This window comes from Rhodanobacter lycopersici, assembly GCF_040812335.1.
Taxonomy (GTDB): Bacteria; Pseudomonadota; Gammaproteobacteria; order Xanthomonadales; family Rhodanobacteraceae; genus Rhodanobacter_A; species Rhodanobacter_A lycopersici.
This window is the reverse complement of sequence record NZ_JBFOHK010000004.1, coordinates 225,685-447,000: the sequence shown is the minus strand read 5'-3', so window position 1 is coordinate 447,000 and position 221,316 is coordinate 225,685. Positions and strand designations below refer to the sequence as shown.

The 221,316-nt window shown below is 67.0% G+C and carries 215 protein-coding genes, 3 tRNA genes and 1 pseudogene (1 of these 219 only partly in view); 121 read left to right on the top strand and 98 right to left on the bottom strand.

The window, feature by feature from the left end; all coding sequences use genetic code 11:
• Nucleotides 1–163: 163 nt before the first annotated feature.
• The 4 genes and pseudogenes from ABQJ54_RS16015 to ABQJ54_RS16000 all read right to left on the bottom strand — a co-directional run bounded on the left by ABQJ54_RS16015 (nt 164) and on the right by ABQJ54_RS16000 (nt 2,451).
• Nucleotides 164–1,207, bottom strand: a complete 1,044-nt coding sequence (locus ABQJ54_RS16015; RefSeq protein WP_367855311.1) for an aminoglycoside phosphotransferase family protein — start codon at nt 1,205–1,207, stop codon at nt 164–166.
• Nucleotides 1,208–1,303: 96 nt separating this feature from the next.
• Nucleotides 1,304–1,603, bottom strand: a complete 300-nt coding sequence (locus ABQJ54_RS16010) for a HigA family addiction module antitoxin (protein ID WP_367855310.1) — start codon at nt 1,601–1,603, stop codon at nt 1,304–1,306.
• A gap of 52 nt (nt 1,604–1,655) precedes the next feature.
• Nucleotides 1,656–1,935, bottom strand: a pseudogene (locus ABQJ54_RS16005) (type II toxin-antitoxin system RelE/ParE family toxin).
• 114 nt (nt 1,936–2,049) lie between these two features.
• Nucleotides 2,050–2,451 (bottom strand): helix-turn-helix domain-containing protein, encoded by a 402-nt coding sequence (locus tag ABQJ54_RS16000; RefSeq protein WP_367855309.1) that lies wholly within the window; start codon nt 2,449–2,451, stop codon nt 2,050–2,052.
• 106 nt (nt 2,452–2,557) lie between these two features.
• Between ABQJ54_RS16000 and ABQJ54_RS15995 the strand changes: the two genes are divergently transcribed.
• On the top strand, nt 2,558–4,522 hold the full coding sequence (locus ABQJ54_RS15995) for a site-specific DNA-methyltransferase (protein ID WP_367855308.1): 1,965 nt from the start codon (nt 2,558–2,560) through the stop codon (nt 4,520–4,522).
• The gene (locus tag ABQJ54_RS15990) at nt 4,519–7,482 is read left to right on the top strand and encodes a DEAD/DEAH box helicase family protein (RefSeq protein WP_367855307.1); all 2,964 of its coding nucleotides are present in this window, start codon (nt 4,519–4,521) and stop codon (nt 7,480–7,482) included. Before ABQJ54_RS15995 ends, ABQJ54_RS15990 begins: the two co-directional genes overlap by 4 nt.
• 28 nt (nt 7,483–7,510) lie before the next feature.
• Here the strand turns inward: ABQJ54_RS15990 and ABQJ54_RS15985 are convergent, their stop codons facing one another.
• Together ABQJ54_RS15985 and ABQJ54_RS15980 are read right to left on the bottom strand one after the other, a co-directional pair.
• Nucleotides 7,511–8,854: an ammonium transporter gene (locus tag ABQJ54_RS15985; protein WP_367855306.1), complete on the bottom strand. Its 1,344-nt coding sequence runs from the start codon at nt 8,852–8,854 to the stop codon at nt 7,511–7,513.
• Nucleotides 8,841–9,179, bottom strand: a complete 339-nt coding sequence (locus tag ABQJ54_RS15980) for a P-II family nitrogen regulator (RefSeq protein WP_367855305.1) — start codon at nt 9,177–9,179, stop codon at nt 8,841–8,843. The genes ABQJ54_RS15985 and ABQJ54_RS15980 overlap by 14 nt, the downstream gene beginning before the upstream one ends.
• A 237-nt stretch (nt 9,180–9,416) precedes the next feature.
• Here ABQJ54_RS15980 and ABQJ54_RS15975 point away from each other — a divergent pair, with 237 nt between their 5' ends.
• The 8 genes from ABQJ54_RS15975 (at nt 9,417) to ABQJ54_RS15940 (ending at nt 17,128) form a co-directional block, all read left to right on the top strand.
• Nucleotides 9,417–9,893, top strand: coding sequence for an SUF system Fe-S cluster assembly regulator (locus tag ABQJ54_RS15975; protein ID WP_367855304.1), 477 nt, complete (start codon nt 9,417–9,419; stop codon nt 9,891–9,893).
• Complete coding sequence (gene sufB, locus ABQJ54_RS15970) at nt 9,890–11,362, top strand: Fe-S cluster assembly protein SufB (protein ID WP_367855303.1); 1,473 nt, start codon at nt 9,890–9,892, stop codon at nt 11,360–11,362. The genes ABQJ54_RS15975 and sufB overlap by 4 nt, the downstream gene beginning before the upstream one ends.
• Nucleotides 11,362–11,925: a transthyretin-like family protein gene (locus ABQJ54_RS15965; protein WP_367855302.1), complete on the top strand. Its 564-nt coding sequence runs from the start codon at nt 11,362–11,364 to the stop codon at nt 11,923–11,925. The genes sufB and ABQJ54_RS15965 overlap by 1 nt, the downstream gene beginning before the upstream one ends.
• Nucleotides 11,926–11,930: 5 nt before the next feature.
• Nucleotides 11,931–12,698, top strand: a complete 768-nt coding sequence (gene sufC / locus ABQJ54_RS15960; RefSeq protein WP_367855364.1) for a Fe-S cluster assembly ATPase SufC — start codon at nt 11,931–11,933, stop codon at nt 12,696–12,698.
• Nucleotides 12,695–13,987: a Fe-S cluster assembly protein SufD gene (gene sufD, locus ABQJ54_RS15955; RefSeq protein WP_367855301.1), complete on the top strand. Its 1,293-nt coding sequence runs from the start codon at nt 12,695–12,697 to the stop codon at nt 13,985–13,987. The genes sufC and sufD overlap by 4 nt, the downstream gene beginning before the upstream one ends.
• 102 nt (nt 13,988–14,089) lie before the next feature.
• Entirely contained in the window at nt 14,090–15,331 is a 1,242-nt protein-coding gene (locus ABQJ54_RS15950; RefSeq protein WP_367855300.1) for a cysteine desulfurase, read from the top strand.
• Nucleotides 15,332–15,413: 82 nt separating this feature from the next.
• Entirely contained in the window at nt 15,414–16,301 is an 888-nt protein-coding gene (gene yihG, locus ABQJ54_RS15945) for a 1-acylglycerol-3-phosphate O-acyltransferase, YihG family (protein ID WP_367855299.1), read from the top strand.
• 203 nt (nt 16,302–16,504) lie between these two features.
• Entirely contained in the window at nt 16,505–17,128 is a 624-nt protein-coding gene (locus ABQJ54_RS15940; protein ID WP_367855298.1) for a sterol desaturase family protein, read from the top strand.
• Between the two features lie 96 nt (nt 17,129–17,224).
• On the opposite strand, the gene ABQJ54_RS15935 is transcribed toward ABQJ54_RS15940, so the two are convergent.
• The 6 genes from ABQJ54_RS15935 to phoR all read right to left on the bottom strand — a co-directional run bounded on the left by ABQJ54_RS15935 (nt 17,225) and on the right by phoR (nt 25,007).
• A complete protein-coding gene (locus ABQJ54_RS15935) occupies nt 17,225–17,953 on the bottom strand; it encodes a UDP-2,3-diacylglucosamine diphosphatase (protein ID WP_367855297.1) in 729 nt (242 codons plus the stop codon).
• A gap of 7 nt (nt 17,954–17,960) precedes the next feature.
• Entirely contained in the window at nt 17,961–18,665 is a 705-nt protein-coding gene (locus ABQJ54_RS15930; protein ID WP_367855296.1) for a peptidylprolyl isomerase, read from the bottom strand.
• Between the two features lie 255 nt (nt 18,666–18,920).
• Nucleotides 18,921–20,438 (bottom strand): Ppx/GppA phosphatase family protein, encoded by a 1,518-nt coding sequence (locus ABQJ54_RS15925; RefSeq protein ID WP_367855295.1) that lies wholly within the window; start codon nt 20,436–20,438, stop codon nt 18,921–18,923.
• A 422-nt stretch (nt 20,439–20,860) separates the two neighbouring features.
• Nucleotides 20,861–21,568, bottom strand: a complete 708-nt coding sequence (locus tag ABQJ54_RS15920; protein WP_367855294.1) for a hypothetical protein — start codon at nt 21,566–21,568, stop codon at nt 20,861–20,863.
• Nucleotides 21,569–21,745: 177 nt separating this feature from the next.
• Nucleotides 21,746–23,854 carry a polyphosphate kinase 1 gene (ppk1, locus tag ABQJ54_RS15915; protein WP_367855293.1) on the bottom strand — a complete coding sequence of 703 codons (2,109 nt, stop codon included), beginning with the start codon at nt 23,852–23,854 and terminating at the stop codon, nt 21,746–21,748.
• Between the two features lie 55 nt (nt 23,855–23,909).
• On the bottom strand, nt 23,910–25,007 hold the full coding sequence (gene phoR, locus ABQJ54_RS15910; protein WP_437343367.1) for a phosphate regulon sensor histidine kinase PhoR: 1,098 nt from the start codon (nt 25,005–25,007) through the stop codon (nt 23,910–23,912).
• Between the two features lie 15 nt (nt 25,008–25,022).
• Here phoR and ABQJ54_RS15905 point away from each other — a divergent pair, with 15 nt between their 5' ends.
• Nucleotides 25,023–25,190 carry a hypothetical protein gene (locus tag ABQJ54_RS15905; protein WP_367855291.1) on the top strand — a complete coding sequence of 56 codons (168 nt, stop codon included), beginning with the start codon at nt 25,023–25,025 and terminating at the stop codon, nt 25,188–25,190.
• Nucleotides 25,191–25,296: 106 nt separating this feature from the next.
• Here the strand turns inward: ABQJ54_RS15905 and phoB are convergent, their stop codons facing one another.
• Together phoB and ABQJ54_RS15895 are read right to left on the bottom strand one after the other, a co-directional pair.
• Nucleotides 25,297–25,986 carry a phosphate regulon transcriptional regulator PhoB gene (gene phoB / locus ABQJ54_RS15900; RefSeq protein WP_367855290.1) on the bottom strand — a complete coding sequence of 230 codons (690 nt, stop codon included), beginning with the start codon at nt 25,984–25,986 and terminating at the stop codon, nt 25,297–25,299.
• 188 nt (nt 25,987–26,174) lie between these two features.
• Nucleotides 26,175–27,860: a M48 family metalloprotease gene (locus tag ABQJ54_RS15895; RefSeq protein WP_367855289.1), complete on the bottom strand. Its 1,686-nt coding sequence runs from the start codon at nt 27,858–27,860 to the stop codon at nt 26,175–26,177.
• A 190-nt stretch (nt 27,861–28,050) separates the two neighbouring features.
• Here ABQJ54_RS15895 and grxC point away from each other — a divergent pair, with 190 nt between their 5' ends.
• From grxC to ABQJ54_RS15875, 4 genes are all read left to right on the top strand, one after another.
• Complete coding sequence (gene grxC, locus ABQJ54_RS15890) at nt 28,051–28,314, top strand: glutaredoxin 3 (protein WP_367855288.1); 264 nt, start codon at nt 28,051–28,053, stop codon at nt 28,312–28,314.
• Nucleotides 28,311–28,712 (top strand): carboxymuconolactone decarboxylase family protein, encoded by a 402-nt coding sequence (locus tag ABQJ54_RS15885; protein WP_367855287.1) that lies wholly within the window; start codon nt 28,311–28,313, stop codon nt 28,710–28,712. The genes grxC and ABQJ54_RS15885 overlap by 4 nt, the downstream gene beginning before the upstream one ends.
• 457 nt (nt 28,713–29,169) lie before the next feature.
• Nucleotides 29,170–30,183 carry an isocitrate dehydrogenase gene (locus ABQJ54_RS15880; RefSeq protein WP_367855286.1) on the top strand — a complete coding sequence of 338 codons (1,014 nt, stop codon included), beginning with the start codon at nt 29,170–29,172 and terminating at the stop codon, nt 30,181–30,183.
• A gap of 124 nt (nt 30,184–30,307) precedes the next feature.
• Nucleotides 30,308–31,456: a helix-turn-helix domain-containing protein gene (locus ABQJ54_RS15875; RefSeq protein WP_367855285.1), complete on the top strand. Its 1,149-nt coding sequence runs from the start codon at nt 30,308–30,310 to the stop codon at nt 31,454–31,456.
• On the opposite strand, the gene ABQJ54_RS15870 is transcribed toward ABQJ54_RS15875, so the two are convergent.
• Both ABQJ54_RS15870 and ABQJ54_RS15865 read right to left on the bottom strand, forming a co-directional pair.
• Nucleotides 31,422–32,810: a serine hydrolase domain-containing protein gene (locus ABQJ54_RS15870; protein WP_367855284.1), complete on the bottom strand. Its 1,389-nt coding sequence runs from the start codon at nt 32,808–32,810 to the stop codon at nt 31,422–31,424. The genes ABQJ54_RS15875 and ABQJ54_RS15870 overlap by 35 nt on opposite strands.
• A gap of 17 nt (nt 32,811–32,827) precedes the next feature.
• Entirely contained in the window at nt 32,828–33,478 is a 651-nt protein-coding gene (locus tag ABQJ54_RS15865; protein ID WP_367855283.1) for a DUF2306 domain-containing protein, read from the bottom strand.
• Nucleotides 33,479–33,697: 219 nt separating this feature from the next.
• Between ABQJ54_RS15865 and ABQJ54_RS15860 the strand changes: the two genes are divergently transcribed.
• Nucleotides 33,698–34,843 carry an acyltransferase family protein gene (locus tag ABQJ54_RS15860; RefSeq protein ID WP_367855282.1) on the top strand — a complete coding sequence of 382 codons (1,146 nt, stop codon included), beginning with the start codon at nt 33,698–33,700 and terminating at the stop codon, nt 34,841–34,843.
• 26 nt (nt 34,844–34,869) lie between these two features.
• On the opposite strand, the gene ABQJ54_RS15855 is transcribed toward ABQJ54_RS15860, so the two are convergent.
• The 7 genes from ABQJ54_RS15855 to ABQJ54_RS15825 form a co-directional block, all read right to left on the bottom strand.
• The gene (locus tag ABQJ54_RS15855) at nt 34,870–35,328 is read right to left on the bottom strand and encodes a carboxymuconolactone decarboxylase family protein (RefSeq protein WP_367855281.1); all 459 of its coding nucleotides are present in this window, start codon (nt 35,326–35,328) and stop codon (nt 34,870–34,872) included.
• 49 nt (nt 35,329–35,377) lie between these two features.
• The gene (gene sigJ / locus ABQJ54_RS15850) at nt 35,378–36,298 is read right to left on the bottom strand and encodes an RNA polymerase sigma factor SigJ (RefSeq protein ID WP_367855280.1); all 921 of its coding nucleotides are present in this window, start codon (nt 36,296–36,298) and stop codon (nt 35,378–35,380) included.
• A gap of 59 nt (nt 36,299–36,357) precedes the next feature.
• On the bottom strand, nt 36,358–37,296 hold the full coding sequence (locus ABQJ54_RS15845) for an aspartyl/asparaginyl beta-hydroxylase domain-containing protein (RefSeq protein ID WP_367855279.1): 939 nt from the start codon (nt 37,294–37,296) through the stop codon (nt 36,358–36,360).
• A 76-nt stretch (nt 37,297–37,372) separates the two neighbouring features.
• Nucleotides 37,373–38,158, bottom strand: a complete 786-nt coding sequence (gene thiD, locus ABQJ54_RS15840; protein ID WP_367855363.1) for a bifunctional hydroxymethylpyrimidine kinase/phosphomethylpyrimidine kinase — start codon at nt 38,156–38,158, stop codon at nt 37,373–37,375.
• Nucleotides 38,152–39,534 carry a PhoH family protein gene (locus tag ABQJ54_RS15835; protein WP_367855278.1) on the bottom strand — a complete coding sequence of 461 codons (1,383 nt, stop codon included), beginning with the start codon at nt 39,532–39,534 and terminating at the stop codon, nt 38,152–38,154. The genes thiD and ABQJ54_RS15835 overlap by 7 nt, the downstream gene beginning before the upstream one ends.
• Before the next feature lie 82 nt (nt 39,535–39,616).
• Complete coding sequence (locus ABQJ54_RS15830; protein ID WP_367855277.1) at nt 39,617–40,081, bottom strand: peroxiredoxin; 465 nt, start codon at nt 40,079–40,081, stop codon at nt 39,617–39,619.
• A 286-nt stretch (nt 40,082–40,367) separates the two neighbouring features.
• Nucleotides 40,368–40,928 carry a glycine cleavage system transcriptional repressor gene (locus tag ABQJ54_RS15825; protein WP_367855276.1) on the bottom strand — a complete coding sequence of 187 codons (561 nt, stop codon included), beginning with the start codon at nt 40,926–40,928 and terminating at the stop codon, nt 40,368–40,370.
• A gap of 117 nt (nt 40,929–41,045) precedes the next feature.
• Here ABQJ54_RS15825 and dapA point away from each other — a divergent pair, with 117 nt between their 5' ends.
• Both dapA and ABQJ54_RS15815 read left to right on the top strand, forming a co-directional pair.
• Nucleotides 41,046–41,939 (top strand): 4-hydroxy-tetrahydrodipicolinate synthase, encoded by an 894-nt coding sequence (gene dapA, locus ABQJ54_RS15820; RefSeq protein WP_367855275.1) that lies wholly within the window; start codon nt 41,046–41,048, stop codon nt 41,937–41,939.
• Between the two features lie 51 nt (nt 41,940–41,990).
• Nucleotides 41,991–42,554: a hypothetical protein gene (locus tag ABQJ54_RS15815; protein ID WP_367855274.1), complete on the top strand. Its 564-nt coding sequence runs from the start codon at nt 41,991–41,993 to the stop codon at nt 42,552–42,554.
• A gap of 135 nt (nt 42,555–42,689) precedes the next feature.
• Here ABQJ54_RS15815 and fdxA read toward each other — a convergent pair whose 3' ends face one another.
• Both fdxA and ABQJ54_RS15805 read right to left on the bottom strand, forming a co-directional pair.
• A complete protein-coding gene (gene fdxA / locus ABQJ54_RS15810) occupies nt 42,690–43,013 on the bottom strand; it encodes a ferredoxin FdxA (protein WP_367855273.1) in 324 nt (107 codons plus the stop codon).
• Nucleotides 43,014–43,497: 484 nt separating this feature from the next.
• Nucleotides 43,498–43,573: transfer RNA gene (locus tag ABQJ54_RS15805), tRNA-Glu, on the bottom strand.
• Between the two features lie 144 nt (nt 43,574–43,717).
• Between ABQJ54_RS15805 and pcnB the strand changes: the two genes are divergently transcribed.
• From pcnB to panD, 5 genes are all read left to right on the top strand, one after another.
• Nucleotides 43,718–45,067 (top strand): polynucleotide adenylyltransferase PcnB, encoded by a 1,350-nt coding sequence (gene pcnB, locus ABQJ54_RS15800; RefSeq protein ID WP_367855272.1) that lies wholly within the window; start codon nt 43,718–43,720, stop codon nt 45,065–45,067.
• Complete coding sequence (gene folK, locus ABQJ54_RS15795; protein WP_367855271.1) at nt 45,064–45,561, top strand: 2-amino-4-hydroxy-6-hydroxymethyldihydropteridine diphosphokinase; 498 nt, start codon at nt 45,064–45,066, stop codon at nt 45,559–45,561. The genes pcnB and folK overlap by 4 nt, the downstream gene beginning before the upstream one ends.
• A 47-nt stretch (nt 45,562–45,608) precedes the next feature.
• A complete protein-coding gene (gene panB / locus ABQJ54_RS15790) occupies nt 45,609–46,439 on the top strand; it encodes a 3-methyl-2-oxobutanoate hydroxymethyltransferase (protein WP_367855270.1) in 831 nt (276 codons plus the stop codon).
• Between the two features lie 14 nt (nt 46,440–46,453).
• On the top strand, nt 46,454–47,299 hold the full coding sequence (gene panC / locus ABQJ54_RS15785; RefSeq protein ID WP_367855269.1) for a pantoate--beta-alanine ligase: 846 nt from the start codon (nt 46,454–46,456) through the stop codon (nt 47,297–47,299).
• A gap of 100 nt (nt 47,300–47,399) precedes the next feature.
• Nucleotides 47,400–47,786, top strand: a complete 387-nt coding sequence (panD, locus tag ABQJ54_RS15780; RefSeq protein ID WP_367855268.1) for an aspartate 1-decarboxylase — start codon at nt 47,400–47,402, stop codon at nt 47,784–47,786.
• 106 nt (nt 47,787–47,892) lie between these two features.
• On the opposite strand, the gene ABQJ54_RS15775 is transcribed toward panD, so the two are convergent.
• From ABQJ54_RS15775 to ABQJ54_RS15765, 3 genes are all read right to left on the bottom strand, one after another.
• Nucleotides 47,893–48,690, bottom strand: a complete 798-nt coding sequence (locus ABQJ54_RS15775) for a MetQ/NlpA family ABC transporter substrate-binding protein (protein ID WP_367855267.1) — start codon at nt 48,688–48,690, stop codon at nt 47,893–47,895.
• 138 nt (nt 48,691–48,828) lie between these two features.
• The gene (locus tag ABQJ54_RS15770; RefSeq protein ID WP_367855266.1) at nt 48,829–49,515 is read right to left on the bottom strand and encodes a methionine ABC transporter permease; all 687 of its coding nucleotides are present in this window, start codon (nt 49,513–49,515) and stop codon (nt 48,829–48,831) included.
• The gene (locus tag ABQJ54_RS15765; protein ID WP_367855362.1) at nt 49,512–50,519 is read right to left on the bottom strand and encodes a methionine ABC transporter ATP-binding protein; all 1,008 of its coding nucleotides are present in this window, start codon (nt 50,517–50,519) and stop codon (nt 49,512–49,514) included. Before ABQJ54_RS15765 ends, ABQJ54_RS15770 begins: the two co-directional genes overlap by 4 nt.
• Before the next feature lie 80 nt (nt 50,520–50,599).
• Here ABQJ54_RS15765 and ABQJ54_RS15760 point away from each other — a divergent pair, with 80 nt between their 5' ends.
• Nucleotides 50,600–51,076: a glutathione peroxidase gene (locus tag ABQJ54_RS15760; RefSeq protein ID WP_367855265.1), complete on the top strand. Its 477-nt coding sequence runs from the start codon at nt 50,600–50,602 to the stop codon at nt 51,074–51,076.
• Here the strand turns inward: ABQJ54_RS15760 and ABQJ54_RS15755 are convergent.
• The 3 genes from ABQJ54_RS15755 to ABQJ54_RS15745 form a co-directional block, all read right to left on the bottom strand.
• Nucleotides 51,066–52,433 (bottom strand): hypothetical protein, encoded by a 1,368-nt coding sequence (locus tag ABQJ54_RS15755; protein WP_367855264.1) that lies wholly within the window; start codon nt 52,431–52,433, stop codon nt 51,066–51,068. The genes ABQJ54_RS15760 and ABQJ54_RS15755 overlap by 11 nt on opposite strands.
• A gap of 87 nt (nt 52,434–52,520) precedes the next feature.
• Entirely contained in the window at nt 52,521–54,053 is a 1,533-nt protein-coding gene (dacB, locus tag ABQJ54_RS15750; protein WP_367855263.1) for a D-alanyl-D-alanine carboxypeptidase/D-alanyl-D-alanine endopeptidase, read from the bottom strand.
• 29 nt (nt 54,054–54,082) lie between these two features.
• A complete protein-coding gene (locus tag ABQJ54_RS15745) occupies nt 54,083–55,435 on the bottom strand; it encodes an MATE family efflux transporter (RefSeq protein ID WP_367855262.1) in 1,353 nt (450 codons plus the stop codon).
• 135 nt (nt 55,436–55,570) lie between these two features.
• Here ABQJ54_RS15745 and ABQJ54_RS15740 point away from each other — a divergent pair, with 135 nt between their 5' ends.
• Both ABQJ54_RS15740 and ABQJ54_RS15735 read left to right on the top strand, forming a co-directional pair.
• Nucleotides 55,571–56,053, top strand: coding sequence for an FKBP-type peptidyl-prolyl cis-trans isomerase (locus ABQJ54_RS15740; protein ID WP_367855261.1), 483 nt, complete (start codon nt 55,571–55,573; stop codon nt 56,051–56,053).
• 21 nt (nt 56,054–56,074) lie between these two features.
• The gene (locus ABQJ54_RS15735) at nt 56,075–57,247 is read left to right on the top strand and encodes an FAD-dependent oxidoreductase (RefSeq protein WP_367855260.1); all 1,173 of its coding nucleotides are present in this window, start codon (nt 56,075–56,077) and stop codon (nt 57,245–57,247) included.
• Here the strand turns inward: ABQJ54_RS15735 and ABQJ54_RS15730 are convergent.
• The 3 genes from ABQJ54_RS15730 to ABQJ54_RS15720 form a co-directional block, all read right to left on the bottom strand.
• Nucleotides 57,244–57,741, bottom strand: a complete 498-nt coding sequence (locus ABQJ54_RS15730; protein ID WP_367855259.1) for a GNAT family N-acetyltransferase — start codon at nt 57,739–57,741, stop codon at nt 57,244–57,246. The genes ABQJ54_RS15735 and ABQJ54_RS15730 overlap by 4 nt on opposite strands.
• Before the next feature lie 40 nt (nt 57,742–57,781).
• The gene (locus tag ABQJ54_RS15725; RefSeq protein WP_367855258.1) at nt 57,782–58,870 is read right to left on the bottom strand and encodes a phospholipase A; all 1,089 of its coding nucleotides are present in this window, start codon (nt 58,868–58,870) and stop codon (nt 57,782–57,784) included.
• A 129-nt stretch (nt 58,871–58,999) separates the two neighbouring features.
• Entirely contained in the window at nt 59,000–59,359 is a 360-nt protein-coding gene (locus tag ABQJ54_RS15720; RefSeq protein WP_367855257.1) for a hypothetical protein, read from the bottom strand.
• 157 nt (nt 59,360–59,516) lie between these two features.
• Here ABQJ54_RS15720 and ABQJ54_RS15715 point away from each other — a divergent pair, with 157 nt between their 5' ends.
• Nucleotides 59,517–60,773, top strand: coding sequence for a winged helix-turn-helix domain-containing protein (locus ABQJ54_RS15715; protein WP_367855256.1), 1,257 nt, complete (start codon nt 59,517–59,519; stop codon nt 60,771–60,773).
• Between the two features lies 1 nt (nt 60,774).
• On the opposite strand, the gene ABQJ54_RS15710 is transcribed toward ABQJ54_RS15715, so the two are convergent.
• On the bottom strand, nt 60,775–61,131 hold the full coding sequence (locus ABQJ54_RS15710) for a hypothetical protein (RefSeq protein ID WP_367855255.1): 357 nt from the start codon (nt 61,129–61,131) through the stop codon (nt 60,775–60,777).
• A gap of 255 nt (nt 61,132–61,386) precedes the next feature.
• On the opposite strand from ABQJ54_RS15710, the gene ABQJ54_RS15705 reads away from it, so the two are divergent.
• From ABQJ54_RS15705 to ABQJ54_RS15680, 6 genes are all read left to right on the top strand, one after another.
• Nucleotides 61,387–61,596: a cold-shock protein gene (locus ABQJ54_RS15705; protein ID WP_367845585.1), complete on the top strand. Its 210-nt coding sequence runs from the start codon at nt 61,387–61,389 to the stop codon at nt 61,594–61,596.
• Nucleotides 61,597–62,081: 485 nt separating this feature from the next.
• Entirely contained in the window at nt 62,082–62,291 is a 210-nt protein-coding gene (locus ABQJ54_RS15700) for a cold-shock protein (RefSeq protein WP_077482570.1), read from the top strand.
• Nucleotides 62,292–62,460: 169 nt separating this feature from the next.
• On the top strand, nt 62,461–63,360 hold the full coding sequence (locus tag ABQJ54_RS15695; RefSeq protein ID WP_367855254.1) for an alpha/beta hydrolase family protein: 900 nt from the start codon (nt 62,461–62,463) through the stop codon (nt 63,358–63,360).
• Nucleotides 63,361–63,415: 55 nt separating this feature from the next.
• Entirely contained in the window at nt 63,416–64,474 is a 1,059-nt protein-coding gene (locus tag ABQJ54_RS15690; protein ID WP_367855253.1) for an NADH:flavin oxidoreductase/NADH oxidase, read from the top strand.
• 13 nt (nt 64,475–64,487) lie between these two features.
• Nucleotides 64,488–65,366, top strand: a complete 879-nt coding sequence (locus ABQJ54_RS15685; protein ID WP_367855252.1) for a pirin family protein — start codon at nt 64,488–64,490, stop codon at nt 65,364–65,366.
• A 10-nt stretch (nt 65,367–65,376) separates the two neighbouring features.
• A complete protein-coding gene (locus ABQJ54_RS15680) occupies nt 65,377–65,679 on the top strand; it encodes an Mpo1-like protein (protein ID WP_367855251.1) in 303 nt (100 codons plus the stop codon).
• Between the two features lie 83 nt (nt 65,680–65,762).
• On the opposite strand, the gene ABQJ54_RS15675 is transcribed toward ABQJ54_RS15680, so the two are convergent.
• The gene (locus ABQJ54_RS15675) at nt 65,763–66,152 is read right to left on the bottom strand and encodes a cytochrome c (RefSeq protein WP_367855250.1); all 390 of its coding nucleotides are present in this window, start codon (nt 66,150–66,152) and stop codon (nt 65,763–65,765) included.
• A 129-nt stretch (nt 66,153–66,281) separates the two neighbouring features.
• On the opposite strand from ABQJ54_RS15675, the gene ABQJ54_RS15670 reads away from it, so the two are divergent.
• Nucleotides 66,282–67,073: a tRNA threonylcarbamoyladenosine dehydratase gene (locus ABQJ54_RS15670; protein ID WP_367855249.1), complete on the top strand. Its 792-nt coding sequence runs from the start codon at nt 66,282–66,284 to the stop codon at nt 67,071–67,073.
• A gap of 11 nt (nt 67,074–67,084) precedes the next feature.
• Here the strand turns inward: ABQJ54_RS15670 and ABQJ54_RS15665 are convergent, their stop codons facing one another.
• The 3 genes from ABQJ54_RS15665 to gluQRS form a co-directional block, all read right to left on the bottom strand.
• On the bottom strand, nt 67,085–68,431 hold the full coding sequence (locus tag ABQJ54_RS15665; protein ID WP_367855248.1) for a diguanylate cyclase domain-containing protein: 1,347 nt from the start codon (nt 68,429–68,431) through the stop codon (nt 67,085–67,087).
• Nucleotides 68,432–68,530: 99 nt separating this feature from the next.
• On the bottom strand, nt 68,531–69,271 hold the full coding sequence (locus tag ABQJ54_RS15660) for a beta-ketoacyl-ACP reductase (protein ID WP_367855247.1): 741 nt from the start codon (nt 69,269–69,271) through the stop codon (nt 68,531–68,533).
• A gap of 83 nt (nt 69,272–69,354) precedes the next feature.
• Nucleotides 69,355–70,221, bottom strand: coding sequence for a tRNA glutamyl-Q(34) synthetase GluQRS (gene gluQRS / locus ABQJ54_RS15655; RefSeq protein ID WP_367855246.1), 867 nt, complete (start codon nt 70,219–70,221; stop codon nt 69,355–69,357).
• Between the two features lie 124 nt (nt 70,222–70,345).
• Between gluQRS and htpX the strand changes: the two genes are divergently transcribed.
• Together htpX and htpG are read left to right on the top strand one after the other, a co-directional pair.
• The gene (gene htpX, locus ABQJ54_RS15650; protein WP_367855245.1) at nt 70,346–71,242 is read left to right on the top strand and encodes a protease HtpX; all 897 of its coding nucleotides are present in this window, start codon (nt 70,346–70,348) and stop codon (nt 71,240–71,242) included.
• A 143-nt stretch (nt 71,243–71,385) separates the two neighbouring features.
• Nucleotides 71,386–73,251, top strand: coding sequence for a molecular chaperone HtpG (htpG, locus tag ABQJ54_RS15645; protein ID WP_367855244.1), 1,866 nt, complete (start codon nt 71,386–71,388; stop codon nt 73,249–73,251).
• 118 nt (nt 73,252–73,369) lie between these two features.
• Here htpG and ABQJ54_RS15640 read toward each other — a convergent pair whose 3' ends face one another.
• From ABQJ54_RS15640 to ABQJ54_RS15630, 3 genes are all read right to left on the bottom strand, one after another.
• Complete coding sequence (locus ABQJ54_RS15640) at nt 73,370–73,963, bottom strand: hypothetical protein (protein ID WP_367855243.1); 594 nt, start codon at nt 73,961–73,963, stop codon at nt 73,370–73,372.
• A 352-nt stretch (nt 73,964–74,315) separates the two neighbouring features.
• Nucleotides 74,316–74,699, bottom strand: a complete 384-nt coding sequence (locus ABQJ54_RS15635) for a hypothetical protein (protein WP_367855242.1) — start codon at nt 74,697–74,699, stop codon at nt 74,316–74,318.
• 278 nt (nt 74,700–74,977) lie between these two features.
• Nucleotides 74,978–75,280 (bottom strand): 2-hydroxyacyl-CoA dehydratase, encoded by a 303-nt coding sequence (locus ABQJ54_RS15630; protein WP_367855241.1) that lies wholly within the window; start codon nt 75,278–75,280, stop codon nt 74,978–74,980.
• A gap of 119 nt (nt 75,281–75,399) precedes the next feature.
• On the opposite strand from ABQJ54_RS15630, the gene ABQJ54_RS15625 reads away from it, so the two are divergent.
• A complete protein-coding gene (locus tag ABQJ54_RS15625; protein ID WP_367855240.1) occupies nt 75,400–76,305 on the top strand; it encodes an AEC family transporter in 906 nt (301 codons plus the stop codon).
• Here ABQJ54_RS15625 and ABQJ54_RS15620 read toward each other — a convergent pair.
• On the bottom strand, nt 76,302–76,934 hold the full coding sequence (locus tag ABQJ54_RS15620; RefSeq protein ID WP_367855239.1) for a trimeric intracellular cation channel family protein: 633 nt from the start codon (nt 76,932–76,934) through the stop codon (nt 76,302–76,304). The two genes, ABQJ54_RS15625 and ABQJ54_RS15620, sit on opposite strands and share 4 nt — an antisense overlap.
• 38 nt (nt 76,935–76,972) lie before the next feature.
• Here ABQJ54_RS15620 and ABQJ54_RS15615 point away from each other — a divergent pair, with 38 nt between their 5' ends.
• Both ABQJ54_RS15615 and ABQJ54_RS15610 read left to right on the top strand, forming a co-directional pair.
• On the top strand, nt 76,973–77,374 hold the full coding sequence (locus ABQJ54_RS15615; RefSeq protein WP_367855238.1) for an RNA-binding S4 domain-containing protein: 402 nt from the start codon (nt 76,973–76,975) through the stop codon (nt 77,372–77,374).
• Nucleotides 77,375–77,506: 132 nt separating this feature from the next.
• Nucleotides 77,507–78,049 carry a response regulator gene (locus ABQJ54_RS15610; protein ID WP_367855237.1) on the top strand — a complete coding sequence of 181 codons (543 nt, stop codon included), beginning with the start codon at nt 77,507–77,509 and terminating at the stop codon, nt 78,047–78,049.
• A 31-nt stretch (nt 78,050–78,080) separates the two neighbouring features.
• Here ABQJ54_RS15610 and katE2 read toward each other — a convergent pair whose 3' ends face one another.
• The 3 genes from katE2 to ABQJ54_RS15595 form a co-directional block, all read right to left on the bottom strand.
• Complete coding sequence (gene katE2 / locus ABQJ54_RS15605; protein WP_367855236.1) at nt 78,081–79,547, bottom strand: catalase KatE2; 1,467 nt, start codon at nt 79,545–79,547, stop codon at nt 78,081–78,083.
• Between the two features lie 103 nt (nt 79,548–79,650).
• A complete protein-coding gene (locus tag ABQJ54_RS15600; protein WP_367855235.1) occupies nt 79,651–80,952 on the bottom strand; it encodes an amino acid permease in 1,302 nt (433 codons plus the stop codon).
• Between the two features lie 120 nt (nt 80,953–81,072).
• Entirely contained in the window at nt 81,073–81,663 is a 591-nt protein-coding gene (locus ABQJ54_RS15595) for a TetR/AcrR family transcriptional regulator (protein WP_367855234.1), read from the bottom strand.
• Nucleotides 81,664–82,038: 375 nt separating this feature from the next.
• On the opposite strand from ABQJ54_RS15595, the gene ABQJ54_RS15590 reads away from it, so the two are divergent.
• The 3 genes from ABQJ54_RS15590 (at nt 82,039) to ABQJ54_RS15580 (ending at nt 83,979) form a co-directional block, all read left to right on the top strand.
• On the top strand, nt 82,039–82,671 hold the full coding sequence (locus ABQJ54_RS15590; RefSeq protein WP_367855233.1) for a glutathione S-transferase family protein: 633 nt from the start codon (nt 82,039–82,041) through the stop codon (nt 82,669–82,671).
• Between the two features lie 28 nt (nt 82,672–82,699).
• Complete coding sequence (locus tag ABQJ54_RS15585) at nt 82,700–83,284, top strand: dihydrofolate reductase family protein (RefSeq protein ID WP_367855232.1); 585 nt, start codon at nt 82,700–82,702, stop codon at nt 83,282–83,284.
• Nucleotides 83,285–83,376: 92 nt separating this feature from the next.
• Nucleotides 83,377–83,979 carry a response regulator gene (locus tag ABQJ54_RS15580; protein WP_367855231.1) on the top strand — a complete coding sequence of 201 codons (603 nt, stop codon included), beginning with the start codon at nt 83,377–83,379 and terminating at the stop codon, nt 83,977–83,979.
• Nucleotides 83,980–83,987: 8 nt separating this feature from the next.
• Here the strand turns inward: ABQJ54_RS15580 and mutS are convergent, their stop codons facing one another.
• A complete protein-coding gene (mutS, locus tag ABQJ54_RS15575) occupies nt 83,988–86,651 on the bottom strand; it encodes a DNA mismatch repair protein MutS (protein WP_367855230.1) in 2,664 nt (887 codons plus the stop codon).
• Between the two features lie 73 nt (nt 86,652–86,724).
• Between mutS and ABQJ54_RS15570 the strand changes: the two genes are divergently transcribed.
• From ABQJ54_RS15570 to ABQJ54_RS15515, 12 genes are all read left to right on the top strand, one after another.
• On the top strand, nt 86,725–87,234 hold the full coding sequence (locus ABQJ54_RS15570) for a CinA family protein (RefSeq protein WP_367855229.1): 510 nt from the start codon (nt 86,725–86,727) through the stop codon (nt 87,232–87,234).
• A 115-nt stretch (nt 87,235–87,349) separates the two neighbouring features.
• Nucleotides 87,350–88,387 (top strand): recombinase RecA, encoded by a 1,038-nt coding sequence (gene recA, locus ABQJ54_RS15565; RefSeq protein WP_367855228.1) that lies wholly within the window; start codon nt 87,350–87,352, stop codon nt 88,385–88,387.
• Between the two features lie 60 nt (nt 88,388–88,447).
• Nucleotides 88,448–88,939, top strand: a complete 492-nt coding sequence (locus ABQJ54_RS15560) for a regulatory protein RecX (RefSeq protein ID WP_367855227.1) — start codon at nt 88,448–88,450, stop codon at nt 88,937–88,939.
• Nucleotides 88,940–88,987: 48 nt separating this feature from the next.
• Nucleotides 88,988–91,624, top strand: coding sequence for an alanine--tRNA ligase (gene alaS / locus ABQJ54_RS15555; RefSeq protein WP_367855226.1), 2,637 nt, complete (start codon nt 88,988–88,990; stop codon nt 91,622–91,624).
• Between the two features lie 263 nt (nt 91,625–91,887).
• The gene (csrA, locus tag ABQJ54_RS15550) at nt 91,888–92,094 is read left to right on the top strand and encodes a carbon storage regulator CsrA (RefSeq protein WP_367855225.1); all 207 of its coding nucleotides are present in this window, start codon (nt 91,888–91,890) and stop codon (nt 92,092–92,094) included.
• Between the two features lie 73 nt (nt 92,095–92,167).
• A tRNA-Ser gene (locus tag ABQJ54_RS15545) sits at nt 92,168–92,260 on the top strand.
• 87 nt (nt 92,261–92,347) lie between these two features.
• Complete coding sequence (locus ABQJ54_RS15540; RefSeq protein ID WP_367855224.1) at nt 92,348–93,568, top strand: DUF6538 domain-containing protein; 1,221 nt, start codon at nt 92,348–92,350, stop codon at nt 93,566–93,568.
• Nucleotides 93,525–93,779: a site-specific integrase gene (locus tag ABQJ54_RS15535; RefSeq protein ID WP_367855223.1), complete on the top strand. Its 255-nt coding sequence runs from the start codon at nt 93,525–93,527 to the stop codon at nt 93,777–93,779. The genes ABQJ54_RS15540 and ABQJ54_RS15535 overlap by 44 nt, the downstream gene beginning before the upstream one ends.
• The gene (locus ABQJ54_RS15530; protein WP_367855222.1) at nt 93,766–95,379 is read left to right on the top strand and encodes an AAA family ATPase; all 1,614 of its coding nucleotides are present in this window, start codon (nt 93,766–93,768) and stop codon (nt 95,377–95,379) included. The genes ABQJ54_RS15535 and ABQJ54_RS15530 overlap by 14 nt, the downstream gene beginning before the upstream one ends.
• A 43-nt stretch (nt 95,380–95,422) precedes the next feature.
• Nucleotides 95,423–96,298: a DUF6602 domain-containing protein gene (locus ABQJ54_RS15525; protein WP_367855221.1), complete on the top strand. Its 876-nt coding sequence runs from the start codon at nt 95,423–95,425 to the stop codon at nt 96,296–96,298.
• A 158-nt stretch (nt 96,299–96,456) separates the two neighbouring features.
• Nucleotides 96,457–97,553 (top strand): IS3 family transposase gene (locus ABQJ54_RS15520; RefSeq protein WP_367855220.1). Its coding sequence is split into 2 segments (ribosomal slippage): nt 96,457–96,718 and nt 96,718–97,553, totalling 1,098 coding nucleotides; the frame shifts between segments, so codons are not numbered across the junction.
• A 44-nt stretch (nt 97,554–97,597) separates the two neighbouring features.
• A complete protein-coding gene (locus ABQJ54_RS15515; protein WP_367855219.1) occupies nt 97,598–98,116 on the top strand; it encodes a hypothetical protein in 519 nt (172 codons plus the stop codon).
• 693 nt (nt 98,117–98,809) lie between these two features.
• Here ABQJ54_RS15515 and ABQJ54_RS15510 read toward each other — a convergent pair.
• The 3 genes from ABQJ54_RS15510 to ABQJ54_RS15500 form a co-directional block, all read right to left on the bottom strand.
• Entirely contained in the window at nt 98,810–99,214 is a 405-nt protein-coding gene (locus ABQJ54_RS15510; RefSeq protein ID WP_367855218.1) for an H-NS histone family protein, read from the bottom strand.
• Nucleotides 99,215–99,316: 102 nt separating this feature from the next.
• Nucleotides 99,317–100,006: a hypothetical protein gene (locus tag ABQJ54_RS15505; RefSeq protein ID WP_367855217.1), complete on the bottom strand. Its 690-nt coding sequence runs from the start codon at nt 100,004–100,006 to the stop codon at nt 99,317–99,319.
• 35 nt (nt 100,007–100,041) lie between these two features.
• Nucleotides 100,042–100,881 carry a DUF4238 domain-containing protein gene (locus ABQJ54_RS15500; RefSeq protein WP_367855216.1) on the bottom strand — a complete coding sequence of 280 codons (840 nt, stop codon included), beginning with the start codon at nt 100,879–100,881 and terminating at the stop codon, nt 100,042–100,044.
• A gap of 356 nt (nt 100,882–101,237) precedes the next feature.
• Here ABQJ54_RS15500 and ABQJ54_RS19150 point away from each other — a divergent pair, with 356 nt between their 5' ends.
• Genes ABQJ54_RS19150 through ABQJ54_RS15480 form a run of 4 tightly spaced genes read left to right on the top strand, consistent with a single transcriptional unit; the run spans nt 101,238 to nt 103,078 of the window.
• Nucleotides 101,238–101,402: a hypothetical protein gene (locus ABQJ54_RS19150; RefSeq protein WP_437343365.1), complete on the top strand. Its 165-nt coding sequence runs from the start codon at nt 101,238–101,240 to the stop codon at nt 101,400–101,402.
• Nucleotides 101,403–101,411: 9 nt separating this feature from the next.
• Entirely contained in the window at nt 101,412–101,948 is a 537-nt protein-coding gene (locus ABQJ54_RS15490) for a GNAT family N-acetyltransferase (RefSeq protein WP_367855214.1), read from the top strand.
• Nucleotides 101,945–102,271 (top strand): non-heme iron oxygenase ferredoxin subunit, encoded by a 327-nt coding sequence (locus ABQJ54_RS15485; protein WP_367855213.1) that lies wholly within the window; start codon nt 101,945–101,947, stop codon nt 102,269–102,271. The genes ABQJ54_RS15490 and ABQJ54_RS15485 overlap by 4 nt, the downstream gene beginning before the upstream one ends.
• Nucleotides 102,272–102,313: 42 nt before the next feature.
• A complete protein-coding gene (locus tag ABQJ54_RS15480; RefSeq protein ID WP_367855212.1) occupies nt 102,314–103,078 on the top strand; it encodes a CPBP family intramembrane glutamic endopeptidase in 765 nt (254 codons plus the stop codon).
• On the opposite strand, the gene ABQJ54_RS15475 is transcribed toward ABQJ54_RS15480, so the two are convergent.
• Nucleotides 103,052–103,828, bottom strand: coding sequence for a MipA/OmpV family protein (locus tag ABQJ54_RS15475; RefSeq protein WP_367855211.1), 777 nt, complete (start codon nt 103,826–103,828; stop codon nt 103,052–103,054). The two genes, ABQJ54_RS15480 and ABQJ54_RS15475, sit on opposite strands and share 27 nt — an antisense overlap.
• A 255-nt stretch (nt 103,829–104,083) precedes the next feature.
• On the opposite strand from ABQJ54_RS15475, the gene ABQJ54_RS15470 reads away from it, so the two are divergent.
• Nucleotides 104,084–104,782: an MtnX-like HAD-IB family phosphatase gene (locus ABQJ54_RS15470; RefSeq protein ID WP_367855361.1), complete on the top strand. Its 699-nt coding sequence runs from the start codon at nt 104,084–104,086 to the stop codon at nt 104,780–104,782.
• Nucleotides 104,783–104,836: 54 nt separating this feature from the next.
• Nucleotides 104,837–106,237, top strand: a complete 1,401-nt coding sequence (locus ABQJ54_RS15465; protein ID WP_367855210.1) for an aspartate aminotransferase family protein — start codon at nt 104,837–104,839, stop codon at nt 106,235–106,237.
• 267 nt (nt 106,238–106,504) lie between these two features.
• On the opposite strand, the gene ABQJ54_RS15460 is transcribed toward ABQJ54_RS15465, so the two are convergent.
• Both ABQJ54_RS15460 and ABQJ54_RS15455 read right to left on the bottom strand, forming a co-directional pair.
• Nucleotides 106,505–107,737: a beta-ketoacyl-[acyl-carrier-protein] synthase family protein gene (locus tag ABQJ54_RS15460; RefSeq protein ID WP_367855209.1), complete on the bottom strand. Its 1,233-nt coding sequence runs from the start codon at nt 107,735–107,737 to the stop codon at nt 106,505–106,507.
• Nucleotides 107,737–108,009 carry an acyl carrier protein gene (locus ABQJ54_RS15455; protein WP_367855208.1) on the bottom strand — a complete coding sequence of 91 codons (273 nt, stop codon included), beginning with the start codon at nt 108,007–108,009 and terminating at the stop codon, nt 107,737–107,739. The genes ABQJ54_RS15460 and ABQJ54_RS15455 overlap by 1 nt, the downstream gene beginning before the upstream one ends.
• Before the next feature lie 95 nt (nt 108,010–108,104).
• Here ABQJ54_RS15455 and ABQJ54_RS15450 point away from each other — a divergent pair, with 95 nt between their 5' ends.
• The gene (locus tag ABQJ54_RS15450; protein ID WP_367855207.1) at nt 108,105–109,175 is read left to right on the top strand and encodes a GNAT family N-acetyltransferase; all 1,071 of its coding nucleotides are present in this window, start codon (nt 108,105–108,107) and stop codon (nt 109,173–109,175) included.
• A 204-nt stretch (nt 109,176–109,379) separates the two neighbouring features.
• A complete protein-coding gene (locus ABQJ54_RS15445; protein ID WP_367855206.1) occupies nt 109,380–110,258 on the top strand; it encodes a hypothetical protein in 879 nt (292 codons plus the stop codon).
• Nucleotides 110,259–110,327: 69 nt separating this feature from the next.
• Here ABQJ54_RS15445 and ABQJ54_RS15440 read toward each other — a convergent pair whose 3' ends face one another.
• From ABQJ54_RS15440 to ABQJ54_RS15395, 10 genes are all read right to left on the bottom strand, one after another.
• The gene (locus ABQJ54_RS15440; protein ID WP_367855205.1) at nt 110,328–111,545 is read right to left on the bottom strand and encodes a DegT/DnrJ/EryC1/StrS family aminotransferase; all 1,218 of its coding nucleotides are present in this window, start codon (nt 111,543–111,545) and stop codon (nt 110,328–110,330) included.
• A gap of 21 nt (nt 111,546–111,566) precedes the next feature.
• Entirely contained in the window at nt 111,567–111,980 is a 414-nt protein-coding gene (locus ABQJ54_RS15435; RefSeq protein WP_367855204.1) for a DMT family transporter, read from the bottom strand.
• A complete protein-coding gene (locus ABQJ54_RS15430; protein ID WP_367855203.1) occupies nt 111,977–112,351 on the bottom strand; it encodes an EamA family transporter in 375 nt (124 codons plus the stop codon). The genes ABQJ54_RS15435 and ABQJ54_RS15430 overlap by 4 nt, the downstream gene beginning before the upstream one ends.
• Before the next feature lies 1 nt (nt 112,352).
• Nucleotides 112,353–113,189 carry an alpha/beta hydrolase gene (locus tag ABQJ54_RS15425; protein WP_367855202.1) on the bottom strand — a complete coding sequence of 279 codons (837 nt, stop codon included), beginning with the start codon at nt 113,187–113,189 and terminating at the stop codon, nt 112,353–112,355.
• 195 nt (nt 113,190–113,384) lie between these two features.
• A complete protein-coding gene (locus tag ABQJ54_RS15420) occupies nt 113,385–114,335 on the bottom strand; it encodes an efflux RND transporter periplasmic adaptor subunit (protein WP_367855201.1) in 951 nt (316 codons plus the stop codon).
• Nucleotides 114,332–115,075 (bottom strand): ABC transporter ATP-binding protein, encoded by a 744-nt coding sequence (locus ABQJ54_RS15415; protein WP_367855200.1) that lies wholly within the window; start codon nt 115,073–115,075, stop codon nt 114,332–114,334. The genes ABQJ54_RS15420 and ABQJ54_RS15415 overlap by 4 nt, the downstream gene beginning before the upstream one ends.
• A gap of 5 nt (nt 115,076–115,080) precedes the next feature.
• On the bottom strand, nt 115,081–116,211 hold the full coding sequence (locus ABQJ54_RS15410) for an ABC transporter permease (RefSeq protein WP_367855199.1): 1,131 nt from the start codon (nt 116,209–116,211) through the stop codon (nt 115,081–115,083).
• Nucleotides 116,211–117,644 carry an efflux transporter outer membrane subunit gene (locus ABQJ54_RS15405; RefSeq protein ID WP_367855198.1) on the bottom strand — a complete coding sequence of 478 codons (1,434 nt, stop codon included), beginning with the start codon at nt 117,642–117,644 and terminating at the stop codon, nt 116,211–116,213. Before ABQJ54_RS15405 ends, ABQJ54_RS15410 begins: the two co-directional genes overlap by 1 nt.
• Nucleotides 117,645–117,794: 150 nt before the next feature.
• Complete coding sequence (locus tag ABQJ54_RS15400; protein ID WP_367855197.1) at nt 117,795–119,228, bottom strand: sensor histidine kinase; 1,434 nt, start codon at nt 119,226–119,228, stop codon at nt 117,795–117,797.
• The gene (locus tag ABQJ54_RS15395) at nt 119,225–119,911 is read right to left on the bottom strand and encodes a response regulator (protein ID WP_367855196.1); all 687 of its coding nucleotides are present in this window, start codon (nt 119,909–119,911) and stop codon (nt 119,225–119,227) included. Before ABQJ54_RS15395 ends, ABQJ54_RS15400 begins: the two co-directional genes overlap by 4 nt.
• 311 nt (nt 119,912–120,222) lie before the next feature.
• Between ABQJ54_RS15395 and ABQJ54_RS15390 the strand changes: the two genes are divergently transcribed.
• Together ABQJ54_RS15390 and ABQJ54_RS15385 are read left to right on the top strand one after the other, a co-directional pair.
• The gene (locus tag ABQJ54_RS15390; RefSeq protein ID WP_367855195.1) at nt 120,223–122,319 is read left to right on the top strand and encodes a M1 family metallopeptidase; all 2,097 of its coding nucleotides are present in this window, start codon (nt 120,223–120,225) and stop codon (nt 122,317–122,319) included.
• Nucleotides 122,319–123,197: a hypothetical protein gene (locus ABQJ54_RS15385; RefSeq protein WP_367855194.1), complete on the top strand. Its 879-nt coding sequence runs from the start codon at nt 122,319–122,321 to the stop codon at nt 123,195–123,197. The genes ABQJ54_RS15390 and ABQJ54_RS15385 overlap by 1 nt, the downstream gene beginning before the upstream one ends.
• 756 nt (nt 123,198–123,953) lie before the next feature.
• On the opposite strand, the gene ABQJ54_RS15380 is transcribed toward ABQJ54_RS15385, so the two are convergent.
• On the bottom strand, nt 123,954–124,496 hold the full coding sequence (locus ABQJ54_RS15380) for a GNAT family N-acetyltransferase (protein WP_367855193.1): 543 nt from the start codon (nt 124,494–124,496) through the stop codon (nt 123,954–123,956).
• Between the two features lie 18 nt (nt 124,497–124,514).
• On the bottom strand, nt 124,515–124,979 hold the full coding sequence (locus ABQJ54_RS15375; protein WP_367855192.1) for an SET domain-containing protein-lysine N-methyltransferase: 465 nt from the start codon (nt 124,977–124,979) through the stop codon (nt 124,515–124,517).
• Nucleotides 124,980–125,090: 111 nt separating this feature from the next.
• Between ABQJ54_RS15375 and ABQJ54_RS15370 the strand changes: the two genes are divergently transcribed.
• From ABQJ54_RS15370 to fghA, 8 genes are all read left to right on the top strand, one after another.
• Nucleotides 125,091–126,521 carry a M20 family metallopeptidase gene (locus ABQJ54_RS15370; RefSeq protein WP_367855191.1) on the top strand — a complete coding sequence of 477 codons (1,431 nt, stop codon included), beginning with the start codon at nt 125,091–125,093 and terminating at the stop codon, nt 126,519–126,521.
• Between the two features lie 216 nt (nt 126,522–126,737).
• Nucleotides 126,738–127,442, top strand: coding sequence for a YggS family pyridoxal phosphate-dependent enzyme (locus ABQJ54_RS15365; protein WP_367855190.1), 705 nt, complete (start codon nt 126,738–126,740; stop codon nt 127,440–127,442).
• A gap of 234 nt (nt 127,443–127,676) precedes the next feature.
• Nucleotides 127,677–128,528, top strand: a complete 852-nt coding sequence (locus tag ABQJ54_RS15360) for a C40 family peptidase (protein WP_367855189.1) — start codon at nt 127,677–127,679, stop codon at nt 128,526–128,528.
• Between the two features lie 207 nt (nt 128,529–128,735).
• Entirely contained in the window at nt 128,736–129,377 is a 642-nt protein-coding gene (locus ABQJ54_RS15355; protein ID WP_367855188.1) for a rhomboid family intramembrane serine protease, read from the top strand.
• 15 nt (nt 129,378–129,392) lie between these two features.
• Nucleotides 129,393–130,760, top strand: coding sequence for an amino acid permease (locus ABQJ54_RS15350; protein WP_367855187.1), 1,368 nt, complete (start codon nt 129,393–129,395; stop codon nt 130,758–130,760).
• A 143-nt stretch (nt 130,761–130,903) separates the two neighbouring features.
• Nucleotides 130,904–131,176 carry a metal/formaldehyde-sensitive transcriptional repressor gene (locus ABQJ54_RS15345; protein ID WP_367855186.1) on the top strand — a complete coding sequence of 91 codons (273 nt, stop codon included), beginning with the start codon at nt 130,904–130,906 and terminating at the stop codon, nt 131,174–131,176.
• A 48-nt stretch (nt 131,177–131,224) separates the two neighbouring features.
• A complete protein-coding gene (locus tag ABQJ54_RS15340) occupies nt 131,225–132,334 on the top strand; it encodes an S-(hydroxymethyl)glutathione dehydrogenase/class III alcohol dehydrogenase (protein ID WP_367855185.1) in 1,110 nt (369 codons plus the stop codon).
• Nucleotides 132,335–132,607: 273 nt separating this feature from the next.
• The gene (gene fghA, locus ABQJ54_RS15335) at nt 132,608–133,444 is read left to right on the top strand and encodes an S-formylglutathione hydrolase (RefSeq protein ID WP_367855184.1); all 837 of its coding nucleotides are present in this window, start codon (nt 132,608–132,610) and stop codon (nt 133,442–133,444) included.
• A 118-nt stretch (nt 133,445–133,562) separates the two neighbouring features.
• Here fghA and rapA read toward each other — a convergent pair whose 3' ends face one another.
• From rapA to ABQJ54_RS15300, 7 genes are all read right to left on the bottom strand, one after another.
• Nucleotides 133,563–136,415, bottom strand: coding sequence for an RNA polymerase-associated protein RapA (gene rapA, locus ABQJ54_RS15330; RefSeq protein ID WP_367855183.1), 2,853 nt, complete (start codon nt 136,413–136,415; stop codon nt 133,563–133,565).
• 226 nt (nt 136,416–136,641) lie between these two features.
• Entirely contained in the window at nt 136,642–137,046 is a 405-nt protein-coding gene (locus tag ABQJ54_RS15325) for a type IV pilin protein (protein ID WP_367855182.1), read from the bottom strand.
• A gap of 35 nt (nt 137,047–137,081) precedes the next feature.
• Entirely contained in the window at nt 137,082–140,885 is a 3,804-nt protein-coding gene (locus ABQJ54_RS15320; RefSeq protein ID WP_367855181.1) for a pilus assembly protein, read from the bottom strand.
• A gap of 20 nt (nt 140,886–140,905) precedes the next feature.
• Nucleotides 140,906–141,445: a pilus assembly PilX family protein gene (locus tag ABQJ54_RS15315; protein ID WP_367855180.1), complete on the bottom strand. Its 540-nt coding sequence runs from the start codon at nt 141,443–141,445 to the stop codon at nt 140,906–140,908.
• Nucleotides 141,442–142,620 carry a PilW family protein gene (locus ABQJ54_RS15310; protein WP_367855179.1) on the bottom strand — a complete coding sequence of 393 codons (1,179 nt, stop codon included), beginning with the start codon at nt 142,618–142,620 and terminating at the stop codon, nt 141,442–141,444. Before ABQJ54_RS15310 ends, ABQJ54_RS15315 begins: the two co-directional genes overlap by 4 nt.
• Nucleotides 142,533–143,030, bottom strand: a complete 498-nt coding sequence (pilV, locus tag ABQJ54_RS15305) for a type IV pilus modification protein PilV (protein ID WP_367855178.1) — start codon at nt 143,028–143,030, stop codon at nt 142,533–142,535. Before pilV (ABQJ54_RS15305) ends, ABQJ54_RS15310 begins: the two co-directional genes overlap by 88 nt.
• A gap of 3 nt (nt 143,031–143,033) precedes the next feature.
• Entirely contained in the window at nt 143,034–143,621 is a 588-nt protein-coding gene (locus ABQJ54_RS15300; RefSeq protein ID WP_367855177.1) for a GspH/FimT family pseudopilin, read from the bottom strand.
• A gap of 60 nt (nt 143,622–143,681) precedes the next feature.
• Between ABQJ54_RS15300 and ABQJ54_RS15295 the strand changes: the two genes are divergently transcribed.
• Entirely contained in the window at nt 143,682–144,155 is a 474-nt protein-coding gene (locus tag ABQJ54_RS15295) for a hypothetical protein (protein WP_367855176.1), read from the top strand.
• Between the two features lie 684 nt (nt 144,156–144,839).
• Here the strand turns inward: ABQJ54_RS15295 and ABQJ54_RS15290 are convergent.
• Together ABQJ54_RS15290 and ABQJ54_RS15285 are read right to left on the bottom strand one after the other, a co-directional pair.
• Nucleotides 144,840–145,517, bottom strand: a complete 678-nt coding sequence (locus ABQJ54_RS15290; RefSeq protein WP_367855175.1) for a Fe2+-dependent dioxygenase — start codon at nt 145,515–145,517, stop codon at nt 144,840–144,842.
• A gap of 157 nt (nt 145,518–145,674) precedes the next feature.
• Entirely contained in the window at nt 145,675–148,023 is a 2,349-nt protein-coding gene (locus ABQJ54_RS15285) for a catecholate siderophore receptor Fiu (protein WP_367855174.1), read from the bottom strand.
• Nucleotides 148,024–148,315: 292 nt separating this feature from the next.
• Between ABQJ54_RS15285 and panE the strand changes: the two genes are divergently transcribed.
• Nucleotides 148,316–149,242, top strand: coding sequence for a 2-dehydropantoate 2-reductase (gene panE, locus ABQJ54_RS15280; protein WP_367855360.1), 927 nt, complete (start codon nt 148,316–148,318; stop codon nt 149,240–149,242).
• Between the two features lie 274 nt (nt 149,243–149,516).
• Here panE and ABQJ54_RS15275 read toward each other — a convergent pair whose 3' ends face one another.
• The 3 genes from ABQJ54_RS15275 to ABQJ54_RS15265 form a co-directional block, all read right to left on the bottom strand.
• Nucleotides 149,517–151,652 carry a M13 family metallopeptidase gene (locus ABQJ54_RS15275; protein WP_367855173.1) on the bottom strand — a complete coding sequence of 712 codons (2,136 nt, stop codon included), beginning with the start codon at nt 151,650–151,652 and terminating at the stop codon, nt 149,517–149,519.
• 235 nt (nt 151,653–151,887) lie between these two features.
• Nucleotides 151,888–152,550, bottom strand: coding sequence for a DUF502 domain-containing protein (locus tag ABQJ54_RS15270; RefSeq protein ID WP_367855172.1), 663 nt, complete (start codon nt 152,548–152,550; stop codon nt 151,888–151,890).
• A gap of 43 nt (nt 152,551–152,593) precedes the next feature.
• Complete coding sequence (locus ABQJ54_RS15265; protein WP_367855171.1) at nt 152,594–153,649, bottom strand: tellurite resistance/C4-dicarboxylate transporter family protein; 1,056 nt, start codon at nt 153,647–153,649, stop codon at nt 152,594–152,596.
• Nucleotides 153,650–153,936: 287 nt separating this feature from the next.
• Between ABQJ54_RS15265 and ABQJ54_RS15260 the strand changes: the two genes are divergently transcribed.
• Nucleotides 153,937–154,458, top strand: a complete 522-nt coding sequence (locus ABQJ54_RS15260) for an RNA polymerase sigma factor (RefSeq protein WP_367855359.1) — start codon at nt 153,937–153,939, stop codon at nt 154,456–154,458.
• Between the two features lie 2 nt (nt 154,459–154,460).
• Nucleotides 154,461–155,147 carry a hypothetical protein gene (locus ABQJ54_RS15255; protein ID WP_367855170.1) on the top strand — a complete coding sequence of 229 codons (687 nt, stop codon included), beginning with the start codon at nt 154,461–154,463 and terminating at the stop codon, nt 155,145–155,147.
• On the opposite strand, the gene ABQJ54_RS15250 is transcribed toward ABQJ54_RS15255, so the two are convergent.
• Together ABQJ54_RS15250 and trxA are read right to left on the bottom strand one after the other, a co-directional pair.
• Nucleotides 155,131–155,604 (bottom strand): DUF4442 domain-containing protein, encoded by a 474-nt coding sequence (locus ABQJ54_RS15250; protein ID WP_367855169.1) that lies wholly within the window; start codon nt 155,602–155,604, stop codon nt 155,131–155,133. The two genes, ABQJ54_RS15255 and ABQJ54_RS15250, sit on opposite strands and share 17 nt — an antisense overlap.
• Nucleotides 155,604–156,467, bottom strand: a complete 864-nt coding sequence (trxA, locus tag ABQJ54_RS15245) for a thioredoxin (RefSeq protein WP_367855168.1) — start codon at nt 156,465–156,467, stop codon at nt 155,604–155,606. The genes ABQJ54_RS15250 and trxA overlap by 1 nt, the downstream gene beginning before the upstream one ends.
• Nucleotides 156,468–156,586: 119 nt before the next feature.
• On the opposite strand from trxA, the gene ABQJ54_RS15240 reads away from it, so the two are divergent.
• From ABQJ54_RS15240 to map, 9 genes are all read left to right on the top strand, one after another.
• Entirely contained in the window at nt 156,587–157,243 is a 657-nt protein-coding gene (locus tag ABQJ54_RS15240; protein ID WP_367855167.1) for a paraquat-inducible protein A, read from the top strand.
• The gene (locus ABQJ54_RS15235) at nt 157,240–157,872 is read left to right on the top strand and encodes a paraquat-inducible protein A (RefSeq protein ID WP_367855166.1); all 633 of its coding nucleotides are present in this window, start codon (nt 157,240–157,242) and stop codon (nt 157,870–157,872) included. Before ABQJ54_RS15240 ends, ABQJ54_RS15235 begins: the two co-directional genes overlap by 4 nt.
• A complete protein-coding gene (locus ABQJ54_RS15230) occupies nt 157,865–159,547 on the top strand; it encodes a PqiB family protein (RefSeq protein ID WP_367855165.1) in 1,683 nt (560 codons plus the stop codon). The genes ABQJ54_RS15235 and ABQJ54_RS15230 overlap by 8 nt, the downstream gene beginning before the upstream one ends.
• Nucleotides 159,544–160,158 carry a PqiC family protein gene (locus ABQJ54_RS15225; RefSeq protein WP_367855164.1) on the top strand — a complete coding sequence of 205 codons (615 nt, stop codon included), beginning with the start codon at nt 159,544–159,546 and terminating at the stop codon, nt 160,156–160,158. Before ABQJ54_RS15230 ends, ABQJ54_RS15225 begins: the two co-directional genes overlap by 4 nt.
• A 101-nt stretch (nt 160,159–160,259) precedes the next feature.
• Nucleotides 160,260–162,905: a leucine--tRNA ligase gene (leuS, locus tag ABQJ54_RS15220; protein ID WP_367855163.1), complete on the top strand. Its 2,646-nt coding sequence runs from the start codon at nt 160,260–160,262 to the stop codon at nt 162,903–162,905.
• A 5-nt stretch (nt 162,906–162,910) separates the two neighbouring features.
• Nucleotides 162,911–163,450, top strand: a complete 540-nt coding sequence (locus ABQJ54_RS15215) for an LPS-assembly lipoprotein LptE (protein WP_367855162.1) — start codon at nt 162,911–162,913, stop codon at nt 163,448–163,450.
• The gene (gene holA, locus ABQJ54_RS15210) at nt 163,450–164,466 is read left to right on the top strand and encodes a DNA polymerase III subunit delta (protein ID WP_367855161.1); all 1,017 of its coding nucleotides are present in this window, start codon (nt 163,450–163,452) and stop codon (nt 164,464–164,466) included. The genes ABQJ54_RS15215 and holA overlap by 1 nt, the downstream gene beginning before the upstream one ends.
• 172 nt (nt 164,467–164,638) lie before the next feature.
• A complete protein-coding gene (gene nadD, locus ABQJ54_RS15205; RefSeq protein ID WP_367855160.1) occupies nt 164,639–165,289 on the top strand; it encodes a nicotinate-nucleotide adenylyltransferase in 651 nt (216 codons plus the stop codon).
• Nucleotides 165,290–165,399: 110 nt separating this feature from the next.
• The gene (gene map, locus ABQJ54_RS15200; RefSeq protein WP_367855159.1) at nt 165,400–166,146 is read left to right on the top strand and encodes a type I methionyl aminopeptidase; all 747 of its coding nucleotides are present in this window, start codon (nt 165,400–165,402) and stop codon (nt 166,144–166,146) included.
• Between the two features lie 10 nt (nt 166,147–166,156).
• On the opposite strand, the gene msrB is transcribed toward map, so the two are convergent.
• Both msrB and ABQJ54_RS15190 read right to left on the bottom strand, forming a co-directional pair.
• A complete protein-coding gene (gene msrB / locus ABQJ54_RS15195; RefSeq protein ID WP_367855158.1) occupies nt 166,157–166,777 on the bottom strand; it encodes a peptide-methionine (R)-S-oxide reductase MsrB in 621 nt (206 codons plus the stop codon).
• A gap of 135 nt (nt 166,778–166,912) precedes the next feature.
• Nucleotides 166,913–168,640, bottom strand: coding sequence for a cytochrome c biogenesis protein DipZ (locus ABQJ54_RS15190; RefSeq protein WP_367855157.1), 1,728 nt, complete (start codon nt 168,638–168,640; stop codon nt 166,913–166,915).
• Nucleotides 168,641–169,115: 475 nt separating this feature from the next.
• Here ABQJ54_RS15190 and ABQJ54_RS15185 point away from each other — a divergent pair, with 475 nt between their 5' ends.
• The 8 genes from ABQJ54_RS15185 to ABQJ54_RS15150 all read left to right on the top strand — a co-directional run bounded on the left by ABQJ54_RS15185 (nt 169,116) and on the right by ABQJ54_RS15150 (nt 174,367).
• Nucleotides 169,116–169,640, top strand: coding sequence for an RNA polymerase sigma factor (locus ABQJ54_RS15185; RefSeq protein ID WP_367855358.1), 525 nt, complete (start codon nt 169,116–169,118; stop codon nt 169,638–169,640).
• Nucleotides 169,641–169,645: 5 nt separating this feature from the next.
• Nucleotides 169,646–170,299, top strand: coding sequence for an NrsF family protein (locus tag ABQJ54_RS15180; protein WP_367855156.1), 654 nt, complete (start codon nt 169,646–169,648; stop codon nt 170,297–170,299).
• 86 nt (nt 170,300–170,385) lie between these two features.
• Nucleotides 170,386–170,700 carry a pentapeptide MXKDX repeat protein gene (locus tag ABQJ54_RS15175; protein WP_367855155.1) on the top strand — a complete coding sequence of 105 codons (315 nt, stop codon included), beginning with the start codon at nt 170,386–170,388 and terminating at the stop codon, nt 170,698–170,700.
• Nucleotides 170,701–170,807: 107 nt separating this feature from the next.
• Nucleotides 170,808–171,890: an NAD(P)H-dependent flavin oxidoreductase gene (locus tag ABQJ54_RS15170; protein ID WP_367855154.1), complete on the top strand. Its 1,083-nt coding sequence runs from the start codon at nt 170,808–170,810 to the stop codon at nt 171,888–171,890.
• Nucleotides 171,891–171,966: 76 nt separating this feature from the next.
• Complete coding sequence (gene rsfS / locus ABQJ54_RS15165; RefSeq protein ID WP_367855153.1) at nt 171,967–172,353, top strand: ribosome silencing factor; 387 nt, start codon at nt 171,967–171,969, stop codon at nt 172,351–172,353.
• A gap of 439 nt (nt 172,354–172,792) precedes the next feature.
• Nucleotides 172,793–173,263, top strand: coding sequence for a 23S rRNA (pseudouridine(1915)-N(3))-methyltransferase RlmH (rlmH, locus tag ABQJ54_RS15160; RefSeq protein ID WP_367855152.1), 471 nt, complete (start codon nt 172,793–172,795; stop codon nt 173,261–173,263).
• Between the two features lie 86 nt (nt 173,264–173,349).
• Entirely contained in the window at nt 173,350–173,799 is a 450-nt protein-coding gene (locus ABQJ54_RS15155) for a GNAT family N-acetyltransferase (protein ID WP_367855151.1), read from the top strand.
• A 10-nt stretch (nt 173,800–173,809) separates the two neighbouring features.
• A complete protein-coding gene (locus ABQJ54_RS15150; RefSeq protein WP_367855150.1) occupies nt 173,810–174,367 on the top strand; it encodes a Maf family protein in 558 nt (185 codons plus the stop codon).
• 1 nt (nt 174,368) lies between these two features.
• Here ABQJ54_RS15150 and ABQJ54_RS15145 read toward each other — a convergent pair whose 3' ends face one another.
• A complete protein-coding gene (locus tag ABQJ54_RS15145; protein WP_367855149.1) occupies nt 174,369–175,181 on the bottom strand; it encodes a CPBP family intramembrane glutamic endopeptidase in 813 nt (270 codons plus the stop codon).
• Nucleotides 175,182–175,400: 219 nt separating this feature from the next.
• Between ABQJ54_RS15145 and ABQJ54_RS15140 the strand changes: the two genes are divergently transcribed.
• The 3 genes from ABQJ54_RS15140 to ABQJ54_RS15130 all read left to right on the top strand — a co-directional run bounded on the left by ABQJ54_RS15140 (nt 175,401) and on the right by ABQJ54_RS15130 (nt 178,906).
• Entirely contained in the window at nt 175,401–176,177 is a 777-nt protein-coding gene (locus tag ABQJ54_RS15140; RefSeq protein WP_367855148.1) for a class I SAM-dependent methyltransferase, read from the top strand.
• A 100-nt stretch (nt 176,178–176,277) separates the two neighbouring features.
• On the top strand, nt 176,278–177,828 hold the full coding sequence (locus tag ABQJ54_RS15135) for a TerC family protein (protein WP_367855147.1): 1,551 nt from the start codon (nt 176,278–176,280) through the stop codon (nt 177,826–177,828).
• Nucleotides 177,829–178,030: 202 nt separating this feature from the next.
• Complete coding sequence (locus ABQJ54_RS15130) at nt 178,031–178,906, top strand: aspartyl protease family protein (RefSeq protein ID WP_367855146.1); 876 nt, start codon at nt 178,031–178,033, stop codon at nt 178,904–178,906.
• Nucleotides 178,907–179,021: 115 nt separating this feature from the next.
• On the opposite strand, the gene ABQJ54_RS15125 is transcribed toward ABQJ54_RS15130, so the two are convergent.
• On the bottom strand, nt 179,022–179,417 hold the full coding sequence (locus tag ABQJ54_RS15125; RefSeq protein WP_367855145.1) for an MAPEG family protein: 396 nt from the start codon (nt 179,415–179,417) through the stop codon (nt 179,022–179,024).
• 98 nt (nt 179,418–179,515) lie between these two features.
• On the opposite strand from ABQJ54_RS15125, the gene ypfJ reads away from it, so the two are divergent.
• Nucleotides 179,516–180,397 carry a KPN_02809 family neutral zinc metallopeptidase gene (ypfJ, locus tag ABQJ54_RS15120; protein ID WP_367855144.1) on the top strand — a complete coding sequence of 294 codons (882 nt, stop codon included), beginning with the start codon at nt 179,516–179,518 and terminating at the stop codon, nt 180,395–180,397.
• A gap of 143 nt (nt 180,398–180,540) precedes the next feature.
• Nucleotides 180,541–180,891, top strand: a complete 351-nt coding sequence (locus tag ABQJ54_RS15115; RefSeq protein ID WP_367855143.1) for a YkgJ family cysteine cluster protein — start codon at nt 180,541–180,543, stop codon at nt 180,889–180,891.
• 93 nt (nt 180,892–180,984) lie between these two features.
• On the opposite strand, the gene ABQJ54_RS15110 is transcribed toward ABQJ54_RS15115, so the two are convergent.
• Complete coding sequence (locus tag ABQJ54_RS15110; protein WP_367855357.1) at nt 180,985–181,767, bottom strand: dioxygenase family protein; 783 nt, start codon at nt 181,765–181,767, stop codon at nt 180,985–180,987.
• Nucleotides 181,768–181,899: 132 nt separating this feature from the next.
• Nucleotides 181,900–183,780, bottom strand: coding sequence for a DEAD/DEAH box helicase (locus tag ABQJ54_RS15105; protein ID WP_367855142.1), 1,881 nt, complete (start codon nt 183,778–183,780; stop codon nt 181,900–181,902).
• Between the two features lie 213 nt (nt 183,781–183,993).
• On the opposite strand from ABQJ54_RS15105, the gene ABQJ54_RS15100 reads away from it, so the two are divergent.
• Nucleotides 183,994–184,743: an SDR family NAD(P)-dependent oxidoreductase gene (locus tag ABQJ54_RS15100; RefSeq protein WP_367855141.1), complete on the top strand. Its 750-nt coding sequence runs from the start codon at nt 183,994–183,996 to the stop codon at nt 184,741–184,743.
• Between the two features lie 4 nt (nt 184,744–184,747).
• Nucleotides 184,748–185,305, top strand: a complete 558-nt coding sequence (locus ABQJ54_RS15095; protein WP_367855140.1) for a GNAT family N-acetyltransferase — start codon at nt 184,748–184,750, stop codon at nt 185,303–185,305.
• An 87-nt stretch (nt 185,306–185,392) separates the two neighbouring features.
• Here ABQJ54_RS15095 and ABQJ54_RS15090 read toward each other — a convergent pair whose 3' ends face one another.
• Nucleotides 185,393–186,739 carry a DEAD/DEAH box helicase gene (locus tag ABQJ54_RS15090; RefSeq protein WP_367855139.1) on the bottom strand — a complete coding sequence of 449 codons (1,347 nt, stop codon included), beginning with the start codon at nt 186,737–186,739 and terminating at the stop codon, nt 185,393–185,395.
• 176 nt (nt 186,740–186,915) lie between these two features.
• On the opposite strand from ABQJ54_RS15090, the gene ABQJ54_RS15085 reads away from it, so the two are divergent.
• Both ABQJ54_RS15085 and ABQJ54_RS15080 read left to right on the top strand, forming a co-directional pair.
• Nucleotides 186,916–188,148, top strand: coding sequence for an MFS transporter (locus ABQJ54_RS15085; protein WP_367855138.1), 1,233 nt, complete (start codon nt 186,916–186,918; stop codon nt 188,146–188,148).
• Nucleotides 188,149–188,185: 37 nt separating this feature from the next.
• Nucleotides 188,186–188,671 (top strand): FKBP-type peptidyl-prolyl cis-trans isomerase, encoded by a 486-nt coding sequence (locus ABQJ54_RS15080; RefSeq protein WP_367855137.1) that lies wholly within the window; start codon nt 188,186–188,188, stop codon nt 188,669–188,671.
• A 292-nt stretch (nt 188,672–188,963) separates the two neighbouring features.
• Here the strand turns inward: ABQJ54_RS15080 and ABQJ54_RS15075 are convergent, their stop codons facing one another.
• The 4 genes from ABQJ54_RS15075 to ABQJ54_RS15060 all read right to left on the bottom strand — a co-directional run bounded on the left by ABQJ54_RS15075 (nt 188,964) and on the right by ABQJ54_RS15060 (nt 192,636).
• Nucleotides 188,964–189,518: a C40 family peptidase gene (locus ABQJ54_RS15075; protein ID WP_367855136.1), complete on the bottom strand. Its 555-nt coding sequence runs from the start codon at nt 189,516–189,518 to the stop codon at nt 188,964–188,966.
• Between the two features lie 72 nt (nt 189,519–189,590).
• Entirely contained in the window at nt 189,591–190,811 is a 1,221-nt protein-coding gene (locus ABQJ54_RS15070; protein WP_367855135.1) for a M56 family metallopeptidase, read from the bottom strand.
• A gap of 1 nt (nt 190,812) precedes the next feature.
• On the bottom strand, nt 190,813–191,199 hold the full coding sequence (locus ABQJ54_RS15065; protein WP_367855134.1) for a BlaI/MecI/CopY family transcriptional regulator: 387 nt from the start codon (nt 191,197–191,199) through the stop codon (nt 190,813–190,815).
• Between the two features lie 72 nt (nt 191,200–191,271).
• Complete coding sequence (locus ABQJ54_RS15060) at nt 191,272–192,636, bottom strand: hypothetical protein (RefSeq protein WP_367855133.1); 1,365 nt, start codon at nt 192,634–192,636, stop codon at nt 191,272–191,274.
• A 59-nt stretch (nt 192,637–192,695) separates the two neighbouring features.
• Here ABQJ54_RS15060 and ABQJ54_RS15055 point away from each other — a divergent pair, with 59 nt between their 5' ends.
• Both ABQJ54_RS15055 and ABQJ54_RS15050 read left to right on the top strand, forming a co-directional pair.
• The gene (locus ABQJ54_RS15055) at nt 192,696–193,955 is read left to right on the top strand and encodes an NAD(P)/FAD-dependent oxidoreductase (protein WP_367855132.1); all 1,260 of its coding nucleotides are present in this window, start codon (nt 192,696–192,698) and stop codon (nt 193,953–193,955) included.
• Nucleotides 193,956–194,249: 294 nt separating this feature from the next.
• Nucleotides 194,250–194,486 carry a hypothetical protein gene (locus tag ABQJ54_RS15050; RefSeq protein WP_367855131.1) on the top strand — a complete coding sequence of 79 codons (237 nt, stop codon included), beginning with the start codon at nt 194,250–194,252 and terminating at the stop codon, nt 194,484–194,486.
• Between the two features lie 131 nt (nt 194,487–194,617).
• Here the strand turns inward: ABQJ54_RS15050 and ABQJ54_RS15045 are convergent, their stop codons facing one another.
• The 7 genes from ABQJ54_RS15045 to asnS form a co-directional block, all read right to left on the bottom strand.
• On the bottom strand, nt 194,618–195,049 hold the full coding sequence (locus ABQJ54_RS15045) for a RidA family protein (RefSeq protein ID WP_367855130.1): 432 nt from the start codon (nt 195,047–195,049) through the stop codon (nt 194,618–194,620).
• On the bottom strand, nt 195,046–195,708 hold the full coding sequence (gene can, locus ABQJ54_RS15040; protein ID WP_367855129.1) for a carbonate dehydratase: 663 nt from the start codon (nt 195,706–195,708) through the stop codon (nt 195,046–195,048). The genes ABQJ54_RS15045 and can overlap by 4 nt, the downstream gene beginning before the upstream one ends.
• 10 nt (nt 195,709–195,718) lie before the next feature.
• A complete protein-coding gene (locus tag ABQJ54_RS15035) occupies nt 195,719–197,185 on the bottom strand; it encodes an aldehyde dehydrogenase (protein WP_367855128.1) in 1,467 nt (488 codons plus the stop codon).
• Nucleotides 197,186–197,276: 91 nt separating this feature from the next.
• Nucleotides 197,277–198,065, bottom strand: coding sequence for an SDR family oxidoreductase (locus tag ABQJ54_RS15030; RefSeq protein WP_367855127.1), 789 nt, complete (start codon nt 198,063–198,065; stop codon nt 197,277–197,279).
• Nucleotides 198,066–198,094: 29 nt separating this feature from the next.
• Complete coding sequence (locus ABQJ54_RS15025; RefSeq protein ID WP_367855126.1) at nt 198,095–198,409, bottom strand: hypothetical protein; 315 nt, start codon at nt 198,407–198,409, stop codon at nt 198,095–198,097.
• A gap of 2 nt (nt 198,410–198,411) precedes the next feature.
• The gene (locus ABQJ54_RS15020; protein WP_367855125.1) at nt 198,412–199,275 is read right to left on the bottom strand and encodes a MalM family protein; all 864 of its coding nucleotides are present in this window, start codon (nt 199,273–199,275) and stop codon (nt 198,412–198,414) included.
• 13 nt (nt 199,276–199,288) lie between these two features.
• The gene (gene asnS / locus ABQJ54_RS15015) at nt 199,289–200,704 is read right to left on the bottom strand and encodes an asparagine--tRNA ligase (protein WP_367855124.1); all 1,416 of its coding nucleotides are present in this window, start codon (nt 200,702–200,704) and stop codon (nt 199,289–199,291) included.
• Nucleotides 200,705–200,873: 169 nt separating this feature from the next.
• Here asnS and ABQJ54_RS15010 point away from each other — a divergent pair, with 169 nt between their 5' ends.
• The 7 genes from ABQJ54_RS15010 (at nt 200,874) to radA (ending at nt 206,889) form a co-directional block, all read left to right on the top strand.
• Nucleotides 200,874–201,200 carry a HesB/IscA family protein gene (locus tag ABQJ54_RS15010; protein WP_367855123.1) on the top strand — a complete coding sequence of 109 codons (327 nt, stop codon included), beginning with the start codon at nt 200,874–200,876 and terminating at the stop codon, nt 201,198–201,200.
• A gap of 228 nt (nt 201,201–201,428) precedes the next feature.
• The gene (rpsF, locus tag ABQJ54_RS15005) at nt 201,429–201,845 is read left to right on the top strand and encodes a 30S ribosomal protein S6 (protein WP_367855122.1); all 417 of its coding nucleotides are present in this window, start codon (nt 201,429–201,431) and stop codon (nt 201,843–201,845) included.
• Between the two features lie 14 nt (nt 201,846–201,859).
• Entirely contained in the window at nt 201,860–202,090 is a 231-nt protein-coding gene (gene rpsR, locus ABQJ54_RS15000; protein ID WP_077483437.1) for a 30S ribosomal protein S18, read from the top strand.
• Nucleotides 202,091–202,193: 103 nt separating this feature from the next.
• The gene (gene rplI / locus ABQJ54_RS14995; protein WP_367855121.1) at nt 202,194–202,646 is read left to right on the top strand and encodes a 50S ribosomal protein L9; all 453 of its coding nucleotides are present in this window, start codon (nt 202,194–202,196) and stop codon (nt 202,644–202,646) included.
• A 228-nt stretch (nt 202,647–202,874) separates the two neighbouring features.
• Entirely contained in the window at nt 202,875–204,269 is a 1,395-nt protein-coding gene (locus tag ABQJ54_RS14990) for a replicative DNA helicase (RefSeq protein WP_367855120.1), read from the top strand.
• Nucleotides 204,270–204,282: 13 nt separating this feature from the next.
• Nucleotides 204,283–205,371 (top strand): alanine racemase, encoded by a 1,089-nt coding sequence (alr, locus tag ABQJ54_RS14985; RefSeq protein ID WP_367855119.1) that lies wholly within the window; start codon nt 204,283–204,285, stop codon nt 205,369–205,371.
• A 141-nt stretch (nt 205,372–205,512) separates the two neighbouring features.
• Nucleotides 205,513–206,889, top strand: a complete 1,377-nt coding sequence (gene radA, locus ABQJ54_RS14980) for a DNA repair protein RadA (protein ID WP_367855118.1) — start codon at nt 205,513–205,515, stop codon at nt 206,887–206,889.
• A gap of 174 nt (nt 206,890–207,063) precedes the next feature.
• Here the strand turns inward: radA and rpsT are convergent, their stop codons facing one another.
• Nucleotides 207,064–207,327 carry a 30S ribosomal protein S20 gene (gene rpsT / locus ABQJ54_RS14975; RefSeq protein WP_077483432.1) on the bottom strand — a complete coding sequence of 88 codons (264 nt, stop codon included), beginning with the start codon at nt 207,325–207,327 and terminating at the stop codon, nt 207,064–207,066.
• 344 nt (nt 207,328–207,671) lie between these two features.
• Here rpsT and murJ point away from each other — a divergent pair, with 344 nt between their 5' ends.
• From murJ to ABQJ54_RS14925, 10 genes are all read left to right on the top strand, one after another.
• Complete coding sequence (murJ, locus tag ABQJ54_RS14970; RefSeq protein WP_367855117.1) at nt 207,672–209,264, top strand: murein biosynthesis integral membrane protein MurJ; 1,593 nt, start codon at nt 207,672–207,674, stop codon at nt 209,262–209,264.
• A 31-nt stretch (nt 209,265–209,295) separates the two neighbouring features.
• Nucleotides 209,296–210,249, top strand: coding sequence for a bifunctional riboflavin kinase/FAD synthetase (locus ABQJ54_RS14965; RefSeq protein WP_367855116.1), 954 nt, complete (start codon nt 209,296–209,298; stop codon nt 210,247–210,249).
• 189 nt (nt 210,250–210,438) lie between these two features.
• On the top strand, nt 210,439–213,405 hold the full coding sequence (locus tag ABQJ54_RS14960) for an isoleucine--tRNA ligase (protein WP_367855115.1): 2,967 nt from the start codon (nt 210,439–210,441) through the stop codon (nt 213,403–213,405).
• A gap of 172 nt (nt 213,406–213,577) precedes the next feature.
• Nucleotides 213,578–214,078 carry a signal peptidase II gene (lspA, locus tag ABQJ54_RS14955; protein WP_367855114.1) on the top strand — a complete coding sequence of 167 codons (501 nt, stop codon included), beginning with the start codon at nt 213,578–213,580 and terminating at the stop codon, nt 214,076–214,078.
• Between the two features lie 108 nt (nt 214,079–214,186).
• Nucleotides 214,187–215,146 (top strand): 4-hydroxy-3-methylbut-2-enyl diphosphate reductase, encoded by a 960-nt coding sequence (ispH, locus tag ABQJ54_RS14950; RefSeq protein ID WP_367855113.1) that lies wholly within the window; start codon nt 214,187–214,189, stop codon nt 215,144–215,146.
• Between the two features lie 50 nt (nt 215,147–215,196).
• A tRNA-Thr gene (locus ABQJ54_RS14945) sits at nt 215,197–215,272 on the top strand.
• A 258-nt stretch (nt 215,273–215,530) separates the two neighbouring features.
• A complete protein-coding gene (gene pilV / locus ABQJ54_RS14940) occupies nt 215,531–216,058 on the top strand; it encodes a type IV pilus modification protein PilV (RefSeq protein WP_367855112.1) in 528 nt (175 codons plus the stop codon).
• Nucleotides 216,055–217,359, top strand: coding sequence for a PilW family protein (locus ABQJ54_RS14935; protein ID WP_367855111.1), 1,305 nt, complete (start codon nt 216,055–216,057; stop codon nt 217,357–217,359). Before pilV (ABQJ54_RS14940) ends, ABQJ54_RS14935 begins: the two co-directional genes overlap by 4 nt.
• A 12-nt stretch (nt 217,360–217,371) precedes the next feature.
• Nucleotides 217,372–218,046 (top strand): pilus assembly PilX family protein, encoded by a 675-nt coding sequence (locus ABQJ54_RS14930; protein ID WP_367855110.1) that lies wholly within the window; start codon nt 217,372–217,374, stop codon nt 218,044–218,046.
• Nucleotides 218,047–218,063: 17 nt separating this feature from the next.
• Nucleotides 218,064–221,316 carry the 5' portion of a pilus assembly protein gene (locus tag ABQJ54_RS14925; protein ID WP_367855109.1) on the top strand. It continues 458 nt past the right edge of the window, so the window shows 3,253 of its 3,711 coding nt (coding positions 1–3,253); the start codon lies at nt 218,064–218,066; its stop codon lies beyond the right edge, outside the window.

The following is a 221,316-nucleotide window of genomic DNA, read 5'->3' as shown; positions in this document are numbered from 1 at the left end:
CAGGCGGGAGAGGGTTCGGGCGGAGCGTAATGGTGAGGCAAGCCCGTACCCTCACCCCCGCCCCCTCTCCCGGTGGGAGAGGGGAGAAAAGCAGCTGTGGAATATTCCTGGCGACAGCGGGCCTTCGCCGGGATGACCAGTGCGAGGGACCGCGGCATTCCCATCATGCCGCCGTCGCCTGCGTCAGGTCGTGGCCCGCAGCGTGCCGCTCCAGCAATTCGGCGAAATCCGCCAGTTCCGGGTAACCGCGCGCCACCTCGATCACATAGCGATACACCTGCGGCACGTCCTTGAGGTAACCCGGTTTGCCGTCGCGATACCACAGCCGGTAGAACTGCCCCAGCACGCGCACGTGGCGGTGCAGGCCGGTGAGGTCGAACCAGCGGCGGAAATGCGCGGTGTCCACCTTGCCGTCGATCACGCCTGCGCCCAGCAGTCGCTGCCGGTACGACTCCACCCAACCCTCCACGCGCTCGCGCGGCCAGGCGATGTAGGCATCGCGCAGCAGCGAGGCGAGGTCGTAGGCGAGCGGGCCGTGCAGCGCGCCCTGGAAATCCAGGATTCCCGGACTCAAGAGTCCGGGAGCGATGATCCCCGAGTTGCTCCCGTCCACCACCAGCAGATTGCGGCTGTGGTAGTCGCGATGCACGAACACGCGCGGCTGCATCAGCGCATTGCGCACGATCACGTCGAACGCCGCCTCCAGCACGTCCCACTCGTCGCAGTCCGGCGTGTGGCCGAGATGACGTTCGAGGAACCACGTGGGCATCACTTCCAGTCCGTTCACCAGCGCGGTGTGGTCGAACGGCGGCAGGTCGTCGCTGGCCACGCGCGTCTGCATCGCCAACAGCGCGTCCATCGCGTCGCCGTACAACCGGTCCGCGTTCGCGTCGTCCAACTCGGTGAGATACAGCCGCGCGCCGAGATCCTCGATCAGCAGGAAACCCTGCTGCAGATCCTGCGCCACCACCTTCGGCACGTGCAGACCGGCGGCGGCGAGCCGCGCGCCGATCGCCAGCCACGGCCGCGGGTCTTCGCGCTCCGGCGGCGAGTCCATCACGATCCAGCTCCGCCCCGCGTGCGTGGTGCGCCAGTAGCTGCGGAAGCTGGCGTCGGAGGAGGCGGATGCCAGCGTGAGCGCATCGTCGTCGAGGGTGGTGCGGGCCCATGCGAGGCGGGCGGCGGCGCGGAGATCGGTGGCGGTCATGCGGCGATGGTAAGGCATCGGGTATGGGCAGCGCCGCCGCCGGGTTGATGGTCATCGGCGGCGAGCAGGCTGCGAACGCAGCCCTGTCCCCGCGCTTCAGGCCGCCCGCGGCTGGATGTGTTTCAGTTCGGCGGCCAGCTCGATGCGGGCGCATTCGAGTTCGTAGTTCTTCTGAAGATTCAGCCAGCTTTGCGCATCGGTGCCGAAGTACGCGGCAAGCCGCAGGGCAGTGTCGGCGGTGATCCCGCGTCGCTCGTTCGCGATCTCGTTCACGCGGGCGGCGGTGACGCCGACGGCGTTGGCCAGGGCGTTTGCCGACAGGCCGAATGGCTTCATGTACTCCTCGCGCAGGATCTCGCCGGGGTGCACCGGGGGAAGGGGCTTCTTGGCGGTCATGGTCTTTCCTGTCTGTTCCAACTATTGCATCGTCGATCGTCGAGGTGTGCGCCTAGTGGTAGTCGCATATCTCGACATGGTGGGCATCGCCATCCTTCCAGGCAAAGCAGACGCGAAACTGGTCGTTGATGCGGATGCTGTGCTGTCCGCTGCGGTTGCCTTTCAGGGCTTCCAGCCGGTTGCCCGGCGGAACCCGCAGGAAGTCCAGCGTTGCCGCGGCGTTGAGCTGTGCCAGTTTTGCGGCGGGCAGCGCTTTCAATGTTCATCCAGCGGCGCACGTGTTCGCCGTTCGCGAGGGCTTCCGTGTCTTTGTCGGCGAAGGTCCTGGTCACGCGTTTATCGTATGTCGATAAGCGATCTGCCGCAACCCGCCCGAGCGAAGCGCAGTTCTGCCGGCGAGCTTTGTCTGCAGTATCGAAACGTGGCCCTGGCTGGCCCCGCCGTGCTCAAGCCGGGCGCTTGGGCGTCGGAGTGGCGAGCACGGTAATCAACTCGCGCACCAGCTTGCGCCGCGCCTCCGGCAGGGCGAGGAACGTCTCGAAGGCGAGGCGGTCGTGGCCGCGCACATGGTCCGGCCACGCGAGGTTGGCCTCCCGTACACCTTTGTGCGAGGGGACGCCGAACTGCAGCTCATGGGGAGGAACGCCCGCGATGCGGGCCAGCGCCTGCATGTTCGCCTGCTTGGGCATGTGCTTGCCGTTGAGCCAGCTGGAAATGGCCTGCGGGGTCACGGTCTCGCCACCATGCCGCGGCACCAGCTTCTCCAGCACGGTCGAGCTTGCCTCGATGCCGGCCGCTTCGAGGGCAGCGGCCAGGCGCTTGGCGAAGGCGGACTGTTCGGTCTTCATGGGCCATGACCATAGGCCGCACCTGCGCGAGCGAATGAAATTAGTGCTTTATAAAAATTGAAAGATTTGCTTTCATTCGGCGACTGGATTCCCGACGGTCGCCACGATGCCCAAGTCCCTGCTCGAACAGCTCCCCGAGATCGTCGCCCGCGGGCGCCAGCAGGCGGAGAAGATCCTGGAGAGCCTGGAAGGGCGGCACCGGGTCAGCCTGCAGACGCGTGAGTGGGTATTGCCGTCGAAGGACACGCGCGACAGCGACTGGATCACCGCGGCAAACCGGCAGGCGCACCTCGGTGACGACGGCAATGCCGACTGGACCAACCGGCTGATCTACGGCGACAACCTGCTGGCGATGGCCGCGCTGCTGGCCGGCGACGAACACACGCCCAGTCTGCGCGGCAAGGTCGACCTGATCTATATCGATCCGCCGTTCGACTCCAAGGCCGACTACCGCACCAAGGTGGAACTGCCTGGCGTGGAGCTGGAACAGCGGCCCACGGTGATCGAGCAGTTCGCGTATTCGGACACGTGGTCGGATGGAACGGCGTCGTATCTGGCGATGATCACGTCGCGGTTAGTGCTGATGCGGGAGTTGCTGGCGGACAGCGGCACGTTGTGCCTTCACATCGGCATGCAAGTAAGCCATTACGTCAAGATGGTCTTGGACGAAATCTATGGCAAGCAGAACTTCAATACCGAAGTGGTCTGGTCGTATGGCACCCCGAGCGGAGGCCGCGCCGCTGGCAACAAGATTGTGAAGGCACACGAGTACCAGCTCTGGTATGCGAAAAATTACGGCCAGCAAAAGTACAACAAGGAATATCTGCCGTACTCCGAAAAATACATCGAAGACCGATTCACCGAGGTCGATGAAGACGGACGGCGGTACAGGACCAGAGAGCGAGAGAAGGGGCATTTCGAGCGTCAGTACCTCGACGAAAGCAAGGGCGTTCCACTTTCGACCGTCTGGACGGATGTCAAGCAGCTGTATGCCTATCATCTGCTGAAACGGAAGAAAGAAGAGACCGGCTACGAGACACAAAAGCCTGAGGCGCTTCTCGAACGAGTGGTGAAAGTCGCCACGGATGAAGGTGATCTCGTTCTTGATTTCTTCGGCGGTTCCGGCACCACCGCCGCCGTCGCCGAAAAACTCGGTCGCCGCTGGATCACATCCGATCTGGGCAAGCCTGCATGCATGATCATGCGCAAGCGGCTGATCGACCAGGGCGCCAAGCCGTTCCTGTACCAGGCCATCGGTGACTACCAACTGGAGGCGGCGAAGAATGAGCTCGGCCGCAAGTTCCGCGTGGGCGATCTGTCGGCCATCGTTTTGTCGCTTTACGGTGCGCAGCCGCTTGACCCCGACGATAACCCGGCGCGCAATCTCGGCAAGGTGGTGTTCAACGGCAAGAAGACGTTGGTGCTGGTGGATTCGCCGAACAAGCTCACCGGCGATGCCACTTTGCGCAAGGCGATCGCCCAGCGCGACAACCTGATGGGCGGCTGGGATCGCGTGGTGGTGCTGGGTTGGAATTTCGAGCCTGGCGTCGGCGAAAGTATCGCTGCGCTGAAAGACGATCGGCTGGAAGTGCTGGTGATCCCGCCCGACCTGCTCGATCGCCTGCGCAAGAAGGGCGGCATCGAGAAGCTGCGCGGTCAGGTGCGCTTCTCCAGCCTGCAGTACCTCACGATCAAGCTGGTGCAGCGCCTGCGCAGCGGCGACGGCGAGCAGTTGCGGGTCACACTGGACAACTACGTACTGCTCTCGCCGGAAGCGATCAACCTCGACGAGGCCAATCGCGCCAAGCTGCACAAGGTGATGAACGCCGAGCCGCTGGCGTTGATCGAGTACTGGGCAGTGGATCCGGACTACGACGGCCAGGTGTTCCGTTCGGTGTGGCAGGACTATCGCGGCAACACCGCGAACGACGACGATGCGCTGCGCGTGGTGACCGAGGCGCGTTTCGACGTACCGTCCAAGGACGGCGCACGCCGCGTGTGCGTGCGCGTGGTGGACGTGTTCGGGTTCGAGGCGGAGGTGGTGCAGGCCGTGGCGGAGTGCGCGCCATGAGCCGTGTTGCATCGACCGACGACCAACTTGCGCTGGCCAGGGCGCTCACGCAGCGCGTGCAGTCGCTTTGCCTCGGGCTGGAGCACGGGGAGGCGGAAATCCTCGAACTGGTCACGCCGACGACGGCGGAACTGCTGGGCTGGTGGTTCAGCGCGGACGCCTGCCAGTCGCGCGCCTTCAATTTCCATGCGGGGCAACGCCAGGCCATCCTCAACACCATCGTGGCGCACGAGGTGCTGGACAGCCCGGACCTCGTCAACCTATACCGGCAGGTGTGCGCGGACGAGCTGCTGAAGGGCGGCCGGCTGTCCGAAGTCGAACAGGGCAAGCACGCACATCCGAAATACTGCCTGAAGATGGCCACTGGCACCGGCAAGACCTGGGTGCTGCAGGCGCTGCTGATCTGGCAGGTGCTGAACCGTTCGGCCGGGCTGACGGTGGGGCTCGATGATCCGCGCTTCACCCGGCATTTCCTGATCGTCGCGCCGGGGCTGATCGTGTACGAGCGCCTGCTGGATGCCTTCCTGGGCAAGGAAGGCGCCGACGGACAGCGGCGCTTCGAGACGTCCGACGTGGCGGTCTGCCGCGAGTTGTTCATGCCGCCGGCGTATCGCGAGCAGGTCGAGCAGTTCGTGCGCGGCAACGTCTGCACCAAGCAGGAGATCGGCCTGAAGGCGATCGGCGGCGGCATGATCGCCATCACCAACTGGCACCTGCTGGTGGATGCCGAAGCGGAAGAGGAGCACGAGGAGGCCGGGGATGCATCGCTGGCGACGCCCGGCATGGTGGCAGATGCCGCCGCCGTGGCCTACGACGTGCTGCCGCTGACGCCGGGCCGGGCGTCGGGCAACAGCCTGGACGTGCTGGACCGCCGCTGGGCGCGCGGCAATGTGCTGGCCTACCTGGCTGGCTTGCCGAGGCTGATGGTGTTCAACGACGAGGCCCATCACATCCACGAATTGAAGCGCGAGGGCGAGGCGGACGAAGTCGAATGGCAGAAAAGCCTGTCGCGCATCGCCGCGGGCAAGGGGCGGCATTTCGTGCAGGTGGATTTCTCGGCCACGCCCTACAACGACGTCGGCGGCGGCAAGAAGAAGCGCAAGTTGTACTTCCCGCACATCGTGGTGGATTTCGACCTGAAGGATGCGATGCGTGCCGGGCTGGTGAAGTCGCTGGTGCTGGACAAGCGCAAGGAAATCGGCGCGCTGCCGCTGGAGTTCAAGGCCGAGCGCGACGAGAGCGGCAATCCGCTCCTGTCGGAAGGCCAGCGCGTGATGTTGCGCGCTGGGCTGCACAAGCTACGCAAGCTGGAGGCCGATTTCGCGAAGCTCGACTCGACGCGCAAGCCGAAGATGCTGGTGGTCTGCGAGGACACCAAGGTTTCGCCGCTGGTGTCGGAGTTCCTGCGCGACCAGGGGCTAGCGGAGGACGACGTGCTCACGGTGGATTCCGGCAAGAAGGAAGAGCTTGGCGAAAAGGAATGGGTGCGCGTTCGCCAGCAGCTGTTCGACGTGGACCGGCGTGCGCAGCCGCGCGTGATCGTCAGCGTGCTGATGCTGCGCGAGGGCTTCGACGTCAACAACATCTGCGTGATCGTGCCGCTGCGTTCCACGCAGGCGCAGATCCTGCTGGAGCAGACCATAGGCCGTGGCCTGCGCCTGATGTGGCGCGAACCAGAATACGCCGACAGCAAGCGCGAGAACCGCGAGCGCATCAATCGCGGCGAGGAGCCGGAAAGCCTGATCGACATCCTCTCCATCGTCGAGCATCCGGCGTTCCAGAGCTTCTATGACGAGCAGCTGGGCAAGGAACTGGTCGGCGAAACCGGCGACGATACCATAAACAGCATCGGCGACCTGATCACGGTGGAGTTGCGGCTGGGCTACGAGAAATACGACTTCGCGATCCCCTTCATCCTGCGCGAGGCGGAAGAAACGCTGGAGCACCTGCCGATCGACGTTGCCGGCCTGCAGCCGTTCGGCGGCATGACGCGCGAGCAGTTGAGCGAGCTGGTCGGCAAGGGCGACGTGTTCACCTCGCACGACCTGCAGAGCAGCACCTTGTTCGGCGACTACCGCGTAGACGGCGCGGTGATGAGTGTCGGTGGTTACAACGAGTGGCTGTCGAGGCTGACCCGCCGGATCACCCAGGCATTGAGCCAGCCGTTGCCGGCAGGGGGCAAGGTCGCGTACCACCTGGCCAAGCCGTACACGCAGGTGGGCTCGGCGGTGATGGCCGCGGCCATCGACGACTACATCCGTTCACGGCTGTTCCGCGAAGAGTTCGAGCCTTTCGAGAACGAGAACTGGCGCCTGCTGATGCTGCAGCCGGTGGTCGATCACGTGATCAAAGTATTCGCATTGGCGCTGCGGAGTGCGGAAGACCGCAATACGAGTGGCGAGATCGAGGTTCGTCATCGCCACCTGTCCGAGGTGAGCCGGCTTCCGATGCGCGAGAGTGCGTCGCTGGAAGTGGAGAAGTGCATCTATCCGCGTTTGCCGTACCCCAGCCGCAGCGGCGGCCTCGAACGCGCCTTCATCGAATGGGCGCTGCACGACACCGGCGTGGCGGCGTTCTGCAAGATCAGCGAGACCCGGCACGATTTCGTGCGGCTACGTTACGTCAAGGACAGCGGCATGCCGGCGTTCTATTCGCCGGATTTCCTGGTGCGAACGGCGGATGCCATCTACCTGGTTGAAACCAAGGCGCAGGACCAGACCAGCCACCCGAACGTGCAGCGCAAGCGCAAGGCCGCAGCGGCCTGGTGCGAGCGCATCAATGCGTTGCCGTCGGAGTTGCGCAGTGGCCTGCCCTGGCACTACGCGCTGGTCGGCGAATCGATCTTCCACGGTTGGCGGCAGAACGGCGCGCGGCTTGGCGAGTTGCTGGCGTATTCGAAGGTGCACGCGGCGCCGACAGCGCAATCGCAGGGCGACCTTGCATTGGGTGACGGCTTCTGAGCGCCGTCGCCCATGCGTGGCTGCCCGGCTAGCTCAGGTTGTACGCCCGCTCCTCGTGCTCGGCGAGGTCCAGCCCCATCTGCTCCTGCTCGGCATCCACACGCAGGCCCAGCGTGCGGTCGAGCAGTTTCAGTATCGCGAAGCTCAGCAGCGCGCTCCACGCGATGGTGAAACCCACGCCCTTGGCCTGGATCCACAACTGGTGCCAGGCGGAGGCGACGTGGCCGTAGCCGCCGAGGGTGGCGGCGGCGAACGGGCCGGTGAGCAGGGCGCCGATAATGCCGGCGATGGCGTGCACGCCGAACACGTCGAGGGTGTCGTCGTAGCCCAGCCGGTGCTTGAGCCGGGTGGCGGTGAAGAAGCAGATGCCGCCGGCAGCGAGGCCGATCAGCAGCGCGCCACCGGGACCGCAGGTGCCCGCAGCGGGCGTCACCGCGACCAGCCCGGCCACCGCGCCGGAGGCGATGCCGAGCACGCTGGCGCGTTTGTGGATGGCCCATTCCACCGCGGTCCAGCCGATCGCAGCGGCCGCGGCGGCGATCTGGGTCACCAGCATCGCCATGCCGGCGCTGCCGTTGGCGGCCACCGCCGAGCCGGCGTTGAAGCCGAACCAGCCCAGCCACAGCAGGCTGGCGCCGATCACGGTATAGCCGAGGTTGTGCGGCGGCATGTGCGTGTGCGGCCAGCCGCGGCGCTTGCCGATCACCAGGCAGGCGACCAGACCGGCGATGCCGGCGTTGATGTGCACCACGGTGCCGCCGGCGAAGTCGAGCACGCCCATGTCGCCCAGCAGTGAACCGGGGCCGCTCCACACCATGTGCGCCATCGGCAGGTAGACGAAGGTGAGCCACAGGCCGCTGAACCACAGCATGGCGCTGAACTTCATGCGTTCGGCCCAGGCGCCTACGATCAGCGCCGGGGTGATCACGGCGAAGGTGAGCTGGAACATCACGAACACGCTTTCCGGCACGGCCTGGTAGCGCGAGTCGGGCGTGAGCCCGGCCAGCATCGCGCGGTCCAGTCCGCCAATGAAGGAGTGCCAGCCGGTGACGCCGGTGTGCATCCCTTCGGTGCTGAAGGCCAGCGAGTAGCCGTAGACGATCCACAGCACGGTGACCAGCGCGGTGATCGCGAAGCACTGCATCATCACCGAGAGCAGGTTCTTGGCGCGCACCATGCCGCCGTAGAACAGCGCGGCGCCGGGTATCGTCATCATCAGCACCAGCATGGACGCGACCAGCATCCAGGCGGTGTCGCCGCTGTCCACGTGTGTCGGTGGTGTGCCTTGGGCGAAGGCGGGCAGGGTGAACAGGCCGGCAAGGCTTAGCACGGAAAGTTGGCGGGCGAGCCGCCTTGCCTCAAAGCGCGTCATCGTCCACCTCCTGCGTGCGGATGCGGATCGCCTGTTCCAGCGGGTGCACGAAGATCTTGCCGTCGCCCACCTTGCCGGTGCGCGCGGCGCCGGCGATGGCCTCGATCACGCGGTCGAGCTGCGCGTCGCCCACTGCCACCTCGATCTTCAGCTTGGGCAGGAAATCCACCACGTACTCGGCGCCCCGGTACAGCTCGGTGTGGCCGTGCTGGCGGCCGAAGCCCTTGACCTCGGTGACGGTCATGCCGTGCACGCCGGCCTCGGCCAGCGCCTCGCGTACCTCGTCCAGCTTGAACGGCTTGATGATGGCGGTGATCCACTGCATGCGCCTGCCCCCGGATGATGGTCCCGTGTTGCAGCACAGCAGAATGCATGCCAGCGGCAGGAAGCGTGCTGCGTGGTCGTCCGGATGGCCAAATCACCGGACGTGCCGAGCGGGATCCGACGAAACTGGTGCAAACGGTGCCTGTTGTTGGTGCAAGCCGGACATTTGACCGGGCCTTGCGCAATCAGTACCATTTTGGTCTGGATTAACGCCGCTTCCTGCCTCCCGATCCTCCCCATGCTTCGCGTCAGTCGACTCACGGATTACGCCACGGTGGTGATGACCTGCATCGCCGCCCATCCGGACGACGTGCTGAGCACCGCGCAGATCGCCGACGAGACCCGGCTGGAGCTGCCCACCGTGAGCAAGCTGCTGAAGTCGCTGGGCCATGCCGGGCTGGTGGAATCCTTCCGCGGCGTCAACGGCGGCTACCGGCTGGCGCGGCCGGCGCAGGCGATCAGCCTCGCCGACGTGGTCGAGGCGATGGAGGGGCCGATCGGCATGACCGAATGCGGCGTCACCGAGGGCCAGTGCGAGCGCGAGGCGCAATGCGGCGTGCGCGGCAGCTGGCAGCGCATCAACAGCGTGCTCGACCGGGCGCTGCGCGCGGTGAGCCTGGCCGACATGCTGCGGCCGCCACCGCGCCACACCGACGTGACGATCGACATCAGCACCCTGAAAGCCGGCACCCTGAAAGGCAGAACCACGGCATGAGCAGCGAAACCATAGCCAGCACCTCCATCGCGCTGCGCGACAACGCCGGGGTCGCCGAGGCGCTGGGGCGCAACTACAGCGCCGGCTTCGTCACCGAGATCGAGATGACCGGCCTGCCGCCGGGCCTGGACGAGGAGACGATCCGCCAGCTCTCCGCGATCAAGCACGAGCCGGAGTGGATGACCGAGTGGCGCCTCAAGGCCTACCGCCACTGGCTGACCATGCCGCAGCCGGACTGGGCCAAGCTGAAGATGGACGCGATCGACTACCAGGCGATCAGCTACTACGCCGCGCCCAAGCAGGCGCCGAAGTCGCTGGACGAGGTCGACCCCGCGCTGCTGGAAACCTACGAGAAGCTGGGCGTGCCGCTGCACGAGCGCGCCGCGCTGGCCGGCGTGGCGGTGGACGCGGTGTTCGACTCGGTCTCGGTGGGCACCACCTTCCGCAAGCAGCTGGCCGAGGCCGGCGTGATCTTCTGCTCGATGAGCGAGGCGATCCGCGAACACCCCGAGCTGGTGCAGCAGTACCTGGGCAGCGTGGTGCCGCCGGGCGACAACTTTTTCGCCGCGCTGAACTCGGCGGTGTTCTCCGACGGTAGCTTCGTGTTCATCCCCAGGGGCGTGCGCTGCCCGATGGAGCTATCCACCTACTTCCGCATCAATGCGCAGAACACCGGCCAGTTCGAGCGCACCCTGATCGTGGCCGAGGAAGGCGCCCACGTCTCCTACCTCGAAGGCTGCACCGCGCCCAAGCGCGACGAGAACCAGCTGCACGCCGCGGTGGTGGAACTGGTGGCGCTGGAGAAGGCGCAGATCAAGTACTCCACCGTGCAGAACTGGTACCCCGGCGACGAGAACGGCGTGGGCGGCATCTACAACCTGGTCACCAAGCGCGGCGACTGCCGCGGCGACGACAGCAAGATCAGCTGGACCCAGGTGGAGACCGGCTCGGCGATCACCTGGAAATACCCCAGCGTGGTGCTGCGCGGCGACCGCTCGGTGGGCGAGTTCCACTCGGTGGCGCTCACCCACCACTACCAGCAGGCCGACACCGGCACCAAGATGATCCACATCGGCAGGGACACCAAGTCGAAGATCGTCTCCAAGGGCATCAGCGCCGGGCGCAGCAACAACAGCTACCGCGGCCTGGTGAAGGTGGAGAAGGGCGCCGAGCGTGCGCGCAACTACACGCAGTGCGATTCGCTGCTGATCGGCAAGCAGTGCGGCGCGCACACCTTCCCGTACATGGAAGTGAAGAACCCCAGCGCCATCGTCGAGCACGAGGCCACCACCTCGAAGATCTCCGACGACCAGATGTTCTACTGCCGTTCGCGCGGCATCGGCGAGGAGGATGCCGTCTCCATGATCGTGGACGGCTTCTGCAAGCAGGTGTTCCGCGAGCTGCCGATGGAATTCGCGGTGGAGGCGAAGAAGCTGCTGGAAGTCTCGCTGGAAGGAGCGGTCGGCTGATGGGCGCCGGCGGCCGCACGGCATTCCTGGCCGGTTTCGGGAAGACAGGCATGAAAACACTTTCCATCGTGTCGATGGGTATGGCGGCGACCGTTCTCGCCGGCTGTGTTGCCATCAGGCATCGCGACCTGGTGGCCCCGCAGATCGGCGGCACGGTAACCCGCGCGGGCGTGCCGGTGGCGGGCGTGCGCGTCCAGCTGGCCGACGTGCTCGACGACGCCGGCATTCCCGTGACTGACGCGCAGAAGGACGAGGCGGTGACGGATGCCCAGGGACATTTCACCGTGGGGCCGCTCTATCGCGTGACGAAGCGGAAAGTCTCCACATCGCTGCTCGGCGTCAACCAGCACACCGTGCCATGGGGGCTGCGCCTGTCCACCGACGGCCGGGCCTGGACCGCGGGTTGGCTTTCGGATCCGACCATGCTGGGTGTGGTGCCAGCGGCGCCGGTGTCGGCCCTGTGCGACCTGTCGGTGGAGAGCAAGACCAGCGTGATCGACGGCGACATCGAAATCATGGGCAAGGGCCCGTGCATCCTGCAATTGATCGAGAAGAAGAAGTGATGAGCATGCTCCAGATCGACAACCTGCACGCCCGCGTCGAGGGCAAGGAAATCCTCAAGGGCCTCTCGCTGACGGTCAACCCGGGCGAGGTGCACGCCATCATGGGGCCGAACGGCGCGGGCAAGTCCACGCTGGGCAACGTGCTCTCCGGCCGCGACGGCTACGAGGTCACCGCCGGCAGCGTCACGTTCGACGGCATCGACCTGCTGGCGCTGGAGCCGGAGGCGCGTGCCGCCGCCGGCGTGTTCCTCGCGTTCCAGTACCCGGTGGAAATCCCCGGCGTCAACAACACCTACTTCCTGCGTGCCGCGTTGAACGCCCAGCGCAAGGCGCGCGGCGAGAAGGAACTGGATTCCATGCAGTTCCTCAAGCTGGTGCGCGAGAAGCTCAAGGTGATGCAGATCTCCGACGAACTGCTGCATCGCGCGGTCAACGAAGGCTTCTCGGGCGGCGAGAAGAAGCGCAACGAGATCTTCCAGATGGCGGTGCTGGAGCCGAAGCTGGCGATCCTCGACGAGACCGATTCGGGCCTGGACATCGACGCGCTGAAGCAGGTGGCGCAGGGCGTCAACGCGCTGCGTTCGCCCGGGCGCTCGTTCCTGGTGATCACCCATTACCAGCGCCTGCTCGACTACATCGAGCCCGACTTCGTGCACGTGCTGGCCGGCGGCCGCATCGTGGAGAGCGGCGACAAGACGCTGGCGCTGAAGCTGGAAGAACACGGCTACGCCTGGGTGCGCGAACACGGCGAGCCCACCGGGACGGCGGCATGAGCCAGCCGGCCTCCGTGCCCTTCGTCGCGTCGCTGGGCGATGCGGCGCTGCCGGCCAGCGGCATCGCCTGGCTGGATGCGCTGCGTCGCGGGCAGCTCGATGCCTTTGCCGCCGCCGGCCTGCCCGACACGCGCATGGAGGCGTGGAAGTACACCGCGTTGCGCGCGCTGGGCCAGCGCCGATATGCCAACGGCGATGCGCAGGCGGCGACGCGTGCGATCGATCCCGCCGCGTACGCCTTGCCTGGCGTCGACGGAGCGCGGCTGGTCTTCGTCAACGGCGTATTCCGCGCCGATCTTTCCGCGCTGGACGATCTGCCGGCGGGGCTCACGCTGCAGCCGCTGTCGCAGGCGCTGCGGCAGGACGCCGAACCGTTGCGCTTCGTGCTGTCGCGCCACGAACCGGAGCAGGGCGACGCCTTCGTGCGGCTCAACGCCGCGCTGGCCGGCGACGGCGTGGTGCTGAGGGTGGCGGCCGGCGCGAAGATCGCCGCGCCGGTGCATCTCGTGTTCCTCGGCGCGCCTGCCGAAGTCGAGCTGGCCTGGCACCTGCGCCACGTGATCGAGCTGGGCGAAGGCGCCGAACTGATGCTGGTGGAACACCATGCCGCCGGTGGCGAGCAGCAGCACCTGGGCACCGCGGTGGGCGACATCACACTGCGCGACAGCGCGGTGCTGCGACACGTGCTGTTCCAGCAGGCGGCCACGGGCAGCAGCCTGGTCCGACGCGGCCGGTTGCAGCTGGGCGCGCGGGCGCAAGCCACGCTGCACGTACTGGAACTGGGCGGCGCGCTGGTACGCCACGAGTTGCGCGCCGAACTGGTGGGCGACGGCGCGCGGCTGGACACGCGCGGCGTGTTCATGCCGCACGGGCGCCAGCACATCGATACCCAGCTGGCGATCCGCCACCAGGCGCTGGGCACGGCTTCGGAGTCCGTCTGGCGCGGCGTGGCCGACCAGCGCGGGCGCGGCGTGTTCCGCGGCGCGATCCTGGTGGCGCCGGGCGCCGATGGCAGCGATGCCGGCCTCAGCAACAAGAACCTGCTGCTGTCCGGCCAGGCGGAGATCGACACCAAGCCGGAACTGGAGATCTACGCCGACGAGGTGAAGGCCGCGCACGGCGCCACCGTGGGCCAGCTCGACGAGCGTTCGCTGTTCTACCTGCGCTCGCGCGGCATCCCGCAGGACGAGGCGCGCGTGCTGCTTACCGCCGCGTTCTGCCGCATGGTGCTGGACGACCTGCCAAACGCGGCGCTGCGCGAGCACCTGGCAGGCCTGCTGAGGGCGTAGGAGCGGCGTAGGAGCGGCTTCAGCCGCGATTCCTCCCCCCTTGCAGCCAGTCGCGGCTGAAGCCGCTCCTACGGTGATGCTTGAGACACGGAACCTATGACGATGAACGCACAAGCCAGCACGCCAGCCCTCGACGTCCAGCGCGTCCGCGCGGACTTTCCACTGCTCGCACGCACGGTGCACGGCAAGCCGCTGGTGTACTTCGACAACGCGAACACCAGCCAGAAGCCGCGCCAGGTGATCGAGGCGGTGGACCGCCATTACCGCGAGCACAACGCCAACGTGTCGCGCGCCGTGCATCTGCTCGGCGAGGAGGCCACCGCGGCCTACGAGGGCGCCCGCGACGCGCTGGCGCGCTTCATCCACGCGCCGTCGCGCAACGAGCTGGTGCTCACCTCGGGCACCACGCAGTCGGCCAACCTGGTGGCCTACAGCTTCGTGCTGCCGCGGCTCAAGGCCGGCGACGCCATCCTCAGCACCACGATGGAGCACCACGCCAACATCGTGCCGTGGCAGATCGTGGCCGCGCGCGCGGGCGCCACGGTGAAGGCGGCGCCGATCGACGAACGCGGCGAGCTGATCGTGGAGAAGTTCGTCGAGCTGCTCACGCCCGAGGTGAAGCTGGCCTGCGTGGGCCATGTCTCCAACGTGCTTGGCACGGTGAATCCGGTGCGCGAGCTGGCGAAGGAATGCCGCAGGCGCGGCATCCCGCTGTTCGTGGACGGTTCGCAGGCGATGCCGCACCGCCCGGTGGACGTGCAGGCGCTGGGCTGCGATTTCTACGCGCTCACGGGCCACAAGATGCTGGCGCCCACCGGCACCGGCGCGCTGTGGGCGCGAAAGGAACACCTCGACGCGATGCCGCCGTTCTTCGGCGGCGGCGAAATGATCCGCGAAGTGAAGTTCTCCGGCACCACCTTCGCCGAGCCGCCGCACCGCTTCGAGGCCGGGACGCCGAACATCGCCGGCTTCGCCGGCGTGGCCGCCGCGATCGGCTATGTCGAGTCGCTGGGTTTCGAGGCGATCCGCGCCCACGAGCGCGCCTTGCTCGACCATGCCACCGCGCGCCTGCGCGAGATCCCCGGTCTGCGCATCTTCGGCGAGGCGGCGGAGAAGGAGCCGGTGATCTCGTTCCTGGTCGAGGGCGCGCAGGCCACCGACCTCGCCACCCTGCTCGACCTGGAAGGCGTGGCGGTGCGTTCCGGCCACCACTGCGCGCACCCGCTGATGCAGTTCTACGGCGTGCCGGCCACGCTGCGTGCCTCGCTGGCGTTCTACAACACGCACGAGGAAGTCGACGCCTTCGTGGCGGCCCTGCTCAAGGTGCGCCAGTTGCTGCGTTGAGTTGCCGCAACCATGCCCCGACGATCCCAGGGTGTCGCCGCTGGCCCTTATGCTAGGGCCCACATCCGCTACAGGGTTCCCGATGTTCGCTACTCTGCCCGGCCTGATCCGCGTGCCGCTGGTCGTGCTGCTGCTCGTGTCCAACGTGCTGCTGCACGTGCTGCCGCTGTTCGCGCTGACCCTGGCCAAACTGCTGCTGCCGCTGGCCGGGTTCCGCCGCGCCTGCTCGCGTGGCCTGGTGGCGATCGCGGAAAGCTGGATCGGCGTCAACAACGTGTTGTTCGACCTGTTCACGCGTATCCGCTGGCAGGTGGACGGACTGGATGGCCTGTGTCGCGACGCCAACTACCTGGTGCTGGCCAACCACCAGAGCTGGGTGGACATCCCGGTGCTGCAGAAGGTCCTGAACCGGCGCATCCCGTTCCTGCGCTTCTTCCTGAAGAGCCAGCTGATCTGGGTGCCGCTGCTTGGGCCGGCATGGTGGGCGCTGGATTTCCCCTTCATGAAGCGCTACTCGCGGGAAACCCTGGCGAAGCATCCCGAACTGCAGGGCAAGGACCGGGTGGCCACCCGCCGTGCCTGCGCGAAGTTCCGCCAGTTGCCGGTTTCGGTGATGAATTTCGTGGAAGGCACACGCTTCACGCCGGCCAAGCACGATGCGCAGGGTTCGCCATACCGCCATCTGCTGCGGCCGCGGGCCGGCGGCGTGGCCTTCGTGCTGGACGCGATGGGCGATGGCCTGCAGGCGATCCTCGAGGTTGCCGTCGCCTATCCGGGAGGCCCGTGCAGCATGCTCGACCTGGTCGCCGGGCGCGTGCGCGAGGTGCGGGTAAGCCTGCACCAGCACCCGATCGAGCCGGGCCTGCGCGGGGATTACGAGGGCGACGAGGCGTTCCGCCAGCGTTTCCAGGCCTGGGTCAACACTATGTGGCGCGGGCAGGATGCACGGATCGGGCGACTGCTGGAATAATCGTGCCGGCGCCACGCGCGCGACTGAATACCGCGTGAGGCGGTAAAGCTGCGTTATGCCCGTCATCGGGCGTGGCGCGGTAAGCTTGCGAGGGCGGTGATGCCGTCGTGAAGGCAACCATGGAACTGCCTGGGTTGGGTCGAAGGGGTGGAGGATGACGCTGGATCGTGGCCAAGCAAACCGGATTCGCGCGAGGCTTACCCATGAGTGAGACGATGCGCCCGTCGACAGGATCGAGCCAGGCTGGCGGCCGCGGCGCGCTGCAGGCCATCGCGCGGATGTCGTCCACCCGGGCGAATTACCTGGTCGGCCAGGCTGCGGATTTCGTGGTCAGTTTCGCCCTGCTCGGCGCGGCATTCTGGTACGACCACAGCCGTCCGCTGCAAGCCGCGGTGGTGGTCTTGCTGGGCCTGTTCATCTTCAGCTTCATCGAGTACGCCTTCCATCGCTGGCTGTTCCACGGGCCGGTGCCGCTGTTCGAGCAGGGCCACACCCTGCATCACGAAAAGCCGCTGGGCTACGATTCGCTGCCGTTCTTCTTCCCGCCGGCGGTGGTGCTGCTGCTTGCAGCGGCGCTGGCGCTGGTGCTGCCCACGGCGCTGGCGCTGCTGCTCTCCGGCGCGATCGCGCTGGGTTACGCGCTGTACGGTTTCAGCCACCTGGTCATCCACCGCCGCCGTTTCAACCACCCGCTGGCGCGCAAGTGGGCAGCAGTGCACCACGTGCACCACCATCATCCCGACAAGAACTACGGCGTCACCTCGCCGCTGTGGGATTTCATCCTGGGCACCTGGTACGTGTCCAAGAGCAAGGTGCGCGTGCGCTGAGCGGCGCGACCACCAGGAGCAGCGTAGGAGCGGCTTCAGCCGCGATTCCCCGTCGCCCCACCTGTCGCGGCTGAAGCCGCTCCTACGGGTGTTTCTTCAGCCCAGCGGCAGGCCGCGCAGTTCCACGCCATCGGCATCCACGCGCAGCACCGAGCCCTGCTCGTACCAGTCGCCCAGCACGATGCGCTCGGCGGGTGCGCCGTCGAGTGCGAAGCGGTGGATGGCGGGGCGATGGGTATGGCCGTGAATCAGTCGCGTCGTGCCGGCCAGGCGCATCGCATCCGCCACCGCGCCGGCATTGACGTCCATGATGGCTTCCATCGTGCTGCCGGTGTGGGCGCGGCTTTCCGCGCGCGATTTCGCGGCGAAAGCGCGGCGCGCTTCCAGCGGCATGGCGAGGATCTGCGCCTTCCACTGCGGCGTGCGCACCTGCTTGCGCACCGCCTGGTAGGCGAGATCGTCGGTACATAACACGTCGCCGTGCATCAGCAGGGTGGGGCGGCCGTACAGGTTGTGCACGCTGCCGTCCTCCAGCAGCTCGAAACCGGCACGGCGGGCGTAGTCCTCGCCGAGCAGGAAGTCGCGGTTGCCGGCCATGAAATACACCGGCACGCCGGCCTTGCGCACGGCAACGGTGGCGGCGGCGATGCGCCGCGGCAGTTCCGCATCGTCGTCATCGCCGATCCAGGCTTCGACCAGATCGCCGAGGATGTACAGCGCGTCGGCACGTCGCACTTCGTCGCTGGCGAGGTAGCGTTCGAACAGGCTGGTGATCTGCGGCCGACTGTCGTCCAGATGCAGGTCGGCGATGAACAGCGTACCCATCGGCGCCTCAGCCGCCCAGCGCCGGCTTGCGGGCGCTGCGCTTCGCCGGCCTGGATGCGGCGGCGGGTTCGGCCGGGGCCGGGGTGCTGGCTGCGGCGACAGGGGCTGTCTCGCCGACGACCCGGGCACTCTCGATCACCACCAGCGGGTTGGGCACGTCGGCGGCGAACGGGCCGATGCCGCGGGTGGGCAGGGCGGCGATCTTGTCCACCACGTCCATGCCCTTGATCACCTTGCCGAACACCGCATAGCCCCAGGTGAGGCCGCTCTGGTTGCCCACGAAGTCCAGTCGGCGGTTGTCGACGAGGTTGAAGAAGAACTGCGAGGTGCCGGAGTTCGGATCGGCGCCACGCGCCACCGCGACGGTGCCGCGCAGGTTGGAGAGTCCGTTGTCGGCCTCGCTGGCGATGGCCGGGCGCGTGCGCTTGGGCTGCAGCTCGCGCGTGTACAGGCCGCCCTGCACCAGGTAACCGGGGATCGCGCGGTGGAATACCGTGCCGGCGTAAAAGCCGTCGCGCACGTACTGCAGGAAGTTCGCCACGCTCTTCGGCGCCTTGTCCGGATACAGCTCCAGCGTGATGTCGCCCAGCGAGGTGTGCAGCACCACTTCGGGGGCGGCCGCGGCGCTTGCCGGCTTGGCATCCTGCGCGCGCAGCGCGGGCGCCAGCAGGGCAGTGGACAGGAGCAGCAGGGCGAGCTTGAGCTTGGGCATGGCAAAGGGCGTTCCGGACTGTCCGCGCATGATACGCGGCCAAGCCGGTTCGTGTGCCTTTGGAGTTCAGACGTGTTTATTGAGAAGTGCGGCCATGGATGGCCGCTGGTGGCGCGAGGGCGGGGCGAGAGCTTGAAGCTTGCGGTCACCTGCCATGCGGCGGCGATTCCGGACGAATCGCACCAGTACCGGAGTGCAGCCATGGATGGCTGCCCAGTCGATCTTCGCGATCAGGGATGATGACGATCGCAAGAATCAAGCCGCGGACAGTTCCAGCTCCAGGCCAAGCTCCGTCATCGGCGTCTGTTCCTGTTGCAGGTCGGCCTCGCTGAGCGGGTGCTGTTCCAGCCAGGCGGACGGCAGGCTGAGACGCAACCGCTGGCGGGTGGCGACAAGCTTCATGGGCGGCAGCGACTCGGCGCGCCGGCCGCGGCGGAACAGCACCGCGAGGCGCAGCAGCGCCGTGGTGTAGCGGGCAAGCTGGCGATAGCGTTGCGGCAGTGCGGCGATCACCGCCCGGTCCGGCTTGCGCCGATGCAGCTCGACCACGGCGGCAAGCAGCTGCTGCTCCTGCCGCGAGAAGCCGGCAAGGTCGGCGTGGCGCAGGATGTAGGCGCCGTGGTGGTGGTGCTGGCTGTGCGCAATGGCGAGGCCGATCTCGTGCACGCGCGCGGCCCAGGACAGCCACTCGCGCGCCTCGCCGTCCAGCTTCCATGCCCTGGCCACCTGGTCGAACAGCACCAGCGCGGTGGACTCCACGCGTCGCGCCTGGGCGCGGTCCACGCCGTAGCGGCTGGCCAGTGCGTCGATGCTGCCGGTGCGCGGGTCGCTGCCGACGGCGCGGCCCAGCAGGTCCCACAAGAGGCCTTCGCGCATCGAGCTCTCGCACACGCGCATGCGCGCGATGCCCAGCGCCTCGAACGCGGCCTCGAAGATCACCACCGCGCCGGCGATCACCGGCGTGCGTTCCTCCACCAGCCCGGGCAGCTTCAACGTGGCGATCGAGCCCTGCGCCAGGATCGCGTCGCGCAGCCCGCTCAATGACGCGGGCGTGATGCCGTCGTCGCTGAGCTTCATCGCCTGCACCACCGCGCCGATCGCCTTGGCGCTGCCGGAGGAGCCGTAGGCCTCCTGCCAGCCCGATTCGCGGTAGTCCTCGGCGAACTGCTGCAGCAGCACGCCGATCTCGCCGCGCGCGCGCTGCCAGCGCTTGCGGTTGAGCTTGCCGCCCGGGAAGAAGCGCAGGGTGGAGGCGATGCAGCCGGCCTGCACGCTTTCGGTGTGCAGCGGCGCCAGGCCACGTCCGATGATGAACTCGGTGCTGCCGCCGCCCACGTCCATCACCAGCCGCGGTTCGCGCGAGGCGGGCAGGTCGTGCGCGGCACCGAGGAAGATCAGGCGGCCTTCCTCGCGGCCGGAGACCACCTCGATCGGATGGCCCAGGGCGGCTTCGGCGGCGCTGAGAAAGGCCTGCGGCGCAGCCAGCCGGCGTACCGTGTTGGTGGCCACCGCGCGCACCCGCTGCGAGGGCAGGCCGGCAATGCGCTGGCCGAAGCGCGCCAGGCAGTCCAGCGCGCGGGCGCGGCGGTCGGCGTCCAGCGAACCGTCGCCGCGCAGGCCGGCGGCCATGCGCACGCTGTCGCGCAAACGGTCGATCACCCGCGGCTCGCCGTGCTCCATGCGCGCCACGATCAGGTGGAAACTGTTCGAGCCCATGTCCACCGCGGCGAGCAGTTCGCCGTCGCGGATCGGGGTCTGGTCGGCTTGGCTCAAGCGCGGGCTCCTGGTCGGCGTAGGGCGCAGCGATATGCATCATGCCGTAATCGTGTGCGGCTTGGCATGGCGTGGCGGAAGACGGGCGCGGCCGTTCGCCGCGTGCGGGAGGGGCGGCGGATTCCCGGGAGCCTGTTCACGATCTCCCCATGGCCTGCGTTGTCTTGCCGTGAACACCGTTCGGTGGGGGCATCGATCCCGCGGATGCCAAGCGGTAGGAGCGCCCCCGGATCAAGTCCGGGGCAGGCTCTGTGTGCGATGGCTCTGGCGCTGCGCTCAGGGCGAAAAGCATTCGCGCACAGGGTGCGCTCCTACCGACGCGGGCCGCGGGGAGATCGCGAACAGGTGCTGAGGGCGCGGCTCGCCCGGTGGCGCCCGCTGCTCTCGCATGGCGTCGCCGGCGGGTGCGCACGAGCGGCAGCTCAACCGGGGTGGCGTGCCGCGGCGGGTGCATCCACCTGTTGCAATGGCCCCACAGTGACATGGCCGGTCCAGCCGTCGAACACCCTAGCGGCAATCTGGTCGAGGGCCCTGGTCATCGCCTGGACCGGTGGGCATTGTTCCGGATCGCCCGCCACGCCAGGGTCGGCGGGTGTCGTGATCCCCGCCATGCAGTAATGGCCGCCGGCAGCGGCCAGTCTGGCCAGTCGCGCCATGCCTTGCTCGTAGCGCTTCTCGGCACGCACCGCCGCCGTGGCGTCGCCGTAGGTGGGGCGCATGCTGGCCAGCAGCTTGTCGGCTGCCTGCCGCTCGACTGGCGTGAGGGCGGCCTCGAGCGAAGCGGATGCGGAGGCGAAGGTCGATCGCGGCCGTTCCGCTGCGAGTGCCAGCCATGCCAGCGCCAGCGGGCGGTTCACCGGCTGATGGTCGCCGTTGAGTGCCATGATGCCGAGCACGTACTGCGCGGGTTTGCTGGCCCAGCTGGCTGCGGTGGCGAAGAACTTCTGCGCCCGCGCGTAGTGATGCAGGCCGTAGCTTTGCGTGGCCAGGCAGTAGTAGTAGTCGCCCGGCAGGAACTGCTCCTCACCGATCGCGCATGAAGTGTTGGCCAGGTCGGCGTCGCTGGGCGCCGAACTGGCGGTGGCTGGTGCTCCGGCGTCGTCGTTGGCGGCCATGGCCATCGTCGGCATGCCGATGCTGCCCGTCAGCCATGCGGCAAGCCCGAGAGCGCGCACCGCCTTTCTGTTCCAACCGTACATGCCCGACTCCCTTGTTCAGTGGTGTGATTTGCCGGATCCGGTTGCGTCGCGGGTATGGCAGCCGGCGAGCCCCGGCGTGCGCGATGCTTCGCATGCCGGATGGCCCGCTCACGGGCACAGTTTGTCCAGCAGTGCCTGTTGTGCGCTGTACGGAACCTGCCTGCCAGGCGTGGCACGGATGTAGCGGCCATCGCTGTCCAGCCGCCAGGCCTGGGTGTTGTCCGCAAGGCCGTTGGCAAGGGTTTCCTCGTACACCCGGGCGGCCAGCTCGGGGTCGCGGATGGGAAAGGCGATCTCGATGCGCCGCATCAGGTTGCGCTCCATCCAGTCGGCGCTGGCGCAGTAGATTTCCGGCGCGCCGTCGTTGCCGAACCAGTACACCCGGCTGTGCTCGAGAAAGCGGCCGACGATCGAGCGCACGCGGATGCGCTCGGAGATGCCGGGCAGGCCCGGGCGCAGGGTGCAGGCGCCGCGCACGATCAGGTCGATCTCCACGCCGGCCTGCGAGGCGCGGTACAGCGCCTCGATCACGTGCGCCTCGTTCAGCGCATTGAGCTTGGCGACGATGCGCGCGGGGCGCCCGGCGCGGGCGAGTTCCGTTTCGCGCTCGATGCGTTCCATCACGCCGGTGTAGAGGGTGAACGGCGAGTGCAGCAGGCGCTTCAGCGCGATCCGCGGACCCAGGCCGGAGAGCTGCTGGAACACCTTGTGCAGGTCCTCGCCGATCTCCGGGTCGGCGGTCATCAGGCCGATGTCGGTGTAGGTGCGGCTGTTGATCTGGTGATAGTTGCCGGTGGAGAGGTGCGCGTAGCGGCGCAGCGTGTCGCCCTCGCGGCGCACGATCAGCATCATCTTGGCGTGGGTCTTGTAGCCCACCACGCCGTACACCACCTGCACGCCGGCCTCCTGCAGGCGGGTGGCGAGGCGGATGTTGGCCTCCTCGTCGAAGCGCGCGCGCAGCTCGACCACCACGGTGACATCCTTGCCGTGGCGGGCGGCTTCCACCAGCAGGTCCACCAGCGGGGTGTCCTCGCCGGCGCGGTACAGGGTCTGCTTGATCGCCAGCACGTTGGGGTCGGTGCTGGCCTGGCGCAGCAGGTCCACCACCGCGGCGAAGCTCTGGTAGGGGTGGTGCAGCAGCACGTCGCGCTGGGCGATCTGCTCGAACTTGTCGCGGCTCGTCTCCAGCCCGGCCGGCAGCTGCGGAGTGAAGCGCGGGTACTTCAGTTCCGGGCGGTCCAGCCAGTCGCAGATCAGCCCTGCGCGGATGATGTTGACCGGGCCGTCGCAGCGGTAGACGTCGGCTTCCTCCAGCTGGAAGTTCTGCGTCAGCATCGCGGTGATGGCCTGCGGGCAGTCGTCGGCGATTTCCAGCCGCACCGGCCGCGCATAGCCGCGCCCCACCAGCTCCTCGCTGAGCGCGCGGGCGAGGTTGTCCACCTCGGCCTCCTCCACGATCAGCTCGCTGTTGCGGGTGACGCGGAACTGGTAGGAACCGACCACCTTGAAGCCGGGGAACATCAGGTCGACGAAGGCATGCAGCAGCTCGGCGAGGAACACGAAATGGTCGCCCTCGCCGCACACCTCGGCGGGCACGCGGATGATCCGCGGCAGCGAGCGCGGCGCGCGCACCAGCGCCATGTGGCCTTCGTGGCCGAACGCGTCGCGGCCCTTCAGCACCACCGCGATGTTCAGCGTCTTGTTGAGGATGCGCGGGAACGGATGCGCCGGGTCCAGCCCCAGCGGAGACAGCACCGGCAGCACCTCGTGCTCGAAATAGCCCTGCAGCCAGCGGCGCTGGCGCGGACTCCACTGCCTGCGGGTGAGGATGTGGATGCGTTCGGCATCGAGCTGCGGGCGCAGTTCCCGCTGCCAGATCACGTATTGTTCGGCGACCAGCTCCAGCACGCGGCTGCGGATGCGCGCGAGCAGCTCGGGCGGCGACAGGCCGTCCGGCCCCGGCGCGGCGGACCCGTAGGCATGGTGGTGCTTGAGCATCGCCACGCGCACCTCGAAGAACTCGTCGAGGTTGTTCGCCACGATGCTGAGGAAGCGCAACCGTTCCAGCAGCGGCACCGAGGCGTCGCGCGCCATCGCCAGCACGCGGAAGTTGAACTCCAGCGCGGCCAGCTCGCGGCTGAGGTAGAGGCCGGGGGCGGCGAGGTCGATGGGTCCGGAGGCGACGGGCTCGGACGTGGGGGCATGGGGGCGCGACATGACGTGCATTCTGGCGCATGCGCGCCGGCCGGTGCGCGGTGCGGCGCGCGGCGCTTCAGCTTTCGTCGGGGGCTCCACCGGGCGCCAGCAGGCGTTCGGGACCGAAATGGCAGGCGAAGGTGGAGCCGCGGCCCGGCTCGCTTTCGATGCTCAGCCGCGCCTGGTGCAGGTTCAGCACGTGCTTGACGATGGACAGGCCCAGTCCGGTGCCGCCGGTGCCGCGCGAGCGGCTGGAGGAGACACGGTAGAAGCGCTCGGTGAGCCGGGCGAGATGGCTGGCGGGGATGCCGTAGCCGGTGTCGCTGACCGAGTACGTCGCGCCGTCGTCGCTGCGCCGCCAGCGGATCGTGATGCTGCCGCCGGCCGGGGTGTAGCGCACCGCGTTGCTGACCAGGTTGGAGAGCGCGCTGTGCAGGTCCTTGGGCGAGCCGAGCAGGTCGAGCCCGGCATCGGCCTCCACCGTGACGGTGTGGCGACCCTGGCTGAGCGCCTCGGCTTCCTTGCGCAGCGTGGCCAGCAATGGCGTCATCGGCACGCGCTCGTCATCGACGCGATGCTGGGTTTCCAGTCGCGACAGGGTGAGCAGGTCTTCCACGATCTGGCCCATGCGCTTGGATTGCGCGCGCATCTCGCCGAGCACGGGCGCCAGTGCGGGCGCATCCTCCGGGTCGATCAGCTCGAGGTAGCCGTGGATCACCGTGAGCGGCGTACGCAGTTCGTGCGAGACGTTGGCCACGAAGTCGCGGCGCATCTGTTCCAGCCGGGTGACGTGGCTGGTGTCGCGCGCCAGCAGCACCTGCTGGCGGCGTCCGAACGGCAGCAGGCTCACGCTGATCTGGCTGTCCGGCTTGCCGGGGGCGATGGTGTCGTGCAGCGGTTCGCGCTCGCCGCCCTGCTGCAGCCAGCCGGCCAGCTCGGAGGCCTGCAACCGCTGTCGCAGTGGTACGCCGCGGTCCTGCGGCAGGTGCAGGCCGAGCAGGGTCTCGGCGGCGTGGTTGCACCAGCGCACGTGCTGGTCCTGGTCGAGCAGGACCACGCCGTCGGGCAACTGGCTGGCAGTGCGGCGGAGATCGCGCAGGTTGGTGGCGAGGCGGCGGGTACGCATCAGGAGGCGGTCTTGGCGTGGCGTGGCAACCCTGGAGGGCGCCGGCATGATGGATGGCGTCACATGACCGAATCGGGTCAGCAGCAAGACGATTTCCGCCACGGCGACGATCGCCACACCCGTCGCAATGCGGTTACCGGCCAGCCAACCGAAAAGCGCCCCCGCGAGCAGGCCGGCGAAGCACATGGCAGGCAGTTTCCAGCGGTGGAGAATGGACATCGAAAGGCGTGATGGTTGGCAGGCTGGATGCAGAGCTTACAAGCGTGCCCGCCGATGCACCTGGCTCGTCATCCCGGCCTGCGCCGGGATGACGAGCAAGAGGCTGGCTTCCGGCTGGTCAGAGGCTGGCCGAGAAGCGGTAGCCGCTGCCGCGCACGGTCTGCACCATGTCATGCAACTGCCACGGTTCCAGCGTCTTGCGCAGGCGGCGGATGTGTACGTCCACGGTGCGCTCCTCCACGTACACGCTGCCGCCCCACACGTGGTCGAGCAGTTGCGCACGCGAGTACACGCGTTCGGCATGGGTCATGAAGAAGTGCAGCAGGCGGTATTCGGTGGGCCCGATCGTCACCGCGTCGTCACCGGCGAACACGCGGTGCGCGGGGCCGTCGATGCGCAGCCGGCCCAGCTCCACCACGCCGGAGCCGTCGTCGCCGTGGCTGCGGCGCAGCACCGCCTTGATCCGCGCGATCAGCTCGCGGGTCGAGAAGGGCTTGATCACGTAGTCGTCCACGCCGGCCTCGAGGCCGTTGACGCGGTCCATTTCCTCGCCGCGCGCGGTGAGCATGATGATCGGGATCTCCCGGCTCAGCTCTTCCTTGCGCAGGCGGCGGGCCAGTTCCAGCCCGCTCATGCCCGGCAGCATCCAGTCCAGCAGGATCAGGTCGGGCACCTGTTCGGAAATGGCCAGCTGGGCGGAGCGGGCGTCGGCGGCCTGCATCGCCTCCATGTCGGCCTTGCGCAGGGCGAATGCGATCATGTCGCGGATCGAGGTTTCGTCTTCGACGATCAGGATGCGTTTGTGCACGCGTCGGCGTCCGTTGGCCTGTGACCGTGATATTGCAGTGCAGAAATGTTACGCCGCGATGACATGGATTGTCTGTCCGAGTTATTGGTGCGTTCGTCCATGAACGCTGAAGTCAGGCAGCGGCCGTGTGTGTCTGTGCGTTCGTTTATGGGCACAGAGATCAAAGGCGGCCATCCTTGGCCACACTCTCAATAAGAGGCCTTGTCCAGGCCGAGGCACAGTCGTCCCGCGCAGCGCCCGTCCTGCAGCTGCTGGGAGCCGTTCCGGGTGGCGGGGTTGTCCGGTGTCTCGATCTTGCGCTTGCGCAGCTCCAGCACCAGCGGGGTGAGCTCGGCGATGCGCGCCTGGATGCGGGCGCGCGCGTAGTAGTTGAGGTCGTCGCGCTTGAGCAGGCGTTTCAGTTGCTCCATGGCGTCGAACGGGCGCCCCGAGTAGTAGCTGGCGTCGGCGAAGGCCTCGCCGGCGCGCTCGTTATCACCAGCCTTCTCGCTGGCGCGGGCATAGGCGCTGTAGATCTCGGGCTGGTCGCTGTTTTCCAGCAGCGGGCGCAGCAGGTCCGCCGCGGTGGCGGCTTGCGTCTTGTCGCCACTGTCGGTGAGCGCGGTGGCGTAGGCCAGTGCCACCGCCTTGTTGCGCGGCGATTGCTGGTTGAGCGAGTGGTAGAGCGCCAGCGCGGCGTCGCGCCGGCCGGCCTGCAGTTCGGCGTCGGCCAGGGCCAGGTTGAGGATCAGGCTGTCCTTGTGCGCCTTCAGCAGCGGCTGCAACTGCGCTATCGCCTGTTCGCCGCGGCTGCTGCGGGTGAGCGCCAGCGCATAGCCGTAGTGATTGGCCGGCGTGTCGAAATCCGGGTGCTCCTTGAGGTTGCTGCTGTACCAGGTGGCCAGCCGGACGGCATTGCCGGACAGCACGCGCACCCGTTCGCGCATCAGCGCGTAGGTGCTCAGGCCGCCCGGGTCGGAGCTGCCCCTGCCGAGCCGGATCGGCGCGTGCACGAACGGCATCGGCGTGGTGATCTGTTCCCACTGGCCCTTGAGCAGGGTGTCGTCGGAAGGGTGCAGCTTCTGCGCGGCGATCAGCGCGCCGGCACGCGCCTTGGCGTCGGCGATGCGGTCGGAGGTGACCGGGTGGTCCTGCAGGAAGGATGGCGCTTCGCCAGCGGCACCGACGCTCATCACGTCTTCCATGTGCTGGAAGAACGCGGCCATCGCGTTGGGGTCGAAGCCGGCGTTGGCGAGCGTCTGGATACCGGCGCGGTCGGCCTCGATCTCGTCCTTGCGGGTGAAGTTGATCTGCTTCTGCGCGAGCAGGCCCTGGCCGCCGGCGAGCACCGCTATCGGCGCGTCGCCGGCGCTGCGGCCACCGGTCGCGCCGGCGGCGATGGCGCCCAGCACCACCAGTGCCATCAGCGGCGCGTCCTTCTTCGAGGCCTCGAACGCGCGCTGCAGGTGGTTCTGGGTGATGTGGCCGATCTCGTGGGCGATCACCCCGGCCAGCTCGCTCTCGTTGCGGGTGATCGTGATCAGTCCCGAATTCACCGCGATGTAGCCGCCCGGCGCGGCGAAGGCGTTGATCTCGTCGTCCTTGACGATGAAGAACGCGAAGTGGTCGCGCGGCTTGGCGCAGGCGGCGACCAGCCGGAAGCCGAGGTCGTTGATGTAGTCGTCCAGCAGCGGGTCGTCCACCACCATGTCCAGCGCGCGCATCTGGCGCAGCATCGCGGCGCCGTAGTCCTGCGCCTCCTGCGGCGAGATCAGCGCGTTCGCCGAGCTGCCCAGGTCGGGCAGGCGCACGTCGTCCTGCGCACCGGCAACGAAGGCGAGGCCGGCGAGGATCAGGGTGGTCAGCAGGCGCGTGGCGGGGCGTCGTGGTGCCATGGCTAGGGTGTCGGCGGACAATTAACATGGACCATTGCGATCATCCTTGATCGCGAGGGTCAAACGGGCGGCCATCCGTGGCCGCACTATTCAATGGATGACCGCGTGCGGTAGTGTCGGTTCACCGTGCAGTGGCTTGTTCCGGGGGCTTTTGCCCCCATTTTGCGGCGCAGGCAATCGGAGTTTCGTGATGTCCAAGATCGAAGTCTATTCCACCGCGGTATGTCCGTACTGCGTGGCGGCCAAGAACCTGCTCAAGGCCAAGGGCCTGACCTGGGAAGACATCCGCGTGGATACCGACCCCGCGCAGCGCGACGCCATGCTGACGCGCAGCGGCGGCCGCCGTACCGTGCCGCAGATCTTCATCAACGACCAGTTGGTGGGCGGCTACGACGATCTGGTCGCCGCCGAACGCAGCGGCAAGCTGGACGAACTGCTGGGCGAAGCCGCATGAGCGGCGGGCAGGGTGGTGAAAAGGACCGCTTGGCCGAGTTCACCGCGTTCCGCCAGTGTATGAACGAGCGCATCCTGGCCGAGGACAACCAGGTGGTGCGGCGCTTCTTCGCGCTCGACACGCAGACCTACAAGCCCGGTGCGCTGGACGTGAAGACCAAGGAGCTGCTGGGCCTGGTCGCCTCGATGGTGCTGCGCTGCGACGACTGCATCAGCTACCACGTGGCGCAGTGCAAGGAAGCCGGCGTCACCCGCGAGGAGTTCTTCGAGACCTTCAGCGTGGGCCTGGTGGTGGGCGGTTCCATCGTGATCCCGCACCTGCGCCGCGCGGTGGATTTCCTCGACCAGCTCGAAGCCGGTGACGCCGGTTCGACCGGAAACTGCGCCGACCACGCCTGACGGCTTTTCTCCCTCTCCCCGCCGGGGGCGAAACCATGTTGCTTGCGAGCCACTGGCTCGCACATGGCTGAGCGCCCGAGCGCTGGCGCGAGGGCCGGCGGTTGCTTGGCGAGGAACGAGCCTAGCAACGGGCTGGGGTGAGGGGCAGGTCTTGCGACAGGGTCAGTGCGAAGCCCGCTTTGATCGGGCGCCACCGCAAGATTGATCCCTCACCTCGATCCTCTTCCTCGCTCCTCAAAGCAGGGCCGTCCTTGGCCCTTCCCCGCGTCCCAGAGGGGAGAGGAAGAACGGCGCCGTGCCATTTCCCGCAACGCTCCGTGCGAGGATTTTCAACGTCTTGCGCCAGCCTGCGACTGTTCGCTGCCGTACGGATCGGCGATAATTGCAGGGTTATCGATCCCCGTGCGCCGCACTGCCGGCGCCGATCGACGGTTTCATTCCCCAAGGAGTTTCCCCCATGAGCAAGACCATCGCGGTGATCCCGGGCGACGGCATCGGCCCGGAGATCATGACCGCCACGCTGCGCGTGCTCGACGCGCTGGACTGCGGCCTGAAATACGACTTCGTCGACGCCGGCATGGTGGCGCTGGAGAAGCACGGAGACCTGCTGCCCAAGGCCACGCTGGACAGGATCGGCGAGCACAAGGTGGCGCTGAAGGGCCCGCTGACCACGCCGATCGGCGGCGGCTTCACCTCGATCAACGTCACCCTGCGCCGCCACTTCGACCTGTACGCGAACGTGCGTCCGGCGGTGAGCTTTCCCGGTACCAAGGCGCGCTTCGACAATATCGACATCATCACGGTGCGCGAGAACACCGAGGGTGCCTACCTGTCCGAGGGGCAGACCCTGTCCGAGGACGGCGAGACCGCGATCTCGATGGTGCGCAACACCCGCAAGGGTTCCAGCCGCATCGTGCGCTATGCCTTCGAGCTAGCGGTGAAGAAGGGCCGCAAGAAGGTCACCGCGGTGCACAAGGCGAACATCATCAAGACCGCCTCGGGCCTGTTTCTCAACGTGGCGCGCGAGATCGCCAGGGAATACCCGCAGATCGAGTTCAACGAGATGATCGTGGACAACACCTGCATGCAGCTGGTGATGAAGCCCGAGCAGTTCGACGTGATCGTCACCACCAACCTGTTCGGCGACATCCTGTCGGATCTCTGTGCCGGCCTGGTCGGCGGCCTGGGCCTGGCGCCGGGCGACAACATCGGCACAGAGGCCGCGATCTTCGAGGCCGTGCACGGCTCGGCCCCCGACATCGCCGGCAAGGGCATCGCCAACCCCTGCGCGCTGCTGCTGGCCGCGTCCGACATGCTCGACCACCTCGGCATTGTGGACAAGGGCGACAAGCTGCGCGCCGCGATCCGCGACACCATGACGAACGACCGCGACAGCGTGACGCCGGATCTCGGCGGCAAGGGCAGCACCGCGAGCTTCGGCGAGGCGATCGCGAAGCGCGTCAAGGGCTGAGCATCCGCGCCATCGGCACGCAAGGCCGCGGCATCGTCCGCGGCCTTGTCGTTTCCGGATCATGCGGAACGGTTGCTAGCATGGGTGCTCCGAGCTTGCCGGCAGCCCTCGCGCCAACCATCCGATGGACATCTCGTTCTGGGTTTTCGTCTACATCGCCGCCGCCGTGCAGGCGGCGCTGCTGGCGCTGGCGTTGTGGCGCCGCTCCGCCAACCGCGAGGCGAACCGCCTGCTCGCCGTGTGGGTGGCGCTGGCCGGCGTCGATCTGGCGGTGAAGGCAGGCTACTGGCACACGCTGGCGCCGGAGTGGTTCCGCGTCTACCGCTTCGTGGCGCTGTTCCCGTTTCTCTACGGCAGCCTGTTCTTCCTCTACGTGCGGGCGCTGACCCGGCGGCAGGGGTTCCGCTGGCGCGACCTGTGGCATCTGCTCGGTTTCGCGGCGATGCTGCTCGTCACCGGCCACGTGCTGCTGGCGAGTACGGCACGGTTGCAGGCGATGTCGGCGAGCTGGATCGCGGGCGAGCGCTCGATCGGCCACTGGTTCGACATCGTGCTGTTCGTCTACAGCCTGTCCTACGTGGCGGCGGCGCTGGTCCAGGTGCACCGCTACCGCCGGCGCCTGCGCGAGCGACGTTCCGACGCCGACCGCCTTTCGCTGCGCTGGATCGACACGATGGCCGCATGCCAGGTCGTGATCTGGTGCATCGCCATCGTGCAGGCCCTGGTGGACCTGCCGATCCTCAATTACGGCCTGCTGTTCGGCACCATCGCGGCATGGATCTGCGTGGTGGGCTGGTTCAGCCTGGGCCAGCCGCCGGTGGCGGTCGAGCCCGAGACTGCCCCGGCGGACGGGGAGGCCACTGCGCCCATGACGGCCACCGGACCGGACGACGCACGCTACGACGACGTCGCGTCGCGCCTGACGCAACTGATGGACGGCGCCGCACCGCTGTACCTGGAGCCGGCGCTGACCATCGGCCAGGTGGCGAAGCGCAGCGGCTATCCCGAGTACCTGGTGTCGGCGGTGATCAATCGCCGCTTCGGCGGCACGTTCTGGGACTACATCAACCGGCTGCGCGTGGAGGCGGCCCGTGCCCATCTTGCCGATGCCGGCGACACGCGCACCATCCTCGACATCGCCTACGCCTGCGGCTTCACTTCCAAATCCACTTTCAACGCTGCCTTCAAGCGGCAGGTGGGCGAGACGCCGAGCGGCTACCGCAAGGCGGCCCAGTTGCTCACGACCGCGGCTGGTGGTGCAGGGCGGCGATGACCGCTGCCACCAGGTCGCCGGTGTCGTCGCCGTAATCGAGCGAGATGCCCATGCGCACCACCACCAGCCGCTCGGACGGCACGATCACCACGTACTGCCCGAACGCGCCGCGCGCGTAGTACATGTCCTTCGGCAGCTGCGGCATGCCCCAGGGTGCGTCCCACACCGGCACCCTGGTGTCGTTCTTGACGTTCAGCCAGAAGCCTGCGCCGTAGCCGGTATCCAGTGTCTGCGAGTGGCTGTAGGCCACCCAGCCTTCGGGCAGGATGCGTTTGCCGTCGACCATGCCGTCGTCGAGGTAGAGCTGGCCGAAGCGGGCGAAGTCGCGCGCCGTGCCGTAGCTGCCGCTCGAGCCGATCAGGGTGCCGTCGGCGTCGGCTTGCATCACCGTGTGCGCCATGCCCAGCGGCGCGAACAGCTCGCGCCGCGCGAAGCGTTCGGCATTCACGGCGTTGCCGCCGGTGGCGTCGGTGACCATGCGGCCAAGCAGCACGTAGCCCAGGTTGCTGTAACCCCACACGGTGCCGGGCGCGTGGGCCGGCGGCATTTGCGCCGCGTAACCGGCCATGTCGCGTTCCAGGAAGGCCATGCGCGCAAACGGGTTCAGTGCGTCGTCGGTCTCGTCGAATGGCAGGCCGCTGTCCATGCGCAGCAGCTGGTCGATGGTGATCGCATGATGCGGGTTGCCGGGCGAGCGCCATCCGGCGACCGGTGCGGGTTGCTCCAGCCGCAGCCTGCCTTCGCGTACCAGGATGCCGATCAGCGCGCTGGTCAGCGACTTGGTCAGCGAGTGTGCCCAGATCGGCGTGTCCGGCCCGTAGCCGGGCGCGTAGCGCTCGGCGATCAGTCGGCCGTCGTGCAGCACCACGATGGCCTTGGTGTTGCGCGGGTGTGCGGGGTCGGGTTCGGCGAAGGCACGGTCCAGCGCCTGGCGGATGGCGGGATCGTCCGATGCGACCGGACGGTCCGGGAACGGGCTGGCGACGAAGGCCGGTGCAAAACCGGCGGCTTCGGGCACCGGGCCATCGCCGTGCATCAGCAGGCAGCCCAGTCCCGGGCGGAACACGGCACGTGCACCGAAGCCCCCCAGCACACTGGCATGCACTTCGTCGTGCGCGCGATCCACGCGCCAGCGGATCGCCCAGCCGATGCCGCGCATCAGCGGCGCGTGCTGTTCGCGGAACACGCGGCCGGGATCGACGCGGCTGACGAACACGGCGTCGCACAGTCCCTGGCTGACCGAGCCGCTGGCGACGAACAGCAAGGGCTTGCCCGCCGTGCAAAGCCAGGCCGTGCCGACGAGCACGATGGCCAGCAGCAGGCCCAGCAGGATTTTCAGGACGCGTGTGGCCATGATGTTCTTCCTTCTTTTCACGGTTGCGCCGCCGTTGTGGCGACGGATGGGTGCGGTCGGGCGGCGGGGAGGCGCAGCAAGGCTTCGCATACGGCCAGGTTGATCGGCCAGCAGGACCAGGTCGCGAAGACGTAGACGGGCAGGAACGGCAGGTGCAACACCATGCCGATGGCCAGGATCAGCCGCAGCGTCACCGCGGCGAAAGTCAGCGCGGCGGTACGGCACATCCAGCGGCGGTGGCCGGCGAAGTCGCCGCTCACGATATGGCGGATGCCGTTGCCCATGCAGAACAGCCAGACCACGGCCAGGGTGGCCAGAGCCATGCCGCTGGCCGCGCCGCCCTGCGTGTGCCGGGCCATCGACAGGGCCCCGGCCGCGGCGATCAGGATGCCGCCGGCGGACAGCCAGCCGCCCAGTCGGTGCAGGTGCGGCGCCCGCCGGCGCATGCCCGCGCTCAACTGCAGCGGGGTCAGCAGCAGCACAAGGCCGGCGCCGAAGAAATGCGCCGGCACGTCCAGTCCCGAGATGGCGAACCGGGCGGCGAACCAGTCGTGTGGCGGGTGGTCGCGGTAGAGATAGGCGAAGGCGTAGGCAGCGACGGCCACCGAAAGCGCGGTGAACGCCATGGTGGCGATACGGCGCAAGAGCCGGGTGGGTCGTTCGTGCATGCGGCTGTCTCCGTTCGTCGGGAGGGGCGCTCAGCATGCGTTGGTGTGCCTCCGGCCTCGTCCGAGGCGGCGGAACCGTACGGCAGCATGGTTCCGGCAGGTGCGATCCGGCTGGTTCGCACCTGCCCGGTGCCCACCGGAAGCCATGGGCAGGCTCTAAGATGGGCGTTCGCCCGCCGGTACGCCGCCGGCTTCGGGCGTCGATCGACAGGAGAGTGCATGAAGGCGAGGGAGTGGCTGTCGGGTCTGTGGGGTGGCCGGCCCGGCCCGGCGACGCGTCACATCACCACCGTGGCCGATGGTCTGGCCGGCGGCCGCGACAACTTCCTGCTGCTGCGGCTGCTGGCGGCGAGCCTGGTGATCTACGGCCACGCGCCGGCCATCACCGGTGGCCGGGGCTGGCCGGATGTCTTCGTCTGGCTGGGCTGGGGCAGCTACTCCGGCGACCTGGCGGTGGACGTGTTCTTCGTGGTGAGCGGCTTCATGATCGCCGGCAGCTATCTGCGCCGGCGGCACCTGGCGGACTTCCTGTGGGCGCGGCTGCTGCGCATCTATCCCGCCTACATCGTGTGCCTGCTGGGCACGGCCTTCGTGCTGGGCGCCGCCTGCACCAGCCTGCCGCTGCATGACTACTACGGCAGCCACGAGGTGGTGCGCTACGTGTCGAAGAACGTCCAGCTCGGCAAGGGGCTGTTGTGGGAACTGCCGGGCGTGTTCACCGGCAATCCGAAGCTGGCGTTCGTCAACGGCTCGATCTGGACGCTGCCGGCCGAGGTGCGCATGTATCTCTGGGTGGCGCTGGCGGGCGTGCTGGGCATCCTGTCGCGTCGCTGGTGCTGCAACCTGCTGCTGGCGGCCCTGTTCGTCTGCGGGCTGCTGGCCCCCGCGCACGTGCCGCTGGTGCCGCTGGCCTCGTTCCTGCGGCTGGCCGGCTGCTTCGCACTGGGCGTGTTCTGCTGCGTCAACCGCGAGCGCGTCCCGGTGGGCTGGTGGTGCGTGGCCGTGCTGGCCGCGCTGGCGTGGCTGCTGCACGCGACGCCGCTCTATCCGTTTGTCTTCGCGCTGGCGCTCACCGCCTTCGTGTTCGCGTTCGGGTATGCCTCGCCGTGGCTGGGTTGCCTGCGCTTCGGCGACTACTCGTACGGCCTGTACCTGTGGGGCTATCCGGTGCAGCAGCTGGTGGCGCATCTCGCCCCGCGGTTGACGCCGGCGGCCAACATCCTGCTGGCCTGGCCGTTGGCCATGCTGCTGGCGGTGCTGTCCTGGCACCTGATCGAGCAACCGGCGCTGCGGCTGAAATCCTTGCCGGGCGCGGTGCAGGCGAAGGCGCGAGGGGTGTTCGCGCGCATCCGCGCAGGCACTTGAGAGTCTGCGCGGGCGCGCCTGCCGCGTCAGTGCGACGCGGGCTTGTAGTGGCCGCCTTCCGTACGCACGGCGATGTTGAGCCGGTTCCAGGTATTGATCAGGCCGATCAGCAGGACCAGGTCGATCACCGCGGCCTCGTCGAAATGCTGGCGCAGCCGCTCGTAGAGCGCGTCGGACACCGACTCGTGCGAGGGCAGCTCGGTGAGCTCCTCGGCGAAGGCCAGGGCGGCCTGTTCGGCTTCGCTGTACAGCTTGGTTTCGCGCCAGGCGGGCAGCAGGTGCAGGCGCTGCTCGGTTTCGCCGGCGGCGCGGGCGTCCTTGCTGTGCATGTCCAGGCAGAACGCGCAGCCGTTGATCTGCGAGCAGCGCATCAGCACGAGGTCGGCCAGCTTCGCATCAAGGTGGCCGCGTGCGCGGATCTCCTCGCCGAGCTTGACCAGCGGCTGCATGGTGGCGTAGTGGCGTTGTATGGAAATGCGGGTCATGGGGGAACTCCTTGGCTGGGTAGTGGGGGTGACGGCCGGATCGGGCCGTTCAGTGCAAGGACGTGCCGGCCTGCGGATCCGTTACCGTCGCCGCCAGGCGTGCCAGCTTGCCCGGGTGGCGCAGCGCATGGATGGCGGTGATGTGCTCGCCGTCGCCCTCGACCCAGATCGCGGTGGTCAGCATGCTGCCGGACCAGGCCAGCAGGACCGGTGCCCCGTTGAGCATGAGCATGTCGTAGCGCAGCGGCTGCAGGCGGGTGTTGTAGGCGATCTGCAGGTACAGCCGCGCAAGCCGTTCGGCGCCGTGCAGCGGGTGCAGGGTGGCGGCCACCACGCCGCCGCCGTCGCTGATGTGGATGGCGTCCTCGGCGAACAGCGCCTGCAGCGATGCCAGCGTGGGTTGTTCCATGGCCGCCACGAAACGCTGCAGCAGGCGCTGCTGCGCGCGTGCGTCCACGCTGTAGCGCGGGCGGTTCTCGCGCAGTCGCGCCCTGGCGCGATGCACGCGCTGGCGGCAGGCGTTCTCGGCGATGCCGAGGATGGCCGCCGTCTCGGCATGGCTGTAGTCGAACACCTCGTTGAGCAGGAAGGCGGCACGCTCGTCCGGTCCCAGCCGTTCCAGCAGGGTGAGGAAGGAGAGGGTGAGGCTCTGGTCGCGCTCCAGCGCTGCCTCGGGCGTCCCGGCGGTGCCGGCGTGCGCATCCTCATCCACCAGCGGTTCGGGCAGCCACGGACCGGGGTAGTGCGCGCGCTCCGTCTTGGCGCGGCGCAGCCGATCCAGCGCCAGGCGCGTGGTCACGGTAACCAGCCAGGCTTCCGGGTCGTCCAGTGCGGCGGTGTCCTGTGCATGCCAGCGCAGCCAGGCGTCGTGCAGCACGTCCTCGGCGTCGGCGGGCGTGCCGAGCATGCGGTAGGCCAGCCCGAACAGGCGCGGGCGGTGTTGCTGGAACAGGGCGGTTTGCGTATCCACGGCGGTTTCCTCAAAGGGATCGCAGCAAGGACGCGCTGGCGGGCTCTGGCGTTACAGCTTCAGCGGACGAACGGCCACGGCGCGCAGACGATCAGCCATGCCAGCACCAGCATGCCCAGGTATTTCAGCGTGCGGAACAGTTTCGGGTGCTTCTTCTTGAACGCGCGGTTGCGCTCGCGGTTGCGCTGGTTGAGCGCGAACACGCGGTTGACGAAGCCGGTCTTTTCCTCCGGCGATTCGGTGTTCGGCGAAGCGGTGATCTTGCCCATGAAGGCCCCCACGCGATGGTTGATCGCGCTCATCCAGCGCGTGCGCAGCGGGCGTTCCACGTCGGCGAACAGGATCACCCGGGTCTGGTCGGTCTTGTTCTCCACCCAGTGCACGTAGGTCTCGTCGAACACCACGTCCTTGCCGTCGCCCCAAGCGTGTTCCTCGCCGTCGACGAAGATGCGGCAGTCGCGCGAGTTCGGCGTGATCAGGCCGAGGTGGTAGCGCAGCGAGCCCGCGAACGGGTCGCGGTGCGGGTTCAGCCGGCTGTTCGGCGCCAGCGTGGCGAACATCGCCGCCTTGATGCTGGGGATGGATTTCAGCAGCGTCACGGTCTTCGGGCACAGCGCCTCGGCCGAGGCCAGCGGCGCGCCGTACCATTTCAGGTAGAAGCGCTTCCAGCCCTGCTTGAAGAAGCTGTTGAAGCTGGCGTCGTTGCCGCCTTGGGCTGCGCGGATATGCCCTTCGTCGAACAGCGACAGCGCTTCCTCGCGGATGGTCTGCCAGTTCGCCTGCAACAGGTCGAGTTGCGGGAAGCCGCGGCGGTCGAGGATGGGGCGCGCCGGCACCGCCGAAAACGCGTACATCAGGAGGTTGTACGGCGCGAAGATCGCGGAGTGATCCACCAGCTGGCGGTCGAAACGCAGGCGCGCCCGCCCGCGCAGGTGCACCAGCAGCACGCACAGCGCGAACAGCAGGATCAGGATCAGCAGGACGAGGCGCGGGGTCATCGGGGTTGGCGGCCGGGTGAGGCGGGATGGGACGCCATTCTAGCGCCCGTGCCGTGAACCGCCGCAGCGCGCCAGCTCAGTGCGACAACACGCGCAAGGGTGCGCCGCCAGGCTGGTAGCCGCGCGCCAGCGCACGCTGCACGTAGGCCACGGCGCGCCGCACGGCGCCACGCGGCGTTTGTCCCTTGGCCAGTTCGGCGGCAACCGCCGAGGCCAGCGTGCAGCCGGTGCCGTGGGCTTCCAGCTTCAGCCGCGGGTGGCGCAGCTCCAGCACGCCGCGATCGTCGAAGAAGCGGTCCGCCACCTCGCGGCCGCCGCCATGGCCGCCCTTGAGCAGCACGGCCTTGGCACCCAGGTCACGCAGCTCGTTGCCGGCGCGGGCGCAATCCTTCGCGTTGCGGATCGGATAGCCCAGCAGCGCCTCGGCCTCGGGCAGGTTGGGCGTGAGCACGTCGGCCAGCGGGATCAGCTCGTTCACCAGCACCGCGATGGCGCCCTCGTCCAGTAGGCGCGCGCCGCTGGTGGCGATCATCACCGGATCGACCACCAGCCACGCCGGCTTGCGCGCGGCCAGCTCGCGCGCCACCAGCCGCACGATCGCCGCGCTGCCCAGCATGCCGGTCTTCACCACACCGATGGGGAAGTCGTCGAACACCGCGGCGATCTGGCTGCGGATGTGCGCCAGCGGCACCGGGTGCACCGCCGTCACGCCGCGCGTGTTCTGCGAGGTGATCGCGGCGATCGCCGACAAGCCGTGGACGCCGCGTGCGTGGAAGGTTTTCAGATCGGCCTGGATGCCCGCGCCGCCGCCGGAGTCGGAGCCGGCGATGGTGAGGGCGATGGGTGGTGCGTTTCTCACAATGCCTCGGATGCGAAATCCGCCAGCCGCGAGCGTTCGCCGCGGCGCAGGGTGACATGCGCCGAATGCTCCCACTGCTTGAAGCGGTCCACCGCGTAGGTGAGGCCGGAAGTAGTCTCGGTGAGGTAGGGCGTGTCGATCTGCTCCACGTTGCCGAGGCAGACGATCTTGGTGCCGGGGCCGGCGCGGGTGATCAGGGTCTTCATCTGCTTGGGCGTGAGGTTCTGCGCCTCGTCGATGATCAGGTAGCGCGACAGGAAGGTGCGTCCGCGCATGAAGTTCAGCGAGCGGATCTTGATGCGCGAGGCGAGCAGGTCGTTGGTGGCCTGGCGGCCCCAGGAGCCGCCTTCCTCCGGATTGGCTAGCACTTCGAGGTTGTCGGTGAGCGCGCCCATCCACGGCGTCATCTTCTCTTCCTCGGTGCCGGGCAGGAAACCGATGTCCTCGCCCACGCTCACCGTGGCGCGGGTCATGATGATCTCGCGGTAGCGCTGCTGGTCCATCACCTGGGCAAGGCCCGCGGCCAGCGCCAGCAGGGTCTTGCCGGTGCCGGCGGTGCCGAGCAGGGTGACGAAGTCCACGTCCGGGTCCATCAGCACGTTGAGCGCGAAATTCTGCTCGCGGTTGCGCGCGGCGATGCCCCAGACGTGGTGGTTGGCATGGCTGTGGTCGTCCATCAGCGCCAGCGTGGCCTTGTCGTCGGCGTCCAAGTGCAGCACGCGCAGTTCGACGCCGCCTTCGCCGGACAGGTACAGGCACTCGTTCGGGTACCAGTCCTCGTCCTCGTGGCGATCGAGCTTGTAGTAGGTGCGGCCGCGCTCGTTCCACGACTCGACCTCGGGATGCTTGTCCCAGAAGTCCTCGGGCAGCGCGGCCGAGCCGGTGTAGAGCAGGGCGAAGTCGTCCAGCGCGCGGTCGTTCTCGTAGTCCTCCGCATCGATGCCGTAGATCTTGGCCTTGATGCGCAGGTTGATGTCCTTGGTGACCAGGATCACCGCGCGCTCGGGGTTCTGGTCGCGCAGCTCGATCACCGCGGCGAGGATCAGGTTGTCCGCCTTGCCGTGATTGGCGCTGGTGCGCTGCTGGAAGTACAGGCGCCCCACCGCGGCGCCGCGCTTGAGGTTGATGCCCTGCGGGCTGGCCAGCTCCAGTCCGTTGCTGATGCCGTGGCCGTTGCCGCGCACGATCAACTCGTTGAGGAAGCGGCTGACCTGGCGGCCGTTGCGCGAGACTTCCGAGGCGCCTTTCTTCTTTTCGTCCAGCTCCTCCAGCACCGTCATCGGGATGAACACGTCGTGTTCCTCGAAGCGGAACAGCGAGGTGGGATCGTGCAGCAGCACGTTGGTGTCCAGGGCGTAGATACGCTTGCTTCCGGTCATGCGGCGGGAACCTCGCGAGGGGCAGTACGAAGGAATCGCGGCATGGCGGATGCCGCGGGCACGATGCTGGGAAAGGCGGTGGTCACTTGCCGGCGGGAATCGCGTCGAGCACGGCCTGGGCGTGGCCCGGTACCTTCACGCCGCGCCATTCGGCGGCGAGCTTGCCGTCCGGGTCGATCAGGAAGGTGCTGCGCACCACGCCCATGTGGCGCTTGCCGTAGAGCACCTTCTCGTGGATCACGTCGAAGGCGCGGCACCAAGTCTCGTCCGGATCGGATACCAGCGGGAACGGCAGCTCCTGCCTGGCGGCGAAGTTGGCGTGGGATTTCATCGAGTCGCGCGAGACGCCGACGATCTCGGCATGGCGCTTCCTGAACTTCGGGTAGAGGTCGCGGAAGTCCTTCGCCTCGTTGGTGCAGCCGGGGGTGGAGTCCTTGGGGTAGAAATACAACACCACCCATTGACCCTTGAGATCGGCGAGCTTCAGCGTGCTGCCGTCGCCGGTGGTGCCGCCCAGGGCCGGGGCCTTCTTTCCGATGTCTGGCATGGTCTCTCCGGAAACCCGACGGGGTTTCGCCTGTGTACGGGGCAGAGACTAGCGCGATGAATGTTACGGATGACAGCCTTGTCAGGCATGCGTCGGCGGAGCATCCTGAGAGTCTGTCTGCGCTCTCCGCATGACGGCCACGGCAAGGCAACCCGAAGGGCTCGGTCTGTTTGCCCGCATGCCGGCGTCATCACTCGATCATGGACGGGCGTCCACTTCCTCATTCTTCCTTGGCCTGCGCGCAAACAGTTTCCGGCGCGGGCCATGTGGAGAGCGCAGACAGGCTCTAAAACTTCACCGGATCCATGATCGCATCCAGGTTCAACCCGTCGCACAGCTCCAGGAAATCGTCGCGTAAGGCGGCGATGTGCACGTCGGCCGGAATGCCGATCGTGAACTGCGCCTGGAACATCTCCGCACCGGTCTGCATCGCGTGGTAGCGGGTGGAGTGCAGCTGCTCCACGCTGATGCCCTGCTGGCTGAAGAACTCCACGATGCGCACCACGATGCCGGGGCGGTCGGCGGAAATGATCTCGACCATGTAGGGCAGCAGGTGCGAATTCGGCTCGCGCGGTGCCGTGCGGTAATGGCTCAGCCGCAGGTTCTCGTCGCGCGCCAGCTTGTTCAGCGCCGTCTCCAGTTTGGCCAGCGCGTCCCAGGCGCCGTTCGCCAGCAGCATGATCGATACCTCGTTGCCGATCGTGGCCACGCGCGACTCGGCCAGGCTGCAGCCGGCATCGGCGATGCGGCGGGTCAGCGCGGTGAGCGGCGAATGGCCGGCGGAGGTCAGTGCGTGGATCAGCAACTGGTTATCGCTGCCCGAGCGGGCGGAGGGCGTCGGTTTCAAATGGGGTGGCCTGTGCCGGATCCCGCGCGGCGCGGGAATCGCGCCGGCCAGCTTACTTGCCGCTCCCGCAAGCCCGCAAGTAACATGCAAGGCTGGTTTATCAAGCGGTAGCCGACCTTGGACATACGCGGAAGCATCTGCGCGCTGGCGACACCGTTCGCACCTGATGGCGCGCTCGATCTGCCGGCGTTCGCACGCCTGCTCGACCATCAGCTCGCCGGCGGCACGCAGGCGCTGGTGGTGGCCGGTTCCACCGGCGAGGCGCACATGCTCGAACACGACGAGTTCGATCGCCTGCTCGCGTTCGCGGTGGAACACGTGGCCGGCCGCGTGCCGGTGATCGCCGGTACCGGCGAGGCGGGCACCGCGAAAACCGTGGCGGTGACGCGTCGCGCCAAGGCGCTGGGGGCCGACGCCGCGCTGGTGGTGACGCCGTATTACGTGCGGCCCACCCAGGAGGGCATGCGCCGGCACTTCCTCGAGGTGGCCGAGCACGGCGGCTTGCCGGTGGTGCTCTACAACGTGCCGAGCCGCACCGCCTGCGATCTGCTGCCCGAGACGGTGGCACAGCTCGCCGGGCACCCGGCCATCGTCGGCATCAAGGAGGCGCGCGCCGATGCCGGGCGCATCGCCGCGCTGGCGGAACTTGTGCGCCCGGATTTCGTCTATCTCTCCGGCGACGACGGCACGGCCGGGCAGGCAATGCTTGCTGGTGCGGCCGGTACCGTGTCGGTGGTGGCGAACCTGGTGCCCAAGGCGTTCCGCGCGCTGTGCGACGCGGCCACCGGCGGTGACCGCGCCGCCACCGCGCGTTGCGGGGATGCACTGGCGCCGCTGCTGCAAGCGTTGAACTGCGCACCGAACCCGATCGCGGTGAAGGCCGGCCTGCCGGAACTGGGGCTGGGTTCGGCGCTGCCGCGGTTGCCGCTGGTGGAGCTCGCGGAGGGCCCGGATCGCGCCATTTTGCGCGAGGCGCTGTCCAGTCTGGCATCCTTGGCACACGCTGCCTGATCGAAAGCCGCGTTGGCGGCCATTACCGACCCTTCCACGGAAATCCTTTGCATGAAGAAATCCTCGCTCCTCGTGACCCTGCCGGCGCTGGCCTTCGCGGGCCTGCTGCTCTCCGGTTGCGGCATGTTCCGATCCACGAAAGCGTGGGAGACGGCCAAGCAGGAGGCCCCGCTGGAAATTCCGCCGGGCATGGACACGCCGCCGGCGACTGCCGCACTGGTCATCCCGCCGCCTGGCTCGGGCACGCCGCAGGCCGCTCCCGTTCCCGGCGAGATCTCCGACGCCTTCGTGGTGTCCGGCACCGTCGACGCTACCTACCAGAAGGTGGGCCAGCTGCTGGCAGGCGGCAGCGCAGGCCAGGTGACCGGCCATGACGACAGCGCGCACACCTACGCCGTGAACGTGGTGGGTGGCGAGGCGCCGGCGAAGAAGCGGGGCTTCATCGGCCGCATGTTCCACCACGACAAGAGCAAGGCCACGTCCGATACCGCCACGCACGCGGTGCAGGTCACTGTGAACGCCAGCGGCAGCAGTGCCAGCGAGGTGCGTGTGCGGGGCGACGAGGGTGCGGTCGCGAAGCTGACCGATGCGTTGAAGAAGGGCATGGCCGGCTGATTCCGTCCGTGCTTCCGCAAATGAAAAATGCCGCCCACCGGGCGGCATTTTCGTTGAGTGGTGCAGCCAGGGATGGCTGCCCATTTGATCTTCGCGATCATGGATGATCGCAAGGCTATCGCGTCACGCCGGGTTTCAGCGCTCCAGCAGCTTGAGCTTGTCCGGCTTGCCTTCCCAGTCCCTGGCGTCGGCGGGGGCATCCTTGCGCTCGGTGATCACCGGCCACGCTTTCGCCAGGTCGGCGTTCAGCGCCACGAAGCCTTCCTGGCCGGCTGGCACGTCGTCCTCAGGATAGATCGCGTTGATCGGGCACTCCGGTTCGCACAGCGTGCAGTCGATACACTCGTCCGGATCGATCACCAGGAAATTCGGACCCTCATGGAAGGCGTCGACCGGGCAGACTTCCACGCAGTCGGTGTACTTGCACTTGATGCAGTTGTCGGTGACGACAAAGGTCATGGGGATGGGGCTCTTGCGTTGTGGCGCTGGCAAGTATGACTGCAACGTGCGGGGAGTGAAAAGTCGCCGGCGCGACTTGCGGGTTGCCCCCTCTCCCGCTTGCGGGAGAGGGCAGGGGAGAGGGGGCTTTTGTCCTCACGCCTACGCAAGCGACAAAGCGGTTTCGGCCGCCTGCCGGCACCCGATAGAAATAGCCGGGTTCAATCCACCGGAACTACAAGCAGGATGTGCTGAGGGCATTGGAGCCGGTCCCGTCTACGTGATACACGATGCGGCCATGTCCGCCGTATCTGGAGACCGGGGCTGGAGAGCTGTTGCCGTGGCGGTTGCTCCAAAAACAAACGGCACGACCGTTGGATCGTGCCGGCTGTTCCTGAGGAGTGCGGCCATGGATGGCCGCGGTTGGCGCTTGGGCAAGGCGAGCGCTTGAAGCTTGTCGCATTGCCGCGCCGAGCAGCGATTCCGGATGAATCGCAAAAGCAAATGGCGCTCCCAACGAGGTTCGAACTCGTGTTCCCGCCTTGAGAGGGCGGTGTCCTGGGCCACTAGACGATGGGAGCGGATTGACGCGGAGCGCGGTAGTATAGCCGAAATGTTTCGCCCGGCAATGCCCCGGCGACGGCAGGTAAGATGAGCGGCTGCAGGCCGTCGCGCCGCCGCCTTGGCCGTGCGCCGGACACGATACCCGCAAGGACTCCACACGCTTGAATCCCGAAGCCAGGAACGACGTCAGGCCCGCGTTGCGCATCATCCCGCGCGAGCAGCACACGATTTCCCGCAAGAACATCAGCAAGGCCGCGCTGCGCGTGCTGTACCGCCTCAACGAGGCCGGCTACGACGCCTTCCTGGTCGGCGGCGCGGTGCGCGACCTGCTGCTGGGTGGCCGGCCCAAGGATTTCGACGTGGCCACCAGCGCCACGCCGGACGAAGTGAAAAAGCTGTTCCGCAATTGCCGCCTGATCGGCCGTCGCTTCCGGCTGGCCCACGTGGTGTTCGGACCGGAGATCATCGAGGTGGCCACCTTCCGCGGCACCGGCGAGGAGGAAGGCACGGAGGGCGAGCGCCATATCGTCGATGGCCGCATCGTGCGCGACAACGTGTGGGGCACGATCGAAGAGGACGCGCTGCGTCGCGATTTCCGCGTCAACGCGATGTATTACGACATCAGTGATTTCTCGGTGCGCGACTACGTGGGCGGCATGCAGGATCTGGAGGATCGCGTGCTGCGCCTGATCGGCGAGCCGGTCACGCGCTATCGCGAGGATCCGGTGCGGATGCTGCGTGCGGCCCGGCTGGCCGCCAAGCTCGGCTTCAGCATCGACGCGGCTGCCGCGGCGCCGTTCGAGGAACTGGGGCCGCTCCTGGCCGAGGCGGCACCTGCCCGGTTGTTCGACGAATCGCTGAAGATGTTTCTCGCCGGACACGGGCTGAAGAGCTTCCGCATGCTCGAACAGTGCGGCCTGCTCAAGTTCCTGTTCCCGGCCACCGCGCGCGCGCTGAAGCGTGGCGACGAGGCGCTGCGCGCGCTGGTCGAGCAGGGCCTGGCGAATACCGACGCGCGCGTCGCGGAAGGCAAGTCGGTGACCCCGGCCTTCCTGTTCGCGGTGCTGCTGTGGGGCGAGGTGCGCGATCTGGCGCAGCAGCAGATCGCCCGTGGCAAGGACGCCAACGAGGCCTGGGCGCGCGCCGCGCTGCAGGTGGTGGGCGAGCAGTGCCAGCGCGTGGCGATCCCGCGCCGCTTCACCTTCACCATGGAGGAGATCTGGTCGCTGCAGCCGCGCTTCGAGCAGATCCAGCGCAAGAAGGTGCTGCGCCTGCTGGCGCATCCGCGCTTCCGCGCCGCGTTCGACTTTCTGCTGCTGCGCGCGCACGAGTCATCGGCGATCCGCGAGCTGGGCCTGTGGTGGGACCATGCGCAGCAACTGCCGCACGAGACGCTGGCGGCGGCGCTGCCGGCACATGGCGGCAGCGCCGAGCCCGAGGCGGCCGCGCCGGCCAGTGCAGCGCGCAAGCGGCGCCGGCGCAAGCCGGCGAACAAGCCAAAACCGGCGTGACCGCGGCCTACGTCGCACTGGGCGGCAACCTGGGCGATCCGCGACAGCAGTTGCTGGATGCCGTGGACGCACTCGGCCGCCTGCCTGCCACGCGACTGCTGCGCCGCTCGCGCCTGTACCGCACGCCGCCCTGGGGCGTGCTGGAGCAGCCCCCGTTCATCAACGCCGCGGTGCTGCTGGATACCCGCCTCGCGCCGCACGACCTGCTCGGCGCGCTGCTGGCGATCGAGCAGCGCGCCGGCCGCGTGCGCGCCGAGCGCAACGGCCCGCGCATGCTGGATCTCGACCTGCTGCACATGGAGGGCGTGCAGCTCGACGATGAGCGGCTCGTCCTGCCGCACCCGCGCATTGCCGAGCGCGCCTTCGTGCTGCTGCCGCTGGCCGACCTGGCGCCGGATCTGCTGCTGCCGGGGCAGGGGCGCGTGGCCGAACTGCTCGCCGCGGCGGATACCCGGGGCTGCGAGTGCCTGGGCGAAGGCCGACTGGCCGAATGATGCGGTGCAGCGGATAATCGGCCGATCCCCGCCTTCGAGACGACATCGTGTACGTGGATCCCGCCAATATTCCTGCCCGCAAGCCGGTCACCGTGCCCGGCCTGCACGCGATGAAGGCCGCAGGCCGTCGCATCGCGATGCTCACCGCCTACGACTACAGCCTCGCTGCGCAACTGGAACTGGCCGGCATCGACGTGGCCCTGGTCGGCGACTCGCTGGGCATGGTGATCCAGGGCCACAGGAGCACCCTGCCGGTGACGCTGGACCACATGGTCTACCACACCCAGGCGGTGGCGCGCGGTTTGTCGGCCACGTTGCTGATCGCGGACCTGCCGTTCATGGCCGACCGCGACCTGCCGCACGTGCTGGAAGCCGGCGCGCGGCTGGTGGGCGACGCGGGCGCGGCGATGGTGAAGATCGAGGGCGCCGCGCCGCACATCCTTGAGGCGATTGCCGCGCTGGTCGCGCGCGTGATCCCGGTCTGCGCCCATCTGGGCCTCACCCCGCAGTCGGTGCACAAGTTCGGCGGCTTCCGCATCCAGGGCCGCGAGCAGGAGACGGCCGACCGCATCTTCGCCGAGGCACAGGCGGTACAGGCCGCGGGTGCCGACCTGCTGGTGCTGGAAGGCGTGCCCAGCGCACTGGGCGAGCGGGTGACGAAAGCGCTGAAGATCCCGGTGATCGGCATCGGCGCGGGTCCGCACTGCGACGGCCAGGTGCTGGTGATCCACGACATGCTTGGCATCACGCCCGGCAAGCGACCCAAGTTCAGCAAGGATTTCCTTGCCGGCCGCGATGCTGTGTCGGCGGCGATCGCGGCCTATGCGGCGGACGTGCGCAGCGGGGCGTTCCCCGCGCCCGAGCATTGCTTCAACTGAACAACGGCGATCTCATGCAGACAGTGCAAGACCTTCCGGCCCTGCGCGCCGCGATCCGCAGCTGGCGGGCCCAGGGCCAGACCGTGGGGCTGGTGCCCACCATGGGCAACCTGCATGCGGGGCACTACTCGCTGCTGAAGCTGGCGCGCGCGCGCGCCGATCGCGTGGTGGCCAGCGTGTTCGTCAATCCCACCCAGTTCGGCCCGAACGAGGATTTCGAGCGCTACCCGCGCACGCTGGTGCAGGACCAGGCCGGCCTGGCCGAGCATGATTGCGACCTGCTGTTCGCGCCCGAGGTGGCGACGATGTACCCGTTCGGCGCCGAGCACGGCGTCAGCATCCGCGTGCCGCAGCTCACCGACACGCTGGAGGGGGCGCACCGCCCCGGCCATTTCGATGGCGTGGCCACCGTGGTGTGCAAGCTGTTCAACCAGGTGCAGCCCGACATCGCCGTGTTCGGCCAGAAGGATTTCCAGCAGCTCAAGGTGATCGAGCGCATGGTGCGCGACCTGGCACTGCCGCTGAAAGTGGTGGGCGCGCCGACCCAGCGCGCCGACGACGGGCTGGCATTGAGTTCGCGCAACCAGTACCTGTCGGCGGAAGAGCGCGCGCTGGCGCCGCAGATCCATGCCACGCTGCTGCAGATGCGCGAGCTGGTCGACAAGGGCCATGCATGGCGCATCGTCGAGGAAGCTGCGCAGTCGAAGCTGGAGCGGGCGGGCTTCGTGCCCGACTACGTGGCGCTCCGCCGCGCCGAGGATCTGGCCGAGCCGGATGCCGGCGAGCACACGGGGCTGGTGGCGCTGATTGCCGCGCGGCTGGGCACGACGCGGCTGATCGACAACTTGCAGTTCGACTGAACTGCCCGCATTTCCAAGCTGAACGGGCGATGTTGCGGTGCAATGTCGGCGGTTCGATAATGCGCAGCCACGCGGGCCGTTCCCGCAGGAACCCGAAGTCATGCAACTGAACATGTTCAAGGCGAAGATCCACCGCGCCACCGTCAGCCACGCCGAGCTGCATTACGAGGGCTCGATCGCGATCGACGGCAACCTGCTCGATGCCGCGGGCATCCGCGAGTACGAGCAGATCCATGCCTGGGACATCGACAACGGCCAGCGCTTCGTCACCTACGCGCTGCGCGCCGAGGAAGGCTCGGGCATCATCTCGGTGAACGGCAGCGCCGCGCGCAGCGTGCAGGTGGGCGATCTCATCATCATCGCCGCGTTCGCCCAGGTCGACGAGAAGGAGCTGGCGCAGTTCCAGCCCACCTGCGTCTATGTGGACGAGAACAACCGCATCACCCACACCAACCGCTCGATCCCGAAGCAGATGGCGGCCGCCTGAGCGGCCTGCCATGGGCCCCGTAGGAGCGGCTTCAGCCGCGACGGGGTGATCGCTGCACGCGAATCGCGGCTGAAGCCGCTCCTACGGGCGATCCACAAGCCGGCGCTCAGAACGCCGGCAGCACCGCGCCTTTGTACTTCTTCTCGATGAAGGCCTTGATCTCGGGGCTGGTCAGCGCCTTCGCCAGTTTCTGCACGCGCGGGTCATCCTTGTTGTCGGGACGGCCCACCAGATAGTTCACGTAGGGCGAGTCCTTGTCTTCGATCAGCAGGGCGTCCTTGGTCGGATTGAGCCCGGCCGCCAGTGCGTAGTTGGTGTTGATCAGTGCCAGATCCACCTCGTCCAGCGTGCGCGGCAGCATGGCCGCCTCCAGTTCCTTGAACTTCAGCTGTTTCGGGTTCGCCGTGATGTCCTTCGGCGTGGCCAGCGCGTTGCCCGGGTCCTTCAGCGTGATCAGGTGGTTCTTCGCCAGCAGCAATAGGGCGCGGCCCTCGTTGCTGGGATCGTTGGGCAGCGCCACCGTGGCACCGTCCGGCAGTTGGTCGATGCTCTTGATCTTGCGCGAGTAGGCGCCGAACGGCTCGATGTGCACGCCCACGACGGGTACCAGATGGGTGCCATGCTCGCGGTTGAACGCATCGAGATAGGGCCCGGTCTGGAAATAGTTCAGGTCGATGTTCTTCTCGACCACCTGCATGTTCGGCTGCACGTAGTCGGCGAACACCTTGATTTCCAGGTTCACGCCTTCCTTCGCGAGGATGGGTTGCGCCTGCTTGAGGATCTCCGCGTGCGGCACCGCGGTGGCGGCCACGACCAGCGTATTCGCATCCTGCTTCGGCGCGGAGCAGGCCGCGAGCAGCAGGGCAAAGGCCGTGGCGCCGGCCGCCCGCAACATCCGCTTCATGACGGTTTGCGGGCGAAGCCGGCGAGCAGCAGCAGCGAAAGGATGGCGGAGATGGCGGCGAGCAGCAGCATGGATCATGGCGGTTTCCGGGAGGGGTTCCAGACTAGGCGTCCATTCGTTGGTGGGGAAATAACCGGATCAGTGTTGCTTATAACGCGCCACGATACGGTCGCCGAGCATCTGCAGCAGCTGCACCAGAACGATCAGCAGCACCACGGTGACCAGCATGTAGTCGGACTTGTAGCTCAGATAGCCGTAGCGGTACGCAAGGTCGCCGAGGCCGCCCGAGCCGATCGCGCCGCCCATCGCGGTATAGCCCACCAGCGCGATCGCGGTCACCGTGATGCCGGCGGCGATGCCGGCGCGCGCCTCGGGCAGCAACACGTGGCGCACGATCTGCCAGGTACTGGCGCCCATCGCCTGGGCCGCCTCGATCACGCCCTGCTGCACTTCGCGCAGGGCGGTCTCCACCAGCCGCGCGAAGAACGGCGCGGCGCCGATCACCAGCGGCGGGATCGCGCCGCGCACGCCCAGCTTGGTGCCCACCAGCGCATAGGTCACCGGCATCAGCACGATCATCAGGATGATGAAGGGCACCGAGCGCAGCACGTTCACTACCAGCGAAGTGATGCCGTACAGCTTCGGCATCGCGCGCAGCTGGCCCCGGCCGGTGAGGTAGAGCAGCACGCCCAGCGGCAGGCCGATCAGCACCGTGAGCGCCAGTGCGCCGCCCAGCATCAGCAAGGTGTCGATGCAGGCGCGGCCCAGTTCGCCCCAGTCGTCGATGTTGGGAAACAGCGTCTGCGGCAGCGGCGCGGCGGTCATGGCAGTTCCTCGATCTCGATGCCCGCCTCGCGCAGCGCGGCGAGTGCGGTGTCGGTATTCGCGCCTTCCAGCGCCAGGGTGAGCTGGCCGTAGGGCAGATCCTTGATGCGGTCGATGCGGCCGGCGAGCAGGTTGAAGTCCACGCCGCTCTCGCGCATCACCCGGCTCAGCACCGGGCTGAGCGTGGTGGCGCCGCGGAAGGTGAGGCGCAGCTTGCGGCCGCCCACCTGCATAGGCGGCGCCTGCGTGCTGGCGGCTTCCTCCGGCAGCGCCTCGTTGACGAAGCGCCGCGTGGTGGCGTGCTGCGGGTGCAGGAACACGTCGGCCACCGTGCCGCTCTCCACGATGCGCCCGGCGTCGAGCACCGCCACGCGGTCGCAGATGCGGCGTACCACGTCCATCTCGTGGGTGATCAGCACGATGGTGAGTTTCAGCTCGCGGTTGATCGCCGTAAGCAGGTCGAGCACCGCGGCCGTGGTCTGCGGGTCGAGCGCGCTGGTGGCTTCGTCGCAGAGCAGGATCTCGGGACGGTTCGCCAATGCGCGGGCGATGCCAACGCGCTGTTTCTGGCCTCCGGAGAGCTGCGATGGATACTTGCCTGCGTGTTCGCTGAGCCCCACGCGTTCCAGCAGCTCGCCGACGCGGGCGTGGATTTTCGCGGCGTCGCGCTCGCCCGCGAGGCGCAGCGGGAACGCCACGTTGTCCGCCACCGTCTGCGAGGCGAGCAGGTTGAAGTGCTGGAAGATCATGCCGATGCGCCGCCGCTGCGCGCGCAGCGCGGGCTCGGGGAGCGAGGTCATCTCGGTGTCGCCGATCAGGATGCGCCCGCCGCTGGGGCGTTCCAGCAGGTTGATGAGGCGGATCAGCGTGGATTTGCCTGCGCCGGAATGGCCGATGATGCCGAACACCTCGCCATCCACGATGTCGAGGTTGAACGGTTGCAGCGCGGGGATCTCCCGGCCGCCCACGCGGTAGGACTTGCGTACGTCGAGGAAACGGATCACGGGCATCGGGCGTCGAGGTGGGCGGACATTCTAGCGTCTGGCGTAGACTTCCATACGTCCATCCACGGAATCCCACGGCCATGAGCAGCGTCTACGACTTCAGCGCGCGCGATATCGACGGCAACGAACGCTCGTTGTCCGAATGGCGGGGCAAGACCCTGCTGATCGTCAACGTAGCCTCCAAATGCGGCTTCACCCCGCAATATGCCGGCCTGGAAAAGCTGTGGCGGGACGGGCGCGATCGCGGTCTGGTGGTGCTGGGTTTTCCCTGCGACCAGTTCGGCCACCAGGAGCCGGGCGACGAGTCAGCGATTCGCGAGTTCTGTGACGCGAACTACGGGGTGACCTTCCCGCTGTTCACCAAGATCGAGGTGAACGGCGAGCACGCGCATCCGCTGTACCAGTGGCTGAAGCGCGAGGGCAAGGGCATCCTGGGCAGCGAGGCGATCAAGTGGAACTTCACCAAGTTCCTGGTCGACACCCAAGGCCAGGTGGTAAAGCGCTATGCGCCCGCCGACACGCCGGAGAAGATCGCGCGCGGGCTGTTCACGGCTTGAATGCATCGGCTGGTGCCGGTGCCGCGTCGGCCACCACGATGGCCTGCTCGTGCAGACTGCGGCCTTCGCTGTCGAAGGCACGCAGGCGATAGCGTCCGGGAAACAGGTGCAGCGACTCGCGTTCGCCGGACTTGCCGAACAGGTAGCGGTCGGCGGCGCTAGCCCCGTCGGGTTCGTTCTCGTAATGGGCCTCGGCCACGCACGGGAACTTGCGCTGGCACAGCGAGGCATCGATGGGATAGGGGCGGCGCCGGCCTTCCAGGTCGAGCCATGCGGGCCGTGCCGGCTTCTGCTTGGTCGCCTGTACCGGTATGCCGCTCAGGCCGAAGCTGAGCCAGGTGGTGTGCTCCGCATCCTTTTCTCCGGGTTTGGCGGACAGCGGTATGCCGGGGGGCAGGATCACGCTGATGTCGTACTGTTTCGGTGCCGCACTCCATACCTTGCGGCCAGTGTTGGCGACCAGGACGATGGGACGCCGTGGCTGGAACGCGGCGACGAGCTGGTGGTAAGGATCGAATGCATTGTCCGAGCCCACGTCGCAAAAGACGGTTTGATCCACGCTCAATGGTTCGAAGCCGCTCAGCTGTTGGAGTTGCATCGCCATCGGCGACACATTGCCGAGGCGTCCCTTGGCCTTGTCGACATGCGCGTAGCCGGTGTGCACGAAGAGCCTGGCGGCGGGATCCTGCCGGAATACACGTTGGTACAGATTGCGGGCCTGCTCCTTCTCGCGCGAGGTCGGGTCGCTGGAAGCGCCGTCGTAGGGGACCAGCACGAAGCCGAGCCGGATCGCGGTGCGCACGATCTCGCCGTACAGCGGCTCGTGCAGGTATTCCGAGCCGCTGCCGACATCGGGGTAGCCGCGCTGCGCCAGTTCCGGATCATGGTCGCCCAGCGCTTCGGCCGCAAAATGAGTGAAGCCCAGCGCGCGCAGGCGCGGCAGCAGCGCCAGGGTCAGTTCGCGGGTGTGGGCGTCGTGGTGCGCTTCGTTGATCATCACGATGCGCCGCCCGGCGGCAAGCCCTGCAATGGTGTCCGCCGCGTCGACGGCGCGCCAGGCGTCGGGTTGCGGCAGGATCAGCCCGGCGGGAAGCCGCGGCTTCAGCGGGAAATCCAGGATGGCTTGGTTGTACAGGCCCAGCTCGCTCTCGACACCGGCAAGCAGTTGCACGGCTATCGGGCGATCGTCCGGCGCAAGGCGCGGCAGGGTGCGCAACAGGTAGTCATAGCGCGCCAGATCGCCAGTCAGCGGCTGCAGCGTGCGGAAAAGTTCGTCCAGCGTCGGTGGAGGCTTGTCGGCGACCGCCGTGGTCGAGGCAAGAACAAGCGCCAGGCACAACAGGACTCGAGCCAGCATGGGATCCCCCGCCTGCGACGGTACTTGGCGTGAACACTACCCAAATGGCGGGTAACTGTATTTGCGCAACGCACCAGTAGCGCGCCTTCAGCCGCGCCAGCCGGCCAGCAGCTGCACGATGGCGTCGATGTCATGGTTGGCGGGCGGTGCGTCGGGGCCACGCTCGTAGTTGTTGAGCAGGATCGCGAAAGCCAGCTGCCGGCCGGTGGCCGTGGTGACGTAGCCGGCCAGGCAGTGCACGCGGGTCATGCTGCCGGTCTTGGCCTGCACCTTGTCGTTGGCAGGGCCGTCGCGCAGGCGCCATTCCAGCGTGCCATCCACGCCGGCCACCGGCAGCATGCTGCGCAGGGTGGCCGACCAGGGCTGCACGGCGAGGTATTGCAGCAGCTTCACCATCGCCTCGGGCGTCACCAGGTCGCCGCGCGACAGCCCGGTGCCTTCCTCCAGCAGCACCGAAGACGGCGCGATGTCGATGCGTTCGAGCAGATCGTGCAGCGCGTGCAGTCCCCAGGCTTCACTGCTGAGGAAGCCGGCGGGTGCATCGGGCCGGTCCGCTGCCGCCGCCTGCGCGCTGATGCCGTCGATCTGCAGCAGGTTCTGCAGGTACAGGTTCTGCGAACGCTTGAGGCCCTGGGTGAGGATGTCGGTGACCGGTGGCGACAGCACCTCGGCCAACGCCTGCGCGTTGCGGCGCAGGGCATCGTCGCGTTCCGGCCAGTGCAGTACGCGTAGGCGCCCTTCCAGCCGTATGCCCTGGCGCGCCAGTGCCGCGCGCAGTTCCTCGCCGGCCTGTCGTGCCGGATCGGGAATCGCCAGCCGGTAGGTAAGTGGCGGCGTGCCGGCGGCGATGTTGCCGAAGGCGTGCAGCAGGGGATCGCCAGGTGCACGGTACAGGTTGATGTCGTCGTGCCCATGCGGCGCTGCGGTGGTCAGCGTGTTCGCCAATGGAGGTGTCGCCGCATCGGGCGCGAAGCTCAGTCGGGCCGCTTCGCCGGCAGTGGCGGCGGGCGTCACGGTCAACGCCACGATGTTCTCGTGCACGCTGAGCGCCGAGGCGGGCGCCGCGAACCAGCCCAGCAGGTCGCTGGCTTCCCAGCCGTTGCCGAGCCGCGGGCCGGCGAAATAGCTGTCGTCGGCGACCAGGTCGCCACGGATCCCGCGGATGCCGCGGGCGGCCAGTTGCCCGGCGAGATCGTCCGCCCATGCGGGATTCGCGCCGGGCGTGCCCAGGGTGGGGTCGCCCATGCCGTACAGCAGCAGGGGGCCGTCCAGCCGTCCGTGCCGGACCGGCGCCGGCGAGAGCAGGCGCGTGGGGATGCGGTAATCCGCGGCCAGCGTGGACAGGGTCAGCGCCGCAGTGAACAGCTTGGCGGTGGAGGCAGGCTGGAACAGCCGCTCCACATGTTGCGCGTACAGCATGCGGCCGCTGTCCAGCGACACCACCGCGATGCCCCAATCGGCAGCGGCATAGCGTGGCTGGCGGGTGATCGCATCGATCTGCGCGGTCAGCGTGGATCGATCATGTGGCGCATTGGATGCCGGCGCGGTGGCGGCAGCCGACAGATTGGCGATCGGCAGCAGGCACAGCAGCGGGACGACCCAGGTTGCGATTCGTTTCATCCGCCGAGTATCCCGCAGGCGCGCAGCGGTCAGCCAGGCGCCGGCGCGGCGATCCATGCCTGGCGGCGCTGCAACTGCAATGCGATCAGGCCCAGGCTCAAGCCGCGCATGGCCATGAAGGCGATGAAGGCGAACCACAGGCCGTCGTTGCCCCAGCCGCGGCAGGCCCAGGCCAGTGCGGCGAACAGCAGGGCCGAGAGCAGCATGCCGTCGCGCATCTCGCGGGCGCGGGTGGCGCCCACGAACAGGCCGTCGAGCAGGTAGCTCCACACCCCCACCAGCGGCAGCGCAGCCAGCCAGGGCAGCGCGTGGTAGGCGGTGGCGCGCACCGCAGGCAGGCTGGTCTGCAGGTCCACGAACAGGTGGCCGCCCAGCGCGAACAGCGCGGCAAAGCCGAGGCTGCCCAGCAGCGACCAGCCGCCGGCCACCACCAGTGCACGACGCAGGCCGGGCAGGTCGCGGGCGCCGATCGCGTGGCCACACAGGGCCTCGACCGCGTTGGCCAGTCCGTCGAGGCCGAACGCGGCGATCAGCAGCCCGTTCAGCAGCAAGGCATTGGCGGCCACCACGGCATCGCCGAGCCGGGCGCCGAGCAGGGAGACGGAAAAGAACACCGCTTCCAGCGCCACCGTGCGCAGGAAGATGTCGCGGTTCACCGCCAGCAGCGGACGCCAATGCGGCCAACCGCGCATCGCGGCCCAGTCCACCCGGCCAGCGACGGCGCGCAGTGCCTGCCACGCACGCGCCAGGCCGAACAGCGTGCCGCACCACTCGCCGGCCACCGAGGCCAGCGCGATGCCGGGTACGCCCAGCCCGAAACCGAGCACGAACAGCAGGTTCAGCGCGATGTTCACCAGGTTGGTGACCAGCAGCAGCGCCAGCGTGGTGCGCGTATCGTGCTTGCCGATGAACCAGCCGGCCAGCGCGTAGTTCAGAAGCGCGGCCGGCAGGCCGGCGAGGCGCAGATGCAGGTAATCCAGCCCCAGCGTGCCGAGCGCAGCGGAGGGATGCATCCGGCCGATCAGCCAGGGCAGCAATGGCCACATCACGGCGCCGACCAGCAATCCGGCCATTGCCGCCAGCAACAGCGCCTGCGCCAGGATCGTGCGCAGCGCCGAGCCGTCGCCGGCACCGTGCGCCTGCGCGGCGAAGCCGGTGGTGCCCATGCGCAGGAAGCCCAGGCTCCACACTGGCAGCGCATATATCGCGCTACCCACCGCCACCGCGCCCAGGTCGCTGGTGAGCGGCAGGTGGCCGGCCACCGTGCTGTCCACCAATGCCACCAGCGGCACGCTGAGATTGGACAGGATCATCGGCGTCGCCAGCGCCCATACGCGGTGATGCGTGGGGCGATGGCGCCAGTCGGCCAGGATCGGCGGCATGGGTGGAAACCTTCGGGGGACGCGGCATTCTGGCACGGGCATCGCGGGGTTTCCGGGAGCGGGAAAAGGCGATCTGTTAGGCTGATCGTTCGTGCCGGTGTGAAGCCGGTTCATCCACCGTCACCGGAAACCTTCATGCAGATCGCCCCGAACACTGTCGCCACCTTCCACTACACGCTCACCGACGACGACGGCCAGGTAGTCGACAGTTCCGCCGATCGCGAGCCGTTGGCCTACCTGCATGGCCAGGGCCAGATCGTGCCGGGCCTGGAAAAGCAGATGGAAGGCCGGCAGGCCGGCGACAAGTTCGATGCCCACGTGACGCCGGAAGAAGGCTATGGCGTGCGCCATCCCGAACTGGTGCAGGAAGTGCCGCGCGAGGCCTTCCAGGGCGTGGCCGATATCCAGCCCGGCATGCAGTTCCAGGGTCATGGCCCGCAGGGCGTGATCAACGTCACCGTGACCAGGGTCGAGGACGACAAGGTGCACATCGACGGCAACCACCCGTTGGCCGGCAAGGCCCTGCACTTCGCGATCGAGGTGACCGGGGTGCGCGAAGCCACCGAGGAAGAGCTGGCGCACGGCCATGTGCACGGCGAGGGTGGTCATCACCACTGACGCACGGCCATGCAGGGACGCATGAAGATCGCCATCGTGGGCTACGGCGCCGCCGGTCAGGCGGCGTCGCTGTTTCTGGCCGGGCAAGGTCACCGGCTGAGCGTGTTCGAGCAGGCATCCGCGCCAGGGCCCGTGGGTGCGGGCTTCCTGCTGCAGCCGACCGGACTGGCGGTGCTGGCGCAACTCGGTCTGGACGAACAGGCACTGGCGCTGGGCCAGCGCATCGAGTCGCTGCACGGCTGCAATCAGTACGGCCGGCAGGTGATGGCGATGCGCTACGTCGACCACGCGCCAGGCTGCTTCGGCCTGGGCATGAGCCGGGGCAGCCTGTTCGCGCTGCTGCGCGATGCGTATTCCGGCGCTGGCGAGATCCATGTCGGCACGCGCATGGTCGGCGTGGATGCCGAGGGCGGAGTCCTGCATGACGACCGCGGTGGCCGGCATGGTCCGTTTGACCTGATCGTGGCGGCTGACGGCGCCGGCTCGCGCCTGCGCGCCAGCCTGCCCGGGCTGGCGCGGCGCGACACGGTCTATCCCTGGGGAGCGGTGTGGTGCCTGCTGCCCGCCGAGGGCTGGGCGCATGCCGACAGCCTGCAGCAGCGCTACGCCGGCGCGCGCGAGATGATCGGCCTGCTGCCGGTAGGCTGCCGTGCCGACCGCGACGGCCGTTGGCTGACCTTCTACTTCAGCCTGTCCGGTACGCAGGTGGATACCTTCGACGCCGCCGCGCTCACGCGCCTGCGCGAGCGGGTGGCGGCGCTGTGGCCAGAGGCATTGCCGCTGCTGGCCGGCGTCGAGGCGCCGGAGCAGCTGCAGCGTGCGCGCTATCGCGACGTGGTGATGCCGGCGCCGTATCGCGGACGGGTGGTGTTCCTCGGCGACGCGGCCCATGCGATGAGTCCGCAATTGGGCCAGGGCGTGAACATGGCGCTGCTGGATGCGCAATCGCTCGCCGCGGCACTTTCCGTGTGGGGCGAGCTGGCGCAGGCGCTGCGGACCCATGCGCGCACGCGTCGCCGTCATCTGCAGGTCTACCAGTCCATGAGCCGCTGGCTCACGCCGTTGTTCCAGTCGCAACATGATCGCCTGGCCCAACTGCGCGATCTGGCCTTTGGCCCGCTGGGGCGTCTGCCGCTGGCGCGCGGCCAGATGCTGCGCATCCTGACCGGCACCAAGCGCAGCTGGTGGCGCTAGATGAACTTGCGGTAGATGACGAAGCCCGACTTCTCGGCTACCTGGTCGTAGAGCCGCATCGCGGTGGTGTTGGTTTCGTGGGTCTGCCAGTACACGCGCGGCGCACGGGCCGCCCTGGCGTGCTCGCAGACCTGCTCGATCAGCGCGCGACCCACGCCGCGCCCGCGTGCGGCGGCCACGGTGAACAGGTCCTGCAGGTAGCAACTCTGCTCGATCTGGATCGTGCTGCGGTGGAACAGATAATGCGCCAGGCCCAGCAACTCGCCGTCGTGCTCGGCGACCAGCGCGTGCACCGGTTCGGCCGGATCGTGGAAGCGCGCCCAGGTGATGCGGGTGATGGCTTCTGGCAAGGCAGCGGGGCCGCTGCGGCCATAGAACGCGTTGTAGCCGTCCCACAGCGGTTTCCAGGCGGCATAGTCGATCGCCGTCACGGGGCGGATCGAGATCGTGTCGTTCACCGGGTGCTCGCTGCTGCGGGTGGGGGAACGCAGCATGCGCGCCCCGCGAGCCTTGCACCAGTGATGCGCGATGGATTCAGTACCAGTCGAGCAGCGACACGCCCACTCCCAGGTAGGTGGCGTTGTGGTTGTAGTCGATCAGGCTTTCGCCGTAACCCTTGAACAGCTCCATGTAGCCGCGCAGGTTGCCGGCGATGGGGAAGCTCCAGGTGAAGCGCGCGGCACCGTGGCTCTGGTCTCCGCCGCGCAGCGAGTGGCGCAACATCAGGCCGAATTCCTGGCCGCGCCATTCGTGGATGATCTGCATGTCGGCACGGCCCATGTAGTTGCTGATGTCCGGGTTGTCGTCGTCGCTGCGTGCCTCGGGAATGCGCCACCACGGGCGGATCATGATGGTCCAGCCGGGGCGCTCGAAACCGAAGTCGGCGATCACCCGGTTCCAGCTGCGCGACAGCGGATCGCCGCGGCCATTGGACTGATGGTCGACGCCAATGCCGAACATGCGGCCATCCCAGCCCAGTACCTGGTAGTGCGTGTCGAACGCCAGGATGGCCTCGGGCTCGTAGTCGGTCTCGCGGAACGGGCGCGACGCCTGCGCGTTGTATACCTGCCAGCGCGAGCTCTGGGTGTAGCCCAGCCAGAGGTCGCCGGCGTCGCCGAACACGCCCTGCCAGACCTTGGTCTTCAGGCTGAGCTGGAACTTGCCCTCGACGTTTTGCAACTGCTGCGGGGTGAGCACTGTGTTGTTGGGGTTCGGGCTGTGCGGCTCGTTGTTCTGGTTGCTGGTGGCGAACAGCGGCAGCGCGTACACCGGCTTGTAGCCGCGCAGGTTGAAGGTGCCGAGCTTGCTTTCCGGCGACAGCTCCCAGCGGCTGTCCAGCAGCGACAGCGGCGGCGACACGGGTGATGCGGGTGCGGCCGTGGCGGTAGTGCCGGCCTGCTGGTCGTGCGCGAACATGTCGCCGTTCGTCGTGGCAGGCTGCTCGTTGCGCTTGCGCGCGGCGGGCAACTGGTCGCGCCCGGTGGCGCGGTCGTAGCAGGCCAGCCGTTGCGCGTCGCTCTCGATCGCGGTGCAGGCGCGGATGTCCATCGGGTTGGGGTTCTGCGCATGGCAGACGCCGGCGACGAGGCAACCGACCAGCAGCATGACGCGGCGGTGTTTCATGGGGACTCCGTCGATGCGGCCCGGCAGGGATGCCCGGAGTCTAGGCCAATGCGCGCATCCGGTTTCCGACAGGCGGCAAAAAACCGGCCACATTGTGATGTGGCCGGTTCCGTGCACAGAGGCTTTGCCTTACTGGACCTGCTTGGTCCAAGCCTCGTACTGCGCCTTGCTGACGCGCGTACCGTGGTGGCTGGCATTGAGGAAGTCGTTCGCCAGCGGCGGATAGGCCTCGGCCTGTTCCTCGGTGATCCACTTCTTGCCGCCGGAGAGCTGGCTGAACGGCGGCGGCGGCGAGACCTGCGGTGCGGCAGGCGGCACGCTGCGCACGGTCACGTCGGGTGGCGGCGTCTGCGCGGGGGCAGGCTGCTGCTGCATGGTGTCCTGTGACGGTGGCGGCGTCTGGCCGGTGCTGTCTTGGGCGAAGGAAGCGCCAGCGAAGATCAGGGCGCCGGCGGCGAGAGCGGGCAACAACGCATTGCGTGCTTTCATGATCGTTACTCCATGCCAGAATGTCCGGGGAAGAGCGAGCCTTGCAGACGGCGGCGAAGCTGATCCGACGCTGGCGAGGCCTGTAACTGACGCTATCAGAGGCTGCATAAATGTCGCCGCAACATTCTTGTCGAGCCGGTGTGAAGACGACGTGCCGTTGAGCGCGGCTTCAGCGAGCACGGCCGCGTTGAGCCTGCCGCAGGCGCGTGCACTGCAACTGCATGCGCAGGGTCTGTTGCAGCCGCCGCGACGCAGGCCGCGGCGCACTGACGTGGTGGCGGCGATCGAGCGCATGCGGCTGTTGCAGATCGACAGCATCCACGTGGTGGCGCGCAGTCCCTACCTGGTGCTGCACTCGCGTCTGGGCGACTACCCGATGGCGTGGCTGGACGAGGCGCTTGCCGATGGCCGCATCGCCGAGTGCTGGGCGCACGAGGCCTGCTTCGTCGGTGCGCGCGATCTCGCCCCGCACCGTGCCTGGCGCGAGCGCGGCAGCCACTGGGCGCAGCGCCACGCCGAGCGCATGCATCGCGAGCATCGTCCGGCGATGGATGCGCTGCTTGCGCGCATTCGCGAGAGCGGCCCGGTGCTGGCGTCGGACTTCCCGCGCGAGGACCGTGGCGTTTCCGGCTGGTGGGAGTGGAAGCCGGAGAAGCGCTGGCTGGAGGCCTGGTTCGCGCTGGGCGAGTTGATGGTGCCGCGGCGCGAACGTTTCCAGCGCGTGTACGACCTCGCCGAGCGGGTGCTGGCCGGGCTCGATCCGCCGTTCGAGCCCAGCACGCTCGATTCGGCGCAATTGCGCCGGCACTTCATCCTCGACGGCGTGCGCGCGCTGGGCGTCGCGCAGGCGCGCTGGGTTGCCGACTACTTCCGCCTGAAGCCGGCGGTGACCGCATGCGAGCTGGCACCGCTGGTGGCTTCGGGTGAATTGCTGGAAACGGCGGTGCGTGGCTGGGACGTGCCGGGTTACGTGCATTGCGAGCATGCCGCGGCACTGCAGCGCGCACGTGACGGTCGCTTGCGCGCCACCCATACCACGCTGCTGTCGCCGTTCGATCCGCTGGTGTGGGATCGTGCCCGCGCGCTGGCGATGTTCGACTTTGACTATCGCATCGAGTGCTACGTGCCTGCGCCGAAGCGCCGCTACGGCTACTACGTGCTGCCGATCCTGCACCGCGGTGCGCTGGTGGGCAGGCTGGATGCCAAGGCACATCGCGCCGAGGGCATGTTCGAGGTCAAGGCACTGTTCCTGGAGCCTGGTGTGGAACCCGCGCCGCGCCTGGTGGACGAGCTGGCCGCGGCGGTCGAACGCGCCGCACGCTGGCATGGCACGCCACGTATTCGCCTCGGCCGGTGCCGTCCGGCGGCACTGGGGCCGGCCTTGCGCCGCGCCTGGAAAGCGGGCGCCGGGTGACTCAGTGCGCTGTTGGCGGAGCGGTGGCCGGCGCGTCGCAGGAATGTCCCTGCAAGTTCTGGTTCAACTGGCTGGACAGCAAACGGCAGCGCGCGTCCAGATAGGGGCGCGTTTGCGGGTCGCGGGCGGCGTCGAGCAGGCTGTCGCGCATGGCCTGGTAGTGCGCCTGCAGTTGGTCGGCCGGGAAGATCGCCGCAGCACGATGGCAGGCCTGGTAGCTGGACAGGTAGGCATCGCAGCTGGGCACGCCGGTGATCGCGGCCGGCGCCGGTGGCACGGCAGGTCTGGTCGGCCGGGTGGGGGCGCAGGCGGCCAGCAGCAGGCCGGCGCACAGCGGAAGCAGCAGACGGATGCTCAAGGCGGGGAGTCCTCGGGGCGCGGACGGGCCTGACATGATATTCGCTTGTGCTTCGCTTCCGAATATCCACGGCGGTTATCGGTTATCATGGCGAAGCTGAGTTTGCCGGGGTCACCACGCACCTGTGACCCGATGCAGCCGATCCGCGATCTGCCTCATCTGTTCACCCCGGGGTTGTTTTCCTTTGCACACCAGTAAGCCGGCTGCCGCATGTCGCGGCGGTCGAGTCTCTTTTACCCATGTGGAGTGATTCAAATGTCTGATCGTCAGATCGGTACCGTCAAGTGGTTCAACGACGCCAAGGGCTTCGGCTTCATCGCCCGTGACAATGGCCCGGACGTGTTCGTGCATTTCCGCGCGATTACCGGCAACGGCTTCAAGAGCCTGCAGGAAGGCCAGCAGGTCAGCTTCAAGGTGGTGCAGGGCCAGAAGGGCCTGCAGGCCGACGAAGTGACCCCGGCCTGAGCGCCGCTCGCGCGTCATCCGAAACCGGGCAGTGATGCCCGGTTTTTTTGTGCCCGCCATCCATGGCAGGCACCCTCCGGGCCATCGCTTGCGCGATGTCAAAAATCGCTCCAGGCGATTTTTTGTGCCCGCAGTTCATGGCGGGCACCCTTCGGGCCATCGCCGCGCAACCTCGGAAATCGTTCCTGGCGATATTTTTGCGCCCGTTATCCGAAAGGGCCTTCGGGCCATTGCCGGCGCGATGACATGCCGCTCCAGGCGGTTTTTTGTGTCCGCGGACACTATTCGAAAATGATGCTTGACATGTCGCTTGCATTCGTGAAATTCCGTTATGCTTGCCCCACTGCGTCTGCTTGGCCACGTGCGTGCCCGGTATGGAACCCTGTCGATTCCATGTCGCTACACCCGACCCCGGCATGCCCAGTAAGCCGTCGGCCCGCGGGGGCCGGCTTGTCTCAAGCGTCTGGAATGGATCGGAGTGAGTCATGTCGGATCGTGAAACAGGTACCGTCAAGTGGTTCAACGACGCCAAGGGGTTCGGCTTCATCAGCCGTGAGAACGGCCCCGACGTGTTCGTGCATTTTCGTGCCATCACCGGCACGGGCTTCAAGAGCCTGCAGGAGGGCCAGAAGGTGACGTTCAAGGTGGTGCAGGGCCAGAAGGGTCTGCAGGCCGAAGAAGTCGCTCCGGCTTGATCGTGGAATCGCAAGCGGAAAAGGCCGGCGCAAGCCGGCCTTTTTCTTGGCGCACGTCCATGTGCGCCATCCTTGCGGGAGCCTTGCAGGCATGCAGAAACGGCAGTTCTGCCGTGCTGTCGTGGCGCGGCATGTCTGGCACCACACTCACGCTCACAAGGCGCCCGCGATGAACGCGACCAGCGTCGTCCAGCCGATCGTGCAGCCGTTGACGATGACCGACGGTGCAAGCGTGGAGCTGCTGTACGTGGCACCGGCCGGAGCGCCGCGCGAGCTCGTGTACTGGCTGCCCGCGATGGGAGTGCCGGCGAAGCATTACCTGCCGTTGGCCATCGCACTGGCGGCGCGCGGGGTGGCGGTCGCGCTGCACGAATGGCGCGGCATCGGCTCCAGCAGCCTGCGCGCCGGCCGGCACGGCAACTGGGGTTACCGCGAGCTGCTGGAGGTCGATCTGCCCGCCGGGCTGGCCGCGATGCGGGCGCGCTGGCCGCAGGCTCGCCCCTGGCTGGGCGGCCACAGCCTGGGCGGACAGCTGGCCTGCCTCTATGCCAGCCTCCACCCGGCTGGAACGGCGGGTATCGTCCTGGTGGCCAGTGGCGCGCCGTACTGGCGGCGTTTTCGCCACGGTGCCCTGATCGGCTTTGCCTACGTACTGGCTCCGGTGCTGGCCGCACTGCTGGGGCACCTGCCCGGCCGCCGCATGGGTTTCGGTGGCAACGAGGCGCGCGGCGTCACCGCCGACTGGGCGCGCAGCGGCCGCCGCGGGCGCTACGCCGCGACGGGCATGGCGGCGGACTTCGAGCAGCGGCTGGCCGCACTGGAGCTGCCGCTGCTGGCATTGCGCCTGCGCGACGACTGGCTGGGGCCGGCCGCCTCGCTGGACTGGCTGCTGGGCAAGCTCCCGCACGCGCTGCGCCGCCACGAGCTGGTCACGCCGGACGACCTGGGCGGCCAGCCGGCCGATCACTTCGGCTGGATGAAGACACCGGACACGATCGCCACGCGCATCGCCGGCTGGATCGCCACGCACGACGCAGCGTTCACGGCGACGCGTCGCCCCGACCCTTGATGCGGCGTCGGGGCGCCGGCACTGTAGGGGTCTCCCTCCCCACGCCGGTCGTCCGATGAAATTGTTCGAGCCCCTCCTGCAACGCAGCCTCAGCCTGCGCAATCGCATCGTGGTGTCGCCGATGTGCCAGTACTCGGCCATCGACGGCATGCCCGACCATTGGCATCTGGTGCACCTGGGCAGCCGTGCGGTGGGTGGTGCAGGCGCGGTGATCGCCGAGGCCACCGCGGTGTCGGCGCAGGGGCGCATTTCGCCGGGCGATACCGGCATCTGGAACGATGCCCAGGCCGCCGCCTGGCGGCCGATCACCGCCTTCATCGCGGCGCAGGGCGCGATTCCCGGCGTGCAACTGGCGCATGCCGGCCGCAAGGCCAGCGCGCACCGGCCCTGGGATGGCGGCGGTGCGCTCACCATGGCACAGGGCGCGTGGACCACGGTGGCGCCCTCGGCGCTGCCGTTCGACACGGGCTGGCACACGCCCGAGGCGCTGGATGCGGCCGGCATCCGTCAGCTGGTCGGCGATTTTCGCGCGGCGGCGCAGCGCGCGCTGGCCGCCGGCTTCCGGCTGATCGAGCTGCACGCCGCGCATGGCTATCTGCTGCACCAGTTCCTGTCGCCGCTCAGCAACCAGCGCAGCGACGAATACGGCGGCAGCTTCGAGAACCGCACGCGCCTGCTGCGCGAGGTGATCGCCGCGGTGCGCGGGGTGTGGCCGGCGGAGCTGCCGCTGTGGCTGCGCATCTCGGCCACGGACTGGGCCGAGGGTGGCTGGGATGTCGAGCAGAGCGTGCGGCTGGCGCGCGAGCTCGAGCCGCTGGGCGTGGACCTGATCGACGTTTCCAGCGGCGGCCTGCTGCCGCACGTGAAGATCCCGCTGGCGCCGGGCTACCAGGTGCCGTTCGCCGCACGCGTGCGCCGCGAGGCCGGTATCGCCACCGGCGCGGTGGGCCTGATCACCGGAGCGCGGCAGGCTGCCGAAATCGTGGACAACGACGAGGCCGACGTGGTGCTGATCGCCCGCGAGAGCCTGCGCGACCCGTATTTCCCGCGCCGGGCGGCGCAGGAACTGGGTGCGCAGCTGCCCGCGCCGGCGCAATATCAGCGGGCATGGTGAGGGAGGGGCGCCGATGGACACACAACCGATCCTGATCGACGGCCGTCTGCACGATCTCGGCGACGGCTTCACGGTGCGCCGGCTGCTGCCGGTGTTCGAGGCCCGCCACGTGGGGCCGTTCGTGTTCTACGACCACATGGGGCCGGCGGATTTCGCGCCCGGTCGCGGCATGGACGTGCGACCGCATCCGCACATCGGCCTGGCCACGGTGACCTGGCTGTTCGACGGCACGATCCGCCATCGCGACAGCCTGGGCAGCCTCGCCGACATCCAGCCCGGCGCAGTGAACTGGATGACCGCCGGCCACGGCATCGTGCATTCCGAGCGCACGCCGCCGCAGGCGCGCGCCGCGGGCCAGCGCCTGCATGGCATCCAGGTGTGGGTGGCGCTGCCGCGCGACCACGCGGAGGTGGCGCCGGAGTTCCACCACCACGAGGCCGATGCCTTGCCGCGCATCCGCCAGTCGGGCATCGAGCTGGTGCTGATCACCGGCACCGGCTGGGGCGAGGCTTCGCCGGTGAAGGTGTACGCGCCGATGTTCTTTGCGGAGGCACGGCTCGATGCCGGTGCCGAACTGGCCCTGCCGGCGGAGCACGCCGAGCGCGGTGTGCACGTGATCGAGGGCGAGCTGGAGTGGGGCGGCCTGTCGCTGGATGCGGGCCGGATGGCGGTGCAGGCGGGCGCGTCGGCACCGCCGCCGCTCAAGGCATGCCGCGCCAGCCGCGTGATGCTGTTCGGCGGCGCGCCGCTGGATGGCGAGCGCCACCTGTGGTGGAACTTCGTGGCCAGCAGCCGCGAGCGCATCGAGCAGGCCAAGGCCGACTGGCGGGACGGGCGCTTTCCCGTGGTGCCCGGCGACGAGCAGGAATTCATTCCGCTGCCGCCCGGTTGAGGGGATGCCCATGCCCGGATTCGCCAGCTTCCGCGAGTTCTATCCGTACTACCTCGGCGAACACAGCCGGCGCCTGTGCCGGCGCTGGCATTTCATCGGCAGCTCGCTGGTGCTGCTGATCCTGCTGCTGGCGATCGCCGGCAGCCATTGGACCTGGCTATGGCTGCTGCCGGTGGCTGGCTACGGGTGCGCCTGGATCGGCCACTTCGTCTACGAGAAGAACCGCCCGGCCACGTTCCGCCATCCGCTGTACAGCCTGATGGGGGACTGGGTGATGTATGCGCAGATGCTGTGCGGCAAGGTCAGTTTCTAGCGGCGCTTTGGCCAGTCCCTTCGCGGCTGAAGCCGCTCCTACGCTCCGCGCCCGTAGGAGCGGCTTCAGCCGCGACATGTGCCTCAGCGGTACTGCCGGTGGCAGCTCTGGCAGGTCTCGCCCACCGGCTTGAGCGCCGCGGCCAGTGCCGCGCAGGTGGCCGGGGCGGACACGGCGGCCTGCTGCAGGCGCGTCTGCAGCTGGTTCGCGTCGTCTGCGAAGCCTTTGTCGGCGATGCCGAAGGTGGGCAGGATGTCGGTGGCGGTGGATTGCAGGCGCAGCAGGTGCTGCTGGATCTTCGCCGCGTCGCATTGCTGCGTCTTCAGCTCCTGCTTCAGTTCGCCCATGTGGTAGCCCATGGTGTGCATCACCGCCTTGGGCATGGGGTTGCGTGCGGCCAGTGCATTCATCACCTGGGAGGTGCCGATCACGCCGATGACCAGGCCAAGCAGGATCAGGAGGGCAGCACGCATCGCATGGATTCCTTGTGGAGGTCGATCCCGCGAGGATAACCCGGTTCGCCGGGGCGGGGCGATAGAATCACCGCTTTGCATGGCGCGCAGGCTCCGTGCCGCATTGCGCCACACTCTCAAGGCTTACCGATGAGCGAATCCTCCTACCCGCATGAACGCTTCGCCGGTGTCGAGCGCCTGTACGGGGCCGGCAGCGTGGCGAAACTGGCGCAGCGCCACGTTTGCGTGGTGGGCGTGGGCGGCGTGGGCTCGTGGGCGGCCGAGGCGCTGGTGCGCAGCGGCGTGGGGCGGCTCACCCTGATCGATGCCGACGAGGTTTGCGTGTCCAACACCAACCGCCAGATGCACGCGCTGGACGGCGAATACGGCAAGCCCAAGGTGGGCGTGATGGCTGCGCGGCTGCATGCGATCAACCCGGCGCTGCGGCTGGAGGCGATCGAACGCTTCCTCACCACATCCACGCTGGACGAACTGCTCGGCCGCGGCTACGACGCAGTGCTGGATGCCTGCGATGCATTCCGGGTAAAGCTGGAGATGATCGCCTGGTGCCGCCGGCGCAAGCTGCCCATCGTCACCGTGGGTTCGGCCGGCGGGCGCACCGATCCGACGCAGATCCGCGTGCGCGACCTTTCGCGCACCGAGCACGATGCGATGTTCAGCCTGATCCGCAAGAAGCTCCGCAGCGATTTCAATTTCCCGCGCAGCCCGCAGCGCTACTTCGGCGTGCCGGCGGTGTACTCGCTGCAGAACGTGCAGTACCCGCAGCCGGATGGTTCGGTCTGCGGCACCCGGCCGCCCGGGGGCGATGCGCTGAACCTTGCCTGCGGCGGGGGCCTGGGTGCGGCCACCCACGTCACTGGTGCGTTCGCCTTCGCGGCGGTGGGGAAGGTGATGGAGCGGTTGCTGCAGGCGGAGGATTAGGCCCGTTTCCGTCAGTGCCTGGCGGCGTCCCTGGCATCGATGTCTTCCGTGCCTCGGGTCTGGTTGCCGCCCGCCTTCTTGGCCCGGTACATGGCGCGGTCGGCCGCCTTGGCCAGATGCTCGCTGTCTTCGCCATCCGCGGGGAAGGTGGCCACGCCGATGCTCGCCGAGATGCGGATCTGCTGGTCCAGCAAATGGAAGGCCGGGCCGAATGCCTCGCGGATCCGCTCCGCGATGTCCCGGCCGCGGTCGGGCGAGGCAAGCGCATCGAGCAAGACGACGAACTCGTCGCCGCCGACGCGCCCCGCGATATCGTGCTCGCGCAGGCAGCCGCGGATGCGGGTGGCGACTTCGCACAGCAGCAGATCGCCGACGGGATGGCCGTGGCGATCGTTGACCTGCTTGAATCCGTCCAGGTCGATGTAGAGCAGCGCCGCATGCGTCTGCCGGCGGGCGACGCTCTCCAGCGTGGCGTCCAGGTGACGGCGGAACAGGTTGCGGTTGGGCAGGTCGGTCAGGGGATCGTGCAGGGCGAGATGATGCAGCCGTGCCTGGGCCTGCTTGCGCTCGATCGCGGTGCTCACCTGGGTGGCGACGAATTGCAGCAGCTCGTTGTCGGCACTGCTGTAGCCGATCTTGCCGCGGTGCTCGACGACCAGCGCGCCGATCAGGCCATCCTTCGAGTGCAGCGGCACGCCGAGCCAGTGCATGCCATTTTCCCCCGCCGTCGCGACCGAGTGCACGACCTGGCCACCACGGATCACCTCGCCGATGCGCGCGTCGACAGCGAGGTCTTCCAGTTCGCACGCAGTCCCGCGCCCGCGGGCCACGTACGGAAATTGCAGGCGATCCTCCCCGCGGTCATGCAGGGCGACGAGGAAGCCCGTGGCGGGCAGGATGCCGCCGACGATCCGGTGCACCTGCTCGAACAGTGCAGCCAGATCCTGTGCGCCGTGCGCTGCCTCGGAAACCGCGTGCAGCGCCAGCCGCATCGACTCGCCGCGCTTGAGCGCGGTGATGTCGCGGGCGACGGCGATCCGCACCCGGTCGGCCTCGGACCAGCGCGCCGACCACATGATGTGCACCACTTCCCCATCCTTGCGCACGTAGCGGTTCTGGAAGTTGGATTCGGGTTTGCCATCCATGATCGCCGCGGCGGTGCACAGCGTGATGTCACGATCCTCCGGATGCACGAGGTCGATCATCGGCTTGCCGATCACTTCGCCGGGGGTGTAGCCGAAGATGCGTTCGAAGGCGGCGCTGACGAACACGTAACGTCCTTCGGCGTCGACCACGCAGACGGCATCCAGCAGGAGATCCAGGATCTTTTCCAGCGGAGTGAATGCAGTCGTTTCCATCGGATCCCGATGAGTCGCGTGTTCTTGCCCGGTCTGCAGGCACGACCCGTGCCGTTGCACGGCGGGAAGCCGCCGTGCCATCGCCGCAGGCAGCGCGGCTTACCAGCCCATGTAGTGTCCGCCGTTGATGGCGAGGTTGGCACCGGTGATCCAGGCGGCCTCGTCGGTGGTGAAGAAAGCCACGGCGTGGGCGATTTCCTCCGGCTTGCCCAGCCGCCCGACCGGAATCTGCGCCACGATCTTCTCGCGCACTTCCTCGGGCACGGCCATCACCATATCGGTGCCCACGTAGCCGGGCGAGACGGTGTTGACGGTGATGCCGAAGCGGGCGTTTTCCTGCGCCAGCGAGATGGTGAAACCGTGCATGCCGGCCTTGGCGGCGGCGTAGTTGGCCTGGCCGTACTGGCCCTTCTGGCCGTTGATCGAGCTGATCTGCACGATCCGGCCCCACTTGCGCGCGCGCATGCCCTCGATCACCGGGCGGGTGACGTTGAAGCAGGCGTTGAGGTTGGTGTTCACCACTTCCGTCCACTGCTGGTAGCTCATCTTGTGGAAGGTGGTGTCGCGGGTGATGCCGGCGTTGTTGACGAGGATGTCCACCGGCCCGCACTCGGCCTCGACCGCCTGGACCATCGCCGCACAGGAGGCGGGATCGGAGACGTCGCCGGAGACCATGCACACCTCGATGCCTTCGGCGGCCATCGCCTTGCGCCAGGCTTCGGCCTTGTCCGGATTGCGGTAGTTGGTGGCGACCCGGTGCCCCTGTCCGGCCAGGTAGCGCACGATCGCGCTGCCGATACCGCCGGTACCACCCGTGACCAAAGCCGTGCGTTGCGTCATGTCCAGTCTCCTTGGGGCCGCTGCCGGGCACAACGTGCGACGGTCGACGACCGGCGTTTGCCCGTTGGGAGATTTATAACTGCTCAGCCGGCAAAGCAACCGCTGTGTTTTGGAATAAGCACCGGATCGAAGCGCGATAGCGCGGCAGCCAGCAGTGCGGGCGCATCGACGGCATCCTCCGGCACCGGCTGGCCGAGAAAGGCCAGGGCGCGGCGCAACGCCGGCAGGGGATCAGTCGGGTCGACCGGCCAGGCCTGTTCCGACTTGGAGAGCTTGCGCCCCGCGGCGTCCAGCGCCAGTGGCAGATGCAGGTAGCGCGGCGTGGGCAGGCCCAGCAGGCGTTGCAAGCAGATCTGGCGCGGCGTGGAGTCGAGCAGGTCGCAGCCGCGCACCACTTCGGTGATGCCCTGGTAGGCGTCGTCCACCACGCAGGCCAGCTGGTAGGAATACAGACCCTCGACGCGGCGTATCACGAAGTCGCCCACGCTCTCGCGCAGGTTCTGCCGCTGCGGGCCCTGCAGGGCGTCGTCGAAGGCGATCCCGGTGTCGGGCACGCGCAACCGCCATGCCGGCTCGCGCCGCGGGTCGGGGGGTGCCACGCAGCGGCCGTCGCGATGCAGCTGCGCACCGGCGGCCAGTTCGCTGCGGCTGCACCAGCACGGAAACACCGCGTCGGCCTCGCGCAACTGCGTGAACGCGGCGTCATAGGCGGCCAGGCGTTGCGACTGGTACAGCACCGGCTCGTCCGCCGCGAAGCCGAACGCCGGCAACGCGGCGAGGATGGCGGCGGCCGCGCCGGGCATTTCGCGTGGCGGGTCGATGTCCTCCATGCGCAGCAGCCACTGGCCGCCGGCCTGGCGGGCGCACAGCCAGCTGCCGAGTGCAGCGGCCAGCGAGCCGAAATGCAGGCGGCCGGTGGGAGAGGGGGCGAAGCGTCCGCGGTAATCCATCCGTGGCAGTCTGCCTGCCCGGGGAGCGCCTGGCGAGAGGGTGCGGATGCTTGAAACCGGGCGCCGCTGCCCCCACCACCATCGCGTTTGCCCACCCTTCCACGTGACTGCCAAAGAGACAGCCATGCGCCGCATCGCCCTGTTCCTCGGTACCAACATCGCCGTCCTGTTCCTGCTGAGCATCGTCTGCCATCTGTTCGGGGTGGACCAGATGGCTGCTGCCCAGGGCTTTGGCGGCAGCACGGGCCTCCTGATCTATGCCGCGGTGTTCGGCATGGGCGGCGCCTTCATCTCGCTGGCCATGTCCAAGTGGATGGCCAAGATGTCGACCGGCGCCCAGGTGATCGTGCAGCCGGCGAACGAAACCGAGCGCTGGCTGGTGGAAACCGTGCGCCATCATGCGCAGAGCGCCGGCATCGACATGCCCGAGGTGGCGATCTACGAGGCGCCGGAGATGAACGCTTTCGCCACCGGCATGACCAAGAACAGCTCGCTGGTGGCGGTGAGCAGCGGCCTGCTGGAACAGATGGACCGCGAGCAGGTCGCGGCCGTGCTCGGCCACGAGATCGGCCACGTCGCCAACGGCGACATGGTGACCATGACCCTGATCCAGGGCGTGCTGAACACGCTGGTGATCCTCGCCGCGCGCGTGGTGGGCCGGCTGGTGGACAGCTGGCTGTCCGGCGGCCGCGACGACAACCGCGGCGGCAGCGGCATCGGCTACTTCGTCACCGTAATGGTGCTGCAGCTGGTGTTCGGCCTGTTCGCCTCGATGATCGTGATGGCCTTCTCGCGCTGGCGCGAATTCCACGCCGATGCCGCCGGTGCGAAGCTGGCCGGTCGCGGCGCGATGATCTCGGCGCTGCAGCGGCTCAAGGGCGACCACGGCGAGAACACCTTGCCGAAGACGTTGGCCGCGTTCGGCATCTCCGACCGCATGGGCACCGGCTTCCAGCGCCTGTTCATGAGCCATCCGCCGCTGGACGAGCGCATCGCGGCGCTGCAGAACGCGGTGAACTGACATCGTTCGTCATTCCGGCGAAAGCCGGAATCCAGTGAAACACTCGTGCGCAGCACTCGAAACTTCGGGCGTCGTCGCTACTGGATTCCGGCATGCGCCGGAATGACGGCTAGAGAATCAACGCACGACTGGACCTTACATACATGACCACCGAAACCCGCAAATTCGAAGCCGAAGTCGCCCAGGTGCTGCACCTGGTCACCCACTCGCTGTACTCGCACAAGGAGATTTTCCTGCGCGAGCTGGTCTCCAACGCCTCCGACGCCTGCGACAAGCTGCGCTTCGAGTCGCTGGGCAAGCCCGAACTGCTGGGTGGCGACAGCGCGCTGCACATCGACGTGAGCTGGGATGAGGCCGCGCGCACCATCACCGTGCGCGACAACGGCATCGGCATGACGCGCGACGAGGTGGTGGCGAACATCGGCACCATCGCCAGCTCCGGCACGCGCCGTTTCCTGGAAGCGATGAGCGGCGAGCAGAAGGCCGACGCGCGCCTGATCGGCCAGTTCGGCGTGGGCTTCTATTCGGCCTTCGTGGTGGCCGACAAGGTCACCGTGCTGACCCGTCGCGCCGACGCGCCGGCGGCCGAAGGCGTGAAGTGGGAGAGCGACGGCAAGGGCGAATACGCGCTGGAGCAGGTCGAGCTGGCCGAGCGCGGCACCGCGGTGATCCTGCACCTGAAGGCCGACGAGGACGAGTTCCTCAAGAGCTGGCAGCTGAAGTCGCTGATCCGCAAGTATTCCGACCACGTGGCCTTCCCGATCCGCATGCCGGTCGAGAAGGACGGCAAGCCCACGGACGAGTGGGAAACCGTCAACGATGCCTCGGCGTTGTGGGCGAAACCCAAGTCCGAGATTTCCGATGCGGACTACATCGGCTTCTACAAGTCGCTGGGCCACGATTTCAACGATCCGCTGGCCTGGACGCACAACCGCGTCGAGGGCAGCCAGAGCTTCACCACGCTGCTGTACATCCCGGAGCAGCCGCCGTTCGACCTGATGATGGGCGGACGCGACGAGCGCAAGGGATTGAAGCTCTACATCAAGCGCGTCTTCATCATGGACGCGGCCGAGGAACTGCTGCCGAACTACCTGCGCTTCGTGCGCGGCGTGGTGGATGCCGACGACCTGCCGCTGAACGTCAGCCGCGAGATCCTGCAGCACAATCGCCAGCTGGAGCGCATCAAGGCCGCTTGCGTGAAGCGCGTGCTGGACCTGATCGAGAAGCTGGCGAAGGACGAGCCGGAGAAGTTCGCCACCTTCTGCAAGGCCTTCGGCAACACGCTGAAGGAAGGCATCAGTGAGGACGCGTCTAACCGCGAGCGCATCGCCAAGCTGCTGCGCTTCGCCTCCACCAGGGGCGACGGTGCGCAGCAGGACGTCTCGCTGGACGACTACCTCGGCCGCATGGCGGAGGGCCAGGACGCGATCTGGTACATCACCGCCGACAGCTACGCCGCCGCCGCCGGCAGCCCGCAGCTCGAAGCATTCCGCGCCAAGGGCATCGAGGTGCTCCTGATGTTCGACCGCATCGACGAATGGATGGTCGGCTACCTTGGCGAATACGAGGGCAAGAAGCTGCGCAACGTCGCCAAGGGCGAACTGCCGCTGGACGAGGCCGACAAGCAAAAGCAGGAGGAAGCGACCAGGCAGGCCGAGCCGTTGCTGAAGAAACTCAAGGAGTTGCTTGGTGACCGCGTGGGTGATGTGAAGGTGTCAGCCCGCCTCACCGATTCGCCTTCCTGCCTCGCGCTCAGCGATTACGAAATGGCGCCGCATCTCGCGCGTCTGCTGCGTGAAGCAGGCCAGGAGCTGCCCGAAAGCAAGCCTACGCTGGAGATCAATCCGCAACATGCGCTGCTCAAGCGCGTCGAAGGCGAGGCGGATGAGGCCAAGGCCAAGGACCTGGCCACGCTGCTGCTGGAGCAGGCCGAGATCGCCGCCGGCGCGCAGTTGACCGACCCTGCGGCCTTCGTGCAGCGCATGAATCGCGTGTTGCTGGGCGGATAAGCCAGCGAATTTCCGCGCGGCCAGCAAAAAGCCCGTCGCAAGCGACGGGCCTTTTGCAACCACCACCCCTGGCAAGTCTCAAAATCGCTCGCGGCGATTTTTGCTTCCGTGCCCGAACTCAGCGGGTACGGGAGGGCGGCGGCGAGGAAGTGGAAGAAGTGGAAGTACTGGGGCTGCCGTACGTGGTGCTCCGGATCGCCGGCACGGTGGTTGACGATGGTCGGTTGCTGCCCCTGTAGCTTGGCCGGTAGCCGCCGCGGTAATGCTCCATGGGCATGAAGCGCCCGCCGTGGGGGAAGAAGTCGCGGCTGGCCAGCGCAAGGCGGTCGCCGTCGAGATGCACCCAATACCAGTTGCCCGGCGGCACGGGTTTGGTCGAGACATAGGCGAAATGGGCTTCGTAATTGCCCGCGCCATTCGGTTCGGCCTGCAGCGCCACATTCATCACGAACTGGCTCGGTATCGGCTTGCCGTGCTTGTCGGTGGCGGGTGCGCGGATCATCTCGCCCAGGTTGGCGTTCAGCAGGCGGATCATCTTCGGCGGAAGCGAATAGGCCGGCGAAGCCTCGGTGACCTTGCCATGGGTATTCACCTGCACCAGTACCGGCTCCACCCGATGCGGGAATGGGTTGAGCGTCATCAAATCGTTGGCGATGGCGCCTGTGCTGACCAGCAGGGCGACGACTGCGGCGGAAAGCAATTGCATCCTCATGTCAGTCTCCTTGTGACAGTGGATAGCGCCTGTTTACGCCGCACAGGGAATCGGGTCAATCGGCAGGATGTGATGGGTGCGGCGGCCGTTGGCCGGGGTACGTTCATTCCGCCGGGTTCTTCTTGCACCCCGCTGCTCGCTTTCCGACACCACCAGCGATTGCGGCAGCCAGGCGATGCCTTTCTCCTCGCGGAGAAGGCCGTCACATTGGCGACATGGCGTGCCCATGCCACCGGGCAGAGCGTCCTGTACAACCAGCCCTTGCGGACGAGTGAAACCTAGTGGTGGCTGCTTGGCGGCGCGGGTCGGGAACTCAAATTGGACGAGGATTGCACGGGTGTGGAGGGAGGGGTCAGCTGAATCTCGGGATCGGACGACATGTTGTTCCTGTCGACAGTGCCAGACGGTCGCCAGGGAGATGTGCCCAATACCAGGAGCCGTACGGCAGTGGTTTGCTTGAGACGTAGGCGAAGTGCACCTCGTATCCGCCCGTGCCGCTTGGCTTGCTCTGCAGCGACACGTTCATCACGAACTGGCTGGGTATCGGTTTGCCGTTCTTGTCGGTTCCCGGGGAGCGGATCATTTGTTTCAGGCTGGCGTTCAGCAATTGGGTGAGCGACGGCGAAAGTGCATAAGCCGGCGAGGCTTCAGTGACCTTGCCCCGCGCATCCACCTGCACCAGCACCGACTCGACCCTGGAGATATCTGGGATGGTCGTTGTCGAGTCGGCAGGCAACTGCACTCGTGCTGCCCAGCAGCGCGATGGTCAAGAGGGACAGCAACTGCGTTCGAGTGCCCATCTCCATCCGCTTCATCCAGTGAGTGCCGCACGTTCTACGTCGCATCCTGGACCGGGTCAGGTGCGGCAGGTATTTGTGGAAGCGCGACATTGGTGGGGGCTGAGAGATTTTCCCTCGCAAATTTGCAAGGACCCTCTCGATGAAAATGAGCTTGGGCAACTGCTGAAGTGGATACGGAATATCGTTGACCGACTCGATATCCAGTGGTGATCCTTCACGCTAGGGTGTTCTTCCGCTTCCGCGGTTTCCGTTCGGAGGCTACGAGCAACTGCTGCAGGTAGGCGATGCCTTCCTCCTCGGGAAAGAACGCCACCACGTCGGCCACGCTGAGCTGGTGCCGTTCGCGCAGAGCGAGGAACTCCTCGCGGGCGCGGGCGACGCGTGCGGCTTCGGCGGCTTTCTTGCCCAGGGGCTTGGGTTTCGGTTCGGGTTTGGTCTGTCTGGGCTCGGGCTTGGTCTGGTCGAGTGCGGCAAGCTCGGCTTGGAACTGGCGGAAATCGTAGGACTTGGAACTCATGGCTCGGATGCGGTTCGGGGGCGAAACCATTCTCGCATGCCTGCAGTGCGGCGCAGCAGGCTTCCGGCTGCTGGCCGGATCGCGTCTAATGCGGCGCTGGTTCATGCGGAACGTCCGCGATGAGTGCGTTGCTGCTGCTGTTCGTTTGCCTGGTGCTGGGCGTGCTGGTGCGCCGTTATGCGCAACCGCCGGCCGGCATCGTGCACGGGCTGAACTGGTGGGTGCTCAACATCGCGCTGCCGGCGCTGGTGCTGGAGCTGATCCCACGGCTGACGTTCGACACCGGGCTGTGGTTTCCGGTAGCGGCGATGTGGCTGGTGTTTTTCGGCGCCTGGCTGCTGTTCGCCTGGCTGGGGCCGCGGCTGGGTTGGTCGCGCGGGCGCATCGGCGCCCTGATCCTGGTGTGCGGTCTGGGCAACACCTCGTTCATGGGCTACCCGATGCTGCAGGCGCTGCACGGGCAGGCGGGACTTGCGCTGGCCGTGGTGGCCGATCAGCTCGGCTGCTTTCCGCTGCTGGCCTCGGCGGGCATCGTGGTGGCCTGCCTGTATGCCGGGCGCACGCCAGACCCGAGCCAGATCGTGCGTCGTATCGTCACGTTCCCCGCCTTCATCGCGCTGATGGCCGGTATCGCTGCCGGCTTGCTGGGTGGCTGGCCTGCCGTGTTCGATGGCGTGTTCAAGCCGTTGGGAGACACGCTGACACCGCTGGCGCTGTTCTCGGTGGGACTGCAGTTCCGCCTGCAGGCGGGTGAAGGCCAGCTTGGCGCGGCGGCCAGCGGGCTGGGTTGGAAGCTGCTGCTGGCGCCAGGGCTGTGCTGGGCGCTGGGTGCTCTGGCCGGCGCGAGCGGGCTGGGGCTGACCGTGGGCGTGCTGCAGGCCGCGATGGCACCGATGGTGTCGGCCACCATCCTCGCCGACGAGTACGAGCTGGACCCGGAGCTGGCGAACACCGTGCTCGGCGCCGGCACCGTGCTGTCGCTGCTGACGGTGCCGCTGATGAATCTGTGGTTGCCGGCTGGTTAGCCGGCGGAATGCAGCCGTGGCAGATGCCAACCCCACAGCACCGCGCCCATGCGCAGGCCGAGGATGACCAGCACGCCAGTGGCGATCGCCCAGGATGACCGCAGGCCGACCGCCTTCAGCAGCAGATAGACCACGATGCCGGCGATGGCCGCGCTGGCATAGATGTCCTGGCGGAAGATCAGCGGCACCTGCACGCTCATCATGTCGCGCAGCATGCCGCCGGCGGCGCCGGTCATGGTGCCCATCAGCACCACGACGATGGGTGGATGCCCGCCGGCCTCGGCCACCTGCGCGCCGCTGATGGCAAACAACGCCAGACCCAGCGCATCGGCCGCCAGCAAGGCGTGGCTCAAGGGAGGCAGGTAGGCGCTCCAGAGCATGGAGAGCAGGGCAGCCGCCAGGATCACCACGAGATAACGCGCGTCGCGTATCCAGAAGATCGGGTGGCGGTTCAGCAGCAGGTCGCGCAGCGTGCCGCCGCCGATCGCCGTGATCGCAGCCAGTGCCAGCCCTCCGAGCAGATCCATGCCGGTGCGCGCGGCGGTCAGCGCGCCGCTGATCGCGAACACGGCGACGCCGACCAGGTCGAGCAGATAGAGCAGCACGCGTGGAGTCCGGCTGTCGGTCATGACGAGGCCCTGCGGAAATCGGGGCGATAATGCCATCGATGAAAGTCCCGTACACCGACCATCCGACCGAAGTGCGCGCCGACGCGTGGTTGTGGGCCGCGCGCTTCTTCAAGACGCGCAGCCTCGCCAAGCAGGCGATCGACGGCGGCAAGATCGATGTCAACGGCGGCGGCTGCAAGCCGGCCAGGCTGCTGCATGTGGGCGATGTGCTGCGTATCGGTCGCGGCGAGGAGCGGCTGGAAGTGGAGGTGCAGGCATTGTCGGACCGGCGCGGGCCGGCCAGCGTGGCGCAGGGCCTGTACCGCGAGAGCGAGGCCAGCCGGCTGGCGCGCGAGACGCAACGTGCGCAGCGCCGTCTGCTGGGCATGCAGGCACCGCCGCGGCGTCCGGACAAGCATGAGCGCAGGGAGTTGCGACGCCTGAAGGACGGCCGTGCCTGAAAGACAGCCCGGAAAGATGGGCTTGAGCAGTGCATCGCAGATTGCGCCGCCGTTCTGGCGCAGCATGCGCAGCCATGGAGGGTCGCGCCTGCTTCGCGATCCGTACCGGACGGGACGACGGGGAGTCGCGCAATGAACGGCATGGGATTCATCAAGCGGCTGCTGGGCGGCACCGACGCATCGACCGGGCGGGCGGAGCCGCGGCGGCAGGCGCCGCGAGGCACGCGCATGCTGGTGGTGGACGATTCGCCCACGATCTGCGCGGTGCTGGGCCGCATGCTGGAGCAGGACGCCTACGCGGTGCAGAAAGCCGGCGACGGAGAACGTGCGCTGGAGCTGGCGAAGGCCGAACTGCCCGAACTGATCTTCCTCGATATCGTGCTGCCTGGCATCAACGGCTTCGCGGTCCTGCGCGCATTGCGCCACGACCCGCTCACCGCACACATCCCGATCGTGATGATCAGCGGCAATCCGCAGGCTACCGAGCAGTTCTACGTGCAGCGTTTCGGCGCCGACGATTTCATCAGGAAACCGTTCGGCCGCGTCGACGTGCATGCCAGTATCGAGACGCTGGTGCGTGCGGGGCGGCTGGGCGCCCGTCCACTCGAATTGCCTCAGCCGGCGACGACGGGAGCCGCCGCCATACCCGGTGTGGCACCGGGCATGGCAGCCTGAAGCGCGTCATCCACGATCGCGCGGACTCCGTTCAGGGCTTGAGCCCCAGCGCCTTGGCCACGCCTTCGCCATAGGCCTTGTCGGCCTTGCTGCAGTGTTCGACGTGGCGACGCTGGATTTCTTCCGGCACGCCCTGCATGGCCCGCGCGGTATTCTCGAACAATGCCTTCTTCTGTTTCGCGCTCATCAGCCGGAACAAGGCGCCGGGTTGCGAGTAATAGTCCTCGTCCACGCGGTGGTTCCAATGATCGGCGGTGCCTTCCAGCGACAGCGGCGGCTCGCGGAAATCCGGTTGCTCCTGCCATTCGCCGTAGCTGTTCGGCTCGTAGGCCAGCGTGCTGCCGTGGTTGCCGTCCACCCGCATCGCGCCGTCGCGGTGGAAGCTGTGGTACGGGCAGCGTGGGCGGTTCACCGGGATCTGGTGCAGGTTTACACCGAGGCGGTAACGTTGCGCGTCGCCGTAGGAGAACAGCCGTGCCTGCAGCATCTTGTCCGGCGAGAAGCCGATGCCGGGCACCACCTGGGCCGGGTTGAACGCGCTCTGCTCGACGTCGGCGAAGAAGTTCTCCGGATTCCGGTTGAGCTCCCACACGCCCACCTCGATCAGCGGGTAGTCCTTGTGCGGCCATACCTTGGTGAGGTCGAACGGGTGGTAAGGCACCTTGGCGGCGTCCTGCTCCGGCATGATCTGCACGCACAGCTTCCACTTCGGGAAGTCGCCGCGCTCGATCGCCTCGTACAGGTCGCGCTGGTGGCTTTCGCGATCCTTGCCGATCAGCTTCTCGGCCTCTGCGTCGGTGAGGTTCCTGATGCCCTGCTGGCAGACGTGGTGGAACTTCACCCAGTAGCGCTCGTTCTTCGCGTTGATGAAGCTGAAGGTATGCGAGCCGAAGCCGTGCATGTGGCGGTAGCTGGCGGGGATGCCGCGTTCGCTCATCACGATGGTGACCTGGTGCAGCGCCTCGGGCAGCGAGGTCCAGAAATCCCAGTTGTTCTGCGCGCTGCGCATATTGGTGCGCGGGTCGCGCTTCACCGCGTGGTTGAGGTCGGGGAACTTCAGCGGGTCGCGGAAGAAGAACACCGGCGTGTTGTTGCCGACCAGGTCCCAGTTGCCTTCCTCGGTGTAGAACTTCAGCGCGAAGCCGCGGATGTCGCGCTCGGCATCGGCCGCCCCGCGTTCGCCGGCCACGGTGGTGAAGCGGGCGAACAGCTCGGTCTTCTTGCCGATCTTGGAGAAGATCTTCGCCCGGGTGTATTTCGTGATGTCCTTCGTCACGGTGAAGGTGCCGAAGGCGCCAGAACCCTTGGCGTGCATGCGCCGCTCGGGAATCACCTCGCGGTCGAAGTGGGCCAGCTTCTCCAGCAGCCACACGTCCTGCAGCAGGGCAGGGCCGCGCGGGCCGGCGGTGAGGATGTTCTGGTTGTCCGGCACCGGTGCGCCAGCGACGGTGGTGAGGCGGGGCTTCGCGGCTTTTCCGGGTTTGCTCGACTTGGCCATGGCTGCATCCTCGTTCGGGGGAAGCTGCAGGGTAGGCTCAATCGTTTCGGACGGGAATTCGAAGATTTCGATTCGCCCGATAGTTTCCGGCTATCCGTCGCCCTCACTGCGCCATGCGTCGCGTGTGGTGCAATTGCCACACGTACAACGGCAGCCCCAGCGCCAGCAGGACGAAGTTCCAGTAAGCCGCATCCGCGCCGGCACCGATCACGGCCCACATGGAAAACGCGAACGCCGCGCAGGCGAGGATCGGGTCGCGCAGCGGTACCGGGCGGCCGCTGCGGTACGCCAGCACGATGTCGGCCATCGTGCAGAACAGGTAGGCCACCACGTTGCTCAAGGTCGGCAGCAGCAGGATGAAGGTGAACATCGCCACCATGCCATGGCTGTAGTTGGTCAGCACGATCAGGCTGGCGAACACTGCTGCGACCAGCAGGGCTGCTACCGGCGTCGATTGTGCGGACTCGCGTGCGAGGAACCGCGGGAACAGACCGTCCCGTGCCACCGCTTGCGGGAACTGACCGCTGATCAGGATCCAGCCGTTCAACGCGCCGAAGCAGGAGATCGCTGCGGCGCCCGCGATGAGCCAACTCGCCCACGAGCCCCACAGCAGGCGTCCCGCGTCCACGAATGGCGCCTGCGAATTCGCCAGTTCGGAGGCGGGCAGCAATCCCATCACCGCGGTGGTGCAGGCGACATAGACCGCCGCCGCGATGATGGTGCCGGCCAGCGTGGCGCGCGGGATGGTCTTTTCGGGATCGCGCACGTGCCCGGCGGGAATCGAGGCGCATTCCACGCCAATGAAGGCGAACAGGGTCGCCGCGACGCAGATGTTGACCGCGTTCCACGGCGAACCGGCGTGCGGGCCCGGCGCCAGCAGGTGCGGGTCGAAACGGGTGAAGCCGAACAGCGCCAGCGCCAGCAGCGGCAGCAGCTTCAATACCGTGGTCAGCACCTGCAGCACGCCTGCGCTGCGCACGCCCGCGATGTTCACGGCGGTCAGCGCCCAGATGGCAGTCAGTGCGCTCAGTGCGCCGAACAGCGGATGGCTGGCGATCACCGGGAAGAGCGCGGACAGGTAACTGGTGACGGCGACGGCCACCGCCGCGTTGCCGCTGACCAGCGCGACCCAGTACATCCACGCCACCAGGAAGCCCACGCAGTCGCCGAAGGCCTCGCGGCTGTACGCATACGGGCCGCCCGCGCGCGGTGCGCGCCTGGCCAGGCGATAGAACACGCCTGCCAGCAGCAGCGCGCCCGTCGCACTGACCAGCCAGCCGATCAGGCTGTAGCCGCCGTAAGGCGCCAGCGATGCGGGCAGCAGGAACACCCCTGAACCGATCATGTTGCCCAGCACCAGCGCCGTCGCGGTGACCAGGCCGATCTGGCCTTTCGATGTATTCATGCAGTGGCTCTCGCGGCGCCGGTGGACGGCTGCGCGATGTTTGCACGGGAGGTCGGTGTTCGCCACGTTCCCGCCCGGATTCCACCAGGCAGGAGCGGCCTGCGAGGGTTGGAATGCGGCTCAGTCGATCAGTTCGTGCGCCATGGTGCGGGTCGCCGCACGTATTTCCTCGCGGAAGGTGTCGTCCTCGATGGTACGCGCCAGCACCATGCCGCCCACGCACAGCGCGGCGAGGGCGAGTCCGCGTCGGCGTGCGGTCTGCGTGCCGGCAGGCGCGCCGGCACTCTGCGCGAGCATGCCGGCCATGCGTTCCAGCAGTCCGCGATAGGCATGTTTGACGCCGGGGCTGGCGCGCGCCACGTCGGAAGGCAGGGCGATCATCGGGCAGTGGCCATCGATGTCGTCCAGGTGCTCGCGGGAGAGATAGACATCGACCATCTGGCGGGCGAACGCCGCGCCGCGGCGCCCCGGGTCGAAGTCCAGCTGCGGCCAGCGATCGACCGGATTGAAGTCCTGGTAAGCCGCCACGGCTTCCACGAACAGTTCTTCCTTGGTCCGGAAGTGGTTGTAGAAGCCACCCCGGGTGAGTCTGGCGCTGGCCATGATCTCGTCGATCGAGACCTCGGTAAAGCCCTTGCGGTTGAACAGCACGCGGGCGCACTCGACGATGCGTTCGCGGGTCCGCTGCTTGTGTTCGGCGCTGTACGGCATGGCGGTTTCCTTAGAGCCTGTTCAATATCTCCGCGTGGCCCGCGCCGGGAGCTGTTTGCGCGCAGGCTAAGGAAGAACGAAGAAGTGGATGTCCGTCCACGACTGAGTGATGACGCCGGCATGTGGGCAAACAGACCCGGCCCTTCGGGTTGCCTTGCCGTGGCCGCCATGCGGCAGCGCGCGGCTTGGCCTGACAGCCAGTCAGGCGCTGCGCCACGCACTATCACCTGGCGGCCACGGCAAGGCAACGCGGGCTACGTGGAGATATTGAACAGGCTCTCAGTACCGGCACAGCGTAGCGCCGATGCTGAATATGTTCTTGAACATATATAGATGCGGCGCAGACTGGGGTCCTCCATCACCGAGGAGCGCCCCATGAAGCTGTACTACGCCGAGACCTTCAATCCCCGCAAAGCCTGCGCGGTGGCGAAATACCTCGAAGCGCCGGTCGATTTCGTGCGCGTCGACCTTGCGCACGGCGAGCATCGGCAACCGCCGTATCTCGCGTTGAACCCGAACGGCAAGGTACCGCTGCTGGCCGACGGCGCGCTGCGCCTGTGGGAGGCCGACGCGATCATGGTGCACCTGGCGACCCGGGCCGGCTCGGAGCTGTGGCCCTCCGCACCTGCGCTGCAGGTCGAGGCGCTGCGCTGGCTGTCGTGGAACCAGGCGCATTTCTCGCGGCATGGCGGCACGCTGTACTTCGAGCACCTGATCAAGCCGATGCTGGGCATGGGTGAAGCCGATGCTGCCGCAGTGGCGGAAGCTGAAAAATTCTTCCGATATTTCGCAGCCGTCCTCGACGCGCACCTGGCTGCGCACGAATGGCTGGTGGGCGACCGCCTCGGCGTGGCGGATTTCGCCGTTTCCACGCCGCTGGGCTGGGCGCAGGAAGCCAGGCTGCCGCTGGAAGGTTTCGAGCATGTCGCGCGCTGGCACCGGCAGTTGCAGGCGTTGCCGGCATGGCGCGAACCGTTCCCGGGCGTGCCCGCTGCCGCCGTGGCCTGAGCCCATCCATGCAGACGAGGAGCGAGCGATGCGCAGACTCATTGCTTTCGAAATGCTGACGCTGGACGGCTGCTACGCCGGCACGGATGGCGATCTCGGCTGGGCTCGCCGGCGCGAGCGTGATGCGGAGTGGGATGCCTACGTGCAGGGCAATGCGGACAGCGGCGGGGAGCTGGTGTTCGGGCGAGTCACCTACCAGATGATGGCATCCTGGTGGCCCACGCCGGAGGCGGCGCAGCACGAGCCGCTGCTGGCCGAACGCATGAATACGCGGCCGAAGTTCGTCTGCTCGCGCACACTGCACGAAGCCACGTGGAACAACACCACCCTGCTGCGGGGCGAGGCGGCACCGCGACTGCAGGCGCTGAAGCGCGAGCCCGGCACGAATCTGGTGATTCTCGGCAGCGGCAGGCTGGTGTCCGCGCTGGCACAAGCCGGGCTGATCGACGAGTACCAGTTGGTGATCAACCCGGTCGCGCTGGGGCAGCGGGGGCGGCCGCTGTTCGGCGCCCTCGACCGCGGCATGGATCTGCGCCTCACCCAGTCGCGGCGCTTCGGCAACGGCAACATGCTGCTCTGTTACGAACCGCGGGAACGTGCCGCCGGGCCTTGAGGCCACCCTTCCCGGCCCCCTGCTTGCGCCCGCCCGCGCCGGCACGGAAACTGCGTCGACGCGGGCGTCTTCGCCGGCGAAGGGGGCAGGGGATGGCCGGTTTCGGATTGTTGAAGCGGCTGGTGGGCGGCGGCGAACGCCGCCACAGCGAGCCGCGCGTGCGCGCGCCGGTGGCCACCCGGGTGTTGGTGGTGGACGACTCGGCGACGATCCGTGCCGTGCTCGGCAAGATGCTGAGCCAGGACGGCTACGAGGTCCTCAGGGCCGCCGATGGCGAAAGCGCGCTGGAGCTGGTGCGCAACGAGTCCCCGCACCTGGTCTTCCTCGACATCGTGTTGCCCGGCGTTTCCGGTTTCGAGGTGCTGCGCACCCTGCGGCGCGAGCCGGTCACGCAGCTCATCCCCATCGTGATGATCAGCGGCAACGTGCAGGCCACCGAGCAGTTCTACGTGCAGCGCTACGGCGCCGACGATTTCATGAAGAAGCCGTTCGGGCGCGGCGAGGTGTTCGAACGGATTCGCCAGCTGGTGCTGTCGGGTCGCCTGCCGGCGCGCGCACCGGTCGAGCAGCCGTTGCCGCCGGCCGGGGTGAGCCAGGCCGAGTGGGATGCCATCCCGGATATCGCGATGCCCGACGAGCCCCACGGCTCGCACGAGTTGCCGCCGCAGCCGGAGGAACCGCCGGTTGTGGGCTGAGGGGAGGCTCAGCGCAAACCCTTCAGCCGGTACAGCGCCTCCAGCGCCTCGCGCGGCGACAGCGCGTCGGGATCGATGTCATCCAGCGCGTGCTCCGCGGCCGACGGGGCGGCCGGTGCGAACAGCCCCAGCTGGGGCGATGCATCGGCGACGGGCGCGGTCGCGCCGGCATGCGCGTGCATGCCGCGCTCAAGCTCGGCCAGCGTGCGCCGCGCGTCGGCGATCACCGCCTTGGGCAGGCCGGCCAGCGCCGCCACCTGCAGGCCGAAGCTGCGGTTGGCCGGGCCGTCCTTCACCGCATGCATGAACACCAGTTGCTCGCCGTACTCCACGGCGTCGAGGTGCACATTGGCGATGCCGGGGTACTCGCCTGCGAGTTCGGTCAGCTCGAAGTAATGAGTGGCGAACAGGGTGAAGGCGCGGCTCGCCGTAGCCAGGTGCACGGCCGCGGCGCGTGCCAGCGCCAGGCCGTCGTAGGTGCTGGTGCCGCGGCCCACCTCGTCCATCAGTACCAGGCTGTGCTCGGTGGCGTTGTGCAGGATGTTGGCGGTCTCGCTCATTTCCACCATGAAGGTGGACTGGCCGCGCGAGAGGTCGTCGCCCGCGCCGATGCGGGTGAATATGCGATCCACCGGACCGATGCGCGCACGCGATGCCGGCACGTAGCTGCCGATGTGGGCGAGCAGCACGATCAGCGCGTTCTGCCGCATGTAGGTGCTCTTGCCGCCCATGTTGGGGCCGGTGATGACCAGCATGCGGCGGGCGTCGCCGAGTTGCAGGTCGTTCGGTTCGAACGGCTCCTCGCGCACCTTCTCCACCACCGGGTGGCGGCCGCGCTCGATGGCGACGCCGGGTTCGTCGACGAGTTCCGGCGCGTTCCAGTCCAGCGTCCCGGCGCGTTCGGCGAGGGTGGCGAGCACGTCCAGTTCGGCCATGGCGGCAGCGGCCCGCTTCAGCGGCTCCAGCCGTTCGATCAGCGTATCGAGCAGTGCCTCGTACAGCGCGCGCTCGCGCATCAGCGAACGCTCCTTGGCCGACAGCACCTTGTCCTCGAACTGCTTGAGCTCCTCGGTGATGTAGCGCTCAGCGTTCTTGGTGGTCTGGCGGCGCGTGTAGTGCGTGGGCGCCTTGTCCGACTGCGCCTTGCTGATCTCGATGTAGTAGCCGTGCACGCGGTTGTAGCCCACCTTGAGCGTGGGGATGCCGCTGGCGGCTTTCTCGCGTTCCTCCAGTTCCACCAGGTACTGGTCGGCGTGGGTGGAGAGCCGGCGCAATTCGTCGAGCTCGGCGTCATAGCCGTCGTTGATGACGCCGCCGTCGCGCTGCAGTACGGGTGGTTGTTCGACGATGGCGTGCTGGAGCAACGCGGCTGTTTCGGCGTGATCGCCGATGCGCTCCGCTAGATGGCCCAGCAAGGGGGAGGCTTCTCGAAAAGTGCGGCCAAGGATGGCCGCTTTCTGATCTTCGCGATCAGGGATGATCGCACCAGCCACTCCCGCTTCCTGATCTTCGCGCTCATGGATGAGCGCACTGATTACGGGCGCCGCGAGAAGGCCATCGCGCAAGGTGGAAAGGTCGCGTGGCCGCGCCGAGCGCAGCGCCACGCGGGCGAGGATGCGTTCCAGATCACCGATACCGCGCAGTTTCTCGTGCAACGCTTCGTATTGGCGGTTGTCGATCAACGCGCCGATGGCCTGGTGGCGCGCACGAAGAACCTCGCGCGAGCGCAGCGGGCGATTAAGCCAGCGCCGCATCAGGCGCGCGCCCATCGGCGTCACGGTTTCGTCCAGCACGCCGAGCAGGGTGTGTTCGGTGCGGCCGCTGGGGTGGGTGTCCAGTTCGAGGTTGCGGCGGGTAGCGGCATCCAGCGCGATGGTTTCGCTGGCCGATTCCACCGCCATGCCGGACAGATGCGGCAGCGCGCTCTTCTGGGTTTCCTCGACGTAGCCGAGCAGGCAGCCGGCCGCGCCGATGGCCAACGGCAGCTTGTCCACGCCGAAACCGGCAAGATCGCGCGTGCCGAAGAAACGGTTGAGCTCCCGCCGCGCCGCATCGGTTTCGAAATGCCACGGCGGGCGTTTGCGCAGGCCGGGCAGGGCGGCGACCAGCTTCGGCCAGGCCACGCTCTCGTCCACCAGCGTCTCGGCGGGTTGCAGGCGTGCGAGCTCCGCCGCCAGTGCCTCGGCGTGCGGCACTTCGCTGAGCAGGAAGCGGCCGCTGGAAAGATCCACCCAAGCCAGGCCGTAGCCGTCCTTCGCACCGGCGGCAATGGCCAGCAGCAGGTTGTCGCGGCGCTCCTCCAGCAGCGCGGCGTCGGTCACCGTGCCCGGCGTGACCACGCGCACCACCTTGCGCTCGACGATGCCCTTGGCCAGTGCCGGATCGCCGATCTGCTCGCAGATCGCCACCGACTCGCCCAGCCGCACCAGTTTCGCCAGGTAATTCTCCACCGCGTGGTAAGGCACGCCAGCCATCGGAATCGGCGCACCGGCCGACTGCCCGCGCTGGGTCAGCGTGATGTCGAGCAGCCGCGCCGCCTTGCGTGCATCGTCGTAGAACAGCTCGTAGAAATCGCCCATGCGAAAGAACAGCAGCACGTCCGGGTGCGCCGCCTTGGCGGTGAGGTACTGGCGCATCAAAGGCGTGTGCAGGGAGAGATCGTCTTGGCTCATGAATGCGGTGGCATGGGTGGATCGGGGCGGCCGGTCCGCGTTAACGTGCCGGTCTCAAGATTGGGAGTCTCGCATGGAGTCGTCGTCCGTTCCTACCGATACCGAATTGCACGCGCTGGCGCAGGCGGTGGCGGAGGAGACGCTGCGCCAGCGCCTGATGCTGGTCACTGCCGAGTCCTGCACTGGCGGCTGGATCGCCAAGACGCTCACCGACCTTCCTGGCAGCTCCGCCTGGTTCGATGCCGGCGTGGTCACCTACAGCTACGAGGCCAAGCAGGCGCTACTCGGCGTGGATCCGCGCACGCTGGAACACGTTGGCGCGGTGAGCGAGGAAACCGCGCTGGAAATGGTTTCTGGCGCCCTGGCCCGCTTCGGCGCGGGCGTCGCGGTGGCGGTCACCGGTATCGCCGGCCCCAGCGGCGGCACGCCGGACAAGCCGGTGGGTACGGTATGGATCGCCTGGAAGCGCCGCGGTGGCTACGCCCATGCGCAACTGTTCCATTTCGCCGGCGGTCGCGAGGCGGTGCGTCGGCAGACCGTGGCCATGGCGCTCGCCGGATTGCGGAAAACCCTGACGGAATGAAGCGCCATGGGCCGTCTGGCGGGCTTGACCGGTGTGGGATACTCAGTGATCGCAGCCCGTGAGACGCGATCCGGGCATGATGCGCTCCATTCACAGCCCAACCGGAACCAAGACGATGGATGACAACAAGCGCAAGGCGCTCGCCTCCGCCCTCGGCCAGATCGAAAAGCAGTTCGGCAAGGGTGCCGTGATGCGCATGGGCGACCGCGTCAACGAGGCGATCGAGACGGTCTCCACGGGTTCGCTGGGGCTGGACATCGCGCTCGGCGTCGGCGGCCTGCCGCGTGGCCGCGTGGTCGAGATCTACGGCCCGGAGTCGTCCGGCAAGACCACCATGACCCTGCAGGCGATCGCCAACTGCCAGCGCGCCGGCGGTACCGCCGCGTTCGTCGATGCCGAACACGCGCTCGATCCCACCTATGCGGAAAAGCTCGGCGTCAACGTCGACGATCTGCTGGTCTCGCAGCCGGACACCGGCGAGCAGGCGCTGGAAATCGCCGACATGCTGGTACGCTCCGGTGCGGTGGACATGGTGGTGGTCGACTCGGTGGCCGCGCTGACGCCGAAGGCGGAAATCGAAGGCGAGATGGGCGATTCCCACGTCGGCCTGCACGCCCGCCTGATGAGCCAGGCGCTGCGCAAGCTCACCGCCAACATCAAGAAGTCGAACTGCCTGGTGATCTTCATCAACCAGATCCGCATGAAGATCGGCGTGATGTTCGGCAGCCCCGAGACCACCACCGGCGGCAATGCGCTGAAGTTCTATGCTTCGGTGCGCCTGGACATCCGCCGCATCGGCGCGGTGAAGAAGGGCGAGGAAGTGATCGGCTCGGAAACCCGCGTCAAGGTGGTCAAGAACAAGGTGGCGCCGCCGTTCCGCCAGGCCGAGTTCGAGATCCTCTACGGCGAGGGCACCTCGCGCGAAGGCGAGATCATCGAGCTGGGCGTGGCGCAGAACCTGATCGACAAGTCCGGCGCCTGGTACAGCTACAAGGGCGACCGCATCGGCCAGGGCAAGGAAAACGTGCGCCAGTTCCTGCGCGACAATCCCGCCATCGCCAACGAGATCGACGCCGAACTGCGTGCACGCCTGCTGGTGGGCGGCAGCGGCAAGGCCACCTCGGCTTCCGAGGAAGCGCTGGAAGAGGCTTGATAGCTCGCTGCTCCGCTTCCGTCCCCGTGCACAGGGGCGGAAGCGGAGCAGGGTCTTTGCATGAAACGCCGCGATGGTGATTCCGACAAACCCCGGCCCCCCGCCTACGACAAGGCGCTGGGGCTTTTGGCGCGCCGCGAACAATCCCGGCGCGAGCTTCGCCGCAAACTCGACCAGGGCGGCTACGCCAGCGACGAATCCGACGCTGCGCTGAGCCGGCTGGCCGACCAGCACTACCAGGACGACGAACGCTTCGCCGGAGTGCTGCTGCGCAACCGCGCCAGCCAGGGCTACGGTCCCTTGCGCATCCGCATGGAACTGAAAACCCACGGCCTGTCCGACGCCACCATCCGCCGCCTGCTCGACGAGTCCGGGGTGGACTGGAACGCCAATGCCGCCGCCCAGCTGCGCCGCCATTACGGCGGCAAGGCCGCCGCGGATCGCGCCGAGCAGGGCAAACGGGCACAATTCCTCCTGCGCCGCGGCTTTGCCGCCGCCACGGTAAGATACGCAACCCACGCCGAAGTGGACGAGGCCGACGAGGAAACTTGATCGCGGCGGCGCCATGGCGTGCTCTTTTCGCAGCCATCGCCGCCACGCATGAAAACCGCCGACATCCGTTCGACCTTCCTCGACTTCTTCCGCGCGAAGGGCCACACCATCGTGCCGTCCGCTTCGCTGGTACCGGCCAGCGACCCGACCCTGCTGTTCACCAACTCGGGCATGGTGCCGTTCAAGAACGTGTTCCTGGGCAGCGAGAAGCTGCCCTACGTGCGCGCCGCCGACGTGCAGCGCTGCCTGCGCGCCGGCGGCAAGCACAACGACCTCGACCAGGTGGGCTACACCGCGCGCCACCATACCTTCTTCGAGATGCTGGGCAACTGGTCGTTCGGCGACTACTTCAAGCGCGAGGCGATCAGCTGGGCGTGGGAGCTGCTCACCGGCGTGTTCAAGCTGCCGGCCGACAAGCTGTGGGTCACCGTCTACCACACCGACGACGAGGCCTACGACATCTGGCACAAGCAGGTCGGCGTGCCGTCCGAGCGCATCGTGCGCATCGGCGACAACAAGGGCGCGCCGTTCGCCTCCGACAACTTCTGGCAGATGGCCGACACCGGCCCCTGCGGCCCCTGCACCGAGATCTTCTACGACCACGGTGCGGACGTGGCCGGCGGGCCGCCCGGCTCGCCCGACGAGGACGGCGACCGCTACATCGAGATCTGGAACCTGGTGTTCATGCAGTTCGACCGCGCGCCCGACGGCACGCTGTCGCCGCTGCCCGCGCCCTGCGTGGACACCGGCATGGGCCTGGAGCGCCTCGCCGCCGTGCTGCAGCACGTGCATTCCAACTACGAGATCGACCTGTTCCAGCACCTCATCAAGGTGGCCGCGGAACTCACCGCCACGAAGGATCTGGCCAACCAGTCGCTGCGCGTGATCGCCGACCATGTGCGTGCCTGCAGCTTCCTGATCGTCGACGGCGTGTTGCCGTCGAACGAAGGCCGCGGCTACGTGCTGCGCCGGATCATCCGCCGCGCGCTGCGCCATGGCTGGATGCTGGGCGTGCGCGGCGACTTCTTCTGGAAGATGGTGGCACCGCTGGTCGAGGAGATGGGTGAAGCCTATCCGGAGCTGAAGGCCAGGCAGGCTTTCGTAGAAGACGCGCTGCGCACCGAGGAGCAGCGTTTCGGCGAGACGCTGGAGCACGGCATGCGCGTGTTCGACGAGGTGGCCGGCAAGTCCGGCAAGACCATCGCTGGCGAGGATGCGTTCCGCCTTTACGACACCTACGGCTTCCCGGTCGATCTCACCGCCGACATCGCGCGCGAACGCGGCCTTGCCGTGGACATGGCCGGCTTCGAGCAGGCCATGAACGAACAGCGCGAGCGCGCCCGCGCCGCCGGCAAGTTCGAGGCCAAGGGCCAGATGCCGGCGGAACTCGCCAGCCAGCTCGCGCCCACCGCCTTCCTCGGTTACGAGGCGCTCGCGGCACAGGGCTGCAAGGTGCTGGGCATCGTGCGCGACAGCCGCGAAGTCAAGCAGTTGGCCGAGGGCGAGCGGGGCTACGTGATCCTCGATCGCACGCCGTTCTACGCCGAGTCTGGCGGCCAGGTGGGCGACACCGGCGCACTGTCGAACGGCGCGGGTCGCTTCGAGGTGGCCGACACGTTGAAGATGGGCGGCGTGCTCTTCGGTCACGCCGGTGCCTGGCATGGTGCCGAGCCGCTCAAGACGGGCGACGTGGTGGATGCGCAGGTCGATGCCGCGCGCCGCCAGGCCATCGTGCTCAACCATTCCGCCACCCATCTGCTGCATGCCGCGTTGCGCAAGGTGCTCGGCACCCACGTCACCCAGAAGGGTTCGCTGGTGGCGCCCGACCGTCTGCGCTTCGATTTCGCGCACCACAAGCCGTTGAGCCGCGAAGAGCTGGCTGAGGTGGAGGCGCTGGTCAATGCGGAGGTGCGCCGCAACGCGGCGGCCGAGGTACGCCAGATGGCCTACGACGACGCTATCGCCTTCGGCGCGATGGCGCTGTTCGGCGAGAAGTACGGCGACGAAGTGCGCGTGCTGAAGATGGGTGAATTCTCCACCGAGCTGTGCGGCGGCACCCACGTGGGCCGCACTGGCGACATCGGACTGTTCAAGATCGCCAGCGAAGCGGGCGTGGCTTCCGGCGTGCGTCGCATCGAGGCAGTCACCGGTGTCGGCGCGCTGGCTTTCGTGGCCGATGAGGAGCGTCGCCTCGGCGAGCTGTCGCAGCTTCTTTCCAGCAATGGCGACGACGCCATCGACAAGCTTCGCCAGCTGTTCGACAGGCAGAAGAAGCTGGAGCGCGAGCTGGAATCGCTGCGTGCCAAGGCTGCCGGTTCCGCCACTGCCGAACTGGCGGGCGGCGCACACGACGTCGACGGCATCAAGGTGGTGGCCGCGCGCCTGGAAGGGCTGGATGCCAAGGCTTTGCGCGACAGCGTGGACCAGCTCAAGCAGCAACTCGGCGACTGCGTGATCCTGCTGGCCGGCGCGGCGGATGGCCGTGTCTCGCTGATCGCCGGCGTGCACGGCCGTGCGCTGGGGCGTATCAAGGCCGGCGACGTGGTCTCGCACGTGGCAAAGCAGATCGATGGCAAGGGCGGCGGCCGACCCGACATGGCACAGGGCGGCGGCGTGGATGCGCCCGAGCTGTCAACGATATTGGCGGGTCTGCCGTTGTGGGCTTCCGGCCAGCTGTCAATCTGAGGCTTTGCATAGGCCGCTATCCCTGCCAGAGGTCATGCCCGAGCGCATTGCACCGGTGGTGGATGCTCGCTAGTATCATTCGAATACCGTGGGCACCGGCTGCGCGCAACCAGCCAACTGGTTGTCGCGGCAGGTATCAGATGGAGAGCCGGGAAGGCGGTAGGGCCTTCGACGGATCAATCGTCGAACTGCGGTGATGGAGGCTCAGGGGTGAGGCGCCATCGCCGGCAGGTCTGGAACCAGGAATTAATGGAGTAGTAACCATGTTGATTCTGACCCGCAGGGTTGGTGAAACCCTGATGATCGGCGACGAGGTGACCGTCACCGTTCTGGGCGTGAAAGGCAATCAGGTGCGCATCGGCATCAATGCGCCGAAGAACGTCGCCGTGCATCGCGAAGAGATCTACCAGCGGATCAAGGGCGAGCACGAATCGGGCGGCGGTCCCGCCCCCGGCGGCGACGAACACTGATCGCGGCATCCGGGCTTTACCTCAAGCCAGTCGACGGTTATCCTTGCCGACCCTGCCGCAGTACCAAAAATCCGGAGAGATGCCCGAGTGGCCGAAGGGGCTCCCCTGCTAAGGGAGTATAGGGTCAAAAGCCTTATCGAGGGTTCGAATCCCTCTCTCTCCGCCAGTACAGCTAAGCCCCTGTTTTTACAGGGGTTTTTGCTTTTCTGAGGAAGGGTTTGTCGCTCCACATATCGCTCCACAGCGAGCCGATATGCGCATCCCCAACTATCTGCGGTTGGCACCCTCAGGCATCTGGCACTTCCGGCAACGACTGTCTTCGCATCAGGTACGCAAGACAGGTAAGCACGAGGTCACTCGAAGCCTTGGTACCCGTGACCTGCTGACCGCGCAGCGGCGTGCGCTTGATCTCGTCCAGGCGTATGCTCAAACCCTCACAGTCAGGGGGCTGAGTGTGTTTGTAGCTAGGGATGGTGTTCTTTCGGCTGACGAAATCGCCAGGGCGATTGCTCTGGGGTACAAGGTCATCCGTCACCCGGATGGCACCGTCGAAGTCGAGGCTTCTGGTAAGGAAGACCACGGCTTTGCCATGGATGCGCTTGAACGCATCGGGCCACTCGACCAAGAACCGTACTATCAAGAGCTCATGCGGGTTGCGAAGAAAGCTGAGTCTCAGCGGGTTCTTCCAGCTCCCGACCCTGCATCGAAGATTCCGGTCATTGCCATCGGCAAGGCTGTGACGCAGTGGCTTGCTGAGATCAAGTCTTCGACTCGCCCCAAGACCTTCAAGATCAAGACCACGGCTGTTGAGGGCTTCGCCAAACAGTATGGCGAGAAAAGCTCACTCAAGGATGCTGGTCGCATCGACGTGGGTAACTGGGTTCAAGCCCTTCGTGCTGGTGGTCTGCAAACACCCACCATCGTCAACAAATGTTCGTACCTGCGTGGCTTCTTCGATTGGGCCAAAGCCCGTGGGTACTATCCACCCTTTGCCAAGGATGAGAACCCTGCATCCGGCCAAGTCGTGTATGGCACCAGGGAAAAGCGAAAGCGTCGCGCCCTTGGGTTCAAGCCTTTCACCAACGAACAGATCCAGGCCTTGTATGAGGCTAAGACGATGGAAAAGGGGCTGAGTGAGTCTGCGCGGTGGGGTGCCTGGATTGGGCTATACACGGGTGCCCGTGTTGCTGAGGTTGGGCAACTGACCTTGGCTGACTTCATCGAGGTCGATGGCATCCCCTGTATCCGCATCACCGACGAAGGCGAAGGTCAGTCGGTCAAGTCCGAGGTCAGCATACGAACGATTCCAGTTCACCCGAAGCTGGTTGAGCTGGGGTTGTTGAAGCGGGTTGCTGAGCTTCGCAAGGCAGATGAGAAGCGGTTGTTCCCGAAGGTGAAGGTCGGTGGGGTCAATGGGCCTGGGAACTTGGTTGAGCAAGGCTTTCAGCCGTCATGTGGAAGCGGTGGTGGGTAGGCCAGAGAAGGGCAAGTTTGGCTTCCACAGTCTCAGGAAGACGGTGGTGCAGGGGTTACAGAGTGCTGGGGTAACCGCTGAACTTCGTGCTGCCTACGTTGGGCATGAACTCGATGATGAGCACCATGGCGCCTACAGCAGGGCGCCTACGATGAAGGAATTGCTGGATGCGGTGAAGAAGTTGGATTGGGGGAGCGATGAGGATTTCTAAAATCACTATTCGTAGTTTTCGCTCTATCGAATCGGCGGAAATTATTCCATCAGAGTTCAATGTCCTCGCGGGTCAGAATAATCACGGGAAAACAAACTTCTTCGAGGCCATTGATTGGTTTTATAGCGGTGGTGGAGACATGTCGCAGATTGCTTACAAGCATGACTCCGCCAGAGAAGTGTCAGTAGAGGTCGAATACACAGGTATACAAGATGGCATTGAAGCCGTAAAAAACGAGAAGACAAAAGAGTCCTTTCGGAAGTTTGCTGGCAAGAATGATGTCATTCGTGTGATCCGAAGGTCGTCTGATGGAGGAAAGCGACAACTATGGGATCAAGACAAGGGAGAGTGGACGAGTAAGAATTTTGCTGGCTTCGACAAAGCCTTCAACGATTGCTTGCCGCGCCTTCAGTACGTCTCAACAAAGACCAAGTTGTCGGAAGTGTCGAAATATGGAAGGAAAACACCCATTGGTGAGATGCTGTCGGGTGTCTTGACGGCCATCCTTGAGAAGAGCCCTCAGTACATACAATTTCGGGAGAAGTTCAACGAACTGTTCTCTGATGAAAAGTCTCAAGTCAAAGTTGAATTGGATGCGCTCGCTGGCAAAGTTCGCATCCATTTGGAGCAACAGTTTCCCGAGTGTACAAAGGTTGATTTCAGTGTTAGCGCTCCAGAATTTGATGAATTGCTTAAGAATTTCGAGACATCTGTTGATGATGGTGTCGAGACGACCGCCGAGGAGAAAGGTGATGGAATGCAAAGAGCGCTCATGCTTGCCATCATCAAAACATATTCCGAATACCGCCGTGATAAGGATGAGCTTGGTAAAAGCTTTCTTTTCCTGATCGATGAAGCTGAACTCCATTTGCATCCGACTGCACAAAGGCAGTTGAAGAATGCACTTGTCCAACTTGCACAAAATGGCGATCAAGTATTTATCAATACGCATTCGTCTGTTTTGGTGGCTGACAATATGCAATGCCAAACGTTATGGCGTGTTCTGAAGTCATCGGGGGAAACGGGGATTCGCTCGATAGGTGAACAGGACAAACCCGAGTTGGTCTATGAACTCCTCGGTGGTAGTCCAGCAGATTTGTTGTTCCCGAACAATTTCTTGATTGTAGAAGGGCGCTCAGAAGAGATCCTTTTGAACACAATTATCCGACGCTTCTACGCGGAGCAACCACGGATAAAAGTTGTGTTTGCAGAAGGCGACCTTGAGCGCCAGCAGAAATCGATGGATGCTATCAACATTGCTTTTACACCTCTGTATCAGACACCCGTCTATCGAGACCGCCTAGTCATCTTGTGCGACAAGCCGAACAAGAAAAGGGAAGACCATTTTAGCGAGTTCTGCAAGGCATATCCTGATTTGACCAAGAATGGGCAGTTAGTGGTTGCACCAGTAGAGGCAATCGAGGAGACCTACCCAGCGCCTTGGAAGAAGACGACAGAGGAAGTTTCCAAGATGAAGCCTCGTGAGAAAACAAACTTGGCGCAGACGGTCGGAGAAGGGATCACGAGGGATGGTTTCGAGAAGGAAATGGCCAAGACGTACGAAGCACTTATGAAGTCCTGGGAAAAATCTCATAAGTAAGAGATGTAACCCATGTCACAGAGAACTCAATAGGGGGCGAGTGATGGTTAATCAGGTATTTGAGGCTTTACTGGAAGAGAAGATAAATTCATTTGTTCGTCAATATAATGAAAATTCAAGAAGCTTATTTTTTGATGGATCAACCAAACGTCTCCGGCATGCAGGGGAGTTTGGTACTTTTAGAGAGGCTATAGTAAGAGACTTTTTAAGGTTTTTTATTCCTGGTCGTATAGACATTAGTAATGGATTCGTAATTACGTCAAAAGGTGGCGTGAGTACACAGTGCGATATCATTGCTTTTGATGCTAAAAGCACGCCCCTTATTGAGTCTGGTGAGCGGCAGAGATTTTTCCCTGTAGAAACAGTCTGCGGACTGGGAGAAGTTAAGTCAGTGATGTCTAGAGTAGATTTTATCGATGCCATTAACAAGTTGGCAAAGATAAAAATGCTACGCGAAGAAATACAATCAGCCACCATCATACGTAGAGAAAGAGATGGTTATTTTGATCCATTAAATTATGCTTATGATCAAATTCCATCGTTTTTGATATGCGAAAAGCTTGATTTTAATATCGACAATTTAGTCAATGAAGTTGGGGGCATGTATTCCAGCGACATTGCTATTAGGCATCGTCATAACTTGATACTTAGCTTAAAAGATGGAATTTTTTTGTATCTTGATGATAATAATAAATCTATGATGTTCCCAGAAATAACTGGTCGCATTCAACAAGATGGTTCAATCTCTCAAAAATGTGTGCTTAAAAATAGATTTGTGAAGCCTGATAAATCACTATTTTGCCACGTACATTTATTTTGTACTTACATGTTTCTAATGACATCAAGTGTCACAGTTTTGTATCCAGATATGGCATGCTATCTATCATTAAATGGTGGTTTGATAATAGATCAATCGTAAAAATAGGCAAATTATACTGTTTATACAAGCATCAAGTACGGATTCAATCCTTAATGTCAGATGGGCCAAGCTTTAGGTCAGTGACGAGTAAAAACCTGAAGCGTCCTCGTTGATTCGAGCCAGTTGGAAGTAGAGTTCCCCTACCGTAGGAGCTCTGCATGAAGAAGTCGAAGTTCAGCGAGGAACAGATCGTCCGGATTCTCAAGGAGGTCGAGGCCGGTGCGAAGGTGGCCGAGACGTGTCGCAAGCACGGCATCAGCGAGCCGACGTACTACGTCTGGAAGAACAAGTACGCGGGCATGGAGGTGTCACAGTTGCGACACCTGAAGGACGTCGAGGGCGAGCTGGCCCGGCTCAAGCGCATGTATGCCGACTTGGCACTGGAACACCACGCGCTGAAGGACGTCCTGTCGCGAAAAGGCTGAGCCAGACGCGGCGACTGGAGCTGAGTCTGGCGATGCAAACCGATCACGGCCTGAGTGCACGGCGCGCCGACCGCACGCTGGGCTTGTCGCGCTCGGCGCGGCACTACGTCCCACACCGGCGGGACGACACGGCACTGGTCGAGGCGATCGAGGTTCACCTGAAGGACAACCCCGGCCATGGTTTTGGCCTGCTGTTCGACCAGGCACTGCAGCCACGCGGTTTCGGCAAGACCCGCAGTTGGCGAGTCTACGTGGCCATGAGGCTCAACCTACCGCGCCGGGGCAAGCGACGCCTGCCGGATCGCATCCGCGAGCCCTTGGCGATTCCCGACCAAGCCAACCACACCTGGTCGGCCGACTTCATGGCCGATGCCCTGTGGTCGGGGCGGCGCTTCCGCACCTTCAACGTCAACGACGATTTCAACCGCGAATCGCTGCGGATCGAGATCGATACGAGTCTGCCGTCGCAACGCGTCATCCGAGCCTTGGACGAGCTGGTGGAGCTGCGTGGCGCACCCCAACGCCTGCGCCTGGACAACGGTCCGGAGTTCATCAGCGCCGCGCTGCGGCAGTGGGCCCAGCGGCACGGTGTCGAGCTGCTGCATATCCAGCTGGGCAAGCCGACTCAGAACGCCTACATCGAACGCTTCAACCGGACATTCCGAACCGAGGTCCTGGATCGCTACGTCTTCACCAGCCTGCACGAGGTCCGCCGCATGACCGAGGACTGGCGCCATCGCTACAACCACCAACGACCCCATCGCGCACTCGGCGGACTCTCGCCCGTCGCATACGCCATGGCATCATCCACCACCTCTACTTCCGGCTGACTCGGAAAAACGAGGACGCTTCAAAACCAACTGAGGTGAATCGTATGAACGCAAGCGATAGCGCTTTAACATCAATTTTTACTAATAAGATCATTGTTTGGATTCTTGCGGCGGCTTTGGTTTTTCTGTTCGCCACTTTGGCGGGATGTATCATTAGTTATAGTAGAGATGTGGCTCTTGATTATGCTTCCATTGTCCTTGCTTGCGCCTCTGCGATAGTGGCATTTTTGCCAGTATTTTTTGATAAATTTAAAGGCATTATAATAACAGCTTCAGTAATTCTTGGGGTTGCATCGGCATGTTGCTTTTTAGATAAACATGCGGAGCATCCGCTTCCAATAGTTATGGGACTTCTTTTCCTGAGCGCCCTAATGTTGGTGACGTTGATTTATGTGTCATATAGGAGGCGTGGCTTCATTGGCATGGGATATGATGCTCATTTTACTTTAATAATTTTTATAGAGATTTTGATAGTTGGATACGCATTTTCTTTTACCGGATATAACCTTAAATGTCTTTTAATAGATCCGACGGAAGTATGTAAGATTTGGTATTGGTGGTGATGTTTATTTGGAAAAAAATAATAAATAGATGGACAAAATTATAAGCATTGAAGAAGATGCCATTGCTATTAGAAGTGGCGTCGATGATGTGACTTGGTTTGTTTTTACGATATTCATATACTCACCACTTTGTTTAGAGCGCGTCTATGTGTTGTGCCAACACGTCGCGTAAAGTCAAGATCAAAACGCAAAAGAATTTAAGCCAACCCTCTTCGCGGTTTGCTTTTATTGGGTTCTCCATTCTTGACAGATCTAGATATTCTGCTTTTCTGTATTGCAGGTCATATGGATTGACCTGATCAGAAACACTAAGACGTCATGGAGGACACATATGGATATTCACGCCCACGCTCGACCTCATTTGGAAGTACACACGCGCTCAAAAGGCCACTCAGCTGTTGCCGGCGCCGCATATCGCCTTGGCCTACGTCTATATGATGAGCGTGCTGGTGTCTGGCATGACTAAGCGAGTCGAGAATCTCGGGAGCGTGTAGCGTGTGCATAGGTGTTGTCCTGTCGGTCTGGTTTGGTGGCGCAGGGCAAGTAAATCACCCTCAACCTGACGAGACGTGCTCGATTTCTATCATTGAATGGGTTGTATCGCGCACATCGAACTGAATGCCCTCGCCACAGACATGAAAAAGCCCCGCAGGCATGCCTACGAGGCTTCTCATCACTCATCCACAGCCAACCTTACTTCTTGGCGACAGCTTTCTTCTTAGCTGGAGCTTTCTTGGCAACCTTCTTAGCCGAAGCAGCCTTGGCGCCCTGGATGAGCAGGCTTTCAGCCGTCACACCACGCTTCTTCAAGGCTTCAACGAACCACAATGGACGCTTGCCACGACCAGACCAGGTCTGAGCCGCGTTGTCGGGGTTGCGGTACTTCGGAGCCACGGCAGCCTTCGGGCTCTTCCCACCCTTACCCCCACGCCTCGGGTAGACCTCATCCAAGGTCAGGCCAGAGCTTGCAAGGAGTGCATCCATCTTGGCGCGAACTTCATGGATATGAGTCTTGCGAGCAGCACCCATCTGGGCTTCGGCGCTCTTGATGAGAGCTTGGAGTTCGGCGGGGGAAAGGGCATCGAGGTTGATAGCCATGGTGATCCTTAGCTGGGTGACGGATGCTTGTTGGAATGCGCATGCTGCGGGCTCAATGTACAACAAGGAGCTGGTTCAATGGGAAGCGGTGCTAGCAGAACTTCAGCTAGCTCTATCAGGATCTTCCAACATTGCGATGACACGACTGCCTATTTCTGTTCCTCTGCCATTTACATAGATGTCAGGGGATGCTTCGTTGAGAAGTGTTTTGTGATTGGTTATCACATTCTTACTGGCTACGAGGTAAAAGACGTTCTGCCAGTAGTAAGGTGTTCCTTGTTCGAATGCGTGAGCTAGCTCCTGTCCTTGTACGAACTGTTCACTTTTCGGGTATTTGCGAATCTCGGCAATGCGAGTGAAGTAAGGTTTTGGGTCGTGATAGAACTTCAATACCTTAACGTGCGAAGGCGTGTAGCTGCTTATTATGTCAAGAATGATATACAACTCGTCTTCGGCTATGTCAGGCTTTAATGCAACATTTAAGGCGAAATTTTGCAGATATTCGAGCTGCTCTTTTTGGCTAGTTGCGGCTGCAATGTGAATTATTCGCAATATTATTGCCGAAAAATCTTCGCGTTTCGATAGTTCTTCAAGATCGATGCGATTTGTCTGATGTAGAAATAGTAAGCGTTCTTCGACTTTGTTTATCCATTTTTCTAAACGCTTTTGAATTGGAGGCGTGACTATCGATTGAAGCAACGTAGTGCCTGCGGGAACCAGGCTGGCAACGGCTTCGGTTAGGCGATATATCTTATCTGATGCTGGCTCCACAGTTGGGAAGACATCATTCATATTAACTTTTCCATGAGTGGTTGACTGCCGTTCCTTTACCATGAAATTCGGTTTAGCGAGTGATGATTTTTGAAGGATAGATTTGATATCCATGCTTCGTTAATAGATGAAAATGTGAATCTGGTGGCATTGTATGCGGTGCGCCGGTTGACCTCCCTGACGAACGCGGTGGTTGCTGTGGAATATAGTGGTTTGGGCTTCGGGCTTCTGTTCATCCAGAGCGCAATGGATGAGGAAAACGGGATGGTGACTTCTGCCGTTATGGGGCCTATTCCTTCGTGGGCAAAGAAGAATAGAGGGTTGTCCGATGTAAGGTAAATTAGTTCCTTGGAAGTGAGGAATTGCCAATTCATAGATAATAGAGCATTGATAATTTTTGGTGTCGATTCAGACGACAGACTGTTATGCCAAATATTTTTTGAATTACTTTCTGCGTTTTTCTTTATGATATTGCTAATCAATTCCTTCTTTTCTTCTGCCAAGTCATTTAAATGTGGCTCGATAGAAACTAGGTCGTCGATTTGCTTATGTAGATTCTTTTCAACGGTTGAAGCTACGGCGGGCAATCTTTCGGCCGACCTGCTGCGACCAGCTGGGCCACGCTTCCAAAGGGCGGCTAGATAGTTAGCTAGGGCTAGCTTGTCAGAGCTTGATAATGAGCTGTTTGAACGGATTCGTTCGATTGCATCATGGGCTGGTTGCTCAATCTTCTCCGTGAAGTATGACTCCAATTCATCGGGGTACATACCTGTCTCGTTGGCCACAGATTTCGGCTGGGTCTGGAAAGATTTTTTCGTATTTTTATCGTGAGCCCAAAGTTTTCCGTCTTGGGTGAAGCCTTGCAAATAGAGCTGCGGCACGAAGTGGTTGCCCATGTTGTTCAGTCCATACGGTCGGGGTAGGGCCCTGTCCATTTTGCCACCGAGCATCCCAGATGCCGATGTTGACGTTTCCCCTAGTGCCCTACCATGATCGCTCCACAACTCAATCCACGGTATGTGGGCTGGCAGGCCAAGCGGGGTAACGGGGAGATCACGTCCCTCTCTCTCCGCCAGATACACGAGAGCCCTGATTTTTCAGGGCTTTTTTGTGGGCTGAGAAAACGGAACTTGGTCAATCCGGTTGGTCAACTTCCAACCGTATGCGCCTTGCTCATCACCTCATCCGCCACCCGTCCGGCGTGTGGCATTTCCGGTTGGTCGTGCCTCGCCGACTACATGCCGCAATCGGCTTGAAGATCATCAAGCGCAGCCTTCTTGCGCTGGAACGCCTTGGCGAACGCGGGCATGTGCCGCCGCAGTTGAGCGCGTCGTCGGCCACCTTGACGAAGGTCATGGATGCGCGTGCGCATGCAGGCGACGATGGCCCAGTCGCCAGCGTCGGTGACAGGCCCTAACATGCGCGCATGTTCGAACCCACTCCTACCAATTTCCGCCCGGCCGTCGTGGCCGACGTCCCCGCCATCGTGGCCCTGGTCGAATCCGCCTATCGCGGCGATTCCGGCCGCCGTGGCTGGACCACCGAATCCGACCTGCTGGATGGCCAGCGCACCGATGCCGCCGATGTTTTGGCCCGATTGGATCAGCCGTACAGTGCGGTGCTGCTGGCCGAGCGCGATGGTGCGCTGTTGGCTTGTTGCCACATCGAGCGGCAGGGCGATTCCGGCTACTTCGGTTTATTCGCAGTCGATCCCTTGCAGCAAGGCAGCGGGTTAGGCAAGGCCGTAATGGCTGAGGCCGAGCGCATCGTGCGTGACACGTGGGGTTGCCGCACGATGCATATGACGACAATCGTGCAGCGTGCAGAGTTGATTGCCTTCTATGAGCGCCGAGGCTACCGCCGCACTGGCGAGTTCCAGCCATTCCCCTACGGCGACGAGCGTTTCGGTATCCCGCGTCGCGGCGACCTGCGCTTCGAAGTGCTGCGCAAGGAACTCGCGTGAACCTCGCTGGCGAGGGCTGGGTGCGGGTGGGTACGCGCAGCGAAATGCTGCCGGGCGAGTTCAAGGTGGTGTTCGACGGCGACACGCCGATCGCGGTGTACAACATCGATGGCGACCTTTACGCGATCGAGGACGTCTGCACCCACGATGGTGGTGACCTCGCCGGCGGCGAAGTGTTCGGCTTCGAGGTGGAATGCCCGCGCCACGGCGCGCGCTTCGACCTGCGCAGCGGCGCGGTGACTCAGCCACCCGCGGTGGAGCCGGTGACCTGTTTTCCGGTGCGCGAGGAAGATGGCGCGATCTGGACACGCGACGACCGTTGAGCGGACACTGCCCGACTCGTCGTGGCAGACCATGGGGATCGCGTGAGTCATCGATGGCGGTTGGTGCTGGTTTTCCTGGTGCTCTGGTTGTCGTACCAGTCCGCCGAGGGCGTGGGGGCGCGCTGGTTGCACAGTCTGCCAATACGCGATGGCCTGATGGTGGCCAGCGTGCTGCTGGCCTGGCCATTGTCGCGCTGGCTGGGTTACCGGGGGTACGCGGCCTACGCCTTGGCCGGCGCCGGCTGGCGGCGCTGGTTGCCGGCTGGCCTCCTGCTGGCGGTGCTGGCGAAATTCGCCGCGGTGTCGACGGGGCTGCAACTGGGCGCGTATACCGACGATCCGGATGCGGCCCACGTGGGGCTGGCCGCCTTGGCGGCCGCGCTGCCCATGTTGCTGCTGTCCACCTTCGTGCCGTCGCTGGCCGAGGACATCCTCACCCGCGGCTTCTGGTACCGCGCCGCAGGCATCCGCTGGTGCGGCGGTGTGGTGTTCGTACTCGTCTCCGCGGCGATCTTCGTGTTCAACCACATCTATCGCCTGGGCGACGGGCCACTCGAGTGGCTGCTGCTGTTCGTTTTCGGCTTGCCTTATGCGGCGGCCTTGTGGCGCAGCGGCAGCCTGTGGGCGGCATTGGGCCTGCACTGGGGCTGGAATCTTGGCAATGGTCTGCAGGCGCTGCTGTTGCCGGTGACGGTGCACGATGCGTCTGCCAGTGCCGCCCTTTCCATCGGGGCGCATCTGGCGCTGCTGGCGGTCGTGTTGCTGTTGCCGCGGCGGGCGTCAGAAGTGGTAGACGAAAGCCAGTGACTCGGTGAGCTGGTTGCGCGAACCGTACCGGCGCACCAGCGGGCTGGCGGCGGCGTTGCCGAGCAGGTAGCCGTATTCCAGCGATGCAGCCAGGCCGGTGTGCTTGCTGGTGGGCATGAACAGGTCGTACTCCAGCGTGGCGAGTTGGCTGCCGCCCTCCGGGTGCCAGGCCGGCACGTCCAGCGCCTGCGCCGAGGCAGTCGTGATGCCGAAGAAGCGCTGCATCGCCGCGTCGTTCATCGATTGCCAGCGCAGCTGCAACGACTGCTCCAGCAGGCCGAGCTTGGGCGGGTCCCATTCCGCGTAGAACTCCAGGTAGGCGCCCGCACCGTTGACGTCGTGGCTGAGATGCACGCCGGTGTCGAATTGCGGGTTGAAGTCCCATTCCAGATAACCGCCGCCGGTGGCGCGCGGCCCCAGCGCGGGCAGCTTGCCGGCCAGCGCACCGAGATCGTCGTGGTCGCGGCCCCACTGGAAGTCGCCGTAGACGCCGCCGTGCAGATGCGTGTCGCGGATCAGGTCCCACTGCAGGCCGTCCTCGGTGGACAGGCTGAAGCCGTACTGCGGCAGCTCGATGTCCAAGAACGGGATCGGATCGCTGCGCTGCGTGCGCGCCCCGGCCCAGCTGGGCATGCGCTGCACGCCGGCACCTGCCGCCAGCGTCGGCGTGTCGTCGCTATCGGCCGCGGCACAGAACGGCAATGACAGGCACAACAGGGCGAACAGCAGGCGCGAATAGGCGGCGGGCATGGGCGGGCAAGGCAGGCAATCGGACAGCTTAACGGGTGTCCGCGCGCCCAGTCGCCGGAGGCCATGCAGCCGCTCAGCCACGGTTTGGCTGCTGACTGCCGGCCGAATGGCCCGACGAAAGCCCCGGCATGCCTGCTGCAGCGGGATGCGGCAGACCCGATCGGGCGGCATGGCCGGATTCGCGGGCAGGGGGAAAGGGCGCCGAAAGGCAGCTTGCCTACCGTGCCACCCATGACTGCTGTGAGTGCGCCACTGATGCCCGTTTCCGGCTGGACCATCCTGTGTGATTTCGACGGCACCATTTCCGTCGAAGACGTGATCGACTCGCTGCTCGACCGCTTCGGCCGCGCGGGCTGGGAAGTGCTGGAGCAGGACTGGCGCGCCGGTCGCATCGGCTCGCGCGAGTGCATGGCCGGCCAGGTCGAGCTGCTGCAGATGACCCGCGCCGAGCTGGACGAGCACCTGCGCGAGCTGTGGATCGACCACGCCTTCCCGGGTTTCGTGGCCAAGGCGCGCGAACTCCATGTGCCGATCCGTATCGTCAGCGACGGCCTCGACTACGCGATCCACCAGATCCTCGGCCGCTATGGCCTGGACGACCTGCCGCTGGCCGCGAACCATCTTTCGCCCGCCACGCCGCTGAAGCAGTGGCAGCTCACCTCGCCGTTCCAGGCCGAGGGTTGCCGCAGCGGCACCTGCAAATGCGCCTGCGTGGCGCAGGCCCGCACCACGGGTGCCAGGACCCTGCTGATCGGCGACGGCGCCTCGGACTTCTGCGCGGCCGACCGCGTGGACTTCGTGTTCGCCAAGCATCGCCTGATCGAGCACTGCCGCGCCGCCGGCATCCCCTACATGCCGATCACCGGCTTCGAGGACGCGCTGGAATACCTGCCGCGCCTGCTCGACGGCACCCTGGTGCACCACGCGCGCTATCACGAAGCAGCAGCGGCCTGATCGGCCGCCTTGCTGCTTGTTGCATCCCACAAGACCGTTCCCCGGAACCCGACCATGACCATCGACAAGAACGCCGTCGGTTTCATCGACGACGCGCAACTGCTCGCCGACGAGGCCAAGTACAGCTCCTTCGGCGACACCGTGCATTACGTGGACCCGCCGAAGATCTTCCGCCACGGCGAAGGCAGCTGGATGATCGACACCGCCGGCACGCGCTTCCTCGACCTGCAGATGTGGTACTCGGCAGTCAACTTCGGCTACGGCAACAAGCGCCTCAACGACGCGCTGAAGAAGCAGATCGACGTGCTGCCGCAGGTCGCCAGCCAGTACCTGCACCAGACCCGCATCGAGCTGGCCAAGACCATCGCGCTGGATGCGAAGAAGAAGTTCGGCCTCGACGGCCGCGTGCATTTCAACGTGGGCGGCGCGCAGGCGATCGAGGATTCGCTGAAGATCGTGCGCAATGCCTGCAACGGCAAAAGCCTGATGTTCGCCTTCGAGGGCGGCTACCACGGCCGCACGCTGGGCGCGTCCTCGATCACCTCCAGCTACCGTTACCGCCGCCGCTTCGGCCACTTCGGCGAGCGCGCGATGTTCCTGCCGTTCCCGTATCCGTTCCGCCGCCCGAAGGGCATGACGCCGGAAGAGTATTCCGACAGCTGCGTGCGCCAGTTCGAGCGCCTGTTCGAAACCGAATACAACGGCGTGTGGGATCCCAAGACCAACCAGTGCGAATACGCTGCGTTCTACGTCGAGCCGATCCAGGGCACCGGCGGCTACGTGCTGCCGCCGATGGATTTCTTCAAAGGCCTGAAGAAGGTGCTGGACAAGTACGGCATCCTGATGGTCTCCGACGAGATCCAGATGGGCTTCTGGCGCACCGGCAAGCTGTGGTCGATCGAGAACTTCGGCGTGACGCCGGACATCGTGGTGTTCGGCAAGGCGCTGACCAACGGCCTGAACCCGCTGTCCGGCCTGTGGGCGCGCGAGGAGCTGATCAACCCGACCGTGTTCCCGCCGGGCTCGACCCATTCGACATTCAACTCCAACCCGCTGGGCACCTCGCTGGGCCTGGAAGTGATCAAGATGGGCTACGAGCTGGACTACGAGACCACCGTGCCGAAGAAGGGCGCGCACTTCCTCGAAGGCCTGCGCGAGCTGCAGAAGAAGCACAAGGAAATCGGCGACGTCGACGGCCTCGGCCTCGCGCTGCGCGCCGAGATCTGCACCGACGACGGCTTCACGCCGAACAAGGCGCTGCTCGACAGGATGGTCGACATTGGCCTCGCCGGCGACCTCGAGCACAACGGCAAGAAGATCGGCCTCGTGCTCGACGTGGGCGGCTGGTACAAGAACGTGATCACCTTCGCGCCGTCGCTGGACATCACGCACGAGGAGATCGATCTGGCGATCTCGCTGCTGGATCAGCTGCTGACCAAGGCCAAGAAGGGCTGATCGCCCGTCGCCCGGCACAAACAAAAGGCCCGGCGGGAAACCGCCGGGCCTTTTGTTTGCGTCATTTGGTAGGCGAGTGTTGTTGATCCGTTCGCCCTGAGCGTAGGCCCGAAGGGCCGAAGTCGAAGGGCTGCCGCCAGTCCGTAAGGTGGTTTCGATCGCCTGCCGACGCGAAGCTCTGCTTTGAATATGTCTGGTGCGCCGCAGCCTGTCGCTTCGACTTTGCTTGCTGTCGCAAGCTACGCTCAGCGCGAACGGAGGGTGTGATTACGGCGCCCGCTTCAACGCCAACACGGCGTTGAGTCCCCCAAACGCGAACGAGTTGCTGAGCACCGCGCGCACCGGCGTTTCGCGCGCCACATTCGGCACGTAGTCCAGGTCGCAGGCCGGATCGACCTGGTCGAGGTTTGCGGTGGGCGGCACCACGCCGTCACGCAGCGCGCCGATCGCGGCCACCAGTTCCAGCGCACCGGAAGCACCCAACGCATGGCCGTGCATGGACTTGGTGGACGACACCGCAAGCTTGTCGGCATGCTCGCCGAAGGCGAGCCGGATCGCACGGGTCTCGGTGACGTCGTTGGCCTGGGTGCCGGTGCCGTGGGCGTTGATGTAGTCCACGTCCTCGGGATTCAGCCCGGCCTCGGCGAGCGCGTGGCTCATCGCGGAAGCGGCGCCCTCGGCGCTGGGCATCACGATGTCGCTGGCGTCGGCGCTCATGCCGGAGCCGGCGAGTTCGGCCAGGATGGTGGCGCCGCGCGCCCGTGCATGTTCCAGCGATTCCAGCACGAAGATGCCGGCGCCTTCGCCCAGCACCAGCCCGCGTCGATTCACACTGAACGGGCGGCAGGTGTCGTCGGACAGCACGCGCATCGCTTCCCACGCGCGCAGCGCGCCGAAGCTGAGGCAGGCCTCGGTGCCGCCGGTGACGGCCACGTCGGTCATGCCGTAGCGGATCATCTGCGCCGCCTGGATGATCGCGTGGTTGGCCGAGGCGCAGGCGCTGGCCACCGCGTAGGTGGGGCCGCGCAGGCCGTAGGCGATGCTGATCTGGCTGGCCGAGGCGTTGGTCATCAGCCGCACGATGGTGAGCGGGTGGGTGCGGCTGGCCTTCTCGGCGTAGATGCGGCGGCTCTGCTCGTCCTGGGTGGTCTCGCCGCCCACGCCGGTACCGACCACCACCGCGGTGCGCTGGCCGAGGCCGTCGCGGGCGAAGTCGATGCCCGAATGTGCGATCGCCTCGCGCGCCGCGTGCAGGGCGAATTCCGAGGTGCGGTCGAGCAGGGGCAGGGTGCGCTCGTCGATGCCGGTGGCCGGGTCGAAGCTTTCCGGTACCTGGGCGGCGATCTTCACGCGCAGCGTGTCGCTGTCCCGGTGGCGCAGCGGGCCGATCGCGCTGCGTCCCTCGCGCAGGCCCTGCCACAGCGCCCTGGCCCCCACGCCCAGCGGGCTGATCGCACCCATGCCGGTGATGACGACCCGGCGTGTCTCGACGGTGGGCATTACTTGTCGCCTTCGCCGGCGGCGGCCTTCTCGTCCAGTGCCTTCTGCACGGCATCGACCAGGCTCTGCGCGGTGTCGCTGTCGAAATTGGCGCCCTGCTGCTCGGGGAAGTGGATGTCGAAGTGCTCCTCGATGTCGAAGATCAGCTCGATGGCTTCCAGCGAGGCGATGCCCAGATCTTTCAGCGTGGACTCGGGCTTGACGTTCGCCACGTCGACCTTGGCCTGCTTGGCGATGAACTCGAACACTTGCTGCTGGGTCGTTCCGGTCATGACGGGATCCTTGGTGGCAGGCGACAATAGGCAAGTCCGTGCCGGACGACCCGGCTCGGCTATGCCCCATACAGTCTAGGCAAACTCGCTTACTCATGCCTTTCATTTCGCAACTGGAACCGGATGCCCTGCTGGCGGCATTCATGGTCGAGCCACCGATCGGCTTCACCGTGGAGCGCTCTCCACAAGGCATGCCGGGCTTCGTGGCGCCATTCGACCTGCTGACCACGGCCGACGACGTGCTGCGCCGCCGCGTGGCCGCGTGGCCGCTGTCGCGCCACTGGCGCCGCCTGCTCACCTGGCGCACCCGCTTCGCCGGCACCACCGTGTCAGAGTACGCACCGCTGCCCGCCGGGGTGGCGCCCGCCGCCCTGGCGCAGGGGCTGAAGGCCGCTTGGGGGAACGAGTGCCGGTTGCTGATCGTGAAGGACATCGCGCAGGACTCGCCGCTGCTCGGCGACGCCGAGAACGTCCACGCGCGTGCCTTCGCCGCGGCCTGCGAGGCGGAGGGCTTCGTGTTGCTGGAAGGCCAGGCGCTGGCCTACGTGACTATCGACTTCGACTCGGACGACGACTACCTGGCCCGGCTCAGCTACAGCCGCCGGAAGAACATCCGCCGCAAGCTGCGCTCGCGGGCGAAGCTCGACATCGAGGTCGTGCGCACCGGCGACGCGCGCTTCCGCGACGAGGCCGTGCTCGCCGCGTACTACGCGCTGTTCGACAATGTGTACGCGCAGAGCGAGATCCACTTCGACCGCCTCAGTGCCGACTACTTCCGGCTCTTGCTGCAGGATGCCGACAGCGGGGGCGTGGTGTTCGTCTACCGCCACGCGGGCAAGCTGATCGGCTGGAACCTCTGCTACGAACACGGCGGCAAGCTGGTCGACAAGTACATCGGCTTCGCCTACCCCGAGGCGCGCGACCACAACCTCTATTTCGTGAGCTGGATGCACAATCTCGGCTACGCGCGCGAGCGTGGCCTGACGCACTACGTGGCCGGCTGGACCGATCCCGAGGTGAAATCCTTCCTCGGCGCCAGCATGACCTTCACCCGCCACGCGGTGTATGCGCGCAACCCGCTGCTGCGTGCGCTGCTGCGCAAGCTGGGCGGGCATTTCGAGAGCGACCGCAGCTGGCAGGAGTCTGCGGAGAAAGACCATGCGTGATTTCCTTGTCGCCATCACATCACCGCATGGGATTCATTTCTTGCCTCGGCGTCAGCCAATGAATCCCTCTCCCTCCGGGAGAGGATGCCGACAGGCGGGAGAGGGTACGTTCGAAGCGCGGCGCTGCGGTGTTGCCGAACCCTCACCCCAGCCCCTCTCCCGGCGGGTGAGGGGCTATGCGCGCAGTCTTGTTGCGAGGTGCGCATGAACGTCCAGGTGCAATCCCCCGTGGTGCTCGACATCGACGGTTCGGTGGGGCAGTTGCCGGACGGCCTCGTGCTGCCGCTGGCCGAGTGGCAGGAAGCGATCCGCTTCGGCTGCTCGCTGGCCACCATGCGCCGTTTCAGCACGTTGCTGGACGAACGCTTGCCCGCGCACCACGGCACCGTGTTCACCGGCTCGGGCGATTTCCACCACCTCAGCTGGCCGCTGATCGCACGGCTCAAGCCTGCCACGCCGATCCAGGTGGTGGTGCTGGACAACCATCCCGACAACATGCGCTTCCCGTTCGGCGTGCACTGTGGTTCCTGGGTGCGCCGCGTGGCCGCGTTGTCCTTCGTCGAGCATGTGCATGTGCTCGGCATCACCTCGCACGACATCGGCGCAGGCCATGCCTGGGAGAACTACCTGGCCCCGCTGCTGCGCGGCAAGCTCAGTTACTGGAGCATGGGCGTGGACACCGGCTGGTCGCGCCGGCTGGGCATCGCCCGCGCGTTCCGCGGCTTCGACACGCCTGACGCGCTGGTCGACGCCTTCGTCGAGCAACAGCGCACGCAGGCGCTGCCGACCTACCTCACCATCGACAAGGACGCGTTCGCGCCTGAAGTCGCGCACACCAACTGGGACCAGGGGCGCCTGCAGCTCACCCACGCACTGGCCCTGATCGGCAGCCTGCGCCAGGGCCTGGCGGGCAGCGACATCAACGGCGAGGTCTCGCACTACCGCTACAGCACGTGGTGGAAGCGCAAGCTCTCCGCGATGGACGAGCAGCCCGAGATCGACACCGCCCAGCTCGCCGGCTGGCAGGCGCAGCAGCATGCCTTGAACCTCAAGTTGCTGGAAGCCATCAAGGCCGCCGCGTAGGAGCGGCTTCAGCCGCGATTTTCAGGTTTGGGCAGTGCGATGGTCGCGGCTGAAGCCGCTCTTACGGGATCAACAGCGGCGAAGCACGGTTTCCAGCACGTCGCAAATCGTCGCCATGTCCGCGTCCGCAAGCCACCCGCTGTTGCCGATGCTGAGGCTGCGCGCGGCGAAGTCGCGGGCGTTCGGCACATCGCTGGCCGGCACGATGCCGTCCAGGTAGGCGTAGTCGGGCAGGGCGTGGATGAACAGGCGGCTGACGCCGTAGCCGGCTTGCCAGAGCTGTTCCAGCGCGGCGTCGCGCCGTCGCTGGTCGCGCAACAGGAGGAAGAAGAACGGCCAGGTGCCGTGCGTGCCGGCGGGATCGTCCAGCACGTTGACGCCGGGAATCGCACGCAGGCGCGGCAGGTGGCGTCGGGCGCGTGCGGTGCATTGCTCGATGAAGGCGGGCAGGCGGCGGGCGGCGTGCGCGCCCACGGCCTGGCGCCAGCGGCCCACCGCATGCAGGGGCAGCGGCAGGGAGAAATCGTCGCCTACCGCGGCGACCGGGTCGCCGTCGCGCAGTGCGTGGCGCAGCGGATTGCCATAGGCGAGACGCAGGCCGCCGGGGCGATACAGCGCGGCGTAGCCCAGCAGCTCCGCGCTGCGACGCCATTCCCAACCCGGGCTGGGCGGCGCGATGCGCGCGGCGGTGCGCGCCAGCCGTTCGCGCAGCTCGGGATCGCGCGCGGCGAGCAGGCCGCCTTCGTAGATGGAAAGCCCCTTGCCCGCGGCGAGGCTGAAGAAACCGATGTCGCCGGCGAGGCCCACGCTGCTGCCGTCGCGTCGCGCTCCCAGCGCCTGGGCGGCATCCTCGATCACGAAGGCGCCCACGTTGTTGGCCACGGCCAGTGTGTCGTCCACGTCGGCAATGCGACCGGCGAGATGGGTGGGCAGGATCGCCAGGGTCTGCTCGTCGCAGGCGGCGCGCAGCGCGTGCGGCTCCATGTCGTAGTGGCCGGGCCTGAGATCGCAGAGCACGGGTTCCAGTCCGGCCTGGTGCACGGCCAGTGGCACCAGCGGGCAGGTGTAGGCGGGCATCACCACGCGCTTGCGCGAAGGCTTCAGTTCGCGCAGCGCGGCGAGCGCGATCAGCAGCGCGGCGGTGCCGGAGCAGGTGAGCTCGAGCGCCGGCGTGTCCAGCTGCGCGGCGATGTCGGCGGCCAGCGTGGCCGGGCCGGGGCGCAGATCGGCCAGCCTGAGCGGCAGGCCGGCGGTGGGCGGCAGTTCGTGGCGGCGGCGGGGCAGCATGCGCGCGGCGTCGTGGCGGCTTCAGGCCTGCGCCGGGTCGCCATCGGCCTCCGGCTCGTGCTCGCGGCTCTCGGCGAAGCCGAGGCAGACGATGCCGGCGACGATGGCGATGGCGCCCAGCACGTGCGGCAGCCTGAGCGGCTCGTTGAACAGCCAGATCGACAGCAGCATCACCGACACCACTTCCAGGTGCGAGGCGGCGAAGGCGGGGCCGATGGGGGCGTGCTTGAGCAGGGTCATCCAGGTGAAGAAGGCGCCGATGTAGCCGACCACGGCGCCGTACACCCAAGGCTTGCCGAACAGGCGCAGCAGCCACGCCACATTGGCCTCCAGCGGCAGCGCGTGCATGCCGGCGTACTTGAAACTGATCGCGCCCACCGAGTCGAACATCACCAGGATCAGGAAACCAATCACGTAGAACCAGCTGCGCTTCATCCGCCCACTCCGACAATCACTACGCCCAACGCCACGAGCAGGATGCCGGCCACGCGCAGGCGGGTGAGCTTCTCGCCGAACAGGAAGCGCCCGGCCACCATGATCGCCACGATATTGATCGAGCCGAGCAGGATCGCCTCGGAGAGGGGAAGCAGCGAGAGGAAGGCGATCCAGATCAGGAATTCGATCACGTAGCTGGCGATGCCCAGCCAGATCCATGGCCGCCGCGCCATGTACAGCCAGCGCGCCAATCCGTCGCCGGCCGCGGGATCGCCGGCGGCAGCCTTGAAGGCGAGCTGGCCACCGGTGTCAAGTACCACGTTCAGCACCCAAAGCAAGGCCACCAGCGGCGAGATCGAGCCGGTGGGCATATCAGGCGGCAACGCGCTGGCAGATGTCGGCCGCGGCGACGCGGTCGAAGAACGCGGCGGAACGCTCGATCAGGGTGCGGCGTTCCTTGTCGATGGTGATCATGTGATAGCTGTCGTCCAGCAGCAGCAGCTCGACCGGCGCGCTGACCTCGCGCATCACCAGCTCGGCATTCTTCACGCTGGCCACGTCATCCTCGCTGGCATGCGCCACCAGGCAGGGCGCGGTGACCTGCGAGAGCTGGCGGCGCACGGTGGCCGACAGTTCGTACATCTCGGCCAGTGAATACCACGGGTTGCCCGGCAGCCCGGCGGCGGCGCTGTCGCCGCCCAGCATCGCCGCGCTGACTTGCGCGCGCAGGCGCTCGTCGCGGATGCCGTAGGGCGGCTGCTCCATGAAGCTGCGGTGGCGGCCGATGCCGAGCTTCTTCAGCAGCGGCAGCATGAAGGACATGCGCGCCAGCCGGGGGATGCTCCAGCCGTCGTAGCGGAAGGTGGCGCCGTACACGCCCACGCCCGCGATCTGCCCGGGACGGTCGGCGGCGAGCTTGAGCGAGAGCAGGGCGCCCATCGACAGGCCGCCCACGAACAGGTGGTCCACCTTCTCGCGCAGCGCATCGGCGGCCTGCTCCACGCTGGCGTACCAGTCGCGCCAGCCGGTGGCGAGCAGGTCGTCGGCGTTGCCGCAGTGGCCGGCGAGCTGCATGCCGTGCACGGTATAGCCGGCGCGGTTCAGCCCCTTGCCCAGCAACTTCATCTCCATTGGCGTGCCGGTGAGGCCATGGATCAGCAGCACGCCGCTGCGGCCACCTTCGAAGAAGAAATCGGTTTGCTGGATCACGCGCGACACCCAAGACGAAGCGAGCCGCATCGGCGGCTTTTCAGGCTTGCAGCTTCGCAGGAGGCGGTTTCTTCAGTCTTTCGGCTGTGCGCGTGCTGGGGGCTATCCGCTTTGAATCTTGCCAACAGGCAGAAGCCAAAGCCCCCTCTCCCGCAAGCGGGAGAGGGGTTGGGCGTGGGTGGTGGGCGGCGCGAATCAGCGCCTGCCGTCGGGCAGGAACCGCACGATCACCCGTTGCCCGATGCGCAACTGCTGCTCGGGCTGGTCGAAGGCCAGCACGCATTCCACCGTGCGTGCATTGGCACGGATCTGCGGATCGTTCTCCAGCGTGGCCGGGCCGTAGACCTGGCCTACGCGCAGCACGCGGGCGCTCCAGTGGCCGTTCTCGGCGTCGTCGTTGGCGACCACCTCGGCGCGCATGCCGGGGCGCACTGCGCCCACGAAGCTCTCGTTGAGCTCGGCGCGCACGATGCGCGGCTTGTTCGGCAGCAGGGTGAACAGCGGGCCGGAGGAAGGCGACACGCTGGCGCCAGGCTGGGCCGTCACGTGCACCACCACCGCATCGAACGGCGCGCGCAGGCTGCGCTGCACCAGTTCGTACTTCGCCTCGGCCAGTTTCTGGGCGGCCATGTCCACTGCAGCCTGGTCGGCATCGTGCTCGGCGCCGAGCTGGTTGCTGGCCTCGCGTGCATCGTCGGCGCTCTGGCCGTCGCCCGCGCCGGCGGTGGCGGCGGCAGTGAGCCGTTGCGCGCGCAACTTGGCGGCGGCCTGCTTGATGTCGAGCAGCCTGAGTTGAGCCCGTGCCTGCTCCAGTTGCGCCTGGGCGGCATCCACCGCCAGCTGGGCGGGGCGGGTGTCCAGCGCGGCCAGCACCTGGCCCTGCTTCACCGTTTCGCCCTCGTGCGCGGCGACGCTGGTCAGCACGCCCTCGCGCGGCATCGCCAGCGCGAGCAGGCCACCCTCGATGTCGACCCGGCCGCGCGCCACCGCGACGTAGCTGGATTCGGCCGCGTTGCTGATGGCGGCCGGTTCCGCGGGCTTCGAGCAGGCGGCGAGCAGCAGCGTGGCGGCCAACGCGAATCCGGTGGGCCGTAGCAGCGCCGCGAGGCGCGCACGCGAAGACGGACAGGAGGCAGTCGGCGTCATGGCGAGGTTTCCTTGGGGGCTTCGGCGTCAGGGCGCCGATCGCTGAGGATGCGGCCGTCTTCCATCGCCAGCACGCGGTCGGCGTGGGCGACCAGGCGCGGATCGTGGCTCACGCACAGCACGGTGGTGCCGTGGGTGCGGGCGATGGTGTGCAGGATGTCGATGATGGTCTGGCCGTTGGCGGCGTCCAGCGCGCTGGTGGGTTCGTCGGCGAACAGCAGTTCCGGCTCCTTGGCCAGCGCCCGGGCGATCGCCACGCGCTGCTTCTCGCCGCCGGAGAGTTCCGAGGGGCGCAGCTTGATGCGGTGGGACAGGCCCACTTCCTCCAGCGACTGGTGGGCGCGGGCGCGGGCCTCCTGCTTGGACAGGCCCATGTGGTTGAGCGGCAGCTCCACCTGTTCCAGCGCGGTGAGCGCGGGAAACAGGTTGAAGCCCTGGAACACGAAGCCGGTGTGCTGCAGGCGGAAATGCTCGAGTGCGCGCAGGTCGAGCTGGCCCAGCTCGCTGCCCAGGGCGTGCACGCGGCCGCTGTCCACCTTCTGCAGGCCGCTGAGGATGGCCAGCAAGGTGCTCTTGCCGCAGCCGGAAGGGCCGGAGATCAGGGTGAGTTCGCCCGGGTCGATGCTGAGCGACAGGCCGTTCAGCACCTGCGTGTGCAGCTTGCCGGAGGCAAAGGATTTGCACACCTTGTCGGCTTGCAGCACCGGCCTGCGTGGCGTGGCGACGACGGGGGGCGTCATGGCGCTCATCGCAGCAGGGTCGCCGGATCGATGCGGCGCATGCTGCGCATCGCCGCCATGCCCGACACCGCGGCCTGGCCCATCACCAGCGCGATGCAGGCGAGCGCGGCCAGCGGACCGAGCGTGACCGGCACGTCTTCGGCGCGCGCCGCGAGCAGCAGCAGCACACCCAGCACGGTGGCGCCGACGAGGCCCAGCGCGCCCACCCAGAACGCCTGTTCCAGCACCACCTTGCGCAGCGCGCCCACGCCCACGCCCAGCGCGTTGAGCGTGGCGTATTCGCGCACCGAGCCTTGCACGGCGCCGACCAGGGTCTGGCTGGTGATCACCGCGCCGACCAGGAAGACGATGCCGGCGAGGAACAGCACACCCGCGCCCGCGCCGGTGTCGAACAGCCAGTAGAGCACGGAGATGTGGGCGAAGTCGGTGGCGCTCCACGTGGTGTAGGGGCCGAATGCGCTGCTGCCGCGCAAGCGTGCCGCGACCGCGTCGGCCTGCGCGGGATCGCGCAGCTTGGCGACGAGGTAGGTGGGGCCGTTGTCGGCATCGTCGGTGTCGAGCCGGCGCGCGGTGTCCAGCGAGGCGATCACGTTGATGCCGCCCAGCCCGCGCAGGCCGCTGCTCACGCCGACCACCCGCACGAGCTGGCCGTTGATGGTGGCGGTGCGGCCCAGCGTCACGCCGAGCTTGTCGAGATCGGCGCGATCCACGATCACCGCATCCGGTTCGGCGAGCCGTGCACGCAACGCGGGCGGCAGCACCCTGGAGAACATCAGGCCGTCGGCGGCGGGATCGATGCCCGAGACGAACACCGACACGCCGCCGGTATCACCCGTGCCGCGCCAGTCGCCGTCGATCCACTCGTAAGGCTCGACGCGCGTCACCGCAGGATCCATCAGGATCCGCGACTCCACATTGACGTCGATGGAGCGGCCCGAGCCCACGCTCTGCGTGCCGGGGAAGCCGACCCACACGTCGGCGGACGAGCCGGTGATGTAGACGCTGGTGGCGCCGAAGATGCCCAGCACCAGCGCCAGCTGCAGCAGCTGCAGCAGGCCGGCGAAACCCACGGCGAGCATGGCAGGCAGGAAGCGCCGCCATTCGTAGACCAGGGTCTTGCGCGCCAGGGCCACCATCAGTGGGTTGCCTCGGCGGACTTGCCGGACTTCGCGCCGGGCGCCTCGTCCGCCGGCAGCGGTGCGCCGCCGAGGGCCTTGAACAGCGCCACGTAGGCCAGGCTGTGGCTGGCGCGCGCATCGGCCAGTTCGATCGCGGCCTGGTCGGCGGCGAGCTTGCCGTCGGCCAGTGCCAGCGGACTTTCCAGCTTCAGCCTCACGCGGGTCTGCAGCGTGTCGTCGACCCGTTGCAGCGCCTGCCAGGCTTCCAGGTTGTGCTGTTCGCGCTGCTGTTGCTGCTGCAGCGTGCCCAGTGCGGTCTCCACCTCGGAGACGCCCTGCAGCACGGCCTGGCGGTAGGCCAGCACGGCGGCCCTCAGCTCGTGCGACTTGGCGTGTTCGTTGGCCTTGCGCAGGCCCCAGTCGAACAGCGGCATGTTGAACATCGGGCCGACCGAGACCAGGCCGTTGTCCACGGTATGCTTGCGGTTGTTGTTGAGGTCGGTGGCCCAGACCATCGAGGCGTCGAGGCCGATCTGGGGAAAGCGGTCGGCATGCGCCACGCCCAGCTCGCCCGCGGCACGCAGCACATCGGCCTCGGCGCGGGCGATCTCGGGGCGCGTGCGCAGCAGGTCGACCGGGGTGCCGGGCAGTTGCCACGCGCCGAGTTGCGGTTGCGGTCCGGCCTGCAACCAGGCAGGGTCGGGGTGGTTCTGGCCCACCAGCACGGCCAGCCGTTGCGTTGCTTCGTTGATGGCCTGGCGCGGCGCGGCGAGCGCTGCCTGGGCCTGCGCGACGGCGGCGGCGGCCTGGTCCACCGTGCCGGCTGGCGCCAGTTGCAGGTGCTGGCGAATCTTCAGCAGGTCGAGCTGGTGGCTGCGCAGGTCATTGATCTGCTGCAGCAGGGTTTCCTGTTGCTGGGCGGTGCGCAATTCGATCCAGTTGCGCACGACTTCGGCCACCAGCGTCACCCGCGCCGCCTGCAGGTCGGCCATGCCGGCATCCAGCTGACTCTGCGCTTCGCGCCGGGTGCCCTGCGCGCGGCCGAACAGGCCGAATTCCCAGCTGGCGTCGAAGCCGGCCACCAGGTAGGAGGCGCTCGCGTCGGGATCGATCACCTGGTCGGTGTTGATCTTGAGGTAAGGCAGGTAGGGTGCACCGGAATGCCGTTGCATCACGCGTGCGGCGAGTACCCGCTCGACTGCCTGCGCCACGTCGAGGTTGTGCGCCAGCGCCTCGTCGACCAAGGCGTTCAGGGCGGGATCGTCGAACGCGTGCCACCAGCCGTGCAGGTCGGTGGGTGCGGCAGCCTGGGCTGCCAGTGCGTGTTGCCACTGCGCCGGGATCGGTGGCTCCAGCTTCGGCATCGCCACCGAGCAGCCGGCGAGGGCGACGGCTGCGCCGAGCAGGGTCGTGCGCCAGCGGCGGAACGGCCTGGGGCTGGTCTCAGCCATGCCGGTCACCGCGTGTTGCGAGGCCAGCACGGGGGCCGGCGTTGTCGATGGGGATCAGGGCCACGGTCAGGTCAGGGGAGCGGTGGATGGTGGGGCGCGGATAACGACCGTGCGCATCCGCTTAAGGATACAGGCCGGGTGCCGCGGCTGTCAGCGCGCCAGTGGTGTTTCGGGATGTGGAACCGGGCTATTGCGGACTCGCGGCGGCGGGAACCGCACCTCCACGCACAGGCCCTGCTCCTCGCCGAGCTGGTAGATCACCTCGGCGTGGTGGCGTTCGGCGGTGCGCTGCACGATCGCCAGTCCCAGGCCGCTGCCTTCCTCGCTGGTTCCCGGTGCGCGGAAGAAACGTTCGCTGAGCCGTGGCAGCATTTCGGGCGGCACGCCCGGGCCGTTGTCTTCGACCATGAGGTTGGCGCCACCATCGGGCCGCGCCTGCAGGCTCACGGTGACCGTGCTGCCGCGGCCGGCATAGCGGATGCTGTTGTCGATAAGGTTGTCCAGCAGGTCGTGCAGGCTGGCAGCATGGCCGTCGATGCTTAGCGTCTGCTCAGGCCCCTGGTAGCCGAGGTCCACGCCGGCCGCCAGCGCTTCGTGCACGCGCTGCATCACCGCTTCGGGGATCAGCCGGGTGAGCTCCAGCGGCACGTGCTCGACCGTGTCGGTCGACGGTGCCTGCGCGCGGGTCAGCGCCAGCAGCTGCGCGGTGGTGCGCGCGGCGCGCTGGGTGAGCCGGCGGATATGGGTGAGCGCATCGCGCACGTTCGCCGGGTCGGGGTCGGCCAGCGCACGCTCCACGTGCAGGCTGAGGCCTGTCAGCGGCGTGCGCAGCTGGTGCGCGGCGTCGGCGATGAAGCGGTCGTGCAGCGCCAGCATGCCGCGCAGGCGGGCGAACAGCGCGTCGATGGTGCGGGTCAGCGGCAGGATCTCCTGCGGCACGTCCGGGCCGCCGATCGGGGTCAGCTCCTGGTTGCGCCGCGCCAGCCGCCGGGTCAGCGGGTCGAGCACGCGCAGGCCGTGGGTGACGCCGAACCACACCAGCGACAGCACGCAGACGATCAGCAGCGCCTGGGTGAGGATGGCCAGCAGCAGGATGCTGCGCGCCTGCACGTGGCGGTCGTGCAGGGTCTCGGCCACGGTGATGATCAGGGTGTCGCCGGGGCGGCTGATGGATGCCTCGCTCAGCGTGACCGCGCGCAGCGGGCGCTTGTCCATGCGGGTGTCGAACAGTTCGGGCGCTGCGCCCACGGACGGTACCTGCGCCGGCTGCGGCAGGTGGCCGTTGCCGGCCAGCAGGCCGTACTTGCGGCTGACCACGCTGAAGTAGCTGTCGCCGTTGGGGTCGTACTGCAGCAGGAAACGCGCCTGCGGGGTCAGCTCGCCGCCCAGTTGCTCGTTGCCCATCATCTTGGCGAGCGTCAGCGCGTCGTTGCCGAGGTCGCGGTCGTGCACGTGGTTGGAGTAGCCCAGCGCCACGCCGTAGGTGAGCAGGATGTCCAGCACCAGCAGGATCGCCACCGGGATCAGCAGGAAACCCAGCAGGCGGCGGCGCAGGCTGGGGCGGCGGGCGGGGGCGTGGCTCATGCGTGGTTGCCGTCCTCGACAGCTTCCTCCAGGAGGTAGCCCAGGCCGCGGATCGTGCGTACGCCGGTGCCGCTGCCCTCGAGCTTGCGGCGCAGGCGGTGGATCGCGATGTCCAGGCCGTTGTCGGTCAGCTCCTCGTCCCAGCTGCACAGCGCCTCGATCAGCTGGGCACGGCTGGTGACGCGGTCGGCGCGCAGCGCCAGCGCCTCCAGCAGGCCGAACTCGCGTGCGGTGAGCTCCAGCGGATCCTCGTCCAGCCAGGCGCGGTGACCGGGCAGGTCCAGCCGCAGCCGGCCGAGCCGGAGTTCGGGTACGCCCTGGCTGCTGGCCCGGCGCAGCAGGGCGCGCACCCGCGCCTCGAATTCGGAGAGCGCGAACGGCTTCACCAGATAGTCGTCGGCGCCCAGGTCGAGCACGCGGATGCGCTCGTCCAGGCCGTCGCGCGCGGTCACCACCAGCACCGGAGCGCTGGCGCCGCGGGCGCGCAGCCGGCGCAGCACCTCGCTGCCGTCCAGCTGCGGCAGGCCCAGGTCCAGCACCAGCAGATCGTAGTCGTGGTCGCGCAGCGCGGCATCGGCCAGCTGGCCGCTGGCCACGTGGTCGACCGCGTGATTGCTGTGGCGCAGCGACGCGCAGATGCCTTCGGCGATGGAGGGGTCGTCTTCGGCCAGCAGGATGCGCATGCGGTTCGGGTTTCCTCGGTGGGCAACTCGGGACGCACAGCTTGCCATGCGCCACCCGTCCGGCAGCTTAGCGGGGGCCTGAGCCTGTATGCATGACCTCTGGCCTATGACGGCGAGCCGGGTCAGGCGCAGGCTGCGAAGATCACTGCGTGGGGAGAGCGCGAATGGGGGCGATCATGGGCAGGGGCGGGCTGTGGCTCGCTGCGTTGGCCGTGGGCTGGTGTGGAGCCGGCGCGTGTTTCGCGCTGGAGGCGCCGGCAGCGGCGGGGAGCGTGGCGGCACCGGCGGTTGCCAGCACGGCGCCGGCTTCGATGGGGCCCATTCCTTTCGCACCGGCGCACCAGACCATCATCACCACGCCCAGCGCGGCGAACGCGTGGGGCGGCGAGCGTACCGGCCAGGAGGCCACGCTGTCCGACCGCGTGGTGAGCTACGCCATCGATGCCAGCCTCGACGCCGGCAAGCATCGGGTGACCGGCAAGGAACACATGACCTGGCGCAACCGCAGCGACCGCCCGGTCAGCCACGTCTACTTCCACCTCTACCTCAACGCGTTCGAGAGCGACGGCAGCACCTGGTTCACCGAGCGCAAGGTGCTCACCGCGCACGGCCGTTCGCGCGGCAACGCGGTACTGAAGGACGGGCAGTGGGGCTGGGTCCACCTGCAGAACGTGGCGCAGGACGGCACGGCGCTGAAATGGAGCTTCGTGCATCCCGACGGCGGCCCGGCCACCGACCACACCGTGGTGCGCATCGATCTCGCCCAGCCAGTGCCCGCAGGCGGCACGCTGGCGCTGGACATCGATTTCCTCAGCCAGCTGCCGCGCGTGGTGGAACGCACCGGCTGGTGGGGCGACTTCAACCTGGTCGGCCAGTGGTTCCCCAAGATCGGCGTGCTGGAACTGGCCGGTGAGCGCGGCGCCACCGCGCCGCGCTGGAACGTGCACGAGTTCCACTTCAACAGCGAGTTCTATGCCGACTTCGGCAGCTACGACGTGCACCTCGACGTGCCCAGCGACTACACCGTGGGCGCGGTGGGTCAGCTGCAGGGCGCACCGCAGGTGGCGAGCGGCCGCACCACGTACCACTACGTGCAGGGCGACGTGCACGATTTCGCCTGGGTGGCGGCCAAGGGCTACAAGACGCTGGATGGCAGCTACACCGGGCCAGGCAGCCCGCAGGTGGACGTGCGGGTGATCTACCAGGCCGAATACGTGGCCAGCGCCGCGCCCACCCTGAAATCCACCATCGATTCGCTGGGCTACTTCTCGAAGACCATCGCGCCGTATCCGTACCACACGGTCACCGCGGTGATCCCGCCCTACAACGCGCAGGAAGCGGGCGGCATGGAGTACCCCACCTTCTTCACCTCCGAGGGCTACAAGGAAGTCACGCCGGGCACCATCAGCCAGTACGGCAGCGATTTCGTGAACATCCACGAATTCGGCCACGGCTACTTCTACGGCATCCTCGCCTCCAACGAGTTCGAGGAGCCGATGCTCGACGAGGGCATCAACGAGTTCTGGGACGACCACATGATGCGCGCGCGCGACGAGAACCTCGTGCTCGCCACGCCGTTCATGAAATGGCTGGGCATCGCACCGGCGATGAGCGGCTACCAGATGGAGCGCCTGGCTGCCGAACTCGACCGTCCCGAGGATCCGCTGGCGCAGAACAGCTGGGATCGCCTCTCCAGTTCCAGCTACGGCACCGTCTACACGCGCACCACCACCGCGATGCACGACCTGGAGCAGCGCATCGGCGAGCCGGCGATGGAAAAGGCCATGCGCCTGTATTACCAGCGCTGGCGCTTCCGCCATCCCTCGGTGGCCGATCTGCGCCAGGCGCTGGTCGACGGCTCGGGCGATGCGAAGGCGGTGAACACGATCTTCGACCAGATCGTCTACGGTACCGCGCACATCGACGACCGGGTGGCCGACATCGACGTGCAGGAAGTACTGCCCCAGGCCGGCGTGAGCTGGCAGGACGGCAAGCCGACGGAAGCTGACCAGAAGGCGCTCGACAAGCAGATCGCCAAACAGCGCGCGGACTGGAAGAAGGCCCATCCCGACGCCAAGCCGGGCAGCGGCGGACCGTTTCCCTGGCACAGCACGGTGACCGTGTTGCGCGACGGTGCCCGCGTGCCTGAGACGCTGCGCGTCAGCTTTGCCGACGGCAGCCACGAGGACGTGCGCTGGAACGACGACCGCCGCTGGGCGCGCTTCGATTTCACGAAGCCGAGCAAGGTGGTTTCGGCCGAGCTCGATCCCGAACGGCAGGTCTATCTCGATGCCGACAAGCTCAACGACAGCTATGCGACCAAGCCGGACGGCGCCGCCTCGCGCCGCTGGACGACCGACGTGGCCGCGCTGTTGCAAGCCTTCTACTCGACGCTGGTGACGCTGTGATGATGGCCAGGACGACTGCTCCGCGCGCCGGTTTCGGCGCCCTGTTCTCCGCGATGGGCACCGCCCTGCAATGGCGCCTGCTGCTGCTCTGGCTGCTGCTGATGCTGTTGCCGGCCAGCGTGGTGGCGCTGCCGCTGTGGCGCACGCTTGGCGGCCTGCTCGACCATTCGGTGCATGCCGAGGCCTGGGCGCGGCAATTCGATCCGCTGATGTTCGGCGATGCGCTGGGCGCGATGGCCGGGCACGCCGCCTGGCTGGGAGGGGCTGCCTTGTTGGCGCTGCTGCTGACGCTGCTCATGTCTCCTTTCCTCGACGGCATGGCGGTGGGCAGCGGACGCGCCGCGCGCACCCTCGGGTTCGCCGCTCTGCTGCAGAACGGCTGGATCGAGTACGGGCGCATGTTCCGGGTGATGCTGTGGTCGCTGCTGCCGTATGCGGTGGTGGTGGTGGTGGCAGGCGCCGGCATGCATCTGGCCGATCGGCACGCCGACCAGGCGGTGCTGGAGGCACAGGCCGATGCCTGGGCGCACGGCGCGCGCTGGGTGCTGCTGGTGGTATTCGTGCTGGCGCAGGCCATCGTGGAATCCACCCGTGCGGCCTTCATCGCCGACACCAGTCTGCGTTCTGCCACTCGTGCCTTCGGTCGTGGCTTCATGCAGTTGCTGCGCCGGCCGCTGAAGACCCTGCTGTTCTATCTGGTAGTGAGCGTGCTGGGTCTGGCGATCGCATCGGCGCTGGGCATCGCGCGCATCCACACCACGGCGGTCGATGGCGGCTTCTGGCTGGCGCTGCTGCTCAGCCAGCTGATCGTGCTGGCAATCGCCTGGATGCGTGTCGCGCGGCTGTTCGCGCTGGCGCGGTTGGGGCGTTCGCGTTGACGCAGTCTGCTTTTCCCCTCTCCCGCTTGCGGGTACGCGGGGAGGCGCCATGGATGGCGCCGGCATTGAGGAGCGAGGAGAGGGGGGCTTTTCTCAGGTTCTGTTCGTAAGTCTCAAAGCGGTTTCGTGCGCCCTTTGGGCGCCCGAGCTACTTCTCTTCTGCTTGTCCACGCCGCCGCAGGAGCGGCGGCGAACAGCGGAGCTGACCCGAAGGGCGGAGGGCAGGATGCCCGGATGCCCGGAGTCAAAGAGAAGTAGCCAGGAGAAAACGACACCCCGGTTGGCGCTTGCCGGGCATCCTGCCCGGCCCCGCCTCACCGCCGCCCAGGGGTCCCGGAAAAGCAGCGCGCTCCTGCGCACAGAAGCGACAGCCAGAGCAAGGCAAAACCACGAAGCGCCGTAAGACTTTTCCCTCAGCTCTCGGATACGGCGCGGTGTGGCCGCACCGTGTATCGCGTAGGCGGAAGTGGCTCCAAAAACCTCGAAACGTCCTGCTTGTAATCCCGGCGTATTGAATCAGGCCATTTCTCTTGGTTACTTCTCTTGACTCCGGGCTTCCTGCCCTCCGCCCTGCGGGCCGGCTGCGCCGTTCGCCACCGCTCCTGGCGGTGGCGTGGGCCAGCAAAGAGAAGTGACTCGGGCGCCGGCAGGCGTCCGAAAGCCCGCCGCAGGCGAGCCTGGTTACGGTGAGGCCGGGTATGTGCGAAGGATTCAAAAGTGGCGCCGTGCAAAGGCACGCCCACATTCAAGATCGGATCAACCGCAGGCGGCGCGGCGCGTCTCGCGGTGCGGCGGGTAATAGGCGAACACGTGGGTGTCGCTGCCGTAGAAATCCATGTCGTCGATATGCTCGCCACCAAGGCGCTCGGCCACGCGGTCGGAGGCCTCGTTGCCCACGCGCACCAGGCTGATCACCCGCGGCGCGTGCAGATGGCTCCAGGCGAAGTCGAGCACGGCCATGCCCGCCTCGGTGGCGTAGCCGTGGTGGCGGTGCTCGGGCTTGAGCATCCAGCCCAGTTCCAGGTCGGGCCAGCCTTCGGGACAGAACAGGCCCGCACGCCCCACGAACTCGCCGGTATGCTTCAGCTCCAGCGCCCACATGCCGTAGCCGCGCAACTGCCAGTGGCCCAGCAGCATCGCCAGCGAACGCCAGGCGTTGGTGCGGTCCAGCGGCTGGCCGTCGCCGACATAGCGGGTGCTGTCCGGGTCGGCCAGCATCGCGGCGTAGTCGTCGAAATGGCGCTCGGTTAGCGCAGTCAGGCGCAGGCGCGCCGTCTCGATTACAGGGATGTCGATCATGCCAAATCAGCTAGCAAGTCACATGCCATCGAGCAAGGTCGCCAGTGCGCGGGTGCTCGAAGCAAGGCTTTCGGTCCAGGACAATCCGGTGATTGTCTCACCTGTGGCCGCATCCGCAAAATCCTCGGTTTCGCCGGGCGGCAGCAGGTGGCGGTAGTCCACCGTGATCTCGCTGCCCGTGGGCAGCTCGGCCAGCGCGAACACGAAGCCCAGGTGCCACAGGCCGTTGGGCTGGAAGCTGTGGTTGAGGTAGCACTCGTCGGGCCAGTCCGGCGACACCGTGTAGCGGTCTTCGAACCAGCGCGCGCTGGCGTATTTCAGCTTGGCCAGTTCCGGCGCGGCGAACTCGTCGTGGCGGAAGGTACGGTCGATCGCGTCGGGCGCGCTGATGATGCGCCCCGCGATCACGGGCTCATCCAGGAACAGGCCCTTGCCGGCGCCGGGGATGCGCGAGGCGGCGATGTGGTAACGCGGCAGGATCATGGCGGGGCCGGTCGAAACGGGGCGCCAGTGTAGTGCCTGCCAGGCGGCCCGCGACTGGCTGCTGACGTCGGCTTGCTAGAATGGCGTTTTTCCGTCGCTTTGGAGCCACCCATGGATACCGCCCGCCTTTCCCGTTTCGTCAGCGGCCTGTGGGACGAGGAGATCGTGCCCAGGCTGGTGGAATACATCCGCATCCCCAACAAGTCGCCGATGTTCGACAAGGACTGGAAGGCGCACGGCCACATGGATGCGGCGGTGAAGCTGATGAGCGACTGGGCGCAGTCCAAGCTCGCCGCGCTGCCGGGCAGCACGCTGGAAGTGGTGCAGCTGGAAGGGCGCACGCCGCTGATCTACATCGAGGTGCCGGCCAGCGGCGCCGGCGACGACACCGTGGTGCTGTATGGCCACCTCGACAAGCAGCCGGAGATGACCGGTTGGGCCGAGGGCCTGGGCCCGTGGACGCCGGTGCTGAAGGGCGACAAGCTCTACGGCCGCGGCGGCGCCGACGATGGCTACGCGATCTTCGGTTCGCTGGCGGCGTTGCTGGCGCTGCACGAGCAGGGCGTGCCGCACGCGCGCTGCGTGATCCTGATCGAGGCCTGCGAGGAGTCGGGTAGCTACGACCTGCCTTATTACGTTGATCACCTCGCCGCGCGCATCGGCAACCCCTCGCTGGTGGTCTGCCTCGACTCGGGCTGCGGCAATTACGACCAGCTGTGGCTCACCACCTCGCTGCGCGGCATGACCGGCGGCAACCTTACCGTGCAGGTGCTGGAGGAGGGCGTGCATTCCGGCGACGCCTCCGGCGTGGTGCCGTCCAGCTTCCGCATCCTGCGCGAGATCCTGTCGCGGCTGGAGGACCCGGAAACCGGCACGATCAAGCCGAAGGAGCTGTACGTCGAGATCCCCGCCCAGCGCGTGGAGCAGGCGCAGCACGCGGCTACCGTGCTGGGCGGCGACATCTACAGCAAGTTCCCCTGGACCGCAGGCATGCAGCCGGTAACGAAGGATCTGCCCGAGCTGGTGCTCAACCGTACCTGGCGTCCGCAGCTCGCCGTGACCGGCATCGGCGGCATCCCGCCGCTGGACAGCGCCGGCAACGTGCTGCGCCCGTTCACCGCGGCGAAGCTGAGCCTGCGCGTGCCGCCCACGCTGGACGCGAAGCAGGCCGGCCAGTTCCTGAAGCAGCTGCTGGAGAAGGACCCGCCCTACGGCGCCAAGGTCAGCTTCGACCTGGAGAAGGACGGCAGCGGCTGGAATGCGCCCGCGCTGTCGCCTTGGCTGGCCGAGGCGGTGGACGAGGCGTCGCGGAACCAGTTCGGCGCGCCGGCCACCTACATGGGCGAGGGCGGCTCGATCCCGTTCATGGGCATGCTGGGCGAGAAATTCCCCAAGGCACAGTTCCTGATCACCGGCGTGCTCGGTCCGCATTCCAACGCCCACGGCCCCAACGAGTTCCTGCACATCCCCACCGGCAAGAAGGTGTCGGCGGTGGTGGCCGAGGTGGTGGCGAAGCATCACGCGCAGGGCGCCAGGGGCTGATGCGGTTTTCTCCCTCTCCCCGTTGGGGAGAGGGCCGGGGTGAGGGGGCAAGGTCACGAGAGCATTTGTGCAGAGCCAAAGGCGCTTCGACTGCATGTTTCCGCGAGCACCCGCCCCTCATCTCAATCCTCTTCCTCGCTCACCAAAGCAGGGCCATCCATGGCCCTTCCCCGCGTCCCAGAGGGAAGAGGAGGCAAACGCAAAGAGCCATTACCCATGGATCATTCCCATCTCGCCGCCAACTGGGCCGACGTCCGCCGCCGGGTGGACGAGGCCTGCCGTGCCGCCGGGCGCGACCCGGCCGAAGTCTCCATCCTGCCGGTCAGCAAGACCTTCGACGCCGAGGTGGTGCGCGCGGCGGTGGCGCTGGGCCTGCGCCGCTTCGGCGAGAACAAGGTGCAGGAGATCCGCGACAAGTCCGGGCCGCTGGCCGACTGCGGCATCGCCTGGGTGGTGATCGGCCACCTGCAGACCAACAAGGCCAGGGACGTGGCGCGGCTGGCCAGCGAGGTGCAATCGCTGGACCGCCCCGAACTGGCCGAGGCGCTGCACCACCGACTGCAGATCGAAGGCCGCACCATCGACGTGCTGGTGCAGGTGAAGACCTCCAGCGAGGAGAGCAAGTACGGCCTGCCGCCTGCCGGGCTGCCCGCCTTCCTCGACAGCCTGGCTCGCTACGACACCCTGCGGGTACGCGGCCTGATGACGCTGGCCGTCCACGCGGACGATCCCGGGGAAGTGCGCGCCTGCTTCCGCCAGCTGCGCGAGCTGCGCGATGCAGCGCAGGCGCGCGGGCATGAATTGCCGCGGCTCTCCATGGGCATGAGCGGCGATTTCCCGCTGGCGATCGCCGAGGGCGCCACCGAAGTACGCATCGGTACCGCGATCTTCGGGCGGCGCCCTGCGCCGACAAGCTTCTGAAACGTATCGGAAATCAGGCCTGGAACGCCCGGTTTCGGGATCATTGGAGCAAGTTCCGGAAAAATCTGCTGTTTTTCGGAGCGTGATGGGCACGGCAGTGTTTGCGAACGACGGGGTTCAGTTAACCCCAATCCAACAAACCTCCCGGATCTTCTTGGTAAGTTCATCCCTTCGTCACGTCGCCTGCATGCCAGGTGGCATCTCCGGGTAAGTGTTGTAGGGGGTCATTGCCTCATGCCAATCCAGCGATTGACCGGTGTTGCCGCGCTCGTTTCGATGCTGCTGCTGGCTACTCCCTCGCATGCCGTGACCCACCAGGCCCAGAAAAAGCACGTCCAGCACCGCCACGCACCGGCGCACCACACCAAGTCGCGCCACACCAAGTCCAGCCATCCGCAGCCCCGTGCCGTCGCCAGCGCTTCCGCCGACAGCCATTACTCGCTGGTCACTGGTGGCATCCTCGCCTCCCCGTTGTCGCTGAACCCGCTGCCCGCCCTCAGCCCGATGCCGACGCTGGCTTCGTCCGGCGTGGCGGGCTTCAATGGTGGCACGGCCCCGACCTTTGGCGTCGAGCACAGCCTGCTTGCGCCGGTCGTTGCCGCTTCTGCCGTAGCCGAGGCCGCCAGGCCGGCCGCCAGCCAGGCCGACAACGATGTCGACACGGTCACCGATCTGCGCAAGGCGCTGATCGGGCTGGCGATGAACCTGCGCAACGTGCGCTACGTGCGTGGCGGCCACAGCCCGACCACCGGTTTCGATTGCAGCGGCTTCGTGCGCTACGTGTTCGCCCATGCGATCGGCGTGCAGCTGCCCACCAACTCCGCCTCGCAGTTCCTCGCCGGCCTGAAGGTGAAGCGCGCGGACATGAAGCCGGGCGACCTGGTGTTCTTCCACACCGGCGGCCGTCGCCACCGCATCACCCACGTGGGCATCTACATTTCCAACGGCAATTTCATCCACGCCCCCACCTACGGCAAGTCGGTGCAGATCTCCAGCCTCGACGAGGCCTACTGGGCGAAGCGCTTCGTGGGCGCCAAGCGTCCCGAGGGCATGCTGGCGCTGGCCGGGGGCGGGAGCAACGGTTGATCCCGGGCCTCGCACCTGCATCGAGATCGAGAAGCCGCCCAGCGAGGCGGCTTTGTTTTTGCGATCCTCCCTGATCGCGAAAGTCAAAAGGGCGGCCATCCTGGCCGCACTCTTCAAGTAATGTGCCTTTCCGTACATGTTCGTGGGGCATCGCAGCCGTTACGCTAATGCTTTGCCCTTGTGACACAGGCGTCGACGGAACCCTGCATGCCGAACCTCCCGCCGGTCACCCGCTACCTGCTGATCGCCAACGTACTGGTGTTCGCGTTGCAGCAGCTGTTGCCGGATGCAGGCTCGCTTGCCCTCATCAGCCATTTCGCGCTGTGGCCGCTGGGGCCTTCGCCGTACTCGAATGTCGCGGGGTTCGAACCCTGGCAGCTGGTCACCTATGCATTCATGCATGGCGGTTTCGAGCACATCCTGTTCAACATGTTCGGCCTGTACATGTTCGGCGGGGTGATCGAGCGCACCTTCGGTGCGCGCAACTACACGATCTACTACTTCGTCTGCGCGATCGTGGCGGCGGTGGCGCAGCTCATGGTGGTGAAGTACTTCACCCACGGCTTCTATCCCACCATCGGCGCCTCGGGGGCGCTGTTCGGCCTGTTGCTGGCGTTCGGCATGCTGTACCCGCACGAGAAGATGTTCCTGATCTTCCTGCCGATCCCGATGCCGGCGTGGCTGTTCGTGATCGGCTACGCGGCGGTGGAACTGGTGCTGGGCGTCACCGGCACCCAGGCCGGCGTGGCACATTTCGCGCACCTCGGGGGCATGGTCGGCGGCTATGTCATGATCCAGTACTGGCGCGGCCGCCTGCCGCTGAAACCGAAGCGCCAATTGCTGCGCTGACTCTCAAGGAAATCCATGAGCCACGACCTGCAGCGCCGCCTCACGCCGCGCCACATCACCTTCATGGCGCTGGGCATGTGCATCGGCGCCGGGCTGTTCCTCGGCTCGGGCAGCACGATCAAGCTGGCCGGCCCTTCGGTACTGTTCGCCTACCTGATCTGCGGCGTGATGATCTTCATCATCATGCGCGCGCTGGGCGAGATGGCCGCGCGCGAGCCGATCGCCGGTTCCTTCAGCGCCTACGCGCATAAGTACCTCGGGCCGTTCGCCGGCTACCTCACCGGCTGGAACTACTGGATCCTGATGATGGGCGTCGGCATCGTCGAGAGCACGGCGGTGGGCATCTACATGAAGACCTGGTTCCCGGATTCGCCGCAGTGGATCTGGGCCTTCGCCAGCGTGGCGATGATCGGTGGCCTGAACCTGCTGGCGGTGAAGGTGTACGGCGAGCTGGAGTTCTGGTTCTCGCTGATCAAGGTGCTCACCGTGGTGCTGATGATCCTCGGCGGCTTCGCGATGATCTGGCTGGGCTGGGGCAACCACGGCACGCCGGTGGGCCTGTCCAACCTGTGGACGCACGGCGGCTGGTTTCCGCATGGCGTCACCGGCATGGTGCTGGCGCTGCCGGTACTGGTGTTCTCTTTCGGCGGCATCGAGACGATCGGCATGGCGGCGGCGGAGGCCGCGCAGCCGGAGCGCACCATCCCGCGCGCGGTGAACTCGGTGATCTGGCGCATCCTGATCTTCTACATCGGCTCGCTGTTCGTGATCATGGCGATCTACCCGTGGAACGAGCTGGACGCGAACAGCAGCCCGTTCGTCACCACCTTCGCACGGTTGGGCATTCCCAGTGCGGCGGGGCTGATCAATTTCGTGGTGATCACCGCGGCGCTGTCCAGCTTCAACTCCACCACCTTCAGCGGCAGCCGCATGCTGCACAGCCTCGCCGGCAAGGGCCAGGCGCCGGCGGCGATGGGCCGGACCAGCACGCACGGCGTGCCGGTGCGCGGCGTGCTGGTGACCATGGCGTTCCTGCTGTTCGGCGTGCTGATGAACTACCTGGTGCCGGGGCGCATCTTCGGCATGATGATGTCCATCCTCGCGTTCAACACGGTGTGGACCTGGGGCATGGTGCTGGTGGCGCACTGGAGCTTCCGCCGTCGCCAGCTGCAGCCGCTGGCGTTCCGCCTGCGCGTGTGGCCGCTGTCCAGCGTAGTGTGTCTGGCCTTCCTCGCCTTCGTGTGGGTGATGCTGGGCTACAGCCCGGATACCCGCGTGGCGCTCTACGTGGGCGTGGCGTGGCTGGCGCTGCTCACCGTGGCCTATTACGCGTTCGGCATCGAGCGGCGCATGCGGCAGGCTGCTGCTTCGGGCGTGGCCTGATTTCGAAATAGCCCAGGGCTTGGCGTCCATTCCGCAAGCGCATGGTGTAAGCCGTGCGCTTTTTTGTCTGTGCTGCTCCGGCGCGGCATGACCTTGGCGACGCGATGGCATATACTCCCCTGGGGTATCCAAGGCGAAGGCGCATGCCGTACTCGACGCAGGAAAAGAAGCAGGCGCTGGTGCGCGTTCGTCGCATCGGCGGCCAGCTGGACGCGCTGGCGCAGGCGCTGGAGCAGGAGGTCGACTGCGGCGCCGTGCTGCAGCAGATCGCGGCGATCCGCGGCGCGGTGAACGGGCTGATGGGCGAAGTGCTGGAGAGCCATCTGCGTGCCGGCTTCGCGTCCCGCCGTACCGCGGCAGTCGATGCGGCCGCGCTGGAACAGACCATCACCTTGCTGCGCACCTATCTCAAATAGCCGGCTCTCGCACCGGCCGAACCACCGACCCATTACAGGAGCACCATCATGAAATCCCGTGCCGCCGTCGCCTTCGCCCCCGGCAAGCCGCTGGAGATCGTCGAGATCGACGTGGCTCCGCCGAAGAAGGGCGAGGTGCTGGTGAAGATCAGCCACACCGGCGTCTGCCACACCGATGCGTTCACGCTGTCCGGGGACGATCCGGAGGGTTTGTTCCCCTGCGTGCTGGGCCACGAGGGCGCGGGCGTGGTGGTGGAGGTGGGCGAGGGTGTCACCTCGGTGCGGCCGGGCGACCACGTGATCCCGCTGTACACCGCCGAGTGCGGCGAATGCCTGTTCTGCAAGAGCGGCAAGACCAATCTGTGCACGGCGGTGCGTGCGACGCAGGGCAAGGGCGTGATGCCGGACGGCACCACGCGCTTCTCCTACAACGGCCAGCCGATCCATCACTACATGGGCTGCTCCACCTTCAGCGAGTACACCGTGGTCGCGGAAGTGTCGCTGGCGAAGATCAACCCGCAGGCGGACCACGAGCAGGTCTGCCTGCTGGGTTGCGGCGTCACCACCGGCATCGGCGCGGTGCACAACACCGCCAAGGTGCAGCAAGGCGACAGCGTGGCGGTGTTCGGCCTCGGCGGCATCGGCCTGGCGGTGGTGCAGGGCGCGCGCCAGGCCAAGGCAGGCCGCATCATCGCGGTCGACACCAACCCGGCCAAGTTCGAGCTGGCACGCTCGATGGGCGCCACCGACTGCGTCAACCCGAAGGAGCATGACAAGCCGATCCAGCAGGTGATCGTGGCGATGACCGGCTGGGGCGTGGACCACAGCTTCGAATGCATCGGCAACGTCAACGTGATGCGTGCGGCGCTGGAGTGCGCGCACCGTGGCTGGGGCCAGAGCGTGATCATCGGCGTGGCCGGCGCGGGCCAGGAAATCTCCACGCGGCCGTTCCAGCTGGTCACCGGCCGCAAGTGGATGGGCACTGCGTTCGGCGGCGTGAAGGGTCGCAGCCAGCTGCCCGGCATGGTCGAGGAAGCGATGAAGGGCGAGATCGAGCTGGCGCCGTTCGTCACCCATACCATGGGGCTGGAGCGGATCAACGAGGCCTTCGAGCTCATGCACGACGGCAAGTCGATCCGTTCGGTCATCCACTACTGATTTGAAAGCCCCTCTCCCTCCGGACACGGGGAAGGGCCATGAATGGCCCTGCTTTCCTCGCTCCCCAGGGCCGGGCACATCCATGTGCTCGCTCCGCGTGGAGGAGCGAGGAAGAGGGGTGAGGGTATGGGCGGAGCGCCGCGCTTCGCCCGTACCCTCATCCGCCCTTTACTCGCGCCATCCTGTCGCTCGCCCCTGCGGGGCCAGCTTCGCTGTTCCGCAGGTGCATCCTGCACCTGCAGGTGGGCACTTTCATAAGGCAGGGAGAACCCCGTGAACCTTGAACGCATCGAACACCGCGCCTGCTTCGGTGGCTGGCAGGACGTCTACCGGCACGACTCGTCCGTGCTCGGCTGCACGATGAACTTCGCTGTCTACCTGCCGCCGCAGGTGGAAACGGCGCGGCTGCCGGTGCTGTACTGGCTGTCCGGCCTCACCTGCACCGAGCAGAACTTCATCGCCAAGGCCGGTGCGCAGCGTTACGCGGCCGAGCACGGCGTGATCGTGGTGGCGCCGGATACCAGCCCGCGTGGCGAGGGCGTGGCGGACGACCCGGCGTATGACCTGGGCCAGGGTGCGGGCTTTTACCTCAACGCCACCGAGCAGCCGTGGGCCGCGCATTACCGCATGCGCGACTACGTGGTGGACGAATTGCCTGCGCTGGTGGAGGCGAATTTCCCCGCCAACGATGCGCGCGGCATCAGTGGGCACTCGATGGGTGGCCACGGTGCGCTGACGCTCGCGCTGGGCAACCCGGGGCGTTACCGCAGCGTGTCGGCGCTCGCCCCCATCGTCGCGCCGGCGCGGGTGCCATGGGGCGAGCAGGCGTTCACCGCCTACCTCGGACCGAATCGCGCAGAGTGGGTGCGCCACGACGCCACCGAATTGCTGAAGATCGCCACCGAACGCCTGCCCCTGCTGGTGGACCAGGGCGAGGCCGACGAATTCCTCGCCACGCAGCTCAAGCCGGAACTGCTGCGCGAGGCATGCGTGGAGGCGAACCATCCACTGACCCTGCGCCTGCATCCGGGCTACGACCACAGCTACTACTTCGTGGCCAGCTTCATCGGCGAGCACATTGCCTGGCATGCGCGGGCCATGAAGGCCTGAGGCTCGGCGCAACGAACACGGAGAACCCGTAGGAGCGCACCCTGTGCGCGATGGCTTTTGGCCTCGATCAAGCGCCAAAGCCATCGCGCACAGGGTGCGCTCCTACACGGATGCCGTGTCAGCGCAGGGCTAGGAAGTCGGCACTCACCACGAAACGCACCGCATCCAGGCGCAACCGCGACTGTGGCAGTGCGGTGAGCAAGGCGTCGCGCTCGGCGGCCACCGTGGCGATTTCCGCGGTACTGATCGACGGGTTCACCGCGCGCAGGGCCTGCAGGCGCGACAGCTCCGCGTCCAGCGCGGCGCCGGCCTCGGCCATGGCGTTGTCGATCATCGCCTGCGCGCGGGCGCTGGCCGCGAGTTCCGCCTTCTCCAGCATCGGCGGCACCAGTTTGGCGAGGAACTTGCGGTAGCGCGGCACTTCGATGTTGCGGTCGGCGGCCTTGCGCAGCGCGGCGTCGCTGGGCTGGAAGTCCGCGCGCTCGGCCAGCCGGGTGTCGATGGTGATGGTGATCGGCAGCGCGGGCAGGAAGCGTTCGGCGTCCAGCCGGCGATCGGCGACGCACTCCAGCACGAACACGGTCTGCAGCAGCGCACTGCGCGGCGGCAGCGCGTCGTCCACCATGAAGGCGGCATTGCCCTGTTCCCCGGAGAGCGCGAGGTCCAGCGCGCCGGCGATCATCGGATGATCGAGCCGCAGCAGCGGCAGCTCCTCGCGCGCCAGCGCCACGGCGCGGCTGAAGGTGGCCGACTGCGGACCTTCGGCGAAGCCGGGCAGGGCGTCGGTGGAGAGATATTGCGGATCGAGCAGCAACACCTTGCCGCCCAGCTCCTCGGCATGGATGCCGTAGGCTTCCAGCAGGCGCTGCACGAAGGCGTCGCGGGCCGGGTCTTCGTCCTCGCGGCGGAAGGCCTGGCCCAGTTCCTCGGCGTGCAGATCACGGCTGGTGGCCAGCTCCAGCAGATGGTCGCGGCCCTCGCGGATCAGTTCGGCCATCTGCTCGTGGGCGGCGCGCGTCTCGACCAGCAGGACATCCAGCTCCTGGTCGCGGCCGTCGTCGCCGCGCGCATGCTGGTCGGCGAGTCGCGCCAGCGTGTCGCCATAGCGGCGCAGCAGCTCGCGGCCATCGGCCGGGCTCTGGCGGAACGCATCCACGCCCTCGTCGTACCAGCGTGCCAGCACATGCTGCGCGCTGTCGGCCACGGCAAGGATGTGGATGCTGATGTCGTGGGTCTGGCCGATGCGGTCGAGGCGGCCGATGCGCTGCTCCAGCAGGTCGGGGTCGAGCGGCAGGTCCCACAGCACCAGCCGGTGCGCGAACTGGAAGTTGCGGCCTTCCGAGCCGATCTCCGAGCACAGCAGCAGGCGCGCGCCGTCGGGCTGCGCGAAGTACGCCGCGTTGCGGTCGCGCTGCACGATGCCCAGGCCTTCGTGGAAACGCGCGATGCCGGCGCCGCTGCGCGTGCGCAGCGCCTCCTCCAGCGCCAGCACCTTGGCCTGGCTGCGGCAGATCAGCAGGAACTTGTCCTGCGGATGCGCGTCGAGCAGGGTCACCAGCGCTTCGAGGCGCGGATCGTTCGCGTAGTCGTGCTCCAGCACGGGGGGCGGTTGCTGGAGGTCGGCGTGGAATTCGGCGAGCAGGGCCTGACGTGCGGTCTCGTCGAGGCCGGCGGCATCCAGCACATGCCACTGCGGCACGCGCTGGGGGAAACCGCCGATGCCGGCGCGACGGTTGCGGAACATCGCACGGCCGGTGCCGTGGCGGTCGATCAGCGCGGCGAGGATCTCGCGCGCATGCTCGGGCCTGGTGGTGTTGGCGAGCCGCGCCTCCAGCGCTGCATCGCCGGCGAAGGCGCTGCGCAGCGTGGCGAGCTGGGCCTCGTCCAGCGCCTCGCCGTCGAGCAGCTTGTCGGCCATCTGCGACAGTGGCTGGAAGCGTTCGGCCTCGGCGAGGTAGGCGTCCAGGTCGTGGTAGCGCTGTGGGTCGAGCAGGCGCAGGCGGGCGAAGTGACCGCTGCGGCCCAGCTGTTCCGGCGTGGCGGTGAGCAGGATCACGCCGGGCGTCTTCGCGGCCAGCCGCTCCACCAACGTGTAGCGCGGGCTGGCGGCCTCGGGTGTCCAGGCGAGGTGGTGCGCCTCGTCCACCACCAGCAGGTCCCATGGCGCATCCAGCAGTTGCTGCGCGCGCTTCGGGTTCGCTTCGAGGAAGGCGAAGTCCGCGATCACCAGCTGCTCGTCCTCGAACGGGTTGGTGGGTGCGGCAGCACCGTCCAGCGGCAGCTCCAGCGACTCGCAGCGCTCCTCGTCGTAGATCGCGAAGCTGAGGTTGAAGCGGCGCAGCAGCTCGACGAACCACTGGTAGACCAGGGTGTCGGGCAGCAGCAGCAGCACGCGCGAGGCGCGGCCGGTGGCGAGCTGGCGCGCCACGATCATGCCTGCCTCGATGGTCTTGCCCAGGCCCACCTCGTCGGCCAGCAGCACGCGCGGCGGCCGGCGCGCCGAGGCGATGCCCGCCACGCGCAGCTGGTGCGGCACCAGGCCCACGCGCGCGGCACCCAGGCCCCAGGCCGGCGAGCGGCGCGCTTCAGCGCGGTGGCGCAGGCCTTCCACGCGCAGCTCGAACTGCGCCACCGGATCTGTGCGGCCACCAATCAGGCGATCGTCGGCCTGGCTTACGCTCTGCTCGTCGTCGAGCTGGCCTTCGTGCAGCTCGCGACCCTCGCCACGGTAGATCAGCAGGTCGTCGCGGATCTCCACGCGCTCGACCAGAAACGCGATGCCCTTGCCGGCCACGCGCTGGCCGGCGCGGAACTCGGCCCGCACCAGCGGCGCGGAATCGGCGGCGTATGGCCGCAGCACGCCGGCCTTGGCGAACAGCACCTGCACGCCGCGTCCCTCGACGCGCAGCACGGTGCCGAGGCCGAGCTCGGGCTCGGCGGTGGAGATCCAGCGTTGACCAGGTACGAACATTGCACAGCTTGCTTCGACTCGGGGCCAACAATTATCCGCGTTGCGGGGCCGGATGGACAGCGCGAGGACATGCAGACGCCATCGTGCCCGGCTCATTGGCCACAACGGCAATGCCGCCAGAACCGCCAGGAGCCTTGCCGGTCAATCGGTCGTTAGGGTTGTTCAAACTTCGGCGTCTTGGCACCGCTTGGTCATGCCGGTGCCGAGCGCCCATCGTCTTGCCGGGTCACTGCTGCCAGCAGGACGAGGTGGTCGGGGATGGCGTCTTGGTGCCGGTGTTGTCGACAGAGAAGCTCGGGCAGGCCGTGTCGCCCGCCTGCGGGCCACCCGTCACGGGGGTGGCGGTGATGGTATAGGTGCTCGAGGTGCTGGCCAGCGCCACGGTGTAATACCCCGACGGAGAAGTGGCGGGCATGCTTGGGCAGCCATTGGCTGCCGACGATACGTTTGCGTAGCTGAAGGTGAGTGCGTAGCAGCGCTCAAGGATGCCCTGGTCCTGCGACAGCGCGGCATAGGCGTCCGAACGCCGGCTTTGCTGCGCGTATCTGAGGTAGCTGCTGACGGCAAGGCCGGCAAGAATCGCGATGATCGCCACGACGATCATCAGTTCGATCAGACTGAAGCCACGCATTCCGTATCTATGGTTCGGTTTCGTCATGATGGTTCTCACTGGACTTGCCACCAGCCGAGACGGCCGGACTTGTCGCCTTTGGTCGGTGGCGGTGGCGGAAGTGGTGACCCTGGCAGCGGCGCACCGCCGCTGATGATCTGTGAGTTGGTGTTCCCATTGTTCCCCATGCTGGTGGCTGCGGAACTGTAGCCATTACCGATGAAGATGCCGGTGGGATTGCTATTGGTAAGCCTGCTGCCGGCGCCGCTGGCCACGCCCGGGACAATCGTGACGCCACCGCCGAAGCCAATGGCTGCTTCCGGGAACGGCGTGCCGCTGTCGTATTGCACATACATCAGGTACGAACTGGGCGTGCCACACGAGGTGGACGTGGCATCAGGCGGAATGTTGACCGCGAACAGCACGCCGCCACTTTCGACCGCCGAGGCGTTGAACACGCGTGGTGCCGGAGCGGAAGTGCTGCTCACCAGCGGCGACAGGTCGAAGTACCAGCCTTCCACCGGGTTTGCCGTCAGGCTGGCTGGCGGCGGCGTCGGGTTGGCGTAGGTAATGCTGTTGTAGGTCAGGTTTACCTCGTTGCTGGTGGAGAAGATGGCCGGCGTCGATACCCCGCCCACGGTGTAGCTGCCCAGCGAGATCGTCTGCGATTGCAGGTTGCTGCGCTTGTAAGGGGGAGACGGGACTTGCCCGGTCGGGTAATTGGACAGGTCGCTGGTGTTGTCCCATACGCCGTAGAAACTCTGCGTGCTGGTGCTGGTGAGGTCGGTCGTCTGAAGGAACATGCCGGTGCCGAAGTACACCATCGAGCCGAGGTAGGACTGGCCGTTCATGCCCGGGAAGTTGGGGTTGGGTGTCACCGACGGGGCGCTGGTGATCGGTTGCGCATTGTTACTGGAGTCGCGTGCCTGGAAGAGCAGCTTCACCGTCCACTTGGTCGGATCCGCGTTGCCGATGTTGATGGCCCACAGGTTGCCCTGCAGGTCGCCCGCGTAAACCATGTCCTGCGGCACGCCCACCAGGCCGCTGGAGTTGGTCGCCGTGACGCTGGACAAGCCATTGGCTGCGCTGCTGCTGCAAGCCGTGGTAGGCACGCCTGCGGCGGTGCAGAGATTGATCTTGGCGATCTGCTGGCCGGTGGAGGCATCCACGGCATAGAAGATGGGTTGGCCGCTGGGGCTGTTGTAGCCATTGCCGAAGATCACGGCAAAACCTTGCGTCACCTGGCTGTCGCTGGCATCGGTCACGCTCACCGCATTCGAGCGCACGATCACGGGGGCGCTGTAGCTGTAGCCCATGTCCGAGTCGGTGAACTCCCACAGCACGTCGCTGGCCACGGCCGAGTCGGAGGTGTAGCCGGACGGGTTGGTCACGTCGATGGCGTAGATGCTGTTGCCGCCGGCGTTCTCGCCGCCCACCAGCAAGGTGTGCCAGTTCCCGTCGGACAGCATGGCGTCGTCCACATAGGGGGTGCCATCCACGTAGAAGTGGTGGTTATACAAATAATAGGGGCTGGTGAGCTGGTAGAGGTTGGCGAAAACACCGTAAGGGATGAACGCCATCACCTCATTGCCGGTGCTGGCATTGAATCCGTGCAGCATGCCGTCGTTGGCACCCACGTAAAGTATGGGGGTGCGGCTGGCGTTGTTGGTCGCGAAAGTCTGGTAGGACGCGTCGGGGAAGTAATCGGATGGCGCTCCGACATAGGCCGGCGAGCTGTCCACGATGTCGCCCAGCAGGTGCTCGCGGGTGCGGAAGATGCCGCCGGAATTGCTTTGCTCTTCGCTGTGGTCGCCGCGCAGATAGTTGAGGCGCAGTTGGCCATTGGTATCGCTGGGCTGCAAATCGCCCTGCAGGGTGCTCGACAGGGTGTTCCAGTCGAACCCGACGGCAGCAGGGGTGGCAGTCGTGCCGCCCGAGGCTACGTGGTAGGGATCCCAGGTGGCGATGTTGCGGGTGGTGGCGGGGCTGGCCAGCGCATCGAGTTGCGCCTGGGCACTCCAGGTTGCCGTTGTATTGATGACGGCATTGGCATTGATGCCGTATTCCTGCAGATCGCCGGTCCACGCGTTGCTGGTGGCGGAGCCGGGGTTGAACGTGGCCTGGTAGATGTAGGAGTTGTTGGTCAGCGAGGTGGAGTTGGCCGCCGCGGAACTGGATGAAGTGTTCTGGCTGGAGATGTTGGACAGGATGGCGGACAGGTCCTGGACCAGGTCCGCCGTGCTGGAAGCAGGGAAGTAGCCATCGGCGCTGGTCGAGGAGGTGCCGCCGGCAACGGCCATGGCCTTCATGGCCAACCCGGCGGCGGAACTCGGATCGCTGACGCCGGCACCCAGGCCGATGACATAGGTTTCGATGCCGTTGTTCTGCAGGGTCTGGATCTGGGAGATGGTGTCGATCATCGCCTGGTCGTTGGTGCCGCCGCCTGCGGTGGTGTTCAACGAGCCATCCGCATTGTAGGCGGCGGTTACGCCGTAGCCGGCGGCCGATGCGCTGCCCAGGGGGGGCCAGTTGTTGCCGCTGCTGTCCATGGTAGGCAGGCCGTCGGTCACCAGCACCACGTATTGCTTGGGCGGCGTGCAATCGGCGGATGCGGCGGCGAGGCTGGTCTTCAGCGTGCTGGAGGCACCCGCCAGCAAAGCGGGCAGCGGCGACTGGTAGGCCAGCGCCTTGATCTCGCTGCTGCTGGTTGAATTGGTTTCCGGCGCGAGATATTTGGCGAATTTGCCCATGGCCGTGGTGACCGACGCGGCAGTAGGCGAGGTACCGGCCGAGGTCATGGCCACCACGTTGTTGCCCGTGGTGTGCGACATGCTTTTGACGTAGTAGCCGAAGCCGCGCTGGGCGTACATCACCTGCGTTGAATACGGGACGTAACCGGCGTTGGTCGGGCCGGTGCTCGTACCGTTGCCGCTGGGAACGACCTTGCTATAGGAAACCGAGATGCTGCCGCTTTCGTAATCGGCGAGGCTCTTGTTTGGCGGGTACGGGTTGGTGGGGGTGACGGTGCCGTAGTCGATGTAGACGGGGCTGTTGCCGCTGGAATAGAGCACGTCGTTGATGTCGGCATCGTCGCTGGACGCTCCGATGACCATGTACTGGCTGTTCCCGACCGTCGATGAAGAGTAAAGGGTCGAGCTGATGGAGCTGCAGTTGCTCTTGACCGTTGAGCTGCTACTGCTGGAGTAATTCCAGCAAGGGTTGGTGACGTAGTCGGTGCCGCTGGCCGGTTGGGTGTTGGTGAAGCTGAAACCCGAGTTGTTGGACATGTAGTACACCCAGGTGGTGTACAGCGAATTGCCGCTGGTGCTGTAGTCCTCCAGGGCGAAATCGGTGGTCGGGAAGTACTGGTTCATGATCGCCAGCATGCCTTCCTTGGCCACGTTCAGGCGGCTGGCGCTGGTGTCGTATTCGGTCGTGCCGCAGGTGGTGGTGTAGGGCTCGTCGCCGACGCTTGACGTGGCGGCCGGGACATCGGGGCAGGTGCTGGGCAACGCCAGCGTGAGATCGGCGTTCGCCGTATTGGAGGGCGGGGTGTAGCCGCTGGGAACCGTGTAGTTGACGGGCGAGCTGGAGCCGCTGAGCCCGGTGACGGTACCGGAGCCGGTCATGATGGCGCCGGACAGGTCGCCGTCCATCGACTGCGAGTTGCCGATGGCGAAGATCACCTGCGGATGGACAGGCGAGGTCACGGTCAACGGCGTCTGCGAAATGGTGAGCGACGGCGGCGTGGCAGCCAGCACCACGGCCGGAAGATAGGCTACGCCACTCAGTGCCACCGCCAGTGCGGTGAACGTGGCGCGCCGCAGAATTCGGAGGCTGGCATGCTTCGAGATGTTCATAGGGGCGAGTCGTCGCAGGATTACGCGGGCAGTTGGTAGAGGGTTTGCAACATCACCACGGACTGGTTGTTCGGGCCGACGGCGCGCACGGTGATGCGGAATACCCGCATCGTGCTGCCGCCCTTGACACGTACCGAGGGCAGCATTTCGATCATGTACTGGCACAGGCTTGTCGCCATGCTCGTGGGGCTGGCGCAGCTCAGCGCAGGCGTATTGGTGAGGTTGCTGCCCCAGTTGGAGGGGACCTTCCACGGCAGCGGCGTGCTGCTGTTGTAATTGCTGGCCTCGAAGTAGTAGTACCCGCCGGTGTTGGCGTAATAGGCGGTCGGCAGGGACGAGATGGCGCCGCTGTTGAGGTCGTTGACCACTTCGCGCAGCCCGGATTCGGCCGCCTGCAAGGTCACCTGCTCCACGGCGGCGTTGCCGGCCATGCGGGTTTGCGAACTGATCTGCTCCACAATCACCAGCGAGGCGATGGTAAGCACCAGCAGCATGATGAGCACGGTGGGCAGCACGATGCCACGACTGCCGTGCCGGGGAAGGTGGACTTGCGCGGTCATAGCGTGGTGTTCCGGGTGTTGACGGTCAGATAGAAGACATGGCGCATGCGCGAGTCCGCCGGCATGGAAACGGTTTTGCCGAACAGCGTGTAGCTCCATGCCGCCGGGGGCACCGTTGCCGAGCCGAGGCCGCCCTCCACCACAAAGCCGAGCTTGACCGAGGTGACCTGCGACCAGTCGCTGACCTCGCTGGCATCGACGTATTGGCCGGCGGTTTCGTCTCCGCCGGCGCCGATGCCGTACAGCACCTTCATGGCCGCCACGCCTGGAACCATCTCGTTCATCTTCCACGCGGCTCCCGCTGCGGTGGTGGCGCCAGCCGGCAGGGTCATCACACCCTGCCAGAGCGCGCTCTGGCCGCCGTCGCCCTTGGCCACGAAAAACACGGTCTGTTGCACGGGAATCAATTGGCTGTTGGCCTGATAGCTGGGTGTGCTGCCAGGTCCGGAGCTGAACGCCACGCTGTCCGAGCCGATACCGGTGGCCATGAAGATCGTGCTCTTGCTGCAGTCGGACACGGCCACCATCTGCGCACCGCCGCCATTGATCGCCTCGAGCTGGGTCGTGTCGTTGACCGCAATGGGGCTGCCCGTGATGGGAGCCGTGACGCCGATGGGCGAGGCGTTCTGGGCGGCGCCGATCACGACCAGCACGTCGCTGCCTTGCTCTGGGCCGCCATTGCTCGCAGTGGTGATGGATGCGTCCAGCGAGGGCGTCCAGTCGCTGGCGGTGCTGTCATCGCCGGCATTGTCCACGAGGCTGGCAGGCATGGTGCCGGTATAGCCCTGCACCGTGCTGTTGGCGTTGAAGGTGAGCGGCGTGGCCGGGGATGAGATGGAGGAGATGACGCCATTGCCGATGGTGCCGCAGCCCGTGAAGCCGGCACCACGCACCACCGGGGTGACCAGGGCGGCAATGGCGTTGTCCGAGTCCTGTATCAGCGATTGCGATGAGGAGTTGTTGTACACCTGCCGTTGCGCCACGAAGATCACGATGACGCCAGCCACCACGATCAGGCCAAGGGCCGCCGCCAGCATCAGTTCAAGCAATCCGAAGCCGCCCATGCGGCTGCGTCCGGTGCCGTATTTCATAGCGAGGTGACCACGGTGTAGGAGGCTGGGGTGAGGTTGCTGGTGGCGACGTTGAAGGTGGTCTGGGCGGGGGTGTCGATCCATTGCACGGTCACCGTGATGGTGGTGGTGCTGTTCGGGCCGCTGGTCAGGGTGATTGAGCCTTGGCCGTTGGGCAGGTTTCTGAGCAGGCTTTGCCACTCCCATACGTCCCACGCAGCCATTTCGGCGCTGGTGCAGGATGACGTGGTGCAGTCGGGCGACGGGGCCGTGCCGGGGGCTGCCATGGACGCGGTGTAGGGGCCGCCGGCGTTCACGGAGGCGGCATTGGCCCGCATGCGATCAACGATGTCGTAGGCGTATTGCACGGCGTTTTGCCGGAGATAGCTGGAGCTCGCGCTGCGCGTCGCCGTCAGCAAGGTGCCGGCGATGCCGAGCAGCCCGAGCGTGACGATCAGTACGGCGACCATCACCTCGATCAGGCTGAAACCGTGGTTTGGATGCTTGGTTTTCATGCGTCAGGGGCAGGTGGTGATGGCGGTGCCGGTCGGATCCTGACCGGGCTGTGAGGAGGGCTGGATGAACCCGGCCGTGTTGATCTCCACGGCCCTGGCAAAGGTGGCGCCGCGTGCGTCGCAGACGCGGATCATCTCCGTGGCTGCACCGCTGGGAATGGTCACGGTGCCGTTGCCGTTGAACTGGAAATAGACGCTGCCGTTCACGGCGGTCAGGGTTGGCGCGGTGCTGGAAGTGTTGAGCGCGTGGGTGGACAGCAGCTTTGCTGCGCCGCCGTTGGCAGGATTGGTGACGACCTGCCACCCGTTGCTCCACACATCGGTGGCGCAAGGCGGCGTGTCGGTTGTTGCGCCCGTGATTCCGGCGCAAAGGTAAGTGGCCTGGTTCAGGTCGATGGCCTCGGTACGCGCGTAATGCAGGGAGGCCACAAGGCCATCAAGCACGCTGTCGCGTCGCGAGTTCAGCACGTAGGTGCGCAGGTTCGGCACGGCGATGGCGGTGAGGATCGCAACCACGGCGATGGTTATCATGAGTTCGACCACCGTGAATCCGTGCATCGGACGGTTGTGCGAGCGCACTGCTGTTTTCACGATTTCCCCTTGTCTCTCTCATGGCGCCGACTGCTTCCGTGGAAGGAGTCGGGGCCTTGGATGCGCGGCGATTATGCGCTGTACGCGCCGGCTCTCGGTTACCGCTTGTCAGCTATTCGCGACCATTGGTCGATGCATGAATTTGCGTCTTGCTGCGCGCGCAGCCTGGCTGCTGGCGGCGGAGCGCCCGTCGAGCGTGATGGCGTTCGGGTTTTGCAGGCAATGCATGCCGCTCGTCGGGAAAATCATGCCGGTTGGCTCGAAAAATATGGGCGTGAATCGTCCCGGCTTCCCCGGGTGCTTCGATTCCTGAGAGGGTGGGTCGATGGAAGCCGCAGGGGAGAGATCCCCCGTCCGGCACCCGGGACCGCGACCGTCTCCGATGGATTGGACTGCTTCCCGGGCATCGTCGAAACCGGTTGCAGGCATGTCCTGCTCGCCACCAGTGGCATGGCGCCTGACCCGGAACACCCGATCTTGCGGCGGATCTACACGATGTCGGGCAACGCAAAGAACGCCATGCCAGGCGCCTGACATGCGTGCGGCCGGAGTACCTGCGGCGTCATCCGCCCGAGCGCTTCCGCCGCTTCGGTCGTCGTTGCGGTCTGGCTGCGCTGGCGCACAACTCATCATTACGGCGCGCACGCCACCACTGGCTCGCAGGCTCGCAGTCTTGGATGTGTGATGTGGGGATCGGTTGGGGGATGACTACACGCCAACTTGCGCCACGGCGAAGCTCCTGCCGCTTGCGGAGCAGCAGTTGCCGTAGCGAACCCGGCACCCGGTGCAGCACCGGGTGCCGGATCGCGTGGCGACATCGCAGACCGGCAACAGCTGCAGGTATACCGCGCCAGCGGTTTCCGCGGCTGGTTGCATTCCGCATGCCGTGTCGATCGATACACGGCAGACCCGCGGTGCGCAGTGCGGCACCCTGGCGCCGGATCAGGCTGGTGCACGCAATATCGAGAGCGGCATGAACACTCCAGCGTAGTGCTGGAGTTGAGGCTCACATGCAAACCGGTAGCGACGGTTCCCTTCTCCTGCCGTGGGAAGAACCTGTCATCGAAGTAGCTCTGATCAGGGATGGTGCGTGGCGCCGGATGTGGATGCGTGCGAGGCGCATTGTTGATGAAATTCGCGATGCGGTTTGACGGGACGCTTCGCGCGTACGATCTGTCCAATCCGTCTCCCGGAGGGGAGTGGGCTCTCTGGCTCTTTTCAGCTCTCTGCCCACTGCCGCAACAGGTTGTGATAGGTGCCGGTGAGCTGCAGCACGGCGTCACGGTCGGCGCCGGTGGCGACCAGGCGCTGGATCGAGGCGTCCAGCTCGTACAGCAGGCGACGGCGGCCGTCGTCGCGCACCAGGCTCTGCACCCAGAAGAATGCGGCCACCCGTGCGCCGCGTGTCACCGGCTGCACGCGGTGCAGGCTGCTGGAGGGGTAGATGATGGCGTCGCCGGCGGGCAGCTTCACTTCGTGCTCGCCGTAGGTGTCGCTGACGATCAGCTCGCCGCCGTCGTAGTCGTCCGGTTCGCTGAGGAACAGCGTGCAGGAGATATCACTGCGCAGTTGCTCGCCGTTCGGCAGGGCCATCACCGAGCCGTCGACGTGCATGCCGTATTCGCCGCCGCCCTCGTAGCGGTTGAAACGCGGCGGCAGCGTGCGCAGGGGCAGGGTGGCGGCGTGGTAGAGCGGGTTCTTCGCCAGTGCGGCGAGCACGACGCGGCCCAGTTCCTCGCGCAGCGGCGAGGCATCGGGCAACTGCACGTTGCGTTTCACCTGCGCCCCCTGCGCGCCCACGGTTTCGCGGCCGTCGGTCCAGTCGGCGGCGTCCAGCGCGGCGCGCAGTTGCCGCAGCTGTTCGCGGTCCAGGATGTCGGGGATGTGCAGCAGCATGGTCGGCCTTGTTCCGCGATGTGGAATTCCCGTATCGGGCATTCGTGCGCCTGGCGCGGTGGCCGTCCATGGCCCGTGTAGGAGCGCACCTTGTGCGCGAACGCTTTTGGCTTCGATCAGACGCCGGAGCCATCGCGCACAGGGTGCGCTCCTACGGTCAGAAGTGGAAGTTCGCCGTCAGCATGCCCGAGCGCGGCGTGCCGGGGATGTAGCGGTAGCCGCTCTTGTTGATCGCCGCGACGTAAGTCTTGTCGAACAGGTTGTAGAGATTGAGCTGCAGATCGAAGTGCCGGTTGATGGTGTAGGTGGCCATGGCATCGAACACCCAGTAGGCCTTGGCGTATTGCGGTGTGCCGATGGCGCCGTCGGCACCGCGCTGCATTTCGCCGGAGTAGCGCGCGCCGCCGCCGATGACGAGGCCGAACGGCAGGCGGTAGGTGGTCCAGCTGGTGAAGGCGCTCTTGGGCGTGTAGGCCAGCACGTTGCTGCCGTCGGCGGCGGGCGCCGAAGTCGTGGTGGCGCCGCTGACTGCACCATTGCTGGTGCTGGTGTGCATGCTGGTGAAGCCCGCGTTGACCGCCCAGTTCGGGGTGATCTGGCCGACGGCGGTGATTTCCACGCCCTGCACGCGCTTCTGGCCGATCGGGTAGTACAGCAGGGTGGTGGGGTCCTGCTCCAGGTCGTTGCTCACGGTGGTGCGATAGAGCGCGGCGGTCAGCAACAGGCGCTCGTCGAACAGGTTCCACTTGGTGCCCACTTCGGCGGTGCGCGCCCGTTCCGGTTCGAGCAGCGGGTTGTCCGCGCTGTTGGTGGAACTGCTCAACGACAGGCTGCTGCCGCCGGGCGGTTGCGCGGAGGTGGAAAGGGCCGCATAGACGCTGCCGTTCGCCGCCGGCTTGTAGATCAGTGCAAGCTGCCAGCTGGTGAGGTTGCCGGAGGTGTCGGCGTCGAGGCCAGGCACGATGGCACCGGTGGCCAGGCTGCCGCAGGCCGGGCCGCTCTTGCTGCCGCAGGCGACGGCGCTGTCGAAGTCGGTGTCGTAGTGGTCGAGGCGCGCGCCGGCGTTGACCTGCCACTGCTCGCCGAACTTCAGCGTGTCGAACAGGTAGGCCGCCGCCGTGTTGGTCCTGCCGCTGGTCCAGCCGCCGTTGGGACCGTAAAGCAGAGCGTTGCCGACATCGGGATTCGGGTCGTACAGGTTGGCCGCAGGCCAGGTGCTGCCGTTGAGCGCGGCGAGCGTGGTGGTGTTGAGCTTCTCCTGGCTCAGCTCGATACCGGTGCTGAGGTTGTGGGTGATGGCACCCGTCTCGAAGTTGGCGGCGAGGTTGAGCTGGTTGGCGACGATGCGGTTGATCTGGTCTTCGAAATTCGGATTGCTGCGCGCCAGCGTCCAGGTGGACGGATCGGCCGGGTTCGGCGTCAGCAGGTTGGCGGCGGTGGCCGTGAACGAGGTCAGCAGGTAGTTCTCCTGCGTGCGGCCCCAGCGCAGCGTGTCGTGCAGGGTCACGTTGTCCGAGAAGTCGTGCTGCAGGATCGCGGTGAACATGTTCTCGACGACATGGTCGTGATCCTGGTCGGTACCGTAGAAGTTGCTGGGATCGACCGCCGGCGCATTGGCAATGAACGGGCGCGCAGGATCGGGCGAGGAATAGCCGGGCAGGCCGATGGTGGGCACGCCGCCATCGGGCACGTTGTCCTGCTTCACGTGCAGGAAATCGAGGTATACGCGCGTGGACGTGTTCAGCCCCAGCGCCAGCGAGGGCGCCACGCCCCAGCGGTCGTTCTTCACGTCGTGGCGGCCGGGCACGCCGCTGTTCTGGTCGAGCACGTTGAGGCGGAAGGCGGCGCCGTTGCCGATCTGCTGGTTCCAGTCGGCGGTGGCGCGCTTCTGGTCGTAGCTGCCATAGGACACCGAGCCGGACACGGCATCCTTCAGCGTGGGCTGCTTGGTCACCATGTTGATGGCGCCGGAGGGGGCGGTGCGGCCGTATTCCGTGCTGTCCGGGCCCTTGGTCACCTCGATCTGCTCGATGTTGAACACGTCGCGCGAGATGGTGTTCAGGTCGCGCACGCCGTCCACGAAGATGCTGCTGCTGGTGTTGAAGCCACGCATGTAGACGGCGTCGCCGGTGTTGGTGGAGCCGTTCTCGCCAAGGAAGAACGTGCCCACGCCGGGCGTGTTGCGCAGCGCTTCGGTGAGCGTGGTGGCGCCTTGCTGCTGGATCAGGTCCTTGCTGATGACCTGGATGGTCTGTGGTGTGTCCACCAGCGGCTGGGTGAACTTGGGCGAGGAGAGCTGCGCGGTGGTGGCGACGCCTTCCACGGTGACGCCTTGCAGGTGCTTGGCCTGGGAGGTTTGCGCATCGGTGGCAGGCGAAGGGGCATCGGTGGTCGCCGCCATCGCCGGTAGCGCCAGCGCGAGGCTGGTCGCCAGTGTGGCGGCAGTGAACGCAGGAGCGGGTGAGCGGCGCGCGACCGGATGCTTGCGACTTTTGACAAAGCCCATCGAGGAAACTCCACGGTATTTCGGGAAAGGGGATGGCTGGGGTCTTGGGCGTGGCGACCGGCCGCATGCCCGGATGGGCATCGGCATCGTCGCGACGGCCGGCGAACCTTGCGCTTGAGGAGAGCGCGATTGCCCCTCCGCAACCGGCGGCAAGATAAAGCAAACGAGAATGATTCGCAATATTTTATTTGCCGTGATGGCGCGTGCGCCGACCAAGGTCGGCTCGGCAGCCATGGCGCATCGCGTTACCCTGCGCATTGCACTGGCGAAGATCGCCACGAGGAGAGAAGGCATGCGCATCCTGGTTGTCGGCGCCGGCGCCACCGGTGGTTATTTCGGCGGACGCCTGCTGCAGGCGGGGCGGGACGTGACCTTCCTGGTGCGCGAAAAACGCGCGGCGTTGCTGGCCCGGCGCGGCCTGCACATTCGCAGTGCGCTGGGCGACGCCGACATTGCCGCGCCGCCTACCGCGACCGCATCCACGCTGCGCGAACCGTTCGATCTCGTGCTGCTGGGCTGCAAGGCCTGGGATCTGCCGCAGGTGATCGAGGACATCGCGCCGGCCATGGGCGAGCACAGCGCCGTGCTGCCGATCCTCAACGGCATGCGCCAGCTCGACCTGCTCGACGCGCGCTTCGGTGCCGCACGGGTGCTGGGCGGGCAATGCGTGATCGCCGCCACGCTGGACGCCGACGGCATCGTGCAGCATCTCAACCGTTCGCACAGCCTCAGTTTCGGCGAACGCGACGGCAGCGATTCGGAGCGCGTGCGGCGCATCGCGCAGGCAATGGCGGGTGCGAACTTCGAGCCGCATGCCAGCACTACCATCGTGCAGGACATGTGGGACAAATGGGTGTTCCTCGCCAGCCTCGCCGGCATCACCTGCCTGATGCGCGCGCCGGTGGGCGACATCATGGCCGCGCCCGGCGGCCGCGAGGCGACGCTGGCCCTGCTCGACGACTGCCGTCGCGTCGCCGCCGCCCACGGCCACGAACCGCATCCGGCGGTACTGCAGCGCGCCAGCGCAGTGCTCACCGAAACCGGCTCCACGCTCAGTGCCTCGATGATGCGCGACCTCGAACAAGGGCACCGTGTCGAGGCCGACCACGTGATCGGCGACCTGCTGGCGCGCGGAGAAGCCCATGGCGTGGATGCACCGATGTTGCGGCTGGCGCATGCGCATCTGAAGGCTTACGAGGCCCGCCGCGCACACGCATGATCGCGCGGAAAGCCTTCCCGCCTCTCCCGCGCGCGGGAGAGGTGGCCCGCAGGGCTTGAGAGGGCGCCCCTGGTTTTTGCCACGCCGGCGATGACCTGAAGAGTGGCACCACGGATGGCGGCCGCAAAAATCGCCCGGAGCGATTTTTGACATCGCGCAAGCGATGGCCCGGAGGGTGCCTGCCATGGATGGCGGGCACAAAAAAACGCCGCGCTTGCGCGCGGCGTCGAGGAGACTGCAAGCCGCGACGGAATCCGCCGCGGCCCGCAGGGACTTACCAGATCTTCACCTGCTTGTCGCCCGAACGCACCATCGCGTCGCCCGGCTTGCACTGGAAGGCGGTGGCGAAGGCGGTCATGTCCGACGGCGAGGCGATCGCGCGGACGGCGATCGGCGAGTGCGGATCGATGTTGAGGTACAGCTCGGCCTGCTTGTCACGCACGCTGCCGCGCCACACGCGCGCCCAGTTGAGGAAGAAGCGCTGGTCCTCGGTGTAGCCGTCGATCTTCTGGTCGGCCTCGGACGGATCCTTCTGCAGCGCGGTCTGCAACGCATCGTAGGCGATGTTGAGGCCGCCCAGGTCGGCGATGTTCTCGCCCAGGGTCAGCTTGCCGTTGACGTGCAGGTCCGGCTTGCCCTGGATCGGCGCATAGCCGTCGTACTGGTCCACCAGCGCCTTGGTGCGCGCGTCGAACTGCTTCTTGTCCTGCGCCGTCCACCAGTTGGCGCGGTTGCCGTCGCCGTCGAACTGGCTGCCCTGGTCGTCGAAGCCGTGGCTGGACTCGTGGCCGATCACCGCGCCGATGCCGCCGTAGTTGATCGCGTCGTCGCCCTTCGCATAGAAGAACGGCGGCTGCAGGATCGCGGCCGGGAAGTTGATGGTGTTGGTGCTGGGGTCGTAGTAGGCGTTGACCGTCTGCGGGGTCATGCCCCATTCCTTGCGGTCGGTCTTCTTGCCGATGTGCGACAGGTCGTACTGGTAATTGTACTTCTGCGCGGCCTGCAGGTTGGCGTACCAGTTGTCCGGGCTGATGGTCAGGCCCGACCAGTCGCGCCACTCGCCTTCGTCGGGGTAGCCGATCTTGGGCAGGAATTTGTTCCACTTGTCGATGGCCTTGGCCTTGGTGGCGTCGCTCATCCAGTCCAGGTGCTCGATGCGGTTCTTCAGCGCGTCGCGCACGTTGGTGACCAGTTCCTCGGCGCGCTGCTTGGTTTCCGGCGTGAACACCTTGGCCACGTACAGCTGGCCCAGGCCCATGCCCATCGCGCCGTTGACGCCGCCCAGCACCTGCTTCCAGCGCGCCTTCTGCTCGGGCTGGCCGGACAGGGTCTTGCCGTAGAACTCGAACTTGTTGTCGCGGAACGCCTTGGACAGCGAGGTGGAGGCGTCGTCGATGGTGTGGAAACGCAGGTAGGCCTGCCACTCGGAGGCCGGCGCGGTGGTCAGCAGCTTGTCGAACTCGGCGAAGAACTTCGGCTGCGACAGCGAGAAGCCCTTGTCGATGGTCACGCCCTGGGTCTTGAAGAACAGCTCCCAGCTGAAGTGCGGGGTGACCTTGTCGGCTTCCTTGACGCTGACGAAGTGGTACTGGTTGTCGAGGTTGCGCATTTCGGTGGGCGCCAGCGAGGCGCCGGCCAGCGCGGTCTCGAACTTCATCACCGCGTCGGCCTGCTTCTTGGCGTCGGCCTCGGACACGCCGGCCAGCTCCAGCGTCTTGGCGACGTAGGCGACGTAGGCGGTACGCAGGTCCTTGTACTCGGGCTTGAAGTAGTAGTCCTTGGTGGGCAGGCCCAGGCCGCTCTGCATGGCGTAGCCGATCTGCTGGGTGGCGTCCTTGAAGTCGGCGCCGGAGCCGAAGCTGAACACCTGGCCGTCGCCCTCGGCGGCGCTCTGGTCGAGGTAGTTCACGATGTCGGCGGTGTTCTTCAGGCCGTCGATGGCGGTGAGCTTCGGCTTGATCGGATCGAAGCCGGCCTTCTCGATGGCGGCATCGTCCATGCCCGACTTGTACAGCCAGCCGATCTTCTGCTCGACCGAGCCGGCCTTGGCACTGTCGGCGCCCTTGGCGGCGTCCTCGACGATCTGGTGCTGGGTCTCCAGGCTCTTCTCGGCCAGCTCGTTGAACGCGCCCCAGCTGGTACGGTCGGACGGGATCGGGTTGGCGGCGACCCACTTCGCGTTGACGAAGCTGTTGAAGTCCGTGCAGGCCTCGGTGCCCGGGCCCAGCTCGCCGACGTCGAACACGCTCTTCGGTGCCGCAGCGGCAGCGGCGGTGGTGGCGGACGGTGCCGGAGCGGTGGCCGGCTTGGCCGGTGCCGGAGCAGCGGCCTGCTCGCTCTTGCCGCAGCCGGCCAGCGCCAGCGCGACAGCGGCGGCCAGCGCCAAGGGCTTCAGATACTGCTGGGTCATGGACTTCCCTCTCTATGGGTGTGTGGTTCCGCCGTGGCGGTGTTTTGCGCATGCCGGCCGGTCACGGGCGGTTCCCCGTTCCGGCCATGACCGCCCACGCTAGGCCGATCGTCATGGTCGGCACAGTGTCAAAGGTCAGGGGTGGTTTCGGCAACCGGGGCCGGCCATGCCGCGGCGGCCGCGCCCGAGCGGGCGCGCGTCGCATTCCTCATCACAGTCGGGCGATCGCCTTCTGCTACAGCGGCTGATCGGGCAGGCGGCGTGGTGCGGGCAGGCTTTCCGGCGATACCGCGCCGCCGGAGATGATGAAGGCCATCGCCTGGTCCATCGTCCAGTCAGTGGGCGTAAGTTCGTCCATCGGCACCAGTTCGAGGTAGCCGCCGGTGGGGTTGGGGGTGGTGGGGATATACACCGCCGCGATCTCGCGCCCCGTACCTTCCTCGACCAGGGTGCGGGTGACGAAGCCCACCACCTTCATGCCCGGCCGCGGAAAATCCACCAGCACCACGCGCTGCGTGCCGCCTGGCTTGTTCTGCAGCACCGCGGTCAGTTTCTTGGTGCCGCCATAGATCGTCTGCACCAAAGGTATGCGTTGCAGCAGCGTGTCGAAGGCGTCGAGCAGGCGCCGCCCGATCACCCGGTTCGCCAGCCAGCCCACCGCGTACAGCCCGCCCAGCGTCAGCAGCAGGGCGAGCACGAAGACCAGCCCGCTCTTGTTGAGCGTGTCGGCGAGGTGCGGCGCCACCAGTCCCAGCGCTTCCGTCAGCGCCGCCACCACCGGTGCGCCGATGCCGGCCAGCAGGCCCAGCACGAACTTGAACACCAGTACCGTCACCCACAGCGGCAGGAAGGTGAGCAGGCCGGTGATCAGATAGCGTTTGAGTCGCAGAGGTGGCATGGCGATGCGCCAGGGAAGAGGGCGCTCCATTGTAGGGAACGACTCAGTGTTGCGTGTGCGTGCTGTGCCGCCACCCCTTGCGGTACAGCCGGCGCAGGCCGATCAGCGCCACCAGCAGCCACACCGCGAGGCTCGCGTACACGCCCGCGGCGGGGATCGCCAGCAGGAAGTCCGCGTGCAGCGCCTGCGCCAGCTCGAACGTGCCCACGGTGTACATGCCGATCGGGAACACGATGTCCCAGTCGTCCGTCTCGTAGCGCAGTGGCACGTGGCGCCACACGTGCCGCCACACCTCCAGGATCACCAGCAGCGGAATCCACCAGGTGGCGGTGGCCCAGAAGAACAGGGTGAAACCCTTCACGAACGGCAGCAGTTCGGCCAGCGCGCCGTGCGCGGGCGCGTGGATCACGATCAGGCTGCCGGCGAGCGTGGTGACGGCCAGCGCGCCCATGTCGATCCAGTACGGCGGGGTGAACTCGCGTGCGCGCAGCGGGAAGAACACCATGCGGTACACCACCAGGGTGATGATCAGCAGGTACAGCGCCGCGCCCAGCATGTACAGGCTGAGCGCCACGAACTGCAGGCGGTCGGGGTCGGCACAGCTGGCCGCGACCAGGGTCAGCAAGGCTGACAGCGCCTGGGTGGACACCACCGCCACCAGCCAGCCGCCGTTGATGCTGCGGGTGAAGCCGGGCTTGAAGCGCGCGGTGATGGTGGCGGCGAAGAACAGGTAGATCAGCACGATCCACAGCATCGCGCCGGCCACCGCCAGCACCACCGCCAGCCTGGACAGCGGCCGGACCATCACGCATTGGCTGCCCAGCACGCAGGTGGCTGCGGCCAGGGTGAGGAAGCCGGCGCCGCGCGAAGGATCGGTGAAGTCCGCCACCACCTCGTGGCGGAAACGCGCCAGCCGCAGCAGGCTCAGCGCCAGCAGCCACGCATAGGCCAGCAGGTTGAGCACGAACAGCGCCTGCGCCACCCGCGGCAGGCCGTGCTGGCTGGCGTCCACCGACACGATGCCGGTGGCCATCACCAGCGCAAAGCAGCCCGGGTCGAGCCGGCGCACGCGGATCAGCAGGTTTTCGGCCAGTGCCATGCGGTTCTCCACGCCCGATTTGCGGCAACGTTCAGTTGGAAACCCCGTTCGCGCTGAGCGTAGCTTGCGATAGCAAGCGAAGTCGAAGCGCCATCGACGAACACCCTCCGGCTTCGGCCCTGTGGGCCTACGCTCAGGGCGCACGGTGTGGACTTTGTCGCTAGCCAAGGTTCCACAAGCGCTTTGCGGCGATTATGCGGAAGCGTCATGTCGTTGCCCGGTGACGTGTGACTTTTCCCGCGTTCGTGCGAATCATGCTGGCAACGACTCCGGATGCGTGGACGGACATGGGCGGCAAGGCAGACCAGCAACGCTTCGAGGCACTGTGGCGCGAGCACCGGGGCGTCGTGCTCAAGGTGGCCAGCGTCTACGCACGCGGTGCCGAGGAGCGGCTGGACCTGGCGCAGGAGATCGGCGCGCAGCTGTGGCGCTCCTTCGCCAGCTTCGACGAGCGGCGCGCGAAGTTCAGTACCTGGCTGTACCGCATCGCGCTGAACGTGGCGATCTCGCACTTGCGTCGCACCGGCGGCGAGGCCGGGCGCTTCGAGCCGCTGGACGAGGGGCATCTGGAGACCATCGCGGGTGAGCCTGCCGCGGAACCGGACGAACGTCTCGACGCGCTGTACACCTTCATCGGCGAGCTGGACGCGCTCAACCGCGCGCTGATCCTGCTGTACCTCGAAGACCGGAGTTACGCCGAGATCGCCGAGGTGCTCGGCATCAGCGCGACCAACGTGGCCACCAAGATCAACCGCATCAAACAACGGCTGCGCGGCCGGATGACCGTCGCGGCCACCACCGGAGCATGAGCATGGAACTCGACGAGATGAAACGGGCATGGGCGCGCATGGACCTGCGCCAGGACGGCATGGAGGCGTTGTTGCTCCAGGATTTCCGTGAACGGCGGATGGACAAGCTGCGTTCGACGATGCGTTGGAGCCTGGGTTGGCAGGCAGTCGAGAGCGTCTGCTGGGTGGCCTTCGTGGTGTGGGTGACCTCGTTCTGGGTGGACCACCGCCATGTCACGCACCTGCTGGTGATCGGCCTGCTGCTGCATGCCTACGGCATCGCCGGCATCTGGTCGGGCGTGACCCAACTGCTGCTGCTCATCCGCATCTATCTGTACGATGCGCCGGTGCTGGTGCTGCAGCGGCGGCTGGCGCAGCTGCGCCGCTTCCGCATGATCAGCACGCTGGCGCTGGGCCTGCCGTGGTGGTTCCTGTGGCTGCTGCTGCCGCTGGTGGTGGCGACCTGGTGGTCAGGGGTGGATCAATTCGCCGGGGCGTCGGGGTGGATCTGGGCGAACATGGCGGTCGGTGCCGTCGGCACCGGTTTCAGCCTGTGGCTGGCGCGCCGCCTGGCTGGCCGACCGGTCCGGTCGCCGTGGCTGCAGCGCGTGATCGACGACATGAGCGGTCGCAGCCTGGCGCGTGCCTCGCGGCAACTGGACGAGATCGCCCGCTTCGAGCGCGAGTTGCCGGTCAGGTCGCCGGCGTGACGTTCTGGCGCACCTTCGGCTTCAGCCGCACGTAGATCTGCTTGCGCACGCGGGCGACCACCTCGCCGGAGGCGGTGGTGATCTCGTTCTCGAACCAGCGCAGCACCTTCTCCCCGCCGGCCGCAGCGCTGCGCAGTTCGTCGAGGGTGGCGTCATCGAGCCTGAAGCGGGCATAGACGTCCTCGCGGCCGGGCGCCACGAAGTCGATCGTGCCGGCCTTGTCCCACACGTAATAGTCGGGACCGAGCCGGTGCATCGCCAGCAGCATCCAGAACGGGTCGACCATCGCGAACAGGTTGCCGCCGAACTGGCTTTTCACGTAGTTGCGGTTCCAGGGGCGCAGGCGCAGCACCACCCTCGCCTCCGAGTAGTCGTCGCTGAGCGACTGCAGACGGATGGCGTTCACCAGGAACGGCGGCCACAGGTTGAGCAGCCGCCGGAAGGTGGAAGCCTTCATCAGAAGAGAAGGGAGGCCATGCGGCGACGGTAGCGGCCGACCAGCTCGGCATCATCCAGCGTGCCGAAGGCGGCGAGCAGGCGCTTCTTCGCGGCGCCGTCGTTCCAGTCGCGGGCCTTTTCGAGGATGGCGAGGAACTGCTCGAGGCCGCCGGCGGGATCGCCGCCCAGCAGCAGGCGCACGCCGAGCAGGTCGCGCGCCTGCCAGTCGGTGGCGTCGGCAGCGATGCGTTGCTCCAGTTCGGCCCGGGCGGGTGCGTCCTTCAGCGCGCGTGCGAGTTCGAGTTGCTGGCGCAGGCGCACGGCGCGCGCGTCGGTGGCGAGGTTGGCGGGCAGGGCGTCGAGCTCGGTGGCGGCGGCATCGCTGCGGCCGGCCTGGGCGAGCGCCACGGCGAGGTCGAGCTTCAGCTCGGCGCGATCGGGTTCGGCGGCGATGGCCTGTTGCAGGCGGTTGATCGCCGCTTCCGGCGTCTCGACGGGTACCTCGGGGGCTTCCACGTCCTCGCCATCCTCGAGAAGCTGCACATGGCGCGACAGGAATTCGCGCAGCTGGCCCAGCGGCAGTGCGCCGGCGAAGCCGTCGGCGATCTGGCCGTCCTTCACCAGCATCACGGTGGGCACGCTGCGGATGCCGAACATCGCGGCGAGCTGCTGGCTCTTGTCCACGTCCACCTTGCCCAGGCGGAACGCGCCCTTGTATTCGGTGGCGAGCTGTTCCAGCAGCGGGCCGAGCGTCTTGCACGGCTCGCACCAGGTGGCCCAGAAATCCACCAGCACCGGGGTATCCAGCGAGGCGTTGATGACCTCGGCCTCGAAGTTCTGTTCGGTGACGTCGAAGACGTGGTCGAGGGCGGCATCGGTCACGGCGGATTCCGGCAGGTGGGGAAACGCCCTAGATCGGGGCGCCGGCGAGCATATCAAGGGAATCGATTTTTCCGCCGCCGCTTCAGCCGCGAGCCGGTCGGATTTGCGAGAATCGCCGCATGGACGCGTCATCGCCCGACATCGCCGATCCCGACGAGGCAAGCCCCGCGCTGCTGATCTGCGAGCACTGCGACACCGTGCACCGCCGCCGCCCGCTGGCGCGGGGCGAGGTGGCCGAGTGCGCGCGCTGCGGCGCGGTGCTGGAGCGCTGCCGCGGCATGCCGGCGGGCACGATGCTGGCGCTGGTGCTGACCGCGCTGGTGGTGTTCGTGCAGGCCACGTTGTGGCCGATCGTGACACTGGGCCTGAATGGCCAGTACGTGGCCGCCACGCTGTGGGACGTGATCCACATGATGTGGCTCGACCACTCGCAGGTGGTGGCGGTGCTGGCGGCGGCCACGCTGTTCGTGTTTCCGCTGTGCAAGATCCTGGTCCTGGGCTGGCTGCTGCTGTACGCGCGCACCGGCCGGCGCGCACCGGGCTTCCGCCGGTTGATGGTGGCGCTGCATCACCTGGGGCCGTGGACGATGAGCGAGGTGTTCGTGCTGGGTGCGCTGGTGTCCATCGTCAAGGCGCATCTGTATTTCGACGTGATCCCGAATCCCGGCATCTACGCCTACGCTGCGCTGATGTTGCTGATCACCGTATTCGCCGGCATCGACCTCACCCGGCTGTGGGACGACACCTGCGACGAGGATGCCGAGGTGGCGCCGTGAGTGCCCTGCCACGAGCCGACGAACTGGGGCTGATCGGCTGCCACGTCTGCGGCCAGGCCTGCCATGCTGCGGACGGGGACGACGACGTGCTGGCCTGCCCGCGCTGCGGCTCGACGCTGCATCGGCGCAAGCCCGCGGTCTACACCCGCACCTGGGCACTGCTGATCGCCGCGTTCCTGATGTACATCCCCGCCAACGTGCTGCCGATCATGCGCACGGCGAGCCTGGGCGACATCGACGACAACACCATCCTGAGCGGCGTGGTGGAGTTGTGGGTGAAGGGTTCGCCGGGGCTGGCGGTGATCGTGTTCTGCGCCAGCATCATGGTGCCGATGCTGAAGTTCCTCGCATTGGGCACGCTGCTCATCAGCTGCCGCAGCGGCAGCAACTGGGCGCGGCGGCAGCGCGCGCAGCTGTACCGGCTGGTGGAGCTGATCGGCTACTGGTCGATGCTGGACGTGTTCGTGGTGGCGCTGCTCACCGCGCTGGTACGCTTCGGCTACTTCAGCCTGGTGGAGCCGCTGCCGGGCGTGGTGTTCTTCGGCCTCACCGTGGTGCTGACCATGTTCGCCTCGATGTGTTTCGATCCCCGGCTGATCTGGGACGGCAAGGAAGATTCCGATGACTGACGAGAAATCCGGCGGGTCGCGTCCGGCAGGTGGCGATGCCTTGCCGCGCGCGGTGGTGCGCAAACGGCGCACGAACGCGTCGCTGATCTGGCTGGTGCCGATCCTGGCGGCGATCGTGGGCGTGTCGCTGGTGGTGAGCAGCTGGCTGCAGGCCGGCCCCGACATCACGATCAGCTTCCAGAGCGCGCAGGGCCTGGCCGCGGGCAAGACGCCGGTGAAGTACAAGGACGTGGTGATCGGCAAGGTGGACAAGATCCGCCTCAGCGGCGACCGCAGCCACGTGCTGGTGACGGTGGCGCTGGAGAAGAGCGCGAAGGCGTTCGCCACCAGGGACACCCGCTACTGGGTGGTGCGTCCGCGCATCGGCCTGGGCGGCGTCTCCGGCGTGGATACGCTGTTCTCCGGCGCCTACATCGGCGCCGACACCGGCGATTCGAGCGAGCCGCAGGAGGACTTCAAGGGGCTGGAGAACCCGCCCGCGGTGACCCACGGCGAACCGGGCAAGAGCTTTACCCTACATGCCGACGACCTCGGCTCGCTGGATATCGGCTCGCCGGTGTACTTCCGCCGCATCCAGGTGGGACGGGTGGTGTCCTACCAGTTGGACAAGGATGGCCAGGGCGTGTCGCTCGCGGTATTCATCGACAGCCCGAACGACCGCTACGTGGATGCCGCCACGCGCTTCTGGAACGCCAGCGGCGTGGACGTGTCGCTGGGCGCGAACGGGCTCAAGCTCAATACCGAGTCGCTGGCCACCGTGCTGGCCGGCGGCGTGGCCTTCCAGGATCCGGGCGGTCCGCACGACACCACGCCGGCGCCCGATGGTGCCAGCTTCAGCCTGTTCGGTGACGAGACCACCGCGATGGCGCCGCCGGACGGCGAACCGCACTACATCCGCATGCGCTTCGACCAGTCGCTGCGCGGGCTGGCGGTGGGTGCGCCGGTGGAATTCCTCGGCATGAACTTCGGCAAGGTGGTGTCCATCCGCATGGACTACGACGAGAAGACCCAGCGCTTCCCGTTCATCGTCGGCGCGGTGGTCTACCCCGAGCGGCTGGGGCAGGCGAATGCCAAGCTGGTGGCGCTGGCGAAGGCGCACGGCGACAACGCCGACCTCTCGCACATGGTGGGCAAGCTGGTCGAGCACGGCCTGCGCGCGCAGGCGCGCACCGGCAACCTGCTCACCGGCCAGCTCTACATCGCGCTGGATTTCCTGCCCCACGCGGCGAAGGCGAATTACGACCCCGATGCGCGGCCGCTGGAAATTCCCACCGCGCCGGGCAGCTTCGACAAGCTGCAGGAGCAGATGACCGACATCGTGGGCAAGCTGGACAAGATCCCGTTCGACCAGATCGGCAACCACCTCAACGACTCGCTGGCCAATCTTGACGCCACGCTGAAGCAGGTGAACGGCCAGACGCTGCCTGCGCTCAACGACACCATGCACGACGCGCGCAAGACGCTGGGTGCGGCGAACGACACGCTGTCCGCCGATTCGCCGCTGCAGCAGAACCTGGGCGGCACGCTGCAGGAAGTGCAGCGCACGATGCGCTCGCTGCGCGTGCTGACCGACTACCTCGGCGTGCATCCGGAAGCGCTGCTGCGCGGTCGCCAGGCCGACCCGAAGCCGGTCGAGCCGAAACCCGCCGTCCCCGCCAACAGGAGCCAGCCATGAGCCGCCTGCGTCCGTGCCTCTTCGCCGGCGCCCTTGCGCTGGGCCTCGCCGGCTGCGCCTCCGCGCCGCTGCATTACTACACGCTGGTGGCGCCGGCCGGCAGCGCCGCCAGCGCGCCGACGCCCGCACCGTATCCGTTCGAGTTGCTGCCGGTCGGCGTGCCGGCGCAGGTCGACGTGCCGCAGCTGGTGGTGCGCGAAGGCGGCCAAGGCATGCTGCCGCTGCAGGATCAGCGCTGGATCGCGCCGCTGGGCGACGAGATCCATGGCGCGCTGGCCGCCGATCTCGCCCGCGCGCTGGGCGTGTCCGACATGAGTGGCTTGCCTGGCAACGGCCAGCCGCGGCTGCGCATCAGTCTGGACGTGCGTCGTTTCGAGTCGGTGCCCGGCGACCACGCGCTGATCGACGCGGCATGGAGCCTGCGCCTGGTGGGCGGCTCCGGCGGGCAGGACGCGCTCACCTGCAGCAGCCACGTCAGCGAACCGGTGGCGCCGGGCTACGACGCGCTGGTAGCCGGCCACCAGCAGGCGCTGGCCACGCTGGCCGCGCGCATCGCCGTCACGGCGCGCAGCTACGAGGCGGGGCAGGCGCCCACCTGTCCGGCCGATTGACGGCCGGGCGGGCGGGGCGGGCATTCTGCTAATCTGATCCGTTCTCCCGGCAGCCCGCGATCCCGTGCCACGCTGCCCGCAAAGACCACGGCTACGGAACCATGCAAGACACCCACGACCCCAGCAAGACCGAGCAGGACTATCAGCCGCAGGCAGTGGAGGCCGCCGCCCAGCAGTACTGGAGCGTGCAGCACGCCTACGAGGTGAAGGAAGACCCGGCCCGGCCGAAGTTCTACTGCCTCTCGATGCTGCCGTATCCGTCGGGCGCGCTGCACATGGGCCACGTGCGCAACTACACCATCGGCGACGTGATCAGCCGCTACCAGCGCATGCAGGGCCGGAACGTGCTGCAGCCGATGGGCTGGGACGCGTTCGGCCTGCCCGCCGAGAACGCCGCGATCAAGAATCGCACCGCGCCGGCCAAGTGGACCTACGCCAACATCGAGCACATGCGCAGCCAGCTCAAGTCGCTGGGCTACGCGATCGACTGGGGCCGCGAGTTCGCCACCTGCCGCCCCGAGTACTACCGCTGGGAACAGCTGATGTTCACCCGGCTGATGAAAAAGGGCCTGGCCTACCGCAAGAACAGCGTGGTGAACTGGGATCCGGTGGACCAGACCGTGCTGGCCAACGAGCAGGTGGTGGACGGCCGCGGCTGGCGTTCCGGCGCCGTGGTGGAGAAGCGCGAGATCCCGCAATGGTTCCTGCGCATCACCGACTACGCGCAGGAGCTGCTGGACGGCCTGGACACGCTGCCCGGCTGGCCCGACGCGGTGAAGACCATGCAGCGCAATTGGATCGGCCGCAGCGAGGGCCTGGAGATCCACTTCGCGGTGGAAGACGAGGGCGAACCGCTGAGCGTGTTCACCACGCGCCCCGACACGCTGATGGGCGTCACCTTCGTCTCCATCGCGGGTGAGCATCCGCTGGCGTTGAAGGCCGCGCAGAGCAATCCGCAGCTGGCCGCCTTCCTCGACGAGTTGAAGCACGGTGGCGTCTCCGAGGCCGAGCTGGAAACCCAGGAAAAGCGCGGCATGGCCACCGGCCTGTTCGCCATCCATCCGGTCAGCGGCGACAAGGTGCCGGTGTGGGTGGCCAACTTCGTGCTGATGGGCTACGGCACCGGCGCGGTGATGGCAGTACCTGGCCACGACGCGCGTGATTTCGAGTTTGCGCACAAGTACGGTTTGCCGATCAAGCAGGTGATCGCCGCGGGCGACGAAGCCTACGACCCGGCGAAGTGGCAGGAGTGGTACGGCGACAAGACCCGCGCCGACATGCGCGTGGTCAACTCCGGCGCGATGGACGGCAGGGATTACCGGGCCGCCTTCGACTATATCGCCGGCGTGCTCGAAGCCGACGGCAAGGGCCAGCGCCGCGTCAACTGGCGCCTGCGCGACTGGGGCGTCAGCCGCCAGCGCTACTGGGGCTGTCCGATCCCGGTGATCTACTGCCCCAAGTGCGACGCGGTGCCGGTGCCGGAAGACCAGTTGCCGGTCGTGCTGCCCGAGGACGTGGCGGACGCGTTTGCGAAGGCCGGCGGCGTGCAGTCGCCGATCAAGGCCGACCCCGAGTGGCGCAAGACCACCTGCCCGCAGTGCGGCGCCCCGGCCGAGCGCGAGACCGACACCTTCGACACCTTCATGGAATCGAGCTGGTACTACGCGCGCTACACCTCGCCAGGCGCGAACGGCCAGGTGGACGAACGCGCCAACTACTGGCTGCCGGTGGACCAGTACATCGGCGGCATCGAGCACGCGATCCTGCACCTGCTGTACTTCCGCTTCTATCACAAGCTGCTGCGCGACGCAGGGCTGGTGAAGTCGGACGAGCCGGCCACCAACCTGCTGTGCCAGGGCATGGTGATCGCCGAGACCTTCTACCGCGACAACGCCGACGGCTCGAAGGACTGGATCAATCCCGCCGAGGTGGAAATCCAGCGCGACGACAAGGCGCGCGTGGTCGGCGCAGTGCTCAAGGCCGATGGCCAGCCGGTGCAGATCGGCGCCACCGAGAAGATGTCCAAGTCCAAGAACAACGGCGTCGATCCGCAGGCCATGGTGGGCAAGTACGGTGCCGACACGGTGCGCCTGTTCTCCATGTTCGCCGCGCCGCCGGAACAGTCACTGGAGTGGAACGAGGCCGGCGTGGAAGGCATGGCGCGCTTCCTGCGCCGCTTCTGGCGCGAGGTGGTGACGCACGCGTCGCAGCCCGACCACCCGGCGGTGGATCCGGCGCAGCTCGACGCCGGCCAGAAGGCGCTGCGCCGCCAGCTGCACGAGACCATCCAGAAGGTGGGCGACGATTTCGGCCGCCGTCATTCCTTCAATACCGCGATCGCGGCGCTGATGGAGCTGCTGAACGCCGTGGGCAGGTTCGCCGACATGGGCGAACAGGGCCGCGCCGTGCGCCACGAGGCGCTGGAAAGCATGGTGCTGCTGCTCAACCCGGTGGTGCCGCACGTCAGCCACCATCTGTGGCAGGTGCTGGGCCACGCCGAGGCCGTGCTGGAAGACCAGCCCTGGCCGACCGTGGACGAAAGCGCGCTGGTGCGCGACAGTCTGACCCTCGCGGTGCAGGTCAACGGCAAACTGCGCGGCACCATCGAGGTGCCCGCGAATGCCGGCAAGGAGGAGGCCGAGGCGCTGGCGCGGGCGCAGCCACAGGTGGCCGCCTTCCTGCAGGACCTCACCGTGCGCAAGGTGATCGTGGTGCCGGGCAAGATCGTCAACATCGTCGCAGGATGAAACCCATGAACCGCATGCTCCGTGTCGCGTCGCTGTTCGCCCTTACCCTTGCGCTGAGCGCCTGCGGTTTCCATCTGCGCCGCAACGCCGCGTTGCCGCCTTCGATGAGCCGCGTGCACCTCACCGTCAATGGCAGTGGCGACCTGCAACGCAAGCTGGCCCGCACGCTGGAAAACTCCAACGTTACCGTGGAGGACGACGGCGGCCCCGGCATCGCCGAGCTGAATGTTCCGGTAGCCACGTTCGGCACCCAGTCGTTGACCCAGGGCGGCTATGTGCAGATCACGGAATACGCGGTGCGCATGCATACCGAGTTCGATCTGACGGATGGCGGCGGCAAGGTTCTGCTGCCGCGCCAGCACATCGACATGCAGCACGAATACAGCTACGACTCCACCGATGCCGTGGGCAATGCCGCGGAAGTGCAGCAGATCGAGTCCAGCCTGATCGATGACACGGTGCAGGCGATCATGTTCCGCCTCGAAGCCGCGGGTCAGCACCCGCAAGCCGCGGCGGCGGGACCGGCATCCACCGACCAGCCCTGATGCCGCTCGCCCCTGCGCAATGGCAGAAGGCGCTGGCTGCCGACCGGTTGGCGCCGGTGTACCTGCTCGCGGGCGAGGAGCTGCTGGTGCTGGAAGCCGCCGACGCGCTGCGCTCGCAGGCAAAAAAGCTCGGTTACGCCGAGCGCGAGGTGCTCGAGGTCGGCCCGCATTTCGACTGGGATGACCTGGCCCGCGCCGCCGCGGGCATGTCGCTGTTCGCCACGCGCCGTTTGCTCGACCTGCGTCTGCCCACCGGCCGTCCCGGCGTGGACGGCGCCAAGGCGATCAACGAGTTCTGCGCCGATCCGCCGCCTGACGTCACCCTGCTGATCACCGCGATGGAGTGGAGCAGCAAGCACGACGGCGCCTGGAGCAAGAAACTCGACGCCGCCGGCATCATGGTGGTGTTCAACGCGCCCAGACCCAACGAATGGGCGGCCTGGATCGGCGCGCGACTCGCCTCGCGCGGCCTCGCCGCCACGCCCGACGCCGCGGTCCTGCTGGCCGAGCGCGTGGAAGGCAACCTGCTCGCCGCGGCACAGGAAGTGGACAAGCTTGCCGTGCTGCGCGCCGGCGACAGCAGCCGCATCGACGCCGACGCGATGGAAAGCCTGGTCGCCGACAGTGCGCGCTACGACGTGTTCAAGCTCACCGACGCCGCGCTGGCCGGCGAGGGCGCGCGCGCGCTGCGCATCCTCGCCGGTTTGCGTGCCGAGGGCGACGAGTTGATCGCCATGATGGGCTGGCTGGTGAACCAGCTGCAGCTCGCCCTGCGCCTCGCCAACGCACAGGACCTCGCCGCGCAGGCGCGCACCGAACGCTTGTGGCCCGCGCGCGAGCAGCTGTTCCGCAAGGCACTGCGCCGTGCGCCGCGCGAGCACTGGCTGGCCTGCCTGGCGCGGGCTTCGCGCATCGACCGCATCGCCAAGGGACGCGAGCAGGGTGAGCCCTGGCGCGAGGCGGAGCGCTTGATCGCCGCGATGGCGGAGCCACGGGTGGCGCGGGAGCTGGCATGACACGCATGCCGCTCGCTTTACCCCTTCTTCCGCTTGCGGGAGAGGGGGCTGGGGAGAGGGGCTCTTCCTCTCTTGCCGGTGGCGACAGAGCGGTTTCGGGCGCCACACGATGCGGCCACACCGCGCCGTATCTGGAGACTGAGGGGAGATTGGTTCTGGTGGAGGTTGTGCGATGAGCACTCGCCCCCTCGCCATCTTCGGCGGCACCTTCGACCCCATCCATATCGGCCACCTTACCGTGGCGTGGGAAGCGGCCGAGTTGCTGGATGCGGAGGTGCGCTTGATGCCGGCGAACGTGCCGCCGCATCGGCCCGTACCGCTGGCTTCCGCGGCGGAGCGCGTGGCGATGCTGCGGGCGGCCCTGGCCGGGCAGTCGCGGTTGGCGCTGGATGCGCGCGAGCTGGGGCGTGAGGGGCCTTCGTACACCGTCGATACCTTGCGCGAGCTGCGTGGGGAACAGGGTGCGCGCCCATTGGTGCTGCTGCTTGGCGCGGATGCCTTCGCGGGTTTGCCGGGGTGGCATCGCTGGCGCGAGTTGTTCGACTACGCCCATATAGGCGTGCTGAGCCGTCCTGGCGCGGATGCCGTGGTTCCCGATGCATTGGCCGAGGAGGTCGCTGCGCGCCATGTCGATGACGTGGCGGCACTACGCTCGGTGCCTGGGGGCAAGGTGACCGAACTCATGGTGACGCCACTGGAAGTCTCCGCCACCCGCATCCGCGAACTGCTCGCCGCGGGGCGCGATCCGCGCTATCTGTTGCCGCCGGGGTTGTTCGATGACCCGGCGTTGCTGATGCCGTACCGCAAGTCGCCTTTGGTCTAGGAGCGTGCATCCTGCATGGGCTGGTCGGCGGAATGCCGTCAGGCATTGCACGATGCAGCGCCGCTTGCATGGCCTTCTCGGGTAGTCTGCACATCTGGAAAGGAGGTCGCATGACCATCGAAACCGAAGCCGATGTCATTGCGCTCAAGCGCATAGGCCGGATCGTTTCCTGGGTGCTTCAGGAAATGCTCGACGCGGCCGAGCCCGGCATGACCACGCTGGAGCTGGATGCGTTGGGCGAGCAACTGCTCGAAAGGCACGGCGCGCGGTCGGCGCCCAGGCTCACCTACGATTTTCCCGGCGCGACCTGCATCAGCCTCAACGAGGAGGCGGCGCACGGCGTCCCGGGCAGCCGGATCATCGGGGCCGGCGACATGCTGAACGTCGATGTCTCGGCCGAGCTGGACGGCTATTTCGCCGATACGGGAGGAACGCGGGTCGTGCCTCCCGGCAATCCGCAGAAGACGCGCCTGTGCCATGCGACCCGCACCGCCCTCGCGGAAGCGATGAAGCAGGCCCGTGCGGGCCAGCCCATCAACGGCATCGGTGCGGCGATCCAGCGGACCGCGAAGACGTATGGCTTCAGGATCATCGAGAACCTTGGCAGCCACGGGGTCGGCCGTGCGCTCCATGAGGAGCCCGAGCACATTCCCGGGTATTTCGACCCGACGGACAAGCGCCTTCTGGAAGAGGGCATGGTGATCACCATCGAGCCTTTCCTTTCGACGAAGAGCCGCGTGGTGACCGAGATGTCCGACGGCTGGACCCTGGTCGGGGAGCACGGCAACCTGTCGGCGCAATACGAGCACACGATGATCATCACCAAGGGTCAACCGATAGTCGTCACCCGGCACTGAGCCGGGGCAACTATCCGCTCGTCCGCTCCACGAACCGCAGCGCCACCGAGTTCATGCAATAGCGCAACCCCGTCGGCTGCGGCCCGTCGTCGAACACGTGGCCGAGGTGGCTGTCGCAGCCGGCGCAACTGATGGCGATGCGTTCCATGCCGAAGCTGTCGTCACGGGTCTCGATCACGTTGCGTTTCGCGATGGGGCGCCAGAAGCTGGGCCAGCCGGTGCCGGAGTCGAATTCGGTGGCGGCGTCGTAGAGCGCGGTGGCGCAGGCGACGCAGCGGAAGATGCCGGGTTGTGCGGGGCGTTCGTGCGGACCGCTGAAGGCGCGTTCGGTACCGTCGCGGCGCATCACGTCGAAAGCCAGCGGCGACAGGCGTGAGCGCCATTGCGCGTCGGTGAGCACCAGCCGGTGCACCTTGCAGGGGCCGAGGTCGCGGCCGTCGTTGGCAAAGCACTCCAGCAGCGCGTCGCCGGGCCGGGTATGGACCAGTGCGGGTATACCGCCTTCGGCGCCGGCGGCGAGCAGGCGGGGCAGCGCGAAGCTGCCACCCACCGCGAGCAGGGCGCCGCCGCTGAGTGCGGCGCGCAGGAAACGGCGGCGATCCATCGCGAGGGTTTCGTCGATGCGAGACATGGGGCCTCCGTGGATGTGTTCGATGTGCGTCGGCGTATTCCGTAGGAGCGGCTTCAGCCGCGATGCTCTTCACGGGGCGACTCGCGCAAAGGCCATTGCGGCTGAAGCCGCTCCTACGCTCTCAAAAGCCCTGGCTCAGCCGAACGTGAACGCGTAGGCGTGCACGCCCGGGTCGAGGAAGGTGATGGTGAACGTGCGTTCGCCGTTGCCGTGGGCCTGGCGCACCAGCTGGTACAGGCGCTGCGCGGTGACGGTGCCGTTGCCGCCGGCATCGGTGTCCATGCCGTGGTCGGCGCCGGGGGCATGGCCGTCGAGCGTGATGCGGAAGCGCACCGGCTTGCCGTCCGCGCCGGGGCCAAGCACCAGGTGCAGGTCGCGGCCGCGGAAGCGGTAGGTGATAGAGCCGCTGGCCGTGTCCAGCGTGGCTGCCTGTGGCTGCACGATCCAGCGACCGGCGAGCGCCCACTGGTTGCTGGCGAGTTGCGCAGGCGTGCGGTAGTCGAAGGCTTCGTCGTGCGCGACCTGGCCGCTGGCGAAGTTCTCGGCGCGCGCGTAGCCCACGTAGGTTTCCGGCGAGCGATCGTCGTCGTTGGAGATCGCTGCCTGCGCACCCTTCGCATCGGGCTGCACGTGGCCGCCGGGCAGGTTGGTGTTGCCGGCCTCGGTCAGCAACTGGCGGATCACGTCCTCGTCTTCGGCGTAGCCACCCTCGCCGAAGCTGTGGTGGCGGATGCGGCCCTGCGCGTCGATGAAGTATTCCGCCGGCCAGTATTCGTTGTTGAAGCCCTGCCAGATCGCGTAGCCGGAATCCAGTGCCACCGGGTAGTGCACGCCGAGCCGCTGCACGGCGGCCTGCACGTTGGCCGGGTCCTTCTCGAACGCGAACTCGGGCGAGTGCACGCCGATGACGACCAGGCCGTGGTCCTTGTACTTGTCGTACCAGGCTTCGACGTAGGGCAGCGAGCGCAGGCAGTTGATGCAGGAATAGGTCCAGAAATCGACCAGCACCACCTTGCCGCGCAGCGCGGCGGGCGTGAGCGGCGCGCTGTTGAGCCAGCCGGTGGCGCCGGCCAGCGACGGCAGCGTGCCCTCCACCGGCAGGGCCGCACCGGGTTTCGGCGCAGGCGAAGCCACGGCGGCGGGCATCGGGCGCACGGCGTCGATCAGCTTCTGTTCGATGCGGTTGGTGCCGGCCAGCGAGACGCGGGTGAGCACGCCGGTGTCCACACCCGAGGCGATGGCGACCACGCCGGCCAGCACCAGTGCGCCCAGCGCGCGGCGCACCCACTGGCCCGCGCCCAGCGAGCGCTTCATCAGCGCGAACACCTTGCCGCCCACCGCCAGCGCCAGCGCCAGCGAGGTGGCCGCGCCCAGTGCGTAGGTGAGCAGCAACAGGGTGGTGGTCACGCTGGCGCCCTTGAGCGCGGCGCCGGTCAGCAGCAGGCCGAGGATCGGCCCCGCGCACGGCGCCCACAGCAGGCCGGTGGCTATCCCGAGGCCCGCCGCGCCCCAGGTCGATTCGCCGTCGCCATCGGTGCGCTGCGACAGCCGGTTGCCCAGCGCCACGAACGGCCGCGTGAGCCATTCGGCGACGTGCGAAGAAAGCAGGGTGAGGCCGAGCAGGGCCAGCACCACCAGCGCCACGGCACGGCCGTACTGGTTCGCGTGCACCGCCCAGCCGCCGCCCACCGCCGCCAGCGTGGCGACCAGGGCGAAGGTGGCCGCCATGCCGAGCAGCATCGGCAGGCCGCTCTTCAGGAACGGGCGGTCGGCGCGGGCGAACACGAAGGGCAGCACCGGCAGGATGCAGGGGCTGAGGATGGTGAGCACGCCGCCGAGATAGGCGAGGATCAGCAGGAACATGGTGGTGGTTCCGGGTTGGGATGTGCTGGTGATTCGCTGTCACCGTGCCGGCGGTTACATCGCCGGCTATAAGAGCCTGCTCAATGCCTCCGCACGGCAAGGCAACCCGGAGGCCCGGGTCTGTTTGCCCGCATGCCGGCGTCATCACTCGGTCGTGGACGGGCGTCCACTCCTCGCTCCTCAAGGCCGAACTCATCCATGGACTCTCCCCGCGTGCCTTCGTTCTTGCTTGGCCTGCGCGCAAACAGCTCCCGGCGCGTGCCATGCGGAGGCATTGGGCAGGCTCCAAGGTAACCATGGCGACGGATGCGGCGAATCGCCGGATGGAACCGCAGCATGGGACGAAGCCCCCTTGACCGCCGACGGCAGCTTGGTACTAGATGGTGGTCTCGTCCCGCCATCGGATCGCCGCGCCTCCGTGTCTGCCGAACCCGCCAGTGCCAGCGAACAGGTCGACCGGCGGCGCGCCGCGTGGATGGCCGCTGCGCAGGCGGGCGATCGCCGCGCCTACGAGCGCGTGCTGGCCGATTCGGTGGCGCTGATCCGCGCGGTGGCGCGACGGCAGGGCGTGGCGACGGACGCGCTGGACGACGTGGTGCAGGAGACCCTGATCACCGTGCACCGCGTGCGCCATACCTACGATCCGACCCGCTCCTACGACGCCTGGCTCAGCGCGATCGCCAGTCGCCGCGCGATCGACGCGCTGCGCAGCCATGGCCGGCGCGAGCGCCGCGAGCTGCACGACGAGTTCGCGCTGGACCAGCACCCCGACCGCGACGATGCCAGCGCGGATGCCGAACGCCGCCAGCAGGCGCGTCGCCTGCGCGAAGCCATCGCGCAACTGCCGCCCGGCCAGCGCGAGGCGGTGGAGCAGCTCGGCCTGCGCGAGCAATCGCTGGCCGAGGCCGCCGCGCAGACCGGCCGCAACACCGGCGCGCTGAAAGTGAACCTGCACCGCGCCTTGAAGGCGTTGCGCGATCGCCTGCACGGAGAACCCTGAGCAACATGTCCGACGTCCGCCGCCACGAAGCCTTGATCGACGCGCTCGGTGCCGAGCTGGTGCCGGTGCGACGCCTGCTGCCGCCGTGGCTGCGCACGCTGGGCTGGCTGGCGCTGGTGGCCGCGTTCGCGGTGCTGCTGTTCGCGCATTACGGTGACGCACCCATGCTGCGCCGCTGGACCGGTGCGCCGGATCTCGCCTGGGCCGCGCTGGGCGCGGTGCTGACCGCGATCACGGCGGCCTGGGCCGCGTTCACGCTGGCCGTGCCGGGACACTCGCGTGCCTGGGCCTGGCTGCCGCTGCCGCCTGCGCTGCTGTGGATCGGCGCCAGCGGCCTGGGCTGCCTGCGCACCTGGCTGGCGCCGGGCACCAGCATCGCCACGCTGCACCAGTCCGCCGACTGCCTCGTCTTCATCATCGCCTTCTCGATTCCGCTGTCGGCCCTGCTGGTATGGCTGCTGCGCCGCGCCTGCCCGCTGCGCCCGCTGCTCACCGCCTTGCTGGTGGGACTGGCCAGCGCGGCCGCCTCGGCCAGCCTGCTGGAGATCTGCCACGCCTTCGACGCCGCCGCCACCGACCTGCTGACCCATGCGCTGGCGGTGCTGATCGTGGTGGCGGCGAATGCGGCGATGGGCGGCCGCCTGTTGTCGCGGCAATGAGGTAACCGTTGCCCATCGGGCGACGAAGCAGCGGATGGAGGCGGTGCGCCCGCTTCCGTCCCTTTTCTCATTCAAGGATTCCACCCATGAACGCACGCATACTCGCCACCCTCGCGCTTTCCGCTGCCGTCGGCGCCTTCGCCTTCGCGCCTGCTTTCGCGCAGGACGCCATGCCCGCCGCTTCCGGCTCGGCGATGTCGCACGGGGCCATGCAGTCCAAGGACGCGATGAAGGGGTCCATGCACAAGGACGCGATGAAGGGGTCCATGCACAAGGACGCGATGAAGATGAAGAAGGACTCGATGAAGTCCAAGGCCATGAAGCAGGACGCCACGATGAAGAAGGGCGATGCGATGAAGATGAAGAAGGATGCCGGCGATGCGATGAGCAGCGGCGGCTGAATGTGGCTCCGGCATGGCGGATGCCGTTGCATCCGCCATGCCGGGCTTCATGCCGCATGGACGCTGAGGGCCGATAATGGCGAGGTCCCCCGCAATGGATGGTGCGCATGTCCTCTCTTGCACAGCGGTTCGGCATCGAATGCCCCCTGGTCCAGGCGCCGATGGCCGGCGCCACCACGCCGGAACTGGTCGCCGCGGTGTCGCAGGCCGGCGGCCTGGGTTCGCTGGGTGCGGGCTATGCCGAGCCGCAGGCCATCCTCGACCAGGCGGCACGGATCCGGGCGCTCACCGATCGCCCGTTCGCGCTGAACCTGTTCGTGCTGCCCGATGACTTCGTGCCCGACATGGCCGCGGTGGCGCGAGCCCGGGAGTGCCTCGATGCGTTGATGGAGCGCGAGGGACTGGCCGTGCGCACCAGTCTGCCGGCGCGCTGGGCGCCGCGTTTCTCCGAGCAGTTCGCCGCGCTGTGCGAGGCACGGCCGGCCGTGGCCAGTTTTGCATTCGACCTGCTCACCCCGGTGCAGGTGCAGGAATTGCAGCGCCGCGACATCTACGTGGTGGGCACCGCCACCACGGCAGCGGAGGCGCGTGCCTGGGCCGACCGTGGCGCCGACGCGGTATGCGTGCAAGGAGCCGAGGCGGGTGGCCATCGCGGCGGCTTCCTGCATGCGGACGAGGCGCCGCTGATCGGCCTGTTCGCGCTGATCCCGCAAGCGGTGGCCGCGGCCGCGGCCTGCGGCAGGGAGGTGCCGGTGATTGCCGCGGGCGGCATCATGGACGGCGCCGGCATGCTCGCCGCCGAAGTGCTGGGCGCGGCGGCCAGCCAGCTCGGCACCGCCTTTCTCGCCTGCCCGGAATCGTCGGCGGCCGAGGCATGGAAGCGCGACCTGCTTGCGGCAGAGGATCGCCGCGTGGCGACCATCCGCAGCTTCTCCGGTCGCGCCGCGCGCGGCTTGCGCAACCGCTATGTGGAGGCGATGGAAGGCATGGTTGACAGGCTGCCGGCCTATCCCGTGCTCAACGCGCTCACCGCGCCGTTGCGGCGCGCGGCGGCTGCCGCCGGCCGCGCCGATCTTGTTTCCGAATGGTGTGGCCAGGCCGCCGCACGGGTGCGTCCGCAACCCGCGGCCGAGCTGGTGGCGCGGCTGATGCATGAATACCGGTTGGCGCGGCGGACGCTGGCGCATTGACTTGTGCCGGCGTCGCGGGCGTTATACTGCCGCCGCGCCGCCCTGGCGCGCCTTTCCGCATCGAGGCTCCCCCATCTTGAGCACTAGCCGCAAGACCAAGACCGATTCCACCGCCGAACTGCGCAAGACCGTTGTCGCCGCGCTGGAAGAACTCAAGGCCAAGGACGTCCGCGAGATCGATGTCCGCGGCAAGACCTCCATCGCCGACCTGCTGGTGATCGCCTCCGGCACCTCCGCGCGCCACGTCAAATCCATTGCCGACGAAGTGGTGAAGTTCGCCAAGAAGGCGGGCGTGATGCCATTGGGCGTGGAAGGCGAGCAGGAAGCCGAATGGGTACTGGTGGACCTCGGCGACGTGATCGTCCACGTGATGCTGCCGCGTATCCGCGAGTTCTACGGCCTGGAGCGGCTGTGGACGGTGGGCGACCGCGAGCCGGGTGTCGACGCCGCGAGCGCGGGGTGAGCACCAGTTGTCCTTCCTCTCCCATGCGGAAAGGGCGCAACTTTTCTCCCTCTCCCCTCCGGGGCGAGGGCCGGGGCGAGGGGCGAATCTTGCGATGCCTCTCCCACGAAGCGGACAAGCGCTTCGATGGTTTTTCCCGCGAGCCCCGACCCCTCACCTCAATCCTCTCCCCGGAGGGGAGAGGAGGCAAAGGTGGGCCGTTCTTTTCTCCCTCTCCCCTCCGGGGAGAGGGCTGGGGTGAGGGGCGAATCTTGCGGCTGACAGGCTACGAAGCGGAAAGGCGCTTCGATGGTTTTTCCCGCAAGTCCCGACCCCTCACCTCAATCCTCTCCTCGCTCCTCAAAGCTGCGGCCATCCATGGCCGCTCCCCGCGTGCCCCGCAGGGGAGAGGAGGCGAACGCGGGCGCTGCGCGCCGCCTTTTGTCCTTGGACGGCAATGATGCGCGTGCGCATCATTGCCGTCGGGGAACGCATGCCCGGCTGGGTGGCCGAGGGCTTCGCCGAATACCGCAAGCGCCTCTCGCACGACTTGCCGCTGGAACTGGTCGAACTGAAGCCGGGCGCGCGCGGCAAGGGCCGCGACGACGCGAAGGCGATGCAGGACGAAGGCGCGGCGATCCTCGCCGCGTTGCCGCGCGACAGCCATGTCGTGGCGCTGGATGGCCGCGGCAAGACCTGGTCCAGCGAGGAGCTGGCCGGACAGCTGGCGACGTGGCGCATGGCCGGGCGCGACCTGGCCTTCCTCGTCGGCGGTCCCGACGGCCATGCACCTGCGGTGCTGGCGCGCGCCGACCAGCGCTGGTCGCTGGGTTCGCTTACCCTGCCGCACATGCTGGTGCGGCTGGTGCTGGCCGAACAGTTGTACCGCGCCACGACCATCGCGGCGGGGCATCCCTATCATCGTGCCTGACCATGATGGGACCTCGCAGCACCACCATCCGGGCAGCGCTGCGAATCGCCCGGTCCGGTTCGCCATGTGAAGCTGGAGGAAAGCCCATGTCGTTCGAGATACGCCGCGCCACCTTCCACGACCTCGACAGCCTGGTGCCGCTGTTCGACGGCTATCGCCAGTTCTACGGCAAGGCTTCCGACGAGGCGGGCGCGCGCGAATTCCTCACCGCACGCCTGCGCCTCAACGAGTCGATGATCCTGCTGGCACGCGACGGACATGGTGCGGCGTTGGGTTTTACCCAGCTCTATCCGCTGTTTTCCTCGGTGCGCATGGTGCGTACCTGGTTGCTCAACGATTTGTTCGTGGCCGCTTCGGCGCGGCGGCGAGGCGTGGCGAAGGCCCTGCTGGAAGCCGCCGCCACGCAAACCAGGAACCTGGGTGCGGCCAGCCTGTCGCTCTCCACTGCGCACGACAACCTGGCCGCACAGGCGCTGTATGAATCGCTGGGCTGGCAGCGCGACACGCAGTTCCGCGAATACGCCATCACACTCTGAAGGACCCTGCATGCTCCATCTCGCCTCGCAGTCGCCGCGCCGTCGCGAATTGCTGGCCCAGCTCGGCGTGGACTTCCGGGTGGTCGATGTGGACGTGCCCGAAGTGCGCACTGCGCAGGAGTCGCCCCGCGAATACGTGAACCGGGTCGCCCGCGACAAGGCGCGGGCGGGGCTTGCCGCGCTGGACGGTGTCGCCGCTGCGCGGGTGCTGGGCGCGGATACCGAGGTGGTGCTGGACGATGAAGTGTTCGGCAAGCCGCGCGACGCGCTCGATGCTGCGGCGATGCTGCGCCGCCTGTCCGGCCACACGCACGCGGTGGTCTCGGCCGTATGGCTGGTCGATGCGCGCGGTGAGTGCAGCGCCTGTTGCGTGTCGCGGGTGCGCTTCGCGAAGCTCGACGAGGCCACCATCGCCGCCTATGTCGCCACCGGCGAGTCCCTCGGCAAGGCCGGCGCCTATGCGATCCAGGGGCGCGGCGCGGCCCTGGTGGAACATCTGGATGGCAGCTATTCGGGCGTGATGGGCCTGCCCCTGTTCGAGACGGCGAAGCTGTTGCGCGACGGCTGAATCAGCCGGGGTGGTACAGGGAGACGAACAGCGCCAGCATCGCGAGCAGGTTGTTGCAGGCGTGGGCGATCACCGCCGGCCACAGCGAGCCCGAGCGCAGCCGCAGCCAGGCCAGCACCACGCCCAGCAGCGCGAGGTTGGGCAGCGCGTACCACAGCCAGCGCAGGTCGGGCAGGTGCACCAGGGCGAACAACGAGGCACTGGCCAGCGCCGCCCAGGCGGGGCGCATGCGGCGCAGCAGGGCGGACAGCAGCACGCCGCGGAACAGCAGCTCCTCCACCAGCGGGCCGATGCTTACCACCGCCAGCGTAAGCGCGATGCGGAAGCCGGTGCTGGCGCCGCCGCCCAATTGCTTCACGTCCTGCGGCACGGCGTGGCCGTGCGCCAGCAGTTCGGTGAGCTTGCCGCCGATCAGCGGCACCACCAGGCCCAGCGCCGCCGCAGCGATGCAGTATGCCGCCGCGGGCGTGGCAAAGCCGAAGCCGGGTGGCGCCGCCTGCAGCCACAGCCGCGGCCAGCGTGCGCGTGCCGTCCACAGCGTGACCAGCGCGGCGCCGAGCAGGGTGATGATCACCACGCAGCTGCTGACGTCCGGGCGCCTCATCAGTGCCCCCAGGTCGATCGGCATGGCGCCGTGCAGGAAGCGGTAGCCGAAGCCCAGCATCATGGCCGTCGAGAAGCCCACCACCACCTGCAGCACGAAATACAGCACGATCAGGCCCAAGGCGCCGCCGATGCCGGGCAGCCGGGTCAAACAGGGAGCAGCGACGGCAGGCGGCAGGGTGGGGAGCAGGCTGTGGCGTGGTGCATCCATCGGACGAAGAACCCATGCGCCTGACGGACGAAATCGCCGGAGCGCGCGGCGCCGCATTCCGATGCCGCATCTTGGCGGCTAGTCGCGAACGGGCGCAATCCTCCATCCGGCACGGTCGACCTTGCGGCGGATGGCGGCGGTGCTACGCTCTTGCGGACCCGGCGTCGCCGCAGGGCGACGATCGGCACAGGAGGGGCTTGCGCTGCGAGGGAGGGGATCGTGAGCGAAGATTTCGTGCGCAGCATGACCGAGCGTCTGCGCCCGGTCACCGAGTTTCCCGAGGCCTTCTTCGAGCGCGTGCTGGCCGACGGCAGCGTGCGGCCGGGCGATGCCGTGCTGGACCTGCATTGCGGCGGCAGCAATGTCGCGCGTGGCCTGGCGGCACGTGGCTGCGTACTCACCGGTGTCGATCATTCCGCCCCGCTGCTGGCTCAATCCGCCGAACTCGACCGGCTCGCCGGCGTGACGGTGAGGCAATGGCGGGCACGGGTGGAAAATGCGGATTTTCCGGCCGCCTCGTTCGACGCGATCACCGCCGCGCAGTGCTGGCAGGCGTGCGAGCGGCCACGTACGCTCGCCCTGGCGCGTGGCTGGCTGCGTCCGGGCGGCCGGTTGCTGATCGCGCAATACGAGTGGCTGCCGCTGACCGGCAACGTGGTGCAGGACAGCGAGCGGCTGATCCTGGCCTGCAATCCCGGCTGGACGGCGCACAGCGGCAGCGGCTTGCATCCGCTGTGGCTGAAGGAGGTGGCCGAGGCCGGCTTCACCGACCTGGGCACATGGTCGCTGGATCTGGAAGTACCCTGCAGCCATGCGGACTGGCGCAAGCGCGTGCGGGCCTGTCCGGCCGTGGCGGCATTGAGTGACGAGGCACGGGTGCAGCGGCTGGACGTGGAGCTGATGGCGATGCTGGCAGAGCGCCACGCGAACGAGCCGATGGGGGTGCCTTACCGGTTGTGGGTGGTGAGCGCGGCGGCGCCCGGCGAGCTGGCCTGAGGCCGTGAACAGGCTTTGCCGGCTGCACGGGAGTGGATGGGGCGGCTTGCTATAGTGACTGGCCCTTTCAAGGAGGACGACGGCGCCACGGCGCCTCCCCATGTTCGCATTCGACTGGCTGACCGATCCCGCCGCCTGGGCCGGTCTCCTCACCCTGGTGGTGCTGGAGATCGTGCTGGGCATCGACAATCTCGTTTTCGTCGCGATCCTCGCCGACAAGCTGCCGGCGCAGCAGCGCGACCGGGCTCGCCTGATGGGCCTCAGCCTCGCGCTGGTGATGCGCCTGCTGTTGCTGGCGGCGATGTCCTGGCTGGTGCGGCTGACTGCGCCGATCCTCAGCTGGCATGGCTTCTCGCTGTCCTGGCGCGACATCATCCTGCTGCTGGGCGGCGCCTTCCTGCTGTTCAAGGCCACGCTGGAACTGCACGAGCGGCTGGAGGCCGGTGACGAGCACGATGCGGGCGAGCGCGCCCGGGCGCGCTTCTGGCTGGTGGTGGCGCAGATCGTGGCGCTGGACCTGGTGTTCTCGCTGGACTCGGTGATCACCGCGGTGGGCATGGTCGACCACCTTGCGATCATGATGATCGCGGTGGTGATCGCGATGATCCTGATGATCGGCGCCAGCAAGCCGCTTACCGTCTTCATCAACGCGCGGCCCACGGTGGTGATCCTGTGCCTGTCGTTCCTGCTGATGATCGGCTTCAGCCTGGTCGCCGAAGGGTTCGGCTTCCACATCCCGAAGGGTTACCTGTACGCCGCGATCGGCTTCTCGATCATGATCGAGGTGTTCAACCAGACCATGCGCCGCAACCGCCAGCGCAGCCTGTTCAGCAGTCCGCGCAACCTGCGTGACCGCACCGCGCAGGCGGTGCTGCGCCTGCTCGGCGCCGGCGGCGAGGACGAGGAGGACGTCGCCAAGGCCGCTGCGGTCGCCGCGGATGGCGGCGGCGCGGTGTTCGGCAAGGACGAACTGGTGATGGTGCAGGGCGTGCTCGACCTGGCGCACCGGCCGGTGCGTTCGATCATGACCCCGCGCCCGGAGATCAGCTGGATCGATCCGCGCGAGGATGCCGAAAAGCTGCGCGCCGAGGTCACCGCTTCCAGCCACCACTGGCTGCCGGTGGCCGGCGACGATCTCGACCAGCTGGTCGGCGTGGCCACCTCGCGCGACCTGCTGGCCAGCCTGCTGGAGCACGGCCGCATCGACACGGACGAAGTGGTGCGCAAGCCGATGACCGTGCTGGAGTCGCTGAGCGTGCTGCGCCTGATCGACGAATTCCGCCGCTCGCCGCTGCAGGTGGCGCTGGTGGTGGACGAGTACGGCAGCGTGCTCGGCATGGTCACCCCGGCCGACGTGCTGGAAGTGATCGCCGGCGAGTTTCCCGACGAGGGCAGCGGTGATCCCGCCGCGGTGCAGGAGAGCGACGGCAGCTGGCTGCTGGACGCCAGCCTCGACCTGCGCCGGGTGGAACATCTGCTGGGCCACCGCCTGAGCAGCGACGATGGCTTTGCCAGCCTTGCCGGCTATGCGTTGCAGCAACTAGGCCGTTTGCCGGTGGCTGGCGAGTGCTTTGCCAGCGAGGGATTGCGGTTCGAGGTGGTGGCGATGGATGGGGCGCGCATCGAGAAGTTGCGGGTTGGGCCGGCCTAGGGGCGTGTTCGGAATCCGTGGTCTCCCTGCGAGGGAGTTGTGTTGTCGCACGCGGCAGAGCGGCTCCGGCCGTCTGCCGGCGAATGCGGGCTGAACGCCCCGATGCCATGACTTATGGGTCATTGATCGGTCCTCGTGCACGTTCCTACGATGCGCCGGGCGGTCGTCATTCCGTCCCATTCCAGCCAATCAATGGATGCCCATGAGATCGATGCATAGCGTCACCGTGGTCGCTTGTCTCGCGCTGGCTCCGGCCTTGCATGCGGCCTCCGCGCCGCCGATCCGGCTCGAGCCGTTCATGGGCCGTGCCTTGATCGTCCACGCGACGATTGGCGGGCACCCCGGTGTGTTCATGTTCGACAGCGGCGGCGGCGTGAGCAATATCACCCCCAGCTTCGCCGCGCAGATCGGCTGCAAGCCATGGGGCCAGATTTCAGGCTTCCAGATGAGCGGCCAGCGCCTGGACATGCAGCGTTGCGACAACGTCAGCGTCCAGATCGGCCCGTATCAGGCCCGCCGCGAGACCATCGGCGTATTCGACATGGACAGGTTCTTGCCGACGGGTTCCACCGAACGGGTGGATGGCACGCTGGGTCTCGATATCTTCGATGGAAAAGTGCTGCGCTTCTCTTACGCCGATCGCACCCTGACCGTGCTGGACAAGGCGGCTGCGGACGCGCTGTCGAAGCGTGGCGGCGCCATGCCCATCCACGTGGTGCGGGACGCAGAAGGCCTGGCACTGACGGTCAACCTTCCCGTGCACACGGAAAGCGGCACGGCCTGGTTCGAAATGGACTCGGGGAACACCAGCCCTTTCCTGCTGGTCGGAAAGCATCTCGCAGGCAGCTTCAACCTCCAGGATGACCCCAAGAGCAAGCAGACGCTGAAGGCCGCGCTTGCCGGCGGCCAACCCATCGAGGGCAGTGCCAAGGTGCTCGATCTCACCCTCGACGGCAATCTGGGGACGACATTCCTGTCGCGGTACGACATTACCCTCGATCTGGCCAACCAGCGCGCATGGGTTGTTCCGGGCAAAGGGGCCAATGTGACGACGGCCCCCAAGCCCATTTCCGAATAAGCGCCGCCGCCGAAACCTTGTCACGTCCCGAACGCATTCAGATCCTCCGGCTCCTGGTCGGCGCGCACGCGCCTTCGCGTTTTTCAGTATCCCGGCGCCGTCGAAGCGCTCCGCATCAGGCCGCCAGCAGGGCACGGATCAGGCCCGTCAGCGCCATCAGCAGCGCCGTGCCCCAGCCGAGCATGCCCAGCAGGAAGCCGCCGCCGCGGCGCGTGGCGTCCTGCAGGTAGGCCAGCGCGTACCACACGCGTCCGACGATCCACACCAGGCCCGCCACGCCGGCCCAGCCGCCGTAGCCGTACTGCACGGCCACCCACAGCGTGGGCAGGAACATCACCACCGCTTCCAGCGTGTTCGCCTGCACCCGGTAGGCGCGCTCGAAGGCGGGATGGCCGCTGGTGGCCGGCGCCTTGATGCCGTACTTCCCCCGTGCGTGGCCGACCGCGAACATCGTGCCGAACTGCAGCAGTACGGCGAGCAGCACGACCAGGGCGGGCAATTGCTGGAGCATGGCGTTTCTCGTTCGGAGGGAGGCATCACTGTAGCGGCTTGGTGCCGTGGCGGACGAGGCGCTATCGTCGCCCCCGGGTACCGGCACGGAGCGGGAACATGGACTGGCGGAAAGGCGAAAACAGCAACAATGTCGAGGAAGGCAGCGGCGGCGGTGGCGGCGGTTTTCAGCCGGGCGGGGTCCACCTCGGCATCGGTGGCATCCTGGTCCTCGTGGTGCTCAGCCTGATCTTCAAGCGCGACCTCATCACTCCCTTCCTGGGCGGTGCCGGCGAAAGCGGGGCGCAAACCAGTGGGCAAACGCAGCCGACGCAGGCCGTCGATTGCCAGAATCCCGCCAGCGAACAGATCTCCTTCACCTGCCACATCACGGGATCGACCGAGAAGACCTGGAACGACTATTTCGCCTCGATGGGCCGAACCTATGCCGACCCCAGGCTGCATCTTTTCCAGGGCCAGGTGGCGACCGCGTGCGGCGCCGCTTCCACCGCGGTGGGACCGTTCTATTGCCCGGGCGACCGCAAGGTCTACCTCGATCTCGGCTTCTTCCAGGAGCTGCAGGACCGCTTCCACGCCTCCGGCGATTTCGCGCGCGCCTACGTGATCGCGCACGAAGTCGGCCACCACGTGCAGAACCTGCTCGGCATCTTCGACAAGGTGCGGCAACTGCAGCAGCAGGGTTATCCGATGGATGGCGCCGATGGCCTCTCGGTGCGACAGGAGCTGCAGGCCGACTGCTTCGCCGGCGTGTGGGCCAACCGCACGCAGCAGCGCCTCGACTGGCTGAAGCCCGGCGACGTGGAGTCCGCGCTCAACGCGGCCAGCGCGGTGGGCGACGACACCCTGCAGCAGGAAACCCGGGGCAGGGTGATGCCCGACACCTTCACCCACGGCACTTCGGCGCAGCGCGTGAAGTGGTTCAAGGCCGGCATGGCCAGTGGCGACATCCGGAGCTGCAACACTTTCGCGGGCGAGCCGTAACGGCGGACTGCGGGCGGTGCGGGCCGAGCCCGGCTCGCCGCCCAACGGCAGGCGAATGGCTCGCCGGGAGCATCTTCCGCCGCTCCCCCGGCGGCCCTAGAATTCGCCAGCCGCGCGCCTCGGGGTGCGCTTTCGCCGAATGCATGAGTCATCCCTGCCTGAGCTGCGGCGCTTGCTGCGCCTACTTCCGCATCGCCTTCCACTGGGCCGAGACCGATCCTTCCCTGGGCGGTACGGTGCCCGTCGAACTCACCGAGAAGCTGGATCCGCACCGCGTGGTGATGCGCGGTACGCAGTCGAAGACGCCGCGTTGCGTGGCGCTGGTTGGCGAGATCGGCGTGGCCGCGCACTGCGGCATCCACCCGATCAAGCCCTCGGTGTGTCGCGAGGTGGAGCCGTCCTGGGAATTCGGCCGGCATAGTCCGCAGTGCGACAAGGGCCGCGTCGCGCACGGGCTGGCGCCGCTGACGCCGCAGGATTGGCCGGCTGCGTAGGAGCGGCGTAGGAGCGGCTTCAGCCGCGATTTCCGCACGATTATCGCAACGCTGGTCGCGGCTGAAGCCGCTCCTACGGTTGTTTCCATCCGCTCAATCGAAGCGGTAGATATCCATCGCCAGAAAGCCCAGGTCGATGCCGGCGTCGATGCGTTGCGCGTGCGCGCCATCGCCTGCCGCGCCCAATGCGAAGAACAATGGCAACAGGTGCTCGTCGGTGGGATGGGCGCGCTGGGCGAACGGCGCCTGGCGGCGGTAGTCGAGCAGGGCGTCGACATCACCTGCCGCCAGTTTCTGCTCGATCCAGCCGATGAAGGGGCGCACGTAGGGCGCCTCGCGCTCCGCGCCGTAGCCGGCGCGAAAGTCGTGCAGGTTGTGGGTGATGCTGCCCGAGCCGATTACCAGCACGCCTTCCTCGCGCAAAGGAGCCAGCGCGCGACCCACTGCGTACTGGTGCGCGGGGCCGAGTTCGGGCTGGATCGACAGCGGCACCACCGGGATGTCCGCCGCGGGATAGAGCAGGTGCAGCGGCACCCAGACGCCATGGTCCAGTCCGCGTTGCGGGTCGAGTTGCGGCGCGAGGTCGGCCTGGTCGAGCAGCTCGGTCACCTGCGCGGCAAGTGCGGGTGCGCCCGGCGCCGGGTAGCGCAGCTGGTACAGCTCGGACGGGAAGCCGTGGAAATCGTGGATCGTTTCCGGCTGCGCGGCGCCGCCAACCAGCGGCGCATGCGCCAGCCAATGCGCGCTGGCGATCACGATGGCCTTGGGGCGCGGCAGGGCCCGCGCCAGTTCCGCCAGCCGCGCGCCGGTCGCACCGGGCCGCAGTGCGGTCATCGGCGAGCCGTGGGAGACGTACAGGCTGGGCAGGGCAGGCATGGCAGATCGCCTCATGGGGAATTCCCCCCAGAGTAAGGGCAGCGGCCGCATTTGCAGCGGGCGCAACGGGAACGCTGCGTTGCCGCCTGCGAACGCTGCTGTCCCTCCCGCGAGTGGAGGAGGGGGCAGAGGCTATTTGCGCGTTGGTTTGCCGCCGTGCGCACGTGGCTTGCGCGGGTCGGGTTTGGCGCCGCCGGGCTTGAAGCCGCCAGCCTTGCGGAAGCCGCCCTGACGGCGTGCGGGATGTGCACCCTGTTCGCCGGCGTCATCGTCCTTGCCGTCCCACGCGTGGATCTGCAACTGCTGGCGCGCCACCCAGACCTTCTTCAGGTGCTCGAAGATTTCCTTCGGCATGCCATCGGGCAGGTCGACCAGGCTGTGGTCGCCGCGGATGCTGAGGCGGCCGATGTACTGGCTGTCCAGTCCGGCTTCGTTGGCGATGGCGCCGATGATGTTGCCGGGCTTCACGCCGTGGTCGTGGCCCACTTCGATGCGGTAGGTGATCTTGCCGGTTTCGGTGTTGTGCGGGCGCGATACATGGCCGGTGGTACGCGGGTGCTCGCGTTCGGGACGCTCGTGCCGGTTGCCGCGCTCGGGCTTGTCGTGATGTTCGCCGTGCTCGCGTTTGCCGCGGTGCTCGTCGTGTTCGCGCGGCGCGTATTCGCGTTTCGGCGGCGGCGCGAGCAGCAGCGGGCGGTCGCCCTGGGCGATGCGCGCCAGGGCGGCGGCGATCTCGACGGCGGGGATGTCGTGCTCCTGTTCGTACTGCTCGATGAGCTGGCGGAACAGGTCGAGTTCACCCATCGCCAGCGTATCGCTGATGCGCTGCTTGAACTTGGCGATGCGCTGGTCGTTCACGGCTTCCACCGTGGGCAGCTTCATCTCGTCGATCTTCTGCCGGGTGGCGCGTTCGATGGCGCGCAGCATGCCCTTCTCGCGTGGCGTGACGAACAGGATCGCCTCGCCGCTGCGGCCCGCGCGGCCGGTGCGGCCGATGCGGTGCACGTAGCTCTCCGTGTCGTAGGGGATGTCGTAGTTCAGCACGTGGCTGATCCGTTCCACGTCGAGGCCGCGCGCGGCCACGTCGGTGGCGACAAGGATGTCGAGCTTGCCGTCCTTCAGCTGCTGGATCACGCGCTCGCGCTGCGGCTGGGCGATGTCGCCGTTGATCGCGGCGGCGGCGAGGCCGCGCGCCTGCAGCTTCTCCGCCAGTTCCTCGGTGGCCTGCTTGGTGCGCGCGAACACGATCATCGCGTCGAACGGCTCGGCTTCGAGGATGCGCGTCATCGCGTCCAGCTTGTGCAGGCCGCTGACGAACCAGTAGCGCTGGCGGATGTTCGCCGCGGTGGTGGTGGCCGTCTTGATGGCGATCTCCACCGGCTCCTTCAGGTGCCGCTGCGCGATCTTGCGGATCGGTGCCGGCATGGTGGCCGAGAACAGCGCCACCTGGCGGGTCGGGGGAGTGGCTTCCAGCACCTTCTCCACGTCGTCGACGAAGCCCATGCGCAGCATTTCGTCGGCTTCGTCGAGCACCAGATACTTCAGTTCGGAGAGGTCCAGCGTGCCCTTGTCGAGATGGTCGATCACGCGCCCGGGCGTGCCCACCACGATCTGCACGCCACGGCGCAGCGCATGCAGCTGCGGGCCATAGCTCTGCCCGCCGTAGATCGGCAGCACCTGCAGGCCGGGCAGGTGCGCGGCGTAGCGCTGGAACGCCTCGGCCACCTGGATCGCCAGCTCGCGCGTGGGCGCCAGCACCAGCGCCTGCGGCTTGCCGGGCTTGAGGTCGATGCGCGACAGGATCGGCAGCGCGAACGCGGCGGTCTTGCCGGTGCCGGTCTGCGCCTGGCCCAGCACGTCGCGGCCTTCCAGCAGCGGCGGGATGGTGGCGGCCTGGATCGGCGAGGGCGACTCGTAGCCCACGTCGGCCAGCGCCTTCTGCACCTCGGGCGAAAGCGCAAGCGCGCCGAAGCCGGCGGCAGCCGGGGCGGAATCGGGAGACGGGGCGGACATGGGGAACCTCGGGGTGGCATGCACGGCGGCATGCGGGAGAATGGGCGGCATTGTACCAGTCCTCGTGCAGGGGCACCGGCTCGCGCATTTGCACCGTTCGCCCTGAGCGTAGGCCCGAAGGGCCGGAGTCGAAGGGTGATCGCGAAGGCGCTTCGACTGCGCCTGCTGGCGCAAGCTACGCTCAGCGCGAACGAAATTAATCAGGAGAGAACCATGCAGAACCGTTTGAAAGACCGCATCGCGCTGGTGACCGGCGCCTCCTCCGGCATCGGCGAGGCCACCGCGCTGGAACTGGCCCGGCAGGGGGCCAGGGTGGCGATCGCGGCACGTCGCCGCGAACGGCTGGATGCGCTGGCGCAGGAGCTGGCCACGCTTGGTGCCGAGCCGCTGGTGCTGGTGGCCGACCTCGCCGACGAAGCCGATGCGCAGCGCATCGTGCACGAAGCCGAGCAGCGGTTCGGACGTCTGGACATCCTCGTCAACAACGCCGGCGTGATGTACCTGGAGCCCATCGGCGAAGCCGACCTCGGCCGCTGGCGGCACATGCTGGAGCTCAACGTGCTCGGCCTGATCGCTGCCACGCAGGCGGCGCTGGCCGGCATGCGCGCTCGGCGCGAGGGCCACATCGTCAACATCTCCTCCACCGCCGGCCGCATCGCCAACCCGAACGCGGGCGGCTACGCGGCGACCAAGTTCGGCGTGGTGGCGTTCTCCGAATCGCTGCGCCGCGAGGTGTACAAGGACAACATCCGCGTCAGCGTGATCGAACCGGGCGCGGTGGCCACCGAGCTGCGCGAGCACATCGGGCATGCTGCCACCAAGGAGGCGCTCAACGCCTGGGCTGACAGCATGCGCCAGCTGCAGAGCCAGGACATCGCCGAAGTGATCGCCTTCTGCGTGAGCCGGCCGTCGCACGTCAACATCAACGAAGTGCTGGTGCGGCCGACCGATCAGGAACGCTGACGCCGTGGACCTTGCGCCACGACTGCATACCGAACGCACCTGCATCCGCCTCGCCGAGGAGACGGATGCGCAGGAACTGCTGCGCTATCGCGTGGCGAATCGTGCGCATCTCGCGCCGTGGGAGCCGCTACGCGAGGAGGCGTTCTACACGCTGGAGCATTGCGTGCAGACCATCGCCGATGGCCGTGAGCATGTGCGACTGGATCGCGGCTACCCACTGCTGGTGTTCGACTGCGACGAGGCGGAAATCCTCGCTACCTTCACCATGGCCAACGTGGTGCGCGGTGCCTTCCAGGCCTGCCATCTCGGTTACGGTGCAGCGGCGTGTGTGCAAGGGCAGGGGGTCATGCACGAAGCGTTGCAGGCGGGCCTGGACTGGGCCTTCGGCGAGCTGGACCTGCATCGCGTCATGGCGAACCACCTACCGCGCAACGAACGCAGCGCGCGCCTGCTGGCCCGGCTGGGCTTCGAGCGCGAGGGCTATGCAAAGCGCTATCTGCAGATCGCCGGCGTGTGGGAAGACCACGTGCTCACGGCCCTGACCCGGCCGGAGGCGCTGTAGGAGCGCGCCCTGTGCGCGAATGCTTTTGCTCCGATCGACGTGCAAAGCCATTCGCGCACAGGGTGCGCTCCTACGCAAAGGCGCTGGTCAGGCCTTCGCGGCAGGACGTGCCCGATGACGACGCTTGCGGTTGCCCGCGGCGTGTTCGCCATTGCCCTGCTTCTGGGCGTGGCCATGCGGGCGGTGCGCCTGCGAGGAACCCTGCGAGCGTTGCGACTGCCCGCCCTGCGAACGCTGCGGCGCACGCGGCTGGCGCTGGCCCTGCTTGGGGCGCGGCGCGCCGGCATCCAGCCGCAACGGGGTGGAAGGCTCGAAGCCGGCCACGTTGTCGACGGCGATCTCGTCCTTGAGCAGCTTGCGGATGTCGCGCAGCAGGCCGGATTCGTCGTGGCTGACCAGCGACACCGCCATGCCTTCGCTGCCGGCGCGGCCGGTGCGGCCGATGCGGTGCACGTAGTCTTCGGCCACCATCGGCAGGTCGAAGTTGATCACCATCGGCAACTGGTCGATATCGATGCCGCGCGCGGCGATGTCGGTGGCCACCAGCACGGTGATGCGGGCACTCTTGAAGTCGCTCAGGGCCTTGGTACGCGCGTTCTGGCTCTTGTTGCCGTGGATCGCGGCTGCGCGCAGGCCCGAGGCGTTGAGGAAGGTCACCAGCTTGTCGGCGCCATGCTTGGTGCGGCTGAACACCAGTGTCTGCCGGCGGCTGTCCTGGCTCAGCACATGCAGCAGCAGGTCGCGCTTGCGCGAGGCATCGACCGGATGCACGTGATGGCTGACCAGGGCGGCCACGGTGTTCGGCGGAGTGACCGTGACCTCGCGCGGCTCGCGCATGAACTGCATCGCCAGCGCCTTGATCTCGGGCGCGAAGGTGGCGGAGAACAGCAGGGTCTGCCGTTGCTTCGGCAGCGCGCCGAGGATGCGCTTCAGCGCCGGCAGGAAGCCCATGTCGAGCATGCGGTCAGCTTCGTCCAGCACCAACGTCTCGACGCCGGACAGGTCGATCGTGCGCTGCTGCATGTGGTCGATCAGGCGACCGGGGGTGGCGATCACGATGTCCACGCCGCGGCGCAGCGCGTTGATCTGCGGGCCCATACCCACGCCGCCGAAGATGGTGGTGGCGCTGATGCGCAGGTGCTTGCCGTAGGCCTGCGCGTTGTCGAGGATCTGCGCGGCCAGTTCGCGGGTGGGGGTGAGCACCAGCGCACGAGGGCGGCGCGTCATGGTTGCGCCGCCACCGGAGAGCTTGTGCAGCAGCGGCAGCGCGAACGCGGCGGTCTTGCCGGTGCCGGTCTGCGCGGCGGCCAGCAGGTCGTGGCCCTGCAGTACCAGTGGGATGGCGCCGGCCTGCACCGGGGTGGGTTCGGCGTAGCCCTGTTCGGCAAGCGCACGCAACAACGCGGGCGCAAGGCCCAGCGATTCGAAAGACATGGAACGACTCCTGTGCAACCCGGAGCGTTCAAGCGGAACCGTGTTGCGATCTTGGGGAATGGGGGCGGCGAAACCGCCAACGGTCGGGAAACCGTTCGGGCATTGTAACCGATATGCGTGCCGGCTGCGCCCCGGGAGCATGCTAGCCTGCCCCCTTGCCTCGCGGAGTGCCCATCATGTCGCTGCTGTCGTCCTTGCGCGAACTGAATCACGAGCAGCGCCACACCGTGCTGGCGAGCTTCCTCGGCTGGACGCTGGATGCGTTCGACTACTTCCTGCTCACCCTGGTGATCGTGGCCATCGCGAAGGAGTTCGACGCCGGGAATACCGAGGTCACGTTCGCGCTGACGCTGACCCTGGCGGCGCGGCCGCTGGGCGCGCTGGTCTTCGGACGGCTGGCGGACCGTTACGGGCGGCGGCCGGTGCTGATGCTGGACGTGATCCTGTTTTCGCTGTTCGAGCTGGCCACCGCGTTCTCCACTTCGCTGGCGATGCTGCTGGTGTTGCGCTTCCTGTTCGGCGTGGCGATGGGCGGCGAATGGGGCATCGGCGCCTCGCTGGCGATGGAATCGATCCCGCCGAAGTCGCGCGGCCTGGTCTCGGGCCTGCTGCAGAGCGGCTATCCCTGCGGCTTCTTCCTGGCCGCGCTGGCGAACTGGCTGCTGGTCGATGCCATCGGCTGGCGCGGCCTGTTCGTGGTGGGCACGCTGCCGGCGCTGCTGGTGCTGTACATCCGGCGCAAGGTGCCGGAGTCGCCGGTGTGGCAGGCGGGTCAGCACGCGCGCGGCAAGGTCGGGGTAGGCGAGGCGATGCGCGGCCACTGGAAGCTGTTCGCCTACATGATCGTGCTGATGTGCGCGTTCAACGCCTTCAGCCACGGCTCGCAGGACATGTACCACACCTTCGAGGAAGTGAACCTGCACCTGCCCACCGGCTCGGGCACGGCCTTCCTGCTGGTGGCGCTGCTGAACCTGGGTGCGCTGGTCGGCGGGCTGTTCTTCGGCGCGTGGTCGGAGCGGGTGGGGCGGCGCAAGGCCATGATCGTTTCCGCGTTGCTGGCGATCCCGGTGATCCCGCTGTGGATGTACGGCGGCTCGCTGTGGCTGCTCGGCCTCGGCGCCTTCCTGATCCAGGTGATGGTGCAGGGCGCCTGGGGCGTGGTGCCCACCCATCTCAATGAACTGTCGCCGGACGCGGTGCGCGGTACCCTGCCGGGCTTCGCCTATCAGCTGGGCAACCTGCTCGCCGCGGGCACCGCCACCGCGCAGACCTGGCTGGCGCACGGGCATGGTGGCGATTTCGCCTGGGCGATGTCGTTGTGGATCGCGGTGGTTGCCGTGGTGCTGGCGGTGCTGGTGTGGCTGGGGCCGGAGGCGCGCGGGGTGGGCTTCGGCAGGTCCGGCACCTGATAGAATTCCCGTTTTGCACCCATTCGAGAGACATGCAATGAAGGCTGGCAAGGACAAAGTCGTCGCGCTGCACTACACGCTCAGCGTGGATGGCGGGAAGGTCGAGAGTTCGCACGATCGCGGCGAACCGCTGTGGATCCTGCTCGGCCACGGCCAGCTGATCCCGGGTCTGGAGAAGGCACTGGAAGACCATGCCGCCGGCGACAACCTGCAGGTTTCGATCGCTCCGGCCGACGGCTACGGCGAGCGCCAGGAAGGCCAGATCCAGCGTGTGCCGAAGAAGTATTTCCAGGACGCCAAGTACCTCAAGCCCGGCATGACCACCGTGTTGTCGCTGAAGGAAGGTGGTCAGCGCGCGGTGACCGTGCACAAGGTCGGCATGAGCGCGGTCGACGTGGACCTCAACCACCCGATGGCTGGCAAGACCCTGGATTTCGACGTGAGCATCCAGGAAGTGCGCGACGGCACCGAGGAAGAACTGAAGCACGGGCATGCGCATCCGCCGGGCAGCGCTCCGCACTGACCGGCGGATCAAGAGTCAAAGCCAAAGCGGCGCCCCGGGCGCCGCTTTTCGTTTGCTTCCTCTCCCCGGAGGGGAGAGGGTTGGGGACAGGGGCCAAGCTCGCGCAATGCTGTTTCCTGGCTTTTCCCGTCGAAGAGCAAAGCCCTTTACCCATGTCGGAAAGTGCTGTCCTGCACTTTCCCGACTCGCCTGGTCCGGTCGAGCCCGGATCAGGTTCCGCTGGCCAGTTTGGTGCGACTGGCCAGCGTGCGATCCATCCGTGGATCGGATTGAGCGGCTGCGCAGCCGCCGCTCAATCCAGCACCCGCCTCCCGAACGCAAAGTGCTCGGCCCAGTACCGCCCGTCGATGTCGTCCAGCCGCACGGTGCCGCCGCTGTTGGGCGCATGCACGAAGCGGCCCTTGCCCACATAGACACCCACGTGGCTGATATGGCCGCCGATGTCGAAGAACACCAGGTCGCCGCTGACCAGCTGGGTCATGCGCTTCACCTTGCGCACGCCCATGTCCGCCATCTCGCCGGAAGTGCGCGGCAGCTGGAGGCCGGTGGCATTGCGGTAGATGTAGTCGACCAGACCACTGCAGTCGAAGCCGCCGGCAGGGGTGTTGCCGCCCCAGTGGTAGGGCGTGCCGACCAGGGCCATCGCGCGGAACAGCACGTCGTTGGCGGCGGCGATCTCGCCATCGGGGCCGCGCGCGGGTTCGTTGGCCAGGGCGGATGGGGCGATGCCGCTGCGGCGGGGGGCGCCGGCGCAGGCGGCGAGCAGGGCGATGGCGACGATCAGCAGCGCCAGGCGGGCGATGCGCGTGGGCGAAGCTGCGGATCGGGCAATGGACGGCGGATTCACCGGACAACCTCGGGGTCGGACGAGCCGAGGTTATCAATTCAATAATTCATATGCAAATCAATTGACTTTCTTCTATTTCGAACTTTGTTTCTCAACTTCGGCCTTGTCGACCATTGGCGTCAGGTTGAACGTCACCGGTACTCGCGCATAACCCTCGGCCGGCTTGCCATTCTTGATCTCCGGATTAAAACGCCACTGCGTGGCCGCGTCGCGGGCAGCCTCGGCCAGATCCGGTGCGGCCCTGGTCACCGGGTCGATATCGATCTTGAGCGGCTTGCCGTTTTTGCCGACCAGTATCTTCAGTACCACCGTGCCCTGTTCCTTGTTCTTTATCGCCGCCTTGGGATAGCGCGGCATGACGCGCGCGTTGTAGGTGAGGTCCTGACCGGCTGCACGATCCTGGATGGCGGCCTGCGCTACGAACATGCTGCCGGCCATCAGCACGGCAAGCGCGGCATAACCCGCACGGCGGCGCAGGGCGCCGGGGCGATGACGCCGGATCATGGTGAGCCGCTCCTTGAGTTGGGGCTGGTCGAGCCAGGGAATCAGCGCCGGCGCCGGGGACAGGCCGACGCTGTGCAGCAAGGTGTGGGCATAGCCGGCTTCGTCGCGCGATGCGCCGCGCAGCACCCGTTCGTCGCAGGCCAGTTCCTGGTCCAGCCGGAAGCGAGGTCGTGCCAGCCAGACCAGCGGGTGGAACCACAGCAGCGCCGCCGCCAACTCGGCGAGCAGGCTCCACAGCGCGTCGCCGCGGCGCAGATGGGTGAGTTCGTGGCGCAGCACCAGGCGCCGTTCATCCGTGGCGAAGCGTTCGAGGAAATCCGCCGGCAGCAGCAACAGGCTGCGTGGCGCCCACAGCACGGCCGGGCCGGCGGGGTGCAGGCGCAGCCGGCGAGGAGCGAGGCCGTCCAGTTCATGCCGCAGGCTCGCCGCCAGGGTGGCCGGCAGCGGACGGCTCTGCCGGCGTAGGCGCAGGTAGTGCATGGCCAGCCGCAGCAGCATCGCAACCGTGCCGGCCAGCCAGGGCCAGCACAGCCAGGGGGTGGTCGCGGCGGCATGGCTGCCTGCCATGCCGCCGACGATGGCATCGGGCAACACCCGGATGGCGGGCAGCGCGGTCCAGTGCACAGGCAGGCCCGGCAACCACGGCAGGGCCATGGCCAGCCCGGGCAGCAACCACAGGCCGAAGGCGGGGCCGGCGCCGAAGGCCTGCCGCACGGGACGGCGTGCCAGCAGCACCAGGGTCAGTGCCGCAGTGGTGAACAGCAGGCTGCGCAGCAGGACGGTCCCCATCTCAACGCTCCTTCTTTTCGATGGCATCGAGCAATTTGCGCAGTTCGGCGACATCCCTCGCGTTGAGCTTCTCGTGCTGGCTGAAGTGTGCCAGTAGCGGGCTGAGCCGGCCGCCGAACACGCGATCGAGCAGGCTGCGGCTTTCCTGTGACTGCCACTGCTCGCGGCCGAGCATGGGCGAATAGAGATAACGGCGGCCGTCCTTTTCCGCGCTCACCGCGCCCTTGCCGAGCAGGCGGCCCAGCAGGGTGCGGATGGTCTTGTCGTGCCAGTCGCACTCCTGCTGCAGGGTGGCGACGATCTCCTCGGAGGTCTGCGGCGCCTTGCGCCACAGCACCTCCATCACGCGGCTTTCGGCTTCACTGATCGTTATCGACGGGGTGGCCATGATTGCACCGGCAAAAGATTACGGGCGTAGTTCCCGATGAAACTACACCCGTAATTTTCCCAATGCAAGCGCCTATGGCTGAGGCACGTTGATGGTGTGTTCCAGCAGGTGGGTCCCATCGCTGCCGCGGGCGAGCAGCCGGTAACGGCCGGGGCGCAGGTAGAGCAGAGTGGCCTCCTTGGAGCCCATGAAGGCATAGCGGTCGGCGGTGATGGCGTCGTCCGGTTCGCCGGGGTAGTGCACATCGACCACGCAGGGGATGGAATTTCTGCAGAGCGCCGCGCTTATGGGAAAGGGCCGGCGCTTTCCGTCCAGGGAGAGCCAATCCGCCCGTTGCATCTCGTTGGTGTCGTCTATGTGCGGCAGGCCCCCCACGATGGAGTCATTCCTGTATCCGTACTTGTACTCGCCGAATGCGTGGATGGTGAGGCTGGGCGGCAGGATCACGCTGAGGTCGTAAGCGGCCGGGCGGGCGCTCCATGGCTGGCCTGTGCGCAGGTTGAGCAGCACCTCGGGTTTCCCGGACGGAAACGCATGCGCGAGCCGATGGTAGGCATCCGTGGTATCCAGGCCGGTTTCGAGGAGATCGGTCTGGTCGATCGACAGTGGCGTTATCCCGGTCAGTGCCTCCAGTCGCATCGCCATGGGACGCAACTCGCCGAGCCGCCCCACGGCCTTGTCGATATGGGCGTAACCGGCATGCACGAACAATCGCGCGTGCGGATCCTTGGCGAATACCTTCCGGTACAGGGTTTCGGCCTGGCCGTTCTCGCGTGCCTGCCCGGCGAGTCCGTTGTCGTAGGGCACGATGATGTAGCCCAGCCGGATCGCCTCCCTCACGATGTCGCCGTACACGGGGTCGCGCAGGTATTCCGTGCCGCTCTTCGAAGTGGGATAGCCCCGTTTGGCCAGATCGGGGTCGTTCTCGGTCAGCGCCTCGGCGGCAAAATAATTGAAGCCCAGGGCCCTCAGCCGGGGCAGCAGTTCCAGCGTGAGCAGGCGGGTGTGGGTGTCGTGATGCGCCTCGTTGATCATCACGATGCGCCGGTTCGCCGCGAGCGATGTGATGACGTCGGCGGCGTTGGCGGCCTTCCAGTCCGCGGCAGTCGGAAGGACCAGGTTGGACGGCAGGCGGTCCCTGAGCGGAAAACTGAAGATGGCCTGGTCGTAGAGGCCCAGCTCGTCCAGCGAGAAGGACATGAACTGCATCGCCAGCACCCGGTCGTCCGGCGCAAGCTTCGGTATTTCCTGGCTCAGGTACTGGTAGCGGGCGAGCGTATTGGGCTCGTGCCCGATCGTGTCCAGCAGTTTCAGCTCGGAGGGGTTGAACGTCTGCGCAAGGGCGCTTGCGCTGACCAGGAGCGCGACAAGAAGGACTGCACGAGAGGCGAGGTTGATCGACACACCCGGGCCAAGTGAACAGACTCGCCAGATCATGCCCGTGGCATGTGGGCAACGCAAGACGGCGGCTGCTGGCGGGCAGTTACAATCGGCCCATGGATACTTCTCATGGAGACGTGCTGGTACTCGGCGGCGGGGTGATCGGCCTGGCCTGTGCGCTGTATCTGTTGCGCAAGGGGGCCTCGGTGCGGGTGCTGGAGCAGGGCACGCCCGGCTGCGGCGCCTCGCACGGCAACTGCGGCACGATCACGCCCAGCCATGCCGCGCCGCTGGCGATGCCGGGCACCCTGGGCGTGGCGTTGCGCTCGGTGCTGCGTGCCGACGCGCCGCTCTACCTCAACCCCCGCTTCGACGGGCCGCGCCTGCGCTGGCTGCTCGGCTTCGCCCGGCACTGCAACTGGTCGGATTTCCATCGCGCCACTGCGGCGCGCTCGGCGATCTTGCAGCGTTCGCGCCTGCTGCTGGGCGGGCTGGTGCGCGACGAGTCGCTGGATTGCGAATTCGCCGAGGAAGGCGAGTTGTACGTGTACCGCACCGCGAAGGCGATGGCGGCCGACGAGCGGCACCATGCGACCGTGCTCGATCGCCTCGGCATCGAGGTGCGGCGCCTGCGCGGCGACGCGGTGGAGGCGATGGAGCCGGCATTGAAGCCCGGCGTAGCCGGCGGCCTGTTCCACCCCGGTGACGCGCGGCTACGGCCGGATCGCTATGTCGACGAACTGGCGCGTCGCGTGCGCGAACTGGGCGGCGTGATCGAGGGAGGCGCGCGTGTCGAGGGCTTCGCCACCGACGGCAGGCGCATCAGCCATGTGCGTACCACGCGCGGCGTGTTCACCGGCGAGCGCGTGCTGCTGGCACTGGGTGCGTGGTCTCCGCTGCTGGCACGTTCGCTGGGTCTGCGCCTGCCGATGCAGCCGGGCAAGGGCTACTCGATCACCTACACGCGGCCGGCGCAGGCGCCGCGCCACGCACTGGTGCTGCGCGAGGCCCAGGTCTGCGTCACCACCTGGGCCAGCGGCTACCGGCTGGGCAGCACGATGGAATTCTCCGGCTACGCCGAGGGCCTCAACCGCGCCCGTCTCGACGCGCTGCGTCGTGGTGCAGCCGCCGGATTGCACGAGCCGGAGGGCCCGGAGCAACTGGAAGAATGGTGGGGCTGGCGTCCGATGAGCGTGGACGAGGTGCCGATCATCGGCCCCAGCACGCGCTGGACCAACCTGCATCTGGCCACCGCGCACGGCATGCTGGGAGTAAGCATGTCGGCCGCCACCGGCGAACTGGTCGCCGCGCAGCTGGGTGGCGCCAAGCCGGCGCTCGACCCGTTGCCCTACGCACCTGCACGCTTCGGTTTCTGACGAGGCGGGCACCTCCCGCTGTGTGGCATGGCGCAAAGCCCTGTTCGGCGTGCGTGTCGGCGGTCATTCGCGCAGCTTGCAGATCGAGGTGAGAGGCATCGTGCGAGACCGTTTGTTATACGCCTCGTCACCAAGCTGAAGCTCGGGTATCCGTGGTCGACGCATTCCGCAAAACCTGTGCTTCGTTCAGTCCCAGTACCCCTGCGATGCTGCTATTGTGACCCCGTCGCGCCACCCGTGGCGCCGGGTTCCGGCCGGGTTCGCGATACAACAATATCGTCGAGGTTCACCGTCATGATGCGTAAACTTGCGATTGCTTCCCTGCTCGTCGCTGGCGTGGCCCTGTCCGGTTCCGTGCTGGCTCAGGAGGCTGCTCCGCAGGCCGCTCCGGCCGCGCAGACCACCCAGTCTGCCGCTCCCTCCAAGACTGCCGCACACAAGACCGCCAAGCACCACAAGTCGTCGAGCAAGCACCACAAGAAGACCACGAAGAAGTCCGCAGCGACCGAGACGCCCGCCAGCGGCGGTTGATCGTCGAGGTACCGGTATCACGAAAACCCGCCGGTTTGCCGGCGGGTTTTTTTGTGCGCTCAGGGATAAGCGCAGAGGCATTTTTTGAAATGTGCGCGGCCCGGGGATGGCTGCCCATGTGGTTTTCGCAATCAGGGACGATCGCGAAGACCAAGCGTCGCCACGCATTTCAGCTCGATCGCGATCGGCGTGGGCAGCGCAGTGATGCCCAGCGTGGTGCGGCAGGCATCCACGCCGGCGAAGTGCTCGGCGTACAGCCGGTTGTAGGCAGGGAAGTCGCGCGCCATGTCGGTGAGGAAGACGGTGATGTCGACCAGGTCTTCCCAGTGCGCGCCGCTGGCTTCCAGCACCGCGCGCACGTTGGCGAACACCTGGCGGCACTGCGCCTCGATGTCGTAGGCCACCAGCTTGCCATCGGCATCGTGGATGTTGCCGGGGATCGTGTTGCTGCCCGGTTGGCGCGGACCGACGCCGGAGAGGAACAGCAGATTGCCCACGCGCCGCGCATGCGGATAGGCGCCTACGGGCGCCGGTGCCGCGTCGGTGCGCACGATGTCACTCACTGCGTGCTCCAGCGTTCGGCCAGGCTGGCGAGCACGCCTTCGTAGGCTGCAGGCAGCTGTGCATGGCCGCGCACGTCCAGTCCCAGGTCGTGGATGTGGCCGTCCTTCAGCCCGTAGATCCAGGCATGCACGGCCAGCTGCTGGCCGCGTTCCCAGGCGTCGCGGACGATGGTGCTGTGGCACACGTTCACCGCCTGCTCGATCGCGTTGAGTTCGCACAGGCGCGCGTGGCGCACTTCGAACGCGACGGCCGGATCGAGCTTGTCGGGGTGCTTCAGCGCAACGTCGCCGATGTGGCGCAGCCAGTTGTCGATCAGGCCCAGCCGCGACTGCTGCAGTACCGCGCCGACGCCGCCGCAGCCGTAATGGCCGACCACCAGGATGTGCTTCACCTTGAGCACGTCCACCGCGAACTGGATGCAGCTGAGCGCGTTGAGATCGGTGTGCACCACCACGTTGGCCACGTTGCGGTGCACGAAGATCTCGCCCGGCGGCAGGTCGACGATCTGGGTGGATGGCACACGCGAGTCGGCGCAGCCGATCCACAGGTATTTCGGCGCCTGCTGGTGGACGAGTTTCTCGAAGTAGTCCGGTTCCTGCGCGACGACCTGGCCCGCCCAGCGCCGATTGTTGGCCAGCAGATCCTGCAACGAGTTCATCGGGGTTCCTTCAATAGCGGATGCAGACATTCTTGGGCTCGGTGAAGAAATGCAGCGCCTCGGTGCCGCCCTCGCGGCCCAGGCCCGAGTGCTTTGCGCCGCCGAACGGCGTGCGCAGGTCGCGCAGCATCCAGCAGTTGATCCACACGATGCCGAATTCCAGTTGCGCGGCGAGCCGGTGCGCACGGGCAAGATCGCGCGTCCACAGCGAGGCGGCGAGGCCGTAGCCGGTGCCGTTGGCGACCGCCAGCGCTTCTGCCTCGTCCTCGAACGGGATCAGCGTCACCGCCGGGCCGAAGATTTCCTGCTGGTTGGTGGCGGCTTCGTTCGGCAACCCCTCGATCACCGTGGGCGCCACGAACCAGCCATGCGCGCAGCGGCCGGGCACGGCGACCGCTTCGCCGCCGCACAGCACGTGGCCGCCCTCGGCGCGCGCCTGGGCAAGACAGGCCAGCACCTTGTCGTAATGGGACCTGGACACCAGCGCACCGAGGTCGCTGGCCGCATCGCAGGGGTCGCCCACGCGCAGCGCGCGCACGCGCTCCAGGTAGCGCTCGCGGAAGGTGTCGTAGATGGATCGCTGTACCAGCAGACGCGAGCCGCACAGGCAGATCTCGCCCTGGTTGGCGAAGCCCGAGCGCACGATGGTGTCGAGGTTGGCGTCGGACAGGTCTGCATCGGCGAACACGATGGTCGGGTTCTTGCCGCCCATCTCCAGCGACAACTTCTTGAACTGCGCGGCGGCCGCCGCGGCGATATGCGCGCCGGTGGCGGTGCTGCCGGTGAAGGAGATCGCCTTGACCTGCGGGTGCTCGACGAGGGCCTGGCCCACTGTGGGTCCGCGGCCGTGCACGATGTTCAGTATGCCGGGCGGCAGGCCGGCCTCGATGGCCAGCTCGCCGAGCAGGGCGGCAGTGCAGGGCGTGATCTCGGAAGGCTTGGCCACCACCGCGTTGCCCGCGGCCAGCGCGGGCGCGATCTTCCAGGTGAACAGGTACAGCGGCAGGTTCCATGGGCTGATGCAGCCCACCACGCCCAACGGCTGGCGCAGTGTGTAGTTGATCGCGCCCTGGTCTGGCTGGCCCAGCGCCATCGCATGCGATTCGCCGCTCCATGTTTCGATGGCGGCGGCGAAGTAGCGCAGGTTGCTCACCGCACGCGGAATGTCCACGCTGCGCGCGAGCTTTGCCGGCTTGCCGCTGTCGCGTGACTCCAGCGCGGCGAATTCGTCCAGCCGCGCCTCGATCAAATCCGCGAGACGATGCAGCAGGCGTGCGCGCCGTTCGGTCGGCGTGGCGGCCCAGCCCGGTGCGGCGCGTTGCGCGGCCTCGACCGCGGCGGCTACGTCGGCGGCATCGGCATCGGGGCATTGGGCGAAGATTTCGCCGGTGGCGGGCTCGAACACATCAAGCCAGCGATCGGCCTGGGGCGGCACGAGGCGGCCGTCGATCAGGTTGGCGAGTCGCGTAGGAGGCATCCGGCCAAGCTTACGCCGCGCAGCACGCGATTGCACCGGACGCTGGCGTACGCGAGGCGATCCGATTGCCGCGCCCGTTTGCGGGAACGGCTTACAGCGAGCGCATGCGCCCGCCGTCCACAGGCAGGCTGACACCGGTGATGTAGCTGGCGGCAGGGGAGGCGAGGAAGGCCACCGCGGCGGCGATTTCCGCCGGTTCGGCGAAGCGGTGCATCGGCACCTCGGCCTCCATCGCCTGCTGCACCTCGACCAGCGACTTGCCGCTCTTTTGTGCACGCACGGCGACGATCTGCTCGATGCGCGGCGTGCGGGTGGAGCCGGGCAGTACGTTGTTGACGGTGATGCCGAACGGCGCCAGCTCGCCGGCCAGGGTCTTGGCCCAGCTGGCCACTGCGCCGCGCGTGGTGTTGGACACGCCGATGCCCGGAATCGGCTCGCGCACCGAGGTGGAGATCACGTTGACGATGCGGCCCCAGCCCGCCGCGCGCATGCCCGGCACTGCCGCCTGTGCCAGCGTGTGGCAGGCCAGCAGGTGCTGGCGCCAGGCGGCGAGGAAGTCTTCGGGACTCGCGTCGAGCACGCTGCCGGGTGGCGGGCCGCCGCTGTTGTTGACCAGGACATGCACCGGTGCGGCGGCGACGAGCGCCTCGGCCTGCGTGCGCAGCGCGGCGATGTCGCCCACGTCGGCGACGACGAAGTCGTGGCGTTGCGCCGCGTGTGTGCGCGGCAGCTCGCGCACCAGCGCCTCCAACGCCTCGGCGCGGCGCGCCAGCACGGTGACGCTGGCACCCAGCGCGGCCAGCTCGATCGCGCTGGCGCGGCCGATGCCTTGCGAGGCGCCGCAGACCAGGGCATGGCGGTCGTCGAGTTGCAGTTGCATGGGCGTGCTCCGGTGGTCGATTGGGTCGCTCAGCCCCAGCGCAGGCGGATCGCCAATGCGGCCAGCCAGCACAGCCAGCCCAGCCACTGGCTGTAGCGCCAGACGCCGCGCCAGCGGTCGATGTCGCGATCCTGCAGCGCTGGCAGCGCAGGCGAACGCAGCACGTATTGCATGCGCATCCATATATGCAACGGGCCGGTCCTGCCCTTGGCGGATTCGGTCACCACCTGCCAGTGTTGCGGGTAACGCTGGCGCATCAGCGTGGCCACCCGGAACGGTGCCACGTAGGAGAGCACGAACAAGGCGACGCCGGCGAACAGCAGGCCCAGGTAGATGGCCAGCACGCTCAGCTCCCCTTGGTCTTGGCGGCGCTGCCGGTGTCGGTGCTGCTGGTGTTGCTGCTCCATGGCAGCGGCAGGGCACTGCGCAAGGTGTTCAGTACGCCGTCGCCTTCCTTCGGCTTCTTGCAGACCGCGTTGTCCACCGCCTTGGCGTAGCTGGAGTTCATCATGCCCACCCAGATCGTGCCGTCCGGCCCGTGCGGCACGCTGAAGGTGCCGCTGGAACCCATGTCCAGCGTAGGCATGCTGGTCGAGGTGGACTGCGCGGAAAACGCCGCCGGCGACTGCTCCCAGTAGGTCTTCCCGCCTTGCTGGGCGGCTGAGCTGTAGACCAGCAGGTAGCGCGCCTGCTTGCTGGCGACGGTGACGCTGCCGAATGCGCCGGAGGTCGCGTCGCTCCAGCCCATGTGCTCGCACAGCGAGATGTCGTCGGAGCCGATCGGCTGGAAGCCGCTGTCCAGCAGCACCACGGTGGGGGCGAACAGGTAGCTGGACTTCAGCCAGCGGCCGTTCAATTCCGACTTGAACGCCACGCGGTAGGGCAGCTTGGCGGCCTCGGGCAGGCGGAAGGCAAGGAAGTAGCTGTGCGTGCCGTTGATGTTCGCCACGCTGCTGCCGCTGCCAAGGGTGAACGGCTGCGGTTGCCAGGGCAACAGGCTCTGGTAGGAGAAGTCGGCGAAGCTGGTGCAGCAGGGCGTGGCGTCGAGCAGGCGCTGCTGCGCCTGCTTGAGCGGATCGTTGCTGTTTTCCGGCGCGCGCAGGTTCGGCGGCACCAGGCTCGTCGGCACCAGGTCCTTCACGGTGTGACAGCCGGCCAGCAGCACGCCGGCGGCAAGGGCAAGGAACAGGGCAGGGAACCGGTGCTTCATGGTTGGGGGGTACTCAGAATTCGGCCGTCCCTGCCGCACGCGGATAGGGGATGGCGTCGCGGATGTTGGAGAGACCGCAGACGTAGACCAGCAGGCGCTCGAAACCGAGGCCGAAGCCGGCATGGGGCACCGTGCCATAGCGGCGCAGGTCGCGGTACCAGCCATAGGTCATGGGGTCGAGGCCGAACTGCACCATGCGGCGGTCGAGGTAGTCCAGGCGCTCCTCGCGCTGGCTGCCGCCGATGATTTCGCCGATGCCCGGCGCCAGCACGTCCATCGCCGCCACGGTCTTTTCGTCGTCGTTGAGGCGCATGTAGAAGGCCTTGATCGCCTCGGGGTAGTTCATTACGACAACCGGACGGCCGATATGTTTCTCGGCCAGGTAACGTTCGTGCTCGGTCTGCAGGTCGATGCCCCAGGCCACCGGGTATTCGAATTTCTGCCCGGATTTCCTGAGGATGTCCACCGCTTCGGTGTAGTCGATGCGCTCGAACGGCTGCGCGATGAAGGTTTCCAGCCGGGTGACGGCTTCCGGCAGCACGCGTTCGGCGAAGAACGCCATGTCGTCCGGACGCTCCTCCAGCACCGCCTTGAAAATCGCCTTGAGGAAGCCCTCGGCGCAGTCGGCGTCGGCCGCGAGGTCGGCGAAGGCGATCTCCGGCTCCACCATCCAGAACTCGGCGAGGTGGCGCGGGGTGTTGGAGTTCTCGGCGCGGAAGGTGGGGCCGAAGGTGTAGACCTTGCTCATCGCGAGGCAGTAGGCCTCCACGTTGAGCTGGCCGGACACGGTGAGGAAGGCCTCGCGGCCGAAGAAGTCCTTGCGGAAGTCGATCTTGCCGTCCGGTGTGCGCGGCAGGTTGGCCAGGTCCAGCGTGGACAGGCGGAACATGTCGCCGGCGCCCTCGGCGTCCGAGGTGGTGATGATCGGCGTGTTGATCCAGAAAAAGCCCTGCTCGGTGAGATGGCGGTGGATCGCCGTCATCATGGTGTGGCGCACGCGCGTCACCGCGCCGAACAGGTTGGTGCGCGGGCGCAGGTGGGCGACCTCGCGCAGGAACTCCATCGAGTGCTGCTTGGGCTGGATCGGATAGGTCTCCGGATCGTCCACGAAGCCGGTGACCTCGATGCGGTCGGCCTGGATCTCGAACGCCTGGCCCTTGCCCTGCGAGGGGACCAGGGTGCCCGAGACGATCACGCCGGCGCCGGCAGTCAAGTGTTTTACTTCACCGTCGTAATTGGCCAGCGTGGCTGGAGCCACCGCCTGGATGGGGTCGAAGCAGGAGCCGTCGGTGACGCTGACGAAAGACAGGCCGGCCTTGGAGTCGCGGCGGGTGCGCACCCAGCCGCGCACGGTCACGGAGCTGCCGGCTTCGAGCTTGCCGGAAAGTGCCTGCTTCACACTGCATGCCGTGGGGCGGACCGCCGTCATGGATTGAAACTCCCGTTGGTGCACCACATCTCGTGGGTGCATGAAATCGCTGGAACGCGCATCCTGCGGAGCGCGTGGACAAACCGGCATGATAATGTAGCCCTTGCCCGCGTCGCGACCCGTCTGGCGTGCGCGGTTCCCGCTTTTTGCACGAATTCACCAACCTGCCATGACCATCACGATCACCCCCGCCGCCAGTGAACGCATGCGCCAGTTCCTCGCGCAGACGCCGGACGCCGCCGGCGTGCGCTTCGGCGTGAAACGCACCGGCTGCTCCGGCTTCGGCTACGTGGTGGATCTGGCCACCGTCGCGGGCGAGGACGACCGCGTGCTCGAGGTCGACGGCGTGCCGCTGGTGGTGGACGACAAGAGCCTGCCGCTGGTGGACGGCACCGTGATCGACTTCCGCCGCCAGGGGCTCAACGCCAGCTTCGTGTTCCACAACCCCAACGCCACCGGCGAATGCGGCTGCGGCGAGAGTTTCACGGTGGGCTGAGCGCGGCGGGCGGCACCTGTGCCGCTCGTCCGTGGGCGCAAAAGTCGAACGGGCGGCCATCCATGGCCGCACTGCTAAATAAATTCAGTTACTTGCGTCTCCCTTGGCGTTCCGCGTACAATTCCGCTTCTGTCCACCCTGCAAGGGGCGTGACGGACACTTGCCTCACCGCATCCGGCGGGAGGCTGCGAGGCCATTCCGGCCGCATCCACAAGGAGTCGAACCACGATGTCCCTGCGACATTACGAAGTCGTGTTTCTGGTCCACCCTGACCAGAGCGAGCAGGTCCCGGCGATGATCGAGCGCTACAAGGCGCTGATCGAGGCCGACGGCGGCAAGATCCACCGCCTGGAGGACTGGGGCCGCCGCCAGCTGGCCTATCCGATCGTCAACCTGGCCAAGGCGCACTACGTGCTGCTGAACATCGAAGTCGGCCAGAACGCGCTGAGCGAGCTGGAGTCGGGCTTCCGTTTCAACGACGCCGTGCTGCGCCACCTCGTCATCAAGCGCGACGCCGCCGACACCGAGCCGTCCTTCATCCTCAAGAGCAAGGAAAAGGATGATGCCCGTTCGTCGCGCCGCCGCGACGACGACAGCGACAGCGACGGCGACAGCCGTGGCAACGACCGCGACAGCGACGACTGAGAGGAGCCCAGACCATGTCCAAGTTTTTCCGCCGCCGCAAATTCTGCCGCTTCACCGCGGAGAAGGTGAAGGAGATCGACTACAAGGATCTCAACACCCTGCGCCAGTATGTCACCGAGAACGGCAAGATCGTGCCCAGCCGCATCACCGGCACCAAGGCGCGCTACCAGCGCCAGCTGGCGACCGCGATCAAGCGCGCGCGCTTCCTCTCGCTGCTGCCGTACACCGACAACCACGACGTTTGATCGTGCCTTCGCTCCCTCGCCCGCAAGGGTGGGGGAGCGGAACCCTTCGGACACCCGTCCACGGCTGCGCCTGCCATTTCGGCGCTAACGAAAAGGAATACCCATGGAACTCATTCTTCTGCAGAAAGTCCGCAACCTCGGCGACCTCGGTGACAAGGTCAGCGTGAAGCCGGGCTACGGCCGCAACTTCCTGATCCCGCAGGGCAAGGCGGTGCGCGTGAACGCCGCCAACCTGGCCGCGTTCGAGCAGCGCCGCGCCGAGTACGAGGCGCGCGCCAAGAACGCGCTGAGCGAGGCCGAGGCCCGCCAGGCGAAGCTGGCCGAGGTGTCGGTGACGATCGAGGCGCACGCCAGCCCCGAGGGCAAGCTGTACGGCTCGGTGGGTCCGCGCGATATCGCCGAGGCGTTGCAGGCGATCGGCCACGACATCCACAAGGGCGAGGTCATCCTGGGCGAAGGCCCGCTGCGCAACACCGGCGAGTTCGAGGTGGCCATCCACCTGCACGCCGACGTGCAGACCAGCGTCAAGGTGATCGTGGTCGGCGAGAAGAAGTAAGGTCGCCGCTGCACGTTCTGCGAACGGGCGCCTTCGGGCGCCCGTTTGTTTTGGCCTGGCGGAAACGGCGACGGGAAAGCGAACCGGTTATCCCCAACTTTCCCCAGCTTTTCCACAGGATTCCATCTCGACCCGTGAGACGCCGCCGCGCATCATGTGAGCTTGGCGCGTCGCCATGCGTCCGTGCGTGCCGCAGCCGCGGCCGCTTTGTCTTCCCGAGGTAGCCCGATGTCCTTCGTGCCCGATCGCAAGCCTTCGTCGCCGGCCATCGAGGCGCTGCGCGTGCCGCCGCATTCCATCGACGCCGAGCAGGCGGTGCTGGGCGGCCTGATGCTGGCGCAGAGCGCGCTGGACAAGGTGGCCGACCGCCTTGGCGAAGAGGACTTCTATCGCCGCGACCATCGCCTGATCTGGCGTGCGATCAACGAGCTGGCGATCAAGGGCATGCTCTGCGACGCGGTGACCCTGGGCGACTGGTTCGAGGCCAACGGCCTGGCCGAGATGGTCGGTGGCGCCAGCTATCTCATCGAGCTGGCCAACAGCACGCCCAGCGCGGCGAACATCGCCGCCTACGCGGAAATCGTGCGCGAGAAGTCGGTGCTGCGCCAGCTGATCGACGCCGGCACCGCGATCACCGAGGACGGCTACCGTCCCGAAGGCAAGAGCGTGCACGAGGTGCTGGAGAGCGCCGAGCAGGCGGTGTTCAAAATCGCCGAATCCGGCGCGCGCGGCAAGAAGGATTCGGTCTCGATGCGCGAGGCGGTGAAGGACGCCTTCCGCCTGCTCACCGAGCGCTACGAGAACCGCGGCCAGCTCACCGGCATCACCAGCGGCTTCAGCGACCTCGACAACCTCACCTCGGGCCTGCAGCCCTCCGACCTGATCATCGTGGCCGCGCGTCCTTCGATGGGCAAGACCGCGTTCGCGCTGAACATCGCCGAGAGCGCCGCGCTGCGCGCGAAGAAGGCGGTGGTGGTGTTCTCGATGGAAATGTCCGCCTCGCAGCTGGCGTTCCGCCTGATCTCCTCGGTGGGCCGCATCCACCAGCAGCACCTGCGCAACGGCGACCTGGCCGAGGAGGACTGGCCGCGCGTCTCCAACGCCATCGCGATCCTGTCCGAGGCGAAGATCTTCATCGACGACACGCCCGGCCTGTCGCCGGTGGAGCTGCGCTCGCGCGCGCGCCGCCTGCACCGCGAGCACGGCGGACTGGGCCTGATCGTGATCGATTACCTGCAGCTGATGCAGGTGCCCGGGAACAAGGAGAACCGCGCCACCGAGATTTCAGAAATCTCGCGTTCACTGAAGGGGCTCGCCAAGGAACTCAACGTGCCCGTGATCGCCCTCTCGCAGTTGAACCGCTCGCTGGAACAGCGCGCCGACAAGCGGCCGATGATGTCGGACCTGCGCGAGTCGGGCGCCATCGAGCAGGACGCGGACGTGATCATGTTCATCTACCGCGACGAGTACTACAACAAGGAATCGGCGGACAAGGGCCTGGCCGAGATCATCATCGGCAAGCAGCGCAACGGCCCCACCGATACGGTGAAGCTGACCTTCCTCGGCCACTACACCAAGTTCGAGAATTACGCCGCCGACTCGTTCGTGGGCGGGTTCGAGTAATCGCGCGCAACGCATGAGCCGCACCACCGTCGCCACCATCCATCTCGGCGCCCTGCGCCACAATCTCGCCCGCATCAAGGCCATGGCCGCGCCGGCGAAGGTGATGGCCGTGGTCAAGGCCGATGCCTACGGCCACGGGCTGGAGCGCGTCGCGCGCGCACTGGATGCCGGGGCCGAATGCTTCGCGGTGGCCGCGCTGGGCGATGGTTTGCGCCTGCGCGCGGCGGGGCATCGCCAGCGCGTCGTGGTGCTGTCCGGCCCCGACCAGCCTGGCGATATCGCCGAAATGCAACGGCTGGGGCTGGAAGCGGCGATCCATCACGAAGCGCAACTGGCCTGGTTGTCCGAGGCCAGCGCGACGCGCGGCCGCCTGCGTGTGTGGCTGAAGATCGACAGCGGCATGCATCGCCTGGGTTTTGCGCCTGAACGTGTGGCCGAAGTGCATGCGCGGCTTGGCGTATTGCCTGGCATCGATCCCGAGATCGGCCTGCTCACGCACTTCTCCGAATCGGAGGTGTTCGACGGCGACGTCACGCGCACGCAGATCGCGCGCTTCAACGAAGTGACACGGGGTCTGGACGGTCCGCGTTCGCTGTCCAACTCGGCCGCCGTGCTGGGCTGGCCCGAGGCGCGTGCCAACTGGGTACGCAGCGGCGGCCTGCTGTACGGCCTGTCGGTGGTAGACGGCAAGAACGGGGCCGACTTCGGTTTCCGCCCCGCGATGACGCTGACCACGCGACTGATCGCGATCAATCCGGCGGCCAAGGGCGAGCGCATCGGCTACAACGGTACCTGGACCTGCCCTGAGGACATGCCGGTGGGCGTGGCCGCGGTGGGCTACGGCGACGGCTACCCGCGCAGCGCCGCGGCCGGCACACCGGTACTGGTGGATGGGCAGCGCGTACCCCTGATCGGCCGCGTGTCGATGGACCTGATCACGCTGGACCTGCGCGCAGCGCCGCAGGCGAAGGTGGGCGACCGCGTCACCCTGTGGGGCGAGGGCCTGCCGGTGGAAACCGTGGCCGCCGATGCCGGCACCATCGGCTACGACCTCACCTGCGGCATGACCCGGCGCGTGTTGTTCGTCGAGGACGAAGGCTGACGTCCTGCATCGGCGCCACTGTCTCGTCGCTTGCGATGGATGCCGGTTACTCTTCAGGTCGTTTCCGCGCTCGTCCATGAGCGCGTGAATCAGACGGGCGGCCATCCTTGGCCGCACTATTCACAAGGAGCGGAATTCCCCATGGCCAAGGCCAAGACCGCCTACGTCTGCACCGACTGCGGCGCCGAGCATCCCAAGTGGCAGGGCTCGTGCGTGGAGTGCGGGGCGTGGAACACGCTTTCCGAGATCGTGCTGCAGCCGGCGGTGAAGTCGGCGGGCGCCGCGCGCGGCGGCTATGCGGGCAAGGCGGCAGGTTCCCCGAAAGTGATGCCGCTGACCGAAGTCGCCGTGACGGCCGAGGCGCGCACGCTCACCGGCATCGGCGAGCTGGACCGCGTGCTGGGCGGCGGCCTGGTGGAAGGTTCGGTGGTGCTAGTGGGCGGCGATCCGGGCATCGGCAAGTCCACCCTGCTGCTGCAGATGCTGGGCACGCTGGGCGTGCAGCTGCCCAGCGTCTATGTCACCGGCGAGGAATCGCTGGCCCAGGTGGCCGCGCGCGCACAACGCCTCGGCCTGCCGCTGGAGCCCTTGCAGGCGCTGGCCGAAACCTGCATCGAGCGCATCCTGGAACAGGCCGCGATCGCGCGGCCGCGCGTGCTGGTGATCGACTCGATCCAGACGATCTGGACCGAGCTGCTCACCGCGGCGCCGGGTTCGGTGTCGCAGGTGCGCGAATCGGCGGCGCGGCTCACGCGCTTCGCCAAGGAGACCGGCACCAGCGTGTTCCTGGTCGGCCATGTCACCAAGGAAGGCGGCATCGCCGGCCCACGCGTGCTGGAGCACATGGTGGACGCGGTGCTGTACTTCGAGGGCGAATCCGGCTCGCGCTTCCGCGTGCTGCGCGCGTTCAAGAACCGCTTCGGCGCGGTCAACGAGCTGGGCGTGTTCGCGATGGGCGACAAGGGCCTGCGCGAAGTGCCGAATCCTTCGGCGATCTTCCTCTCCGCGCACGCGGGCCCCACACCGGGCAGCGCGGTGATGGTGACCCGCGAGGGCACGCGGCCGCTGCTGGTCGAGGTGCAGGCGCTGGTGGACCAGAGCTCGCTGGGCAATCCGCGCCGCGTGGCGCTGGGCCTGGAGCAGAACCGTCTGGCGATGCTGCTGGCCGTGCTGCACCGGCACGGCGGCGTGGCCGCCTACGACCAGGACGTGTTCATCAACGTGGTGGGCGGCATCCGCGTGCAGGAGACGGCAGCGGACCTGCCGGCGCTGCTGGCGGTGCTCTCCTCGCTGCGCGACCGGCCGCTGCCCGAGAAGACCATCGCCTTCGGCGAGGTGGGCCTGTCCGGCGAGATCCGTCCGGTGCCGAACGGCGAGGAGCGCCTGAAGGAGGCCGCGCACCACGGCTTCCGCCGCGCCATCGTGCCGAAGGCGAACGCGCCGAAGTCCGGTCGCGTGGGCGAGCTGGAAGTGGTGGGAGTGGAGCGGCTGGCGCAGGCGATCGACGCCTGCCGGTGATTCTCTCCGTGCTCGATGCCTGGGTAGGAGCGCACCCTGTGCGCGATGGCTTTTCGCTTCGATCAGGCGCCAGAGCCATCGCGCACAGGGTGCGCTCCTACGGGGCCAATCCGGGCAAGCAAGAAAAAAAGCCGGCGCAAGCCGGCTTTTTCGTGACGCGCAGGACGAAGCGGCTTACGCCAGTTCGCGGATCTTCGCGTTCAGGCGGCTCTTGTGGCGGGCGGCCTTGTTCTTGTGGATCAGGCCACGCGAGGCGTAGCGGTCCATCACCGGCTGGGCGGCGGCGAAGGCTTCAACGGCGGCTGCCTTGTCCTTGGCCTCGATGGCCTTGACGACCTTCTTCAGCGCGGTGCGCACCATGGAACGGGCGCTGATGTTGCGCAGGCGGCGCTGCTCGGACTGGCGCGCACGCTTCTTCGCGGACTTGATGTTGGCCAAGGTAGAACTCCCGAATCGCGGGTTGCAGGTTGGAGAAAGAGGAGAATTATGCGGTCGATTCGCCCATGCGTCAAGCATTTAGGAAGGGTCCGGCCAATCGGTTTCATGTTCGTCGTCCCTGCGGAAGCAGGAATCCAGCGCCTTTGCGTTCAATGGTCTACAGACGCTGGATCCCGGCTTTCGCCGGGATGACGGACAAAACCGGGCTGCGTCGGAATGGTGCCCGTTCACCGCGTTGCCCGCGTTCGGTCATGATCCGGCGGTGATCTTGCCCGCGCCGGCTGTCAAACTGTGCGCCCTTTGCACGCCACAGAAGGCCACCTCGACGCATGAAGTCGCCCAGCATGCTCCGCGGGCTGCTCTCGTTCAGCAGCATGACCATGGTTTCGCGCGTGCTCGGGCTGGCCCGGGACGTGGCGATGAGCCACGTGTTCGGCGCCTCGGCCGCCACTGACGCCTTCGTCATCGCGTTCCGCATCCCCAACTTCATGCGCCGGCTGTTCGCGGAGGGCTCGTTCTCCACCGCCTTCGTGCCGGTGTTCACCGAGATCAAGGAAACCCGCAGCCATGCCGAGTTGAAGGAGCTGACCGCGCGCGTGGCCGGCACCCTCGGCGGCGTGCTGCTGGTGGTGGTGGCGCTGGGCATGCTGTTCTCGCCGCAGCTGGCCGTGGTGTTCGCGCCCGGTGCGGTGCACGAGCCGTCCAAGTTCGCGCTGATCGTGGACCTGCTGCGGCTGACGTTCCCGTACCTGTTGTTCGTCTCGCTGACGGCCCTGGCGGGCGGTGCGCTGAACAGCTTCCACCGCTTCGGCCTGCCGGCGATGGCGCCGGTGATCCTCAACGTGTGCATGATCGTGGGCGCGCTGTGGCTGGCGCCGCGGCTGGCGGTGCCGATCATGTCGCTGGGCTGGGCGGTGCTGGTGGCGGGCGTGCTGCAACTGCTGTTCCTGCTGCCGGCGGTGCGCGGGCTGGACCTGCTGACGCTGCCGCGCTGGGGCTGGCGGCACCCAGCGGTGCGACGGATCATGAAGCTGATGGTGCCGACCCTGTTCGGCGCCTCGGTGGGGCAGATCAACCTGCTGCTGGACACCATCCTGATCACCCTGCTGGTGACCGGTTCGCAGACCTGGATGTACCAGTCCACCCGCTTCCTGGAGCTGCCGCTGGGCGTGTTCGGCGTGGCGCTGGGCACGGTGATCCTGCCGGCGCTGTCGCGCCACCACGTGGGCACCGATCGCGCGGGTTTCTCGAAGGCGCTGGACTGGGGCGTGCGGCTCACCCTGCTGATCGCCGTGCCGGCGACGTGCGCGCTGCTGCTGCTGGCCGAGCCGCTGGTCAGCGCGTTCTTCCAGAACGGGCAGTACACCGTGTTCGACACGCGCATGACCACGCTCTCGACCATGGCGCTGAGCTGCGGCGTACCCGCCTATGCGCTGGTGAAAGTGTTGCTGCCGGCGTTCTACTCGCGCCAGGACACCCGCACGCCGGTGCGCGCGGCGGTGGTATCGCTGGTCAGCAACATGGTCTTCAACGTGCTGCTGGTGGCCGTGCTGTACCTGCTGTGGGCCACGCCGGCACAGCGCCAGGCGGGCTGGCTGCAGGGCATCGCAGCCATTCCCGGGCTGCACGTGGGGCTGGCGGTGGCGAGCGTGCTGTCCAACTACCTGCAGTTCGCCCAGCTCTGGTACTGGCTGAAGCGGGCCGGTGTCTATGACCCGCAGCCGGGCTGGCTGCGCCACTGGCTGCGGCTGGCGTTCGCCTGCGCCGCGATGGTGGCGGTGCTGCTGGCCGGGCTGTGGCTCTGGCCGCACTGGACGGTAGTGCCGGTGCACACGCGTCTCTGGCACCTGGCCGTACTGGTGCTGGCCGGCGCGGCGGCCTACGTGGGCGGCCTGTTCGCCGCGGGCTTCCGGTTGCGCGACCTGCGGGCGGGGTGAGCGGCGAATGGCGGCCCGATATACTTCCCCGATGACGAGACTTTCCCGGGATGTCGCGGGGCCGTGCCTGGCGCCCGGCGGCAGCGTGGTGGCGGTGGGCGCGTTCGACGGCCTGCACCGCGGGCACCAGGCCTTGCTGGCCGAGGTGCGCCTGCGCGCGGCCGCGCTGGGCTGCGCACCAGTGGTGGTGAGCTTCGAGCCATTGCCACGGGCGTACTTCTCGAAAGAGCCGCTGCCGCGCTTATCCAGCGTGCGCGAGAAGCTGCAGGGTTTCGCCGCGGCCGGCATGGCGCAGGTGCTGCTGCTGCGCTTCAACGCCGCGCTTGCCGCGATGTCGGCCGAGGATTTCGTGCGCCGCGTGCTGGCCGAGCGGCTGGCCGCGCGCGAGGTCTGGGTGGGTCGCGACTTCCGCTACGGTCACAAGCGCGCCGGCGACGTGGCCCTGCTGGAGCGGATGGGGGACGAGCTGGGTTTCACGGCCTGCACCATGCCCGAGGTACTGCTGGACGACAGCCGCATTTCGGCCAGTCGCGTGCGCCTGTTGCTGGGAGCGGGCGAGTTCGCCGGTGCCGCCGCACTGCTCGGCCGTCCGTTCGTGATCGAAGGCAAGGTGGAGTACGGCAACCAGCTCGGCCGCACGCTGGGCTTTCCCACCGCCAACATCCACCTGCGCGAGCGGGTCAGCCCGGTGCAGGGCATCTTCGCGGTGCGCGTGGGGCTGGGCGAGGGCGAATGCAGCTGGCCAGGCGTGGCCAGCCTGGGCGTGCGGCCCACGGTGAACCAGGTCAGCCAGCCGCTGCTGGAAACCCATCTGTTCGATTTCGAGGGCGACCTCTACGGCCGGCGCATGGCGGTGGAGTTCGTGGCCAAGCTGCGCGACGAGCAGAAATTCGACGATCTGGATGCACTGAAGGCGCAGATGAATCATGATGCGCGCTCGGCCCGGGAAATCCTGGGCATGAATCCGGTACTGGCCCGCGCATGAGCACCAGCGAAAAGTCCAACCTGCCGTACTCCGCCCGCGAGCGCACCAGCGCAGTCGCGGCGATCGTCATTATTATTTGAAAGCATCCGCCTGCAGCGCGAGCGCCTGCCGCCGCGCGCGGTGGGCGGCACAACAGCGCTTCGGGCCTGCCGGCTTCGGGGCGAGACTCGAGTCGAGGCACCCGAAGCGATGAGCACCGATTACAAGAGCACGATCAACCTGCCGCAGACGGATTTCCCGATGCGCGGCGACCTGCCCAAGCGCGAGCCGGGCTGGTTGGCCGACTGGGAAAAGGCTGGCCGCTACGCACGCATCCAGCAAGCCACGGCGGAGCGTGACAAGGTGTTCGTGCTGCATGACGGCCCGCCCTACGCGAACGGCGCGATCCATATCGGCCACGCGGTCAACAAGATCCTCAAGGACATGGTGGTGCGCTCCAGCTTGCTGGCCGGGCATCGCGCACCCTACGTGCCGGGTTGGGACTGCCACGGCCTGCCGATCGAGATCGCGGTGGAGAAGCAGCACGGCAAGCCGGGCGAGAAGCTCGACGCCCGCGCGTTCCGCCAGAAGTGCCGCGAATACGCCGCTGAGCAGATCGACACCCAGCGCGCCGGCTTCAAGCGCCTGGGCGTGCTGGGCGACTGGGAAAACCCGTACCGCACGATGGACTTCAGGTACGAGGCCGACATGGTGCGCGCGCTGTCGCGCATCGTCGCCAACGGCCACGTGGTGCGCGGCGCCAAGCCGGTGTACTGGTGCTTCGACTGCGGCTCGGCGCTGGCCGAGGCGGAGATCGAGTACGGCGACAAGGTCTCGCCGGCGGTGGACGTGGCTTACGACGCGGTGGACGCCAAGGCGCTGGCCGCGAAGTTCGGCGTGGATGCGGGCGATGACATCGTGGCCGTGCCGATCTGGACCACCACGCCGTGGACGTTGCCGGAAAGCCAGGCCGTGTCGCTGGGTGCCGAACTGGAATACGCGTTGGTCGAAGGCCCGGCACGCAACGGCAGGCGCGTGCTGCTGGTGATCGCCAGCGCCCTGGTCGACAAGGCGCTGGCCCGCTATTCCCTTCTCCCTTCGGGAGAAGGTGCCCCGGCAGGGGCGGATGAGGGTACGGGCGGAGCGCAGCTTCCCGGCTCTGCCGAACCCTCACCCCCAACCCCTCTCCCGAAGGGAGAGGGGAGCAAGGTCCTCGGCCATGCGATGGGCGCCGCGCTCAATGGCGTGGAGCTGCACCATCCGTTCTACGAGCGCGTGGTGCCGGTGATCCTCGGCGACCACGTCAGCGCCGAGGACGGTACCGGCGCGGTGCACACCTCGCCCGACCACGGCGTGGAGGACTTCGTGGTGGGCCGCGAGAACGGCATCGGCCTGCTCAACTACATCGGCGCGCGCGGCACCTACCGCGACGACACGCCGAAGGCCGGCGACCTGGACCTGGCCGGCATGCACGTGTGGAAAGCCAACGACGCCATCGTCGAGCTGCTGCGCACGCGCGGCGTGCTGCTGGCGCACGCGAAGATCGAGCACAGCTACCCGAACTGCTGGCGCCACAAGACGCCGGTGATCTTCCGCGCCACGCCGCAGTGGTTCGTCGGCATGGAACAGGCCGGCCTGCGCGTCACCGCGCTGAAGTCGATCAAGGATGTGCGCTGGGTGCCGGGCTGGGGCGAGGAGCGCATCGCCGGCATGGTGGCCGGCCGCCCGGACTGGTGCATCAGCCGCCAGCGCACCTGGGGCGTGCCGATCGCGCTGTTCGTGCACAAGGCGACGCAGGAACCGCATCCCGATTCCGTGGCGCTGATGGAGCAGGTGGCCAGGCGCATGGAGCAGGGTGGCATCGACGCGTGGTATGACCTCGATCCCGCCGACCTGCTAGGCGACCAGGCCAGGGATTACGACAAGGTCACCGACGTGCTCGACGTGTGGTTCGACTCCGGCGTCACCCACTTCGGCGTGATCGGCCAGCGCCCCGAGCTGCAGCAGGGCAACGCATCGCAATACAAGGTGATGTACCTCGAAGGCTCCGACCAGCATCGCGGCTGGTTCCAGTCCTCGCTGCTCACCTCGGCGGCGATCCACGGCCGCGCACCCTACGACGACGTGCTCACCCACGGCTTCACCGTGGACGCTTTTGGCCGCAAGATGTCCAAGTCGCTGGGCAACGTGGTGGCGCCGCAGAAAGTGATGGACACGCTGGGCGCCGACGTGCTGCGCCTGTGGGTGGCCTCGGCCGACTACCGCAACGAGATGAGCGTCTCCGACGAGATCCTCAAGCGCGTGTCGGACGGCTACCGCCGCCTGCGCAACACCGCGCGCTTCCTGCTCGGCAACCTCGACGGCTTCGATCCCGCGCAGCATCTGGTGAAGGTGGAAGACAGCCTGCTGCTCGACCAGTGGGCGGTGCAGCAGGCGTACGACGTGCAGCAGGCCGTGGTCGCCGCCTACGAGCGCTACGACTTCCCCGAGGTGGTGGCGCGCGTGCAGAACTTCTGCACCAACGAGATGGGCGCGCTGTACCTCGATATCACCAAGGACCGCCTCTACACCATGCCCACCGACAGCCACGGCCGGCGCAGCGCGCAGAGTGCGATGTACCGCATTGCTGAGGCGCTGGTGCGCTGGCTCGCGCCGATCCTGGCGTTCACCGCCGAGGAAATCTGGCAGGCGCTGCCCGGTGAGAGGGGCGAGAGCGTGCTGCTGGAAACCTGGTACGAGGGCCTGGCCGCCACGCAGGCTTCGCCGGAGCAACGGCGCTGGTGGGCGGATCTGCAGGCGATCCGCGATACCGCCGCGCGCGTGCTCGAAGGCATGCGCAAGGACGGGCAGATCGGCGCCGCGCTGGAGGCGAAGCTGGCGATCCATGCCGACGAGGCTACAGTGGCGCGCTACGCACCGGCGCTGGAGGAGTTGCGCTTCTTCTTCATCACCTCCGACGTGCGCCTGGACAAGGCCGGCGGCCAGCCTGACGACGCCGTGCTCACCGAGCTGGAAGGTGCCGACGTATGGGTCTCGGCCACGGTCAGCGAGGCGGCCAAGTGCGTGCGCTGCTGGCATCGCCGCGATGACGTGGGCCGCCACGCCGACCACCCGGAACTCTGCAGCCGCTGCGTGAGCAACGTGGAAGGGCCGGGCGAGATGCGCCGCTGGTTCTGATGCTTTGCTTTTCCTCCTCTCCCCTCCGGGGAGAGGATCGAGGTGAGGGGCGGGTGCTCGCGGAAATCCTTCCTGACATACGCTCCGATTTGGCCTCACGGCAAGATTGCCCCCTCACTCCAGCCCTCTCCCCAAAGGGGAGAGGGAGTAAAACCAATCAGACTGTGTGCCCATGACCACCAAACCCAACGCGCTCCCCTGGCTGCTGCTCTCCGCCGTCGTCATCGTTCTCGACCAGCTCAGCAAGTGGTGGGCTCTGGCCGCGTTGCAGCCGGAGGGCCTGCCACACCCGGCGATTCCCGGCTTCCTCAACTGGACGCTGGCCTACAACCCCGGTGCGGCCTTCAGCTTCCTCGCCTGGGGCAACGGCTGGCAGCGCTGGTTCTTCGTGGCGTTGGCGCTGATCATCAGTGCGGTACTGGTTGCGTGGCTCGCACGCACCGCGCGCCACGACTGGCGCACCGCGCTGCCGCTTTCGATGATCATCGGCGGCGCCATCGGCAACCTGATCGACCGCCTGCACGCGGCCCAGGTCACCGACTTCATCGATGTGTACTTCGGTCAGTGGCACTACCCCGTGTTCAACCTCGCCGACTGCGGCATCACCGTGGGCGCGGTGCTGCTGGTGGCGTTCGGCCTGTTTGGCGGCAAGGGGCAGGGCGGCATGCGATAATCCATGCTTGCCCGTAGGAGCGCACCCTGTGCGCGATCGGCCCTTCGCGAAAAGCCTCATCGCGCACAGGGTGCGCTCCTACGCCGGTTTCGTTCTGCTGGTGCATCCATGGACATCCTGCTCGCCAATCCCCGCGGTTTCTGCGCCGGTGTCGACCGCGCCATCGCCATCGTCGAACGGGCGCTGGAGTCGTACGGCGCGCCGATCTACGTGCGCCACGAGGTGGTGCACAACCGCTACGTGGTGGACAAGCTGCGCCACGATGGCGCGGTGTTCGTGGAGGAGCTGCACGAAGTGCCCGACGGCGCCACGGTGATCTTCAGCGCCCACGGCGTCTCCAAGGCCGTGCGCGAGGAGGCCGAGCAGCGCGACCTCAAGGTGTTCGACGCCACCTGTCCGCTGGTCACCAAGGTGCACATGGAGGTGGCGCGGCTGGGCCGCATCGGCCGCAGCGTGGTGCTGATCGGCCACGCCGGCCACCCCGAGGTGGAAGGCACGATGGGCCAGTGGAACACCGCCAACACCGGCGAGATCCTGCTGGTGGAATCGGTGGAGGACGTGGCCGCGTTGGCGCCGAAATTCCCGCACGATCTGTCCTACGTCACCCAGACCACGCTGTCGGTGGACGACACCAAGGCCATCATTACTGCGCTGCGCGCGAAATTCCCCGACATCGAGGGGCCGCGCAAGGACGACATCTGCTACGCCACGCAGAACCGTCAGGACGCCGTGCGCCGGCTCGCCGACACGGTGGACCTGATGCTGGTGGTCGGATCGGTCAACAGCTCCAACTCCAACCGCCTGCGCGAACTGGCCGAGAAGCAGGGCGTACGCGCCCACCTGATCGACGGCGCCGAGCACATCCAGCGCGAATGGCTGGACGGCGTGCAGCGCATCGGCCTTACCGCAGGTGCCTCCGCGCCCGAGAAACTGGTGCGCGACGTGATCGCCCGCCTGCAATCCTGGGGCGCTGGCGCGGTGCGCGAGCTGGATGGCGAGCCGGAAACCATCACCTTCGCCCTGCCGAAGGAACTGCGCGTGCTGGAGAGCGGCCAGTCGGCGGACTGACCCGGCTTGCACCCCATCCGGCCGCCCCGTAAACTTCGCGGCTCGCCATCGCCGGAATAGCTCAGTTGGTAGAGCGGCGCATTCGTAATGCGTAGGTCGCAGGTTCGACTCCTGTTTCCGGCACCAGGTCACGACAAAAGGCCCGCATCATTGCGGGCCTTTTGTCGTCTGGGGGGCGTTCCCGGTGCGAGGGTCGGGGGTGCCTCAAGCCCGTCTGCAGCGTACTGCATCCTTCCCGTCCAGGCGCCGCGTGCGTGATGGCGGTCAGGTTTTGTGACACCGGCATACCGCCTGTCGGCAAGTTTTTGCCGTTCATTCGCGCAAATACTTGACGAAATAACTTGCGACACTAACCTGCTGGCCTATCGATTCAGGGGAGTGGTCATGCGAGTCCTGTCGCGACAGCGGGGCGTTTCGTTGGTCGAGGTGCTGGTGGCGGTGCTGATCTTCAGCGTCGGCCTGGTCGGCCTGGCCGGTCTGCTGGTGATGGCCACGCGCTCCAACCATGCGGCCTACCTGCGCACCCAGGTCACTTTTCTCGCCGGCAACATGGCCGACCGCATGCGCGCCAATCCGGCGGGCGTGTGGAGGGGAGCGTACGATGCGGCCAGCTACGGCGCCATCACTGGCAGCACCGCCTGCGACAAGAGCACGGCTTGCAACGCCATCAGCGTGGCCAGCCGCGACCAGCAGGAATGGAGCCGCATGCTTGCCGCCCTGCTGCCTGATGCGGATGCGGCAATCGCCTGCGACCGCAGCAGCGTGGGTTATGACCCCACCGACCAGCTCAATCGCCGGCCGCCCTACGGCGGTCACTGCGAAATGACGATCAGCTGGAGCGAGCGCCACGCCGGCGACCTGAACCACAGCGACGCCTTCACGCAGACCTTCGCCTGGGGATTCCAGCCATGAACACGGCATCGCGCGGGGGGCGTGCGCACGGCTTCAGCCTGATCGAACTGATGGTGGCCATGGTGCTGGGCCTGCTGGTGGCCGCCGGCATCATCACGGTGTTTCTCTCCACCTCCAGCAGCAACCGGGCACAGAACCAGCTGGCCCAGTTGCAGGAGGAGGGACGCTTCGCGATCACCCGCCTGGTCGGCGACCTGCGCATGGCCAACGGCCAGTACTGCAGCAATACCGGCGGTACCGCGACCCAGGGCGGCTCCGGCGTGTTCATGGACGGCCTGCGTGCGCCGCGCATCTACGCGACGGACATCGAAAACGCATTGAGCGACCTGACCACGGCCTGGGGCGCGGCGCCGTATCCGGCCAAGCCCGCCGAGTCGTACTACCTGCCGGCGTATTTCTCCATGCGCGGCTACGACTGCGACAAAAGCAGTTGCGCACCGAACGTGCCGGCCAGCCTGCCAGCGCCCGGCAAGGCCGTGGGCAGCCGCGTGGTCGGCACCAGCGTGCTCACCCTGCGTTACCTCGATGCCGGCGCTGGCTGGTCGCTGGAGGGCAACAGCATCGTGGTGCCGGGTGCCGGCGGCCTGGTCGACCACGTCACCGTGGTGCCGGCCGCGGGCGAGCCGGCGATCGCCGACCATTACGCCGCTCCCGACCTGCTGATGCTGGCGGACTGCTCCAACGCCAGCGTGTTCGCGGCCAGCCTGCAGGGCAACGCGTTCTACCCGCAGGATGCCGGCGCCGGCAATTACAGCAGGCCCAAGGCGCAGCAGCCGCAGTCGGCGCCGCGGTTGTTCAACTTCAGCCGCGACTACAAGACGGTCACCTGGTACCTGCAGGTGGTCGACAACGGCAGCGGCGGCACCACCGGTGCGCTGATGCGCCGCGAGAACGGCAATGCCGAGGAAGTGGTGCGCGGCGTGGAGCGGCTGGATTTCCTCTACGGCATCGAGGACGGCAACGGCAACACCCGTTACCTCGGTGCCAGCGACGTGGACACTCGCGCCAATGGCGACATTCCCTGTTCACCCTCGTGGCAGGCCCCATTGGGCGGTGACGTCGGTTGCCTGTGGCGCGGTATCAAGAGCATCGAAGTGCGCCTGCTGATGGATGGCCAGCAGGACCTGGCTTCGCTGGGCATGGCCGAGCGCAACTACACCTATGCCGGTGACGGCATCACCACGCCCGAAGCGCCTGGCGCAGCAGGGCGCAAGGTGACGCCGGCCGAGCAGGGCTTCGCCGACACGATGCTGCGGCGCGAGTTCAGCGCGCTGGTTTCGGTGCGCAACTACAACCCCTGAGGAGCCCGCCCCATGTCCTCGCATTCCCGCATTCCCGCCGCGCGCATCGCGCGCGGCACCGGTGGCCGCGCCCAGCGCGGCGCCGTGCTGGTGGTCGCACTGATCTTCCTGCTGCTGATGACCATGCTGGCGATCAGCGCCAGCAGTCGTTCGCTGCTGCAGGAGCGCATGGTGGGTGGATTGCGCAACGCGCAGCTGGCCGAGATGGGCGCGGAGGCCGCGCTGCGCGGCGCCGAGTGGAAGCTGTGGAGCGCGGCCGGCAACGGCGCCGGCGTGGCTTGCGGAACCATAGTGATCACCGAGTGCTACATCCACGACCCGCAGAACCCGGTGAACGACGTCGCCGCATTCCGCGACGACAGCGGCTGGGTCACCGCCGGTGCCGTCGAATACAAGGGCAGCGGGGACAGCTTCGCTTTCCAGGACATGAGCGGCAGCACCCTGATCAGCGCCGAGCAACGCGAGCTGGCGAAGCTGGCGGAAAACCCGCGCTACCTGATCGAGGATCTCGGGCCCGAGCAGCCGCCTGGCGGCGGCAGTGCCCACGAATCGGGAGTGACCAGTTCCACCGACAGCGGCCCCGGCAACATCAGCAAGCACATCTACCGCATCACCGCGCGCTCCACCGGCGGCAGCGCGAACACCGTGCGCGCGCTTGAAAGCACGTTCGCGGCCAAGAGCAACTGAGCGGCAAGGACACGACCATGCGCCTCGTTCATCCCTTCCGTCAGCGCCTCTCCGCCGGGCTCGGCAGCCTGCTGCTCGGCCTCGGCGCCGGCTTCAGCGCCACCTCGATGGCCGGCACGGTCGAACTCAGTCCCGGGCCACCTGCGGCCACCACTACGGTGGCGCCGAACCTGGTACTGACTTTCGACGATTCGGGTTCGATGAACTGGCACCACATGCCGGATGCCAGGCCATACGACGGCAAGAGCTGGGGTACCGGCAACGACAGCAGCCAGACCGACAAGGACAACTACACCTTTCCGAAAGGAGCGGCACCATTCCTGTGTGCCGGCGTGATCACGCCCGGCATCACCGATCCGGCCGATCCGCGCTCCTGGAGCATGAACGGGGTCTACTACAACCCGGACAATACCTACGACCCGCCGATGCTGGTGGATGGCAAGACCGCCATGCCCGACGCGCCGTATACCGGCGCATGGAACAACGGCATCCAGGCGAACCGGCCGAGCAACCCCACGGGCAAGACCAGCACGACTGATCTCTCCAAGGCCAGTTTCTGCAATAACACCGGCGGCGGCTACTACAAGTACACACGGGCGGCCAGCACCCTGCCGACCAGCAACGGTCAGCTCGCCGCTGCGGCCGTCACTGCCCTCTACGCCAACAAGAGCGGCGACTGGACCTGGGTGTCGCTGAACAATGCGAGCGCGGCTGAAAAGACCAACTTCGCGAACTGGTTCGCCTACTACCGCACCCGCACCATGGCTGCGGTCAGCGCAATCTCGCGCGCCTATGCGCCGTTCGGCGAGAACATGCGCGTAGCGTGGCAGAACATCAATTCGAACAGTCTCAGCACCAACACCGGGATCTACAAGTTCGTCGATGGTACGGACACCAACAACGTGCGCACCCGGTTTTACAACTGGCTGTATGCGATGCCGGCCACGGGCGCCACACCGAACCGGCAGGCCGCGGTCCTCGTGGGCGACTATTTCAGCAATCGCACCGGTTCGGTCGACAGCAATCCGTATTTCGACAGGGACACCGGCAAGGAGCTGGTCTGCCGAAAGAATTTCCATATCCAGATGACCGACGGCATGTGGAACGGTCCCAAGCTTTCCCAGCCGACCGTCAACGATCGCAAAAACCTCACCCTGCCGGATGGCACGGCCTTCAGTACGACCGATGCCGAAAGCAAGGTCGTCTGGAACGAGGCGAACAACAGCATCGCCACGATGGCGGACATCGCCTTCAAGTACTGGGCCACCGACCTACAGGCCGGCGTGACCGGCAGCAGCCTGTTCGCGACCGAAGCCAACCGGCGCAAGGTGCCCCCGTACATCCCGGACCAGGGCACCAGCCTGTTCGGCAAGCCGCTGGGCGCGGGCGCCGATCCGCGCAGCAACAAGGAGATCTATTGGAACCCGGCCAATGACCCAGCCAGCTGGCCGCATCTGGTGCAGTACATGATCGGTTTCGGTGCCTCGGGCAATCTGGTCAACAACGACGCTACCTACCAGAACCTGCGCAAAGGGACCACGGCATGGCCGGTGCCGCCCGATACCGGCAGCACCAGCGGGAGTGATCCGGCTGCCATCGACGACATGTGGCATGCCGCGCTCAACAGCCGTGGCCAGTTCTTCGCGGCCAGCAGCCCCGGTGCGCTGATCGACGCGTTGCAGAAGATCATCAAGAGCATCATTGCCAGCAACACCACCGCCGTGGCCGGCAGCCTCAGTGCTGCAGTGCTGGGCACCAGCACGGTGATCTACCAGGCCGGCTACGACACCAACGACTGGAGCGGCACGGTACAGGCCAGGCGCGTGGGCGCGGATGGCAGCATCGGCACCACGGTACTGTGGAATGGACGCGCCCTGCTGGATGCGCGTGCCCAGGGCGGTGATACCCGGGTAATCCTCACCAGCACCGGTACGGGCAGCGGCAACGGCGCGGCGTTCCGCGGCGATACGGTGGTGGACGCGATCAATGCGCTCGACGCGAACTTCGGCACGGCCGGCGGCACGCCGAACGGCAGCGACCGGCTGGCGTGGCTGCGCGGCGACCAGAGCAAGGACGGCAAGGGCTTCCGCCAGCGCAACTCGGTGTTCGGTGCGGTGATCAACGCACAGGCGTTGTACGTGGCGCGTCCCACCGGCGGCTATCGCGACAGCTGGCCGGCGGGCAGTCCCGAGGCGACCGCCGCGATGAGGGGCAAGAGTTACGAGCAGTTCCGCTACGACCACGCCAGGCGCGCGCCCACGGTATACGTGGCCGCCAACGACGGCATGCTGCACGCGTTCGATGCCACCACCAGCGACACCGATCCGTCGACGGTGGACGTGGCGCCGGCGCCGGGCGCGGAGCGCTGGGCCTACGTGCCGTACTCGGCCTGGGGGCGGCTCGCCGGCTGGAGCTCGCAGAACGACTTCGAATTCATGCCCTCGGTGGACGGTACGCCGGCAAGTCGCGACGTGTTCTTCGGCTCCGCCTGGCACACCATCCTGGTTGGTGGCCTGCGGCTGGGCGGGCGCGGCGTGTACGCGCTGGACATCACCGAGCCCGGCGCCAGCGAGAGCGATCCCGGTGCCAAGGTGCTGTGGGAATTCCAGCACGACAATCTCGGCTACACCTATGGCCGTCCGAACATCGGCCGGCTGGCCAATGGCAAGTGGGTGGTGCTGGTGCCGGGCGGCTATTTCCCCAGCACGATGGCGGTGGACTGCACGAAAGCCGCTAACAGCGGCAACCCGGTGTGCAACACCTACAGCTCGCTGTTCGTGCTCGATGCGCAGACCGGCGTCCTGCTCAGGGAGCTGAAGACGCCGAGCGGTACCACCAGCTATGGTCTCACCACGCCGGTGCTGGGCGACTACGAGAACGACCAGATCGACGATGTGGCCTTTGCAGGCGATCTGCAAGGCAACGTGTGGCGCTACGACCTCACTGACGCGAGCCCCGACAACTGGAAGGTGGAGCTGTTCTTCAAGCCCAAGGTGGCCGGCGATCGTCCGGTGACGGTGATGCCGCGGCTGTTCTCCGATCCCACCTCGGGCGGTTTCATGGTGGTGTTCGGCACCGGCAAATACCTTTCCGGCGAGGACAACAAGATCGACTCCAGCACCAAGGTGCAGGCTGTCTACGGCATCCGCGACAGCGGCTGGTCGGGACAGGCCGCCGTGGTGGACGGCAGCATCGCCACGCCACTGGTGCAGCAGACGCTCACCGAGGCGGACAGCATCCGTGGGCTTACCACCAACGAGGTGCCGGCGG

Excerpts from the sequence above, each read along its gene's own strand:
- ABQJ54_RS16015 (WP_367855311.1), bottom strand. The coding sequence starts at position 1,207 with ATGACCGCCACCGATCTCCGCGCCGCCGCCCGCCTCGCATGGGCCCGC.
- ABQJ54_RS16010 (WP_367855310.1), bottom strand. The coding sequence starts at position 1,603 with ATGACCGCCAAGAAGCCCCTTCCCCCGGTGCACCCCGGCGAGATCCTG.
- ABQJ54_RS16000 (WP_367855309.1), bottom strand. The coding sequence starts at position 2,451 with ATGAAGACCGAACAGTCCGCCTTCGCCAAGCGCCTGGCCGCTGCCCTC.
- ABQJ54_RS15995 (WP_367855308.1), top strand. The coding sequence starts at position 2,558 with ATGCCCAAGTCCCTGCTCGAACAGCTCCCCGAGATCGTCGCCCGCGGG.
- ABQJ54_RS15990 (WP_367855307.1), top strand. The coding sequence starts at position 4,519 with ATGAGCCGTGTTGCATCGACCGACGACCAACTTGCGCTGGCCAGGGCG.
- ABQJ54_RS15985 (WP_367855306.1), bottom strand. The coding sequence starts at position 8,854 with ATGACGCGCTTTGAGGCAAGGCGGCTCGCCCGCCAACTTTCCGTGCTA.
- ABQJ54_RS15980 (WP_367855305.1), bottom strand. The coding sequence starts at position 9,179 with ATGCAGTGGATCACCGCCATCATCAAGCCGTTCAAGCTGGACGAGGTA.
- ABQJ54_RS15975 (WP_367855304.1), top strand. The coding sequence starts at position 9,417 with ATGCTTCGCGTCAGTCGACTCACGGATTACGCCACGGTGGTGATGACC.
- sufB (WP_367855303.1), top strand. The coding sequence starts at position 9,890 with ATGAGCAGCGAAACCATAGCCAGCACCTCCATCGCGCTGCGCGACAAC.
- ABQJ54_RS15965 (WP_367855302.1), top strand. The coding sequence starts at position 11,362 with ATGGGCGCCGGCGGCCGCACGGCATTCCTGGCCGGTTTCGGGAAGACA.
- sufC (WP_367855364.1), top strand. The coding sequence starts at position 11,931 with ATGCTCCAGATCGACAACCTGCACGCCCGCGTCGAGGGCAAGGAAATC.
- sufD (WP_367855301.1), top strand. The coding sequence starts at position 12,695 with ATGAGCCAGCCGGCCTCCGTGCCCTTCGTCGCGTCGCTGGGCGATGCG.
- ABQJ54_RS15950 (WP_367855300.1), top strand. The coding sequence starts at position 14,090 with ATGAACGCACAAGCCAGCACGCCAGCCCTCGACGTCCAGCGCGTCCGC.
- yihG (WP_367855299.1), top strand. The coding sequence starts at position 15,414 with ATGTTCGCTACTCTGCCCGGCCTGATCCGCGTGCCGCTGGTCGTGCTG.
- ABQJ54_RS15940 (WP_367855298.1), top strand. The coding sequence starts at position 16,505 with ATGAGTGAGACGATGCGCCCGTCGACAGGATCGAGCCAGGCTGGCGGC.
- ABQJ54_RS15935 (WP_367855297.1), bottom strand. The coding sequence starts at position 17,953 with ATGGGTACGCTGTTCATCGCCGACCTGCATCTGGACGACAGTCGGCCG.
- ABQJ54_RS15930 (WP_367855296.1), bottom strand. The coding sequence starts at position 18,665 with ATGCCCAAGCTCAAGCTCGCCCTGCTGCTCCTGTCCACTGCCCTGCTG.
- ABQJ54_RS15920 (WP_367855294.1), bottom strand. The coding sequence starts at position 21,568 with ATGCCGACGATGGCCATGGCCGCCAACGACGACGCCGGAGCACCAGCC.
- ppk1 (WP_367855293.1), bottom strand. The coding sequence starts at position 23,854 with ATGTCGCGCCCCCATGCCCCCACGTCCGAGCCCGTCGCCTCCGGACCC.
- phoR (WP_437343367.1), bottom strand. The coding sequence starts at position 25,007 with ATGCCGGCGCCCTCCAGGGTTGCCACGCCACGCCAAGACCGCCTCCTG.
- ABQJ54_RS15905 (WP_367855291.1), top strand. The coding sequence starts at position 25,023 with ATGACCGAATCGGGTCAGCAGCAAGACGATTTCCGCCACGGCGACGAT.
- ABQJ54_RS15895 (WP_367855289.1), bottom strand. The coding sequence starts at position 27,860 with ATGGCACCACGACGCCCCGCCACGCGCCTGCTGACCACCCTGATCCTC.
- grxC (WP_367855288.1), top strand. The coding sequence starts at position 28,051 with ATGTCCAAGATCGAAGTCTATTCCACCGCGGTATGTCCGTACTGCGTG.
- ABQJ54_RS15885 (WP_367855287.1), top strand. The coding sequence starts at position 28,311 with ATGAGCGGCGGGCAGGGTGGTGAAAAGGACCGCTTGGCCGAGTTCACC.
- ABQJ54_RS15880 (WP_367855286.1), top strand. The coding sequence starts at position 29,170 with ATGAGCAAGACCATCGCGGTGATCCCGGGCGACGGCATCGGCCCGGAG.
- ABQJ54_RS15875 (WP_367855285.1), top strand. The coding sequence starts at position 30,308 with ATGGACATCTCGTTCTGGGTTTTCGTCTACATCGCCGCCGCCGTGCAG.
- ABQJ54_RS15870 (WP_367855284.1), bottom strand. The coding sequence starts at position 32,810 with ATGGCCACACGCGTCCTGAAAATCCTGCTGGGCCTGCTGCTGGCCATC.
- ABQJ54_RS15865 (WP_367855283.1), bottom strand. The coding sequence starts at position 33,478 with ATGCACGAACGACCCACCCGGCTCTTGCGCCGTATCGCCACCATGGCG.
- ABQJ54_RS15860 (WP_367855282.1), top strand. The coding sequence starts at position 33,698 with ATGAAGGCGAGGGAGTGGCTGTCGGGTCTGTGGGGTGGCCGGCCCGGC.
- ABQJ54_RS15855 (WP_367855281.1), bottom strand. The coding sequence starts at position 35,328 with ATGACCCGCATTTCCATACAACGCCACTACGCCACCATGCAGCCGCTG.
- ABQJ54_RS15845 (WP_367855279.1), bottom strand. The coding sequence starts at position 37,296 with ATGACCCCGCGCCTCGTCCTGCTGATCCTGATCCTGCTGTTCGCGCTG.
- ABQJ54_RS15835 (WP_367855278.1), bottom strand. The coding sequence starts at position 39,534 with ATGACCGGAAGCAAGCGTATCTACGCCCTGGACACCAACGTGCTGCTG.
- ABQJ54_RS15830 (WP_367855277.1), bottom strand. The coding sequence starts at position 40,081 with ATGCCAGACATCGGAAAGAAGGCCCCGGCCCTGGGCGGCACCACCGGC.
- ABQJ54_RS15815 (WP_367855274.1), top strand. The coding sequence starts at position 41,991 with ATGAAGAAATCCTCGCTCCTCGTGACCCTGCCGGCGCTGGCCTTCGCG.
- fdxA (WP_367855273.1), bottom strand. The coding sequence starts at position 43,013 with ATGACCTTTGTCGTCACCGACAACTGCATCAAGTGCAAGTACACCGAC.
- panC (WP_367855269.1), top strand. The coding sequence starts at position 46,454 with ATGCAGACAGTGCAAGACCTTCCGGCCCTGCGCGCCGCGATCCGCAGC.
- panD (WP_367855268.1), top strand. The coding sequence starts at position 47,400 with ATGCAACTGAACATGTTCAAGGCGAAGATCCACCGCGCCACCGTCAGC.
- ABQJ54_RS15775 (WP_367855267.1), bottom strand. The coding sequence starts at position 48,690 with ATGAAGCGGATGTTGCGGGCGGCCGGCGCCACGGCCTTTGCCCTGCTG.
- ABQJ54_RS15770 (WP_367855266.1), bottom strand. The coding sequence starts at position 49,515 with ATGACCGCCGCGCCGCTGCCGCAGACGCTGTTTCCCAACATCGACGAC.
- ABQJ54_RS15760 (WP_367855265.1), top strand. The coding sequence starts at position 50,600 with ATGAGCAGCGTCTACGACTTCAGCGCGCGCGATATCGACGGCAACGAA.
- ABQJ54_RS15755 (WP_367855264.1), bottom strand. The coding sequence starts at position 52,433 with ATGCTGGCTCGAGTCCTGTTGTGCCTGGCGCTTGTTCTTGCCTCGACC.
- dacB (WP_367855263.1), bottom strand. The coding sequence starts at position 54,053 with ATGAAACGAATCGCAACCTGGGTCGTCCCGCTGCTGTGCCTGCTGCCG.
- ABQJ54_RS15745 (WP_367855262.1), bottom strand. The coding sequence starts at position 55,435 with ATGCCGCCGATCCTGGCCGACTGGCGCCATCGCCCCACGCATCACCGC.
- ABQJ54_RS15740 (WP_367855261.1), top strand. The coding sequence starts at position 55,571 with ATGCAGATCGCCCCGAACACTGTCGCCACCTTCCACTACACGCTCACC.
- ABQJ54_RS15735 (WP_367855260.1), top strand. The coding sequence starts at position 56,075 with ATGAAGATCGCCATCGTGGGCTACGGCGCCGCCGGTCAGGCGGCGTCG.
- ABQJ54_RS15730 (WP_367855259.1), bottom strand. The coding sequence starts at position 57,741 with ATGCTGCGTTCCCCCACCCGCAGCAGCGAGCACCCGGTGAACGACACG.
- ABQJ54_RS15725 (WP_367855258.1), bottom strand. The coding sequence starts at position 58,870 with ATGAAACACCGCCGCGTCATGCTGCTGGTCGGTTGCCTCGTCGCCGGC.
- ABQJ54_RS15720 (WP_367855257.1), bottom strand. The coding sequence starts at position 59,359 with ATGAAAGCACGCAATGCGTTGTTGCCCGCTCTCGCCGCCGGCGCCCTG.
- ABQJ54_RS15705 (WP_367845585.1), top strand. The coding sequence starts at position 61,387 with ATGTCTGATCGTCAGATCGGTACCGTCAAGTGGTTCAACGACGCCAAG.
- ABQJ54_RS15700 (WP_077482570.1), top strand. The coding sequence starts at position 62,082 with ATGTCGGATCGTGAAACAGGTACCGTCAAGTGGTTCAACGACGCCAAG.
- ABQJ54_RS15695 (WP_367855254.1), top strand. The coding sequence starts at position 62,461 with ATGAACGCGACCAGCGTCGTCCAGCCGATCGTGCAGCCGTTGACGATG.
- ABQJ54_RS15690 (WP_367855253.1), top strand. The coding sequence starts at position 63,416 with ATGAAATTGTTCGAGCCCCTCCTGCAACGCAGCCTCAGCCTGCGCAAT.
- ABQJ54_RS15685 (WP_367855252.1), top strand. The coding sequence starts at position 64,488 with ATGGACACACAACCGATCCTGATCGACGGCCGTCTGCACGATCTCGGC.
- ABQJ54_RS15680 (WP_367855251.1), top strand. The coding sequence starts at position 65,377 with ATGCCCGGATTCGCCAGCTTCCGCGAGTTCTATCCGTACTACCTCGGC.
- ABQJ54_RS15675 (WP_367855250.1), bottom strand. The coding sequence starts at position 66,152 with ATGCGTGCTGCCCTCCTGATCCTGCTTGGCCTGGTCATCGGCGTGATC.
- ABQJ54_RS15670 (WP_367855249.1), top strand. The coding sequence starts at position 66,282 with ATGAGCGAATCCTCCTACCCGCATGAACGCTTCGCCGGTGTCGAGCGC.
- ABQJ54_RS15665 (WP_367855248.1), bottom strand. The coding sequence starts at position 68,431 with ATGGAAACGACTGCATTCACTCCGCTGGAAAAGATCCTGGATCTCCTG.
- ABQJ54_RS15660 (WP_367855247.1), bottom strand. The coding sequence starts at position 69,271 with ATGACGCAACGCACGGCTTTGGTCACGGGTGGTACCGGCGGTATCGGC.
- gluQRS (WP_367855246.1), bottom strand. The coding sequence starts at position 70,221 with ATGGATTACCGCGGACGCTTCGCCCCCTCTCCCACCGGCCGCCTGCAT.
- htpX (WP_367855245.1), top strand. The coding sequence starts at position 70,346 with ATGCGCCGCATCGCCCTGTTCCTCGGTACCAACATCGCCGTCCTGTTC.
- htpG (WP_367855244.1), top strand. The coding sequence starts at position 71,386 with ATGACCACCGAAACCCGCAAATTCGAAGCCGAAGTCGCCCAGGTGCTG.
- ABQJ54_RS15640 (WP_367855243.1), bottom strand. The coding sequence starts at position 73,963 with ATGAGGATGCAATTGCTTTCCGCCGCAGTCGTCGCCCTGCTGGTCAGC.
- ABQJ54_RS15630 (WP_367855241.1), bottom strand. The coding sequence starts at position 75,280 with ATGAGTTCCAAGTCCTACGATTTCCGCCAGTTCCAAGCCGAGCTTGCC.
- ABQJ54_RS15625 (WP_367855240.1), top strand. The coding sequence starts at position 75,400 with ATGAGTGCGTTGCTGCTGCTGTTCGTTTGCCTGGTGCTGGGCGTGCTG.
- ABQJ54_RS15620 (WP_367855239.1), bottom strand. The coding sequence starts at position 76,934 with ATGACCGACAGCCGGACTCCACGCGTGCTGCTCTATCTGCTCGACCTG.
- ABQJ54_RS15615 (WP_367855238.1), top strand. The coding sequence starts at position 76,973 with ATGAAAGTCCCGTACACCGACCATCCGACCGAAGTGCGCGCCGACGCG.
- ABQJ54_RS15610 (WP_367855237.1), top strand. The coding sequence starts at position 77,507 with ATGAACGGCATGGGATTCATCAAGCGGCTGCTGGGCGGCACCGACGCA.
- katE2 (WP_367855236.1), bottom strand. The coding sequence starts at position 79,547 with ATGGCCAAGTCGAGCAAACCCGGAAAAGCCGCGAAGCCCCGCCTCACC.
- ABQJ54_RS15600 (WP_367855235.1), bottom strand. The coding sequence starts at position 80,952 with ATGAATACATCGAAAGGCCAGATCGGCCTGGTCACCGCGACGGCGCTG.
- ABQJ54_RS15595 (WP_367855234.1), bottom strand. The coding sequence starts at position 81,663 with ATGCCGTACAGCGCCGAACACAAGCAGCGGACCCGCGAACGCATCGTC.
- ABQJ54_RS15590 (WP_367855233.1), top strand. The coding sequence starts at position 82,039 with ATGAAGCTGTACTACGCCGAGACCTTCAATCCCCGCAAAGCCTGCGCG.
- ABQJ54_RS15585 (WP_367855232.1), top strand. The coding sequence starts at position 82,700 with ATGCGCAGACTCATTGCTTTCGAAATGCTGACGCTGGACGGCTGCTAC.
- ABQJ54_RS15580 (WP_367855231.1), top strand. The coding sequence starts at position 83,377 with ATGGCCGGTTTCGGATTGTTGAAGCGGCTGGTGGGCGGCGGCGAACGC.
- mutS (WP_367855230.1), bottom strand. The coding sequence starts at position 86,651 with ATGAGCCAAGACGATCTCTCCCTGCACACGCCTTTGATGCGCCAGTAC.
- ABQJ54_RS15570 (WP_367855229.1), top strand. The coding sequence starts at position 86,725 with ATGGAGTCGTCGTCCGTTCCTACCGATACCGAATTGCACGCGCTGGCG.
- recA (WP_367855228.1), top strand. The coding sequence starts at position 87,350 with ATGGATGACAACAAGCGCAAGGCGCTCGCCTCCGCCCTCGGCCAGATC.
- ABQJ54_RS15560 (WP_367855227.1), top strand. The coding sequence starts at position 88,448 with ATGAAACGCCGCGATGGTGATTCCGACAAACCCCGGCCCCCCGCCTAC.
- alaS (WP_367855226.1), top strand. The coding sequence starts at position 88,988 with ATGAAAACCGCCGACATCCGTTCGACCTTCCTCGACTTCTTCCGCGCG.
- csrA (WP_367855225.1), top strand. The coding sequence starts at position 91,888 with ATGTTGATTCTGACCCGCAGGGTTGGTGAAACCCTGATGATCGGCGAC.
- ABQJ54_RS15540 (WP_367855224.1), top strand. The coding sequence starts at position 92,348 with ATGCGCATCCCCAACTATCTGCGGTTGGCACCCTCAGGCATCTGGCAC.
- ABQJ54_RS15530 (WP_367855222.1), top strand. The coding sequence starts at position 93,766 with ATGAGGATTTCTAAAATCACTATTCGTAGTTTTCGCTCTATCGAATCG.
- ABQJ54_RS15525 (WP_367855221.1), top strand. The coding sequence starts at position 95,423 with ATGGTTAATCAGGTATTTGAGGCTTTACTGGAAGAGAAGATAAATTCA.
- ABQJ54_RS15515 (WP_367855219.1), top strand. The coding sequence starts at position 97,598 with ATGAACGCAAGCGATAGCGCTTTAACATCAATTTTTACTAATAAGATC.
- ABQJ54_RS15510 (WP_367855218.1), bottom strand. The coding sequence starts at position 99,214 with ATGGCTATCAACCTCGATGCCCTTTCCCCCGCCGAACTCCAAGCTCTC.
- ABQJ54_RS15505 (WP_367855217.1), bottom strand. The coding sequence starts at position 100,006 with ATGAATGATGTCTTCCCAACTGTGGAGCCAGCATCAGATAAGATATAT.
- ABQJ54_RS15500 (WP_367855216.1), bottom strand. The coding sequence starts at position 100,881 with ATGGGCAACCACTTCGTGCCGCAGCTCTATTTGCAAGGCTTCACCCAA.
- ABQJ54_RS15490 (WP_367855214.1), top strand. The coding sequence starts at position 101,412 with ATGTTCGAACCCACTCCTACCAATTTCCGCCCGGCCGTCGTGGCCGAC.
- ABQJ54_RS15475 (WP_367855211.1), bottom strand. The coding sequence starts at position 103,828 with ATGCCCGCCGCCTATTCGCGCCTGCTGTTCGCCCTGTTGTGCCTGTCA.
- ABQJ54_RS15470 (WP_367855361.1), top strand. The coding sequence starts at position 104,084 with ATGCCCGTTTCCGGCTGGACCATCCTGTGTGATTTCGACGGCACCATT.
- ABQJ54_RS15465 (WP_367855210.1), top strand. The coding sequence starts at position 104,837 with ATGACCATCGACAAGAACGCCGTCGGTTTCATCGACGACGCGCAACTG.
- ABQJ54_RS15460 (WP_367855209.1), bottom strand. The coding sequence starts at position 107,737 with ATGCCCACCGTCGAGACACGCCGGGTCGTCATCACCGGCATGGGTGCG.
- ABQJ54_RS15455 (WP_367855208.1), bottom strand. The coding sequence starts at position 108,009 with ATGACCGGAACGACCCAGCAGCAAGTGTTCGAGTTCATCGCCAAGCAG.
- ABQJ54_RS15450 (WP_367855207.1), top strand. The coding sequence starts at position 108,105 with ATGCCTTTCATTTCGCAACTGGAACCGGATGCCCTGCTGGCGGCATTC.
- ABQJ54_RS15445 (WP_367855206.1), top strand. The coding sequence starts at position 109,380 with ATGAACGTCCAGGTGCAATCCCCCGTGGTGCTCGACATCGACGGTTCG.
- ABQJ54_RS15440 (WP_367855205.1), bottom strand. The coding sequence starts at position 111,545 with ATGCTGCCCCGCCGCCGCCACGAACTGCCGCCCACCGCCGGCCTGCCG.
- ABQJ54_RS15435 (WP_367855204.1), bottom strand. The coding sequence starts at position 111,980 with ATGAAGCGCAGCTGGTTCTACGTGATTGGTTTCCTGATCCTGGTGATG.
- ABQJ54_RS15430 (WP_367855203.1), bottom strand. The coding sequence starts at position 112,351 with ATGCCCACCGGCTCGATCTCGCCGCTGGTGGCCTTGCTTTGGGTGCTG.
- ABQJ54_RS15420 (WP_367855201.1), bottom strand. The coding sequence starts at position 114,335 with ATGACGCCGACTGCCTCCTGTCCGTCTTCGCGTGCGCGCCTCGCGGCG.
- ABQJ54_RS15415 (WP_367855200.1), bottom strand. The coding sequence starts at position 115,075 with ATGACGCCCCCCGTCGTCGCCACGCCACGCAGGCCGGTGCTGCAAGCC.
- ABQJ54_RS15410 (WP_367855199.1), bottom strand. The coding sequence starts at position 116,211 with ATGGTGGCCCTGGCGCGCAAGACCCTGGTCTACGAATGGCGGCGCTTC.
- ABQJ54_RS15405 (WP_367855198.1), bottom strand. The coding sequence starts at position 117,644 with ATGGCTGAGACCAGCCCCAGGCCGTTCCGCCGCTGGCGCACGACCCTG.
- ABQJ54_RS15400 (WP_367855197.1), bottom strand. The coding sequence starts at position 119,228 with ATGAGCCACGCCCCCGCCCGCCGCCCCAGCCTGCGCCGCCGCCTGCTG.
- ABQJ54_RS15395 (WP_367855196.1), bottom strand. The coding sequence starts at position 119,911 with ATGCGCATCCTGCTGGCCGAAGACGACCCCTCCATCGCCGAAGGCATC.
- ABQJ54_RS15390 (WP_367855195.1), top strand. The coding sequence starts at position 120,223 with ATGGGGCCCATTCCTTTCGCACCGGCGCACCAGACCATCATCACCACG.
- ABQJ54_RS15385 (WP_367855194.1), top strand. The coding sequence starts at position 122,319 with ATGATGGCCAGGACGACTGCTCCGCGCGCCGGTTTCGGCGCCCTGTTC.
- ABQJ54_RS15380 (WP_367855193.1), bottom strand. The coding sequence starts at position 124,496 with ATGATCGACATCCCTGTAATCGAGACGGCGCGCCTGCGCCTGACTGCG.
- ABQJ54_RS15375 (WP_367855192.1), bottom strand. The coding sequence starts at position 124,979 with ATGATCCTGCCGCGTTACCACATCGCCGCCTCGCGCATCCCCGGCGCC.
- ABQJ54_RS15370 (WP_367855191.1), top strand. The coding sequence starts at position 125,091 with ATGGATACCGCCCGCCTTTCCCGTTTCGTCAGCGGCCTGTGGGACGAG.
- ABQJ54_RS15365 (WP_367855190.1), top strand. The coding sequence starts at position 126,738 with ATGGATCATTCCCATCTCGCCGCCAACTGGGCCGACGTCCGCCGCCGG.
- ABQJ54_RS15360 (WP_367855189.1), top strand. The coding sequence starts at position 127,677 with ATGCCAATCCAGCGATTGACCGGTGTTGCCGCGCTCGTTTCGATGCTG.
- ABQJ54_RS15355 (WP_367855188.1), top strand. The coding sequence starts at position 128,736 with ATGCCGAACCTCCCGCCGGTCACCCGCTACCTGCTGATCGCCAACGTA.
- ABQJ54_RS15350 (WP_367855187.1), top strand. The coding sequence starts at position 129,393 with ATGAGCCACGACCTGCAGCGCCGCCTCACGCCGCGCCACATCACCTTC.
- ABQJ54_RS15345 (WP_367855186.1), top strand. The coding sequence starts at position 130,904 with ATGCCGTACTCGACGCAGGAAAAGAAGCAGGCGCTGGTGCGCGTTCGT.
- ABQJ54_RS15340 (WP_367855185.1), top strand. The coding sequence starts at position 131,225 with ATGAAATCCCGTGCCGCCGTCGCCTTCGCCCCCGGCAAGCCGCTGGAG.
- rapA (WP_367855183.1), bottom strand. The coding sequence starts at position 136,415 with ATGTTCGTACCTGGTCAACGCTGGATCTCCACCGCCGAGCCCGAGCTC.
- ABQJ54_RS15325 (WP_367855182.1), bottom strand. The coding sequence starts at position 137,046 with ATGCGTGGCTTCAGTCTGATCGAACTGATGATCGTCGTGGCGATCATC.
- ABQJ54_RS15320 (WP_367855181.1), bottom strand. The coding sequence starts at position 140,885 with ATGAACATCTCGAAGCATGCCAGCCTCCGAATTCTGCGGCGCGCCACG.
- ABQJ54_RS15315 (WP_367855180.1), bottom strand. The coding sequence starts at position 141,445 with ATGACCGCGCAAGTCCACCTTCCCCGGCACGGCAGTCGTGGCATCGTG.
- ABQJ54_RS15310 (WP_367855179.1), bottom strand. The coding sequence starts at position 142,620 with ATGGATCGACACCCCCGCCCAGACCACCTTCAACGTCGCCACCAGCAA.
- pilV (WP_367855178.1), bottom strand. The coding sequence starts at position 143,030 with ATGAAAACCAAGCATCCAAACCACGGTTTCAGCCTGATCGAGGTGATG.
- ABQJ54_RS15295 (WP_367855176.1), top strand. The coding sequence starts at position 143,682 with ATGCGCGGCGATTATGCGCTGTACGCGCCGGCTCTCGGTTACCGCTTG.
- ABQJ54_RS15290 (WP_367855175.1), bottom strand. The coding sequence starts at position 145,517 with ATGCTGCTGCACATCCCCGACATCCTGGACCGCGAACAGCTGCGGCAA.
- ABQJ54_RS15285 (WP_367855174.1), bottom strand. The coding sequence starts at position 148,023 with ATGGGCTTTGTCAAAAGTCGCAAGCATCCGGTCGCGCGCCGCTCACCC.
- panE (WP_367855360.1), top strand. The coding sequence starts at position 148,316 with ATGCGCATCCTGGTTGTCGGCGCCGGCGCCACCGGTGGTTATTTCGGC.
- ABQJ54_RS15275 (WP_367855173.1), bottom strand. The coding sequence starts at position 151,652 with ATGACCCAGCAGTATCTGAAGCCCTTGGCGCTGGCCGCCGCTGTCGCG.
- ABQJ54_RS15270 (WP_367855172.1), bottom strand. The coding sequence starts at position 152,550 with ATGCCACCTCTGCGACTCAAACGCTATCTGATCACCGGCCTGCTCACC.
- ABQJ54_RS15265 (WP_367855171.1), bottom strand. The coding sequence starts at position 153,649 with ATGGCACTGGCCGAAAACCTGCTGATCCGCGTGCGCCGGCTCGACCCG.
- ABQJ54_RS15260 (WP_367855359.1), top strand. The coding sequence starts at position 153,937 with ATGGGCGGCAAGGCAGACCAGCAACGCTTCGAGGCACTGTGGCGCGAG.
- ABQJ54_RS15255 (WP_367855170.1), top strand. The coding sequence starts at position 154,461 with ATGGAACTCGACGAGATGAAACGGGCATGGGCGCGCATGGACCTGCGC.
- ABQJ54_RS15250 (WP_367855169.1), bottom strand. The coding sequence starts at position 155,604 with ATGAAGGCTTCCACCTTCCGGCGGCTGCTCAACCTGTGGCCGCCGTTC.
- ABQJ54_RS15240 (WP_367855167.1), top strand. The coding sequence starts at position 156,587 with ATGGACGCGTCATCGCCCGACATCGCCGATCCCGACGAGGCAAGCCCC.
- ABQJ54_RS15230 (WP_367855165.1), top strand. The coding sequence starts at position 157,865 with ATGACTGACGAGAAATCCGGCGGGTCGCGTCCGGCAGGTGGCGATGCC.
- ABQJ54_RS15225 (WP_367855164.1), top strand. The coding sequence starts at position 159,544 with ATGAGCCGCCTGCGTCCGTGCCTCTTCGCCGGCGCCCTTGCGCTGGGC.
- leuS (WP_367855163.1), top strand. The coding sequence starts at position 160,260 with ATGCAAGACACCCACGACCCCAGCAAGACCGAGCAGGACTATCAGCCG.
- ABQJ54_RS15215 (WP_367855162.1), top strand. The coding sequence starts at position 162,911 with ATGAACCGCATGCTCCGTGTCGCGTCGCTGTTCGCCCTTACCCTTGCG.
- holA (WP_367855161.1), top strand. The coding sequence starts at position 163,450 with ATGCCGCTCGCCCCTGCGCAATGGCAGAAGGCGCTGGCTGCCGACCGG.
- nadD (WP_367855160.1), top strand. The coding sequence starts at position 164,639 with ATGAGCACTCGCCCCCTCGCCATCTTCGGCGGCACCTTCGACCCCATC.
- map (WP_367855159.1), top strand. The coding sequence starts at position 165,400 with ATGACCATCGAAACCGAAGCCGATGTCATTGCGCTCAAGCGCATAGGC.
- msrB (WP_367855158.1), bottom strand. The coding sequence starts at position 166,777 with ATGTCTCGCATCGACGAAACCCTCGCGATGGATCGCCGCCGTTTCCTG.
- ABQJ54_RS15190 (WP_367855157.1), bottom strand. The coding sequence starts at position 168,640 with ATGTTCCTGCTGATCCTCGCCTATCTCGGCGGCGTGCTCACCATCCTC.
- ABQJ54_RS15185 (WP_367855358.1), top strand. The coding sequence starts at position 169,116 with ATGGCCGCTGCGCAGGCGGGCGATCGCCGCGCCTACGAGCGCGTGCTG.
- ABQJ54_RS15180 (WP_367855156.1), top strand. The coding sequence starts at position 169,646 with ATGTCCGACGTCCGCCGCCACGAAGCCTTGATCGACGCGCTCGGTGCC.
- ABQJ54_RS15175 (WP_367855155.1), top strand. The coding sequence starts at position 170,386 with ATGAACGCACGCATACTCGCCACCCTCGCGCTTTCCGCTGCCGTCGGC.
- ABQJ54_RS15170 (WP_367855154.1), top strand. The coding sequence starts at position 170,808 with ATGTCCTCTCTTGCACAGCGGTTCGGCATCGAATGCCCCCTGGTCCAG.
- rlmH (WP_367855152.1), top strand. The coding sequence starts at position 172,793 with ATGCGCGTGCGCATCATTGCCGTCGGGGAACGCATGCCCGGCTGGGTG.
- ABQJ54_RS15155 (WP_367855151.1), top strand. The coding sequence starts at position 173,350 with ATGTCGTTCGAGATACGCCGCGCCACCTTCCACGACCTCGACAGCCTG.
- ABQJ54_RS15150 (WP_367855150.1), top strand. The coding sequence starts at position 173,810 with ATGCTCCATCTCGCCTCGCAGTCGCCGCGCCGTCGCGAATTGCTGGCC.
- ABQJ54_RS15145 (WP_367855149.1), bottom strand. The coding sequence starts at position 175,181 with ATGGATGCACCACGCCACAGCCTGCTCCCCACCCTGCCGCCTGCCGTC.
- ABQJ54_RS15135 (WP_367855147.1), top strand. The coding sequence starts at position 176,278 with ATGTTCGCATTCGACTGGCTGACCGATCCCGCCGCCTGGGCCGGTCTC.
- ABQJ54_RS15130 (WP_367855146.1), top strand. The coding sequence starts at position 178,031 with ATGAGATCGATGCATAGCGTCACCGTGGTCGCTTGTCTCGCGCTGGCT.
- ABQJ54_RS15125 (WP_367855145.1), bottom strand. The coding sequence starts at position 179,417 with ATGCTCCAGCAATTGCCCGCCCTGGTCGTGCTGCTCGCCGTACTGCTG.
- ypfJ (WP_367855144.1), top strand. The coding sequence starts at position 179,516 with ATGGACTGGCGGAAAGGCGAAAACAGCAACAATGTCGAGGAAGGCAGC.
- ABQJ54_RS15115 (WP_367855143.1), top strand. The coding sequence starts at position 180,541 with ATGAGTCATCCCTGCCTGAGCTGCGGCGCTTGCTGCGCCTACTTCCGC.
- ABQJ54_RS15110 (WP_367855357.1), bottom strand. The coding sequence starts at position 181,767 with ATGCCTGCCCTGCCCAGCCTGTACGTCTCCCACGGCTCGCCGATGACC.
- ABQJ54_RS15105 (WP_367855142.1), bottom strand. The coding sequence starts at position 183,780 with ATGTCCGCCCCGTCTCCCGATTCCGCCCCGGCTGCCGCCGGCTTCGGC.
- ABQJ54_RS15100 (WP_367855141.1), top strand. The coding sequence starts at position 183,994 with ATGCAGAACCGTTTGAAAGACCGCATCGCGCTGGTGACCGGCGCCTCC.
- ABQJ54_RS15090 (WP_367855139.1), bottom strand. The coding sequence starts at position 186,739 with ATGTCTTTCGAATCGCTGGGCCTTGCGCCCGCGTTGTTGCGTGCGCTT.
- ABQJ54_RS15085 (WP_367855138.1), top strand. The coding sequence starts at position 186,916 with ATGTCGCTGCTGTCGTCCTTGCGCGAACTGAATCACGAGCAGCGCCAC.
- ABQJ54_RS15080 (WP_367855137.1), top strand. The coding sequence starts at position 188,186 with ATGAAGGCTGGCAAGGACAAAGTCGTCGCGCTGCACTACACGCTCAGC.
- ABQJ54_RS15070 (WP_367855135.1), bottom strand. The coding sequence starts at position 190,811 with ATGGGGACCGTCCTGCTGCGCAGCCTGCTGTTCACCACTGCGGCACTG.
- ABQJ54_RS15065 (WP_367855134.1), bottom strand. The coding sequence starts at position 191,199 with ATGGCCACCCCGTCGATAACGATCAGTGAAGCCGAAAGCCGCGTGATG.
- ABQJ54_RS15060 (WP_367855133.1), bottom strand. The coding sequence starts at position 192,636 with ATGATCTGGCGAGTCTGTTCACTTGGCCCGGGTGTGTCGATCAACCTC.
- ABQJ54_RS15055 (WP_367855132.1), top strand. The coding sequence starts at position 192,696 with ATGGATACTTCTCATGGAGACGTGCTGGTACTCGGCGGCGGGGTGATC.
- ABQJ54_RS15050 (WP_367855131.1), top strand. The coding sequence starts at position 194,250 with ATGATGCGTAAACTTGCGATTGCTTCCCTGCTCGTCGCTGGCGTGGCC.
- can (WP_367855129.1), bottom strand. The coding sequence starts at position 195,708 with ATGAACTCGTTGCAGGATCTGCTGGCCAACAATCGGCGCTGGGCGGGC.
- ABQJ54_RS15035 (WP_367855128.1), bottom strand. The coding sequence starts at position 197,185 with ATGCCTCCTACGCGACTCGCCAACCTGATCGACGGCCGCCTCGTGCCG.
- ABQJ54_RS15030 (WP_367855127.1), bottom strand. The coding sequence starts at position 198,065 with ATGCAACTGCAACTCGACGACCGCCATGCCCTGGTCTGCGGCGCCTCG.
- ABQJ54_RS15020 (WP_367855125.1), bottom strand. The coding sequence starts at position 199,275 with ATGAAGCACCGGTTCCCTGCCCTGTTCCTTGCCCTTGCCGCCGGCGTG.
- asnS (WP_367855124.1), bottom strand. The coding sequence starts at position 200,704 with ATGACGGCGGTCCGCCCCACGGCATGCAGTGTGAAGCAGGCACTTTCC.
- ABQJ54_RS15010 (WP_367855123.1), top strand. The coding sequence starts at position 200,874 with ATGACCATCACGATCACCCCCGCCGCCAGTGAACGCATGCGCCAGTTC.
- rpsF (WP_367855122.1), top strand. The coding sequence starts at position 201,429 with ATGTCCCTGCGACATTACGAAGTCGTGTTTCTGGTCCACCCTGACCAG.
- rpsR (WP_077483437.1), top strand. The coding sequence starts at position 201,860 with ATGTCCAAGTTTTTCCGCCGCCGCAAATTCTGCCGCTTCACCGCGGAG.
- rplI (WP_367855121.1), top strand. The coding sequence starts at position 202,194 with ATGGAACTCATTCTTCTGCAGAAAGTCCGCAACCTCGGCGACCTCGGT.
- ABQJ54_RS14990 (WP_367855120.1), top strand. The coding sequence starts at position 202,875 with ATGTCCTTCGTGCCCGATCGCAAGCCTTCGTCGCCGGCCATCGAGGCG.
- alr (WP_367855119.1), top strand. The coding sequence starts at position 204,283 with ATGAGCCGCACCACCGTCGCCACCATCCATCTCGGCGCCCTGCGCCAC.
- radA (WP_367855118.1), top strand. The coding sequence starts at position 205,513 with ATGGCCAAGGCCAAGACCGCCTACGTCTGCACCGACTGCGGCGCCGAG.
- murJ (WP_367855117.1), top strand. The coding sequence starts at position 207,672 with ATGCTCCGCGGGCTGCTCTCGTTCAGCAGCATGACCATGGTTTCGCGC.
- ABQJ54_RS14965 (WP_367855116.1), top strand. The coding sequence starts at position 209,296 with ATGACGAGACTTTCCCGGGATGTCGCGGGGCCGTGCCTGGCGCCCGGC.
- ABQJ54_RS14960 (WP_367855115.1), top strand. The coding sequence starts at position 210,439 with ATGAGCACCGATTACAAGAGCACGATCAACCTGCCGCAGACGGATTTC.
- lspA (WP_367855114.1), top strand. The coding sequence starts at position 213,578 with ATGACCACCAAACCCAACGCGCTCCCCTGGCTGCTGCTCTCCGCCGTC.
- ispH (WP_367855113.1), top strand. The coding sequence starts at position 214,187 with ATGGACATCCTGCTCGCCAATCCCCGCGGTTTCTGCGCCGGTGTCGAC.
- pilV (WP_367855112.1), top strand. The coding sequence starts at position 215,531 with ATGCGAGTCCTGTCGCGACAGCGGGGCGTTTCGTTGGTCGAGGTGCTG.
- ABQJ54_RS14935 (WP_367855111.1), top strand. The coding sequence starts at position 216,055 with ATGAACACGGCATCGCGCGGGGGGCGTGCGCACGGCTTCAGCCTGATC.
- ABQJ54_RS14930 (WP_367855110.1), top strand. The coding sequence starts at position 217,372 with ATGTCCTCGCATTCCCGCATTCCCGCCGCGCGCATCGCGCGCGGCACC.